This window comes from Streptomyces sp. GL_140 (assembly GCF_057834465.1).
Genome location: NZ_CM174404.1, coordinates 5,014,077 through 5,236,663, shown reverse-complemented (window position 1 = coordinate 5,236,663; position 222,587 = coordinate 5,014,077). Strand labels below are relative to the sequence as shown.

The window sequence follows — 222,587 nt, the reverse complement described above, 5'->3', positions numbered from 1 at the left end:
CCACCCTGGCGGCGGGCGCCGGCCTCCTCGCGATCTTCGCCGCGCTCGGCGCGGGCGCCCTGCGCCGTCGCCGCAGCAACGTCTGACGCAGCGGACGCCCAGCGGAAACGTCTTCCCCCCCCTCGGCGGGCCACCCTCGTGGTGGCCCGCCGGTCCCCGTTCAGGAGTTCCCCATGTCCCGCGCCATCCTCCGCGCCGCCCTGCTGCTCGCCCCGGTCGCCCTCGCCGCCCTCACCGGCTGCGGCGGCGCCGCCCCCGCGGCCACGCCTCCGGCGCATGTCGTCGCGACCTCCGCCGCACCCGCCACCGCCTCGGGCCCGGCCCCCGCCGCGTCCGCCGCGCCGATGGCCGCCTCGAAGCCCGTACGGGTCCGCGTGCCCGCGGCGGGGGTCGACACCTCCCCGGTGCTCGAGCTCGGGCTGGCCGCCGACGGGACCGTTGAGGTTCCCTCGGTGGCGGACGGGGACAAGATCGGCTGGTACACCAAGGGCGTCACCCCGGGCGAGACCGGTCCCGCCGTGCTGATCGGCCACTTCGACACCGCCCGCGGCCCGGCCGTGCTCAAGGACGTCGCGAAGGTCAGGATCGGCGACGAGATCACGGTCACCCGGGCGGACGGCAGCACCGCCGTCTTCCGGGTGCGCGAGCTGGAGCAGGTGGACAAGAAGTCCTTCCCCACCGCGAAGGTCTACGGGGACACCGCGCGCCCCGAACTGCGCCTGATCACCTGCGGCGGCGAAATCACCGCAGGTCACCGCCCCGACAACATCATCCTGTACGCCGATCTCGCAGGCTGATTCGCACCGGGGGCGCGGTGAGGCAGAATCGGGCGCATGAGCAGCGAGCAGCCCACTGACGAACCGGTGTACGACGACCGGGTCTACCGCTCCCCCATGGCGACCGTCACCGGAGTGGCGATGCTCGCCCTGCTCGCGTGGCTCTGCGGGGACACCGTGGTGCGGGGCAGCGGGAACGCCCCCTGGATCGCCGTCGCCGTCGCGCTGTGCCTGGCGCCGCTCGTCGTGGCCTTCACCATCCGCCCGGCCGTCTTCGCCAACGCGGACCGGATGCGCGTGCGCAACCCGTTCCGGACCGTCGAACTGCCCTGGGGCGCCGTGGACACCGTGCGCGCCCGGTTCTCGGCCGAGGTGGTGGCCGAGGGGTCGAAGTACCAGCTGTGGTCCATCCCCGTCTCCCTGCGCGAGCGCAAGCGGGTGAACCGCATCCAGAACGGCCGGCCCAGCCGGCTCGGCGGGATCATGGGCCGGAGCATGACCGCTCCCGGCGAGGGCACCCCGCAGCCGGGCGACGCCGCGCCCCGAGCCACCGCCGACAAGGCCGTGGACGAGCTGCGCGAGATGCACGAGCGCGGAGCCTCGCGGGCCGGCGCCCAGGGCGGCGTCAAGGTCGCCTGGTCCTACGAGATCCTCGTGCCGTCGGTGATCGGCGCGCTGCTCCTGATCGTGTTGCTCGCCACGGGCTGACCGGCCGTTTTCCCGGAACCGCGGGGACCGGACGGTGCGTCTCCACTGGCGTGCACCGTCTCAAGGGCAGCGGCAATGCCGCCATCCACCTGCGGATCCGGCTTCTCTCCTGGGTCCTGCTGGCCGTTCACCTCTTCATGGTCGGCTGGCTGATGCTGCGGCCCCTGAACATCCCCTGGGCCGCCGCGGCCAATCTGACCCCGCTGGAGGGGATCCGGGCGGACCTCGCCTACGGGCCCCTGGAGGCGGCCCGCCGGATCGGCGGGGGGCTGGCGCTGCTGGCCCCGCTCGGGGTGCTGCTGCCGCTGGCCGGCGGGCGGGTGGGGCTGTCGCCGCTGGCCGCCTGGTCCTCACTGGCCCGGACCGCCGCGGCGGGCGCCCTGGTCTCGGTCGGGGTCGCGATGCTCCAGACCGCCGTTCCGGGGCAGGTGGTCGACGTGGATTCGGTGCTGCTGAACACCCTCGGCGTGATGATGGCGCACCTGGCCGTCGTACCGGTGCTGCGGGCCAGGCTGCGGCGTTCCCCGAAGGCCGCTGCGGGGTCCGCGGTGAAGGCCGCTGCGGAGGCCGCCCCGGTGGGCGGGGTCCGGGTGGTCCCCCAGATGGGCTCTCAGGGGGCGACCCCGAGAATTACCAGGGTCGGGCTCGGCCGCTGGAGCGACGTTCTCTCCGCGGTTCCTCGGGAGTATTGAGACATCGAGGGAAAGCCTCCCGAGAAGACGACGAACGACCGAGGAGAGACCATGAGCGCCCTTGCCCGCCCCCGTGACGGACGATGGATCGGCGGAGTCTGTGCCGGTCTCGCGCGCCGATTCGGAATATCCGCGAACACGATGCGTCTCATCTTCGTGGTGTCGTGCCTGCTCCCCGGCCCGCAGTTCCTGATCTACCTGGCACTGTGGGTGCTCCTGCCGAACGACAAGACGGCCTCCGCCGGAACCGCCGGCTGGTAGTTCCCGGGCCGCCCGGTCCGCGGGCGGCCCGGCCGGCCGGTGGTCCGGCGCTCAGCCCGCCGTGCGGACCTTCTGGAGCTGCTTGTCGGTCACGGCGTGCGGGACCTCGGGGGTCTTCCCGTTTCCCGCCACGTTGAGGGCCATCAGGCGTACGACGGTGTCCCCCTGGCGCACGACGACGAGGTGCACCTGGGCCGCGACGCCCGCCGCGGAGACGGTCATGGTCCAGCTGACGCTCTCGTCGCCACCCGCCTTGTAGTCGACCGGCTTCACCTCGCGGTAGCTGCCGGCCTTCTTCTCGACGGTGGCGTTGAAGCCCGTCGCGCAGGCGGGCACTGCGTCCTTGAGACGGGCGATCAGCGCCTTCGCGTCGGGCGCGGTGTAGGAGCTGACCGAGGCCGAGACGGCGAGGCCCAGCTCCGTTTGCGAGCCGATGCCCCGGTTGACGGTTTCGCGCGCGGCCGGGTCGGGCTTGTCGCCCATGATGTCGGCGAGCGGCTGGCACGCCTTGCGGTCGGCCTGGGGCTGACCGGCGGGGGCGTTGGGGTTCTTGCCGTTCGCGGAGATCTGGTAGCCGGTCAGGTCCCCCTGCTCCAGGGCGGAGCGCTCCAGCCTGCTCGCGGCCCGCTTGGGCGCGGCCGTGCCGGAGGCACCTGCGGAGCCGGCGGCCCCCGGGGATCCGGTGGAGCCCGCCGATGCGGCCTGGCCGGGTGTGCTCGCGGGGCCCTTCGGGTCTGCGGGCTTGCCGCTCCCGGAGGTGTGCGTACTACTGCATCCCACTGCCGCGAACAGCAGGGCTGGGAGCAGTGCGGCCGTGACGGTCCGAGCCTTCATGCGCATGATCGAATTACCTCATACCCCGTACGTCGGCGGGCAGTTGGCTGTGATCGTGGCACACGCCACGACGTGGCGCACACCTGCCCGAAGGGGTGTGCGCCACGTGTGCGTACGTGCGATTTCCGCAGGCGCGGGTCAGCCGCCGAGGTTGCCGAGGCTGCCGAGCGGCAGGCCGCCGAGGCTGCTGGTGAGCTGGCCGACCGGGTCGCTCGACTGACCGGCCGGCTGGCCCTCCTCGGCGCTCACGTGCTGCTGGCTGGTGAGGTTCTGGACGGTGCCCAGCGCGTCACCGAGACCGACGGCGGGGACGGCGGCCGAGGCGGAACCGGCGGCGACGGCGGCGAAGGCGGCACCGAGAGCGGCGACACCGAGGGTCTTGGCAGCTGACTGCTTCATGAAGGATCGTCCTTGCGACGGGGAAATGAGCGGCTCCGCAAACTAGTCACTTCAAACCCCGACCCGCAAACATCATTAAATACGAGAAGGCGCCCGGGAATTGCTCCTCCCGGGCGCCTTCAGTACGTAATGCCATGGCCTATGCCGAGACAGAACCCCTGGTGGAAGCCGTCTGACGGAACAGCCATTCCGACTTCAGCTCCGCATAACCGGGCTTGATCACGTCGTTGATCATGGCCAGTCGTTCATCGAAAGGAATGAACGCGGACTTCATCGCATTGACAGTGAACCACTGCATGTCCTCAAGCGAATAGCCGAAGGTGTCGACCAGGTGCTCGAATTCGCGGCTCATGCTGGTGCCGCTCATCAGCCGGTTGTCGGTGTTGACGGTCAGCCTGAAGTGCAGCTTGCGCAGCAGTCCGATCGGGTGCTCGGCGTAGGAGAGCGCCGCGCCCGTCTGCAGGTTCGAGGTCGGGCACATCTCCAGGGGGATGCGCTTGTCCCGGACGTACGAGGCCAGGCGGCCCAGCTTCACGGAGCCGTCGGCGGCGACCTCGATGTCATCGATGATCTTCACGCCGTGCCCGAGCCGGTCGGCGCCGCACCACTGCAGGGCCTGCCAGATCGACGGCAGGCCGAAGGCTTCGCCCGCGTGGATGGTGAAGTGGTTGTTCTCGCGCTTGAGGTACTCGAAGGCGTCGAGGTGGCGGGTGGGAGGGAACCCGGCCTCGGCGCCGGCGATGTCGAAGCCGACCACGCCGTTGTCGCGGTAGCGGTTGGCCAGCTCCGCGATCTCCAGCGCGCGGGCCGCGTGGCGCATCGCGGTGAGCAGGGCGCCGACGCGGATGCGGCGGCCGTCGGCCTTCGCGAGGCGCTCGCCCTCGCGGAACCCGTCGTTCACGGCCTCGACGACCTCTTCGAGGGTCAGGCCGCTTTCCAGGTGCTGTTCGGGCGCGTAGCGGATCTCGGCGTACACGACGCCGTCCTCGGCCAGGTCCTGGGCGCACTCGGAGGCGACCCGGAAGAGGGCCTCCTTCGTCTGCATGACCGCGCAGGTGTGCGCAAACGTCTCCAGATAACGCGGCAGGGAACCGGAGTCGGCGGCTTCGCGGAACCAGATGCCGAGCTTGTCGGCGTCGGTTTCGGGAAGGTTCTCGTAGCCGACCTCGCGGGCCAGCTCGATGATGGTCCCGGGGCGCAGGCCACCGTCGAGGTGGTCGTGCAGGAGCACCTTCGGGGAGCGGCGGATCTGATCCGGGGTGGGCAGGTTGGGGGTCTCGCTCGTCATCTGGGCACTCTAGCTCCTACGCGCGTAGAGTGCCGCGTTGATCCCGGGACCCGATATGTAACAGTGACCGCGCGGACGGGTGGAGTACACCTCGGCGTCTGAGACTGTTTCGCCATGGCACAGCATGCGCCGTCGGCGCGCGGGGCCCGTCTGGGGCGGGCGGCCGGCGCGACCGGCTCGATTTCCACAGTCAGCGGTGTGGTGCTCCTGCTTCCCGGAGCATCCAGATTCTCCCCCGGTCCGGTACGGCCGCTCGCTCGGGCACTGGCCCGCGCGGGCGCGGCGGACGGACTGGTCACACACCAGGTCATCCACGGCGGGGACACCCGGGAGGCGGAGGCCGAATGGGCGGCCGACGAGGTGGTCCGCAGGTACGGGGACGTGCCCGTGTGCCTGGCCGGATATGACGCGGGCGGCCGGGCGGCCCTCGCCGCGGCCGGCCACGAAGCCGTCAACTCCGTTCTGGCGCTGGCCCCTTCGCTGCCGAAACGGTCCGCCTCGGACTCCCCCGAACCGGTGAAACAGCTGTCGGGCCGCCGGGTGCTGATCGTCCACGGCACCAACGACGCGCGCAGCGACCCGGAGCTGTCGTACCGGCTGGCGACCCGGGCGAAGAAGGCCAACCGCACGACGTGCCGCTTCGAGGTGCACTCCGACGGCCACGGACTGCGCGAGCACCAGGCCGAAGTCGTGGCCCTGTCCGTGGACTTCGTCCTGGGTTCGGTGTTCAGCGGCCCCTACTCGCGCCCGGTCACCGACGCGCTGGCGGCTCCACCGCCGCTGGGCCTGCGCATGCCGCTCGCCTCCGGCTACGGACGCTCCCTGCGCCGCTGACACCCCGGCCCCGACGGCCGGGCGACCGGCCGGGCCGGGGGCTCCACAGGAGCCGGGGCGGCATCAGGGGGTTCTGGATTGGTGCGGGTGGTCGCGCTGGGCCGTCCGTACCGGCCGCACCGTCCCCTCCCGGTCGGACGACACGGGCGGGCCCGGCGCAACCACCCGAGGCACGCGACCGTGCGAGGGTGCGTTGCCCATGACGGCGAGGCACGGACTCGCGGAGCCCGCACCCTCCCCCGAGAACGCCGTGGTACCACTGTGCCGGTTCGGCATATGCTCGCGAAGATCGAAGGGCATCGTCTTGATGCCTTGCGGGAACACGAGGGGTTTACGAATCGGCGCAGGCCGGGACGAATATGGACATGCCAGCGGATGAAGCGGACCGGCTGAGCGGCGCGGCCCGACGCTTGTACGGATACGCGGCCGAGCGGCACGCCTTCACCGAGGACGAGGCCGCCGAGCTGCTGGGCGACCCGGCCGCCGTCTCCACCGCCATCGCCGAGCTCACGGCGGCGCACCTGCTCCAGCCCCGCCCGGACGGCGCCGAGGACTGCCTCGGGATCGGCCCGACGCGTTGGAGCGCCGTGTCCCCGCGGGCCGCCACCGCCCGGACGCTGGCCCCGCTGGCCCTGCGGATGCGCGAGACCCACGACGAGATGGACCGGCTGCGGACCCTGCTGGAGACGCTGATCCCGCAGTACGAGGCGGGCACCTCGCAGCGGGACCGCGACGGGGTGGACCACCTGGAGATGATCACCGATCAGGACGCGCTGCGGGACCTGCTCCAGGGGTTCGCCGCGTCGGCCGAGTGCGAGATGCTGACCTGCCATCCGGGTGGCGGCCGTCCGGCCGAGATCCTGGCGGAGGCGGTGCTGCGGGACGAGGCCCTGCTGACCCGCGGCGTGCGGCTGCGCACGATCTACCAGCACACCGCCCGCTACTCCCCCCCGACGGCCGCGTACGTCGAGCGGGTGACCGCCCTCGGCTCGCAGGTCCGCACCGTCGGCGACGGCCTGATGCGGATGATCCTCGTCGACCGGCACACCGGCCTGATGGAGGTTCAGGGCGACACCAAGGCGGCGCTGCTGGTGCGCGAGCCCAATGTCGTCCACTTCATGGTGCAGACCTTCGAACGCTCCTGGGCGGCGGCGGAGCCCTTCACCACCACCATCGGCCCGGAGCAGGCCCGCTCCATCTCCGAGGAGCTCCGCCAGACCATCGTGCGGCTGCTGGCGGAGGGGATGGAAGACAAGATCATCGCCCGGAGGCTCGGCATGTCCGAGCGGACCTGCCAGCGCCACATCGCCGAGATCATGCGCGCGGTGGGCGCCAAGTCCCGCTTCCAGGCGGGGTACTTGCTGGCCGCCGCCATCACCCCGACCCCACTCGTGCCCCCGGTCACGCCCCCGGCCGGGGCTCCGGAAGTTCCGGGAGCTCCGGGATGAGACGTCCGCGCCGCGACAGCAGGAACCTCTTGAACTGAGCCACCGGCGGCGTGTCCGGATGCCCGTCCAGCCAGGCCACGCCGATCTCGCGGACCGCGCGCGGAGCGGTGACCGTCAGCTCGACCACCCCCGGCCGGGCCACGGCCGGCGGCGGCAGCAGCGCGACGCCGAGCCCGGCCGCGACGAGCCCGCGCAGGGTCTCGGCCTCCTCCCCCTCGAAGGCCACCCGGGGCGTGAACCCGGCCTCCGAGCAGAGGTCGTCGGTGATCCGGCGCAGGCCGTAGCCGGACTCCAGGGTGACGAAGGTTTCCTCCGCGGCCTCGGCCAGCCGGATCCGCTTGCGGGCGGCGAGGCGGTGGTCGTCGGGGACCACCAGGCGCAGCCGCTGCTCGTCGAGGCGGCGGGCCACCAGGTCGGGGGCGTCGGGCAGCGGGGAGGTCAGGCAGAGGTCGAGCTCGCCGGCCCGGAGCTTCTCCAGCATGGCCTCGCCGTAGTTCTGGACCAGCGAGAACCGTACGCCCGGATGGTCGGCCCGGAAGGCGCGGATGAGCCCCGGTACGGTTTCGGGGCCCAGGGTGTGCAGGAACCCGAAGGCGACCTTGCCGAAGGACGGGTCCGCGTCCTGCTGGACGGAGCCCGCGGCGCGGGCGATCTCCGCGAGCGAGCGCTCGGCGGAGGCGAGGAAGGTGCGGCCGGCGGTGGTGAGGGCGACGGTGCGGCCCTTGCGGGCGAACAGTGCGACGCCCAGGTCCTGTTCGAGGCGGACCATGGCCCGCGACAGGGTGGACTGGGGAACCCCCAGCTCGTGCGCGGCTCGGGTGACGTGCTCGTGCCGGGCGACGGCGGCGAAGTAGGCGAGGCGCGGGGCCAGCGCGTGTGTCACGGCCATGTCTTCTTCGTAACGACTCATCGATAGACACCCATCTGACCTGTACTGATGCACCAGTGGATCGATTATCGCGAATCTGTGCATTGGACGCATGAAAAGACCGGCTCTACGGTCGTACACATGCCTCCCGCTCATACCGGGGCACCCACCACCGTGGGTGCCTCCACCCCGCCTTTCCCTGCCGCAGTCGAAACCCCCTCAGCCCAGACCCCTGCCCCCGAAGCGCGCGAGCCCGGCCGCCCCGGCTACCGCCGGATGAGCCTGGCGCTCTTCGCCGCGGGCCTGGCCACCTTCGCCCTCCTCTACTCCACCCAGGCCCTGCTCCCCGCGATCTCCGCCGGCTTCGGCGTGACGGCGGGTCAGGCCAGCTGGACGGTCTCGGCGGCCACCGGCGCCCTCGCGCTGTTCGTCCTGCCGCTGAGCGCGCTGTCCGAACGGTTCGGCCGGACCCGGATGATGACCTGCTCGATGGTGGTCGCCGTGGGCGTCGGCCTGCTCGTCCCCTTCGCGCCGAACCTGGAGTGGCTGATCGCGCTGCGCGCCGTCCAGGGTGCGGCGATCGCCGGCGTCCCGGCCTCGGCGATGGCGTACCTGGCGGAAGAGGTCAAGCCGAAGGCGCTGGTCGCCGCGATCGGCCTGTTCGTGGCGGGCAACTCCATCGGCGGCATGAGCGGCCGCCTCGTCACGGGCTGGGCGGCCCAGGCCTGGGGCTGGCGCGGCGGGCTGCTGACCGTCGGCCTGATGTCGCTGGCCTGCGCGGTGGCCTTCCTGGTCCTCCTCCCCCGGGCCCGGTTCTTCCGGCCGGCCTCGCTGAACCCGCGCGCGGTGGGACGTACCGTCTCCGGCCACCTGCGCGATCCGCTGCTGCTGCGCCTGTACGGGATCGGCGCGCTGTTCATGACCGTCTTCGGCGCCGTCTACACCGTCATCGGCTACCGCCTGATCGAGGAACCGTTCTCCCTCGGGCAGGGCGTCATCGGCTCGATCTTCCTGGTCTACCTGGTCGGCACGGTCTCCTCGGCGGCCGCCGGCCGACTGGTGGCCCGCACGGGCCGGCGCGGGGCGCTGTACCTGGCGGTGACCACGACCGCCCTCGGCCTGCTCCTCTCCCTGTCGGACTCCCTGCCCTCCATCCTGCTGGGCCTGGTCCTGATCACCGCGGGCTTCTTCGCGGGCCACGCGGTCGCCTCGGCGGCGGTGAGCCGTACGGCGAAGACGGGCCGCGCGCAGGCCTCGGCGCTCTACCAGTCGGCGTACTACCTCGGCTCCAGCGCGGGCGGCACCCTGGGCGCCCTCGCCTACCACTCGGCGGGGTGGGGGGCCACGGTCGCCCTGGCGCTGCTCGCGGTCGTCGGGGTCGTCTCGATCACCCTGTACGGGTCCCACGCGGCCCGCGCGGCGCACGCGGCGGCACTGCCCGCCCGATGAGGCAAGGGCTTGCGGCCGTACTGAGGTACGGCCGTACTGCCCGCTGACGGACCCGGATGGCATGATCGCCGGTCATGCCCCTAGTCAACTTTCACCTGGTCCTCGGTGACACGGTCAGCATGATCTGTCCGGCCCGCGTCGTGGAGGACCGCGCCGACGGCCTGCTGCTGTGGATCGCCCCGGGCACGCCGGTCTGGCGCGCCGAACTGCCGCCCGGCACCCACCTGCGCGACCTGCCGCCGGGCGGCTCGTACCCGCTGCGGGCGAGCCGGTGGCGGCGCGGGGGCGCGCTGATACTCCAGCCGGCCGGGGCCGGGCACGCGGTGTGGTGGACCTTCACCGAGGAGCAGGAGTTCCGGGGCTGGTACGTCAACCTCGAATCCCGCGCGCGGGCCGGTGCGGACATCCACGTGACCGACCATGAGCTGGACATCACGGTCGCCCCGGACCGGACGTGGCAGTGGAAGGACGAGGAGTCCTTCGCCGCGAAGACGGGCCACCCGGTGTACTGGACGGCGGCCGAGGCCGAGGAGATACGCGCGGAGGGCGTCCGCGTCACCGGACTCGTGGAGTCGGCCTCCTACCCCTTCGACGGCACGCGGTGCGATTTCCGCCCGCCCGCCTCGTGGACCCTCCCGGACCTCCCGGAGCTGCCGCTGGGGACGGTCACCGCCCCCTCGGGGGTGCTGGTGCTGGGCAAGGCGGGCTGGATCGACGACCGGCAGGACGGTGCCCCGCTCTGGTCGGAGCGCGCCTTCGCCGCGGCGGCCGCGGGCGGCGGCCACCTCCACGACGGCGAGGCCGCCGTGCCCGCGACGTGGGGGTACGAGTCGGTGGCCGTACCGGCCGCCGCCGACCGGCCGCTGCCGGTACGGGCCCGGACCGCACCCTCCCCCTTCGACGACGAACCGGTGGTCCGCACCCTGGAGGTCTCCCTCGGCCTCCCCTGGGACCACGCGGCCCACGGTCCCGGCCCGGTCCAGCTCGGCGACCTCCCCGTCGACCGCTGCGGCATGGTCCTGGGCGACGCCCGCGCCCTGGACGGCTTCGAGGGCCTGTCCGGGGAGTCCGTGGACGGGCTGGCCGACCTCACCTACTGGGGCGGACACGCGGAGGCCGCCCACGCGGTCTTCGGCGGCGAGCCGGTGTCCGGCGGCTCCGGACCGCACGGCTTCCTCGACCTCCCGCTCGCGGAGGCGACGGCCCTCGCCGGGCAGATGAAGGACTGGCTCCGCGAAGGTCCGGGCAACGGCCTGATGGTCTCGGTGGACCCCCACACCGACTACCACCGCTGCCGGCGCGCGGGCTGGGACCACCCGCTGCTGGCCGGGGTCGTCGAAGTGGGCGGCTGCCGGGTGCTCGGGCTGGACTGGGATCCCGGGGACCACTCCATGCGCCACCGCGGCGAGCGGGCGTCCGGGCAGGTGTACCCGGTGACGCTGGAGGAGCGCGCGGGCGAGGCCGTACTGTGCTGGACCATCCCGCCCCACGAAGAGGAGGCGGAGGCCTGACCTGGCACTTCCCCGGGCCGCCGCGTGCCGGGCTGCGGTTGTCAGAGGGCTCGGGTAGGTTCCGGAGCATCCGGAACTACCAGGGGGATCAAGGGACATGACGGAAACGACCGACCGCGGGAGCGGCACCGAGCTGGACGCGGCCCTGGACCGGTACCGCGTCGAGCTCACCGGCTACTGCTACCGGATGCTCGGCTCCTCCTTCGACGCCGAGGACGCCGTGCAGGACACGTACATCCGTGCCTGGCGCAGCTTCGACAAGTTCGAGGGCCGGTCCTCGCTGCGCTCCTGGCTGTACCGGATCGCCACCAACGTCTGCCTGGACCTGCTGAACGCGGGGAACAAGCGCGCCCGCCCCATGGACCTGACCGCCCCCCAGCACCAGGCCTCCGCGATCCTCAACGAGCGGCCCGAGGTGACCTGGCTGGAGCCGGTCCCGGACGGCCGGGTGCTCCCGCAGACCGCCGACCCGGCGGAGATGGCGCTGGCCAAGGAGTCCGTACGGCTCGCCTTCGTCGCGGCGCTCCAGCACCTGCCCGCCAAGCAGCGGGCGGTGCTGATCCTGCGCGAGGTGCTCGCCTGGAAGGCGGACGAGGTCGCCACCCTGCTGGACACCACCGTCGCTTCGGTCAACAGCGCCCTGCAGCGGGCCCGCGCCACGCTCTCGGCGACCCGGATCCGCGAGAGCGAGGCCGCGGACCCGCTCGACGCCGCGCAGGCCAAGCTCCTGGAGCAGTACCTCACCGCCTTCGAGGCGTACGACATCACCCGTCTGACCACCCTCCTCCACGAGGACGCGGTGCTGTCGATGCCGCCCTTCGACCTGTGGCTGCGGGGCCACGAGGACATCGCGGCCTGGCACCTGGGCCAGGGCATCGGCTGCAAGGGCTCGCGCCTCGTCCCGACCACGGCGAACGGCCTGCCCGCCTTCGGCCAGTACCGGCCGCGCGAGGACGGTCAGCCGGGCTGGACCCCGTGGGCGCTCCAGGTGCTGGAGATCTCAGACGGGAAGATCGTCGGGCTCAACGCCTTCCTGGACACCCCCCGCTGGTTCCCGCTCTTCGGGCTCCCCGAGCAGCTCGACGAGTCCGACGAGGTCCAGCAGGGCGCGTAGGGCCGGACCGGCCCCGGTGATCCGGAAGGGCCGGTCCCCGGCGGTGAGGCGCAGCCGGGCCAGCGCCTCGACGGTGCCCAGGCCCGGCGCGGTGACGGCGGCCGCGTCGCACACCACCGCGCCCGCGCCGCCCTCGTACAGCAGGGCGAGCCGGGCACACAGCCGGGCCGTGTCCCGGGCGGTCGTCGGGGGCGGTCCGGGCAGCACGAGTCGCTTGGTCTCCACGAGGGGATGACTCCCCCGCGGCCCGGAATTCATCGGCGGGTCGGACGGCCGGGCGGACAGCCGGGCACGAAAAACGGGACCGGCGCACCAGCGCCGGTCCCGTTCGTCTGTACGGGGATCCGCGGGTCAGGCGATGCGGTCCAGCACGATCGGGGTGGCGGTGAAGGCCGTGCCCGCCGCCGCGATGTCGAAGGTGCCGTCCAGCGCCGCGAGGGCGTAGTCGAACTTCTCCGGGGTGTCCGTGTGCAGGGTCATCAGGGGCTGGCCCGCCGTCACGGTGTCGCCCGGCTTCGCGTGCAGCTCGATGCCCGCGCCCGCCTGGACCGGGTCCTCCTTGCGCGCGCGGCCGGCGCCCAGGCGCCAGGCACCGACGCCCACCCCGTACGCGTCCAGGCGCGTCAGCACGCCCGAGGCGGTGGCGGTGACCACGTGCTGCTCGCGGGCCACCGGCAGGGCCGCGTCCGGGTCGCCGCCCTGGGCCGCGATCATCCGGCGCCACACGTCCATCGCGGAGCCGTCGGCCAGCGCCTTCGCCGGGTCGGCGTCCTTGATGCCCGCCGCGTCCAGCATCTCCCGCGCGAGGGCCAGGGTCAGCTCGACGACGTCCGAGGGACCGCCGCCCGCCAGGACCTCCACCGACTCGCGGATCTCCAGCGCGTTGCCGGCGGTCAGGCCGAGCGGGGTGGACATGTCGGTGAGCAGGGCGACCGTCTTGACGCCCGAGTCGGTGCCCAGGCCCACCATGGTGCGCGCCAGTTCGCGCGCGTCCTCGATGTTCTTCATGAACGCGCCGGTGCCGACCTTCACGTCCAGGACGAGCGAGCCGGTGCCCTCCGCGATCTTCTTCGACATGATGGAGGAGGCGATCAGCGGGATGGCCTCGACCGTGCCCGTGACGTCGCGCAGCGCGTAGAGCTTCTTGTCGGCCGGGGCCAGCCCGTCGCCCGCCGCGCAGATGACCGCGCCGGTGGTGTCCAGGACGTGCAGCATCTCCTCGTTGGAGAGCAGCGCGCGCCAGCCGGGGATGGATTCCAGCTTGTCCAGGGTGCCGCCGGTGTGGCCGAGGCCGCGGCCCGAGAGCTGCGGTACGGCCGCGCCGCAGGCGGCGACGAGCGGGGCCAGCGGCAGGGTGATCTTGTCGCCGACGCCGCCGGTGGAGTGCTTGTCCGCCGTGGGGCGGGAGAGCGAGTCGAAGTTCATCCGCTCGCCGCTCGCGATCATCGCGGCGGTCCAGCGGGCGATCTCGGTGCGGTTCATGCCGTTCAGCAGGATGGCCATGGCCAGCGCCGACATCTGCTCGTCCGCGACCACGCCGCGCGTGTACGCGTCGATGACCCAGTCGATCTGCTCGGGGCTCAGCTCGCCGCGGTCTCGCTTGGTGCGGATGACGGAGATGACGTCCATGGAAGTGCTTCCTTCTACGCGCATAGAGAGAGGGGTTACCCGTTACGGAAGGACGGACGGCCCCCCGCCCGGCAGGGCGGAGGGCCGTCGTCGTGACTATCTGAGGTGGTCCGGCCCGAAGGCCTGCGGCAGCATCGCGGAGAGCGGCAGGATGCCCTCCGGCGTCTCCACCTGGAGTTCCGGGCCGCCGAACTCGAACAGCAGCTGCCGACAGCGGCCGCACGGGACGAGGATCTCGCCCTTGCCGTCCACGCACGTGAAGTGCGTCAGCCGGCCGCCGCCCGTGGCCTGGAGGGAGGAGACCAGGCCGCACTCGGCGCACAGGCCGAGTCCGTAGCTCGCGTTCTCGACGTTGCAGCCGACGATCGTGCGACCGTCGTCGACCAGCGCGGCGACGCCGACCGGGAAGCCCGAGTACGGGGCGTACGCACGGGACATGGCGTCCCGTGCCGCCTCGCGCAGGCTCTCCCAGTCCACGGAGCCGAGCACCGCCTGGGGCGCCGTCACTTGCCCTGGCCCTTGCGGTACGGCATGCCGTCCGCCTTGGGCATCCGCAGGCGCTGCGCGGACAGCGCGAGCACGAGCAGCGTGGTCAGGTACGGGGCGGCGTCCACGAACTGGCTGGGCACCGCGTCGGTCAGCGCATACCAGAGGAAGAGCAGCACGGCGAAGACCGCCGAGACGCCGGCCTGGACGTACTTCTTCTTGTAGAGCTGCCAGGCGACGACCAGGACCAGCAGGATCGCGATGAGCAGCAGCATCGCGTGGACGTTCTCGGCGCCGCCGCGCAGCTTGAGGCTGTCGGTGAAGCCGAAGAGGCCCGCACCCAGCGCCATGCCGCCCGGCATCCAGTTGCCGAAGATCATCGCGGCGAGACCGATGTAACCGCGGCCGCCGGTCTGGCCCTCCTGGTAGATCGGGCTGGCCACGACCGACAGGAACACCCCGCCCAGGCCCGCCAGGCCGCCCGAGACGATCACGGCGATGTACTTGTACTTGTAGACGTTGACGCCGAGCGATTCGGCGGCGACGGGGTTCTCGCCGCAGGAGCGCAGCCGCAGGCCGAAGGTGGTGCGCCACAGCACCCACCAGGTGCCGGGGATCAGCAGCAGTGCGACGACGGTCAGCAGCGACAGGTTGGTGACCAGTCCGCCGATGACGCCGGCGAGGTCGGAGATGAAGAACCAGTGCTTGCCCTGGAGGGTGGCCATCCAGTCGGACAGCCCCGGCACGGTGATCTTGTAGATCTCCTCGACGCGCGGGGACTGCTTGGAGGAGCCGCCCGGAGCGTCGGCGAAGGTGAAGTTCGACAGGTACTGGGTGAAGCCCAGGGCCAGGATGTTGATGGCCACACCGGAGACGATGTGGTTCACGTTGAAGGTGACCGTGATGATCGCGTGCAGCAGGCCGCCGATGGCGCCGCCGATGATGCCGACGAGGACGCCGGTCCACGGGCCCCACTGGTAGCCGGCCCAGGCGCCGAACCAGGTGCCGAGGATCATCATGCCTTCGAGGCCGATGTTGACCACGCCCGCGCGCTCGGCCCACAGGCCGCCGAGGCCGGCGAGGCCGATCGGCACGGCGAGGGAGAGCGCGCCGGAGACCTGGCCGACCGAGGTCAGGTCGTTCGCGCCGCTGATCACGCGGACCAGGGAGACCAGCGCGAGGCCGCCCGCGACGATCAGCATGATCCACGGGAGGGTGAGCTTCTTGCGGCCGCCCTGCTTCTTGGGCGCGGCGCTGGTCGCTGAAACGGTGCTGGTGCTCACGCCGAGACCTCCTTCTCGGTCTTGATGGCGTGGCCTGCGGCCAGTTCCTCGCCGACCTTCTGCTGCTGGCGGCGGATGCCGTAACGGCGGACGAGCTCGTAGGAGACGACGACCGCGATCACGATCAGGCCCTTCATGATCGTGCCGATCTCCTTGGCGTACCCGGCCGTGTCGAGCGAGGCCGAGGCCTTGTCGATGAAGGCCATCAGGAACGCGGCGAAGAAGATGCCGATCGGGCTGTTGCGGCCGAGGAGCGCGATGGTGATGCCGGTGAAGCCGATGCCGACCGGGAAGGACAGGCTGTACGTGTGGCTCTCGCCGAGCAGGACCGGCATGCCGGCGAGGCCGGCGACGGCGCCCGAGATGAGCATCGAGGTGATGATCATCTTCTTGGCGTCCACGCCGGAGGCCTGCGCCGCGGACTCGCTGGCGCCGGTGGCGCGCAGGTCGAAGCCGAAGCGGGTGCGGTTGAGCGCGAACCAGTAGACGATGCCCAGCGCGAAGGCGATGAAGGTGAAGCCGTAGATCTCCAGGCCGTCACCGAAGGCGAAGGCCGGGAACCAGCCGGACTTGGCGATCTCGCCGGTGGTCAGGTCGTTCGAGCCCGCGGGCTGGACGCCGAGGTTCTTCGGCAGGATCAGCCAGGCGATCAGGCTGGTCGCGATGGCGTTCAGCATGATCGTGGAGACGACCTCGCTGACACCGCGCTTGGCCTTCAGGATGCCGGCGATGCCGGCCCAGGAGGCACCGACCAGCATGGCGACGACCACGATCAGCAGGATGTGCAGCGGACCGGGCAGCGTGACCGCCGCGCCGACCACCGCGGACAGCATCGCCGCGAGGCGGTACTGGCCGTCGACGCCGATGTTGAAGAGGTTCATCCGGAAGCCGATGGCCACCGCCAGGGCTGCCAGGTAGTACGTACCGGCCTGGTTGATGATGAGGACCTGGACGTCCTCGTAGCCGGCGTTCTCCACCATGAGGCGAAGCGGGTCGATCGGGTCGACGCCTGTCGCCGCCAGCACGATCATGGTCAGCGCGAAGGCGGTGACCAGGGCGAGCGCGGGTCCGGCGAAGCCGAGGAGCAGCCGGTCCTTGTCGAATTTCTTCATCGGGCCTCGTCCTCCGGAGAGTCGGTACGGGCGTCCGTGCCGGCGTCGGAGTGGTTGTCGGTGGCTTCCAGGTGCCCGGAGGCGGCGCCCGTCATGGCGGTGCCGAGCTCCTCGGGGGTCACGGTCGCGGGGTCGGCGTCCGCGACCAGGCGGCCGCGGTAGATGACGCGCAGGGTGTCGGACAGGCCGATCAGCTCGTCGAGGTCGGCGGAGATCAGCAGGACCGCCAGGCCTTCGCGGCGGGCCTCGCGGATCGCGTCCCAGATCTGCGCCTGCGCGCCCACGTCCACACCACGGGTGGGGTGGGCGGCGATGAGGAACTTCGGGTTGTGGCTCATCTCGCGGCCGACGATCAGCTTCTGCTGGTTGCCGCCGGAGAGCGAGGAGGCGGTGACCTCGATGCCGGGCGTGCGGACGTCGTACTCGCGCACGATCCGCTCGGTGTCCTTGCGGGCGGCCTTCGGATCGAGGATGCCGCGCTTGGAGTTGGGGGCCTCGGTGACGTGGCCGAGGATGCGGTTCTCCCAGAGGGGGGACTCCAGCAGCAGACCGTGCCGGTGGCGGTCCTCGGGGATGTAGCCGATGCCGCCCTCGCGGCGCTTGCGCGTCGCGACGGTGGAAATGTCGGTGCCGTCCAGCGTGATGGTGCCGCCGTCCGGGATGCTCATGCCCATCAGGGCCTCGATGAGCTCCGTCTGGCCGTTGCCCTCGACGCCCGCGATGCCGAGCACCTCACCCTTGTGGATGGTGAGGTTGATGTTGGCCAGCACCTCGCGGACCACGCCGTCCGGGTCGGTCGCGGCCAGCCGCAGGTCCTGGACCTTGAGCATCGGCGTGGTGGTGACCGTGGACTCGCGGGTCTCGGGCGAGGGGAGTTCGGAGCCGACCATCAGCTCGGCGAGCTGCTTGGTCGTGGTGGTGCGCGGGTCGGCGGTGCCGACCGTGGTGCCGCGCCGGATGACGGTGATGTCATCGGCGACCTTCAGGACCTCGCCCAGCTTGTGCGAGATGAAGATGACCGTCAGGCCTTCGGCCTTGAGCTCGCGCAGGTTGTCGAAGAGCGCGTCGACCTCCTGCGGCACGAGCACGGCGGTCGGCTCGTCGAGGATGAGGATCTTGGCGCCTCGGTAGAGGACCTTGAGGATCTCCACGCGCTGCCGGTCGGCGACGCCCAGGTCCTCGACCAGGGCGTCGGGGCGCACGCCGAGGCCGTACGCGTCCGAGATCTCCTTGATCTTCTTGCGCGCCTTCGCGCCGATGCCGTAGAGCTGCTCGCCGCCGAGAACCACGTTCTCCAGGACGGTGAAGTTGTCGGCCAGCATGAAGTGCTGGTGCACCATGCCGATGCCGCGGGCGATGGCGTCGCCGGGGCTGTGGAAGGAGACCTGCTCCCCGTCGATCGCGATGGTGCCCTCGTCCGGCTTCTGCATGCCGTAGAGGATCTTCATCAGGGTCGACTTGCCGGCGCCGTTCTCACCGACGAGGGCGTGGACCGTGCCCTTGCGGACGGTGATCGCGATGTCCTTGTTGGCGACGACGCCGGGGAAGCGCTTGGTGATGCCGTGCAGTTCTACGGCGGGGGGCGGGCTGGACGCGTTGATGACGCACTCTCCTTGGCGCGGAAGGAGCTGAAGGCAGGGAGGGGGACAGGGCGGGGAGAGAAAGTATCGCGTCCACGATGCTTCTACGCGCGTAGCACTGTCGAAAGTGAAAACTTGCGGCCAACCGGCCACAAGATCACACGAAACCACGTGACAAGGATCGGGGCCCGGGAGCGATAGAGACCGCTTCCCGGACCCCGGAGACCACGTTTACCGCATGTCAGACGGTGCCTTACGGCGCGGTCTTGACGGTGATCTTCTTGGCGATGATGTCGGCCTTGGCCTTGTCGACCGCGGCGACGACGTCCGTCATCTTCTTGTACTCGGGGTTGGAGTCGGCCAGGCCGACGCCGTCCTTGTCGAGGCCGTAGCGGACCTCACCGGACTGGGGCTTGCCGTCCTGGACCGACTTGATCAGGTTGAAGACGGAGAGCGAGACCTGCTTGGTGACCGAGGTCAGGATGTGGTCCTTGTACTTCGCCAGACCGGCCTGGTTGTACTGGTCCGAGTCGACGCCGATGGCCCACTTGCCCTTGGCGGCGGTGGCCTCGATGGCACCCGAGCCGGCCAGACCGGCGGCCGCGTAGATCACGTCGGCGCCCTTGTCGAGCTGACCCTCGGCAGCGGCCTTGCCCAGGTCGGGCTTGGCGAAACCGTCGAAGTTCGGCGGCTGGGTCAGGTACTGGGTGAGCACCTTGGCGTTCGGGTTGGTGTCCTTGACGCCCTGGACGAAGCCCGCCTCGAACTTCTTGATCAGCGGAACCTCGACACCGCCGATGAAGCCGACCGTGCCGGACTTGGACGCCTTGGCGGCGGCGACGCCGGCCAGGTAGGAGCCCTGCTCCTCGTTGAAGACGAGGTTGGCGATGTTCGGAGCGGTCACCGAGGTGTCGTCGATGATGCCGAACGTGGTCTTCGGGAACTTCTCGGCGACCTTCTTGATGGCCGGCGCGTAGGAGAAGCCGACGCCGATGACCGGGTTGTTGCCCTTGCGGGCCAGCTCGGTCAGGCGCTGGACCTTGTCGGCCTCGCCCTCACCATCGGTGGGCTCCGCCTCGGCGCCCTTGACCTGCAGGTCCTTCTCGGCCTGCTGGAGGCCGGCGTAGGCGGCGTCGTTGAACGACTGGTCGCCGCGGCCACCGATGTCGTACGCGATGGCGACCGACTTCTCCGGGGAGGAGGAGGGGGACGACGAGTCCGAGGACTTCTTACCGCCACAGGCGGTGGCCGAGAGGGCCAGCGCCGCGGACGCGATGCCCACGGTGGCGATCCTGGTGATCCGGCGCAAGGGGAGGCTCCTTCAAAACCTGACCGAAGCGCCACGACCGGCGCTGGTTTCGCCGCGATCGTAACGCGCGTAGATGTCAGTTAAAGGCCCGTTCATGAGTCGTTATCGGATCGTCGTGAACCAGACAGTGACCGATTGGTAACTCCCGCACCGTCCAGCCCTTGTGTACCAAGGGCTGGACACTACCGGCCGGTCGGCCGCGAATGCTGTAGCGATTTCGGCCAGTCCGTCAGCCGGCGGGCCTGGCGCGGCGCGCCTCCAGCGGTCGGCCGTCCAGCAGCGCGGCGGCCGTGAAGAACTCCACGCCGACCCCGATCGCGGCCTCGTCCACGTCGAAGTCGCCCCGGTGCAGGTCCCGCTTGGCCGTGTCGCCGGGCGTCCGGACCCCCAGTCGGGCCATGGCTCCGGGCACGTGCTCCAGGTACCAGGAGAAGTCCTCGCCGCCCAGGCTCTGCTCGGTGTCCTCGATCGAGTCGGCGCCGAGCCGGGCGGCCATCGACTCGCGGAGCAGTTCGGTGACCACCGGGTCGTTGACCACCGGGGGCACGCCGCGCACGTAGGTGATCTCCGACTTGGCCCGGTGCAGGGACGCGATCTCGTCGATGGCCGCGTGGATCTGGTCGGGGGCCTCGTGCCAGGCGTTCAGGTCCAGGCAGCGGATGGTTCCGGACAGCTCCGCGTGCATCGGGATGACGTTGCAGGCGTGTCCGGCCTCGATCCGGCCCCAGGTGACCGACATGCCCGAGCGGGCGTCCATCCGCCGGGCCAGCACGGCCGGCAGGTCGACGGCGAGCCGGGCGGCCGCCGTCACCAGGTCGGTGGTCAGGTGCGGACGGGCGGTGTGCCCGCCGGGCCCTTCGAGGGTGACCTCCAGCCGGTCGCAGGCCGAGGTGATGGGCCCGCTGCGCAGACCGATCCGCCCGGCGTCGACCCGCGGGTCGCAGTGCACGGCGATGATCTTGCCCACACCGTCCAGCACCCCGGAGTCGATGGCCTCGGTGGCGCCGCCCGGCAGGACCTCCTCGGCGGGCTGGAAGAGCAGCCGCACCGGCCGGGGCAGCAGGCCCTGGCGGTCGAGCTCGGCGAGGACGAGGCCGGCGCCGAGGACGACGGCGGTGTGCACGTCGTGGCCGCAGGCGTGGGCGCGGTCCGGGACGGTCGAGCGGTACGAGACGTGGGTCTTGGCGTCCGGGATGGGCAGGGCGTCGATGTCCGCGCGCAGGGCCAGCATGGGCCGCACCCGGTCCCAGGTCCCGACGTCACAGATGAGGCCGGTGCCCGATTTCAGCACCCTCGGGCGCAGGCCCGCTTTCTCCAGCCGGGCCTTGATCGCCGCCGTGGTGCGGAACTCGTGGTGTCCCAGCTCGGGATGCATGTGCAAGTCCCGGCGGAAGGCGATCAGTTCGGCACGCAGGTGGTCCGGAAGCTTGCCGGGCAGCTCGGGCCGGTCGGGCTTGCCGGGCAGGGCGGTCTGGGACTCGCGGGACATCAACTGGTTCACCCGTTTAAGAGTAGGCGCACCTCCACCTCAACTGGCCGGAGATCACCAAAAGTTCATGCCGTTAGGGGAAAGAAACCCGGCCTCTGGACGCATGACCGGATGTGAGTGGGGGTAAACTCGCGCGCTCACTTGGGCCCTCATCCGGCCGCCGGGGCCGCCTGAGCAGGAAGTCTGTGCACATCGCGGGCCGTGTCGGTGACCCCGGCGAGGAAACCGCGGGCCCTCGACGAGGCGTCCCGCGTGAGCCAGCGCGGATCCACATCGCATACGGCCACCGTCACACCGGTACCGGTCAGGGCGTACGGCAGCGTGTGGACGACCGTGGACGGAAAGCTGACGATCGTACGGCCGACCGGTCCACGCCGCGCGATCAGCTCCAGCGGCAGGTCCGGACGTACGATCTCCAGCCCCGTCGCCTCGCTCAGCGCGCGCAGCTTCTCCGGGGACTCCCGGCGGTGCGCGAAGTAGCGGGTGGCGCCGTGCGCCAGGGCCAGGGCTCGGACCGCTTCGCGGTAGCGGTCCGGATCGACCACCCCGGTCTCCACCAGCGAGGTCCCGACCAGGTCGGTGCCCTTCGTCAGGCGCGGCGGGCCGAAGCGGGACCGGGTCCAGGCGAAGTCGTTGAGCCGGACGGTCATCGCCGTGTGCGGGGCGGTCACCGGCATCGAGGTGAACACCTCGACGCGGCGCGCGCCGCCCGGGCTCGGGGTGAACCTCCGCCGGGCGGTCGCCGAGACCGGTGCGTACGCCAGATCGCGCAGTCGGCCCGGCAGTCCGCCGCCGCCGACCCGGTGCCAGCGCACGAGCCGCTCGCCGCGGGCCGTCTGGGCGACGAACTCCATGGTGGCGGTGCCGTCGTCGACCACGACGAGGTCCTCGGCCCGGACCAGGGTCAGCAGGAGCTGCACGTAGCGCGAGAAGGGATCCCCTATCACCACCCGGCGCGCGCCGCGCACGTCGCGCGTGAGGGCGGTGAGCGCCTTCAGGGGCGCGAGGCGGCCGCCGCGTGCCTCCTGCCAGCGCACCTCGTGCCCCTCGTCCCGGGCCAGCCCCGCCATCCGGCGCAGCTGCCCGCGGGACATCGGGTCGGTGGGCGGCAGCACGACGATCCGGACCCCCGTCCCCTCCCCTCCCCCCGGGTGGCGCTCGGCGGCCCCCGCGGGCGCCCGTGAGGGCTGGCGCGGCACGCCGTCGAGCAGCCTGCCGGGCTCGGGTGCCGGCCTGCTCCGCGCGTGGGCCCACTCCAGGACGTTGAGCAGCTGGACGGGGCTCTCCACCAGGGCCAGGGTCCGGGCGGAAGCGGAGGCGGAGTCGGAGGCAGGGGCGGATGCGGGGGTGGGGGCTGAGCGGGTCACCGGGTACTCCTCGTCAGAGGGTGGAAGGGGACGACACGCAGGCGGTACGGGGCGGAGCGGGGATCGGGGGCGGGGCGGCCGGATCCGGGACGGGCGGATCCGGCGGCGCCCCGCCCTTTCACACCGCGGCGAGCTCGCCCTGGACCCGGCGCAGCTTCTTCATGGGGCCGAGCTCGGACTCGTAGACCCGCTTGACCCCGTCGCCCAGGGCCGTCTCGATGGTGCGGATGTCGCGGACCAGCCGCGACAGGCCGCCCGGCTCCACGGACGCCGCCTGGTCGGAGCCCCACATCGCCCGGTCGAGGGTGATGTGGCGTTCGACGAAGGCCGCGCCGAGCGCGACCGCGGCCAGGGTGGTCTGCAGGCCCGTCTCGTGGCCGGAGTAGCCGATCGGGACGTTGGGGTACTCCTCCCGCAGGGTGTTGATGACCCGCAGGTTGAGCTCCTCCGCCTTGGCCGGGTAGGTGGAAGTGGCGTGACAGAGCAGGATGTTGTCGCTGCCGAGCACCTCCACCGCATGCCGGATCTGCTTCGGGGTGGACATCCCGGTGGAGAGGACGATCGTGCGGCCGGTCGCGCGCAGCGCGCGCAGCAGCTCGTCGTCGGTCAGGGAGGCGGAGGCCACCTTGTGCGCGGGGACGTCGAACTTCTCCAGGAAGGCGACGGCCTCGGTGTCCCACGGGGAGGCGAACCAGTCGATGCCGCGCTTGGCGCAGTGCTCGTCTATGGCGCGGTACTCGTCCTCGCCGAACTCCACGCGGTGGCGGTAGTCGATGTAGGTCATCCGGCCCCAGGGGGTGTCGCGCTCGATGTCCCACTGGTCGCGCGGGGTGCAGATCTCGGGCGTGCGCTTCTGGAACTTCACGGCGTCGCAGCCGGCTTCGGCGGCGGCGTCGATGAGGGCGAGGGCGTTGCCGAGGTCGCCGTTGTGGTTGATGCCGATCTCGCCGACGACGTACACGGGCTGACCGGGGCCGGCGGTGCGCGAGCCGAAGGTGCGGAGGCGGGCGGCTGCGGGGGTGTGCTTCATGGCAGAGCTGTCCTTCGGTACGAGGTGCGGGGGCTGGACGGGTACGGCAGGGGCGGGCGCGGAAGCGGGCGATGGCGAGGGAGGAGTGAGTACGGGCGCCAGTGCGCGGGCGCGGGCCAGGTCGTGGGGATCGTCGATCTCCAGGACCCGGGCGGGATCGGTGGCCACGGGCACGGTCCGCCCGAAGAAGCGGTGCCGGGCGGTGCGGAACCCGGCGGCGGCCATGGCGTAGGCGGCACCGGTCTCCAGCAGGTCCTGGGGACGGTCCTGGCGGCGGGGGCGGTACGAGGCCTCGTGGTTGACCCCGGCTCCGGAGCCGTCGGCCCCGGCCCGCCAGAGGAAGCCGTGGAAGGGAGCCACGGTGAGCGCGGAGTCGGCGGCGCCGGAGGCGACGGCCGCGGCGACCGACTCGACGTCGGAGGCGGTGATGAAGGGGCTGGTGCACTGGACGAGGAGGACCACGTCGACCGTGACCGAGTGCAGCTCCTCGAAGGCGTCGAGCGCGTGCAGCACGGCGGCTTCGCTGGTCGCGGTGTCCCCGGAGATCCCGGCGGGCCGCCGCAGCGCCACGGCCCCGGCGGCGCGGGCGGCGGCGGCGATCGCCTCGGAGTCGGTGGACACCAGGACGTCGGTGACGCTGCCGGCCCCGAGGCAGGCCCGCACGGCCCGTACGACCAGCGGCATCCCGCCGACGTCGGCCAGGTTCTTGCCCGGCACCCCCTTGGACCCCCCACGGGCGGGGATCACGGCCAGCACCCGCAGGCTCCCGGGCTGCCGGGCCCCGGCTCCGGTGGCGGTGCCGACGTCGACGCTGCTGTCGGCGCCGGCTCCGGCGGCGCGGGCGCTCACAGCTCCCCCAGCCGGCGGATCACCGGCGCGACGCGCTGGACGCCGTGGCGGTAGGCGCCGCGGGCAGCTTCGCGCAGGTGCGTACGGAGCTTGCGGCGCAGCCGGGACTCCCCGGCGGGCCGCCGGGCGGCGCCGGGCAACGGGCGTCCGTCCGGGCCCAGTTGATGCCTGGCCAGGATCCCGGGCAGGTACCCGGGAGCGGTGGTCTGCGTGTAGTGGGGGGCGAGGGCGGGCAGTTGGTCCCGCTCCAGGAGCTCCGCGAGGCGGCTGCGGGCCGCGGCGTACGCGCCGCCCACAGCGCCGCCCACCGCGGAGCCGTCCGCACCGGCGGCCACGCCCTGCGCCGCCAGCCACTCGGGGTTCCCCCGGGGCAGCAGTCCCGCGTCGAGCTGGGTCCAGGAGGCCAGGCAGCCCGAGCCGAGGAAGTGGTGGTTGCCCAGGGCCTCCCGGATGCCGAGGTCGGTCAGGACCGCCGTCGGGATTCCGCGGTGCAGCGATTCGAGGGCGGCCGTGGAGGAGACGGTCACCAGCAGGTCCGCGGTGTCCAGGACCTCGCCCATGTTCCCGTAGACCAGACGGCAGTTGACGGGGAGGCCGCCGGGCAGCCGCTCCGCCAGACGCTGGTACGGGTGCTCCTCCAGGTGCGTGGTGTGCTCCCCGGGGCGGCTGCGCAATTTGATCAGCACCTCGCGCTCCGGGTGCAGCCGGGCGTGTTCCGCGGCGCGGCCCAGCAGGTACGCGCGGTCCGCGCGGCCGTCCGGCACGGACGGCTGGACCGCGAAGACCACCCGGTGGGCCGTGTCGCCGACCGGCTCGTGGGGTGCTCCGTCGAGGAACGGCAGCGCCGTCTCCACGACGGCCCCCGCGTCCGCGCCCGCTCCCTCGTACACCTCGCGGAACCGCCCCGCGTCGTGGCGGGAGTTGGCGAGGACGAGGTCGGCGCCGTGCCGCAGCAGAAGCCCGTCGGCGAGTTTCTCGTAGACGACCCCGACGTACCCGGTGACGAACACCGGCCGGGCGACCGGCTCGGGCCACAGCGCCCGCGCCCCGTGCAGAACGGCCTGCACGGCGCCGCCGACCAGCGCGAGGACGACCACGTCGTAGGGGGCCGGGCCGGGCAGCCCGGGGGGCGAGGAGGACGCCGGTCCGGCCAGCTCCGCCAGGAACTGCGCGCAGGTCACCTCGGTCAGCCGGTCGGCCCGGACGCCGACCTCGCCGAGCTGGCGCGCGGTGGGTGTGGCGCGGCCGCGCAGCAGGAAGCCGGTCAGGTGGGCGGAGCCGGGCTCCGGGGCGAGGCGGCGCGCGGTGAGCGCACCCCATTTCCACCGGGTGTCGGAATCTGCGAGTACGGCCACTCGGAGGACGGCACGATCGGCCGCAGGATTGCTTGCTGGCACCCGGCAGAAGTTATTCCGCATTTCCGGTGATCGGCCCAACGAACGCACAACAGCGGGTTAACAACCCGTCGACGAAATGCGAAAGCACCCGGAACCATCCCGGTTAACACACCCGCCGTCCGTCGTTCACATGGAATCCGCGTCCGGGTCACGGTAAATGGCGGGCGGCGCCCTAATGTCTCCCAGGTGCTCAAGCTCTCCATTGTCGTGCCGTTCTACAACGTGCAGACATACGCGCCGGATGCCCTGAAAAGTCTCGAACTGAACGCACGGGACGATTTCGAGTTCCTGCTGGTCGACGACTGCTCGACGGACGGGACGCCCGCGCTCCTGGAGCGGGCCGCGCGCGAGCTGCCCGGCGCCGTGCTCCTCAGACACGAACGCAACGGCGGGCTGGCGACGGCGCGCAACACCGGCCTGGACGCGGCCCGCGGCGAGTACATCGCCTTCCTGGACGGCGACGACTGGCTGGCGCCCGGCCATCTGACCCGGACGCTGGCCGCCATTGAGGCTCTGAGCTGCGATTTCGTCCGCACCGACCATGTCAGGTGCACCGGCCGGGAGCGCTCCGTGCAGCGCGTCCCTTACGGCCCGGAGTCGCTGGTGGCCGATCCCCGCACCGGCATCCTGCCCGCCTCCCGGGCCACCTCGGTGGACTATCCGTTCGCATGGGCGGGGATGTACCACCGGCGGCTGCTGGATCGCGGGCTGCTGCACTTCACGGACGGACTGCGGACGGCGGAGGACCGGCCGTGGATCTGGCGGCTGCACCGGGAGGCGCGGTCCTTCGCGGCGGTCGGCCTGCCCGGAATCTTCTACCGGCGCGGCGTTTCGACCTCCCTGACACAAATCGGGGACGAGCGTCAGCTCGATTTCATTCGAGCATTTGACCAGGTGGTGGAGGACACGGCCGGAGACCGGGAATTCGATCTTCTCCTCCCCAAGGCCGTCCGCACGTACTGCGCGATTATCGCGCACCACATCGGATCCATCGAAAGGTTCGAACCGGCCGTGGCCAGGAAACTCCGTTCGATGAGCGCGGCCGCGCTCGGGCGCATGCCGCAGGATGTGCTGGACCAGGCCCTTTCCTCGATGGACGCCGAACGCTCCGCCCTGCTGCGCCGGCTCCGCCGCCGCACCCCGTCGGGAGCGGCAGCGTGAGTCTCACCCAGATCTTCATCGCCTCCACCCTCTACGGGACGGCCACGCTCGCCGCGGCCGTCGACGCCGGCAGCTTCCCGCCCGCCGACCGCCGGATCCTGCTGACCAGCAACCACTCCGTCGCCGTCGAGATCAACCCCCGGCTCGCCGACATGCCCGGCTTCGCCACGCTGAGAACCCGCTTCGACGACGTGCTCGACTGGAACACCGTCATCGAGCCGCAGCACCCCAGCTCCTGGTCGCCGCGCGCCGACGACGTCCCGCTGTGGGAGCGGTACCTGCGGACCCTGTGGGGTCTCGGCGAGGACCGGGTCGAGCTGATCGTGGAGTCCCTCCAAGTGCCGCCCGCGCAGGCCCTGTGCCAGCTCTTCCCGGGCGCCGCCGTCGACGTCTACGCCGACGGGCTGATGAGCTACGGACCCACGCGCGTCCGGCTCGACCCGCAGATCGGGATGCGGGTGCGGCGGGTGCTGCACCTGGACCTCGTACCGGGGCTGGAACCGCTGCTCCTCACTGAGTTCGGGGTGCCGGCGGAGCTGGTGCCGACCGACGAGTTCCTCAAGGTGCTGGCCGCACTGGCCGCGTCGGCTCCGGACGGCGGGCAGCTCCCCGCGGCCCGGGCCGCGGGCGAGGCCCCGGCCCTGCTCCTGGGCCAGTACCTCTCGGCGCTCGACCTCATCTCCGCGCAGCAGGAGGAGGACCTGCACGCCGAGATGGTGCGCGGCGCGTACGCCCTGGGTCACCGGGAGCTGATCTTCAAGCCGCATCCCAGCGCCCCGGCCGTCTACTCCCGCCGGGCGGAGGCGGAGGCCGAGCGGCTCGGCGCCGACCTGACCATCATGGACACTCCCGTGCTGGCCGAGATCCTCTACCAGCAGTTGCACCCGGCGCTGGTGGTCGGCTGCTTCTCCACCGGGCTGCTGACGGCGGCCACGCTGTTCGGGCTCCCCGTCGCGCGGGCGGGGACGGGGACCGTACTGGCCGCACTCACCCCGTACCAGAACAGCAACCGGGTCCCGCTGACGATCGTGGACGCGCTGTTGCCCGACCTGGCTGACACCGCGGCCGTGCGCGGCTGGACCGCCCCGGGACCCGCCGAGGTGCAGTCCCGCCTGGGCGGTCTGCTGACCGCGGTCGGCTTCGCGATGCAGCCGCGGATCCTCACGCAGCACCGCGCGGCGGCCGAGGAGTACCTGACCCGGCACCTGGACGCCCGCACCTGGCGCTATTTCACACGGCGCCGCCTGGCGAGCCAGGGCCTGCCCGGCGGCATCCCCGCGCAACTGGCGTTCCTGACCCGCAGCCCGGTCCTGCGCAGCGCCGTGCGCCGCGCCCGCCGGATCCGCCGTATGAGAGGCAAGCGATGACTGCCACCGTGATAGCGGGCGCGCGCACCGATGCGAAGTCCGGGCCGAAGTCGGGGCCGAAGTCCGGCTCCGACCGGCTGCGGGCCCTGGACGGGCTGCGGCTACTCGCCGCCCTCATGGTCTGCGGGTACCACTACGGCGGCCGCGGCGGGGAGGTGGCCAAGTCCTGGGGCGACTCGCCGAACAAGTTGTTCCCCAGCGCCTCGACCTGGCTGGCGTACGGCCCGCTCGGCGTGCAGATCTTCTTCATCATCAGCGGCTTCGTGATCTGCATGAGCGCCCAGGGGCGCACGGTCCGCGAGTTCGCCGCCTCCCGCGCGGCCCGCCTCTACCCGGCGTACTGGGTGGCGATCGCGCTGGTCACCGTGGCGGTCGAACGGGTCTCGCCGTCGGACCTCCTGCTCAACCTGACCATGCTCCAGCAGCCGCTGGGCGCCGACCGGGTGCTGGGCGTGTGCTGGACGCTCTGGGTCGAACTGCGCTTCTACGTCCTCTTCGCGCTCTGTGTGATCCTGCCGGGCGGAGGCCGCCGGCGGACGCTGCTGTTCTGCGGCGTCTGGACGTTCGCGGCGGTGCTCGCGAACGTCGCCGATCCCATGGGCAAGGGATTCCTCAGCCAGGCCCTGATGCCGCAGTACGCACCGTTCTTCATCGGCGGCATCGGCCTGTACCTGGTGCACCGCGACCACCGCGACAAGCTCGCCTGGGCCGCGGCCGTGACCGGCTGGCTGATCGGGCAGCACTACGCGGTGGCGGGGCTGTGGCACGCGCCGAACCCGAAGTCCTTCTCGTACCGCAGCTCGCTGGTGATCATCGCCATCGTGACGGCCGGCTTCGCGGTGGTCGCCCTGGTAGCGCTCGGCAAGCTCGGCTGGGCGCGCTGGAAGTGGCTGACGGTGGCCGGGGCCCTGACGTATCCGTTCTACCTGGTCCACGAGCATCTGGGCTTTGTGGCCATCAAAGCCCTGCACCGGACGGCGGGCATCCCGGCTCCGGCCACCTTCGCGCTGACGGTGGTGTTCATGCTGGGTCTGGCCTGGGCGATCCACCGTCTGGTGGAACGTCCCTTCGGCCCGAAACTGCGCAGAGCCCTCAGCTGATGGCGAGCTTGGCGGCGAAGCCCAGGAACAGGACGCCCGCCGCCGAGCTGGCCACGGACGACAGCCGCTTGCGGCGCCGGAAGGCGGCGGCCAGGCGGGTCCCGCCGAATATCAGGGTGGTCAGGTACAGGAAGCTGCCGATCTGGAGCAGGCCGCCGAGCAGCAGGAAGGACAGTGCCGGGTAGGCGTAGCCCGGGTCCACGAACTGCACGAAGAAGGACATCAGGAAGAGGATGGCCTTCGGGTTGAACACGCTGATCAGCAGCGCCCGCCGGTAGGGCCGCTCGGCGGTGGTGCCGGTGTCGCCGCCGGTCTCGGCCACCGGAACCGCGGCCGGCTCCCGCTCCCCGTCCCGCTCGCGCCGCGCGCGCCACATCGTCCACGCGCCCCGCAGCATCCCGATGGCCAGCCAGGTGAGGTACCCGGCGCCGAGCAGTTTGACGATGCCGAAGAGCATCGGGCTGGTCTGGAGCAGCGCCCCGGCGCCCACGGCGGCCAGGGTCATGAGGACGGCGTCCCCAGTGAACACGCCGAAGGCCGCCGTGTACCCCTTGCGCACTCCGCGGCGCGCGGCGACGGAGAGCACGTAGAGCGAGTTCGGGCCCGGCAGCAAAATGATCAGCACGAGGCCGGCGAGATACGTCGGAAGGTCTGTGACACCCAGCATGTGCAGGAGTGTCCCATGAGGACGCACCTGTCGCGCCAGTGAGTTTCACAGTGTGGGCGCCCGGCTTGATCGTCCGGTCCGGCGCGTGCGCACGGGCGCGCCCTCCCCGTTGGCTACGGGCCTCCCCTGCCTGGTAGAACCTCCCCCAGCCGCTTCCTGCCGACCCGGCGAGTGCCTCTGGTCACAATGGCGCAACATCGCGGCATTCCCTGCAACTCTCCGCGCCCGCCAGGCATCACCTAGATACACGTCGTAGAAACCGGGGGACTGCAATGCACCGACAGAAAGTCATAATCCGAGCTCTTGGCCTGGCCACCGCCGTCGCGCTCGCCGCGACCGCATGCGGCCCGCAGAACGCGGAGTCCAAGGGCTCCCCTTCCGCGCCCGCATCGCCCACGGCGGTCACCTCTCCCGAGACCTCGCCGTCCTCGGACACCAAGCCCGGCGACGCTTCGCCGTCCGCTTCCGCGTCCGCCTCGCCCTCCGAGTCGGCGTCCCCGTCCGCTTCCGCCTCTCCGAAGCCGACCGTCAAGCAGGTGATGGCGAACGGCGACGACAGCGACCAGGTGCGCGAGCTCCAGGCCCGGCTGCGTCAGCTCAAGTTGATGTCGGTCGCGCCGACCGGCTTCTACGGTTCGAAGACGACGGCCGCGGTGAAGTCCTTCCAGTCGAAGAACGGCCTGCCCGCCACCGGCGGGGTGGACGAGCCCACCTGGAAGAAGATCCAGAGCCTGACCAAGAAGCCCACCGCCGACGAGCTGAACCCGCCGACGGTCAACGAGGCCGACGCGCCCGACCCGCGCTGTATGACGGGCCGGGTCATGTGCATCAGCAAGGAGAGCCGCACGCTCGCCTGGATGATCGACGGCAAGGTCGTCTCCACCATGGACGTCCGCTTCGGCTCCGAGAACACCCCGACCCGCGAGGGCGTGTTCAACGTGGGCTGGAAGGCGAAGGAGTGGACGTCGACGATCTACCACACGCCCATGCCGTACGCGATGTTCTTCAGCGGGGGCCAGGCCGTGCACTACTCGGCGGACTTCGCCGCCCGCGGCTACGCCGGCGCCTCGCACGGCTGCGTGAACGTCCGGGACAAGGCCAAGCTGTCGAAGCTGTTCGACGCCGTCCAGGTGGGCGACAAGGTCGTCGTCTACTGGTGAGCCGGTCCGGCCGGTCCGGTCGGGGATTGAGGGCGCGGGCGGGATCGGGGGAACGAATCCCGCCCGCGCCGGTTGCGCAGAGCCCAGGGGTACGGGGGGAACCCCGGCTCATGCGCGGCCGATGACCAGTCGGCTCGGTATGTACTGCGCCGCCGGTTCGAAAAGTGTTACAGCCGGTGCGTGGGTCTGTTTCAGGACACTGTCCGATAGCCGGTCCCGTGTCCGGTTCCCGGCCCCTCCGGCCCGGATCCGCCGGCCGGGCCGGAACGCCGCTCAGCGGCGTACGTGCAGCCCCAGCGAGCCGTCCACGCCCTGAACACCGTCGGCCGGCTTGGCCGGTGTCAGGGTCGGCGCCTGCACCGGCGGGGCGTCCCCACTGCCCAGGGCCGGCGCATCTCCGCGGGTACCACCGCCGGTGGTCCCGTCGAGGATCGTCTGACAGTAGTGCGGGATCCGCAGGAGCCCCTTGGCCAGCCGTACGAGCTTGTCGCGGCGGTCGTTGTCGAGCCGCCCCGCCCGGAAGTCCCGGCACATCTCGGCCACCCTGGTCCGGCTCTCCCGGTCCTTGTCCGCGCCGTCCGTGCCGCCTTCGGCGAAGCGGTCCCTGGTGTCCTTGCCCGGGGTGGAGCCGTTGGCGGTCGGGCCGGTCGCACTGCCGCCGCCCGTCCCGGTTCCGCCGCCCGCACCGGGCGCCGTCGGCGTACGCCCCTGCGCGCCCAGGGTGCTGTCGTCCGGGTTCGGGGTGGCTCCCGGAGTCCCGGGGTCGGGCGTCCGGGGGGACCTCGGCTGCGGGACCAGCGTCGGTGCCGGGCCGCCCGCGGCTGCCGGGGAGTCCCCGGCGCTCACGGACACGGCCGGGATCCCGCCCGCGTTCTCGTGCGTGTCGCGGTCCAGCAGTCCGGCGCCCGCCGCGGCCGCCAGGCCGCCCACGGCCACGCTCGCCACCGCCGCCGCCGCGAGGGCGAAGCGGACCGGCCGATGGCGTCGGGAGCCGGAAGCGGAATGCGAAGCGGAACCGGAAGATACCGCCGGGCCGTGGCCGAAACCAGACCCCGCGCCGCGGCCCGCGCCGGGCGGGCTGAGGTCCACCACGGTCTCGCCGGAAGCGAACACCTCGGCCGCGACCTCCGCCCGGGGCGCCGTCCCGCGCGCGGCACGGAAGGCGGCGAGTGCTGCGGCTTCTCCGGGCAGTTCCCCGCCGGCCGCCGGAGGCGGCTCGGCCAGTGCGTCGAGGGCGGCACGCAGCCGCTCGGCGCGGGCCCGGGCGTGGTGCTCGGCTCCAGGTACGGCCGGTTCTCCGCGCAGCAGTCTGTCCGCCGCGGCTTTGTCCAGCCACCTGTCGCGCTCGTCGGCCATCACATGTCCTTCTGCGTCCGCCAACGTGAATGCGTCACACCGGTTTGTTCTACGAGGCCCCCGCCATGGCCGCGTTGCGCCGGTACGGCATCGAGATCCCTCTCGCCCCCGCCGTCCCGCGGCTGGTCACCAGCACCACGGCCGCTGACATTATCTCCGAGTCCGTGGCCCGTTCCGGAGCCGATACCGGAGTCCGGCCCGAAACCGCCCTCCGCGCAGAGCAGCTCGGCCAGCTTCTTCAGACCCCGGTGCGCGGCGGTGCGTACTGCGCCGGGGCGCTTGCCCAGGGTTTCGGCCGCGGTCTTGGCGTCGAGGCCGACCACGACCCGTAGGACCACGGCTTCCGCCTGGTCCTGCGGGAGCTGGGCTATGAGGGCCATCGTGCGGCCCGTGGACAGCGCCTCCATGGCCTCGCCCGCGGTGTCGGAATCGGCGGCGCGGCCCGTCAGTTCGGTCTCGTCGCCGCCCACGGCGGGGCGCCGGCCGCGCATCCGGATGTGATCGAGGGCACGGTTGCGGGCGATGCGGGCGGCCCAGCCGCGGAATCGGTCGGCGTCGCCGGTGAAGGAGTCGAGGTCGCGGGCGATCTGCAGCCAGGCTTCGGAGGTGACGTCCTCGGCGTCGCCGTCTCCGACGAGCGTGCGGACGTATCCGAGCAGGCGCGGGTGCACGGCGCGGTACACAGTACGGAACGCGTTCTCGTCGCCGTCTTGTGCCGCGAGCACCGCGGTGGTCAGCTCCGCGTCGTCCCCCAGCAAAGTCCCCAACCCGTTCACTGTCCTGTACGTCTGGCGCAAATCAGCACGTTACGGCTTTCAAGCACCTTCGTCCACGAGTTGTACAACGAGCAACCAACCCTGCGCGGAGCGAGGTGTGACACAAAACGCACCGAAGGCGCTGACTGGGATACGGGCTTGTCGCACGAGTCCGTGACGGATGGCGGCCGGGGCCTCTCCTGTGGGGGGTGGCGGCCTCGGCCGCCCTCCCCTTTCCAAGCCTTCTTCCGAGCCATCATGCCTCCCGCCCGCCGCGGCCCCGCACACACCCTTCGGCCAGGTACGCACTGTTCCCCGGACAGGCCTTCGTCATCCTTTCGGCTCACTTCCGGGTGAAAACCCCGGACGGGTACGACACACCCGGCCCCACGTCGATAGCGTGGCGGTACACCCCCGCCACGCCACAAGGAGCCCCCCGCTGTCCAGCCACCTTCCGGCGCAGGCCCGCGGAAGCTCCGATCCTCCCCAAGACTCCGGGCTCGCGCGGTTCAACGCCCTGTCCCCCGAAACCGCCCACTCCGTACTGCTGCACTGCTGCGGCAGCACCCGCTGGGCCCAACGGGTGGCGACCCACCGCCCCTACCCCGATCACGGCGCGCTGCTCGCCGCCGCGGACGAGGCCTCGTACGACCTGTCCCAGGCCGACCTCTCGGAGGCACTGGCCGGCGAGTTCCCGCCGGAGCTGGAGCACGGGGCCTCGTACGCCGCGCTGCTGGCGCTCGACGCGGCCCACGCGGAGTACGAGCGGACCTTCGGGCACGCCTTCGTGATCTGCCTCGACGGGACCACCCCGGAGGAGCAGGCGGACCAGCTGCTGGCCGCGATCCGACGGCGGATGGACCTGGAGGTGGACGAGGAGCGTGCGATCTCCGCGGACGAGCTCCGCCGCGTCGCGCAGGTCCGACTCGCCGACCTGACACACTGGCTGACCTCGGCAGATGGGGTATCTGCTGCCGAATTCGGGCTATTCGCCCCTGTGGGATAGTCCGTCCGTGCCTGTTTGATCACACCGATGGCCCCCGCGCAAGGGAACCGACAAAGCGTCGCTACGATGTCCGGGGCCGGAGGACCGTACCCGGCCGGGCCCGACCGACAAAGAAGCCGGCTGGCCCCCGCCCCGCTTCCGGAGGGTTTTCCGTGCCGGCTGGAACGTTGTACCGCGGCCGGGAAGGAATGTGGTCCTGGGTGGCTCATCGAGTCACCGGCGTCCTCATCTTCTTCTTCCTGTTCGTACACGTCCTCGACACCGCTCTCGTCCGCGTCTCTCCCGAGGCGTACGACGATGTCGTGGCTACCTACAAGACTCCGATCGTCGCGCTGCTGGAGTACGGCCTCGTCGCCGCAATCCTGTTCCACGCGCTCAACGGTCTCCGTGTCATCGCCGTGGACTTCTGGTCCAAGGGCCCGCGCTACCAGAAGCAGATGCTCTGGTCCGTCGTGAGCGTCTGGATCGTGCTGATGGCCGGGGCCGTGTACCCCGTGCTGCACCACGCCTACCTCGAACTGTTCGGGAAGTGACACGCATGTCTTCTGACACTTCTTCCGCTCAGGCCATCGGTGACGTGGAGGGGGTCTCCCTCTACGACGTCGACAACCCGGCGCCGTACATCGAGGCCCCGCGCAAGCGCACCGGCAAGACCCCGCGCTCGACGCGCGGCAACTTCGAGATGGTCGCGTGGCTCTTCATGCGCCTCTCGGGCATCGTGCTCGTCGTGCTGGTCCTCGGCCACCTGCTGATCCAGCTCGTCCTCGACGGCGGCGTGTCCAAGATCGGCTTCGCCTTCGTGGCCGGCCGCTGGGCCTCCCCGTTCTGGCAGGTCTGGGACCTGCTGATGCTGTGGCTCGCGATGCTCCACGGAGCCAACGGCCTGCGTACCGTCATCAACGACTACGCCGAGCGCGCCAACACGCGCCTGTGGCTCAAGGGCCTGCTCTACACCGCCACGGTGTTCACCATTCTTCTGGGCACGCTGGTGATCTTCACCTTCGACCCGAACATCCGCTAGGCAACGGGGCTGAGGCGAAACCAATGAAGATCCACAAGTACGACACCGTCATCGTCGGCGCGGGCGGCGCGGGCATGCGCGCCGCCATCGAGTCGACGAAGCGCAGCCGCACCGCCGTGCTGACCAAGCTCTACCCCACCCGCTCCCACACGGGCGCCGCGCAGGGCGGCATGGCCGCCGCGCTCGCCAACGTGGAGGACGACAACTGGGAGTGGCACACCTTCGACACGGTCAAGGGCGGTGACTACCTGGTCGACCAGGACGCCGCCGAGATCCTGGCGAAGGAGGCCATCGACGCGGTCCTCGACCTCGAGAAGATGGGCCTGCCGTTCAACCGCACCCCGGACGGCACCATCGACCAGCGCCGCTTCGGCGGCCACTCGCGCAACCACGGTGAGGCGCCGGTCCGCCGGTCCTGCTACGCCGCGGACCGCACCGGTCACATGATCCTCCAGACGCTCTACCAGAACTGTGTCAAGGAGGGCGTGGAGTTCTTCAACGAGTTCTACGTCCTGGACCAGCTCCTGGTCGAGGAGGACGGCGTCAAGAAGTCGGCCGGCGTGGTCGCGTACGAGCTCGCCACCGGCGAGATCCACGTGTTCCAGGCGAAGTCCGTCATCTACGCCTCCGGCGGCACCGGCAAGTTCTTCAAGGTGACCTCCAACGCGCACACCCTCACGGGTGACGGCCAGGCGGCCTGCTACCGCCGCGGCCTGCCGCTGGAGGACATGGAGTTCTTCCAGTTCCACCCGACGGGCATCTGGCGCATGGGCATCCTGCTGACGGAGGGCGCCCGCGGTGAGGGCGGCATCCTCCGCAACAAGGACGGCGAGCGCTTCATGGAGAAGTACGCGCCGGTCATGAAGGACCTCGCGTCCCGTGACGTCGTCTCGCGCTCCATCTACACCGAGATCCGTGAGGGCCGCGGCTGCGGTCCGGCCGGTGACCACGTGTACCTGGACCTGACGCACCTGCCGCCGGAGCAGCTCGACGCGAAGCTCCCGGACATCACCGAGTTCGCGCGCACCTACCTGGGCATCGAGCCGTACACGGACCCGATCCCGATCCAGCCCACCGCGCACTACGCCATGGGCGGCATCCCGACCAACGTCGAGGGTGAGGTCCTCTCGGACAACACCACCGTCGTCCCGGGCCTGTACGCGGCCGGCGAGGTCGCGTGCGTGTCGGTGCACGGCGCGAACCGTCTGGGCACCAACTCGCTGCTGGACATCAACGTCTTCGGCAAGCGCTCGGGCATCGCGGCCGCCGCGTACGCCCACGCCCACGACTACGTCGAGCTGCCCGAGAACCCGGCGCAGCAGGTCATCGACCAGGTCGAGCACCTGCGCGCCTCCACGGGCAACGAGCGGGTCGCGGACCTGCGCCTGGAGCTCCAGGAGACGATGGACGCCTGCGTGATGGTGTTCCGCACCGAGCAGACGATCAAGACCGCGGTCGAGAAGATCGCGGAGCTGCGCGAGCGCTACAAGAACGTCTCGGTCCAGGACAAGGGCAAGCGCTTCAACACGGACCTGCTGGAAGCCATCGAGCTGGGCAACCTGCTCGACCTGGCCGAGGTCATGGCCGTGTCCGCGCTGGCGCGAAAGGAGTCCCGCGGCGGTCACTACCGCGAGGACTACCCGAACCGCGACGACGTCAACTTCATGCGCCACACCATGGCGTACCGCGAGGTCGACGACAACGGCCAGGACTCGGTCCGCCTGGACTACAAGCCCGTCGTCGTCACCCGCTACCAGCCGATGGAGCGTAAGTACTGATGGCCACCCCGACCATGTCCAAGACGGACCAGATGGAGGCGGCGGCCGCCGCCTCGCCGTTCATCACGGTCACGTTCCGGATCCGCCGCTTCAACCCCGAGATCTCGGACGAGTCGACCTGGCAGGACTTCCAGATCGAGATCGACCCGAAGGAGCGCGTGCTCGACGGTCTCCACAAGATCAAGTGGGACCTGGACGGCTCGCTCACCTTCCGTCGCTCGTGCGCGCACGGCATCTGCGGCTCCGACGCGATGCGGATCAACGGCAAGAACAGGCTCGCCTGCAAGACGCTGATCAAGGACATCAACCCGGAGAAGCCGATCACGGTCGAGGCCATCAAGGGCCTCACCGTGATGAAGGACCTCGTCGTCGACATGGAGCCCTTCTTCCAGGCGTACCGGGACGTCATGCCGTTCCTGGTCACCAAGGGCAACGAGCCGACGCGCGAGCGCCTGCAGTCCGCCGAGGACCGCGAGCGCTTCGACGACACCACCAAGTGCATCCTGTGCGCCGCGTGCACGTCCTCGTGCCCGGTGTTCTGGAACGACGGCCAGTACTTCGGCCCGGCGGCGATCGTCAACGCGCACCGCTTCATCTTCGACTCGCGTGACGAGGCCGGTGAGCAGCGCCTCGAGATCCTGAACGACAAGGACGGCGTGTGGCGCTGCCGCACGACCTTCAACTGCACCGACGCGTGCCCCCGCGGCATCGAGGTCACGAAGGCGATCCAGGAAGTGAAGCGGGCGCTCATCACCCGCCGTTTCTGATCCCGTCGTAGTCAGTCGTACGAAGGCCCCGCTCCCGGTGTTCGCACCGGGAGCGGGGCCTTCGGCGTATCAGCCCCGGCGGATCTGGCTCGTGATCGTCGGATCGGTGATGGCGGTGTCCTCGGCCAGCAGCAGGGCGGGTCCGCCGCTCAACTGGTCCACGGCCGCCTGCAGGTCCTCCGCCAGGTACGAGACCAGCACGCTGCACCGCAGGGTGGCGACGGCGGCGTCCGGGACGGTCAGTCCTGCGGCGAGCCAGCGGTTGACCCGGGCCGACCAGCCGCCACCGTAGGTGTGGTACTCCCGCCCCAGCTCCTCGAAGGCCTGCCGGGTCGCCGCATCGAGATCGACGGCCATGTCAGCCACCCACCAGGGCGACCAGCTTGAGGAAGGTGACCTCGGTGCCGAGCGACAGGTCGATCTCCTCGTCCAGGTCGGTGATCTGACGGTCCCCCACCAGTACGAGGAAGCCGTTGCGCCCGAAGGCGGCGAGGGCCGCCTCGGTCTGCGCCTGCGGATCGACCGGGCCGTCCGCCCGGGCCTGGCGCACGAGGCGGCTCCCGGCCGGGGCCGCTGTCGGCCCGGACCGCGCCGCCCTGGTCCCGGCCACCTCCTGGAATATCCGCCTCCGTATCAGCTCGCGCAACGCGAGCCTCTCTTCGGCGATTTCCATCCCCCAGCCGTCACCGCGGCCCCCGGCAGTCGTCTCGTCGACGAAGATCACACTTCCCATGCCAGGAGATTAGGAGGAGGCACCGACAATCGGCCTACTGGCCCGGGGAAGGCTGTGTAAGGATCGACTTATGAGTGAGCAGCAGCCGAATCCGTACGCGGGCGACCCCGGCCGGCAGGACGACAAGTGGGGGACCGGCACGCCGAGTTACGGGTCCCCGGCGCAGCCCGGGTACGGCTATCCGCCGTCCGTTCCGCCCCAGCCCGGGTACGGCTACCCTCCTGCCGCCCCGGCGCAGCCCGGGTACGGATACCCGCAGCCCCCGGCCTACCAGCCGACCATGGGCGGTGCGGGCATGCCGACGCCGCCCATGACGCCTCCGATGCCCCCGCCGCCCTCCGGGGGGTACCCGCCGGCCGGGCTCTCGCTGGGCGACATCACCATCGCCGGGGACCAGATCATCACCCCGTCGGGCAACATGCCGCTCAAGGGCGCCGTCTGGAACGCCACCGACTTCTCCCGGACGGAGGAGAAGATCCCGGCGCACGCGATCGTGCTGGCCGTCATCTTCTTCCTGTTCTGCCTGCTCGGCCTGCTCTTCCTCCTGATGAAGGAGCGCCGCACGACGGGCTACATCCAGATCACGGTCAACAGCGGCGGCCGTCACCACTCCACGATGATCCCGGCCGTGGACGCGGGCACGTACATGTGGGTGATGAGCCAGCTCAACCAGGCGCGCGCACTGAGCATGTGACGCGGTTCTGCCGAAACCCGCTGGTAGACGCCGTACGGGGGTTGCGAGAATCGGCCGATGATCCTTTCTCATGACGTGGCCGGACCGACCGGCGCTCCGGCCGTCGTACTGCTGCACTCCTCCGTGTGCGACCGGCGCATGTGGGAGCCGCAGTGGCAGCCCCTGCTCGACGCCGGATTCCGGGTGGTGCGGCCGGACTTGCGGACCTGCGGGCAGTCCCCGGCCGCCGAGGCCCCGTACAGCGACCACGGCGACGTGCGGGAGCTGCTGGACCACCTCGGAATCGAGCGGGCCGCGGTCGTCGGCGCCTCGTACGGCGGGCGGGTGGCGCTCACGCTCGCCGCTCTGCACCCGGACCGGGTGAGTGCGCTGGCGCTGTTGTGCCCCGGCCGGCCCGGGCACCGGCCCACCGAGGAGCTGCGGAAGTTCGGCGCGGCCGAGGACGCCTTCCTCGACGCCGGGGACCTGGAGGGCGCGGCCGGGTTCAACGCCCAGTACTGGCTCGGCCCGGACGCCACCCCCGAGGCGCACGAGCTCGTACGGGACATGCAGCTGGGCAATTTCCGGTCCCCGCCCGCCGCAACCGGGAACCACGAGCTGCCCGAGCCCGAGGTCGACCTGTCCGCCATCACCGCCCCCGTGCTCGCCGTCGGCGGTGCGCACGACGTCCGCGACTTCCGCGACATCCCGGCCGGGCTTCCTTCCGAGATCCCCGGCGCGGTCCATGTCGAGCTCCCTTGGGCCGGCCACCTGCCCTCCCTGGAACGCTCGGCGGAGACCACCCGACTGCTGCTGGAGTTCCTCCCGCGCGGCTGATCCGGAGACGGCCCCTAGCCTGCGGCGGGGGCCCCTTCCGTGTCGAAGGTGTAGAACCTGCGGTGGTCCAGCATGTCGGCCGGGGTCACGTCCGTCCACGGCGACATGACGCCGTGCAGGTCGACCACGTCGGGTGTCGCAGTGGCGGGCAGGTACGTGGACTTCGGGTTCCGCCGCTGCCATTCGGCCCAGAGCATGTCGATGAAGGCGTGGTGCATCCAGAAGACCGGGTCGTTGGGGGACGCCGCGGTGGCCATGTGGCCGCCGATCCATACGTGGACGCGGTTGTGGAGGTTGGCGCCGCGCCAGCCTTCCAGGTGGTTGCGGAAGCCGCTGGAGGTGCTGTTCCACGGGGCCGCGTCGTACTCGGGCATGGCGAGGACGGCGTTCACCTCCGCCTTGGTCGGCAGCTCGGGCACGCCCGCGCCGAGGGTGCGCCGCAGGTACTGACGCTGGTCCACTCCCACGGTGATGGGCCACTTGCCCGCCCCGAGCGAGAAGGGCCCGTCGACCACCTGCCCGTCCCGTGCCCGGCCGGTGCCGCCCATGAAGTCCGCGGCCCAGAGGGAGGAGGTGGGGGTCCGGTCGACGGTCCAGTCCCAGTACGGGAGCGAGACCTTGGGATCCACCTTCTGCAGCTGGGCCTCGAAGCCGAGCAGGAAGCGCCGGTGCCAGGGGAGGAAGGAGGGGGCGCGGTGGCCGACCCGGGTGCCGAGGTCGGAATCGTTCATCAGGAAGGCGTTGTGGGCGTCGACGTACCGGTCGTAGACGCCCGTCCCCTTGAGTTCGAGCAGCGCGTTGGTGAAGGCGCGCTTCTCCTCGGCGGTGAGCTTGGCCTGGCTCTTGCGGACGGTCATACGGCGACGCCGCCCTTCGGTGCGAACGGAACGAGGGCCGCGCCCTGGAGGTCGCGGATGGCCGCGCGGGCGGCCTCCACGGGGTTGGGATACGTCTGGTAGTGGTTGACGACGCTGACCCAGGTGCCGTCCGCGTTGGGCATGACGTGCAGCTCGTTGCCGTCGATCTTGACGGTGGGCACGCCGACGCCGTGGTGGCCGCCCGCACCGAGGGTGATCTGGATGCGGCGGCCCTCGAAGACCTCGTCGATGCCGCCGGTGGGTATGGAAGCGGGCGCGCCGGACGCCCCGGCAGCCGGGGCGGAGCCGGCCGGCTTGGACGTGCAGGCGGTCAGCCCGAGAGCGGTGGTTGCGCCGACAGCCATACCCAGGGCATGCCGGCGGGTGATCTTCTTCATGGCTCGAAGAAATACCAGAGGCGCGCGAACGACCGACCGGCGCCCCGGAGTTGCGGCGGTCCGATCCGACGGGAACGCTTGGCTTGAACCTGTTCAAAACTTGCTCTACAGTCAGCGATGTCAGCAGTTGAACACGTTCAAGGGGGCTGAAGGCAATGGACCTCACCGTGGTCGCGTACGTCATCTACCTGCTCGTAAGCATCGGACTCACCGTCTGGGTGGCCCGCACGCTCAGCCGCAACGGCCGCATCTTCATCGCCGACGTCCTCCAGGGGAACGAGAAGCTCGCGGACGCCGTCAACCACCTCCTGGTGGTCGGGTTCTACCTCGTCAACATCGGCTTCGTGACCCTCTACCTGCGGTCGGGCGAGACGATCCTCGAAGCCCGCGGGCTCTTCGAGGCCCTCTCGGTGAAGCTCGGCGTGGTCCTCCTGGTCCTCGGCTTCATGCACCTCGGCAACGTCTGGGTGCTGAACAAGATGCGCCGCCGCGGAATCATGGAGCGTCAGCAGACCCCGCCGGTCCCCCCGCAGGGCTGGACCACGCCGGGCGCCCCCCAGGGCTGGACCGCACCCGCAGGGGCCTGATCCCGATGGCCACCACGGCGACCCGGCACCTGACGGTGCTGTACGACGCGCAATGCCCGCTCTGTGTCCACATCCGGCACTGGCTGCTCGCGCAGCGCTGGCTGGTCCCGCTACGGCTCCTGCCCGCGGCCTCGGCCGCGGCCCGGCAGCGGTTCCCGCAGCTCGACCACGCATCGACGCTGCGGGAGATCACGGTCATCGGGGACTCCGGTCAGGTGTGGACCGGGACGGACGCCTTCATCGTCTGCCTCTGGGCACTGGCCGAGCACCGGCCGAAGGCGAACTGGCTGGCCACACCGGCCAGGCCCTTCGCCAAGGCCGCCATGTACACCGCAGCCAAGTGGCGGGAGGCCGTACGGGACGACTCGGGGGAACCTGCCTGTGACGACCACTGCCCCGTACCCCGATAGGGTCATACACCGTGACTGATCAGAAGGCTCCGAAGAGCGAGCAGACCCGCACCCTCATCCTCGAAACCGCGCTCCGCCTCTTCCAGGAGCGCGGCTTCGACAAGACGACGATGCGCGGTATCGCCAAGGAGGCCGGGGTATCGGTCGGCAACGCCTACTACTACTTCGAGTCGAAGGAACACCTGGTCCAGGGGTTCTACGACCGGATCGGCGCCGCCCACCTGGCGGCGGTCCGGCCGATCCTGGACAACGAGACCGATCTCCAGAAGCGGCTCGCGGGCGTGCTGACCAGCTGGCTGGACATCGCGGCGCCGTACCACGAGTTCGCCTCGCAGTTCTTCAAGAACGCGGCGGACCCGGAGAGCCCGCTCAGCCCCTTCTCCCCGGAATCGGAAGCGGCCCGCAACCAGGCCATCGACATGCACCGCGAGGTGCTGGCGGGCGCGAAGACCAAGGTTCCGGACGAACTGGCCGACGTACTGCCGGAGCTGATGTGGCTCTCGCAGATGGGCCTGGTCCTCTACTGGGTCTTCGACCGTTCCCCGAACAGCGAGAAGACCCGGCGGCTCGCCCAGCGCGGCGCGCAGCTGACGACGCGGGGCATCATCCTGGCCCGGTTCCGGGTGCTGCGCCCGCTGGTGCGCGAGGTCCACGAACTGTTCACGGACTTCCTGCCGGGCATGGCCCAGACCGCCGTGTCGGGGAAGGCCGGCTCCCGCAAGCGGGCCTCGGACCCGGACGCCGGTCCGGAACCCGGCCCGGAGGTGTAGTGCCGCGTCAGGCACTGGCCGGCGCGGGGCCCCGCGCTCGCACGGAGCCCCGTACCGCCCTTACAGCCAGTTGAGCTCCCACAGGCGCCAGACGCCCGTGCCGTCCGAGAGGAACTGGGCGCCGGTGACGGCCTCGCGGGACATCACGTAGTCCTTCTTCTGCCAGATCGGCAGCATCGGGACCTCCTGGGCGACGAGCTTCTGGAGCTCGCGGAAGTCGTTGGCCGCGGCGCTGCGGTCCGAGAACGACTGGGTCCGGGTGATGAGGTCGTCGACGGCCTTGCTGGAGAAGCCGCTGTTCATCGAGGAGTCGGCGCCGACGAGCGGGGCGAGGAAGTTGTCGGCGTCCGGGAAGTCGGCGATCCAGCCGATGGTGTAGGCGTCGAATTCGCCGGCCGCGTAGGCCTTTTGGAAATCGGCCCACACGTCGACCGGCTTGATCGTCAGGTGGAACAAGCCGGTGGACTCCAGCTGCTTCTTGATCTCCTCGGCCTCGGCGATGTTCGCGCCGCGCACGTTGACACCGAGGTTGATCGTGACCGGGGCGGTGATCCCGGCCTCCTTGAGGAGCTTCTTGGCGTTGAGCCCGTTGGGCGAGGGATACGCGTCGAAGAAGGGCGTGCTGTGCGCGGCGATGCCGGCCGGAACCAGCGAGAAGAGCGGGGTGACCGTGCCCTTGTAGATCTCGCCCGCCACCTTGGGGCGGTCCAGGACCGCGGCAATGGCCTGGCGGACGGCGGGCTGCGCGGCGGCGGAGCCGGCGCGGACGTTGAAGACGATGCTGCGGGTCTCGGTGCCGCCCGAGGCCTCGTAGCGGGTGTCCTTCAGGCCCGGGTTGAGGGCCGCGAGGGTGGCCGGGGGCATGTCCCGGTGGGCGACCTCGATCCCGTGGTCGTTCCAGGCCTGCTCCAGCTGCGCGGAGTCCTTGAAGTACCGGACGGTGACGGGCCCCTTGGAGACCTTGCCCTGCCCCTTGTACGAGGGGTTCGGCTTGAGCTCGGCGCTCGTGCCCGGCACGTAGTCGCCGAGGGTGAACGGGCCGGAGCCGTCGGCCTTGTTCCCCTCGCGCAGGCCCTTGGCCGGGTACTTGTCCTTGTCCACGATCGAGGCGGCGCCCGTCGCGATCTTGAACGGGAAGGTGGCGTCCCCGGCGGAGAGGTTGAAGGTGACCGTGTTGCCCTCGGCCTTGACCGAGTCCAGGGTGTTGAACAGGGGCGCCGGACCCTGGTCGGAGTTGATCGCCTTGATCCGGTCGAAGGAGTACTTGACGTCCTCGGCGGTGACCGCGCGGCCGGAGGAGAACTTCAGGTCGGGGCGCAGCTCGCACTGGTACGTGCTCAGCTTGTCGCCGACGAACTTGCAGGCGGAGGCCGCGTCGGGCACCGGGGTGTCCGAACCGGTCCGGATGGTCAGCAGCGACTGGTAGACGTTGCTGAACAGTGCCCAGGAGCCGGCGTCGTACGCCCCGGCGGGGTCGAGGGAGGAGACCACGTCGCTCGTGCCGACGCGGATCGCCTTGCCGCCGCCCGCGTCCTCGGGCAGCAACTGCCAGGTCGCGACTCCGGCGACGGCGAGGCCCAGCCCGGCCGCGATGACTTTCGAGCGGACAGACCGCAACATCCTTGACCCCACCCCATGTGGCCGCGCACCGCTGCACACGACCGACTATCCGATTATCGGTCAGCCAATCATGGAATTTCGGCCTCGGGAAGGCCGATTCACGGCGGGTCGCTGCCGATTGGGACGGTTCACGCCTGATATGAGGCGAGTTCGACGACTGTGATGTCCGACGGAGCCCCCACCCGGACCGGCGGCCCCCAGGCACCGGCGCCGCGCGAGACGTACAGCTGGGTGTCGCCGTAGCGCTCCAGCCCGGCGACGGTGGGATTGGCGAGCTCGGCAATGTAGTTGCCGGGCCAGAGCTGGCCGCCGTGGGTGTGCCCGGACAACTGGAGGTCGACCCCGTGCCGGACGGCCTGGTCGATCACGACGGGCTGGTGGGCGAGGAGCACGGCGGTACGGGCGCGGTCGCGGTCCCCGAGGGCCGCCTCGAAATCGGGGCCGTGGCCCTCGCTCTCCCCCGCGACGTCGTTGACCCCGGCCAGGTCGAAGTACGGCAGCGGGCGGCGGGCGTTCTCCAGGGGCGTCAGACCCAGCTCGCGGACGCGCTCCACCCACGGGGCGGCGCCGGAGAAGTACTCGTGGTTCCCGGTGACGAAGTACGAGCCGTGCCGCGCGCGCAGGTGCCTGAGCGGCTCGGCGGCCCGCCCGAGGTCGTGGACGGTGCCGTCGACGAGGTCGCCGACCACGGCGATGAGGTCGGGCTGGGTCCGGTTGATGGTCTCGACGATGCGCGTGGTGTGGGCGCGGCCGAGGATCGGGCCGAGGTGGATGTCGCTGACGACCGCGATCCGGAATCCGTGCGCGGCGCGGGGCAGCTTCGCCAGGGGCACCTGGACCCGCTTGACCCGGGGGCCGCGCAGGACCCCGTACGTGCCGTATCCGACGGTGCCGACCGCCGCCGCGCCGGCCGCCCCGGCCACGGTCCGCGCGAAGCGGCGGCGGCTGAGGTCCTTCCGGGCGGGCACCCCGGCGGGGGCCGCGGGTTCGGCGGGGGCCTCAGGCTCGGCGGGGGCCGCGAGGACGGCCTGCGTCGCCGATGCCCTCCCCGCCCCTTCCGGCCGCGCCGGATCGTGCGGCTCCGTACCGGACCCCGAAGGGCGGTCCGTGCCTTCGGCGCTGCCCCGCGCGGGCTCGGCGGGCCCGGCCGGGGCGGCGGCCGCCTTCGACCGGCGGAGCCACACCGCGCGGACCGGCTCGGCGACCAGCATCGCCATCGACAGGTACAGCAGGACCGCCAGCCAGAGGAAGCCCGGCCAGGCGACCGTGCGCTGGAGCCAGAAGGGGGCGCCGGCCCGGCCCGCGACCAGGGCGGCCACCGCGAGGACCGGCAGGGCGAAGGCCAGGGCCGTGCCGGCGCGGCGGACGCGGCTGCCCGGGGTGCTGGTGTCGCGGACCAGCCGGATCCACAGCCAGCGGTGCACCAGGGCCAGGAGGGCCAGTACGGCCAGGGCCACGGCCGCGAACAGGAGGACCGTCACGCGTCCGGCCCCCTACGTGATTCACGCCGCAGCGCCCGCACCCCGCGCAACCCGATCACTCCGACGGCCGTCCCCAGGAGAAAGGACGCCACCGCCAGGAGAAGGTGGACCCAGAAGTACGCGGTCGGGCTCCCTGCCTCGTCGAACGCCAGACCGCTGCCGTCCTTCCACAGGTTCCGGACGAAAGACACCCAGATGAACCAGCTCCACACTCCGAAGGCGAGCAGGAACCAGGAAGCGGCGCGGCTGAGTTTCATGAGCTCAGTATCGGTTTCGCCCCCAGGACGGACGCGCCGGGGTGGGCTGTCCCGGCGGTGGTTGCGGCGGGTTGGCCGGTCCGTGCCCGTGGTCACAGCATCGGGATGTACTTTCACCTGCGTGTCTGCCAAGAAGACCGCGCTGACGGTCCTTTCCGCCGCACTTCCCGCGCTGCTGCTCCCGGCTCTGTTCGTGTCGCCCGCGCACGCCGCGCCGACGCCCACGCCGACGCCGCCCGCCGACGGGAAGGGCCAGCCGGCCAAGGCGCCGGGGCCGCCCGCCTCGATGTCGACGGTCGGCGGGGCCTCGCTCGGGCAGCCCGGTACCCAGGTCAACCTGCTGCCCGGCGCGCCCGCCCTGCCGGCGAACTTGACGGGCCGCTCCTGGATCGTGGCCGACGCCGAGACCGGTGAGGTGCTGGCGGCGCACAACGCGCACTGGCGGCTTCCCCCGGCCTCCACCATGAAGATGCTCTTCGCGGACACCGTCCTGCCGACCCTGCCCAAGGAGACGGTCCACAAGGTCACCGAGCAGGAGCTGTCGGGGGTGGGCGCCGGCTCCAGCCTGGTCGGCGTCAAGGAGGACGCCGAATACACCGTCCACGACCTGTGGCTCGGGGTGTTCCTGCGCTCCGGGAACGACGCCGTGCATGTACTTTCGGCCATGAACGGCGGCGTGGACAAGACCGTCAAGGACATGCAGGCGCACGCCGAGGAGCTCCAGGCCCTGGACACCCACGTGGTGTCCCCGGACGGCTACGACGCGCCGGGCCAGGTCTCCAGCGCCTACGACCTCACCCTCATCGCCCGCTCCGGCCTGCAGAAGGCGGACTTCCGGGAGTACTGCGGCACGGCGAGCGCGAAGTTCCCCGGCAAGCAGGAGGCCGGTAAGCCGCGCGAGACCTTCGAGATCCAGAACACCAACCGGCTGATGACCGGCGCGGGCGGCCTCTCCCCCTACAAGGGCATCGCCGGGGTGAAGAACGGCAACACCACCATGGCCGGCTCCACCTTCACCGGCGCCGCCCAGCGCGGTGACAAGAAGCTGCTGGTCACGGTGATGAACCCGGGTACCGGTGGCGCCAATTCCGTCTACGAGGAGACCGCCGACCTGCTGGACTGGGGTTTCGCGGCGGTCGGGAAGGTCAAGCCGGTGGGTGAGCTGGTGCCGCCGAAGAGCGCGGACACCTCCTCCCACGGGTCCCCCGCCCAGTCCCACGAGAACAACCCCTCGGCGACCGGCGGCGGCTCCGGCGGCGGAGTCGGCACCGCCCTCGGCATCGCGGGCGGGGTACTGGCCGTGGTGGGCGGCGGCGCCTACGTGATCAACCGGCGCCTCCCGCGGCGCGGGCGCCGGGCCCGGGGCGACGAAGCCTCGTAGGAAGGGCCGGGCGGGGAAGGACCGGGCGGGACCGCGCGGCGATCAGCCGGACGCCGGCCCCGGGGCGGTCTGCGGCTCCGGGGCGGAGGCCGGGGCAGGGGCCAGGTCCTCCACGCCGTCCCCGTCCCCGTCCGCGTCGTCGCGGCTCGCCGTCCAGGCCGCGCAGAACAGCAGCAGCTTCGCCGTCAGGTTGATCCAGATCAACAGGGCGATCGGCACGCCGAAGGCCCCGTACATGCTCTTCGTGGCGATCTCCCGCATGTAGCCGCTGAGCAGCAGTTTCAGCAGCTCGAAGCCGGCCGCGCCGATGAGGGCCGCTTGGATCAGACGGCCGCGCGGGGGTTCGACGCCCGGCAGCAGGGTCAGGACGTAGAGCAGCAGCAGGAAGGCGGCCAGGACGCCGACGAGGAAGGCCGCGGTGCGCAGCAGGCCGCCGCCGGCGCCGTCGCGCGGCAGGCCGACCGAGTTGCCGGCCCTGCCGACCAGGCTGGAGCCGACGATCGAGGCGGCGGCCGAGGCCAGGACCGCCCCGCCGAGGCCGATGAGGACCAGCGTGTCCTTGCCCTTGCGGACGACGGGATTGCCCTCGTCCTCGTCGTCTTTTTCCCATACGGCGCGCAGGCAGTCGCGCATGGAGCCGACCCAGCCGATGCCGGTGAAGAGCAGGATTCCACCGGCCACCAGCCCGACCGTGCCCGCGTTCGCGACGAGGCCGTTGATGTCGAGCTGGTCGGAGATGCCGGGCACCTGCTCGGCGACGTTCTTCTGGAGCCGGTCGAGCTGCTCCTGGGTGAGCAGCGCCGCGCCGATCGCGGCGGCCACGGTGATCAGGGGAAAGAGTGCGACGAAACTGATAAAAGTGATCGCGGCGGCGAGCCGGCTCCAGTGCACCCGGACGAGCCGCTGGTACGAACGCCACAGGTGGGTCCGCATCAACGCGGACATCAAGGGCCCAATAACCGGAAGTTTCTTCAGCCATTCCATAGGGTCACGGTAAATGAGCTATCGGAAATAGCCCGGATTGCCGCATTTGGGCACTACGGTCGTCGATTGTGACTTTTCGCCCGACGGCTCGGCCGTTCCACGCCCTGGTCCTGCGAAGGATCAGCTTCCGGTTCCGGTTCCTGCGTCAGGAACGGCGTACGGTCGCCTCGCCCGCGGCGGCCGCGGGACTGTCGGTCGATGAGCCCAGCTGTGCCGGAACGCCCGGCGCGCCGCCTCCGAACGGGTACTCCCGCAGTTTGCGCCAGACCCCGTCCGAACCCTGCTCGTAGAGGGCGAATCCACCGCAGGTCCACTGCGCGGAATAGTCCGCGAGAGTGCTGAACGCCAGGTCCATCGCCTCCTCGGAGATCCCGTGGGCGACCGTGACGTGCGGGTGGTACGGGAACGCCAGATCCCGGCTGAGCGGCCCCTGCGGGTCGCGGACCCGGCCCTGGAGCCGGGTGCAGCCCGTACCGCCCTCGACGACCTGGACGAAGACGACCGGCGAGAGGGGCCGGAAGGTTCCCGTGCCGGCCAGACGCATCGGGAAGGGCCGGCAGGCGGCCGCGACCTCGGCCAGGTGGGCGCGGATCTCCGGCAGCCGGTCCGCGGCCACCTCCGTCGGCGGTACGAGGGTGACGTGCGTGGGAATGCCGTACGCGGCGGCGTCCCCGAAGCCCGCGCGCAGCTCCTGGAGGCTGCTGCCGTACGGCTCCGGGACCGCGATCGAAACGCCGAGCGTTACGGTCCCCACGAATCTCTCCTCCGCCTGTCGTTCCTGTGCGTCGTCCGTGCGCGGCCTGTGAGCCGCGCGGGTGCTGCCGCACCAGTGTGGCGGCAGCACCCCCCGGATCGCCAGGGCCCTCTTTCCTCTTCCGTGCGTCTCAGTGCTTCGCGGGCAGGAATCCGAGGCGGTCGTACGCCTGCGCCAGGGTCTCCGAAGCGACCGCGCGAGCCTTCTCCGCGCCCTTGGCCAGCAGGTTGTCCAAGGTCTCCGGGTCGTCCAGGTACTCCTGGGTGCGCTGCTTGAACGGTGTGACGAAATCGACCATCACTCCGGCGAGATCGGTCTTGAGCGCTCCGTAACCCTTGCCCTCGTACGCGGTCTCCAGCGCCGCGATCGACTCACCCGTGAGAGTGGAGAAGATGGTGAGCAGATTGCTGACGCCGGGCTTCAGGGCCGGGTCGAACCGGACCACGGCCTCGGTGTCGGTCACAGCGCTCTTGATCTTCTTCTCGGTGGCCTTGGGCTCGTCGAGGAGGTTGATCAGGCCCTTGGGGGACGAGGCCGACTTCGACATCTTGATCGTCGGGTCCTGGAGGTCGTAGATCTTCGCGACCTCCTTGACGATGTGCGGCGCGGGCAGCGTGAAGGTCTTGCCGAAGCGCTGGTTGAAGCGCTCGGCCAGGTCGCGGGTCAGCTCGATGTGCTGGCGCTGGTCCTCGCCGACCGGGACGGCGTTCGCCTGGTAGAGCAGGATGTCGGCGACCTGGAGGATCGGGTACGTGAACAGCCCGACGGTGGCGTTGTTGGCGCCGCCCTTGGCGGACTTGTCCTTGAACTGCGTCATCCGGCTGGCCTCGCCGAAGCCGGTGATGCAGTTCATGACCCAGCCCAGCTGGGCGTGCTCGGGCACGTGGCTCTGGATGAAGAGCGTGCAGCGCTCGGGGTCCAGGCCGGCGGCGAGCAGCTGCGCGGCGGAGAGCCGGGTGTTCGCGCGCAGGTCCGCGGGATCCTGCGGCATGGTGATCGCGTGCAGGTCGACGACCATGTAGAACGCGTCGTGCGTCTCCTGGAGGGCGACGTACTGGCGGATCGCTCCGAGGTAGTTCCCGAGGTGGAACGAACCGGAGGTGGGCTGGATGCCGGAGAGCGCGCGGGGACGATCAGAAGCCATGGCTTCATTCTCTCAGGTGCGGTGACGGGCTCGGGCCCGCCTGTGGCCGGAACCCGGAGGCTTCGCGGAGCTCCGTGGGCTCCGCCCACACCCGCGCCTCAAACGCCGGCCAGGCCGGATTTGGCTGATGTCGCCTGCCCGGCGGGGCTGGATTGCCCGGAGGGCAATGACAGCCCCGCCGGCGTTTGAGGCGCGGGGTCCGGGGCGGAGCCCCGGGAAGCCGGGCCGCAGGCTTACGCCAGCGGGAGCCCCGGGGCCGGGAAGGCGGCCATGAGGTCGCAGACCTCGGCCCGGATCACGGCCAGCGCCGGCTCGTCACCCGCGGCGGCAGCCGACACCGCCCGCGAGATCCAGTCGGCGACCACCGGCATGTGCTCGGTCGACAGACCCCGCGAGGTCAGCGACGGCGTACCGATCCGGATGCCCGACGGGTCGAACGGCTTGCGCGGGTCGAAGGGCACCGTGTTGTAGTTCACGACGATCCCCGCCCGGTCCAGCGCCTTCGCCGCGATCTTGCCCGGGACCCCGCGCGAGGTCAGGTCCATCAGGATCAGGTGGTTGTCCGTGCCGCCCGAGACCAGGTCAAAGCCCTGCTCCAGGAGCGCCGCGGCCAGCGCCTTGGCATTGGCGACGACCGCGTGGGCGTACGAGACGAAGGCGGGCTGCGCCGCCTCGTGGAGGGCCACCGCGATGCCGGCCGTGGTCTGGTTGTGCGGACCGCCCTGGAGGCCCGGGAAGACCGCCTTGTCGATGGCCTTCGCGTGCTCTTCGCGGCACATCAGCATCGCGCCGCGCGGGCCGCGCAGGGTCTTGTGGGTGGTGGTGGAGATGACGTCCACGTGCCCGGCCGGGGACGGGTGCGCGCCGCCCGCGATCAGGCCCGCGATGTGCGCCACGTCGGCGACCAGGATCGAGCCGGCCTCCTTGGCGATCGACGCGAACGCCTCGAAGTCGATCGTGCGCGGGAGGGCGGTGCCGCCGCAGAAGATCAGCTTGGGGCGCTCGGCCAGCGCGAGTTCCCGTACGGCGTCGTAGTCGATGAGACCGGTGTCCGCCTGGACCCCGTACTGCACGCCCCGGAACCAGGAGCCGGTCGCCGAGACGCCCCAGCCGTGGGTCAGGTGCCCGCCCATCGGCAGGGCCATGCCCATCACCGTGTCGCCGGGCTGGGCGAAGGCCAGGTACACGGCGAGGTTGGCCGGGGAGCCGGAGTACGGCTGCACGTTCGCGTGGTCCACCCCGAAGAGGCCCTTCGCCCGCTCGACGGCCAGGGCCTCGATGCGGTCGATGTTCTGCTGGCCCTCGTAGTAGCGGCGGCCCGGGTAGCCCTCGCTGTACTTGTTCTGCAGCACCGTGCCGGAGGCCTCCAGGACGGCCGCGGACACGTAGTTCTCGCTGGGGATCAGGCGCAGGGTCTCCGCCTGCAGGGTTTCCTCGGCGGCGACGAAGGACGCCAGCTCGGGGTCGGTGCTGAACAGGGCGGGGTGGTGGCTCGCGCTCATGGCGGCTCCTCCGGGGTCGATGTCAGGTCTCGTCCCCGCGAGGCCCAGGCGAGCGGCCCTGTATGCGGTCGTGCGCGCACGACTCCCCCGGAGTTGGTTCTCCGTACGCCAGTCGCCGTGCGTACCGACCACCTTAGCGGCCACGCCACAAGAAAGGTTTCTCCGTCCGCGATACGAGCGAGGATGCAGAGTGACGCCACCCTCGTCACAGGCCTGACGGACGATCGGAGACCCCGTGTCGACAACTGCTGATGCCATCCGTTCCGCCGACGCGCACAGCGCGCACAACTACCATCCCCTGCCCGTCGTCGTCGCGACCGCCGAAGGCGCGTGGATGACCGACGTGGAGGGCCGCCGTTACCTCGACATGCTCGCGGGCTACTCCGCGCTCAACTTCGGCCACGGCAACCGCCGTCTGCTCGATGCCGCCCGCGCCCAGCTGGAGCGGGTCACGCTCACCTCCCGCGCCTTCCACCACGACCGCTTCGCGGACTTCTGTACCGAGCTGGCCGCGCTGTGCGGCAAGGAGGCCGTGCTGCCCATGAACACGGGCGCGGAGGCCGTGGAGACGGCCGTGAAGACCGCCCGGAAGTGGGGCTACGAGGTCAAGGGCGTCCCGGACGGCCACGCCAAGATCGTGGTCGCGTCCGACAACTTCCACGGCCGCACGACCACCATCGTGTCGTTCTCGACCGACCACGACGCCCGCGACCACTTCGGCCCGTACACCCCGGGCTTCGAGATCGTCCCGTACGGGGACCTCACCGCGCTGGGCCACGCCGTCACCTCCAACACGGTCGCCGTGCTCCTGGAGCCGATCCAGGGCGAGGCGGGCGTCCTCGTACCGCCCGCCGGATACCTGCAGGGCGTACGGGAACTGACGCGCGAGCGGAACGTCCTCTTCATGGCGGACGAGATCCAGTCGGGGCTGGGCCGGACCGGCAGGACCTTCGCGTGCGAGCACGAGGGGGTGGTCCCGGACGTGTACATCCTCGGCAAGGCGCTGGGCGGCGGCGTCGTGCCCGTGTCGGCGGTGGTCGCCGACCGCGACGTCCTCGGCGTGTTCAAGCCGGGCGAGCACGGCTCCACCTTCGGCGGGAACCCCCTGGCCTGCGCCGTGGCCCTGGAGGTCATCGCGATGCTGCGCACCGGCGAGTACCAGCAGCGCGCCACCGAGCTCGGCAACCACCTGCACCGGGAGCTGAACCTGCTCGTCGGCGGCGGGGCGGTGACCGCCGTACGGGGCCGCGGGCTGTGGGCGGGCATCGACATCGACCCGTCGCGCGGGACCGGCCGGGAGATCTCCGAGAAGCTGATGGACCTCGGCGTCCTGGTCAAGGACACCCACGGTTCGACGATCCGGATCGCGCCGCCGCTTGTGATCAGCAAGGAAGACCTGGACTGGGGCCTGGCGCAGCTCAGGTCGATCCTCGCGACCGAGTAGCCGGTCGCAGCCGGTCCGAACCGGTCGGAGGGTGCCTTGCCGGCTAGAGGATGACGTGGGGCAGGAAGCGGGCGTACTCGTCCGTGACCGGCCCCGCCGATTCGCGGATGCCGAGCCCCGCCGCCTCGTCCTCGACGACCCATGCGCCGAGCACCACCCGGTTGCCGTCGAAGTCGGGCAGCGGGGCGAGGGCCTGGAAGACGTACGTCTCGTCCGGATCCGGCACGAACGGCTCCCCGCCCACCGGATGCAGGGTGACCCCCGCGCCCTCGCGCCCCAGCAGCGGCTTCGCCACGTAGCCGCCGGTCTCCGCCAGCTCGCGCGGACCGTCCAGGTAGGCGGGCAGCAGGTTCGGGTGCTCCGGGAAGAGCTCCCACAGGACGGCCAGCAGCGCCTTGTTGGAGAGCAGCATCTTCCACAGCGGCTCGATCCAGGCGGTGGTGCCCGAGCCGCCGCCGTGGTCGTAGGTGCCCAGCACCTGCGGGGCGAACTCGTCGGTGACCAGCCACTCCCACGGGTAGAGCTTGAAGCAGGCGCGGATGAAGCCCAGCTTCTCGTCCACGAAACGGCCGGTCAGGGCGTCCCAGCCGATCCGCTCGACGGACAGCGCCCGCGCGTCGATGCCGGCCTGCTCGGCGGTCTCCCGGAGGTAGGCGACCGTCATCAGGTCCTCGCCGAGCTCGTCGGTCTCGGAGTGCGCGAAGTGCACCGGGCCGTAGGGCAGCAGCTCCGCCTGCCGGCGCCAGGCGTCGACCAGCCGCTCGTGCAGGGAGTTCCACTGGTCGGCGCCGGGGAAGCGCTCCTCCATCCAGAACCACTGCGGGCTTGCCGCCTCCACCAGGGAGGTCGGGGTGTCGGCGTTGTACTCCAGCATCTTGGCGGGGCTGCCCTCGGCGCCGTCGTACCGCAGGTCGAAGCGGCCGTAGAGGGAGGGCTGTTCGGCGCGCCGCCGCCAGGACTCGGCGACGAGCCCGGCCAGCTTGGGGTCGGTGATGCCGAGGTCCGCGAAGCGGTCGTGCTCGACGATGTGCTCCGCCGCCGCCAGGCACATGGCGTGCAGCTCCTCGACCACGTTCTCCAGCGCCTCCACCTCGGGCAGCGAGAAGGAGTAGTACGCGCTCTCGTCCCAGTAGGGGCGCAGGGAGTCGTCGGGGTAGCGGGTGAGGGGGTAGATCAGCCCCTGTTCCTCGACGGTCTTCTGCCAGTCGGGGCGGGGTTCGATCGTGTGGCGCTTCATCGGTGTGCGTTCCTCGGGTCTCGGTCAGCCGCCGCTGGAGCCGGAACTCTTGTGCCCGCCGATGCCGCCGCGGGTCACCGCCGACTTGTCGAAGCTGCCGCCGGAGGCCTTGCCGCTGCGAACGGAGCCGCCGTAGTAGTACGTGCCCCGGCTGTTGGTGCCGCCGCTCTTGCAGTACTTGTCGTCCAGCTTGTCCAGCGTGGTCCGGTCGACGCAGCGCCTGTCCGGTTCGTTGCTGTTGCCGCAGGCCACGAGGGTGGCCGCGAGCAGGCCCATGCCTCCGAGGACGACGGCGCCGGAACGCATGCGGCGCTGCTTGGTGCCTCTGCTGGTGTCCATGTCTGCTGCTCCCCCTAGTGGCGTGCTGCCGACAGAGTAGAGCTGGTCCCCCGGCCGATGGAATCCGGCCGTCCCGGGATCGGTGACCTAGAGTCGGTTCGTGCTCATTGGGATGGTTTGCGCGCTCGGTGCGGCGGTCTGCTTCGGCACGGCATCGGTCCTTCAGGCGGTGGCGGCGCGGGCCGCGGAGCCGGGGACGGGCTCGGGGGTCGACACCGCCCTGCTCCTGCGGGCGCTGCGCCAGTGGCGCTACCTCGCCGGACTCGGCCTGGACGGGCTCGGCTTCGTCCTCCAGATCATCGCCCTGCGCCACCTCCCCATCTACGCGGTGGGCGCCGCCCTCGCCGCCAGCCTCGCCGTGACGGCGGTGGTCGCGGCGCGGCTGCTGCGGGTCCGGCTGAGCGGGACGGAATGGGCCGCGGTGGCGGTGGTGTGCGGGGGCCTGGTGATGCTCGGACTGTCCTCGGGGGAGGAGGGCTCCGGGACCGGCTCGCTCGCGCTGAAGCTGGGGCTGCTGGCGGTGGCGGGGCTGGTGCTCGTGGTCGGAGCCGTGGCGGGCGGTCTGCCGGACCGCAGCCGGGCGCTGACGCTGGGTCTGGCGGCCGGGACGGGCTTCGGGGTGGTGGAGGTGGCGGTACGGCTCATCGACGACATCTCGCTGTCGGCCCTGTCGAACCCGGCTCTGTACGCGCTGCTGCTGGGCGGGGGTTCGGCCTTCCTGCTGCTCACCTCGGCCCTGCAGCGGGGCTCCGTGACGGTGGCGACGGCCGGAATGGTGCTGGGCGAGACCCTCGGCCCGGCGGCGGTGGGCGTGGCCTGGCTGGGCGACCGCACCCGCGAGGGCCTGACCTGGCTGGCGGTCGCCGGCTTCGTGGTCTCCGTGGCCGGGGCGCTCGCGCTGGCCCGCTTCGGGGAGCCCCCGGCGCAGGAGTCCGGGCCGGCCTCGGTGTGAGGCACGGTGCCGGTGGCCGGCCGGGGTCCGGGCGTCCTCACGGCAGCGCGGCGACCAGCGCGGCCAGGGTCGCGGACCAGGCGCTCTGCGTCGGGGTGCCGAAGCCGACGACCAGCGCCTCGCGCGGGGCCGGGGCCGCCTCCGGGTGGCGGAAGTAGGACAGCGACTGGAGGGCCAGGTCCTGCCAGGCGGCCGCGCGCAGGGCCGCGCGTTCCCCGCCCGGCGGCAGGTCCAGGACCGCGTGGAGTCCCGCCGCGATCCCGGAGACCGCCGCCCGGTCCCCGATCGCCGCCACCAGCTCGTCCCGGCGCCGCCGGTAGCGCAGCCGCATCCCCCGCACGTGCCGGTCGTAGGCCCCGGACCGGATGAACTCCGCGAGCGTCAGCTGGTCCAGCGCGCTGGAGCTCCAGTCGGTCAGGCCCTTCGTCGCGACCACCTCGTCCAGCAGCGCGGGCGGGACCACCATCCAGCCCATGCGCAGCCCCGGCGCCAGGGACTTGCTCGCCGTGCCGAGGTAGACCACCCGGCCCGGGTCCAGGCCCTGCAGCGCGCCCACCGGCTGGCGGTCGTAGCGGAACTCGCCGTCGTAGTCGTCCTCCAGGATCAGCCCGCCCGTGGACCGGGCCCAGTCCACCGCCGCCGCCCTGCGTACGGGGGTCAGCGCGGCGCCCGTCGGGAACTGGTGCGCCGGGGTGAGCAGGACCGCGCCCGAAGCGGGGGACAGCGACTGCGTGCGCGCGCCCGCCGCGTCCACCTCCAGCGGCCGGGTCCGCAGCCCCGCCGCGGTCAGCAGGTCCCGGTGCTGGTCGAGCCCGTAGCCCTCCACCGCCACCTCGCGGACCCGGCGCGCCCGCAGCAGCTTCGCCAGCACCATCACCGCGTGCGCGAACCCGGAGCACAGCACGATCCGTTCCGGGTCGGCGTGCACCCCGCGCGCCCTGGCCAGGTACCCGGCCAGGGCCTCCCGCAGTTCCACCCGGCCGCGCGGGTCCCCGTACCCGAAGGCCTCGTTGGGGGCGTCCGTCAGCGCCCGGCGGGCCGCCGACAGCCAGGCCGCGCGCGGGAAGCCGCCCAGGTCCGGGGTGCCGGGCAGCAGGCTGTACGAGGTCCTCGCGCGCACGGGGCGCCGTACGGACGCGGCCGGGGCGCTGCGCCGCTCCCGGGCCCGTTCGGCGACCCGGGTCCCGGAGCCCTGCCGGGCCGTCAGCCAGCCTTCGGCTACGAGTTCGGCGTACGCCTCGGCGACGGTGTTGCGGGCGATCCCCAGGTCGGAGGCGAGCGAGCGCGAGGAGGGCAGCCGGGTCCCCGGGGCGAGCCGCCCGCTGCGCGCGGCCTCGCGCAGCGCCTCGGTCAGCCCGGCCCGCAGACCGCACCCCGCGGACAGCTCCAGGTGCAGGTCCGCGCCGAAAGTGGCCCAGGATTCCGTCATGGATATGGACCATACCGGCGGGCCGCCTGCTTCGTAGGGTGGACGCATGACCACTCACGTGCACACCAGCGACCTCGCCGCCGAACACGCCCCCCGCGGCAACTGGGGCAAGAACTCCCCCGAGATCTACAAGGCGATCCTGGCTCTGGAGGTCGCCGCGAAGAAGGGCCTGGACCCGGCCCTCGTCGAGCTCGTCAAGATCCGCGCCTCGCAGCTCAACCACTGCGCCTTCTGCCTCGACATGCACACGAAGGACGCCGTCGCGGCGGGCGAGAGCGTGGAGCGGATCGTGCTGCTCGCCGCCTGGGAGGAGTCGCGGCACTTCTACACGGAGAAGGAGCTCGCCGCGATCGAGCTGACCGAGGCCGTGACCGTGCTGACGGACGGCTTCGTGCCCGACGAGGTGTTCGAGAAGGCGTCGAAGCACTTCGAGGAGAAGGAGCTGACCCAGTTGATCGCCGTGATCGCGACGATCAACGTCTGGAACCGGTTCGGCGTCACCTACCGCATGACCCCGGGGCACTACACCCCGGGCATGTACGACAAGTAGCCGGCCGGTCCGCGTCAGCCGCCCGGGCGGAAGGCCGCCAGGGCGGCGGCGTGGTGGTCCTGGGTGAGCGTCCAGTCTGCGGCCGGGCCGGCCGTCAGGACGGCCCACTTCTTGCCGTCCTGCGCGAAGAAGACCCGTTCGATCCCGCGCCGCCTGCCGTGCGATTCCGCGCTGTCGTACTCGTAGACCAGCTCGCCGGCCTCGGCGGCGCCGGGTGCCGGGCCGACCCGGATCTCCTGGTAGCCGGAGGTCTGGGCCCGCAGGTACGAGGAGGCGCCCTGGACGGCTCCGAGCGGGCTCAGGTCGGCCTCGCTGACCTGGAAGATCTGGACGAGGGCCGCGCGGTCGGGCGAGCGGTAGAAGACCCCCGAGGCGGCCTCCTCCCTGGTCCAGCCGACGGGCACGGCGACGGTGAAGCCCTTCGCGTCGCGCACCGTCTCGTGCGGCGCGCCGCCGCTCGGGCTGGGGCTGGCACTGGGGCTGGGGCTCGGGCTCGGCCCCGAGGAGCGGGTCCCGGTTCCGGTGGGCGAGGACGTGTCGGATCCGCCGGCGGTCGCCGGGGCGCTCGCCGCGGTGGGCCCCGCCTGCGCGGGCTCGTCCCCCTGGTCGCGCTCCACGAACCAGACGGCCGCCGCGCCGATCGCGAGCGCGACCACCGCGACCACCGCCGTCGTCGGCGTCAGCCACCGGCCGCGCGGCCCGTCGGGGCGCGGGGGCCCCGGCGGTACGGGCCCGGGGTACTGGTCGTACGGGCCGTGGTGCGGCGGGGCCGGAGGCCCCGGCGGGGCCGCGGGCTGTGGGTACGCCGGCGCGTACCCGGGCGGGACGGGCGGGACGCCCGGGGCGGGCGATGCCCCCGGTCCACCCGGCACCCCTGGTGCCCCTGGTGCCCCTGGTGCCCACGCCTGGCCCGGGGCGGGTGCCTGGGGCGGAGCCGGGGCGGGGGCCGGGGCCTGCGCCTGGGCCGGGCCGTCCGAGACCCAGCGCTGGGTCTGCGGGTCCCAGCGGGGTGCGCCCTGCGGCTGCGAGGCCACGGCTCAGCCTCCCAGCGAGGTCAGCAGCCCGGCCAGCGCCGTGGCCGCGCTGACCGACTCCACCAGCGGGGCCCAGCGTTCGAGCGCCCCGCGCAGCCGGGTGGCCAGGCCGGGGCGGATCTCCGACGCCCCCTCCAGTCCCTCGGCGACCCCGTCCAGTTCGGTGTCGAGCGCCGTCCGGTCCGCGCCGCGCGGCAGCCGTACGAGGGCCGCGCGCAGCTCCAGTACCGCCTCCAGGAGCGCCTCCGGCGCGACGGCCCCGGCCGCCGGGTCCCCGTGGTGGACGGTGTTGGTGTTGTTGCTGCCCCCGATGCTGAAGGCGCTGCCGGTGATCCCGCCGATCCGGACGGACGGCTCGGACCCACCCGTGCCCGTACCGGTCCCCGTACCGCTGTCGTCAGTTGCCACCGCTGCTCCCCCTGCCCCTGCCTCCGCCGTGGCGGACGGTGTTGGTGTTGTTGCTGCCGCCGATGCTGAAGGTGCTGCCGTTCACCGACTGGATGAACGTGCCGCCCTCGGCCACGTTGACCGCCCGCGCCGCGAACTCCTCGGTGTGCCAGCCCGCCTCGTGCAGTGCGAGCACGATCCCCCCGACGACCCGGTCCTGGATCGTCTTCAGGAAGCGGTCGAGGTCCATGAGGTGGAACAGCGAGCCGTTGTCCTGGGAGGCCAGGTCGCGCACCGACACCCGCGGCCCCTCGGGCCGGGCGCCGCCGTGGCCGGCGGTGGCGATCCGCCACCAGCTGACCAGGCCCCGGCCCAGGGTGGCGACGGAGGCCGCGATGGAGCCGGGGGTGTTGCGAACGGCCCAGACGGCCTTGCCGAAGGCGTTGTTGTTCCGGTGGCGCTGGGCGTCGGCGTCCGCGTTGTGGAAGGCGACGTGGACGGGGAGCAGCACGTGCGGGGCCACTTCCAGCATCATCATCCCGCCCTGAGTGTGGACCCGTACGAAGACGGTGACGACGAGGTTCTCGTCCCAGCCGCCGACCCGGACGCGCAGGAAGTGCCGACGCCGTTCGCCGCCCTCCTCGATGGCGGCGGCCCGCTGTTCGGAGTACTGGCCGTGGACGACCTGCGCGGTGTCGCGGTGCGGCAGCCCGGCGGCGGGCAGGAACACGCACTCGTCCACGACCAGTTCGCGCATCCGGTCCCCGACTGCGGCGGCCGACTCGGGGGACCCGTGCGGCGAGGGCACCCGCAGGCGCTCCAGCAGGGGCACGATCTTCCCCAGGATGTGGGCGTTGGTGACCGGTTCGGGCTTGCGGTCGGGGCCGAGGTCCTCGCGCGGGCGCAGTTCCACCGACAGCTGCCAGGGCCGGTAGGGATCACCCGCCCCGCAGAACGGGTCGTTGACGTCGTACATGATCACCGGCGCGAACTGCTCGGCCCGGATCCGCTGGCGGATCCGCTGGAAGCGGGCGCCCTGGGCGGCTTCGGCCGGGTCGCCCGCGTGGTCGGCGTAGCGCTGCCCGCTCAGGTCGGTGGCGATGGTCCGGAAGACGTGACCGCGCTGGAGTCCCACGACGGTGACCACCGCGGCGAAGACCACGGGAAGCCACCAGAAGGAGACGGCGCCGGAGGGGGCGGCGCTCCACGGGGTGAGCGGCAGGCCCAGGATCCCGGCCGTGTCCCCGGAAGAGCTGAGCATCACGAGGCCGCCGAAGCCGAAGCCGAGCAGGACGACGACGATCATCCACCACACGTAGACGCGCAGGACCAGGGCGAGGGCGCGCAGCAGCGGGACCCGACGGCTGCGCAGCCAGTCGGCCAGGCTCAGCATCAGGAAGGGAAGGACCAGCACGCCGAGGGCGCCGCCTGTGAGCAGCGAGCCGACGAACCAGGCTCCGAGGACCCCGGCGGCCCAGCCGAGTTCGGTGCGGCGGGCGCGGAGCGCGTGGGCGAGGACCCTGGAGGCGTCGTAGCCGTAGGAAGGGGCGACGACCCGCTCCTCGTGGACGTACAGCTCGTCGATGACCCGGTCGCGGTAAGCGGCGTCCAGGTACGTTCCCGCGCACAGGAAACGGCCCGCTTCGCTGAGGGAGGGGTGGACCGGGGGGCGACCGGCGGGCGGATCGCCCCAGGCGCCGTCGTCGGGCCGGCGGGGGTTCGGGATCTCGGTCACCGATCGACCTTAGGTATTCCCTACACCCCGCGACAGAAAGATTCACGCCAAAGAGCCCCGGCCAGGTTTGGCCGGGGCTCTTCGATGTTCGTACCGGTCCGCTCGGATCAGGCCGGGCGGCGGTTCGTTCAGATCAGGCCGAGCTCGCGCACCGCGTCGCGCTCCTCGACGAGCTCCGCCACGGACGCGTCGATGCGCGCACGGGAGAACTCGTTGACGTCCAGGCCCTGGACGATCTCGTAGCGGCCGTCCTTGGTGGTGACCGGGAAGGAGGAGATGATGCCCTCCGGCACGCCGTAGGAGCCGTCCGACGGGATGCCCATCGAGGTCCAGTCGCCCGCCGCGGTGCCGTTGACCCACGTGTGCACGTGGTCGATGGCGGCGTTGGCGGCCGAGGCGGCCGAGGACGCGCCGCGGGCCTCGATGATCGCCGCGCCGCGCTTCGCGACGGTCGGGATGAACTCGTCCGACAGCCAGGTCTGGTCGTTGACCAGCTCGGCGGCGTTCTTGCCGGCGATCTCCGCGTGGAAGATGTCCGGGTACTGGGTCGCCGAGTGGTTGCCCCAGATGGTCAGGCGCTTGATGTCGGAGACGGCGGCACCGGTCTTGGCGGCCAGCTGCGAGATCGCGCGGTTGTGGTCCAGACGGGTCATCGCGGTGAAGCGCTCGGCCGGTACGTCCGGGGCCGCGGCCTGCGCGATGAGCGCGTTGGTGTTGGCCGGGTTGCCCACGACCAGGACCTTGATGTCGTCCGCGGCGTGCGCGTTGATCGCGGCGCCCTGCGGCTTGAAGATGCCGCCGTTGGCGGAGAGCAGGTCGCCGCGCTCCATGCCGGCGGTACGCGGACGGGCACCGACCAGCAGCGCGACGTTGGCACCCTCGAAGCCCTTGTTCGGGTCGTCGAAGATGTCGATGCCGGCGAGCAGCGGGAAGGCGCAGTCGTCGAGCTCCATGGCGGTGCCCTGGGCGGCCTTCATGCCCTGGGGGATCTCCAGAAGACGGAGCTTGACCGGCACGTCCGCGCCGAGCAGGTGGCCGGACGCGATGCGGAAGAGCAGCGCGTAGCCGATCTGGCCGGCGGCGCCGGTGACGGTGACATTCACGGGAGTGCGGGTCATGGCCTTCTCCGTTAGACAGCTGGCGGTGGGGCGTCCCTGCCCCATGTGCTGGGAGGACGCCGCTCCCCGAACCGTAAATCTTGACGTGAAGAGACATCCGCCGTCAGGCTATCCGACCCTGGAGCACCCCAATCCCCCGGCCCGTGTGGTGCGTGGCACACGGGTGGCGCTCGGACGGTGCGACAGCGGCCCCGGGGCGGCCGTCAGACCTGGAAGATCTCCCCGGTCCGGTGTCCCTCGATGGACTTGACATAGGCGTTGGCGGCCCGCGCCACCGGTACCGCGTCGAATCCCGCGAAGGTGTCCCCGTAGATGCCCATGGACTCCTCGAAGACGGTCGGGCTGACGGCGTTGATCCGCTGCTTGCCGGGGAGTTCGATGGCCGCGGCCCGTACGAAGGCCTCCACGGCGCCGTTGACGAGCGAGGCCACCGATCCCGTCAGCAGGGGCTCGCGCGCCAGGATGCCGGTGATCAGGGTGAACGAGGCGTGCTCGGGCAGCCGTACGGTGCCCTGGCGGACCAGCTCGATCTGCGAGACGGCCTTGCCCTCCAGGCCCGCGCGCACGTCCTGGGTGCTCAGCTCGCCGAGCGGCTTCCACGGGACGCTGCCGGCCGCGACCGCCACCGCGTCCACGGAGCCCACCGCCTCGTACATGGCCCGGATGGACTCCGGGTCGGTGATGTCCACGCGCACGTCCGCGTCCTTGCGGGAGGCGGTCACGACCTCGTGACCACGCCCGCGCAGGGCCTCCTGAACCGCTCGGCCGAGGGTTCCGTTCGCTCCGATGACTACAACCTTGATCGCGTTCATGACGTCGAGCATCGCCATGAACGTTTCCGAAGTCCACCCGCCTTCCCCGGGGCGGCTGCCGCCGGGGCGGGCGGGGCGGGCGGGTCGATCAGCGGACCGTGAAGCGGACCGCGCTCTCCAGGAACGGGATGTGCAGCCACGGCCTGGGCTCCATGACCAGCGCGAGCAGCGTGATCGCCACGCCCAGCAGGCCGTAGGTGACCATGTCCGTGAACCGGGAGCGCACCGCGAGCATGCCCACGGAGGGCAGTGTCCGGCGCAGCACCGAAGCCGCGATCAGCGCGATGCCGATCATCAGGCAGCCGAGGCGCGGGTGGCCCATGGCGGTGGCCAGCAGCCCGCCCGCCGTCGCGGCGAGGACCGCCAGCATCGGCCACTGACGGGCCGGCGCGGGTGCGTCGCCGGGCGCGGCGCGACCGCCGCCCTCGGGGCGGGCGGTGTCCCGGGTGATGGAGGGGAAGCGGCGGGAGCGGACCGCGGCGGCACCGGCCATGGCCTTGGCCTTGACGCCGGTCTCCGGGGCGGCCTCGGGCGCGGCGGGGGCTCCCGGGGCGGATCCGGATTCGGAACCCGCGGCGGGCCCCGCGGCGGACCCCGCGGCGGTCCCGCCGGGGGATCCGGCCGGCTCCCCCGGTCCCGAGGGCGCCGCAGGCTTCGTAGAGCCCGCGGATCCCTCGGAGTCCGCGCGCTCAGCCCGCACTGGGGACGATCCGTTCGGCGGCCTCGACCACGTTGACGAGCAGCTGGGCCCGGGTCATCGGGCCGACGCCGCCCGGGTTCGGGGAGATCCAGCCGGCCACGTCCGCGACGCCGGGGTGCACGTCCCCGACGATCTTGCCGTTCTCGTCGCGGCTGACGCCGACGTCGAGGACGGCCGCGCCCGGCTTCACGTCCTCCGGCTTGACCAGGTGCGGCACACCGGCCGCCGCCACGACGATGTCCGCCTGCCGCAGCAGCCCGGAGAGGTCGCGCGTACCGGTGTGGCACAGCGTCACGGTCGCGTTCTCCGACTTGCGGGTCAGCAGCAGGCCGATGGACCGGCCGACCGTGATGCCGCGGCCGAGGACGACCACGTGCGCGCCGTTGATCTCCACACCGTGGTGGCGCAGCAGTTCGACGATCCCGTACGGGGTACAGGGCAGCGGGCCCGGCTCGTTCAGGACCAGCCTCCCGAGTGACATCGGGTGCAGGCCGTCGGCGTCCTTCGCCGGGTCCATCAGCTCCAGGACGCGGTTGGTGTCGATCCCCTTGGGGAGCGGAAGTTGGACGATGTAGCCCGTGCACTCCGGGTTGTCGTTCAGCTCCCGGACGACCGCCTCGATGTCCTCCTGGGAGGCCGTCGCGGGCAGTTCGCGCTGGATGGAGGCGATGCCGACCTCGGCGCAGTCCTTGTGCTTGCCGTTGACGTACCAGCGGCTGCCCGGGTCGTCGCCGACCAGCAGGGTGCCGAGGCCCGGGGTGATGCCCCGGGCCTTGAGCGCCGCCACGCGGGCGGTCAGTTCGGACTTGATCGCGGCTGCGGTGGCCTTGCCGTCGAGAATCTGGGCAGTCATGGCACCATCCTCCCGGATGAGGCGGCCACGGTTCCAGTCGCATCCGCCCCTGGCCGGTCCCATTCGTTGCACTTGCACAACGAGTGAGCGTGCGAACGCGGTGTGGCTGGACAAGTCCACCCCGTTCGCACGACGATGGCCGGAAGATGTGCCGCGGGCAGTGCCGGGGGGCGGGCCGCACCACTTGCAGCGAATCCTCCTAGCGTGCCGTGCGTCCCCGCACTTCCACGGAGGAACACCCCAAGATGAGTTTCGGCGACCCGAACAACCCCTACGGGCAGCAGCAGCCTCAGGGCCAGCCCGGTTACGGCTACCCGCAGCAGGCCCCCCAGGGCGTTCCGCCCCAGGGCTACGCCTACCCGCAGCAGGCCATGGGGTACCCCGGCCCCTCCGGCTACCCGGGCGCCAACGTGCCGATGCCCGGCGGCGTCAAGGGCGCCCGCGTCATCCTCTGGATCCTCGGCATCATCCAGGCCCTGGCCGGCATCCTCGTCGCGGTCGGCGGCGCGCTGTTCGCCTCGGCCTTCTCCAGCTCCTCCAGCTCCTCGGCGAGCGATGCGGGCACCGCCGCGGGCGGCGTGTTCGTCGTCGCCGGCATCTTCGTGATCGGCATCTCGCTGTGGCCGATCCTGACCGCCGCCAAGCTGGCCAAGGGACGCGGCGGCGTCCGGGTCTCCGGCATCATCTTCGGATCGATCCAGACCCTCTTCGCCGGTGGCGGCCTGCTCATCAGCATCGTGACGCTCAGCAACCTGCACGACTCAGGCGTCGCCCCCTTCATGTTCACGCTCGTCTTCCAGGGGATCTCGCTCGGTCTGGGCCTCTGGATCCTGATCGGCCTGGCCAACTCGGCCGCGGGCATCTACTTCAAGCGCCCTCAGTACTAGGACTGCCGGCCGGTACGAAGCCTCGTACCGGCCGCGCACACGGCGAAGGCCGCGCACCGCAGCGATGCGGTGCGCGGCCTTCGCCGTCTACGGGGTCTACGGGGACTACAGGCACCCGGTGGGCCCGGGTCCCCGGGGGACTCAGTGGAAGAAGTGCCGGGTCCCGGTGAAGTACATCGTCACGCCCGCCGCCTTCGCGGCCTCGACGACCTGCTCGTCACGGACCGAACCGCCCGGCTGGACCACGGCCTTGATGCCCGCGGCCGTCAGGATCTCCAGCCCGTCCGGGAAGGGGAAGAAGGCGTCGGACGCGGCGTACGAGCCCTGCGCGCGCTCGGCGCCCGCCCGCTCGACCGCGAGCTTCGCGGAGTCGACGCGGTTGACCTGGCCCATGCCGACGCCGACCGAGGCGCCGTCCTTGGCGAGCAGGATCGCGTTGGACTTGACGGCGCGGCAGGCCTTCCACGCGAAGGCGAGGTCGGCGAGCTCGTCGGCGGACAGGGCCTCGCCGGTGGCCAGCGTCCAGTTGGCCGGGTCGTCGCCCTCGGCCTGGAAGAGGTCGGACTGCTGGAGCAGCGCGCCGCCCGAGATCGGCTTGAGGTCGCCCGGCTGGTGCGGGGTGCCGGCCACCTTCAGGACGCGGATGTTCTTCTTCTTGGCGAGGACCTCGAGGGCGCCGGCCTCGTAGTCGGGGGCGGCGATGACCTCGGTGAAGATCTCCGCGACCTGCTCGGCGAGCTCCACGGTCACCGGGCGGTTGACGGCGATGACCCCGCCGAAGGCGGACAGCGGGTCGCAGGCGTGCGCCTTGCGGTGGGCCGCGGCCACGTCCTTCTTGTCCACGGCGATGCCGCACGGGTTGGCGTGCTTGATGATCGCGACGCAGGGCTCTTCGTGGTCGTAGGCGGCGCGGCGGGCGGCCTCGGTGTCCACGTAGTTGTTGAAGGACATCTCCTTGCCGTGCAGCTGCTCGGCATTGGCGAGCCCGCCCGGCTGGCCGTCGGTGTAGAGGGCCGCGGCCTGGTGCGGGTTCTCGCCGTAGCGCAGGGTGGACTTGCGCTCCCACGCGCCGGCCAGGAACTCGGGCAGCACGGCCTCCGGCTCCGGGGCGTACGCGTTCGTGAACCAGGAGGCCACGGCGACGTCGTAGGCGGCGGTGTGCTGGAAGGCCTCGGCCGCGAGCCGCTTGCGGGCGGTGAGGTCGAAGCCGCCGCCCTGGGCGGCGGCGATCACGGCGTCGTAGCGGGCCGGGCTGGTGACCACGGCCACCGAGGGGTGGTTCTTGGCGGCGGCGCGGACCATCGAGGGGCCGCCGATGTCGATCTGCTCCACGCACTCGTCCTCGGTCGCGCCCGACTGCACGGTCGCGAGGAAGGGGTAGAGGTTGACGATCACCAGGTCGAAGGGCTCGACGCCCAGCTCGGCGAGCTGGTTGCGGTGGTCCTCCAGACGCAGGTCGGCGAGGATGCCGGCGTGCACGCGCGGGTGCAGGGTCTTGACGCGGCCGTCCAGGCACTCGGGGAAGCCGGTCAGCTCCTCGACCTTGGTGACGGGCACCCCGGCGGCGGCGATCTTCGACGCGGTGGAGCCGGTCGAGACGAGGGCGACACCCGCCTCGTGCAGGCCGCGGGCCAGCTCTTCCAGCCCCGTCTTGTCGTAGACGCTGACGAGGGCGCGCCGGATCGGGCGCTTCGACGTGGCGAGGTCTTCGCTCTCTGCGGTCACGGTCTCTGCGGTCCCTGCGGCCTCTGCGGCGGTCACTGGATTGTTACCTTTCGTCCCTCGATGCTGTAGCCGTGCCGGGCCAGGCGCCCCACGACCTCGACGAGCAGCTCGCGCTCGACTTCCTTGATCCGCTCGTGGAGAGCGGCTTCGTCCTCGTCATCCCGGATCTCGACCACACCCTGGGCGATGATCGGACCGGTGTCCACGCCGGTGTCCACGAAGTGGACCGTGCAACCGGTGACCTTCGCCCCGTAGGCGAGTGCGTCCCGTACGCCGTGGGCGCCGGGGAAGGCCGGGAGGAGGGCGGGGTGGGTGTTGATGAACCGGCCGCCGAAGCGGTCGATGAACTCCGTACCCACGATCTTCATGAACCCCGCCGAGACCACGAGGTCCGGCGCGTACGCGTCGGTGGCCCCGGTCAGGGCGGCATCCCACTCCGCGCGGGTCCCGTACGCCTTGACCGGGCACACGAAGGTGGGGATCCCCGCCTTCTCGGCACGCTCCAGACCGGCGATGTTCTCGCGGTCGGCTCCCACGGCGACGACTTCGGCGCCGAACCCCTCGGATCCGCCGGGGTGGGCGTCGATGGCGTCGAGCAGGGCCTGGAGGTTGGTGCCGGAACCGGAGACCAGCACGACCAGGCGGGAGACGGCCATGGGAGGCCCTTTCTCGGGCGGGGGCACCCCCGGCGTGAGCTGGGGGCACGTCGTTCGTCTTGTGCGGTCGTACGAAACTTCGGGTCGCCGAGATGGGCGGACCCTACGAAGCCACCGACCGCCTGCAACGATACCGGCACACCGGACGGCCCCCGAGGGACGGGGGCACGGGTGGGCGGTAGCGTCTGGCCTACAAGCCGCAAACAGGCCTCCGACGTCCCAGCGACGTCCATGACACAGGGGATGAAACACACCCGATGCCGGATCGCCGCCAGCCCGACCGCTCCACCGACGACAATCCCTTCGCGGCGCCCCCGGAAGGCCGGCCCGACCAGCCCTGGGAACCGCGCAAGGGCGGTGACGGCGGCCCCGGACAGGGGCCCGGCGAGGCCCCGGGATCCGGACCGGCCCGCTGGGATCCGACCGACCCGATCCAGCGGCGGGCGCGGTACGCGCTGCTGGGCGGCATGTGGGGCTTCTTCTTCGTGGTCATGGACATCCCCTCGATGGCGCTGCTGCTCGGCGCCCTGGCCCTGTACTGGGGGATCAGCGCGCTGCGCGGCGCACCGGCGAAGCCCGCCGGGGAGGAGGGGACGGCCACCGCCACGGTCGCCGACATCACCGGGGTGCGGACCGGGGCCACTGAGCCCGCTCCGGCCCAGGGCGGCCTGGCGGCCCTGGGGCCCGCCGCCCGGCCCCAGCGGACGGCGGCGGTGAGCGGACTGGTCACCGCGTCGCTGGCGGTGCTGCTGTCCCTGTCCTCGTACGCCGTGCACCTCGCGTACAAGGACTTCTACGTCTGCACGCAGGACGCCCTCACCAAATCGGCTGAGCTGCAGTGCAACGACCTGCTGCCGGACAACGTCATCGGCAAGATGATCAAGGTCCCGGGGTAGCAGGGGTAGCAGGACCGCCTACTCGGGGTCCTGCCCGGGGTCCCGTTCCGGGTTCGGCCCCGGGGCCTGCGAGGGGTCCGGTCCGGGGTCCTGCACCCCGGTGACCGGTCCGGCTTGCGCTTCGGGCCCCGCCTTGCGGCGGGCCAGCACCCGCGCGCCCGTCACGGCCGGGACCGGCGCGGCCTCGGTCGACGGGACCGGCTCGGTCACGGCGAGCGGGGCCGAAGCCGTCATGGCGGGCATCGGCGGGCCGACGGGCAGGGGCGGTGCGGCCGGCATCGCCGGGATCGCGGGAGTCGCGCGGATCGGGATCGGGGTCAGGTCCAGCTTGAGACCGGGCATGACCAGTACGGGTCGCTTCGGCGGCGTCTCCGGAACGGGTCCGGCCGCCACCCCCGGCACGGATCCGGCACGCGGCTCCTCCTTCACCGGCGCCGGCGGGTGCGGCGGGTGCGGCGGATCCGGCAGGTGCGGTGGGTTCTGCCCTGAGGAGAAGTCCGGGATCAGCGTGCCCGTGGCCCGGCGCAGCGCCGCCCATCGGACCTCCCGCACCCCGCTGTCGTGCCAGCTCTCGGCTCCGTCGGGGGCTTCGACGAGCCACCTCGCGGGCCGGTTGCGCCACGCGTGCACCATCACGGCCACCGGGACCGCGAGCGCCAGGGTCCAGGCCAGGGCCGCGCCGCCCGTCTGCCACCAGACCGGCCCGAAGGCCGCCAGTTCCCGGGAGCCGAGCGGCCCGGCCGAGGCCGCGGCCAGCCCGGCCGTGGCCAGGGCGCACACCAGCGCGCCCAGGGCCGCGGTGAGCGCGGTCTCCCCGTACGAGACTTCGCGCGCCCGGCGCACCGCGAACCAGCCCACGGCCAGCCCCGCCACCACCGGTACCACGGCGGCGGCCCAGGTCAGCGGCGTGCCGGGGCCCTGCGCGGGGAGCGCGGCGAGCAGCGGGAAGCGGGGCAGCGCGTGCGCGCCGCCGAAGCCGAGCGGGGTCGCGGTGGCCGAGGTGCCCAGCGCGAAGCCGGGGCCCAGGGAGTAGGCGGTGCCCCAGACCACGGCGTTCGGAACCAGGGTGAGGGACAGCAGCAGGACGGCGAAACGGCCCGACCAGAACCCGGTCAGCGCCACGAAGGACCCCTGCACCTCCGCCCCGTGCCAGGCCAGCGAGGCTGCGACCAGCAGCGCTCCGCCGCCGAGCAGGACCAGGGCCCCGCCCGCGCCGGCGCGCAGCGCGAGTGCGTAGCGGGGGCGGGTGAACCGGCTGGTCAGCAGCCCGAGCGGTCTCCCCCGGGCCTCCCAGACCCCGCCGGCGGCCGCCAGCGCGGCCACCAGGGGCAGGTGCCGGGCCGCGCTGAGCGGGTCGGCGGGCATGGGCCCGGAGGCGGCGTACACGGTGGCCAGGGACCCGACGCCGAGGTAGCCGCAGAGCACGGCGGAGAACACCACCCTGGCGGGCAGCGGCTCCGCGCCCCCCTCCTCCTCGGCGGCGCTGCCGAGCCGGGCGGCGCGCCGGATGAGCAGCGCGGGCAGTGCGATGAGCAGCAGCGGGGTCATGCCGACGGGGGCGGGCACCCCGGAGAGGGTCTCGTAGCGGACCATGTCGGTCCCGTGGGCGAGCAGCCAGAGGCCCGCGGCGAGGTGCAGGGCGCCACCGGGACCGCCGTCGGGGTAGGGGGAGCTGATCCACAGGACGATGACGAGCACGGCGAAAAAGCCGAGCCCCAGTCCTGCGGCGACGGCTCCACCCACGACACACGCGGCGGCCGCCGGTGAACGGCGCCGGGCGGGGGCCCTGGGGGGCGTGGGCAACGAAGTCCCGCGTTCGGTCACTTGGGTCACCCCGCCATGGTGCCAACGACACGCGCTATGGGCGGGTAACAGGCGAATGACCGTGGTGTCGCTCAATATACGTTTATGTACTTTTTCGCTCTGGGCGTCCGGGTCGCGGGGAGTGTGGCATGACACAAAGCGTCACGGAGCTGATCCTCCCCACCCCGAAGGAACGCCGGCGCCTGCGCGAAGCGGCCGAGCTGACCCACGAGGAGGTCGCGGCGGCGGTGGGGGTCACCGCCACCACGGTCCGCTCCTGGGAAACGGGCCGCACCGATCCGCGGGGCCGCAAGCGCGAGGCCTACGCCAAGCTCCTGACCCGCCTCGCCGCGACCACGGGCCCGGCCTCGGGTACGGAGCCTCGTGCGTACGCCGCGTCCGACAGCGCGTCCGACAGCGCGTCCGACAGCGCACAGGGCGCCCCGGAACCGGCCGCCGCCCTCTCCGCCACGCCCACCCGGCCGGCCTGGGCCAACGGCACCGCCACGCCGGCGACGGCGACGGCACCGGCGGTCGAGGCCGAGGCGGAGTCCGAAGGCGGGTCCGAGTCCGGGTCCGAGGCCGCCGCCTTGACCGGCGTGTCGAAGGAGCCCGAAGCCGTAACCGGGGCCTCCGAGAGCGATACGGACGAGGCGTCAGCCGCCAACTCCGCCGAGGGGTACTTCGGGTTCCTCGCCCGGGCCGCGCGGCCCGTCGGGGTGCCCCGGCACGAGGCCAAGGCCACGGTCAAGGCCGCGGTCGGCGGTGGCGGCCTCGCCACGCTCCGGGCAGGAGGAACGATTCCTCACGGCCCGGGCACGGTTCCACCGGGTCCGGGCACCGGAATGGGCATCAACAGCACCGGCACCGGCACCGGTCCGGGCAACGACGGGCCGGGCGACGAGAACGGCGGCACGAGTACCCGTACCGCCCCCGAGACCGCCGCCCAAGGCGCCGCCGACGGCGGGACGGACGAACGCCCGCCCCGGAAGGTCCCCACGCCGGAATCCGCCTTCGACGCGCTCTACAACCGCACCGCCCCCGCCCTCACCCGCCAGGCCTACCTCCTCACCGGCCGCCGCGGCCTCGCCCACGAGGCCGTGGAGCGCGCCTTCCAGCAGGCCTGGGGCCGCTGGCCCGAGGTCGCCACCGACCCGGACCCGGTCGGTTGGGTGCGCGCGGCGACGTACGAGTACGCGCTCTCGCCCTGGCACCAGTTCCGGCGGGCCCACAAGCATCCCGACAAGCCCCCGGCGGACCCCGGCGACCGCACCCTCATGGACGCGATGCTCGCGCTGCCGCCCGCCCACCGCAGGACCTTGCTGCTCTACGACGGCGTCGGGCTGGACCTGCCCGACACCGCCGCCGAGACCGAGGCCTCCACGCCGACCGCCGGCAGCCGCCTCCTCAACGCCCACGCCGAACTCGCCGACCGGATCCCCGAGCTGGCCGACGTGGCGCCCGGGAAGCAGTCGGCGCTGCTGCGCGAGCGGCTCGGCGCGCTGAGACCGGCCGTCCGGCTGGAGCCGCGCTCGGCGGCCGTCGTCCGGGCGGCCGGCGAGGGCCGGACCCGGCGGTGGACCCGTGCGGTCCTCGGGCTGACGGCGGTGATCGCCGCGGCCACGGCCTACACGGCGGCCACCGCACCGACCGAGTACGAGCCCCCGCGCGCCCCCGGCGCGAACGTGTCGGGCGTGCCCCCGCACAGCGGCCCGCAGCAACTCTCCGACGAGGGGCGCCAGCTCCACGACAAGCTGCTGAACGACCCAGCGGCCGGCCCGGCGAGGGTCTCGCCGAAGCCCGAATAGAACCGAACGGGACCAGACGGGAACGGGCGTGGCCCGCACCCCTTCACAGGGTGCGGGCCACGCCCGTCACTACGTACGACTACTACTGCTGGTGCAACTGGGGCTGCGAATTACTTCGCGGCGTTCAGGATCTCGCGCGCCAGCTTCGCCGTCTCGGTCGGGGTCTTGCCGACCTTCACGCCCGCGGCCTCGAGGGCCTCCTTCTTGGCCTGTGCGGTGCCAGAAGAACCGGAGACGATGGCACCGGCGTGGCCCATGGTCTTGCCCTCGGGGGCGGTGAAGCCCGCGACGTAGCCGACGACCGGCTTGGTGACGTTCTTCGCGATGAAGTCCGCCGCACGCTCCTCGGCGTCGCCGCCGATCTCGCCGATCATGACGATCAGGTCGGTGTCGGGGTCCGCCTCGAACGCCGCGAGGGCGTCGATGTGCGTGGTACCGATGACCGGGTCGCCACCGATGCCGACGGCGGAGGAGAAGCCGATGTCACGGAGCTCGTACATCATCTGGTAGGTCAGCGTGCCCGACTTGGACACGAGACCGATGCGGCCGGGCTTGGTGATGTCGCCCGGGATGATGCCGGCGTTGGACTGGCCGGGGGTGATCAGACCCGGGCAGTTCGGGCCGATGATCCGCGTCTTGTTGCCCTTGGCCGTCGCGTACGCCCAGAAGGCGGCGGAGTCGTGCACCGCGATGCCCTCGGTGATGACGACGGCCAGCGGGATCTCGGCGTCGATCGCCTCGACCACGGCGGCCTTGGCGAAGGCCGGCGGGACGAAGAGGACGGAGACGTTGGCGCCCGTCTTCTCCATCGCCTCGGCGACGGAACCGAAGACCGGGATCTCCGTGCCGTCGAAGTCGACGGTGGTGCCGGCCTTGCGCGGGTTCACGCCACCGACGATGTCGGTGCCGTCAGCCAGCATCAGCTTGGTGTGCTTCATGCCCGTGGCACCGGTCATGCCCTGGACGATGACCTTGCTGTCCTTGTTGAGGAAGATAGCCATGTGAGTCTGTGACCTCTGCCCTTACTTCGCAGCCGCGAGCTCGGCGGCCTTGTCGGCCGCGCCGTCCATGGTGTCCACGCGCTGTACCAGCGGGTGGTTGGCGTCCGAGAGGATCTTGCGACCCAGCTCGGCGTTGTTGCCGTCGAGGCGGACGACCAGCGGCTTGGTGACCGCCTCGCCCTTGTCCTCGAGCAGCTGCAGCGCCTGGACGATGCCGTTGGCGACCTCGTCACACGCGGTGATGCCACCGAAGACGTTGACGAAGACGGACTTGACGTCCGGGTCGCCGAGGATGATCTCGAGACCGTTGGCCATGACGGCGGCGGAAGCGCCACCGCCGATGTCCAGGAAGTTGGCGGGCTTGACGCCGCCGTGGTTCTCGCCGGCGTAGGCGACGACGTCGAGGGTGCTCATGACGAGACCCGCGCCGTTGCCGATGATGCCGACCTCGCCCTCGAGCTTGACGTAGTTGAGGTTCTTCGCCTTGGCGGCGGCCTCGAGCGGGTTCGCGGCCGCGTGGTCCACGAACTCCTCGTGGCCCGGCTGGCGGAACTCGGCGTTCTCGTCGAGCGAGACCTTGCCGTCGAGCGCGATGACGTCGCCGTTGGCGACCTTCGCGAGCGGGTTGACCTCGACGAGGAGCGCGTCCTCGGCGATGAAGGTCGCCCACAGGGTCACGAGGACCTCGGCGACCTTCTCGGCCACCTCGGCCGGGAACTGCGCCAGCGCGACGATCTCGCGGGCCTTCTCGATGGTCACGCCCTCGTTGGCGTTCACCGGGACCTTGGCGAGCTTCTCCGGGGTCTCCTCGGCGACCTGCTCGATGTCCATGCCGCCCGCGACCGAGGCCATGGCCAGGAAGGTGCGGTTGGTGCGGTCGAGGAGGTACGAGACGTAGTACTCCTCCAGGATCTCCGGAGCGGTCTCGGCGATCATCACCTTGTGGACCGTGTGGCCCTTGATGTCCATCCCGAGGATGTCCGTCGCACGGGCGACGGCCTCGTCCGGGGTGGCGGCGAGCTTGACGCCGCCTGCCTTGCCACGGCCGCCGACCTTCACCTGCGCCTTGACGACCGACTTGCCGCCCAGCCGCTCCGTGGCCTCGCGCGCCGCCTCAGGCGTGTCGATCACTTCACCGGCCAGCACCGGTACACCGTGCTTGGCGAAGAGGTCCCTCGCCTGGTACTCGAACAGGTCCACGCGCGTCCGTCCCTTGTCTTCAAAGATTCGCAGTGATTCGCGGTTGTCTGCTATCTGCGTGGGCGTGCCGCGGAGGGCAACGTGACGGCGCTGTCACAAGGAAGGCGCACACGGTGACCGTGGACGCGGCATGTCCGTCCCGCAGGTTATCCCCGTGGGACGTAGGTCCCTAAATCGCAGATCACACCTGAGCGGTGATACCTGTCACAGATCGCCTCACGGTTGAACTGCATCTTCGTGTGATCCGCCGATGTGAAGGCGCCCCCGCGCCGCTACGGAGCCTCGCGCGGACGGCCAGATCACGACCCTCCGGCCGGCCCCGGCAGGGGTCGCTTCTCCAGGGCCGCGGCCATCACGTCCGGGAACAGGTCGGGGGTGCAGGCGAAGGCCGGGGCGCCCAGTTCGGCGAGGGCTGCGGCGTGTTCGCGATCGTAGGCGGGGACACCCTCGTCGGACAGCGCGAGAAGGGTCACGAACTCGACGCCCGCGCCCTTCATCGCCGCGACCCGCTTGAGCATCTCGTTGCGTATGCCGCCCTCGTAAAGATCACTGATGAGGACGACGACCGTGTCGGCGGGCCGGGTGATCCTGGACTGGCAGTAGGCGAGCGCGCGGTTGATGTCGGTGCCGCCGCCGAGCTGGGTGCCGAAGAGCACGTCGACGGGGTCGTCGAGCTGGTCGGTCAGATCCACGACGGCCGTGTCGAAGACGACGAGCCGGGTCGAGATCGAACGCATCGAGGCCAGCACCGCGCCGAAGACGGAGGCGTAGACGACGGAGGCCGCCATCGAACCCGACTGGTCGATGCAGAGGATGACCTCCTTCTTCACCGACTGCGAGGCGCGGCCGTAGCCGATCAGCCGCTCGGGGACCACGGTGCGGTACTCGGGGAGGTAGTTCTTCAGGTTCGCCCGGATGGTCCGGTCCCAGTCGATGTCCGCGTGGCGGGGGCGGCTGATCCGGGCCGACCGGTCGAGGGCGCCGGTGAGCGTGGCCCGGGTGCGGGTGGCGAGCCGCTTCTCCAACTCCTCGACCACCTTGCGGACCACGGCGCGGGCCGTCTCCCTGCTCGTCTCGGGCATCGCCTTGTTGAGGGAGAGCAGGGTGCCGACGAGGTGGACGTCCGGCTCCACGGCCTCCAGCATCTCGGGCTCCAGCAGGAGCGCGGACAGCCCGAGGCGCTGGATCGCGTCCCGCTGCATGATCTGGACCACGGGGGCGGGGAAGTACGTCCGGATGTCCCCGAGCCACCGGGCCACTCGCGGCGCGGACCCCCCGAGCCCGGCCGACCGCTCCCCCTTGCGCCCCCCGCCGTCGCCGCCGCCCCCGTAGAGCGCCCCGAGCACGGAGTCCATCCCGACATCCGCCCCGCTCAACGCACACCCGGTCCCGTCGGCCTCCCCCCCGAGCACCATCCGCCACCGCCGCAACCGCTCGTCACCAACGCCCGCACCCACCATCTGCCATCCCCCTGCTCTCGTAGTCACCACATCAACCAGCCCCACCAACACACCCCCTCCAGCCCGTCCGGCGCTTGAGGACCGGGTCCGGGCACAGCCCCGGCGCCCCTCCAGCCGGTCCGGCGTTTGAGGACCGGGTCCGGGCAGCGCCCGGGGAACGGTGGAACTGGGGGTCCCCCCGGACGGAGTCTGGGGGATGGGTAGGGGACACGCCCCGCGCAGCGGCACCCCCGCAGCACCCGGCCCCGGCCCCCGGACCCTGGCCCCGGGAGCCCGACCCAGTACCCCGCCCCGGCCGGTCAGCCCGGCGCCCCCGCCAGGAGCAACCGGTGGACCAGCTCCACCACCGCATCCGCCCGCACCGGGTCCAGCTCCCGCCCGAAGCCCGCCGGTGCCGGCCCGGCCCCGGACCCCGCGGGCCGCGCCCCGGCCGGGGCCGGACCACGACGGGCGAGCTCGCCCAAGGTCCGCTTCACACCCGGCTCGTACGCCCCGAACGTCCGCCGCAGCAAAGGCAGTACGTCGACGAACGCCCGCTCCGGCACGGATGTCAGCCACGCGTCGATCAGACCGAGCAGCCGGTCGTCGTGGACCAGCAGGGTGCCGCCCCCCGAGCCGCCGCCCGCGAAGCCCTCGATCCAGCCCGCCGCGTCGGCCGGCGCGGACGCCGGGGACAGCGAGAGCCCCATCAGCCGGGCCGTCTCCTGCGGCGGCAGCCGCCCGTCGTCGAGCAGCAGCCGCGCGGCCCGGCCACGTATGAGCCCGGGGACGGAATCCCGCCCGGCCAGCGTCCGCAGCACCGCCGACCACCGCTCCCGCAGCCCCTCGGCCCCGGCCCCGTCACCCCCGCCCCCACCCCCGCCCAGCAGCCCGATCGCCCCGTGTACGGAGTCCACGTGCCCCCGGAGCTCCGCCGCCGCGTCGGCGTCCAGCCCGGCCGCGCAGGCGGGCGGCAACGCCACGCAGATCCGCTCGGCGAGCCCGGCCGCGACCGTGCCCAGCGCCGCCGCGTCGGTGCCGCGCACGTCCCCGTACCGCAGTGAACGGGCCAGCGCGGGCAGCGCCTTGGCGAGCCCCGCCACATCGGTGTCCAGCGCGGCCAGGTCGGCCAGCGCCCTCAGCACCGCGGGCAGCGCCTGCGAGAGCCCCGCCAGCAGGCACCGCTCGGCCAGGGCGGTGACCTCGCCCAGCTCCCCGGCGCCCTCCGCGTCGGCCTCGGCCCTGGCGGTGGCCGCCCCGAGGACGGTGGTCCCCCATATGCCGGCTTCGGCGATCCGCACCGCGAGCTCCGGTTCCCAGCGGAGCCGCCAGGTCTCCCGGAAGGTGCCCGTACTCCCCCGCGAGGCCGCCGGGACGCCCCAGTCGATGCCGAGCAGCCGCAGCCGGTGCAGCAGCAGGGACTTGGCGGCGTCGGACTCCTTGCGCAGATCCAGCTCCAGCTCCCGCTCCTGCGCCTCGGCCTTGAGGCGCAGCGAGCGCTGCTGGCGGGTCAGGTCCCGCTGGAGCGGTACGGCGGGCGCCGCGTCCGGAATCTCCCCGAGCACGTCCCCCACGACGAGCCGGTCCTCGATCAGCGCGAGCGGTATGTCGGAGCCGTCGCACATCGCCGCCCGGACCGCTTCCAGGGTCTCTGTCAGTCCTGCCACCGGCCGGCCCCGCATCGCGGCGAGGGTGTCGGCGAGCCGGACCGCCTCGATGACGTGCGCCGGGGAGACCTGCCGGTCCTCCGCGCGCAGCAGGTCCGCGACCTTGGTCAGCCACCGCTCGACGGGCCGGTCCCGGGCCGCGAAGAGGTGCGCGTACCAGCCGGGCGAGGTGATGCCGGCCCCGTACCCGCCCGCGCGGGCGAGGCGTCGGTGGGTCCAGGGGACCCAGGTGGTCTCCACCTTGACCTTGGGCAATCCGGTGAGCAGCGCCTTGTCGGCGGCGGCGGTGGTCTTCGCCCGCAGCACGGGCACGTGCCAGGCTCCGCAGACCACTGCGTACTCGTCACCGAACTCGCGGCGCGCGGCCCGCATCCGCTGCCGCATGTGGGCCTCGCGGACCAGGTCCCGGTGGTGGCCGCCGGTCCCGTACTCCTCGCGCAGGGCGCCCATGGCCTCGCCCAGCGCCTCGAACACGGCCAGCGGGTCCCCGCCGCCGGACGCGCCCCGGTGCTCGACCACGTCCTCCCACCAGCGCTCGGGGTCGTCGTACCCGGCGGTTTCGGCGAGTACGGCGAGAGGGTCCAGCGGTACGGAGGGCCCGGCGGCTCCGGGCGTCTCCCCGTCCTTGCCGAAGTCCCCCTCGATGTCCTCCTCGGTGCCCTCCTCGGCGGCCTCCTCCCCTGCCAGGGCCAGGGAATGGGCGGCGGGCAGGTCGATGAACCGGACCGGCACGTCCCGCGCCTGGGCCCACCGGATGGCGGCCCACTCCGGGGAGAAGCCGGCCAGCGGCCAGAACGCGGCCCGGCCGGGGTCGTCGGCCGCGTGTGCGAGCAGGGCGACGGGCGGCCGCATCCCGGGGTCGGCGGCGAGCGGCAGCAGGGCGTCGCCCTCGGGCGGCCCCTCGATCAGCACCGCGCGGGGCTGCGCCGCGTCGAGCGCGGCCCGCACGGCCCGGGCCGAGCCGGGCCCGTGGTGCCGTACGCCCAACAGCAGCGGCCCCCGCCGCGCGCTCTGCCGGCGCTGCGGGCTCATGCCGTCACCTCCCGGCAGGCGCGGTAGAAGTCCTTCCAGCCCTCGCGCTCGCGCACCACGGCCTCCAGGTACTCCTGCCAGACCACCCGGTCGGCGGCCGGGTCCCGCACGACGGCCCCGAGGATCCCGGCGGCCACGTCGGAGGGGCGCAGTACGCCGTCCCCGAAGTGGGCGGCCAGGGCGAGGCCGCCGGTGACCACCGAGATGGCCTCGGCGGTGGACAGGGTGCCGCTGGGCGATTTCACCTTCGTGCGCCCGTCGTCGGTGATTCCGCCGCGCAGCTCGCGGAAGACGGTGACGACCCGGCGGATCTCTTCCAGGCCCTCCGGCGCGGCGGGCAGGTCGAGGGCGCGGCCCATCTGGTCCACGCGGCGGGCGACGATGTCGACCTCGGCGTCGGCGGTGGCGGGCAGCGGCAGGACGACGGTGTTGAAGCGGCGGCGCAGTGCGCTGGAGAGCTCGTTGACCCCGCGGTCGCGGTCGTTGGCGGTGGCGATGAGGTTGAAGCCGCGCACGGCCTGCACCTCCTGGCCGAGCTCCGGTATCGGGAGGGTCTTCTCAGACAGGACGGTGATGAGGGTGTCCTGGACGTCGGCGGGGATGCGGGTGAGCTCCTCGACGCGGGCGGTCATTCCGTCGGCCATGGCCCGCATGACGGGGCTGGGCACGAGGGCTTCGCGGCTGGGCCCGTGGGCGAGGAGGCGGGCGTAGTTCCAGCCGTACCGGATGGCCTCCTCCGGGGTGCCGGCGGTGCCCTGGACGAGCAGGGTGGAGTCTCCGCTGACGGCGGCGGCGAGGTGCTCGGACACCCAGGTCTTGGCGGTGCCGGGGACTCCGAGGAGCAGCAGGGCGCGGTCGGTGGCCAGGGTGGTGACGGCGACTTCGACGATGCGGCGCGGGCCGACGTACTTGGGCGTGATGACGGTGCCGTCTTCGAGCGTGCCGCCGAGCAAGTACGTGGCCACGGCCCACGGGGAGAGCTTCCAGCGGGCCGGGCGGGGCCGGTCGTCGGCGTCCGCCAAGGCTTTCAGTTCGTGCGCGAAGGCGTCTTCGGCATGCGGTCGCAGTGCCTCGGCGGTGGTCTCGTTCTCGGTCGCGGTCATGGTCCCCCTCCAATGCTCGGCAGCCATTTCCGACTGCTGGATCCACGATGCACCCGACCACTGACAACGCCCCCCGGACTCAACGTTGTTGCAGGTCAGAGCGATTGTCAGTGAGGGTCTCTACGGTGGGACACATGACTGAGCAGGGGGTCCGCTGGACAGCGGAACAGGTACTGGCTCTGGCTCCTGACGATGCATCACGCAAGGCGGGGGCCAGACTCGGCGGGGCGGGGCCGTGGTCACAGACCGGAGGTTCCGCTTCCGGTGCGGTGTGGGGTTTGTGCAAGGGCAGCGGCAGCAAGCCGTACCGGACGGTCGTCGACCTGTCCGGCCCGGCGTACAAGTGCTCCTGCCCGAGCCGGAAGTTCCCCTGCAAGCACGCGCTGGGACTGCTGCTGCTCTGGGCCGCGGAGGGGCTCACAGACGTGGCGGGGGCTTCGGGCGAGGCTCCGGACTGGGCCGGCGATTGGCTGGCGGAGCGGGCGGCGAAGGCCGCGCGGACCGCCGCCGACCGCTCGGCCCAGGCCGGACCGGCGGACGCGGAGGCCGCCCGGAAGCGGGCCGAGCGGCGGGCGGCCCGGATCGGGGCGGGGGTCGCCGAGCTGGAGCAGCGGCTCGCGGACCTGGTCCGCAGCGGCCTGGCCGGACAGGAGCGGGCCGGGTACGCCGCCTGGGAGGAGACCGCCGCCAGGATGGTCGACGCCCAGGCGCCGGGGCTGGCGGCCCGGGTCAGGGAGTTGGGCACGATACCCAGTTGCGGCGCCGGATGGCCCGCCAGGATGCTGGAGGAGGCCGCGCTGCTGCACCTGCTGGACCGGGCGTGGCTGGGGATTTCCGCATTGCCGGAACCGCTGGCCTCGACGGTCCGCGGCCGGGTGGGGCTGCCTTCCGGGGCGGGGGGCGAGGTCGTACGGGACCGCTGGCTCGTGCTGGCCCAGTACGACACGGCGTCGCCCGACGGGCGCCTCACCACCCGCCGGATATGGCTGCGCGGGCTGGCGAGCGGCCGGCCGGCCCTGGTCCTGGACTTCGGCCCGCCCAGGCGACCACCCGGGCTGGCTCTGCCCGTCGGGCTGGTGCTGGATGCGGAAGCCCGCTTCCGGCCCGGCTCGGCGGGGCTCCGGGCGGACCTCACCGAACGCTTCGCGGCGGCCGAGCCGTCCGGGGCCGCGCCGACGGGCGTGAGCACCGGCGCGGCACTGGAGGAGTACGGCGCGGCACTGCGCGAGGACCCCTGGCTGGAGTCCTGGCCGGTGGTGCTCGGCCCTGTCGTCCCCGTACCGGGAGGACGGCAGGGGGAGCAAGCAAGGGAACCGGCATGGCAATTGGCGGACGCGGAAGGGACGTCCGCCCTGCCCGTGCCCCTGACCGGGGCCGGGAGCCGGCCCCGCGCGGGGCTGTGGCAACTGGCCGCGCTGTCGGGAGGCGGGCCGGTGACGGTGTTCGGCGAATGCGGACACCGGGGTTTCACCCCGCTCACGGTCTGGCAGCCGGACTCCTCGGAGCCGGTGGTGCTGGCGTCGGCCTGAGCGGGCGCAGGGGGAAAGAAGCAGCGGCGCATGCGCGCCGTCCTGCAGGAACGACTGAGCCGGGGGGCTTTTGTGGACGACAACCACGCCAGTTGAGACCGCAGTCGTGGCGATGACCACGGGGGAATTCGAGCTGCTCCGGTCCCGCGGAGGGGGCGGGACCGGAGCACGCCACGCGAACGAGGGAGGGACCCGATGACCACGACGACCACGACGACCGCCGACAGACACGCACAAGCGCACGCGGCCACGGCCGACGTCCCGGACTGGGACGAGCTGGTCGGTGCCGCGCTCCTGGGGACCGAGCGCCGCCAGGGCAGTCCCGAGGCCCTGCTCGGCGCCGCGGCCGTGCAGACGGTCCGGCGCCGGGCCGGGCTGCGGCCCGCCGAAGCCGGACCACGACCGGAACCCGCTCCGCACGATCCGAGGCCCGAACCGCCGCAGGCGGCCCGGCAGCGGCTCGCGCAGCTACTGGCCGGCCGGACCGCCTCGGGCAGCGGCGGAGGGCGGCGGGGGGCCGCCCCGGATCTGACGGAGCTGCTGCCACAGTGGCTGGCCGCCGCCGGACGCCACGGCTACCGGGCACCGGCCGCGCTGGTCCCCGCGCTCCTGGACGCGGCGCGGGCCCGCACCGACCTGCGTCCGCAGGCGCTGGCCCTGGCCGGGACGCGCGGGCTGTGGCTGGCCCGGCTGAATCCGGACTGGCGGTTCGCGCTGCGCGGCGGTTCCGGCGGCGCAGCGGAACTGCCCGCACCGACGGACGCCGCAGGGGTGGAACGCCTGTGGCAGGAAGGGCTGTTCGCGGAGCGGGTGGCGCTTCTCGGCGCCGTACGGGCCCACGAGGCGGCGGCCGCGCTCCGTCTGCTGAGCTCCACGTGGGCCACCGAGCGGGCCGAGGACCGGCTGATGTTCCTCGACTCCCTGCGGGTGGGTCTCTCGCCCGGCGACGAGCCCTTCCTGGAAGCCGCTTTGGCCGACCGCAGCCGCAATGTCCGGGCGACCGCCGCCGAACTGCTCTCCGCGCTGCCTCAGTCGGCGCTGGCAGGGCGGATGGCCGAGCGGGCGCTGGCCTGCGTGGGCCCGGAGGGGGTGACACCGCCGGCCGAGTGCGACGCGGGCATGCTGCGCGACGGGGTGGTCAAGCGGCCGCCCGCCGGGCGCGGGGAGCGGGCCTGGTGGCTGGCGCAGCTGGTGGAGTCCGCGCCGCTGTCCTGCTGGCAGGAGCGGTTCGCCGGGCTGGGCCCGGCGCAGATCGTGGCGCTGCCGACGGCCGAGGGCTGGGCGGAGGAGCTCCATGCGGCCTGGTGCCGGGCAGCCGTCCGCCAGCGCGATCCCGCATGGTCCCAGGCCCTGCTGGGCTCGGCATCGGCCCCGCCCGCGACGGGCCCGGTGACGCCTTCGCTCGCCGAGCGGGCGAAGTTGCTGTCGATCCTCGACGAGGAGGAACGGGCGGCCTGGGTGGCGGAGTTCATACGGGCACACGGGCTGTCGGAGGCGTTCCAGCTGCTCGGAGTCTGCGTGGTGCCGTGGGCGGGAGAGCTGGGGCGGGCAGTGGTGGAGTCCCTGGACCAGGCCCGCGAGGCGGGCGGCTACCCGTGGAGCTTCAGTGGCGTGATGGGACTGGCGGAGCGCTGCCTCGATCCCGCGGAGGCCGGGCTGCTGGACGCGGCGGCGGCAGCGCCGGCCGAGCCGGGCGGCGCTGCGGCCTACTGGTCGGAGGCCTTCCAGCGCCTGGTCTCCACGCTCCGCCTCCGCGCGACGATGCACGCCGAACTCGCCCCGTCTGGTCCATGACCCCGGGGCCGCGCCGGACGCACCGCGTCCGGCGCGCGGGCCTGGTCGTCCCTTTCGGCTCCTGTCGGACCCGGCAGGATCCGAAGGAGGCGTCCTACGATGCCTGCCGGACGTGCGCGTGCACCCAGGCCACGATCTCCGTGGTCGTCGCGCCCGGCGTGAAGATCTCCGCCACGCCCTTCTCCTTCAGCGGAGCGATGTCCGCCTCCGGGATGATCCCGCCGCCGAAGACCTTGATGTCCGCCGCGTCGCGCTCCGCGAGGAGTTCCAGCACGCGCGCGAACAGCGTGTTGTGCGCACCCGAGAGGATCGACAGGCCGATCGCGTCGGCGTCTTCCTGGATCGCGGTGTCCACGATCTGTTCGGGGGTCTGGTGGAGGCCGGTGTAGATGACCTCCATGCCCGCGTCCCGCAGGGCCCGCGCGATCACCTTGGCACCTCGGTCGTGGCCGTCGAGACCCGGCTTGGCCACCACCACACGGATCGGACCGGTCACACCCATCGCACTGCCTCCCGAGTGAACGAACGTTAAGTACAGCATCGCGCACACCCCCGTTTCGCGGTCAACCACGAGGGGGAAATCACACGTGGGATGGCGTGCCGCCGCTCCCGTGCCGCCACTCCGTGCCGACAGCCGCACGGCACGGCGTGGCCGGCCGTCGTGCGGGCTCCTGGCACTCCGTCCGGGTCCCAAGGCAGTTGGGGGGAGGCCGTCCATGGGGCTGTCCACGTCCGGGGCCGCGCTGCGGGCCGGCCTGCTGGAAGCGATCGTGCTCGGCGGGCACATCCTGATGTATCCGACGGGAATGTGCCAGGAACGGCGGCCCGCCACCACTGGCGAGCGTCCGCCCGCCCTGCTCCTGCACGGGTTCACCGACAACCGCTCCGTCTTCGTCCTGCTGCGCCGCTCCCTCGGGGCGGGCGGGCTGCGGCAGGTGGAGACCTACAACTACTCGCCCTTCACCCTCGACCTGCGCGTCACCGCCCGCCATCTGGCCCTGCGCGTCGAGGAGCTGTGCGAGCGCACCGGGCAGGAGCGGATCGACCTGGTGGGGCACAGCCTCGGCGGACTGGTGGGGCGTTACTACGTCCAGCGGCTCGGCGGCGACGCCCGCGTCCGCACGCTCGTCACGCTCGGAACTCCACATTCCGGTACCCGGGTCGCGCCCTTCATGGACGCACATCCGCTGGTCCGACAGATGCGCCCGGACTCCGAGGTGATGGCCGAGCTGCGCGCACCCGCACCCGACTGCCGGACGCGCTGCGTGGCGTTCTGGAGCGAATTCGACGAGCTGATGGACCCGACCGAGACGGCCCGCATCGACCATCCGGACCTGCTCGCCGAGAACGTGCAGGTCACCGGCATCGGACACCTCGCCCTGCCCGCGCATCCCACGGTCATCTCGGCGGTCCGGCACACACTCGACGGGCCCGGCCCGACCGCCCTCGCCCAGCCCGGCACGGCTTCCGTCGCCTGACGTCAGATCTCCCGAAACCGGCCTGCCGCGCCCCGATCAATCGAACAAATTTCGAACTCAAGGCCAAGGGTGTTCCTTTGGGCGACCGAAAGGCGGCCGAATGCCCGGTTCCCTCGAGGCCGGCACCCGTCGAAGATTGTCGTTGCGAGTAACCGCCGGGTACAGTCACGCCACTGCTCTCCTCCGAGGAACTCCAAACTCCTCGGCCACCCAGGCCCCCCGCTGCCGAGGCGAAAGAGAAGTTGGTGAACGACCGCCCATCGTCGGGCCAGTACCCCAACCACGGGTACGACGGCCTTTCCACCACCACTTTCGCTGGTGATTCCGCGTTCACATCCCAGGAATCACAGGGTCAGGGATACAACTACGTCGCCCATGGCGCGTACGACACCGGTTCTTATGACACCGGTTCCTACGCCACCGGGTCCTACGACACCGGCTCCCACGCCACTGGCGCGTACGACACCGGTGCGTACGACGCGACCGCCTGGACCACCCCGCAGAGCAGCTATCCCCAGCAGCCGCAGGCCGGTTACGACACCACCGACGGTTACGACGGATATCTCTCGACCGTTCCCGCCCAGGCCGTCTCCACGGACTACCGGTCCACCGCCTTCGGCTACGACGCGTCCGCCGAGCAGACCGGCCACTGGTCGGTCCCCGGATACGCCACCGAAACCGGCACCTACGACGCCACCGCCTGGAACACCGGCTCGGAACAGCCGCAGGATCAGCAGCACGGCTACTCGCACGGATACGAGCAGCCCCAGGAACAGCCGCAGGCCCAGAGTTACGCGTACGAGTACGGCCACGAGACGTACGCCGCGTACGAGGAGACCGCGCCCGCCTCCTACACCGAGACCTCCGTCTTCGGGGTCATCACCGACGAAGTCGACAGCGAGGCCGAGGCCGAGTTCGAGTTCGAGCCCGCAGGCGAGGCCGATCGCAACGCGACCGACGCCGCCGCCGACGCCGAGTTCCAGGTGCACGACCTCCCCACCCAGGCCATGCCCGTCACGCTCGCGGCCCCGGCCGCGCCGCGCCCCTCGCGCCGCGCCGGCAAGTCCGGCAAGTCCGGCAAGTCCGGCAGCGTCATGAAGTCTGGCAGCGCGGGCAAGTCCGGCAACACGGGCGCAGCCGCCGGCGGGGGCAACAACCGCCGCCGCACCCCCGCGAAGCGTTCCGCCCTGCTGACCGTCGCCGTGCCCTCCGCCTGCGTGATGGGCGTCGCGGGTGTCGCCGCCGCCTCCGTGGGCGGGCTGACCGGTCCGCAGAAGCCTTCCGAGGAGACGACCACGATGGCCGCGCCCGACCCGGCGTCCATCAAGCCGGTCGCGGCGAACAGCAAGCTCGACACCCAGCTCACCGCGCTGAGCGCCGACGCGGGCGACTTCGCGGACCGTGCGAGCCGCACCCAGGAGCGCATCGACCTGCGCCTGCGCCAGGACGAGGAAAAGAAGAAGAAGGCGGAGGAGGAGGCGGCCAAGGAAGCGGCGCGCCCCAAGTTCGTGCTCCCCGTCGAGCAGCACGGCCTCAGCGCCGGCTTCGGCCAGGCCGGCGTCAACTGGATGTCCGTGCACACGGGCATCGACTTCCCGGTGTCCTACGGGACTTCGGTCATGGCCGCCACCGATGGCACCGTGCGCAGCCAGTGGAACAGCGCCTACGGCAACATGGTGATACTCACCGCGCCCGACGGCACCGAGACCTGGTACTGCCACCTCAGCAGCGCCAAGATCCGCTCCGGCAAGGTCAAGGCCGGCGATGTGATCGCGTACTCCGGCAATTCGGGCAACTCCACCGGGCCGCACCTCCACTTCGAGGTCCGTCCGGGCGGCGGCACCCCGGTCGATCCCCAGGCATGGCTCCGCAGCCACGACCTGGACCCGAACTGAGAAACCCGGTCGGCAAGGCGGCGGGCCGGGCGACCAACCGCCCGGCCCGCCTGCCCACCGCTTCCTAGAGCTTCTGCACCGGCGCGTACCGCAGCAGCAGCCGCTTCGGCTTCTCGTCCCCGAAGTCGATGGTGGCCTGCGCATCGGCGCCCGCCCCCTTGACCTCCATGACCGTGCCCAGCCCGAACTGGTCGTGCGTGACGCGGTCCCCGACCACCAGCGCGATGACCGGCTTGTCGGAGGCCCGGCGCGTCGCGAACCCGGACGGGCCCGACTTCGAACGCGACGAGGACAGGAACGACTCCGGCGAGGTCCCGAACGAGGCCTTCGAACCGCCACCGCCCGAGCCCGAAGACCCGTACCCCGAGCTGCGCATCGGGCCCGCCGGCTTCTGCGCCGCGCCCGTCCGCTTCCACTGCAGGTACTCGGCCGGGATCTCCTCGAGGAACCGCGACGGCGGGTTGTACGAGGGGGTGCCCCAGGCGCTGCGCATCGAGGAGCGCGTCAGGTACAGCCGCTCGCGCGCCCGCGTGATGCCCACGTAGGCGAGGCGCCGCTCCTCTTCGAGCTCCTTGGCCTGGCCCAGCGCCCGCATGTGCGGGAAGACCCCGTCCTCCATGCCGGTCAGGAAGACCACCGGGAATTCGAGGCCCTTGGCGGTGTGCAGGGTCATGAGGGTGATGACGCCGTTGCCGTCGGTGTCCTCGTCGGGGATCTGGTCGGAGTCGGCGACGAGCGCGACCTGCTCCAGGAATTCCGACAGCGTGCCGGGGCCCACGGGCGGTCCGCCGTTCTCGGCGGCCTCCGCCGCGGCGGCTTCCCGCGCCTGCTCGAACTCCAGCGCCACGGCGGCCAGTTCCTGGAGGTTCTCGATGCGCGTCTCGTCCTGCGGGTCGGTCGAGGCCTGGAGCTCGGCGAGATAGCCCGTACGCTCCAGGACCGCTTCGAGGACCACGGCCGGGCCCGCGCCCGAGTCGACGATCGTGCGGAGCTCTTCCATCAGCACGTTGAAGCGCTTGACGGCATTGGTCGAGCGGGCGGCCATGCCGAAGGCCTCGTCCACGCGGCGCAGCGCCTGCGGGAAGGTGATCTTCTCGCGCATGCCGAGCGCGTCGATCATCGCTTCCGCGCGCTCGCCGATGCCGCGCTTGGGCACGTTCAGGATGCGGCGGAGCGGGACGTTGTCCTCGGGGTTGGCCAGGACGCGCAGGTACGCGAGGACGTCCCGGACCTCCTTGCGCTCGTAGAAGCGCACGCCGCCGACGACCTTGTAGGGCAGTCCGACGCGGATGAAGATCTCCTCGAACACGCGGGACTGCGCGTTCGTCCGGTAGAAGATCGCGACGTCGCCGGCCTTCGCGTCGCCCGCGTCCGTCAGCCGGTCGATCTCGTCGGCGATGAACTGGGCCTCGTCGTGCTCGGTGTCCGCGACGTATCCGGTGATCACCGCGCCCGTGCCGGCCTCGGTCCACAGGTTCTTCGCGCGGCGGTTCTCGTTGCGCTCGATGACCGCGTTGGCGGCGGACAGGATCGTCTGCGTGGAGCGGTAGTTCTGCTCCAGCAGGATCGTCGTGGCGTCCGCGTAGTCCTCTTCGAACTGGAGGATGTTGCGGATGGTCGCGCCGCGGAAGGCGTAGATCGACTGGTCGGCGTCACCCACGACGCACAGCTCGGCCGGCGGCAGGTCCGGGTAGCCGGTGCCGACCAGCTCGCGCACGAGCGTGTACTGGGCGTGGTTGGTGTCCTGGTACTCGTCGACCAGCACGTGCCGGAAGCGGCGCCGGTAGTGCTCGGCGACCTCGGGGAACGCCTGGAGCAGGTGGACCGTGGTCATGATGATGTCGTCGAAGTCGAGGGCGTTCGCCTCGCGCAGCCGCCCCTGGTACATGGCGTACGCCTGGGCGAGGGTCTTCTCGAAACCGTCCACCGCCTGGCCGGCGAAGGCGTCCTCGTCGATCAGCTCGTTCTTCAGGTTCGAGATCTTGGCGTTGAAGGCCTTCGGCGGGAACTTCTTCGGGTCCAGGTCCAGGTCGCGGCAGACGAGCGCCATCAGCCGCTTCGAGTCGGCCGCGTCGTAGATCGAGAACGAGGAGGTGAAACCGAGCCGCTTGGACTCGCGGCGCAGGATGCGGACGCACGCGCTGTGGAAGGTGGAGACCCACATGGCGTTCGCGCGCGGGCCGACCAGGCCCTCGACGCGCTCCTTCATCTCGCCGGCGGCCTTGTTCGTGAAGGTGATCGCCAGGATCTGGCCGGGGTGGACCCCGCGCGCGCCCAGCAGGTGCCCGATGCGGTGCGTCAGCACGCGCGTCTTGCCGGAGCCGGCGCCGGCCACGATGAGCAGCGGGGAACCCGCGTGCACCACGGCGGCACGCTGCTCCGCGTTCAGCCCGTCGAGGAGCGCCGCCGGGTCGATGACGGGCCTGGGGGCGCCGTCCCGGTAGTACGCGTCCCCGCTCATGGGCATGTCGAACCGGCCCCCGAAGAGATCGTCCGCGCCCGTCTCGGGGGCGGCGTGTTCCTCGGGCGGCGGCGGGACCTCGTCGGAGGGGGAGAGGTCGGCCAGGAAGCTGTCGTCAAAGAGGCTGCTCATCGCCTTCCGAGTTTAGAGGGCGGGACCGACAGCCGGTCCCGGCCCGCGAAATTCGGCCGCATATGCCCTTCGGACCCTGCGCGGCCCCTTCCGAGGCACCCCCTCCGCGACTAGCGTGCCCCGCCAACCGGAAGGAGGTGCCGGCCGTGCACTCGTACGGATTCCCCTCGCTCCACTCCTCTCTCCACCGCCCGCGGTACATGCAGGCCAGGGCCGAGGCGGCGGGCCGGCGCCGGGAGGCGGCCAAGGTCGTCGTGGACCTGGAGAGCGCGCAGGAGGAGTTACGGACGCGCAAGCAGGAGGTGCAGGACCGGCTCGCCGAGGCGAACACCCTGCTGGCGAAGCTCACCGGCCCGCAGCGGGCGCAGGTGTCGGGCCCACGGGCCCCGGCGGGCTCGGGGGACCTGCCCGCCGACACCCCCGCCTCGGTCTCCGGCGCCAAGGCGGTGGCCTTCGCGCGGGCCCAGCTCGGCAAGCCGTACGTCTGGGGCGCGACCGGCCCGAACTCGTACGACTGCTCCGGACTGACCCAGGCCGCCTGGCGCGCGGCGGGCGTCGCGCTGCCCCGTACCACCTGGGACCAGGCCGAGGCGGCGCCGCGGATCGCGACGAAGGACCTGCGCCCCGGTGACCTGGTCTTCTTCTACGGGGACATCAGTCATGTGGGGATCTACATCGGCGGCGGCCGCATGATCCACGCCCCGCGGCCGGGTGCGTACGTCCGCGAGGACTCCGTCTTCTACCAGCCGGTCCACAGCAGCGTCCGGCCGGGCTGAGACCCCCCGCCACCCGGTCGTATTAAATACTCCGCGCGCGGCGTGGCGGGTGCGCCGTCCGGGCGGGATGCGTTCGGGGCCGTTATTCCGGACCGGGTTGCCGGGGACCACTGCGGAGTCGTTCGCGGGAACCACCGCGGAGTCCCCGACGGCTCTCGAGAGCTCTCCCGAGCTCTCCCGTGTCCCTCCCCGAAGGAGCCCCCCTCGTGATCCCGTCCCAGTCGCCGACCCCGCCCCCGAGCCGTCGGCCGACCGCCCGCCTCACCCGCGTCCTGCTGCCCGTGTGCGGAGCCGCCGCACTGGTCGGGACGGCGGTCGCGCCCGCGGTGGCCGCGCCCACACCCGTGGCCTGCAGCACCGCCTCGCTCGCTGCCGCCATCACCGCCGCCAACTCCGGGGGCGGTTCGCTGTCGCTGGCCACGGGCTGTACGTACGCGCTGACCGCGCCGCTGCCGGCGATCAGCGCGGCGGTGACCATCGACGGTCATGTCGCCACGATCACCCGCGCGCCCACGGCGCCCTCGTTCGGGATCCTCGCCGTCGCGCCGGGCGGCAAGCTCACCATCAGCCATGTGATCATCACCGGCGGGGACGCGACCGGAAGCTTCGGCGGCGGCATCCGCAACGACGGAATCCTCTCGGTGTCCGCGTCGATCATCAGCAACAACAAGGCCGACTTCTCCGGCGGGATCGGCGGGACCGGCGGCACGACCACGACGATCTCCAACAGCTTCATCACCAAGAACACGGCGAAGCACAACGGCGGCGGTTTCGCCAACGACGGGAACATGACGATCTCGCGGTCCACCGTCAGCGACAACACGGCCCTGGAGAAGGGCGGCGGGGTGGCCAACGACGGTGTCCTGAAGATCGAACGGTCGGCGTTGACGAACAACTCCGCGAGCGGCCCGACCGGAGTCGGCGGCGGGATCGCCAACTTCGGCGGCCCCGGGGCGTCCACCACGCTCACCGGGGCCATCGTGACCGGCAACAAGGCCACGGTGACCGCCGGCGGGGTCTACAACAACGCCGGGACGGTCATTTCCAACACGAGCATCATCTCCTCCAACCAGCCCAACAACTGCACGACGAGCGCCCCGGCCGTACCCTCCTGCACCAACTGAGCCGCATCCGGCGCCCACCGGCGTGTCGGTCACTCAGCGCCAGCCCGTGCACGCGGCGCCCGGCGTGGCGCTCACCCTCCGTAGCAGGGCGAGTTGACGGACCATCGTCGACTCGCCCTTCGGCCTGCCCTGCCGGGGGGAGTTCGAGTCGCCGATTCCACCGACCGGCCCTAGCGTCAAGCCACCGAGGGGCATTTCCTGCCTTTTGCGGATAAACGGTTCGCGGCTGCACCTCGGGGACCCGGAGGAATCACCATGCGTGCGATACGTGTCGCATCCGTCGCCCTGCTCTCCACCGCCGCTCTCGCGCTCGCCGCGCCGATGGCCTCGGCCAATGACGGCGGGAACATGGCCAATGTCACGTCGTTCGGCTTCACCCTCTCCCCCGCCACCGTCGCCGCTGGCGGAACCGTCACCCTGAACGCCACCGGCTGCAAAGAACCGCTGGTCAAGGTCTCCTCCGGCGTCTTCGACGCCGTCGAGCTCAAGGCGGGCAAACCCGCGATCGCCAAGGTCGACTCGGACGCCAAACCGGGTGCCCAGTACGTGGTCACCTTCGACTGCAAGGGCGAGAAGGGCACGACCACCCTCACGGTCTCAGGCCACACGAGCGGTATGGCCACCATCGCTCCCAACGTCCCACCGAAGGGCATCAAAGCCGGTCTGGGCGGCGGTGCGGGCGGCCTGAACGCCACCGAGATCGCCACCGGTTCGGCGCTGCTGGCGGCCGCGGTCGGCCTTGGCGTGTACCTGATGCGCCGCCGGGCAGAGGGCAAAGCCTGACCGTAGGCTCCCTGACCGCAGACCCCCCTGACCGCCGGGCCCGTCCGACTCGCCCCTGACGACCGGACGGGCCCGGTCCAAGACGCCCCGCCCGCCGAGGGAGACCGCATCACATGCCCCGCCACCAGGAGCCCACGAAGCCTCGCGGCGGCTGGGGCGTCGTCGCCATGGTCGCCCTCAGCGGCGCTTTCTTCCTCACCAACGGCCTCGACGTGAACGGCGGTCCGCCGCAGCCCGCGAGCGCCGCCACCCTGGTCACCGACCCCGCCCACGACGAGGCGGCCCGCCTGCTCCCCCCGGCCCCCGAGCCGCTGGATCCCTCCCCTCCGACCCGGATCCGGGTGCCCTCCGTAGAGGTCGACGCCCCCGTCACCCGGGTCGGCCTCGACGCCGACGGCTGGGTGGACGCCCCGCCGCCGCAGGACAAGAACCTGGCGGGCTGGTACGACGGCTCCCCCACCCCCGGCACGCTGGGCACGGCGGTGATCGACGGCCACGTGGACAACAAGCAGGGCCCGGCGGTCTTCTACAACCTCGGCGCGCTCACGCAGGGCAAGCACATCGAGGTGGACCGGCAGGACGGAAGCACCGCCGTGTTCACGGTGTACGGCATCGAGGTCGTCGGCAAGAACGCGTTCCCGGCCAAGCGCATCTACGGCTCCAAGGGCGAGCCGGAGCTCCGCGTGATCACCTGCGGCGGCGGCTACTCGAAGGAGGCGGGCTACGACGGCAACGTCGTCGTCTTCGCCCGCCTGACGTCGATCCGAAAATAGCCGCGGCACCGGACGACGCGAACCTGACCGACAAGATCCAAAAGAGACGACCTAGGCTCATCGGCATGACCGTTCTCATCAACGTCTTCCTCGGCCTGCACATCATCGGGATCGCCTCGCTCCTCGGCGGCTTCCTGACCCAGATGAAGGCGATGAGCGCCGGCACCGCCCGCTTCGTGCCCGCGATGCTGCACGGCGCGCTGACCATGCTCGTCACCGGCGTGCTGCTCGTCGGCTTTCGCGAGATGGACGGCGGGACCGTCAACAACATCAAGATCGGCGTGAAGCTCGCGATCCTCTTCGTGGTCCTGGCGCTGGTCTACGTCAAGCGTGACGAGGAGCGGGTGGAGAAGGCCCTGTTCGGGGCCGTCGGCGGACTGACCATGGTCAATATCTTCATCGCCGTCCTCTGGCACTGACCACAGACGGCCATCGGCCCACAAGGTCCGGTCGGATGCGGACAGTTGCGATCATCTCGTCATCCGACCGTTACCTCCGGGTCTAGCGTCCTCCTCCAGGCACCGAGAGAGGAAGGACGTGAGGCCCTCGTGGCCAGTCATCGAAAGCCCAGGCAGCGCCCGCTTTCCGGCAGCACCGCACGGACCACCGTACGCACCACCGCCGCCACCCTCGCCCTCGCGGGCGCTGCCACCGCCACCGTGTTCGAAGGCACTTCCCAGGCCGACCCCCAGCCGACGCCCTCGCAGGTCAAGGCCGAGGTGGACCGGCTCTACGAGGAGGCCGAGACCGCGACCGAGCAGTACAACGGGGCGAAGGAGAAGGCGGACGAGGCGGAGCGCGCGCTCTCCGGACTCCAGGACGAGACCGCCCGCAAGACCGACCAGCTCAACACCGCCCGCGGCGCGCTCGGTTCGCTGGCCACCACCCAGTACCGCAACGGGACCCTGGGCGCCGCCGTCCAGCTGGCCATGTCCGACAGCCCCCAGGAGTACCTGGACCGGGCCACGCTCCTCGCGCACGCCGGCAGCCGCAACGCCGTGGAGATCGCCACCGTGCGCCGCAGGCTCGACGAGGTCGGACGCCTCAAGGAGCAGGCCTCCGGACGCCTCGCCGATCTGCGCGCCCGACAGGGCGAACTCTCCGGACACAAGGCCGAGATCGAGAAGAAGCTGACCACCGCGCAGCAACTGCTGGCCAAGCTCACCGCCGAGGAGCGAGCGGCCTACGAGGCCCACTCCGGCGGCAGCGCCCCCACCGGCGCGCAGACCCCGGCCCCGCCGCCCTCCGATGGCTCCCGCGCGGCCCGCGCGGTGGCGTTCGCCTACGGCGCGATCGGCAAGCCGTACGTATGGGGAGCGACGGGACCGGACTCGTACGACTGCTCGGGCCTGACCCAGGCGGCCTGGCGCGCGGCCGGGGTGTCCCTCCCCCGCACCACCTACACCCAGATCAACGCCGGGCAGCGGGTCTCCCGCGACCAGCTGGCCCCCGGCGACCTGGTGTTCTTCTACTCCGGGGTCACGCACGTCGGCATGTACATCGGCAATGGCCAGATGATCCACGCCCCGCGCCCCGGCTCGACGGTGCGCCTGGCCCCGGTGGACTCGATGCCCTGGGCCGGCGCGTCCCGCCCGGCGTGAGGGCCGCTCCGCCCTGAGGGCCGCTCCCGTCTGAGGGCCGCGCCCGCCCGGGGACCGCGCCCGCCCGGGGACCGCTACGGCGCCTTGACCACCGAGGTCAGCCAGCCGAAGGTCTGCGGCAGCTGCTTCGACCACGAGTCGAGATTGTGCCCGCCGGTGACCTTCTCCGCGTGCACCACCGTCGGGTTCTTCGCTATGGCCTTGAGGTCCGTGCCCGACAGGTAGCCGTCCTGTTCGGCCCCCGACATCCACAGCGCGACCGCCGGCGGCGCGGGCGCGGCCGTGAGCAGGTTCTTCAGGTTGTGGGTGCGCCGCATCTCCGGGTCCTGGGCCACCAGCGAAGTGGGCTCCTGGCCCGGGTCGTTGTAGCCGGACAGGGAGACGCCCGCGCTGTAGCGGTCGGGGTGCAGGATCGCCAGCTTGGCGGCGCAGTACGCGCCCGCCGAGTACCCGGCCACACCCCAGGTGCGGGCCTCGTCCGACGCCCGGAAGTTGTCGACGACCATCTTGCGGACATCGACGCTGAACCAGCTGTCGGCGTTGACCTTGCCGGGGATGTTGGCGCAGCCGGTGTCGCCGTTGCCCACCAGCATGGCGCGCGGCGAGACCAGGATGAAGGGCTGCACCTTGCCGGTCTTCATCAGCGGCTCCAGCACCTCGTGCGCCTTGAGCCCCTGGAACCAGGACTTGCCCGTGCCGGGTATGCCGGGTATCAGCTCGATCACCGGGAACTTCTTGTCCTTGAAGGCGGGGTCGTCGTACTGCGGCGGGAGCCACACCATGACGTCGCCCTTGACCCCGGAGATCTTGCCGCTGAGCTCGGTCTGCTTGACCCGGCCCCCGACCCCGTCGACCGGCTCGAACTTCTGGAGCACCTTCGGTTCCGCCTTGACCTCGGCGGCCTTCTTCCCGCCGAGCCCGTCCGCCCCCAGGTCGGGGGCGGCGGTGACGTACTTGCCGGTGCCCATCAGGTCGCCCCAGGAGGCGTAGAAGTTCATGTCCCGGTTCACCGCGATGAACACCAGGGCGACGGCGGTGACCTGCGCGAAGACCACCATCAGCCCGCGCGAGCCGACGCGTACGACGGCGGGGCCGCGCACCTTGCTCCACACGGCCAGGGGCAGGACGACGGCGATCACGGTGAGGGCGACCACCGTCAGGAAGAGGGGGGTCCCGGTCAGACTCATCACGCCACCCAAGAGGGCAGGGCGAGGCCGCCCGGTTGCTCCCCGCCCCTGCGTCGTGGATCACATGCGCTCGGGGCGAATCGGCTTGTACCAGGCCCTTTTTGGCCAAACGCGCTCAGATCAGACGGCGGGCCGTCGCCCAACGGGTCAGCTCGTGACGGTTGGACAGCTGGAGCTTCCTCAGGACCGCCGAGACGTGCGATTCGACCGTCTTGACCGAGATGAAGAGCTGCTTGGCGATCTCCTTGTACGCGTATCCGCGCGCGATCAGCCGGAGCACCTCGCGCTCGCGCTGGGTGAGGCGGTCCAGGTCCTCGTCGACCGGCGGGGCGTCCGTCGAGGCGAAGGCGTCGAGCACGAAGCCCGCCAGGCGCGGCGAGAACACCGCGTCCCCGTCCTGGACCCGGAAGACCGAATCCACCAGGTCGGTGCCGGTGATCGTCTTGGTGACATAGCCGCGCGCACCGCCCCGGATGACTCCGATGACGTCCTCGGCCGCGTCCGACACCGACAGCGCCAGGAACCGTACGGGGTCCTCGGCGGCCGACATCAACGGGGCGCAGCGGCGCAGCACCTCGACGCCGCCGCCGCCGGGCAGGTGCACGTCGAGGAGCACCACCTCGGGTCGGGTGGCGGTGATGACGGTGACGGCCTGGTCCACGTCGGCGGCTTCGCCGACGACCTCGACCCCGGTCCGCTCGGTCTCGCCGATCTCGGCCTGGACCCCCGTGCGGAACATCCGGTGGTCGTCGACGAGCACCACCCGGACCCTCCCCCGGCTACCGGCGGGGGTACCTCCGGGGCCTACCGCACCGGTGGTCGCGTTCGCGTTGTCCTCGGTCATGCTGTCTTCGCCGCCCTCTCCATCTCCAGCTCGACTTCCGTGCCGCCGTCGGGCGCGGACCGCAGCCGCGCGGTCCCGCCGTTGCGCTGCATCCGGCCGATGATCGATTCTCGTACGCCCATCCGGTCGTCCGGTACCGCGTCCATGTCGAAGCCCGGTCCGCGGTCCCTCACGGACACGAACACCCGCTGGCCCTCGACCTCCGCGAACACCTGGACGGGGCCGCCCTCGCCACCGTACTTGGCGGCGTTGACCATCGCCTCGCGCGCGGCCTGCATCTGTGCCGCCAGCTTCTCGTCGAGGGGGCAGTCGCCGACGACGACCACCTCGATGGGGACGCCGTGGTGGTCCTCGACCTCGGCGGCGGTCTTCTTCACCGCCTCGGCCAGTGTCGTCGGCTCCTCGTCCTCGTCCTTGCCGGTGCCCTCGGGCTTGTACAGCCAGTTGCGCAGCTCCCGCTCCTGGGCCCGCGCGAGGCGGCGTACCTCTCCGGAGTCCTCGGCGTTGCGCTGGATCAGGGTGAGGGTGTGCAGCACGGAGTCGTGGACGTGCGCGGCGACCTCGGCGCGCTCCTGGGCGCGGATGCGCATCAGGCGCTCCTCGGAGAGGTCCTGGGTCATCCGGATCAGCCAGGGTCCGGCGAGGAGGGCGACGCCGACGAGGACGGCGAGGGTGGCGGTCAGTACGTTGCCCAGCTGGGCGGCGGAGCCGCGGACGACGATGAAGACGGTCAGGCCGACGCCGACCAGGGCGACGCCCGCGAGCGCGCGGGCGGTCTGGAGCAGCCGGACGTGCCGGCCGGCCGCTTCGTTCCAGTGGGCGCGGCGGGCGTTGTCGGCCTGGCGCCAGACAAGGACCACACCGGCGCCGACCAGCAGGAGCGGCCACACGTACCGCCCGGAGGCGCCGCCGACCTGGACTTTGGAGATGAAGATGCCGGCGCCGACGAACAGCGCGATCAGCGCGGTGATCTGGCCCCGCTCGGGTTTGCGCAGCCGACGGGTGCCGTCGGGGAGGGTGTCGAAGTAGGAGCGGTGGCCGCTGCGGCCGCCGACCCCGAGCGGTACGAAGACCCAGAACGCGGCGTACAGCAGCACGCCGAGGCCGTCACCCCACATGAACAGGAGGAAGAAGGCGAGCCGGACCCAGATGACGGGCAGCCCGAGATGTCCGGCGAGTCCGCGCGCGACTCCGCCGAACACCCGGCCGTCGGCGCTGCGGTAGAGCTTGCGCGGCGGCGTCTCTTCGGAGTCGGGTGCGTACGGCGGGCGGGGGGCGGCTGCTACGGGCATGTCATCGATGGTCACACGCGCGCGGTGCCCGGGACATCAGGGCAGCCCCCCAGTTCTCTCGGGGGGATATCAGGGTTGTGCCAGGGTGGATCCTGATGCCCGCGGCGGCGGCGGGCCGTCACCATGGACGCATGACCGAAGTGCACGATTCCCCACCACCGGACGCAGGCTCCGATTCCGGTTCCGGCGCGGGCGCCGCAGCCGTCCCGCCGCCTGCCGAGCGCCCCGCCCTGCGCCGCAGTCGCCGCGACAAGGTGCTCGCGGGCGTCTGCGGCGGGCTGGGCCGGTACTTCGACCTGGATCCGGTGATCTTCCGGATCGTGCTCGGCGTCCTCGGGGTGACCGGCGGCGTCGGTCTGATCTTCTACGGATTCGCGTGGCTGCTGCTCCCCCAGGAGGGCGAGGAGGACAGCGAGGCGAAGAAGCTCCTGACGGGCCGCGTCGAGGGCGCGACCCTGGCGGCAGTGTTCGCCGCTCTGGTGGGCTGCGCCCTGTTCCTGTCGATGCTGGACAACGGCGGCCTGGCGGTCTTCTCCGTCCTGGCCGCCCTGGCGCTGGGCGGCGCGGCGTACTGGTCGCAGCACCACCGCAAGAACCTCGCGCCGGCCCCGGAGGAGAAGCCCGCCGCCGGCGCGGACTTCGTCTGGCCGGCGGCGACGCGCACCGGGCACCGGACCGCGCACAGCCCGGCGCCGCCCGAGACCCAGGCGCCGCCCTCGCCCGGCGGCCCGTCCTGGTGGCGGGACCCGCTGGTCAAGGACGGCACGACGGGGCCGGTCGGTTCGACGGGGTACCTGTGGGGCCCCGACGATTCGGCTTCGCCCACCCCGGGCGGTCCGGCGGCGGCCCCGGGCGGGGACCCCGTCCGCAGGGCTCCGCGCGGCGGCATCGGCGGCCGGGTGTTCGTGCTGGCCCTGCTGGCCGCGGGCATCTCCACCGCCTCGGTCTGGGACGGCAGCACCCTGAGCCATGCGCTCCAGGTCGGTTTCGCCGCCGCCCTCGCCGTCTTCGGTCTCGGGCTCGCGGTGAGCTCGGTCAAGGGCCGCACCGGATTCGGCACCGTGCTGCTCTCGGTGATCACGGCCGGGCTGCTGGCGGGGGCGGTCGCGCTGCCCAAGGAGATCGGCACCGACTGGCACGAGGTGACCTGGCACCCGGCCGCGGTGTCCGATGTGGCCCCGCGGTACGAGGCGGGCACCGGGCTCGCCACCTTGGACCTGAGCCGCCTGAGCGTCCCCAAGGGCACCACCCTGCCCGTCAACGCCTCCATCGAGGCGGGCCGGCTGCGGGTGGTCCTGCCGAGCGGGGCCACCGCGAAGGGAGAGGTCACGATCAAGCTGGGCGACATCCAGATGCCCGGCGATCACGGCAACCAGATACGCATCAAGAACGACGGGGAGACCCGGCAGGTGACCCTGGTGCCCTCCCCCGGCGCCGAGCCCGGCGGAACGATCGAGCTGCACCTGAGCGCGGGTGTGGGACAGGTGGAGGTGGACCGTGCGGACTCATGAGTTCAAGCCGGGAAGGCTGATCGCGGGCCTGGTCCTGATGGCCGCCGGCGTGCTCTACCTGCTCGGCGCGGCCGGGCAGGCCGACCCGCCGTGGTTCCTCGTCCTGCTGATGACCCTGGGCGGGTTCTCGTTCGCCGCGGTGGTGGGTCTGGTGACCTATGCCGTGCGCCGCGACCGGCGCGACCGGATCGGGGAGACCCACGGGCCCGGCGGAAGGTGATGTCACGCCCATCATGACAGGTCAGAGGGTGTTTTCGTAGGACGAAGGGCACAGGTGGGCAGCCTTGTCCGGCTCTCTGCGGGACCCCCAGAATCTCCGTCATGGATCACTCGGGGAAAGTCGATCAGGACGACGTCGTTCGGGCACGCAATGTGCTGCTCTCGTCGGGGCGCCTCCATCCGCGGGAGAAGGTGGACGCCTACCGGGTACTCGCCCAGGTCAGCCCCGCCGCCTACCTGCCCCTCCTGGCCAAGGCCCTGCAACACCTGAGTTACGAGGGCGGCAGAGCGCATCCGGCCGCTCTTGCGCTGTGCGAGGAGGCGGTGGCCGCGGCGCGGTCCATCGATCCGGCCGAACCCGCCCGTGCGGATGTCCTGTACGAGGCCCTCGACACCTGCCAGCGCGAGCTGTACGGCGCGGGCCGTCGCGGCGAAGGGCTCGCCATGCGCGCCGAGATGCTCGCCATCGGCCGCGCACAGGCCGAACTGTCCGGGCAGCCCGTGGTCGCGGGGCTGAGCAGGTGGGCGACCGGTCTCTCCGAGGAAGGCCGCCATGCCGAGGCCGCCGATGCCATGACCGAGCTGGTCGCGGCGCTCCTGCCCGACGGGCCCCGGAGCGGCGCTCTCGCCTGGTCGCTCCTGAAGTGGATCGCCGTTCTCCATGACGCCGGCCGGTCCGAAGAGGCCCTCGCCGCGTTCGAGACGCTCGTCGGCGTACAGGCCGCCGAGGCCGCAAGGGACCGCGACCGGATGATCGGCCATCTCCACACGCTCATCGGGTACGCGCGGATGCTCGACACCCACGACCGGGGTGAACGGGCAGGCCTCGTAAGGCAGGAGGCACTCGCCCTGCTCACGGAGTTGGCCGGTAGCGGTGAGCGGAACTCCGGGGGCGGCTACGAGTCGTCGCTCTGGGCGGTGCTGCTGTTCTTGCCCGGCGCCGGAAGCGACCGCCCCACGCCCGGTGAACCGCGTCCGCCTTCGGGGGCGGATCCCATGGACTGGTCGCGCGACGTCAAGCAGCGCTACTTCGACAGCCGTGATGCCCTGCGCGAAGAGGTGGACGCCCTCGCTGCGCGAGCCGTCGAGGACCCGGACCTGCACCTCGCCGAACTGGTCCGGCTGCACCGGGTCCTCACCGTCCGCTCCACCGTCTACTGGCAGACCAAAACCCACCTGTTCGCCGAGCGGATGCGCCCCCTCTTCGACGAGGGAGTGGACCTGGCCCGCAGGCTGTCCCTGCACGACCCGGCAGCCGGAACGCGGACACTGGCGGGCAACCTGATCGACCGGTCGACCTTCCACATCACCGTCGGCGAGCTGGGACCCGCCCTGGACGACTTCCACGAGGCACTGTCCCACCGAGAAGAGGCGACCTGACCGAACCGATCCCTCAGTCGGCAGCCACCCGCCGCCTGCTCCCGATCAGAGCGTCCAGCGACCACAGGGGCGCCCCGGCGAGGACCAGCGGGAGCCAGGCCATCAGGTAGACGAGGTCGTTGCCGTAGTAGTACGGGGTCACCGCCCAGGACACCGTGAGCCACAGGCTGAGCGAGATCAGTGCCCCGCCGATGGCCGCGAGCCGGGTCAGCAGGCCGGCCAGGACGCCCAGGCCCACCAGGAGTTCCCCGATCGCCAGGGCGACGGCGAAGCCGACGGGCGCCTTCAGGGACAGGTCCACCAGGGCCGGGATCGCGGAGGTGTCGCGCACCCCGCGCATCAGCTCGCCGATGGAGCCGTCGCCGGTGGCGGAGAGGAACGCGGAGTCGGTCAGCTTGTCCAGGCCCGCGTAGACGAAGGTCACGCCGAGGAAGATCCGCAGGGGCAGCAGCGCGTGGCGGGCGGCGACCGCGCGCAGGCCCACGGGCTCGTCGGCGCGCGCGCCGGAAGGGACGTCAGTTCGGGTCACGCGACATGTGTACCCGCTTCACTCGGCCACGTCGATGGTGCACCGGTTGGATTCCACTCCGGCGGCGGTCACCACCTGGATCTCGATGCGTCCGGGTTCCACTTCCGCCGGCACCGGGACGGTCAGCACCGCGTCGGACGGATTGGTGAAACCGCCCGCCACCGGGACCAGCGGCACGTGCACGTGGACCGCCCCGACCCGGACCACCAGCCGGGCCAGCATCTCCGGCGTCTGCGCCCCGGGCGGCACGAAGCCGACGCCCCGGATCTCGATGTCGTCCCCGGGACGGATCGCCGCGTCCAGGTCCCCGGGCTCGCGTCTGCGCACCACCGAAAGCACCAGCGGGCGGCTGCCCTCGGAGTACTTGGCCGCCAGGTACACGGCCGCCGACAGCGCCACCAGCAGCGCGAGCGCCCACGGCAGTTGCGGCAGCCGGTCCGGGAAGCGGGCCAGGGACACGGCCGCGAAGGCCAGTACCACCGTGGAGACCAGTACGTACTGCGCGTCCGGGAAGGAGCCCCGGCCCGCGTCGTCCGTCAGCAGGTCGGCCCCGCGCGGCCGGTCCGCCGGCAGCTTCTGCAGCCGCTGCCCCATGATCCGTACGGAGACCACGCGGCGCACGAGCACCGCGACCGCCGAGGTCAGCGCGAGCACCGCCAGCAGCGGCAGGGCCCGCCCGAGCGCGAGGCCCGCGTACAGGGCCTGGCGTTCCGGTCCGGGCTCGGAGGCCGCGAGCCGCAGCGCGGGGAGCAGCGTCGCGAAGGCGGTGAGGACCAGCCAGGCGCTGGGCACCGCCTTCGAGGTGGAGAGCCGGTTGTCCTCGCCGACCAGCGGGGCCAGCAGCCCGCCCCGCAGGGTCTGCGCGCGGGCCGCCACGGTCAGCAGGGCGGCCAGCACGAGCGCGGCCAGCAGTGCGGCGGTGCGCGCGGTGGACCAGCCAGTGCCGAGCGCGGTGCCGACCTGGACGACGAGGAGCACTCCTGCGGCGATCCACACGGCGAGCACGGCCCGCCGCGAGAGCAGGTAGAGCCAGGAGTGCCCGGCTTCCCGCCCACGGTCGGCGACCGTCCGGGCGGACAGGGTCAGTTCGTCGGAAACCCACTGCCGGGAGGCCCCGAGCGAGTGGGCCACCGCGGCGGGCAGCCCCTGCCCGGCGGCGAACTCGTCGCGCTTCTCCAGGAACGCGGCGACGGCTCGCCGGTGCCCTTCGCGCGCCCCGTGCGGGCAGTCCTCACAGGTGCAGCTGCCGCCATGGGTGGGTCGGGAGATCTCTTGGACAGCCACGAACGTGCCGCCTCTCTGAACTACGGTGCAATGCCAGCGAATTGTGCACCACTGCGGCAGTGTTCCGGATTGCGCACGATGTCAGAGCAGGTGATTAACCGTTCATGATGTTGACGCCACCTCTTCCAGCAGCGGCTGACAGTTCGCCCAGGCCGCCAGATCGGACCCGAACCGCTCCCGGGTGGCGAGCGCGCCGTGATGGCCGATGAGCACGGGTTTCCCGGCCGCCCGCGCGATCAGCTGCACCTGCGCGGCCCGTTCCGCCGCGATGAACCACCAGGCCGCGGCCTCCACCGAGCCGCCCACCGTCAGCAGCCCGTGGTTGCGCAGGACCAGCGCCTTGTACGGGCCCAGCGCGTCCGCGATCCGGCCGGCGTCCCCGGCGGGGGCGTACTCGTCGAGGAGCGCGTGGTCCTCGTAGAAGGCGCAGGCCTCCTGCGTGATCGGGGCCAGCAGTTCACCGAGGGCCGCGAGCGCCCTGCCGTACGGGGCCTGCGTGCGCACGACGGCCACCACGGAGGGCCGGGCCCGGTGGACGGCGGCGTGCACGGCGAAGGCCAGCTGGTTGACCCGGCGCTCCCCCTGGCGGACCCGGCCCTCCCCGTCGACCAGCAGCAGGTCCTGGGGGCCGAGGGCCCCGAAGGGCCGGCCGAAGGGGTTGACCCAGTAGCAGTCCTCGAACTCCGGGTCCCGCACGGTGACGTGCCCGCCCACCCCGTCCTCGTACCCGAGCCGCCCCAGCAGCCGCAGCACCCCGGCGAGCCGCTCCTTGCGGTGCGCGCGCTCCTCGGCGGCGGTGGCGAACACCGGCGGCATCTCGAAGCCCAGCCGCTCGGCGGGCACGGGTGCGGGCGGGAGTGCGACTGCGCGTGCCGGCTGCTCGGCCATGGCCCCTCCTTCAAGGTCGCGGCGCAAGGTACCGGCGAGCGGCCGAAGAGGCCATACATGCGGCGAGGCCGCCGCTCCCTGCCCGGGAGCGGCGGCCTCGTCACATGCTGCGGAAGGTGGGGACTACTCCCACTCGATGGTGCCCGGGGGCTTGCTCGTGCAGTCCAGGACCACACGGTTCACGTCCGGCACCTCGTTGGTGATCCGGGTGGAGATCTTGGCGAGCACCTCGTACGGCATGCGCGTCCAGTCCGCGGTCATCGCGTCCTCGGAGGAGACGGGGCGCAGCACGATCGGGTGGCCGTAGGTGCGGCCGTCGCCCTGGACGCCGACGCTGCGGACGTCCGCGAGCAGGACGACCGGGCACTGCCAGATCTCGCGGTCCAGGCCGGCCGCGGTGAGCTCGTGGCGGGCGATGGCGTCGGCCTCGCGGAGCAGGTCCAGGCGCTCCTTGGTGACCTCGCCGACGATGCGGATGCCCAGGCCGGGGCCCGGGAACGGCTGGCGCTGGACGATCTCGGCGGGCAGGCCGAGCTCCTGGCCGACCATCCGGACCTCGTCCTTGAACAGCTGGCGCAGCGGCTCGACGAGCTCGAACTCGATGTCGTCGGGGAGCCCGCCCACGTTGTGGTGGGACTTGATGTTCGCGGTGCCGGTGCCGCCGCCGGACTCGACGACGTCCGGGTACAGGGTGCCCTGGACGAGGAAGGCGACCGCGGGGCCGTCCTCCTGGAGGATCTCCAGCTGGGCCTGCTCGAAGACGCGGATGAACTCGCGGCCGATGATCTTGCGCTTGGTCTCCGGGTCGGAGACCCCGGCCAGCGCGTTCAGGAAGCGCTCCTGGGCGTCGACGACCTTCAGTCGCGCGCCGGTCGCGGCGACGAAGTCCTTCTCGACCTGCTCGGTCTCGCCCTTGCGCATCAGACCGTGGTCGACGTAGACGCAGGTGAGCTGCGAGCCGATGGCCTTCTGCACGAGCGCCGCGGCCACGGCGGAGTCCACGCCGCCGGAGAGGCCGCAGATGGCGCGCTTGTCGCCGACCTGCTCGCGGATGAGCGCGACCTGCTCCTCGACGATGTTGCCGGTGGTCCAGGTGGGGGCCAGGCCCGCGCCGCGGTAGAGGAAGTGCTCCAGGATCTGCTGGCCGTGCGTGGAGTGCATCACCTCGGGGTGGTACTGCACGCCGTAGAGCTTCTTCTCGTCGTTCTCGAAGGCCGCGACCGGTACGACGTCGGTCGACGCGGTGACGGTGAAGCCCTCGGGAGCGGCGGAGCAGGCGTCGCCGTGGGACATCCACACCGACTGGTTCTCGGGGGTGCCCTCGAAGAGGGTGGAGCCGGCCTTGGAGACGGCCAGCGGGGTGCGGCCGTACTCGCGGGAGCCGGTGTTGTCGACGGTGCCGCCGAGGGTGACCGCCATCAGCTGGAAGCCGTAGCACATGCCGAAGACGGGGATGCCGGCCTCGAAGAGGGCGCGGTCGAGCTGGGGGGCGCCTTCCTCGTACACGGAGGACGGGCCGCCGGAGAGGATGATCGCCTTGGGGTTCTTGGCGAGCATCTCGGCCACGGGCATCGTGCTGGGCACGATCTCCGAGTAGACCCGTGCCTCGCGGACTCGGCGGGCGATGAGCTGGGCGTACTGGGCACCGAAGTCGACGACGAGAACCGTGTCCGGAGCGCTGTCGTGGGTGGCGGAGATGGCTTCAGGCACGGGGCAGGCCTTCCGGCGGAAGAGGGGGTTGTTTTGTCGATTCTAACGGGGGACGGGTGGGCCTCTTCGTCTCACCATCCGAACCTGCTTGGTCCGGAGCGGCACAGAGGGCCATAATCCGTTCCATGCGCAAGCAGCTGAGCTTCCTCTTTACCTATGGCACCGGCCGGTCCGGTCGCCATGGGTCATCGTGATGCTCGCTTGAGCCACTGACTTCCAAGAGCGCCCCGGTCCGGACAGGACCGGGGCGCTCTGGCGTTCCGCTCCTGCCGGGCAAGATCACCACACGACCAGCAGGAGAAGAGACCATGAGCGTCACCACCACCCCCGAGCAGCTGATCGCCGACTCCCGCGAGCGGATCGACGCCCTCGACGACCGGATCATCGGGCTGATCCAGGAGCGGATGGCCGTCTCGACCGTCATCCAGGAGGCCCGGATCGAGTCGGGCGGGCGCCGGGTGCACCTGTCCCGGGAGATGGAGGTGCTGGGCCACTGGAGCGACGCCCTCGGCAAGCCCGGCACCACCCTCGCCATGACCCTGCTGGAGCTGTGCCGCGGCCGCGTCTGAGGCCGCGGGTTCCCGTGACGCGTGTTCGTCACCCGTCCGGACCGTGACCGCCCCCGAGGCCCTTCGTTGATGCGGGTGTCCGTGCCAGCCAGGCGCGGAACCGCAACACCACGCGTGGCTCCGCTGGAGCGATGAGACGTGCGCACTGTGGAGCGCGCGTCGTGGGACCTCGCTCCTTCGCGTGACCGGACGGCAGGGGACAGCAGCCCGGTCACCCCATGGAAGGACGGCCGGCCCGGGGGACGCCCCGGGTCGGCCGTTCTTCTTTTCCACGGCGCTACGGAGCTACGCGCGCGCGGCGGCCCTGCGGCGGAAGGCCACGAACAGCGCGCCACCGGCGGCGACGAGCACCGCTCCGCCGATCGCGATCGGGCCGGCGGTGCTGCCGGTGGAGGCCAGGCCACCGTTGGGCTTGGCGTTGTTGCCCGCGCCCGCAGCGGCCGAGGCGGAGGCGCTCGGGGTCGGGCCCGGCGTACCGGTGCTCGCGCTCGGACCCGGGGTCGGCGTGGTGGTGCCGCCCTTGGCGTTGATCACGAAGGCGGCCCGGTTGTTGTCGTGGTTCGAGTCCCAGCCCTGCGGCTCGGTCGAGCCGCCCCGCCACTGACCGGTCGTGACCGAACCCTTGGCGTCCTCGACGACCTTCTCGATCTTCAGCTCGAACGGGTAGCCGACCTTCTCCTTCTCCCCGACCTCGTTGGAGGACGCGCAGGTGTAGCGCGGGGCGCCCAGCTGCTCCTCGCGGTAGCTGCCGTCCGCGTTGACGCCGGTGCAGTACTTCGCGACCTTGGTGACCTTCGCGCCGGCCGGGATCACGATGTCCGTGACGGTCACGCTCTCACCGGAGCGGAGGTAGGCGACCCACGCCGGACCGTTGTTCTGGAAGCCCAGGTTCGCCTTGACCGTCTCGCCCGCCTTGCCCTTGAGGGAGACCGGGGTGGCCGCGAGGTCGGCGGTGTTCGTCACGTGGAGGTCGAACTCGCGGTAGTTGTCCTGCGGGTCCAGATCCGCGGAGAGCCGCGCGGTCTTGGCCGGCCGCTCCTTGAGCGTCAGCTTCTTGCCCGTCTGCTGCTTCGTGGACGCCCCCGGGAACTTCGGCTCCCCGCCCTTCTCGTACACCGCGTAGGTCAGGCCTTCGAAGAGGCCGTGCGCGGCGGCCTTGAGGGTCAGCGGGTCGGTCTCGTAGACCAGGCCCGCCTTGATCTCGTCGTCGACGGTGCAGACCGTGGTGCCGTCCTGCCAGGGGTTCTGCCCCGACCCGTCGCCGCCGTAGGAGCAGTTGTCGTAGCGCTCGACGAGGCCCAGGCCGTGGGTGTTGTGCACGACCAGGGACAGGCCCCGAGCGGACTCGGTGCCGGTGTTCGAGACGACGATCGGCAGGGACTGCGTCCCGCCGGGCTTCATCTCCTCCTTGAGCCCGGCGTCCGCCAGCACCAGGTCGGGACCGCCCACCTTGACCTTGGTGGTGGCCGACCGGAAGCCGGCCCCCTTGGCCGTGCCGGTCATCGTCAGGTCGACGCTCGTACCGAGCTTGGCGTCCTTGGCCGCGCTCACGTACAGCGCCGCGACCGTCCTGTCCCGCGGCCAGAGGTAGTTGTCCGTGCACGTGACCGCGGTGTCGGTCACCTTGCAGTCGGCGGTGGCCCCGTGTTCCTTGTTCAGCGAGACGTCGGCGACGCCCTTGAGCCTGGTCAGGTCGATCGTGAAGGTGACCGGCCCGTCGAAGACCTCCGACATCGGGCTGTCGAGCCGGAAGTCGACGGTCGTCCTCTGCGCCTCACCGCCCTGGGCGGGGTACGGCCTCAGTCCGATCGCGGACGGCGCGGTGAGGGTGAAGACGGGGTCCGCGGCCTTCGCGGGGGTGGTGGCCAGTCCGACGGCCACCAGGCCGCAGGCGGCCAGCAGGGAGATGCGCTTTCTCATGCCCCCTTGACCATCGAACACCCGTCGCAGTTGCACATCTTCCTGTGTGACGGAGACCACAGACGTGAGTCCCGGATTCCGGTACAACCATCAAGCTTGAACATCTGTCACTTATGTACCGCGGTGGGGACGGCGCTCGGAGGGGGAGCGCCGTCCCCACCGCGTTTTTCGTTCCGCTCTCACGGCGCCGGTTCCGGCGCCCCGGCGCGCGGCGGGATCTCCGGGACCGCCAGGAACGGCAGGCGCAGCGCCCCGAAGGCCTCCTTCGGGACCGCCGGCCGGGCCGGTTCCACCGCCGACAGGCGGGCATAGGCCGCGCCCTGCTCCGGGCGCGAGTCGTGCTCGCCCTTGTTCGGCCAGTAGGACATCGCCCGTTCCGCCTGCGCGGTGATGGTCAGCGAGGGGTTGACCCCGAGGTTCGCGGAGACCGCCGAGCCGTCCACCACCGAGATGCCCGGGTGCCCGTAGAGCCGGTGGTACGGGTCGACCACGCCCTCCTCGGGCGAGGCACCGATCGGGCAGCCGCCGAGGAAATGGGCCGTCAGCGGAGTGCCCATCAGCTCGCCCACGTTACTGCCCGCAAATCCGTTGATTTCCTCCGCGAGCAGCGTCGCCGCCTGAGTGGCCTCGGCGATCTGTACCGGATTGGGCGCTCCGTGGCCCTGGCGGGCGGTGAGCAGGCCCTTCCCGAGCCCGCCTGGCTTGCGGTAGGTGGTCAGGGAATTGTCGAGCGACTGCATGACCAGACCGATGATGGTCCGCTCCGACCAGCGCCGGTTGGAGAGCGAGCGCAGCAGCTGCACCGGATGCTTGGCGGTGCGCCCGAACCAGGCCCGGACCCGGTGCGGGGAGTACGGCACCTGGAGGATCGTCATGAACCCCATGGCGTTGGAGCCCTTGCCGTAGCGCACCGGCTCGATGTGCGTGTCGGCGTTGGGGTGCACGGAGGAGGTGATGGCCACGCCCCGGGTGAAGTCCGCGCGCCTGTCCTTGCCGTGCCGCTTGCGGTAGCGCCGGTCATCGGTCTGAGCGCCTACGAGGCCTTCGGAGTTGGTCCGGGTCAGATCCCCGAGCCGGTCCGACAGGCGGGGAAGCTCGCCGAGGTCCTTCATCGTGTGCAGCAGGGTCTGGGTGCCGTACGTGCCCGCCGCGACGACCACGTAGCGGGCGCGCAGCACCTTGGCCTTGCCGCGGCGGCGGCCGTCGGTGGGGACCGTGCGGACGCGGTGGCCTCCGGCCGGGTCCTCGGAGAGGGCGGTGACGGTCGTCATCGGGTGGATGACGGCGCCGGCCCGCTCGGCGAGGTGGAGGTAGTTCTCATTGAGGGTGTTCTTCGCGCCGTGCCGGCAGCCGGTCATGCACTCGCCGCACTCGGTGCACGCCTTGCGGGCGGGGCCGGCGCCGCCGAAGTAGGGGTCGGCGACCTCGTCCCCGGGCCGGACCTTGGCCTGGTCCTCGCCGTCGTCCCCGTCCCCGAAGAAGACGCCGACCGGGGCCATGTGGAAGGAGTCGGCGACGCCCATCACGGCGGCGGCCGCCTTGAGGTGCACGTCGGAGGGGGTCATCGTCGGGTTCAGCCGCACCCCCAGCATCCGCTTGGCCTGGTCGTAGTAGGGGGCGAGTTCCGCGTGCCAGTCCGTGATGGACGCCCACTGCCGGTCCTCGAAGAAGGGGGTGGGCGGGACGTACAGGGTGTTGGCGTAGTTGAGCGAGCCGCCGCCCACGCCGGCTCCCGCGAGCACCATCACGTTGCCGAGGAGGTGGATGCGCTGGATCCCGTACAGGCCGAGGGCCGGGGCCCACAGGTAGTTGCGGATGTCCCAGCTGTTCCTCGGCAGGCTCTCGCGGGTGAAACGGCGGCCCGCCTCCAGGACGCCGACCCGGTAGCCCTTCTCGGTGAGCCGCAGTGCCGAGACCGACCCTCCGAAGCCCGATCCGATGACGATGACGTCGTAGTCGTACACGTCTTCGTCTGTGTCTGCCTCTGCGTCGTCGTACGACACTGCGGTGCCTCCCCAACGGATCGGACTAGCGGACCAGCGGACTAGCGGAGTCGGAGCGCCTTCATGACCTTGAGGCTGCGGGTCATGAAGGCCGCGTACTTCTCGTCGTCCATGCCCAGCGAGGGCCCCATCGGCAGCAGCCGCTGGTGGGCGACGGTCTGGGCCTCGGTGTACTTGAGGATGCCCTCGGAGCCGTGGCGGCGGCCGAGGCCCGAGTCCTTCATGCCGCCCATGGGGGCGGCGGCGCTGCCGTAGGCGGGGGCGTAGCCCTCGTTGATGTTCACGGTGCCGGTGCGCAGGCGGGCGGCGACGGCGTGGCCGCGGCGGGAGTCCTTCGTCCAGACGCTGGAGTTCAGGCCGTAGGACGTCCCGTTGGCCTGGGCGATCACCTCGTCCTCGTCGGTGAAGCGGTAGACGGAGACCACCGGGCCGAAAGTCTCCTCCCCGCACACCGCCATGGGCGCCTCGACGCCTTCGAGGATGGTCGGCTCGTAGAAGAGCGGGCCGATGTCGGGGCGGGCGACGCCGCCCGCGACGAGGGTGGCGCCCTTGGCCACGGCCTCGTCCACGTGCCTCGTCACGGATTCCAGCTGGCGCTCGCCGGCCAGGGAGCCCATCTCCGCGCCGTAGGCGAGGGAGGCGCCCAGCCGCATGGCCTTGGTGCGGGCGGCGAAGCGGGCGATGAACTCGTCGGCGATCGAGGCGTGCACGTACAGGCGCTCGATGGAGATGCAGAGCTGGCCCGCGGAGGAGAAGCAGGCGCGGACGGCGCCTGCGGCGGCCTTCTCCACGTCGGCGTCGCGCAGGACGAGCATGGCGTTCTTGCCGCCGAGTTCGAGCGAGACTCCGACCAGGCGGGCGGCCGCGCCCTGGGCGACCTCGCGGCCGGTACGCGTGGAGCCGGTGAACGAAACGTAGTCGGCGTGGCGGACCACCTCGGGGCCGACGACCGGGCCCTCGCCGAGGACGATCTGGAACACCTCCGCCGGGAGCCCCGCCTCGATCATCAGGTCGCGGGCCCACAGCGCGCTGAGCGCGGTCTCGGTGTCGGGCTTCATCACGACGGCGTTGCCCGCGACGAAGGCGGGCAGGGCGTCGCCGATGGACAGCTCGAAGGGGTAGTTCCAGGGGGCGATCTGGCCGACGACCCCGCGCGGCTGGCGCAGCTCGGTGACCTTGGTGAGGGTGGGCATGGCGCCCGTGTGGCCCTTGGGGCGCAGGTACGAGGGTGCCTTGCGGCCGTAGTGGCGCGCGGAGATGGCGACGGCCTGGACCTCTTCGTGGGCGTGCAGACGGGCCTTGCCGGTCTCCAGCTGGATCAGGTCGAGCACCTCGGCCTGGCGCGAAAGGACCAGGTCGTGGAAGCGCAGCAGTACGGCGGCCCGTGCGCGGACCGGCACGGCGGCCCAGGCGGACTGCGCGGCGCGGGCCCTGGTGAAGGCCTCGGCCACCTCCTCGGGGGTGGCTTCCGGGAGGTCCGCGAGCTTGTCGCCCGTGAAGGGGCTGTGGTTGGCGGTGCGGCCGGAGCCGGCCACGCCACGAATCAGCCGGGCGACCAGTTCGGGGGTCACCACGTCGGCGGCGCTCCGGGCGCCGGCCGGGGCGGGGGCGACCGGGTTGGTGGGCTGCGGGGCGCTGCGGAGGGCCGGGGCCTGCGTGTCCGTCATGCCGGTGAGCGTATTGCGCCCGGGAGGCTTTGGGTACCCGCCGGTAACCGGATTTTGCCATTTCCGCCAGTGATCGCTGGCAGGATGGCGGAATTCCGGGGCCCCGGGCCGCCGGGGAGGCGCCCGCGGGCCCGGCCGGAGCCGGAGCCGGCCCGCGGACTCGGCCCGCGGACTCAGCTCTGCCGACTCAGCTCTGCCGACTCAGCCCGCGGAGCCCGGCTGCCAGCCGGTGAGCACGGTGTCGAACTGCGACCGGGTCGCCTGCCAGTCGGCGGCCGGACTCGACATGTACACCGCGTACTCGGTGCCGTCGGGGCCGTAGTACATCTGCTCGATCGCACGCCGGGGCCCGGTGAAAGCCCCGGTCTTCTCCGTCCAGGTGAACTCCCACAGACCGGCCTTGACCTGTCCCCGGAAGGTGTTCTGGTGCAGCGTCACGCGCACGTAGTCGGAGCGCTTCGCCAGCTGCTTCTCCAGGTCCAGCAGGTGCATGTACGGGTTGTCGAACTCCGGCTTCGAGGTGACCGCGAGCCGGATGAAGTGCTTGCCGCCGTCCGGCGTGTAGTCGATCTGGCCGCCGTCCATCCGGCGGGTCCAGCCGTCCGGGACGAAGAGCGAGAAGCCCGCCGGATCCTCGACCTTGTGCCAGCCGGCCGGTACGACGGCCGCCGCCTCGCCCTTGGCGTCATCGGTCCCGGGCGAGCCGGATGCGCTCGCGCTCCTGGCGGGATCCGCGCCGGCTCCGTCCCCGCCCGCGTCCCCGGTGTACTTCAGCACCCCGAACACCCCCGCGCCGCCGAGCAGCGCGGCCACCAGGGCGACGACCGCCGCGCGGCGGACGCGGCCCGCGGCGGGGCCGCCCCGGCCCTGGACCTGGGTCTGACCGTGGGCGTTCACCTGGCCGTGGCCGTGGACCTGGCCGTGGTCCGGGCCGTGACCCTGGGCTACCGGCCCGGTCGCCGGCGGGTGCGACCCGACGGGCAGCTCGGCCGTGTCCGCGGACTCGCCGCGCAGGCGGCCCAGCTCCTCGGAGCCGAGCGCGCGCGTGGGCACGTACTCCTGCGCCGCCTTGGGCTCGCGGCCCTCCATCGCCTCCAGCAGCATCTGCTCCACGTCGGCGGCCGACGGCCGGTGCGCCGGGTCCTTGCGCAGCAGGGCCGTGATGACCGCGGCCAGCGGGCCCGCGTGGGTCGGGGGCGGCAGCTCGTCGTTGACCACGGCCTGGAGGCTGGAGATCGGCGAAGTGCGGCGGAACGGCGACCGGGCCTCGACCGCCGTGTACAGCGTGGCGCCCAGCGCCCACAGGTCGGAAGCCGGGTCCGGGGGCCCGCCCGTGACCCGCTCGGGGGCCAGGTAGTCGATGGAGCCGACGAGTTCGCCGGTGCGCGTGATGGAGGAGTCGCCCTCGATCGCGGCGATCCCGAAGTCCGCGAGCATCACCCGCCCGTCCTTGGCGAGCATGACGTTGCCGGGCTTCACGTCCCGGTGCAGTACGCCGACCGCGTGCGCGGCCCGCAGGGCGCGCAGCACGTGCAGCCCGATCCGGGCCGCCTCCCGGGGCTCGATCCGCCCGGCCGTCTTCGCCGAGTCCGCGAGGGAGGGGCCGTCGATGTACTCCATGACGATCCATGGCCGGTCGTCGTGTTCGAGCACGTCATGGACGGTGACGACGGCCGGATGCTGGATCCGGGCCGCGGCCCGCGCCTCCTTCTGGGTCCGGGCGTGCATGACGTCCCGGTCGGCCTGGGCGACGTAGAGGCCGGCCGTCAGCTCCTTGACGGCGACGGTTCTGTGCAGCAGCTCGTCGTGCGCGCGCCAGACCTTGCCCATGCCGCCCCTGCCGATGGGCTCCACGAGCCGGTACCGGCCCGCGAGCAACGCACCCGCACCTGTCTGCTGTTCCACGAAACCCCGCCGCCGCTCTGTGCACTTCCGGTCAGACTACGGAGCGTGCGGGCGCTGTCGGAACCTCTCGGCGGTGGTGCGGCCGCACTGTGACGCAATCGCCGTACTAATGGCTCGTCAGCCGCCTGATTTGTAACTGGCCGTTGCCTGCTCGAAGGCCTCCGTGACCTTGCCCTCCTGGTCGAGCGGGCCCGTGACCAGGACGATGTGGTACGAACCCCCGAGTGCGACGACGAAGTTGCGGGCCACGACGGACCTGCCGTTGCCGTCGATCCACGTGTACCGGCCGGTGACGCGGAGCTGGTTGCCGACCTTCGTGGAGCGGATGTCGCTGACGCTGGACCAGGTGGAGGAGCGGTACGGAGCCAGCTCGGACTCCTTGTCCTTCTGGTACGTCGCCGGGTCCGGGTTGCCCTCCACCTTGTCCCGGCCGGGGACGACGGTGAGGGCGAAGTCCCCGTCGACGTAGCGCACCTGTCCGGACTCGTTGATTCCACGCCGCTCCCAGCCGTTCGGAACGGTGACCTCGAAGTGCTCGGCGTCCTGCTGGGTGGTGTACCCGGGCGGCGCGGGGGCGTTGGTCTGGGCGGCGGGCTTGGACTCGGGCGGGCTGGTGGAGGGGCGGGGCGCACCGGTACCCGGGCTCTGGCCCTTGCTCGGCGTCGCCCCCGGGCTCTGCGTCGAGGTGGCCGGCGGCTTGACCCCGGCGGCCCGCTGCCCCGCCTGCGGTTCGGCGGAGCGGGGCATGAAGAACATGGCGTAGGCCACGGCCCCGGAGAGCAGCACGAGGATCCCGAGCAGCAGGGAACGCCCCAGCGAGCGCGGCTTGCGGGGGTGTTCGGCGCTGCGGTGGCGGCCGTGCAGATCGGCCCGCCGCCGTACGACGGGCAGCCGCGCGGGATCCGGCTCCGGCATCGGGAGCAGCATCGCGAAGCCGCCGTCGGGCTCGGGCGCGGAGCGCACGAGGGAGCGCAGCCAGCCGCGGAGCTCCTCGAAGTCGGGCCGCTCGGTCGGGTCCTGGCGCAGCAGCGACTCCACGACCGGCCGCAGCGGGCCGCACTCCTCGGCGAAGGCGGGCGGCTCGGCGCAGACCATCTCCACGAGCTCGGCGACGCTGTCCTCCGGGTACGGGGCATGGCCCTGCACGGCCCGGTACAGCAGCGCGCCGAGCCCCCAGAGGTCGGTGGCGGGCCCGACGGGTGCAGCCAGCTGCCACGGCCCGTGCACGGCCTGCGCCTGCTCGGGCGACCACCGCTCGGTGACGGCCCCGACCACGGCCATCCGCGTCTGCCGGGCCCGCTCGGCGGCGAGCCCGCTCCTGGGCCCGCCGCCCCATCCGCCGGAGCCCTGCGCAGGGGCGCTCGCCTGGACCGGGGCCGTCGTGGAGGGCCGGGCCCGGACGTTCTCCTGGTCCGGGGCCGCCGCGGGAGGCCGGGCCGGAGCGCTGCCCTGGGCCTGGGCCGGGACCCGAGCCGGGATGCCGCCGTAACCGTGGGCCTCGTCGGACGGCCGGGGCGGGCCGGGGTGCCCGGGATCGGTGGCACTGTCCGGGGCGTCCGCCTGGCGGTAGCCCTGGGGAAGCGCCAGTTGCACGGGAAGCGCGGGCCGGACCGGCGAGGTCGGCGGCTCCGCCTCCGCCGGGGGCAGGGCCTGGCTGCGCGGGGTGGCACCGTGCCAGGACGCCCCGCTCTGGGGGCCCCCGTACGGGTACGAGTACCCCTGCGGCAGCTTCGACCCCTCCGGCCTGGGCTCCGCCGCGGGCGCCCCGGCCGGCGCGTCGGCCTCCGGCGCGGGCTGCGCACCGGCCCTGCGCTGCTCGGTGATCCGCGCGGCGGCCTGCGCACCGGCCCGGTACGCGGCGATGGCCCCGGCCCGCGCGGCGGCCTTCAGGTCGGGCCGCTCCCCGGCGGCCGCGGGGCCGATGCGGTCGTTGTACCGCGGCCCGGTGTCGTACCCCGGAGCCACGATGGGCGCGTACTCGGCCCTCCCGCCGCTCGCCGCAGCAGCCGCTCCGCCCGAGGTCCCGGCGGCACCCGGCCCCGGGTCGTACCCGGCTCCGGAGCCGTGCCCGCCGCCATACCCGGCCTCGGCCTCGATCCGCCCGGAGTCGTACCCGTACCCGGTCCCCGAACCGACGGCGGCGTCCCGCCCGGAGTCGTACCGGGCGACCTCCCCGGAACCGGCGGCGGCCGGCCCCGGACCCTGTCCGACGGCCTCGCCGGAACCGGCGGCGCCCGCAAGGCCGGAGCCGCCCGGCGCGGAGCCGTACCCGCCGCCCCCCGGGTCAGCCGTGGGCTCTGCGAGGGAGCCCGCACCCGCGAAGCCCTCGGCATCCGGCGACGGGACCGGGTCGTACCCGCACAGCGCGTCCTCCGCGGCCCCCGCCGCCAGCCCGGTCAGGACGACCCGGCCGTCCTCGCAGATCAGGACCGTGCGCGTGGTGATGTTCCGGTGGGTCCAGCCGTGCGCGTGCAGCACCCGCAGCGCGGTCAGCACGTCCGCCGCCACCTCCGCCGCCCGGTACGGGCTGAGCGGTTCCTCGGCGATCAGCGCCGCCAGCGGTCGGGCCGGTACGAGTTCGCTCACTATCCACAGCGACCCGCCCTCCGCGAACACGTCGAAGACCTGGTCCAGGCGGGGATGGTCCGGCACGGACGCCGCCGCCTGCGCCGCCGCGATGGCCCTGCGCACGGCGGGCAGTTCACCCGGGGCCCGCGTGCGGCGCCCCGCGCCGCCGGCGGCCGGGCCGTCCCGCGTGCCGTCCAGCAGCTCCGCGTCCACGACCTCCGGCAACGGCACCTGCCGTACCAGGACTTCCTGCCCGCTGCGCGTGTCGAAGGCCCGGGTCTCTATCAGTTCGTACTCGTCGGACGGCGGCAGCGGCAGACGGTAACGGCCGGCCAGGATCCGGCCCGCATAGTCCTCCACTTCGCCTCCCCCGAGAGCTGTGGACCCGTCCCCGTGGCCCGGCTGCCACGATACGTCGCCCGGGGCGCTCGCGTCCCGGCACTGACAAGGCTCGCGCCCGGGGGCGCGCGTCAGCTCAGCGGCTGGAACGTCTCGAACGCCGTCTTGCGCATCTGCGAGCACTCCGCGGCGTCCCACTGGTCGGCCGCGCAGCTGATCATGATCGCGTAGCCGTGCTTCGCGTCCATCCTGAACCCGCGGTCGAGCACGCGGACCCTGGTGCCCTTCTGGTCCCGCTCGAACTCCCAGTCAGCGACGGTCGGGTAGCCCCGGTAGTCCACCACGTCGATCCGCAGCTGCTTGTAGTTCGTGCTGCTGCCGGCCACGGCCGGAGCCAGCTCCAGCCATGCGGCGCGCGCGTCCTGACCCGGCTTGGCGTTGAAGTCGACCTGGATCCGCGGGAAACCGCCGTCGCGGCTGTATATCACGCCGTCGTTGTCGCCTATCGTGTCGGTCTGCTTGAAGCCCTGGGGCATCGCCATCGCGAAGTGCAGCCCCGGCTCCGTCACCATGGAGTACCCGGCCGGGAGTCCGCCCCCGGAGCCCCCGGGAGTAGCACCCTGTCCCTGACCACTGCTGGTCGTGCCGGTGCCCGTACCGGTACCCGTGCCGGGGCTCGGCGAACCTGAACCGCCGTTGGCCCCGGTGCCCGGCTGCCCGGACTTCGGTGAGGGGGTGGGCGCCGGGGAGGATCCGGCCGCCGGGCTGGACGCGGTGGACGGATTGCCGCCCTTGCCCTCGTTCTTCGCGCCGCCCTTCTCGTCACCGTTGAAGGCGTACGCGATGAGCGAGGCTATGACCGCGAGCACGACGACCAGGCCGGCTATCGCGAGCACGATGGTGCGGCGCGGCATGACGTCGGTGAGCGGCGCCGGGACGGGCGCGGGGCGCGCGGCCGCGGGCTCGACGCCGGTCGTGGCCGTGGCGGTGACGACCGCGGCGGCCTTGCGGGCCGACTTCAGCGCCGCGCGGGCGCGCTCGCGCTGTTCCCGGTCCCGGCGCTCGCGCTCCTTCTTCTCGGCCTTCTCGGCGGCCTTCGCCGCCTTCTCGGCATTCGCCTTGTCCGCGGCCTCCTTGGCCTCGGCGAGGGATATCTGCCGGGTTTCCTCGGCGCTCGGCGCCGCTACGGGGGCCGGCTCCTCCGGCGCTTCGATCACGGCGGTCAGCATCGCCCGCGCGCGGTCGTCGTCGAGCCGGTGGGCGGGGTCCTTGACGAGGAGTCCGTAGATGACCTCGGTCAGCGGACCGGCGTTCTTGGGCGGGTCGACCGGCTCGGTCATGACCGCGGTGAGCGTGGCGAGGGCCGAGCCCTTGTCGTACGGGGGCGTCCCCTCGACCGAGGCGTACAGCAGCCCGCCGAGCGACCACATGTCCGCCGGCGGACCCGGGCGCTGGCCACGGGCCCGCTCGGGTGAGATGTAGGAGGGCGCGCCGACGAGCATGCCGGTGGAGGTGACGGACGGGTCGCCCTCGACCTGGGCGATGCCGAAGTCGGTGAGGATGACGCGGCCGTTGCCGTGGTCGGCGAGGAGCACGTTGGAGGGCTTCACGTCCCGGTGCAGGATGCCCTGGCGGTGCGCGGCGCGCAGCACGTCGAGGACGGCGAGGCCGACTTCGGCGGCTCGCCGGGGGGTGAGGGGACCGTTCTCCCGGATGAACTCGGCGAGGGAGGGGCCCTCGATGAGCTCCATGACGATCCAGGGGCGGCCGTCCTCGTCGACGACGTCGTAGACGGTGACCGCTCCGCCGCTGCGGATCCGCGCGATGGCCTTGGCCTCGCGCAGGGTGCGGGTGATGAGGCGGCGCTTCTCGTCCTCGTCCACGCCGGTGCCGAAGCGGAGTTCCTTGACGGCCACGGTACGGCCGAGGGTCTCGTCCTCGGCGCGCCACACGGTGCCCATGCCGCCCTTGCCGAGGACGTCACCGAGCCGGTAGCGGCCCGCCAGCAGCCGTCCCTCGTCCTGGGGGCCCTGCCCGGCCTTGACCACGGCCGCCTTGACGGCCGCGGCCACCTCGTCGGCCTTGCTCACCGCGGCAGGCTTCGCCACCGGAGCCACAGCCCCACCCGCGGGCTTCGCGTCCTCCGGCTCGGCCTTCTCGGCGGCCTTCTCGGCAGTCTTCGCAGCCGGCTTCGCGGCGCCGGACCGTGCCGCCGGAACGGCAGCCCCACCCACGGCGGGCTTCGCGTCCTGCGGTTCCGCCGCCTTGGCGGCGGCACCCGAAGCACCCACGGCACCCGAAGGCTTCGCGTCCTCGGGCTCGGCCACGGCCGTCTTCGCCACCGGAGCCTTGCGCAACTCCGGCTTCGCCGCAGCGGGCTTCGCGTCCCGCGGCTCCACCAGAGCGGGCTTGGCGTCCCGCGGCTCCGCCGCCCCGCCCGGCTCCGCCCGGTCGGCCGGCTCCGCGTCCTTCGGCTCCGCGTCCTTCGGTTCCGTCTCCCCGGCCGCCGGAGCGGCCTTGGCCGCGGCCCGGCCCGCGCCGCCACGCTTGGCGGCAGGGGGCTTCGGGCCCGCGGGCTTCGCGTCCGCGTGATCGGCTGCCGGAGACACCGGCGATCCCGTCCCGACAGACGGCTCCGGCGACTCGGTGTGCTCCGGCTTCGACATGCGTCCCCTCTGCGATCGTGCCGCCTGCTCCGGTTTTCCCGGCAGTGGCCGGGGTCCCCGGTAACCCGCCCCGGCAGAACCCACATTGTCCCTTACTCCGCCACGGACGGGACCCCCGGGTCCGTGGTTCCCCCCTCCACATTGCGGAGTTACAACGGGACGATGTCCGGCGCCCCCAGCCTCGCGGCGTCCGCCGTCTGGTCATCGGGCTGGCGCTGCGATTCCCGCTCCGCCTGTACCCGCTTTTCGTAGTGTTCCACTTCCTTCTCGATCTGCTGCTTGTCCCAACCCAGCACCGGAGCCATCAACTCCGCGCACTCCCGCGCCGATCTCGTCCCCCGGTCGAAGGTCTCGATCGAGATCCGCGTCCGCCGCGTCAGCACGTCGTCGAGGTGCCGTGCACCCTCGTGCGAGGCCGCGTAGACCACTTCGGCACGGAGGTAGTCGTCGGCGCCCGTCAACGGCTCGCCCAGCGACGCGTCCGCCGCGATCAGCGACAGCAGTTCCTCCGTCAGCGAGCCGTACCGGTTCAACAGGTGTTCCACCCGCACCACGTGGAGCCCGGTCCGAGCCGCGATCCGCGCCCGCCCGTTCCACAGCGCCCGGTACCCCTCCGCCCCGACCAGCGGCACGTCCTCGGTCACGCACGGCGCGACCCGCTGGTCCAGGCCGTGCACGGCCTCGTCCACCGCGTCCTTGGCCATCACCCGGTAGGTCGTGTACTTGCCGCCCGCGACCACCACCAGCCCCGGTACCGGGTGCGCCACCGTGTGCTCGCGCGAGAGCTTGCTCGTCGCGTCCGACTCCCCGGCCAGCAGCGGCCGCAGGCCGGCGTAGACCCCCTGTACGTCGTCCCGGGTGAGTGGCACCGCAAGCACCGAGTTCACGTGCTCCAGCAGGTAGTCGATGTCGGCGCTCGACGCCGCCGGGTGCGCCTTGTCCAGGTCCCAGTCGGTGTCCGTGGTGCCCACGATCCAGTGCCGGCCCCACGGGATGACGAACAGTACGGACTTCTCCGTCCGCAGGATCAGTCCCGTCGAGGAGTGGATCCGGTCCTTCGGGACGACCAGGTGGATGCCCTTCGACGCCCGTACGTGGAACTGTCCGCGCTCCCCGATCAGCGCCTGGGTGTCGTCCGTCCACACCCCCGTCGCATTGACGATCTGCTTCGCGCGGATCTCGTACTCCCCGCCGCCCTCCACGTCCTGCACCCGGGCGCCGACGACCCGCTCGCCCTCGCGCAGGAAGCCGACGACCCTCGCCCGGTTGGCGCACTGCGCCCCGTACGCGGCGGCCGTCCGCACCAGCGTCGCGACGTACCGCGCGTCGTCCATCTGGGCGTCGTAGTACTGCAGGGCGCCCACCAGCGCGTCCTTGCGCAGCGCCGGAGCGATCCGCAGGGCGCGCTTGCGCGAGAGGTGGCGGTGCGTCGGCAGGCCGCGCCCGTGGCCGCTGGAGAGCGACATGGCGTCGTACAGGGCGACCCCCGAGCCTGCGTAGAACCGCTCCCACCCCTTGTGCTGCAACGGGTAGAGGAACGGCACCGGCTTCACCAGGTGCGGGGCCAGGCGTCCCAGCAGCAGGCCGCGCTCCTTCAGCGCCTCCCGCACGAGGCCGAAGTCCAGCATCTCCAGATATCTGAGTCCGCCATGGATGAGCTTGCTGGAGCGGCTGGACGTGCCCGAGGCCCAGTCCCGCGCCTCCACCAGCCCGGTCGCCAGACCGCGGGTCACGGCGTCGAGGGCGGTCCCGGCCCCCACCACGCCCGCGCCGACCACCAGCACGTCCAGCTCCCGCTCGGCCATCGCGGCGAGCGCCTCGGCGCGCTGCGCCGGCCCGAGCGCCCCCGCCCGGCTCCCCATTCCCCCTCCGAACCCCGAACTCGAACTCGAACCCGCGCCCGAACCCACTCCCCTGCCTGCCCCTGCGCCAGCGCCTGCCCCAGTACCCGCGCCGGTCCCTGTCCCTGTCCCTGTCGTGCTCACAGCCGCCTGCCTCCCGTTACGCGGGCCGCCCTGCCCGCCCGATAGGGGTCATCCCACCCGCTGTGGGTGATCCCGCTCACATCGCCCGTTCATGATTCTGGCCGCCGCCACCCACATCAGCCACCGCCTGTGGATAACACGACGGCGACCAACACCCCCTGAATCCGACATATCTGTCATATATACGCCTAGTCTGACATTGCGCCAGCTCTCCTCCTCCATAGGACTTGCGCGCTCCGCCCCCTCATGCATGTCAGGGAAGGGAAGGGACGGCACCCCCATGCCCGCAGATCTCGCCGTCATCGGACTCGGCCATCTCGGTCTCCCGCTCGCCCAGGCAGCCGTGGCCGCCGGGATCGAGACGGTCGGCTACGACAGCGGTCCGGCGACGGACTCCACCCTCACAGCCGCCGAGATCCGCCGCATGTCGGCGGCCGGCTTCCGGGTCACCACCAACCCCGTAGAGCTCGGTCGGGTCCGCACCGCCGTCATCTGCGCCCCCACCCAGCTCGGCGCGGACCGTGCACTCGACCTCACCGCGGTCGGCGAGGCGGGCCGTACGCTCGCCGCCCGGCTGCGCCCCCACACCACCGTGATCCTCGAATCGGCCGCCCACCCGGGCGTCACCGAGGAGTACCTGCGCCCGATCCTCGAATCGGGCTCCCGGCTGCGCGCGGGCCGGGACTTCCATCTGGCCTACTCCCCCAGCCGCCTCGACCCCGGCAACCGCACGCACGGCATCTCCAACACCCCCAAGGTCATCGGCGGCCTCACCCCCGCCTGCACCGAGTCGGCACACGCCTTCTACGCCCGCCTCACCGACAAGGTGGTCCGCGCCCGCGGCCTGCGCGAGGCCGAGACCGTACAGCTCCTCGAAACCAACTACCGGCACGTCAACATCGCCCTCATGAACGAGATGGCGGTCCTGTGCCACGACCTCGGCGTGGACCTGTGGGACGTCATCCGGTGCGCCGAGACCAAGCCGTACGGGTTCCAGGCCTTCCGTCCCGGCCCCGGGGTCGGCGGCCACGGCGTCCCCCTCGACCCCAACTACCTCCCCCACACCACCCGCACCCCGGGCCACCCGCTGCGCATGGTCGGCCTGGCGCAGGAGATCAACAACCGGATGCCGCAGTACGTCATCCAGCGCAGCGCCACCCTGCTCAACGAGCACGGCAAGTCCGCCCGCGGGGCCCGCGTCCTCCTTCTGGGCGTCACCTACAAGCCTGACCTCGCCGACCAGGAGGGCTCCCCGGCCCGCGAGATCGCCAGCCGCCTCCTCGACCTCGGGGCGCTGATCAGCTACCACGATCCGTACATCGGCGGATGGCGCGTCAGGGACCAGCCGGTTCCCCGTGCGGAATCGTTGTACGAGGCCGCGGCCAACGCCGATCTGACGATCCTGCTCCAGCACCACCGCACGTACGACCTCCAAGGACTGGCGGTGAAGGCCCAGTTGCTGCTGGACACCCGCGGAGCCAGCCCGGTGGGCGCCGCGCACCGGCTGTGACCCACCACCGCTGACGGCCCGCGGAGGCCGAAATCCCCTCCTGGGATGTCGTAGCCGACTGCTAGCCTGCGGCGACTTATCTCGCGCATACGTCCCATGCACAGACATGCGGCTTTCCCGTGCGCCCGAAAATCCCTGGGGGGGATTTCTCCATGAGCCAGCAGATCCAGCCGCCCGCGCCCGAATCCGCGACGCCTTCGCCCGCGCCCGACGCCGTCCCGGCGCCCCCGGCCCCGGCCGGCTTCCCGGCCCAGAGCGGCGCCGACTTCCTGGCCCCGGCCCCCGCCCCGGCCCGCACGGGCAACGTGGCCCTCGGCATCGTCGCCGCACTCGTCGCCGCCCTGGCCGCAGCCGCGGCGTACGGCGGCATCATGAACGCCATCGAGCGCGAGATCGGCTACGCGGCGGTCGGCGTCGGCGCCGTCGTCGGCTTCGCCGCGGGCAAGCTCGGCGGCCGCAACCCGGTCCTTCCGGTCGTCGGCGCGATCCTCTCGGTCGTCTCCGTCTTCATCGGCGAGCTGTTCTTCTACGCGCTCGTGCTGGCCGGTACTTCCGGCGCCGGTGTCGGCGACGTGCTGAGCACGGTCGGCGTCTCCGGCCTGGTCGACATCTGGAAGGAGGACGCCGACATCATGAACTTCCTGTTCCTCGCCCTCGGCGCCTTCGCCGGATTCAGCACCGCCAAGAAGATCGGCGACTGAGGCAGCCCCTCGCTCCCCCACCCCGGCAGCCGAGCCCGGAACACCGGGCCGGCCTGCCGCCGGGCCGCACGGCAATTCCGCACGCCGCACCCCCGCCGAGCAGCCACTCCCATGATCGAAAGCCCGGATCAAAACCCTGTCGCCCACAGAGCGGCCGGTCATATGATCCGCGCGTGTCCGCTCACCCCCCGCCCGGCCGGCCCGTGTCCGAACCCGCCGACCGCATCCCCGCCCTCACCGCCCTGCGCACCCACGTCCACCGCCAGGACTGGGACGCCGTCGCCGCGGCCTTCGACGCTCTCACCGACGAGGACGACCGCGCCGTCGCCGCCCGCGCCGTCGGCGACCAGCAGAACGCCGAGGCGTTCCTCAACCGGGCGATGGCCGAGGACCCCGGGGATCCGCTCGTGCGGAGCCTGCTCGCCGAGCGGCTGATCCGGATCGGCTGGGGCATCCGTACCGCCGCCTTCGCCCAGCACCTCCCGTCGGGGAAGGTCCAGCAGTTCCACGGCTACCTGCGGCGCGCCGAGACGCTCCTCATCGACGTCTGCGCCGAGCACCCCCGGTACGCCCTCGCCTGGTACCTGCGCACGACCACCTCCCGCGGCCTCGAACTGGGCATCGGCGAGACCCGGCGCCGTTACGAGCGGCTCGCCGAGCACCACCCGCACCACTACGCGGGCCAGCAGCAGCTCCTCCAGCAGCTCTGCCCCAAATGGGGCGGAACCTGGGAAGCCGCGCACGGTTTCGCCGAGGAATGCTCCAGGGCCGCGGCCCCCGGCAGCCCGAACGGCGCCCTGGTGGCCGTCGCACAGCTGGAGCAGTACCTGGAATCGCACCGCAAGGGGGACCTGCGGGGCGCGGAGAGGTACCTGAAGGCCCCCGAGAACCGGGCGCGCCTGACGGCGGCCGCCGGACACTCCGTGCTCCACCCCGACGCCCGCCCCGACGCGTTCGTCCACACCGACGCCCACAACGCCTTCGCGGCCGCCCACAGCGCGGCCGCCCGGACGGCCGACGCCGCCCCGCACTTCCGATTCCTCGGCGACCGCGCGAGCGAGTTCCCGTGGGGCTACCTCGGCACCGGGGACCACACCGCCGAATTCGCCCGCCACCGCGAGTCCGCCCTGGCAAAGGGCTGAAAGGGCCGAGGACACCAAGATGACCACCGAAGCGCGCCACCCCGACCCCGGGTCCGCCACCGCCGCGGACACGGACGGCATCGTCACCACCACGGTGAACGGCATCCGCACCGTCCTCGCCCCCCGCCCCGGCCCGCTGGCCGCCGGGCTGCTCTTCCGGGTCGGCAGCGCCGACGAGACCCTGGCCACCAGCGGCATCACCCACCTCGTCGAACACCTCGCCCTGCACCACCACGGCCTGGGCGACCTGCACTACAACGGCGCCACCGCCACCGCTCACACCCACTTCCACGTCACCGGCTCCCCGGCGGACGTGGTCGAGTACCTGGGCGGCGTCTGCGCCGCCCTGCGCGACCTGCCCATGGAACGGCTGGAGACCGAGAAAGAGATCCTGCGCACCGAGGCCGCCGGCCGCGGCCGCGGAGTGGGCCAGGATTCGGCCCTGTGGCGCTACGGAGCGGACTCCTACGGGCTCGTCGCCTACCGTGAGTTCGGCCTCTACAAGATCACCGAGCACGAGGTGCGCGACTGGGCGCGGACCTGGTTCACCAGGGAGAACGCCGTCCTGTGGATCGCCGGCGACACCGACCTCGAAGAGCTCGGCCTCGACCTCGACCTCCCCTCCGGCGAATGGCGCCCCGCGCCCGCGGCCACCTCCGCCCTGCCCAGGACGCCCGCCTACTTCCACGGCGAGGACGGCGGCGGCGTCTGCCTGTCCGCCGTAGTGCCCCGCTCCACCGAAGCGACCCTGTTCGCCGGGGTGCTGAGCAAGGAGCTCTTCCGCGAACTGCGCCAGAAGGGCGGGTACTCCTACACCGCGGCCGCCGACTACGCCATGCGCGACGCGGACCACGGAGTCGTCCTCGCGTACGCGGACTCGCTGCCCGAGAAGCAGGACGCGCTGGTCGGCGCCTTCGTGGACGTCTTCGCGAAGCTCCGCGCCGGCCGCGTCGAGCAGTCCGACCTGGACGCCGTACGGGCCTCCGCGCTGGCCCGGTTCGAGGTCCCCGACCTCGCCGCGGCCTGGCTGCCCGGTCGCGCCGTGGACCTGCTGCTGCGCCGCGACCACCTCACCACCGCCCAGGCCCGGGCGGAGATCGAAGCGGTCACCACCGCGGACCTGCGGGAGGTGGCACGCGCCGTCTGGGCGGACGCCCTGATGCAGGTGCCCGACCGGGGTGTCGACTGGGCGGGGCTGACCGCCGCGCCCCGGCAGTCGGCGGACCTCGTCGACGGGCGCCACCATCCGGCGCTGGCGAACGAAGCGGCGTACCTGATCGTGGGCACCGAAGGCATCAGCGCGGTCACGCCGCACGGCCGGGCCACCGTCCGGTACGCCGACTGCGTGCTGCTGCGGACCTTCCCGGACGGAGCCCGGCACCTGGTCGGCAAGGACGGGATCTCGTTCGCCCTCGAACCCACCCTCTACAGGATCGGCCGGTCCGACCTGGCCGTGGTGGATGCCTCCGTGCCCCCGTCGGCGGTGGTCGCGATGGGGCCCCGCGACCCCTCCCTGATCCCGCGGCCGACCAAGCCGAACCTCGCCGGATCCTGGCGCGACCCGCGCTCCGGGCTGGTCACCGCCGCGATCTGGGGACTGGGCGCCCTCTCCGTCGCGATGGCCGTCGTCACGTGGCTGCTGGCCTTCCGCGCGACCGACCGGTCGATTCCCCCCGGCGACCAGGACTGGCGTGCGGTCAAGGTCACCGCTCTGATGACCGTGGCCTGCGCCGCCGGCTTCGTCACCCAACTGCGCCGCCGCGGCGGTCCCTCCCCCGCGACGGCCCGAGGAGCATCGTGATCACCGAAACCACCGTGGACGGCGTCCGCGCGCTCCTCGCCCACCAGCCCGGCCCCGTCACCGCGGGGCTGCTCTTCCGCGTCGGCCGCGCCGACGAGACCCTCGCCACCAGCGGCATCACCCGCCTCGTGGAGCGCCTCGCGCTGCACCGGTCCGGCCCGGGGGACCCGCCGGACGAGGACACCTCTGCGCCCGCCGCCACGTTCACCCACTTCCGGATCACCGGCACCCCCGCCGAGGTGGTGGCCCACCTCAACGCCGTCTGCGCCTCCCTGCGCGACCTCCCGACGGAGCGGCTCGAGGTCGCCCGGGAGATCCTGCGCACCGAGGCGGCGGAGCGCGCCCCCGACCACGGGGCACGCTCCGCCCAGTGGCGCTACGGCTCCCGCGGCCACGGCCTCACCGGCTACGCCGAGGCCGGGCTCGCGCACCTCACCGCCGAGCAGGTGCGCGACTGGGCCCGTACCCGCTTCACCGCGGGCAACGCCGTCCTGTGGATCACCGCCGGCTCCGTCCCCGAGGGCCTCGACCTCGCCCTCCCCGCCGGCGACCTCCACCCCGCGCCCGGGGCCACCTCGGCCCTGCCCGCCCTGCCCGCCCATTTCCCGGGCGAGGACGGCTCCGTGGTGCTGACCTCCGTACTGCCGCGCTCCACCGCCGCGCGCCTGCTCACGGAGGTCCTCGGCAGGCGGTTGCCGCAGGAACTGCGCCACACGGGCGGCTACGCGTACGCCACGACGGTGGAGTACCGCCCGCGCGACGCCGACAGCGCGACGGTCGTCGCCCACGCGGGCGCGCTCCCGCAGCACCGGGACGCGACGGCCGGCGCCTTCGTGGACCTACTGGCCCGCCTGCGGGACAGCCCGGTGGACCCGGCCGACCTGGAGGCCGTACGGGCCCGCGCGCTCGCGCGCCTCGAAGCCCCCGGGCTGGTCCGCTCCCGGCTCCCGGCCCTGGCGGCGGACCTGTTGCTGCGCCGCCGCCACCGCACCCTCGCCGAGGAGCGGGCCGAGATCGAGGCGGTCACCGGCGACGCCCTGCGCGAGGCCGCGCGCGCCCTGTGGGCCGGCGCCCTGGTGCGGGCGCCCCGCGGAAGCCTGGACGGTGCGGGGCTCGCGGCCGCGCCCACCGACTCCGAAGAGGTCCTCTCCGGGCGGGCGTACCCGGCCGTGGCGGAGCCCGGCGCGACCCTCACCGTGGCCCGCGAAGGGGTCACCCTGGTCACGGCACGGAGCCGGATCACCGTCCGCTACGCCGAGTGCTCCCTGATGCAGGTCTACCCGGACGGGGGCCGCCACCTGGTCGGCCACGACGGATTCACGCTCACCGTCGAGCCCTCGCGCTTCGGGATCACCCGGGCCGATCTGGCCCCGCTCGACGAGGCCGTAGCACCCTCCGCGGTCCTCGCGATGCCGCCCCGCACCCCGCGCCCCACCGCCGTGCGGACCCCCGCCCCGGAGCTCTCCCCCCGACCCGACACGTGGTTCACCGTCCTGCTGTGGGTGCTCGGCGTCCCCGGGATCGTCACCGGCGCGTCGGTGCTCCTCCTCGGCATCGCCATGGGCGACGAGCACTCGAAGATCGCCCCGGACAACGCCTGGTTCCTCTTCAAGTGGCTGATCGTCGCGGGCGTCTCCCTGGTCCCCTGGACCATCTGCCTCAACCGCCGCCTGAAGGGCAAGAACTGACCGACTGACATCACTGAGCAATTCCACCCACTTCGCCCCGAATATGGCTCTGAGCAGGTACGACGTAATCCGATACGTCGCCGAACGGAGATCAAATTCCCTGTCGCAACGAAGCAAAACGATCATATGATCCGCCCGTGCCCGCCACCCGGCCGCCCGATCGGCCCCTCCTCGACCCCACCCTCGCCGTCCCGGCCCTCGCGCCGCTGCGCGCGGCAACCCTCGCCGGGGACTGGGACTACCTCGTCACCGCCTTCGAGGCCGTCCCCGACGAGGACGACCGGGCCCTCGCCTCCCAGGTCGTCGCCGAGACGCCCGGGAGCGAGGAGTTCCTGGGGCTGACCGCCGAGCGGCTGCCGCACGATCCGCTGGCCGCGACCCTGTACGCCCACCGGCTCCTGGCCATGGGCTGGCAGGTCCGGACCGGCGAGCGCGCCCAGTTCGTGACGGCCGGCCGGATGCGGGAGTTCCAGTCCCAGCTGCGGCTCGCCGAGGGCCTGCTCATCGAGGTCTGCGCCCGGCACCCCGAGTACGCCCTCGCCTGGTACCTCCGGCTGAACACCGCACGCGGCCTCGAACTCGGCGCCGCCGAAACCCGCCGCCGCTACGACCGGCTCACCGAACACCACCCCGGCCACTTCCGCGGGCAGCTGCAGCTGCTCCAGCGGCTCTGCCCCAAGTGGGGCGGCAGCTGGGAGGCCGCCCAGGAATTCGCGGACGCGTGCGCGGCGCAGGCCCCGCCCGGCTCCCCCGCCGCCGTCCTCGGCGCCGTCGTCCAGCTGGAGCGGTGGCACGAACTCATCCACACGGAGCACGACGAGGCCGAGGACTACGTCGAGGACACCGCGCAGCACGCCGCGCTGACGCGGGCCGCGGCCGCGTCCGTCCTGCACCCGGACTTCGACTCCGGGCGGCTCCACGCCATCGAGTGCCACGGCGTCTTCGCCGCCCTGCACTCCTTGGCGGGCCGCCCGCAGGACGCGGTCCCGCACTTCCGCGCCCTCGGCAACCGGCTGAGCGCCTTCCCGTGGGAGTACGTCGACAGCGACCCGGTCGCCGAATTCTCCCGCCACCGCAAGCTCGCCCTGCCGAAGGGCTGAGGAGCACCATGATCACCGAGACCTCCGTGGACGGCGTACGCACCGTCCTCGCCCCCCGCCCCGGCCCGGTCACCGCCGGCCTGTTCTTCCGGGTGGGACGTGCCGACGAGACCCTGGCCACCAGCGGTATCACCCATCTCGTCGAACATCTCGCCCTGCACCGGCACGGCCTGGGCGACCTGCACTACAACGGCGCCACCGCCCCCACCCACACCCACTTCCACGTCACCGGCACGCCCGCGGACATCACGGAGTACCTGAGCGGCGTCTGCGCCGCCCTGCGCGACCTCCCCATGGGACGGCTGGAGACCGAGAAGGAGATCCTGCGCACCGAGGCCGCCGGCAAGAGCAGCGGCCCGGCCCACTCCGCGGCCCTGTGGCGCTACGGCGCCCGGTCGTACGGACTGACGGGCTACGAGGAGGCGGGCCTGACCGGCCTGACCGAGGAGGCCGTGCGCGATTGGGCCGCCGAGTGGTTCACCCGCGAGAACGCCGTCCTGTGGATCACCAGCGACACGGTCCCGGAGGGACTCGACCTCACCCTCCCCTCGGGCACCGCCCGCCCGGCCCCTGCCGCCACCTCGGTGCTGCCGCAGACCCCCGCCCACTTCCCGGGGAAGGACGGCGCGGTGGTCCTGACCGCCGTAGTGCGCCGCTCCACCGCGGCCTCGCTCTTCGCCGACGTCCTCGGCAAGGAGCTGTTCCGCTCCCTGCGGCAGAAGGGCGGCTACTCCTACACGGCGACGGCCGACTACTCGGTGCGTGACGGCGAGTTCGCGACGCTCACCGCCTTCGCCGACGCACTGCCCGAGAAGCAGGACGCGGCGGTCGGCGCCCTCGTCGACGTCCTCGCCACCCTGCGGGTCGGCCGGATCGCCCAGGCCGACCTGGACGCCGTACGGGCCACCGCGCTCACCCGGTTCGACATCCCGGACGTGGAGGCGGCGCTGCTGCCCGACCGCGCCCGCAACCTCCTCCTGGGCCACCCGAACCTGACGGCGCGCGAGACCAGGGCCGAGATCGAGGCCGTCACCGTGGAGGACCTGCGCCAGGTCGCCGTCGAGGTGTGGGCCGACGCCCTGGTGCAGGCGCCCGGCGGGTCCCTGGAGTGGGCGGGACTCGCGCTCGCACCGCACGATTCCACCGACCTCGTGGACGGCCGCCGCTTCCCGTTGCGCACCGACGAACTCGTCGCACTGGTGGTCTCCGAGGAGGGCATCAGCCTGGTCACCACCGACCGGCGGCTCACGATCCACTACGAGGACTGCGTCCTGATGCAGGTCTACGCGGACGGCGGGCGCTGCCTCGTCGGCGGCGACGGCTTCACCTTCACCGTCGAGCCCACCCTGTTCAAGATCACCGAGGCCGATCTGTCCCCGCTCGACGCCAAGGTGCCCGCCGCGGCCGTGGTGCGGCTGCCGGCCCGCGCCCCCGGGCAGATCCCGCGGCCGTCCAACCGGGTCGAGCTCTCGGCCCTCGCCCCCTACATCGGGCTCTGGGGGATGCTCTCCCTGCTCACCGTCCTGATCACCCTCGCGGCCCTCCAGGGGGAGCTCCAGGCCAACGGCCCCGCCGGGGCCGACTGGACCCTGGTCGGCGGCTTCGGCGCACTGGCGGTCCTCTGCACCGTCCCGACGGTGCGCACCCTGCTCAACATGCGCGCCTTCAAGCGCCAGGGCTGACCCCCGACACGCCGGAGGGCCGGCACCCCTCGTGGGGTGCCGGCCCTCCGGCGTGCGTGCGTGGGAACGGTCAGCGGCTGTGCTGCGAGTCCGCGATCGTGACCTCGACCCGCTGGAACTCCTTGAGCTCGCTGTAGCCGGTGGTGGCCATCGAGCGGCGCAGCGCGCCGAAGATGTTCATCGAGCCGTCCGGGGAGTGCGACGGGCCGGTGAGGATCTCCTCGGTGGTGCCGACCGTGCCGAGGTCGACCTTCTTGCCGCGCGGCACGTCCTCGTGGACGGCCTCCATGCCCCAGTGGTTGCCCTTGCCGGGCGCGTCCGTGGCACGGGCCAGCGGGGAGCCCATCATCACGGCGTCGGCGCCGCAGGCGACGGCCTTGGGGATGTCGCCGGACCAGCCGACGCCGCCGTCGGCGATGACGTGCACGTAGCGGCCGCCGGACTCGTCCATGTAGTCGCGGCGGGCCGCGGCCACGTCGGCGACGGCGGTGGCCATCGGGACCTGGATGCCGAGCACGTTGCGCGTGGTGTGCGCGGCGCCGCCGCCGAAGCCGACCAGGACGCCGGCCGCGCCGGTGCGCATCAGGTGCAGGGCCGCGGTGTAGGTGGCGCAGCCGCCCACGATGACCGGGACGTCGAGCTCGTAGATGAACTGCTTGAGGTTCAGCGGCTCGGCGGCGCCGGAGACGTGCTCCGCCGACACCGTGGTGCCGCGGATCACGAAGATGTCCACGCCCGCGTCGACGACGGCCTTGGAGAACTCGGCCGTGCGCTGCGGGGAGAGCGCGGCGGCGGTGACGACACCGGAGTCGCGCACCTCCTTGATGCGCTGCCGGATCAGGTCCGCCTGGATCGGGGCCGAGTAGATCTCCTGGAGACGACGGGTCGCGGAGGCCTCGTCGAGCTCCGCGATCTCGTCGAGCAGCGGCTGCGGGTCCTCGTACCGGGTCCACAGACCTTCGAGGTTCAGCACGCCGAGGCCGCCGAGCTCGCCGATGCGGATGGCGGTCTGCGGGGAGACGACCGAGTCCATGGGAGCGGCCAGGAACGGGAGCTCGAAGCGGTAGGCGTCGATCTGCCAGGCGATCGAGACCTCCTTCGGGTCCCGGGTCCGGCGGCTGGGGACGATGGCGATGTCATCGAACGCGTACGCCCGGCGGCCGCGCTTGCCGCGCCCGATCTCGATCTCAGTCACGTGTGGTGGCCTTTCCTCTGGGTCTGCCCGTCCAGTATCCCCGAACCCCGGGCGCTCGCGTTCCGGTGACCGCTGTACGGACGACCCCGACGCTTCGAGGGGCCGGGCACGGCGAAGGGGCGGGCCCGTGCGGGCCCGCCCCTTATGCGCTGTCCGGATCAGCCCTTGCGGCTGTAGTTCGGTGCTTCCACCGTCATCTGGATGTCGTGCGGGTGGCTCTCCTTGAGACCCGCCGACGTGATGCGGACGAAGCGGCCGCGGTCCTGGAGCTCGGGAACCGTGCGGCCGCCGACGTAGAACATCGACTGGCGCAGGCCGCCGACGAGCTGGTGCACGACCGCGGAGAGCGGGCCGCGGTAGGGGACCTGGCCCTCGATGCCCTCGGGGATGAGCTTGTCGTCGCCGCCCACGCCCTCCTGGAAGTAGCGGTCCTTGGAGAAGGACTTGCGGTCGCCGCGGGACTGCATCGCGCCGAGCGAGCCCATGCCGCGGTACGACTTGAACTGCTTGCCGTTGATGAAGAGCAGCTCGCCCGGGGACTCCTCGCAGCCCGCGAGCAGCGAGCCGAGCATCACCGTGTCGGCGCCCGCGACCAGGGCCTTCGCGATGTCGCCGGAGTACTGCAGGCCACCGTCGCCGATGACCGGGACGCCGGCCGCCTTGGCCGCCAGCGAGGCCTCGTAGATCGCGGTGACCTGCGGGACGCCGATGCCGGCGACGACGCGGGTGGTGCAGATCGAGCCGGGGCCGACGCCGACCTTGATGCCGTCGCAGCCGGCGTCGATGAGCGCCTGGGCACCGTCGCGGGTGGCGATGTTGCCGCCGATGACGTCGACCGTCGAGTTCGACTTGATCTTGGAGACCATGTCGCCGACGAGGCGGGAGTGGCCGTGGGCGGTGTCGACGACGATGAAGTCGGCGCCCGCCTCGATCAGGGCCTGGGCGCGCTCGTACGCGTCGCCCGCGACGCCGACGGCCGCGCCGACGAGCAGCCGGCCGTCCTTGTCCTTGGCGGCGTTCGGGTACTTCTCGGCCTTGACGAAGTCCTTGACCGTGATGAGGCCCTTGAGGATGCCGGAGTCGTCGACGAGCGGCAGCTTCTCGATCTTGTGGCGGCGCAGCAGCTCCATGGCGTCGACGCCGGTGATGCCGACCTTGCCCGTGACCAGCGGCATCGGGGTCATGACCTCGCGCACCTGGCGGCTGCGGTCCGACTCGAAGGCCATGTCGCGGTTGGTGACGATGCCGAGCAGCTTGCCGGCCGGGTCGGTGACCGGGACGCCGGAGATGCGGAACTTCGCGCAGAGCTCGTCGGCCTCGCGCAGCGTCGCGTCCGGGTGCACCGTGATCGGGTCCGTGACCATGCCGGACTCGGAGCGCTTGACCAGGTCGACCTGGTTGGCCTGGTCGACGATGGAGAGGTTGCGGTGCAGAACGCCGACGCCGCCCTGGCGGGCCATCGCGATGGCCATCCGGGCCTCGGTGACCTTGTCCATGGCGGCGGAGAGCAGCGGGACGTTCACTCGGACGTTGCGGGAGATCAGGGAGGAGGTGTCGATCGCGTCCGGCGACATGTCCGAGGAGCCAGGCAGCAGCAGCACGTCGTCATACGTGAGGCCGAGTGTGGCGAATTTGTCGGGCACTCCGTCGGCGTTCACAGTCATGACACCTTCCCATATGGTCTTGCTCGGCGCGGATGTCCATGCTAACGGGATCCCGACGCGTCTCATTCCACGACCAAGGCCAAGCCCAAGGTTCGTTGTTTCCTACGAGGAGAGATCCGGACGAACCGGCGGCAAGGCCCTGATCGTTACGCCGATCGGGCCAACGGCCGACTTACTGCTCGGCGAGCGCGCGGAGCCGGCTGAGCGCCCGGTGCTGGGCCACTCGCACCGCCCCGGGGGACATCCCGAGCATCTGCCCGGTCTCCTCGGCGGTCAGCCCGACGGCGACGCGCAGCACGAGGAGCTCGCGCTGGTTCTCCGGAAGGTTGGCCAGCAGCTTCTTCGCCCAGGCCGCGTCGCTGCTCAGCAGGGCGCGCTCCTCCGGACCGAGCGAGTCGTCGGGGCGCTCCGGCATCTCGTCGGAGGGCACGGCCGTGCTGCCGGGGTGGCGCATGGCGGCCCGCTGCAGATCGGCGACCTTGTGCGCGGCGATGGCGAAGACGAAGGCCTCGAAGGGGCGCCCGGTGTCCCGGTAGCGCGGCAGGGCCATCAGGACGGCGACGCAGACTTCCTGCGCCAGGTCCTCCACGAAGTGACGAGCGTCACCGGGAAGTCGCGAGAGCCGGGTACGGCAGTAGCGGATGGCCAGGGGGTGCACGAAGGCCAGGAGGTCGTGCGTGGCCTGCTCGTCGCCCTCGACCGCACGGCGTACGAGCGCGGTGACGGTGCCGTCACCGCCACCCCTGGCGGCCCCGGAGGAGCCGGTGGCCGCGGGGGACCCCTGGGCCTCGTCGTCGCGCATCAATCCATGGTGCCTTGGCGCCGGAGTATTCGTGGCACTGCGGCCCGTGTTGTGCATCGAAGCGTTATGCGGGGTGGGTGTACCGGAACTCATGCCCTGGCCCTCCCCTCCCGCTCGGCCGAATCGTCCCCGAGGCGACATCTCCAAGGATGCGCCACACCCTCAAGCATGCGGCATCGCGCACGAAGCGACACGTCCCCCGGATTGTGCCCCGCCAATCCCGGGTTCGCACCAGGGTTCGACGGGACGGACGGCGGGACTCGTCCGGCCCTGGCGGGCCGGTCGTCCCGGCCGCGGCGCCGCCGGCCGGTGAGGGCCGGCGGTCGTGCGGTCAGCGGACCAGACCCCAGCGGAATCCGAGGGCCACGGCGTGCGCCCGGTCCGAGGCGCCCAGCTTCTTGAACAGCCGGCGGGCGTGCGTCTTGACCGTGTCCTCGGAGAGGAAGAGCTCGCGCCCGATCTCCGCGTTGGACCGGCCGTGGCTCATGCCTTCCAGTACCTGGATCTCGCGCGCGGTGAGCGTGGGCGCGGCGCCCATCTCGGCCGAGCGGAGCCGGCGCGGGGCCAGCCTCCAGGTCGGGTCGGCGAGGGCCTGGGTGACCGTGGCCCGCAGTTCGGCGCGCGAGGCGTCCTTGTGCAGGTAGCCCCGGGCGCCGGCGGCGACCGCGAGGGCCACCCCGTCCAGGTCTTCGGCGACCGTCAGCATGATGATGCGGGCACCGGGGTCGGCCGAGAGCAGCCGGCGAACCGTCTCCACACCGCCGAGTCCGGGCATCCGAACATCCATCAGAATCAGATCGGAACGGTCGGCACCCCAGCGGCGGAGGACTTCCTCGCCGTTGGCAGCCGTCGTCACACGCTCGACGCCGGGCACGGTGGCAACCGCGCGACGGAGCGCCTCTCGGGCAAGCGGGGAGTCGTCGCAGACGAGGACGGATGTCATGACCGCCCTCCGCAGCTGCTGATGCGCGTCACCTTGAGCCTCCAGGCTGGTACGTATCGTCACCTGTGCGGTCGATGCTCCCGGACACCTGTCCGAGAACTTCTTGGTTCAACCGCCTTCGCACTCTCAACGATGGTCACTCGAAAGAGTTACGGGTCGGACGGACACCTTCGGCACTCTACGTGAGGAAGCGAACACAAGGCGGACGCCACTCTCCGCGTGTCCTCCAGATGACGGTATGCCCTATTTGGCGGCTTTCCTTCCGTTTGGCGCATGTCTGAGGCTAGATTCCCAATGAGTCATATTTACATCTACTACGACAGTAGGTGTGGAGACATGGACCGTATCCGCCTCAGTACCGGCACCAAGAGGACTACCAATGGCAGATTTCTCCCGCCTCCCCGGACCGAACGCCGACCTCTGGGACTGGCAGCTGCTGGCTGCCTGCCGCGGGGTCGACAGCTCCCTCTTCTTCCACCCGGAAGGCGAGCGGGGTGCGGCCAGGAGCGCGCGCGAGGCCTCGGCTAAAGAGGTCTGCATGCGATGCCCGGTGCGTTCGGAATGCGCCGCGCACGCACTAGCCGTCCGCGAGCCCTACGGGGTGTGGGGCGGCTTGACCGAGGACGAACGCGAAGAGCTGATGGGCCGCGCACGCCATCGCCTGATCCCCGCGACAACTGCGATCCCGACCGCGATCGGACCGATCGCTCCGAGCTGATCAGGTCCCGAGAAACCCCGAAGGAACGTTCCTTCCACCTCCGCGGCACGCCTGGGCGTACCGCCTCCGGCCCGGGTCGCCACCCGACCGGCCGTACCGCCGTACGGTCCTTCGCGTGGCGGCCCGATCCGGGGCCGCACACCACCGGCCCCGACACCGAATCCGACCCCCGACACCACCCGCCCCCGCCCACCCCCGCACGAAGTCCCGTACGGAGGTACGGGCCTCCCCTGCGGACGCCGGCCCTCAGCGCCGCGCGGCCCGCTCCAGCTCGGCCAGGGTCGCGGCCACCGCCGGTACCCGGGCCAGGTCCGGCAGGGTCAGCGCCACGACCTCCCGCTCCACGGCGGGTTCCACGACGAGGGTGCTCACGCCCTTGGCCCGTACGGACTCCACCGCGAGCTCCGGCAGCACCGCGACCCCGAGCCCGGCCCCGACCAGGCCGACCACGGCCGGGTAGTCGTCGGTGGCGAAATCGATGCGCGGGGTGAATCCGACGCCCTCGCACACGTCCACCAGATGGCGGCGGCAGCGCGGACAGCCCGCGATCCAGGGCTCGTCGGCCAGCTCCGCCATGCCCACCCGGCCGGCGCCCGCCAGCCGGTGCCCGTCCGGGACCAGCCCGACGAGCCGGTCGGTCAGCAGCGGCCGGACCACGAGGTCCTCCCACTCGGCCGTCGATCCCGCGGCCCCGCCGTAGCGGAAGGCCAGCGCGAGATCGCAGTCGCCCTCGCGCAGCATCTCGACCGAGCGCGGCGGCTCGGCCTCCACCAGGGAGATCCGGGTGCCGGGGTGCGCGGCGCGCATCGCCGCCAGTGCGGTCGGCACCAGGGTGGAGCTGCCGCTCGGGAAGGAGACGAGCCGGACCCGGCCCGCGCGCAGGCCGGCGATGGCCGCGACCTCCTCCTCGGCCGCGGTCAGCCCGGCGAGGATGCCGGCGGCGTGCCGGACCAGCGCCTCACCCGCCTGGGTGAGGCGCATTTCGCGCCCGGTGCGGATCAGCAGCGGGGTGCCGGCGGACTGTTCCAGCGCCTTCATCTGCTGGGAGACGGCCGGCTGGGTGCAGCCGAGCTCGCGGGCGGCGGCGGAGAAGGACCCGGTTCCGGCGACAGCGCGCAGAACTCGGAGATGACGTGCCTCGATCACCCTTCGAGCATAAGGGCTGCTTTGATGACGGAGCGAATTACCCCGTGACGCTTTGAGTCCATTCGGCTAGCGTGAGTCCATGCATCTCATCTCCGTGAACCTCGGTCGCGCGACGGCCGTCGAATACACCGACGGGGAGGACGGGCTGACCGGCCACGGAAAGCTCCCCGCCCCCGGCCCCGTCCGCGTTTTCGCGCCGGGCCCCAAGGGCATCGGGGCGAGCGGGGTGGAGGGCGACGACGTCTGCAACCTGCGCCATCACGGCGGCGACCACCAGGCGGTGTACGCGTACGCCCGCGAGGACCTGGACTGGTGGGGGCGCGAGCTGGACCGCGAGCTGCCCGGCGGGATCTTCGCCGAGAACTTCACCACCTCCGGCGTGGACGTGAACGGCGCGCTGCTCGGCGAGCGCTGGCGGGTCGGCCCCGACCTGGTCCTGGAGGTGGCCTCGGCCCGCATTCCGTGCCGGACCTTCCAGGGGGCGCTCGGCGAGCGGGCCTGGGTCAAGCGGTTCACGCAGGAGGCCCGGCCGGGCGCGTACCTGCGGGTGATCGAGGAGGGTTCGGTCTCCCCCGGCGACGCCGTCGAGGTGCTGCACCGCCCGGACCACGAGGTGACGGTGGAGTTCTGGTTCCGCGCGCTCACCACCGAGCGGGCGCTGCTGCCGCGCCTCCTGGCGGCGGGCGACGCACTGGACCCGTCGACGCGGGACAAGGCCCTGGAGTACGTGCGCAAGCAGGGGCTGCGGACCGGAAGCGCCCCCGCGGGCGGCTAGGTTGCGCGTATGACGACTGCGTTGATTACGGGATCCACGGCGGGCATCGGCGCCGCCTTCGCCCGGCGGCTCGCCGCCCAGGGGCACAACCTCGTCCTGGTGGCCCGGGACACGAAGCGGCTCGGGGAGCAGGCCACCGAACTGCACGACCGGCACGGCATCGAGGCCGAGGTGCTGGCAGCCGACCTCTCCACGGAGGAGGGCATCGGAGCCGTCGAGAAACGCCTCGGCGACCGCAAGCACCCGGTCGACCTGCTGGTCAACAACGCGGGCTTCGGCAACAAGGGCCGCTACCTGGAAGTGTCCATGGCCGACGAGCTGACCATGCTGAAGGTCCACGTCGAGGCCGTGCTGCGGCTGACCTCGGCGGCGACGGAGCCGATGCGCTCGCGCGGACGCGGCGGCGTGATCAACGTGGCCTCGGTGGCCGCCTTCCTGCCGCGCGGAACCTATGGGGCGAGCAAGGCCTGGGTCGTGCAGTTCACGCAGGGCGCGGCGAAGGACCTGACCGGTTCGGGCGTACGGCTGATGGCGCTGTGCCCCGGCTTCGTGCGGACCGAGTTCCACGAGCGCGCCGGCATGGGCACGGACAACATCCCCGGCTGGATGTGGCTCGACGCCGACAAGCTGGTGGCCTCGGCTCTGGCCGACCTGGCGCGGGGCAGGACCGTGTCGATCCCGGACCCCCGGTACAAGGCGCTGATGAGCGTCGTGAAGCTGACCCCGCGCGGGCTGCTCGGCGGGGTCTCCTCGCGCACGGGACGCAAGTACGGGCCCCAGTGATCTGCCGGTAAACGCGGCATATAGGCGGATTCTCCCTAAACTGGATGTGTCCCATCCAGCGCGGGAGGCGACGCGATGACATTCGTACAAGTAATCGATTACGAGACCACGCGGTTCGACGAGATGAACGCCCTGATCGACCGCTGGGCCGAGCAGGCGAGCGGTCGGCGCACGGTCACCCACACGATGATCGGCAGGGACCGCGACTCCAAGACCCACTACGTCGACCTCGTCGAGTTCCCCTCGTACGAAGAGGCCATGAGGAACTCTCACCTGCCGGAGACGGACAGGATGTTCCAGGAGATGGTGGCCCTGTGCGAGGGCATGCCCAAATTCATGAACCTCGAAGTCGTCCGCGACGAGTACCTCAACAAGCTCGTCGCGAACCGGTTCTTCGAGGAGATCGCGATGAAGGGGAACTTCGACGTCATCGACGAGTGCGTCGCGGCCGACTACGTCACCCACGACATCATGCAGAGCGGGGACACCGGCAACGGCCGGGACGGCCTGCGCCAGACCGTCGGCATGTGGCGGAGCGCCTTCGACATGACCTTCGACATGACCCGCCAGATCGCCGAGGGCGACTGCGTCACCACGCTGTGGGACTGGAAGGGCGTCCACAAGGGCGAGTTCATGGGGGTCGCGCCGACCGGCAAGGAGTTCAGCATGTCGGGCTGTACGACCTGCCGCATCGAGAACGGCCAGATCGCCGAGGACTGGTGGTACTACGACGCCCCGGGCCTGATGCGCCAGATGGGGATGATGAAGTAGCACCCCGCCGGTCGCACACCGGGGAACGGGAAAAGCCCCGGCCGCCGAAGGCGACCGGGGCTTTCTCAAACCACCTCTGACGAGGTCAGTGGCTGTGGCCGTGACCGTGGCCGTGACTGGCGTCGGCCTCTTCGTCAGCCGGCTTCTCGACGACCAGGGTCTCGGTCGTGAGCAGCAGGGAGGCGATGGAAGCGGCGTTCTCCAGCGCGGAGCGGGTGACCTTGACCGGGTCGATGACGCCGGCCTTGACCAGGTCGCCGTACTCGCCGGTGGCGGCGTTGAAGCCCTGGCCCTTGTCGAGCTCGGCAACCTTCGCCGTGATGACGTAGCCCTCGAGGCCCGCGTTCTCGGCGATCCAGCGCAGCGGCTCGACGGCGGCGCGGCGCACGACCGCGACACCGGTGGCCTCGTCGCCGGTCAGGCCGAGGTTGCCCTCGAGGACCTTGACGGCGTGGACGAGCGCGGAGCCACCGCCGGAGACGATGCCCTCCTCGACCGCGGCGCGGGTCGCCGAGATGGCGTCCTCGAGACGGTGCTTGCGCTCCTTGAGCTCCACCTCGGTGGCGGCGCCGACCTTGATGACGCAGACGCCGCCGGCGAGCTTCGCCAGGCGCTCCTGCAGCTTCTCGCGGTCCCAGTCCGAGTCGGTGGACTCGATCTCGGCCTTGATCTGGTTGACGCGACCGAGGACGTCCTCGGACTTGCCGCCACCGTCGACGATGGTGGTGCCGTCCTTGGTGATGGTCACGCGGCGCGCGGAACCCAGTACGTCCAGACCGGCCTGGTCGAGCTTGAGGCCGACCTCCTCGGCGATGACGGTGGCACCGGTGAGGGTGGCCATGTCCTGGAGCATCGCCTTGCGGCGGTCACCGAAGCCGGGCGCCTTGACGGCGACGGCGTTGAAGGTGCCACGGATCTTGTTGACGACGAGGGTGGAGAGCGCCTCGCCCTCGACGTCCTCGGCGATGATCAGCAGCGGCTTGGTGCCACCGGCCTGGATGACCTTCTCCAGCAGCGGCAGGAGGTCCTGGATCGAGGAGATCTTGCCCTGGTTGATCAGGATGTACGGGTCGTCGAGGACGGCCTCCATACGCTCCTGGTCGGAGACCATGTACGGGGAGAGGTAGCCCTTGTCGAAGGCCATGCCCTCGGTGAACTCAAGCTCCACGCCGAAGGCGTTGGACTCCTCGACGGTGATGACACCGTCCTTGCCGACCTTGTCCATCGCCTCGGCGATGAGCTCGCCGATCTGGGCGTCCTGCGCGGAGAGCGAGGCCACGGCGGCGATGTCGGACTTGTCCTCGATCGGGCGGGCGGTCGCGAGGAGCTCCTCGGACACGGCCTTGACCGCGAGGTCGATGCCCTTCTTGAGGGCGGCCGGGGAGGCACCCGCGGCGACGTTGCGCAGGCCCTCGCGGACCAGCGCCTGGGCCAGCACGGTGGCGGTGGTGGTGCCGTCACCCGCAACATCGTTGGTCTTGGTCGCCACCTCCTTCACGAGCTGCGCGCCCAGGTTCTCGTACGGGTCGTCCAGCTCGACCTCGCGAGCGATGGTGACACCGTCGTTGGTGATGGTGGGAGCACCGAACTTCTTGTCGATGACGACGTTGCGGCCCTTGGGGCCGATCGTCACCTTGACCGTGTCGGCAAGCTTGTTGACGCCGCGCTCGAGGGCGCGACGGGCGTCCTCGTCGAACTTGAGAATCTTCGGCATGGGAGCGGTTCAGCCCTCTCGTTGCGATCCCCGGCCGCTCACCGCGACCGCCTGACAAACGAACTACGCCCCTCGCCGCCCGGCTTCAGCAGGGGTGACCAGGGGCGCAGCTCAAAGCAAAACTGGAGAAGTGATTACTTCTCGACGATCGCGAGGACGTCGCGGGCCGAGAGGACGAGGTACTCCTCGCCGTTGTACTTCACTTCGGTGCCGCCGTACTTGGAGTACAGGACGACGTCGCCGACGGTGACGTCCAGCGGGAGACGCTGGCCGTCCTCGAAGCGACCCGGGCCCACGGCAAGGACGACGCCCTCCTGGGGCTTCTCCTTCGCAGTGTCCGGGATGACCAGGCCGGAGGCCGTGGTCTGCTCGGCGTCGAGCGGCTGGACCACAATGCGGTCCTCGAGCGGCTTGATGGCAACCTTGGAGCTGGTGGTCGTCACGATCTGACCTTCCGCTTCGGAGATCCGGGGTTAACTGTCTGAGGTGGCGACCAGGTCGATCCGTCGTCGCGGGAGCCGGACCTGCCTGTCGCTGTGTTGGCACTCACCAGGGGCGAGTGCCAGACGCGAGACTATTCCGGCGATTAGCACTCGGTCAAGCGGAGTGCCAATACGCGCCGCTGGTTTCGCCGTCCGGGGCGCTCGGGAACCCCGCCCCTCGGGGGATCCCGCCGGGTCGCGCCGGAGCCCACGGGCCGTCAGCGGGCGCATCGACCCGGGTAAGGGCGTCCTGTATGTGAGGCTTGGGGCATGCGCATTCTGGTCGTCGAAGACGAAGTGGGGCTCGCCGAATCGCTCCGGCGCGGGCTCTCCGCCGACGGCCACTGGATCGACCTCGCCCACGACGGACACCGCGGCCTGGCCCTCGCCCTCACCGGCGGCCCGTACGACGCCGTCGTCCTGGACCTGATGCTCCCCGGCCTCTCGGGCTACGAGATCTGCAAGCGGATGCGCGCCCACGGCGACCTCACCCCCGTCCTCATCCTGACCGCGAAGGACGGCGAGTACGACGAGGCCGAGGGGCTCGACTCCGGCGCCGACGACTACCTCACGAAGCCGTTCTCCTTCGTCGTCCTCGCCGCCCGCCTGCGCGCGATCACCCGCCGCGCGGCCGGTCCCCCGCAGAGCGCCGTCCTCCAGGCCGGCGACCTGATCCTGGACCCGCGCGGCCGCCGCTGCCGCCGCGGCCAGCACGAGATCGAGCTGACCGCCCGCGAGCTCGGCGTACTGGCCTGCCTGATGGAGCAGCCCGGCCGGGCCGTCGCCAAGCAGGACATCCTCGACGAGGTCTGGGAGGGCCCGCAGGGCATCGACCCGAACATCGTCGAGGTCTACGTCTCCTCCCTGCGCCGGAAGATCGACGTCCCCTTCGGCCGCCGATCGATCCTCACCGTCCACGGCACCGGCTACCGGATGGCCCCGGACGGTGGCTGAGCCGTCCCGGCCCACCGGGCTCCGGCGACCCGGGCGGACCCGCCCGCGCCTGGGCAGCCTGCGCGCCCGCGCCGCCGCGGCAGCCGCCCTCGCGATGGCCGCCGTCCTAGCGACCGGCGGGCTGTGGCTGTACACCGTGCTGCGCGCCAATCTCATCGAGAACACCACCGGCCGCACCGAGCTCGCCGCCCGCAAGGTCGCCTCCCAGCTCGACAGCGGGATCCTTCCGACCGCCGGCCGGCTGCCCGCGCCGGAGGGCGGGGTGGACCTGGTCCTCGTACGGGACGCGAACGGCCGGATCATGGCCACCAGCGGGGACCTGAAGGACACCCCCGAGCTCGGCGAGCTGCGCCCCGCACCCGGCAGCGACTCCCGGTCGGCCGTGCTGCCGCCCGCGCGCCCCGGCGCGGAACGGCGCGCGGTGGTCGCCGTGGAGGCTCCCGGTCCGCGCGGGGCGCACGATCCGCACACCGTGTACGCCATGACGGTCCTGGGCGACGTGGACGCGGCCGACCGGGCCGTCGCCCTGGGACTGCTCGCCGGCGCGCCCCCGCTGATCGCCTTCTCGGCGGCCCTGGCCTGGTGGGTGACGGGCCAGGCGCTGCGCCCGGTGGCCGCGATCCGCACCGAGCTGGCGGCGGTCACCGCGAGCGAGCTCGACCGGCGGGTCCCGGATCCGGGCGGGGCCGACGAGATCGCGCAGCTGGCCCGCACCGTCAACTCCACCCTGGACCGGCTGGAGCGCAGCGACGCCCGGCAGCGGCAGTTCACCGCCGACGCCTCGCACGAGCTGCGCAACCCGCTCGCGGCCGTCCGGTCCCGGCTGGAGGTGGCGCTGCGGGATCCCGACCGGGAGTCGGTGGCGGCCGCGCTGGCCGATACCGAGCGGCTCCAGGGCATCGCGGCCGACCTGCTCCTGCTGGCCCGGCTCGACGGCGGACCCGCGCCGCGCACCGAGCCCGTGGACCTCGCGCTGCTGGCCGCCGAGGCCGTGGCGCGGCGCCCCGGACCCCGGGTCGCGCTACGACTGGAAGCGCCGGCCCCCGTACCGGCCGCCGGGGATCCGGCGCGGCTGGAGCGGGCGCTGGCCAATCTCGTGGACAACGCCCTGCGGTACGCCCGCGACGAGGTCACCGTCCGGGCCTCGTCGAGCGGCGACGGCTGGGCCCTGCTGGAGGTCACGGACGACGGGCCGGGCATCCCGGAGGCGGACCGCGACCGGGTCTTCGAGCGCTTCGTCCGGCTGGACGCGGACCGGGGCCGGGCCAGCGGCGGCACCGGTCTGGGCCTGGCCATCGCCCGGGAGATCGCACGGTCGCACGGCGGCGACCTCCGCGCGCTCCCCCCGACCGCCGGAGCCTCGGGCGCCCGGCTGGAGCTGCGGGTGCCCAGCTCAGCCAAATCCAGCCCCGCCCGGGGGCACCTCCCAGCGGTAGCTGGGGGAGTTTGAGGCGCGGGGGCCCGGGGGCAGCGCCCCCGGCAACGGCGCCGCAGCCAGCACCCGGCGCCAACCCCTGAAAGCGGCTTCAGAACCCTCAGGTTTCCTTCAGCGCCGCTCCCCCAGCATCGACAGGCATGAGCGCCCACCGCAGGAAGCCCCAGGACCAGCAGGCCCCCGCGACCCGGCGCCGCAGGCCCTCGCGCCGGACGCGGCTCACCCGGACCCTGCTGGCGACAGCCTGCGCGCTGGTGGTGCTCGCGGGCTGCACGGCCTGGTACCTGTACCACGACCTCGTCTCCACCATCGGCAGCTCCAAGGCCCTGGAGGGGGCCGAGAAGTCGAAGTACGGCGATACGAACATCCTCCTGATGGGCCTGGACAGCCGCCGCGACCAGAACGGTGAGCCGCTGCCCGAGGACGTCCTGGACAAGCTGCACGCAGGCAGTTCCGACATCGGCGGCTACAACACCAACACCCTGATCCTGCTCCACGTGCCCGGCGACGGCGGCAAGGCGAAGGCCTTCTCGGTGCCGCGCGACGACTTCGTCGAGATGCACGGCGTCCCCGGGTTCACCGGCAAGGCCAAGATCAAGGAGGCCTACGGGCGGGCGAAGGCCAAGCGCGAGGAGCAGCTCGCCGGCCAGGGGGTCAAGGACCGGCGGCAACTGGAGCACGAGGGGCGCGAGGCGGGGCGGAAGGCCGAGCTCGACACGGTCCGCGCCTTCCTCGGCGTCCCGATCGACCACTTCGCCGAGCTGAACCTGGCCGGTTTCTACCACCTGGCGGGCGCGCTGGACGGCGTACCGGTGTGTCTGAAGCACCCCGTGAAGGACAACTACTCGGGCGCCGACTTCCCGGCGGGGCGCCAGACCCTCGACGGGCAGCAGTCGCTGGCCTTCGTGCGGCAGCGGCACGGCCTGACCATGGGGGATCTGGACCGCACGAAGCGCCAGCAGGCCTTCCTGGCGGGGGCGACGTACAAGCTGAACCAGGCCGGGACCTTCACCGACCCGGTGAAACTGCTCAAGCTGATCGACACCGCGAAACAGGACGTCGTCACCGATCAGGGGTGGGACCTGCTGTCGTTCGTGAAGCAGGCGAAGAACCTGTCGGGGGGCAACGTGGAGTTTGTGACCCTTCCCATCGAAGGCTTCGACAGGAACCATGGCGCCGAGATAAACGTCGTAGACGATATGAAGATAAAGCGACTCATTGCCGAGCAGATCGGTCCCAAGGCCGCTGCGAGCCCGAGCGCACCGGGCGCCGCTCCCTCCTCGGCAGGGTCGCACTCCCCCGCGCCCGCCCCGTCCCCGAAGAGCAGCGGAACCCCCGCCATCGATGGCGGCGGCGTCCCGTGCGTGGACTGAAACCCCTGACGACGGCGGGCGCGCGCCGCCGCACCGAGGCGCTGCTGCTCGTCCTGGTCGTCGCCATCGCCGTGTCCGGCCATGCCAGCGCGGGGCTGGCGATGAACGACGCGCTGCCGCCCAACCTCACCGGCTTCACGATCAGCATGTCGCTGCTCGCGCTGGTGGGGCATCTGGCCGTGCGCCGGTTCGCCGCGTACGCGGATCCGCTGATCTTCCCGCTCGCCATGCTGCTGACCGGGCTGGGGCTGGTGCTGCTGCACCGGCTCGACCAGGGGTACATCGAGCGCTACAAGTCGACGGCGAACGCGCCCGGCCAGCTGCTCTGGTCGGTGGTCGGCGTCGCCGCGTGCATCCTCGTGCTGTGGGTGCTGCGCGACCACCGGCTGCTCCAGCGGTTCATCTACATCATGATGGTCGCCGCGCTGGTGCTGCTGATCGCGCCGGCCTTCTTCGGCGCGGACACCTACGGCGCGAAGCGCTGGATCGTCATCGGCGGCCTCTCGGTCCAGCCCGGCGAGTTCGTGAAGATCATGATCTCGGTGTTCTTCGCGGGCTACCTGGTCATCCACCGCGACTCGCTGGCCCTGTCGGGCCGCAAGTTCCTGGGCATGCGGCTGCCCCCGATGCGCCAGCTCGGACCGATCATCACGGTGTGGATCGTCTCGCTGCTCGTGCTGGTCTTCGAGCGCGACCTCGGCACCTCGCTGATCTTCTTCGGCGTCTTCGTGGTGATGCTCTACGTGGCCACGGAGCGCACCAGCTGGATCGTCTGCGGCCTGATCATGGCCGCGGCGGGCGCCTTCGTCGTGGGCTCCACGGAACCGCACGTCAAGGGCCGCGTGGCCGCCTGGCTGAATCCGCTGTCGTACTACTGGAAGGACCGGCCGCCGGGCGTCGTCTCGGACCAGTCCGCGCAGGCGCTGTTCAGCTTCGGTACGGGCGGCATCTCGGGCACGGGGCTCGGCATGGGCCACCCGGAGCTGATCAAGTTCGCCGGCCGCAGCGACTTCATCCTCACCACCGTCGGCGAGGAGCTGGGCCTGGCCGGTGTCATGGCCGTCCTGCTCCTCTACGCGCTCCTCGTGCAGCGGGGGCTGCGGATGGCCCTGGGCGCGCGCGACCCGTTCGGCAAGCTGCTGGCGGTGGGCCTCTCCGCCGCGCTGGCCCTGCAGGTCTTCGTGGTGGCGGGCGGAGTCACGGGGCTGATCCCCCTGACGGGCAAGGCCCTGCCCTTCCTGGCGGCGGGAGGCTCGTCCCTGCTGGCCAACTGGGTCATGATCGCCCTGCTGCTGCGGATCTCCGACAGCGCCGAACGCCAGCGCGAGGCGGATTCCAGGGGCCCGGTGGAAACGACGATCACCCCGGTCGTTTCGGGTCCGGGCCCCGCGGGAGCCTAGGGCCTAGAGGTAGTCCTCCAGCCGCCCGATCTTGTACCCCTGCTCCTGTATCCGCTGGAGCATCCGCTGGGTCATCTCGATCTCCGTCGCGCCCTTGAGCTCGGAGGGGCCGCGGAAGTGGGCCAGGATGATGTCACCCGGTTTGAGGGCGGAGCCCTCGGCGTACTGGAAGTTGTTGATCTGCATCGACACGCGCCACAGGAGGAGCTGCGATATCCCGCACTCGTTCGCGGCCCTGAGGGTGTCGTCGTTGTAGTTGCCGTACGGCGGGCGGAAGCGGGTCGGCTTCGTGCCGAACCTCTTCTCCAGGCGTTCCTGCTGCCCGCATATCTCCTTCTTCTGTGCCGCGAAGGACAGGGTCTTGAGATTGGGGTGCGTCAGCGTGTGGTTGTTTATCGTGCTGTTGGATCCGTTGTCGCGGAGCTTCTCGAAGTGCCCGTAGTCCGACGAGGCGATGTTGTCCGTCAGGAACATGCTGATCGGCAGCTTCAGATCGGCCGCCATCTTCAGGAACTCGGGATTCTTCTCCGCGCCGTCGTCGAACGTCAGGAAGACGACCTTGTCGTCCGCCGGGACGGGTATTCGGTCGATGACCTGGACCCGGCCCGGCTTGGCCGGCGGGATCTGGGGTTTGACGGCCGGCTTGGGGGCGTACTGGAGGGGGGCGCTCAGGCCCCACTTCCGGTACGCCTCGTCGCCGGCCGCCGTCGAGCCCGCCCCCGAGGGCGAGGCCGAGGCGGAGGGCGACGGGGACGTCCTGTCCTCCGTCGCCTTGCGGCCCATTCGTTCGATGGGGTCCACGCTGTCCCCGCACCCCGACAGGGACAGCGCGAGCGCGCCGGCCGCCAGCGTTCCGGCTACCAACCGGCGCGCATACCTCACAAGTAGTCCTCCAAGCGGGCCACGGCATAACCCTTGTCCGTGACGGTCTTCATGACATGACGGATCATGTCAGTCATGCTGCCCTTCCAGTCTTCCTTGCCCCGGAAGTGCGTGAGGATGATGTCACCGGGATGCAGGTCCCGGTCCCACTCGCGCCAGTCCATGCGGTCCGGGAAGGCCTCCTCGTTCCAGAGGGGCACGTTCTTGATGCCGCAGGACTTGGCCGCGCGCAGCGTGTCCTCGTTGTAGTTGCCGTACGGCGGGCGGAACAGCGTGGGCCGCTTGCCGAACTGCTTCTCGATCGTGTCCTGCTGACCGCAGATCTCCTGACGCTGCTTCTCGTAGGAGAGCGCCGGCATGTAGCGGTGGTTGAGCGTGTGGTTGTTCAGCGTGACGCCCGCGGCCTGCATCTGCTTGAAGTACGGGTAATTGTCCCGCACCAGGTAGTCGCTGAGGAACGCGGTGTACGGGAGCTTGAGCTCCTGCATCATCTTCAGGAACTCGGGGTCCTTCTCGGCACCGTCGTCGATCGTCAGGAAGACGACCTTCTCCTCCGTGGGGACGGTGGTGAAGACCGGCGGCAGGCTGTCGCCGTCCTCGACCTCGAAGCCCTTGCGCGTGGTGATCTCGGGCTTCTCCTTGGGCGCGGACGGAGCCATCAGCGGCGGCTTGGCCAGCCCCCACTTCTTCGCAGCGACGACCCGCGCCTGCTGGGTGGCCTTCAGCTTCTCGGCGTAGTTGCCGAGCGCTCCGGCCGCGCCGGGCCCCTCGGCGCCCGCCGCCTTCGCCTTCGCGGCCTTGTCCGGCGCTGCGGAGCCGCTTGATCCGCACCCCGTCGCCAACCCGGCGACCAGCAGTGCGGCCATCGCGGCCATCCCCAACCGGCCTCGCGCAACTGCCGCGATCCGGTGACCCTGTTGCGTCTTATGTTCCTTTTGTCGGACTAGCTGCATAGCTAGGAATCCTGGCACCTGTCGCGCAAGCACTCCTGCCGACACCTCGACGGGAATCCGACCTTCCACCGGGTGGCCCACCGTGGCCGACAATGGACCCCGTGACTCCCGAAGACTTCGCCGCGCTCCTCACCCCCGAGGGCAGCGCCCTCCTCGACTCGCTCCGGGAGCACGACCCCGCCCAGGAACTCGCCGTGGCCACCCGGCTGCGCCGCGAGCACCCCGCCCATCTGGTCTCCGCCGCCCTCGGGCAGGCCCGGCTGCGGCAGCGCGCGGTGGCGAAGTTCGGGGCCGAGGACGCCCGCCGGATGTACTTCACCCCCGGTGGCGGCGAGATGGCCACCCGCGCGTCGGTGGCCTCGTACCGCGCCGAGCGGCTCGCCGCCCTGGGCGTACGGAGCCTCGCGGACCTGTGCTGCGGAATCGGCGGCGACGCCCTCGCCCTGGCCCGGCTCGGGATCCGCGTGCTGGCGGTGGACCACGACCCGCTGACCGTCGCCGTCGCGCGCGCCAACGCCGAGGCGCTGGGGCTGGCGGACCTGATCGAGGTCCGGGAGGCGGACGTCACGGAGGTGGACACCGCGGGCTACGACGCGGTCTTCATCGACCCGGCCCGGCGGGGCGGGCGCGGCCGGATCTTCGACCCGGAGTCCTACTCCCCGCCGCTGTCCTGGGCGATCTCCACCGCCCGCGCCGCGAAGGTCGCCGCCATCAAGATCGCTCCCGGGATCCCCCACGAGGCGGTCCCCGCCGAGGCGCAGGCCGAGTGGATCTCCGACCAGGGGGACGTGAAGGAGGCCGTCCTGTGGTTCGGGACCGCCCCGGGCGAGATCCGCGCGACCCTGCTGCCCGGCCCGCGCGCGCTGGCGACCGCCGATCCGCTGCCCGACCCCGAGGCCGGTCCGGTCGGCCGCTACCTCTACGAGCCCGACGGGGCCGTGATCCGGGCCCACCTCGTCGCCGAGGTCGCGGAGCAGCTGGGCGGCCGGCTGATCGACCCGACGATCGCGTACATCACCGCCGACGAGCTGCGCGCGACCCCGTACGCGACCTCGTACGAGATCACCGACGTCCTGCCCTTCGGCCTGAAGAAGCTCAAGGCGCTGCTGCGCGAGCGCGGGGTCGGCATCCTGACGGTGAAGAAGCGCGGCTCGGCCATCGAGCCGGAGGAGCTGCGCAAGAAGGTGAAGCCGCGGGGACCGAACTCCGCGACGGTGTTCCTGACCCGGGTCGCGGGGGCTCCCTCGATGCTGATCGGCTCGCCGACCGCCAAGCCCTGACGGGATCCGAAAGAGACGGCCTAGCCGGCCGTCGGGCGGGCCGGGCCTCCGAAGGCCCGCAGCGCCCACCGGTAGTGCGCGCCCGCCTTGCCGAGGCCCAGCAGGCCGGTGACCCACAGGATCATGCCGAGGCCCATCGTGTACGCGACCTCGCCGTAGGTGTCCGAGCCCGGCCGGGCCGTCGCGGCCGTCCCGAAGGTCACCCAGAGCCCGAGCGCGCCCAGCAGGAACGAGGTCAGCAGCCAGGTCAGGCTGCGCCCCGGGGCGCGTACCGCGGAGTCGGCGACCGGGTCCCGGCCCAGCTCCGCCCACGCGCACATCAGCCGGCGGATCTGCCGGTCCTGCTTGGCGCCCCAGGCGAACCAGAACCCGGCCGGTATCAGCACGCCCACGCCGAGCACGGCGAAGATGAGGCCGAAGAGGTACGAGAAGGGGTCGTGCGCCTCGAAGGCCATCAGGGCCATGCCGACGAAGGACCAGCCGAGGGCGAAGACCGCCGAGACGGCCCACAGCAGCAGCAACCGCCCGAAACCGAGGCTGCGCCGCCCGAGTTCGCTCAGGAAACGGGCGCGGTCGGCCCGTACTGCTCGTTCGGCGTGCTCGTCGAACCAGGCGCGCAGGTGCGCGGGAGGGGGTGGCGGCGGCAGGTCACGGCGGGGCATGCACATGACCATAGCCGCACGACCGGCGGCTTCCGCCCGGCCCCCGCCCGGAGGCTCAGCCTCCGCCGCCCTCGACGACCTCCACCGATTCGAAGCGCCAGCGGTGGACCGCCCGGGTGATCAAATCGGCTTCGGGCTCGGGGAGTTCGGGCAGGTCCGCAGCAACCCCCTCGGGGGTCTCCCACCAGGTGATCACGAGCACCCGGTCCTGCGCGGCCCGGAACACCTCGCGCCGCACCGGCTCTTGGGCCAGCACCTGCGAACGGGCCCACTCCAGGAGTTCGTTGTCCCGTCCGGGCACGGACCGGGCCTCCCACATCAGCGCGACGGTGCTCACGAGTACAGGTTGTCCTTGCTCAGCTCGTGCACGTGGTCGTGGTCGTGCGCATGGCCGTGCCCGTGCCCGTCCCCGTGGGAATGGCCGGAAGAACGGCCGGGAACGTGCGGGTCCGTCACCGGCAGCGAGGAGTCCGCCGACAGGTCCCAGTCCGAGGCCGGCCTGTTCCGCTTGACCATCTCCGCGCCCAGCGCCGCCACCATCGCGCCGTTGTCCGTGCACAGCCCCGGCCGCGGCACCCGCAGGACGATCCCCGCCGCGTCGCAGCGCTCCTGCGCGAGCGAGCGCAGCCGGGAATTGGCCGCGACACCGCCGCCGATCATCAGGTGGTCGACGCCCTCGTCCTTGCACGCGCGGATCGCCTTGCGCGTCAGCACGTCCACCACGGCTTCCTGGAAGGAGGCCGCCACATCGCGCACCGGCACCTCCTCGCCCGCCTTGCGCTTCGCCTCGATCCAGCGGGCGACGGCCGTCTTGAGCCCGGAGAAGGAGAAGTCGTACGCCGCGTCGCGCGGCCCCGTCAGCCCGCGCGGGAAGTTGATCGCCTTCGGATCGCCCTCGCGCGCGAGCCGGTCGATGACCGGACCGCCGGGGAAGCCCAGCTGGAGCACGCGCGCGATCTTGTCGAAGGCCTCGCCGGCCGCGTCGTCGATGGTCGCGCCCAGCGGGCGCACGTCGGAGGTGATGTCGGGGGCCAGCAGCAGCGAGGAGTGCCCGCCGGAGACCAGCAGCGCCATCGTCGGCTCCGGCAGCGGCCCGTGCTCCAGCTGGTCGACGCAGATGTGCGAGGCCAGGTGGTTCACCCCGTACAGCGGCTTGCCCAGGGCGTACGCGTACGCCTTCGCGGCGGAGACGCCCACCAGCAGCGCACCCGCGAGGCCGGGCCCGGCGGTGACGGCGATGCCGTCGAGGTCGCGGGCGCTGACCCCGGCGGTCTTCAGGGCGCGCTCGATGGTGGGGACCATCGCCTCCAGGTGCGCGCGGGAGGCCACCTCGGGCACGACCCCGCCGAAGCGGGCGTGCTCGTCGACGCTCGACGCGATGGAGTCGGCGAGGAGGGTGGTGCCCCGGACGATGCCGACGCCGGTCTCGTCGCAGGAGGTCTCGATGCCGAGGACGAGCGGTTCGTCAGCCATGGGTCGTCTCACCTTGTACGGGTCCGTCCGCGGGGACAGAGGTTGCGGGGTCGGAAAGGCGCATCACGAGCGCGTCGATGTTGCCGGGCTGGTAGTAGCCGCGGCGGAAGCCGATCGGCTCGAAGCCGAAGCGCTCGTACAGCTTCTGGGCGCGGGTGTTGTCCACCCGCACCTCAAGCAGCACCTCGGCGCACTCGAAATCGCTGGCGGCGCGCAGCAGGTCGGTCAGCAGCCGGGCGCCGAGGCCGGTGCCCCACTGGTCGCGGGCGGCGGCGATGGTCTGCACGTCGCCCAGGTCTCCGGCGGCGGCCAGCCCGGCGTAGCCGACGACGCGGCCGGCTTCGTCTTCGGCCACGACGTAGCGGCGGGTGGCGCCGGGGCCGCGGGCGTGCGCGAGCTCGGACCAGAACATCCCGGCGGACCAGGCGTCCTCGGGAAACAGCTCGTGCTCCAGCTCCAGCACGGGCTCGATGTCCCACCAGCGCATTTCGCGCAGCACGGCGGTGGCGGCGGTCACTGCGGGGTGACCACCTTGTAGTTCTTGGGCACCTGCGCGTCGGGGCGGCGCAGGTAGAGCGGGGTCGCGGGCAGGCCCCTCTCATTTTCAAACGGCTCCCCGGCCACCAGCCGTTCCACCGCCAGGGCCGCCAGCGCGGCGGCGCTCTGGTGCTCCGGGGCGCGTGCGTCGGTGAAGACCTCCGGGTAGAGCTGCGCGCCCTGCCCGACGGCGGGCAGTCCCGCTACCCGCTCGGCGATGTCGGCCGGCCGGTCCACCGCGGGCTCGCCGACCCGGGTGCGCGGGTCCTCGTACCGGGCCCAGTAGACCTCCTTGCGCCGCGCGTCGGTGGCCACGGTGAAGGGGCCCTCGATCCCGGCGGCGCCGGCCGCGTAGGCGAGGCCGTCGAGGGTGCACAGGCCGTGCACGGGCACACCGAGGACGGAGGCGAAGGTGGCGGCGGTGACCAGTCCGACCCGCAGCCCGGTGTAGGGGCCGGGGCCGACGCCGACGACGATGCCGGTGACGGCTTCGAGCTTGACCCCCGCCTCGGCGAGGACCTTGTCGACGGAGGGCAGCAGGAGCTCCCCGTGGCGGCGGGCGTCGACCTGGTTCGACTCGGCGAGGACGGACTCGCCGTCGTGCAGGGCGACGGTGACGGCGGGCGTGGCGGTATCTACAGCGAGCAAGAGCACGCGAACAGCCTACGACTCCGGGGCCCCCGGCCCTTGCGGCCGGTCTGGAAGCAGCCCGGCTGCTACCTTCGACCCAGGTGTCACCGATCAAGGTGTCGGGACGCCCCAGACCATGCGGAGAGGTGGACCAAGGTGGCACGCAGCAGCTCGGGAATCGTGGCCGGGCTCACCGTCGCGGCACTCGCCGCGATCGGCTTCCTCGGCTACCAGGCCTCCGCCACCGCCCCCGCGCACCCGCCGAAGGCCGTCGCGCAGAATCCCTCGCCCGCCCCGAGCACTTCCGGCGCCGCGAAGGCCGACCCGGCCAAGCCGGTGGCCCTGCCGGCCGGTTCCGGCACCGGGACGCGTGTCGTGTACTCGATCGGCGCGAAGCGCGTGTGGCTGGTGGACGCGGGCGGCCAGGAGCCGAAGTCGTTCGCGGTGATGCCGAGCACGATCCACCCCGCGCCGGGCAGCTACACGGTCGGCAACCGCACGGGCACGGTGACGGGCTCCGACGGGGTGCCGATCGAGCACGTCGTCCGGTTCGCGAGCACGCAGGGCATCACGGTCGGTTTCAGCGCGCGCGTGGACAACACCCTCCCGGAGCCCGATCCGGGCAAGAAGACCGGCGGCGTCCGCATGACGCGTGCGGACGGCGACGCGATGTGGGCCTTCGCGACGATCGGCACGAAGGTAGTCGTCGTCGCCTGACGTTCGCCCGAACGGGGGACCCGCCAGGGGCCCCTCGACCGCCCTCCACCGTCCTCGACCGCCCTTCACAGCCCTTCAGGCCGCTTCGGACTCCGTGGCGGCCTGTTCGCCGTCCCCGGCCGGTCCGCTTCCCCCGGCCTCCTCGCGTACGGCCGCTTCCCGTGCGGCGGCCGCTTCTCCGGCGGGATCCGGCTCGGCGCCGCGCTCCCGGGCGGGTGGGGTCGACACGGCGCTGGCGGCCACGCCCGCGGCGAGCAGCGCCCCCATGGACACGCCGGACGGGCGGGGGGCACGTCCTCCCGGTGCCGCTGCTCCCGGTGGTGCTGCTCCTGCTGCCGACATGGCTGCCTCCTGGCCGGGGCCAGCCTGTACTTAGGTACGCCTAACCAGCCCTCGATACCATGTGACCACGCGCCCTGCCGCCCGCGCAATATCTTGCCGACGAGTTGTCGGTACGTTAACCGCGAACTCTCACTCCGAGAGGACTCCCGCGAGGCTCTCCAGACCCGCCCCGGCCGACCAGCGCCCGCCGATCCCGCGCACGGTGACCTCCCGTACGTCGTCCAGGACCTCCTCGTGGCCCACCGCCCGCCGGATCACCACGTGCATCCGGTCGTCGGACAGCTCCTCGACCTTGCCGTCGCCCCACTCCACGACGACCACGGACTCGGGCAGCGAGACGTCGAGGTCCAGGTCCTCCATCTCGTCGAGCCCGCCGCCGAGCCGGTACGCGTCCACGTGCACCAGTGCCGGGCCGCCGGTCAGCGAGGGGTGGACCCGGGCGATCACGAAGGTCGGCGAGGTCACCGCCCCGCGCACGCCCAGGCCTTCGCCGAGCCCGCGGGTCAAGGTGGTCTTGCCGGCGCCGAGTTCCCCGGTCAGCAGGACGAGGTCGCCGGGGCGCAGCAGACCGGCGATCCGGCGGCCGAGGTCCTGCATGGCGTCGGGCGAGCCGACGGTGATGTGCGCTTCGGTTCCCGCTTCAGGAACCGCTGCCTGCGGTACTTCTTCCATGTCCGGAAACGTTAGCCGGTGCGGACACCACCGCGGTGCGCGCCAGCAGCTCGGTGAGCAGCCGGGTCACGGTGTCCGGGTGTTCCAGCATCATCAGGTGCCCGGCGGACTCCAGGACGACCAGTTCGGCGGAGGGCAGCGCGTCCTTGATGGTCCGGCTGTGGCCGGGCGGGGTGACCATGTCGCCGTCACCCGCGATGACGGTGACGGGGATGTCCGCGAACCGCTGGAGCGCGGCCGTCTTGTCGTGCGTCTGGAAGGCCGGGTAGAACTCGGCGACCACGTCGATGGGGGTGCCCTCGATGAGCCGCTCGGCGAAACGGGCCACGCCCGGGTCCACGTCGGGCGAGGCGAAGGAGTACGACTTGACCATGCCGGCGAACAGGTCGGCCGTGGCCCGGCGGCCCTTCTCCACCAGCTCCACCTGGGAGCCGAGCGCCTTGAGCACCCCGGGCAGCAGGCGGCGCACCGCCCCGAAGCCCACGGAGGGCAGCCCGTACGTCACCTCGTCCAGGCGGCCGCTGGAGGTGCCGACGAAGGCCACCCCGGCCACCCGCTCCCGGACGAGCTCGGGGAACTCGTCCGCGAGTCCCATGATGGTCATACCGCCCATCGAGTGACCGACCAGGATCAGCGGGCCCTCGGGGGCGGCTGCGTCGATGACGGCCTTCAGATCGCGGCCGAGCTGTTCGATGGTCACCGGCTCGCCCTCGGCCTGGGCCAGGCCGCGGCCGCTGCGGCCGTGGCTGCGCTGGTCCCAGTACACGGCGCGGACCACACCGCGCAGGGCGGCGCGCTGGAAGTGCCAGGAGTCCTGCGCGAGGCAGTAGCCGTGGCAGAACACCACGGTCGGCGGGGCCGGGGCCTTGCGGCGCAGCCGGCGCCGCTTGCCCTCTTCGGGCAGTTCGTCGATCTCGTAGTAGAGCGGGGTGCCGTCCTCGGCCCGCGCGTGGCCGGGGGCGCCGCGCAGGGAGCCGTAGTCCCCGGTCGCGTCGAGGGCGAGGCGCGCCTTCATGCGCATGCCCCGCCCGACGGTGATCCGTTCGACCGCGACGCCGGCCGCCGCGCCCGCCGCTATCACGCCGATGGCCGCTCCGGCCCAGCCGGCCTTGCGCCAGTTCTCGCTCACGCCGCCGCCCTCACTCAGCCGTTGCGGTACTTCGGTCGCGGTACACCCGGGGAACCCTGACCCCGATACGGGTGACGATCTCATATGCGATCGTGTGCGCCGCTTGAGCCCAGTCCTCGGCCGTGGGCTCGCCGCGCTCGCCGTCGCCGAAGATGATCACCTCGTCGCCGGGCCGGACCCGGTCCTCGGGGCCGATGTCCACGACGAACTGGTCCATGGCGACCCGTCCGGCGGCGTAGCGCGTCCGGCCCCCGAGGAGGACGGGACCGCGGCCCGAGGCGTGCCGCGGGATGCCGTCCGCGTAGCCGGCCGGGATGAGCGCGAGCCGGGTCTCGTCCTCGGTCACGTAGTGGTGCCCGTAACTGACGCCGTGTCCGGCCGGGACCTCCTTGACCAGGGCCACGAAGGCCTTCAGGGCCATGGCGGGGCGCAGCCCGAGCTGGGCGGGGGTGCCGAGCTCGGGAGCCGGGGAGACCCCGTACACCGCCAGACCGCACCGGACCAGGTCGAAGTGGCTCTCGGGCAGGGTCAGGGTGGCGGGTGAGTTGGCGATGTGCCGGACCTCGGGCTCGATGCCCTCCTTCTCGGCGTACTCGAGCATGTCGCGGAAGGCGGTCAGCTGGAGCGCGATGGAGGGGTGTCCGGGCTCGTCGGCGCAGGCGAAGTGGGACCACAGGCCGGTCACGTGCACGGTGCCCTCGGCCTGGGCGGCGACGGCCGCGCCGACGAGCTCGGCCCAGTCGGCGGGCTGGCAGCCGTTGCGGCCGAGGCCGGTGTCGGCCTTGAGCTGGATCCGGGCCGTGCGGCCGACGGTGCGGGCGGCCGCACGCACTTCCTCCAGGGCCCACATCCCGCTGACCGCCACGTCCACGTCGGCCTCGATGGCCTCGCGCCACGGCCCGCCCGGGGTCCACAGCCAGCACAGGATCCGGCCGCCGACCCCGGCGGCGCGCAGCGCGAGCGCCTCTTCGGGGGTAGCGGTGCCGAGCCAGGTCGCACCGGCTTCGAGGGCCGCGCGGGCGCAGGGCACGGCGCCGTGCCCGTAGGCGTCGGACTTGACTACGGCCATCAACTCGGCCCGGGGCGCCCGCTCGCGCAACGCGCGTACATTCGCCCGTACGGCGTCAAGATCGATCTCGGCGTACACGCGCGTGGGTGTCTCGTTCATCCCCCACAGTCTCTCAGAGGCCGACCGTCGTGCTCGTCTACGCCTCCGCGCGCGACCGCCGTCCGCCGGCGGCCACCTCGCGCCAGGCGGCGGGCAGGGCGCCCGCGATGTCCTGGGCCAGCAGCGGGCCGCCGGCCGAGGCGAGACGGCCCGCGAGGCCGTGCAGGTAGGCCGCCGCCGACGCGGCGTCGGCCCCGGACAGCCCGGCCGCCAGCAGCGACCCCGCGAGGCCCGCCAGCACGTCCCCGCTCCCGGCCGTCGCCAGCCACGCCGTGCCCGTCGGATTCACCCGTACCGTCCGCGCCTCCCCGGAGCACACCAGGGTCGTCGACCCCTTCAGGAGCGCCGTCGCCCCGTACCGCCCGGCCAGCTCCCGCACGGCCTCCAGTCGGCCCGCCTCCACGGACTCCCGGGCGACCCCGAGCAGCGCCGCCGCCTCCCCCGCGTGCGGGGTCAGCACCGTCTCGGCCTGCCTGGCCCGCAGCGCCCCGGGGTCCAGCCCGCGCAGCCCGTCGGCGTCCACCAGGACCGGCACGGGCTGCGCCAGCACCCCGGCGGCGGCCGGGTCCTCGCCCAGTCCCGGACCGACCACCCACGCCTGGACCCGGCCGGGCCCGATCAGCGTCTCGGGGTAGCGGGCGAGGACGGCGTCCGCCACCGCCGGCGGGCCCACGTACCGCACCGCGCCGGCGCCGCCCCGCAGCGCCCCCGCCACGGCGAGCACCGCCGCACCCGGATAGCGCGCGGACCCCGCGACGATCCCGACCACGCCGCGCCGGTACTTGTCGCTGGTCCGCGTGGGCACCGGCAGCAGCCGGGCCACCTCCGCGTGCTGCGGGGCCTGCGCGTCGGGCGGCTCCGGGAAGGACAGCCCGATGTCCACCAGGTGCACCACCCCGGCCCGGGCGGCCCCCGGATCGATGAGCAGTCCCGGTTTGTACGCCCCGAAGGTCACGGTGACATCGGCCCGTACGGCGGCCCCCGCGACTTCCCCGGTGTCCGCGTCCACGCCGCTCGGCAGGTCCACGGCCACCACCGTCGCGCCGGCCGGGATCCGCTCCACCAACGCGGCCGCCGCGGGCCGCAGCGCGCCGCGCCCGCCGATGCCGACCAGCCCGTCCACGACCAGGTCGGCCCGGAGCGGCACCTCCTCGGCGAGGCGGCCGCCGGCGGACCGCAGCGCGGCCAGTCCGCCCTCGTGTACCCGCGCCGGATCCACCGGTACGGCCGTCACCCCGGCCCCGCGCCGGGCCAGGCGGGCGCCCGCGTACAGGGCGTCGCCCCCGTTGTCCCCGGGGCCCACCAGCAGGACGACCCGGGCCCCGTAGACCCGGGGCAGCAGCCGGGCGCAGACGGCGGCCAGTCCGGCCGCCGCCCGCTGCATCAGGGCTCCTTCGGGCAGCCGGGCCATCAGCTCGCGCTCGGCGGACCGTACGGTCTCCACGCTGTAAGCAGTACGCATGGCACCACCCTGCCCGCTATCCCTCGGCGATCACCACAGCGGAGGCGATGCCCGCGTCGTGGCTGAGGGAGATGTGCCAGGACCGCACGCCCAGCTCCGCGGCCCGCGCCTGCACCGTCCCGGACACCCGCAGCCGCGGCTGCCCGCTGTCCTCGACGTACACCTCGGCATCGGTCCACAGCAGCCCGCCGGGGGCACCGAGCGCCTTGGCCAGTGCCTCCTTGGCCGCGAACCGGGCGGCGAGCGAGGCGGTTCCGCGCCGCTCGCCGCCCGGCAGGGTCAGCTCGGCGTCGACGAACAGCCGCCGAGCCAGGTTCGGCGTCCGCTCCAGCGCGGCGCCGAACCGTTCGATCTCGGCAACGTCAATGCCCACACCGATGATCACAACAACAACCCCTACTACTCCACGGTCACCGACTTCGCGAGGTTACGCGGCTGGTCCACCTCGTTGCCCCGCGCCGTCGCCAGCTCGCAGGCGAAGACCTGCAGCGGCACGGTCGCCACCAGCGGCTGGAGCAGCGTCGGGGTGGCCGGAATGCGGATCAGGTGGTCGGCGTACGGGACGACCGCCTCGTCACCCTCCTCGGCGATCACGATGGTCCGCGCCCCGCGCGCCCGGATCTCCTGGATGTTCGACACGATCTTGTCGTGCAGCACCGAGCGGCCGCGCGGCGACGGTACGACGACCACCACCGGCAGGTCCTTCTCGATCAGCGCGATCGGCCCGTGCTTGAGCTCGCCGGCCGCGAAGCCCTCGGCGTGCATGTAGGCGAGCTCCTTGAGCTTGAGCGCACCTTCCAGCGCCACCGGGTAGCCGACGTGCCGGCCCAGGAAGAGCACCGTGTTCTTGTCGGCCAGGGATCGCGCGAGCTCCCGTACCGGCTCCATCGTCTCCAGTACGGTGTCCACCGCCGCGGCGATGTCCGACAGCTCCCGGATGACCGCCCGGATCTCGTCGCCCCACTTCGTACCCCGCACCTGCCCGAGGTACAGGGCGACCAGGTAGCAGGCCACCAGCTGCGTCAGGAACGCCTTGGTCGAGGCGACGGCCACCTCGGGACCGGCGTGCGTGTACAGCACGGCGTCCGACTCGCGCGGAATGGTCGAGCCGTTCGTGTTGCAGACGGCCAGCACCTTGGCACCCTGCTCGCGCGCGTGCCGCAGCGCCATGAGGGTGTCCATGGTCTCGCCCGACTGCGAGATCGCGATCACCAGCGTCCGCTGGTCCAGGATCGGGTCTCGGTAGCGGAACTCGCTGGCCAGCTCCGTCTCGCAGGGGATGCGGGTCCAGTGCTCGATGGCCAGCTTCGCGATCATGCCCGCGTGGTACGCCGTACCGCACGCCACGATCACGACCTTGTCGACCTCGCGCAGCACCGAATCCGGGATGCGCACCTCGTCGAGGGTCAGCAGTCCGCTCGCGTCGATCCTGCCCAGCAGGGTGTCGGCGACAGCCTTCGGCTGCTCGGCGATCTCCTTGAGCATGAAGTAGTCGTACCCCCCCTTCTCGGCCGCCGAGGCGTCCCAGTCCACGTGGTACGCCCGCACGGTCGCGGCCGAACCGTCGAAGTTGGTCACCGTGACACCGTCGCGGCGGAGCTCGACGACCTGGTCCTGCCCCAGCTCGATCGCGGACCGGGTGTGGGCGATGAAGGCGGCCACGTCCGAGGCGAGGAAGTTCTCACCCTCTCCAACGCCCACCACCAGGGGCGAGTTCCGGCGTGCGCCGACCACCACGTCCGGGTCCCCGGCGTGCACGGCGACCAGCGTGAAGGCCCCCTCCAGCAGCCTGCACACCTGCCGCATCGCCTCCGCGAGGTCCCCGCAGCCGTCGAACCGCTCCGCCAGCAGGTGCGCCACGACCTCGGTGTCCGTCTCGGACTCCAGCCGGTGCCCGCGCCCGGCCAGCTCGGCCCGCAGCGCGGCGAAGTTCTCGATGATCCCGTTGTGCACGACGGCCACGCGCCCCGAATTGTCGAGGTGCGGGTGGGCGTTGACGTCGGTGGGCCCGCCATGGGTCGCCCACCGGGTGTGCCCCAGCCCCGTGGAACCGGCCGGCATCGGATGCCCGACCAGTTCCTTCTCCAGATTGACCAGCTTCCCGGCCTTCTTGACCGAAGCGAGCCCGCCGTCCGCCAGCACGGCGACACCCGCCGAGTCGTAGCCGCGGTACTCCAGCCGCTTGAGTCCGGCAATGACCACATCGAGCGCCGACTGCGCTCCTACGTAACCCACGATTCCGCACATAAGCCGCAGGGTACGCCGTAGTTGGCTCCCTGCCCGGTACCCGAACAAGACGAAAAACCCGCCCCGGCGAATGCGCCGGAGGCGGGTTGACGTACGGGCGGACGACCGAGCCGGACGGATCGTCAGCCGAGCTTCTTGGCCTGGACCTCGATCAGCGTCTTCGGGGACTCGGTCGTGCCCAGCAGGCTGAGGGAGCTGAAGGTGGCCACCGTCCCGCCCTTGCGGACCACGGTCAGCAGGGCGAGGCCCTTGTCGCCGTCCTCCAGGTCGATCGTGAACTTCAGGCTCACGGACTCGTCGCCCGCGGTCACGGCGGGGCCCGCCGTCACGCTGTCGAACTTGGTGGTGTCCCCGTCGCCACTGATGCTGAAGCCGCCGGCGCAGGCCTGGCCCGCCGTCTTTACGGAGGCCAACAGGTCCTGCGCGCCCTTGCCGTCGTAGGAGGCGAGGCCGGTCCTCGTCACGGTGACGCCCATCGCGTCCTTGATCTTCTGCTCCGGCGAGGCCGCCGGGTCGGCCTTCGGCTTGGCCCCCAGGCCGATGCGCGCGACCCCGGTCGCCGCACCGATCTTCTGGAGGGAGCTCGACTGGGCCAGCACCTTGCACTCGGGCTTGTCCGTGGCGATCGGCTGCTTGTCCGCCTCGGCCAGCTTGGCGGCGCCGTCGGTCTGGACCAGGTAGTCCGGTACCTCCGCCTGGGTGACGAGCAGACCGGCGAGCTCGGCGTCCGTCTTCCCCTTGACGGCCGGCGCCGCGGAAGAGGCGGCGGCCGACGGCTTCGTGTCGTCCTTCTTCGCGTCGGTCTTGTCGGAGCCGCCGCACGCGGTGGCGAGCAGCGCCAGGGACACGGCGGAAGCGGTCAGGACGGTACGGCGTACAAGGGTGGTGCGCATGATGGTTTCCCCCACGGAACATCTGAAAAAGGGCAGCCCGCAGCGGCGCCCCGGAACGGTGCCGAGGGCGGCCTCAAAACTGCGGTGATCCACACCGTACGGGGTGCCACCGACAGCCGCCGGTAATTGAAGACCCACTACACGCATCGTGATCCCAACGAGACCGCGGCTCTCTCCGATCGATACCGCCCCCGCACAACCCGCCCACCCCGGGCCATAAGGCCCGGCCCCACGTGACCGACCACACCACCCACAACGGCCCGGGACCCCCGACAATGGCCCTGTGATCACTTCGCCGCCACGAAGCACGCCGGACGAAAGCGCAACGGAGCGCCCCGTCGGATCGGAGCACCCCACGCCCCCCGGGCCTGCCGCGCACCCCACGCGCCGCCGGGGCCACGAGGCCTCCCCCTACGTGGACCTCACCCGCGCGGAGTGGAGCGCCCTGCGCGAGCGCACCCCGCTGCCGCTGACGGCCGACGAGGTCGAGCGGCTGCGCGGGCTCGGCGACGTCATCGACCTCGACGAGGTCCGCGACGTGTACCTGCCGCTCTCCCGGCTGCTGAACCTGTACGTGGGAGCCACCAGCAACCTGCGCGGCACCCTCAACACCTTCCTCGGCGACGCCGGCAACGGCCACGGCGCACAGCAGGGCACCCCCTTCGTCATAGGGGTCGCCGGTTCCGTGGCGGTCGGCAAGTCCACCGTGGCCCGCCTCCTCCAGGCCCTGCTCGCCCGCTGGCCCGAGCACCCGCGGGTGGAGCTGGTGACCACCGACGGCTTCCTGTACCCGATGAAGGAGCTCCAGCGGCGCGGACTGACCGCCCGCAAGGGGTTCCCCGAGTCCTACGACCGCCGCGCGCTGACCCGCTTCGTCGCCGACATCAAGGCCGGCAAGGACGAGGTCACCGCCCCGGTCTACTCGCACCTGATCTACGACATCGTCCCCGGCGAGCAGCTCGTCGTGCGCCGCCCCGACATCCTGATCGTCGAGGGACTCAACGTCCTCCAGCCGGCGCTGCCCGGCAACGACGGCCGGACCAGGGTCGGCCTCGCCGACTACTTCGACTTCAGCGTGTACGTGGACGCCCGCCCCGAGGACATCGAGCGCTGGTACCTCAACCGGTTCCGCAAGCTGCGCGAGACGGCGTTCCAGAACCCCTTCTCCTACTTCCGCAAGTACACCCAGGTCTCCGAGGAGGAGGCGCTGGAGTACGCTCAGACCATGTGGCGGACCATCAACAAGCCCAACCTGCTGGAGAACGTGGCCCCGACCCGCGGCCGCGCCACCCTCGTCGTGCGCAAGGGCCCGGACCACAAGGTGCAGAAGCTGAGTCTGCGCAAGCTCTGACGCCGTCCGGCGGTTACTGTGCGGCCATGCTGCACCTACGGATGATCACTCCGGCGGACCGGACGGACGCCGTCGTCCGGATCGTCGAGAGCACGGTCGGCACCACGCATCTGGTGGTGCTGCCGGGCGCCGCCCGCATCCCGCCGGGCGACATCGTGATGTGCGACGTCGCTCGCGAGGCGGGCGACGAGCTCCTGAACGAGCTGCGCGGGCTCTCCATCGACAAGGACGGCTCGATCGCGGTCGAGAACATCGACCTCTCCCTCTCGGAGCGCGCCGACCGGGCCGAGGAGGAGGCCCCGGGAGAGGCCGCGGACGCCGTCCTGTGGGAGCAGCTGAGCGAGGCGACCCACGAGGAGTCCACCCTCACCATCACCTACAGCGCCTTCATGATCGTCGCGACGATGATCGCGGCCTGCGGCGTGGTCCTCGACAACGCCATCCTGATCGTGGGCGCGATGGCGGTCGGCCCCGAGTTCGGACCGCTCGCCGGCGTCTGCACCGGTCTGGTGCAGCGCGCCCCGAAGCTGGCCGCCCGCTCGCTGGCCGCCCTGCTCATCGGTTTCGCCGCGGCGATGGTCGCGACCACCGCCTTCACCCTGGTGATGGACGCCCTGGGCCTGTTCCACCCGGGAATGCTGGACAAGCCCCGCCCCAACACCAGCTTCATCTGGCAGCCGGACCCGTTCTCCTTCGTCGTGGCCCTGCTCGCCGGTGTGGCCGGGGTGCTCTCCCTGACCTCGGCGAAGTCCGGGGCGCTGGTCGGCGTCGCGATCTCGGTGACCACCGTCCCGGCCGCCGCCAACGCGGCCGTGGCGCTCGGCTACGGGGACTTCGGCCAGATGTGGGGCTCCGCCGAGCAGCTGCTGCTGAACCTGTTCGGGATCATGCTGGCCGGCGTACTGACCCTGCTCGGCCAGAAGCTCCTGTGGCGCACCCAGCGCGGCCACTGGCGCCGCACCCCGCCCGCCACCTGAGCCCGCGCCCCCGGGAGGTCCCGGATACGGAACCGGCCCCGCGCTACGGGGCTTCGTAGCGCGGGGCCGGTCCTTCACATCGGCAGGATCTAGCCGAGCGCCGACTTCACCACGTCGGCCAGCCGGCCGGCGACGGAGCGGGCCTGCTCGATGTCGGCGGCCTCCACCATCACCCGGACGAGCGGCTCGGTGCCCGAGGGACGCAGCAGTACGCGCCCGGTCGAGCCCAGCTCGCGCTCCGCGTCGGAGACGGCGGCGGCCAGCTCGGCCGAGGTCGCGACCCGGGACCTGTCCACGTCGGGGACGTTGACCAGCACCTGCGGCAGCCGGCTCATGACCCCGGCCAGCTCGGCGAGGGACTTGCCGGTGGCCGAGATCCGCGCGGCCAGCATCAGGCCGGTCAGGGTGCCGTCGCCGGTGGTGGCGTGGTCGAGGATGATCACGTGGCCGGACTGCTCGCCGCCCAGCGCGTACCCGTGCTCCTTCATCGACTCCAGGACGTACCGGTCGCCGACCCCGGTCTGCACGACGTGGATGCCCTCGGCCTCCATGGCCAGCTTGAAGCCCAGGTTCGACATCACGGTGCCGACCACGGTGTCCTCGCGCAGGTGCCCGGCCTCGCGCATGGCCAGCGCCAGCACCGCGAGGATCTGGTCGCCGTCGATCTCGGCGCCGTTCGCGTCCACGGCCAGGCAGCGGTCGGCGTCCCCGTCGTGCGCGATGCCCAGGTCGGCACCGTGCTCGACGACGGCCTGCTTCAGCAGACCGAGGTGGGTGGAACCGCAGCCGTCGTTGATGTTCAGTCCGTCGGGCTCGGCACCGATCGTGATGATCTCCGCGCCCGCACGGGCGAAGGCCTCGGGCGAGACGAACGCGGCCGCACCGTGCGCCTCGTCCAGGACGACCTTGAGACCGTCGAGACGGTTCGGGAGGACGCCCATGAGGTGGGCGACGTACTTGTCGAAGCCCTGGTCGTAGTCGGAGACGCGGCCGACGCCGGAGCCGGTGGGCCGGTCCCACGGAGCGCCCGTGCGGTGGTCCTCGTAGACGGACTCGATCCGGTCCTCCAGCTCGTCGGCGAGCTTGTGCCCACCGCGCGCGAAGAACTTGATGCCGTTGTCGGGCATGGCGTTGTGGCTGGCCGAGAGCATGACGCCGAGGTCGGCGCCCAGCGCACCGGTGAGATACGCCACCGCCGGGGTGGGCAGCACACCGACGCGCAGGACGTCCACGCCCGCGCTCGCGAGGCCCGCGACGACTGCGGCCTCCAGGAATTCGCCCGAGGCCCGGGGGTCGCGGCCGACGACCGCGGTGGCCCGATGGCCCTCGAAGGTGCCTGCCTCGGCGAGTACGTGTGCCGCCGCCACGGAGAGGCCGAGCGCGAGCTCGGCCGTCAGATCCGCGTTCGCGACGCCTCGTACACCGTCCGTCCCGAAGAGTCGTCCCACTGTTGTCCTCCCGAGTTCACACTGCGTTTGTGACCACTTGTGCCATGTATTTGCCGCTTGTGGCGGTAAACGAACCGCCCCGGCAGCACGGAGAGTGCTGCCGGGGCGGATTCGTTGCAGAACAGCAGGCGCAGATTAACGCTTGCTGTACTGCGGAGCCTTGCGGGCCTTCTTGAGACCGGCCTTCTTGCGCTCGACCGCACGGTCGTCGCGGGAAAGGAAGCCGGCCTTCTTCAGCGCCGGGCGGTTGTTGTCGACGTCGGCCTCGTTCAGCGCACGGGCGACACCGAGGCGCAGGGCACCGGCCTGACCGGAGACGCCGCCACCCGAGATGCGGGCGATGACGTCGTAGCGGCCGTCAAGCTCGAGGAGCTTGAAGGGCTCGTTGACTTCCTGCTGGTGCACCTTGTTGGGGAAGTAGTCCTCAAGGGTGCGGCTGTTGATCTTCCACTTGCCGGTGCCCGGAACGATCCGGACGCGGGCGATGGCGTTCTTGCGACGGCCCAGGCCGGCGGCCGGCTGGGGGTCGCCGAAGCGACCGGCAAGGGACTCGGAGGTGTAGTCGCCCTCGACGACAACCTCAGACTCGCTGGTGTACTCCTCGACGTTGCCCTCGAACTCTTCGATGACAGTCTCGGCGGTGGTCTCGGCCACGATGCTCCTCAGAATTTTCTACGTCTTAGGGGGTGGCCGGAACTACTGCGCGACCTGGGTGATCTCGAACGCCACCGGCTGCTGCGCAGCGTGCGGGTGGTTCTCGCCCGAGTAGACCTTCAGCTTCGAGAGCATCTGACGGCCCAGGGTGTTCTTGGGGAGCATGCCCTTGATGGCCTTCTCCACGGCCTTCTCGGGGTTGTTCGCGAGGAGGTCGTCGTAGCGCACCGAACGGAGACCGCCCGGGTAGCCGGAGTGGCGGTACGCCATCTTCTGCGTCGCCTTGTTGCCGGACAGGTGAACCTTGTCGGCGTTGACGATGATGACGAAGTCGCCCATGTCCATGTGGGGGGCGTAAGTCGGCTTGTGCTTGCCCTTGAGGAGGGCAGCGGCCTGGGTCGCCAGACGGCCGAGGACAACGTCCTGGGCGTCGATGACGAGCCACTGGCGCGAGATGTCGCCGGGCTTGGGGCTGAACGTACGCACGCGTATGCCTTCGCTTCTTCAGTGGTGGGTCATCCCCGGGGGGTGAGCCCGAGGGACGGGTCCTGACTGGTCACCACGGACGATCACGACAGCCCTGATCCACTACGGGGAGCAACCCGTGTGAACCGCTGGTCATCGGCCCGGTGGACCGGCGCAAAGCCCTCTCACATGAAAGTGAGCAGGCGAATACGCATAACGAACCAGCAGAATACCCAGTATGACCCGAAAGGGTCAAAACCATGACCTCGAAGGGTCAAAACGCGGTCCGCGATCCCATCTCGACGGGGGACGCGGCGCACTCCGGTTCGGTCCTGGGTGGGGACCCCGCAGTTCGTACAGGGTCCAGAGTAACCCGTCCGGGGCGCAGCGTGCGCCACACCAGCAGACCCGCCAGCCCGCACAGGGTCGCCATGTCCTTGAAGGCCCGCCTCTTGGCAGCCAGCTCCGAGGGCCACGGCACTCCCGCCGTCTGCGGCAGCAGGGCCACCCAGAACCACGGCGAGCGAGGCATCGATCCCGCCCGCACCCCCGACGCGAGCAGGAGCGGGAGCACGACGATCATGTAATGGTCGAAGGAGGGCCGCGACACCAGGAACGCGGCGAGCATCACCAGGCAGGCCGTCTCCACCAGCCGCAGCTCGCCCTGGTCGCCGTCCGTCTCCACGGGCCGGCGCCAGCGCCGCCAGACCGCCCACAGACCGCACCCGGCCCCCGCGAACGCCACCAGCATCGCCAGCGGCTCCGGCACCCCGAGCCGCGGCAGCACCGCGATCGGCGAGGCGTCCCAGGGCAGCGCGTAGGAGTCCTGGCCCTGCAGCAGGAACGGCAGCGTCTTGGTGAAGAACAGCATCGGGTGCGGCATCATCAGCGCCCCGGCCAGCGACAGTGCGACCGGCACGCCCACCGCCGCGGCGAGGCCCCGCCACTGCCGCGCCAGGAGGAAGAGCAGCCCGATCGGCACCAGCATCGGCTTGCACGCGATGGCCAGCCCCACCACCAGCCCGGCGGCCCCCCAGGACCGCCGGTGCGCCAGCAGCAGCGCCACCGGCAGGGCGGCGGCCGAGATGGCCGTCCAGTTCCCGATCAGCACCAGGTTGATGTACGGCTTGTACGCCAGCGCGAACAGCCCGAAGCCGCCCACCGCGAGCCGGGAGCGCACCGGCACCGAGAACAGCCTCAGCGCGGCCCACCAGCCGATCCCGACGAGCCCCGTCATCCCCAGCGGCAGCAGGCAGCGCAGCAGGGGGGCCGGCAGCAGCGCCTCGGGGATCGCCATGATGACGGCGCTGGGGAGGTACAGGAAGCGCTTGTCCTCGTACGGGGACACCCCTTCGAGCAGGGCGTCCGCCGCCTTGACGACGAAGGCGTTGTCCGATCCCCAGTTCACCCGCAGGCTCGCCGAGACCGCGACCGCGAGCAGGATCACCAGGGTCACGGCCCGCCAGGACCGGGGGGCGGGCCTCAGCAGCCACGCCACCCGCCGGTCCCAGGAGGACGGGGTGTCCCACTTCATGACCCAGACACTCGGCCGCAGCCCCACGACGACTTCCCCTCGACCCGGCCAGGCGGAGGTCTCCCCCTAGCGCTTGCGCTCGACCCTACGTTCGTCCCAGACGGGCTCCGTAGTCTCCCGCACAACACCGTCCGAACCGAAGACCAAGTAACGGTCAAATGTGCGAGCGAACCACCGGTCGTGCGTGACGCACAGCACAGTGCCCTCGTACGCCTCCAGCCCGTCCTGCAGGGCCTCCGCCGATTCCAGGTCCAGGTTGTCCGTCGGCTCGTCCAGGAGCAGCGCCGTCGTACCCGCCAGTTCGAGCAGCAGGATCTGGAAACGCGCCTGCTGACCGCCCGAGAGCTTCTCGAAGGGCTGGTCCCCCTGGCGCTCCAGCTCGTAGCGGCGCAGCGCGCCCATCGCCTGGCCCAGGGGCTTGGCCGCCTCCGTCCACAGGATGTCGACGAGCGTGCGGCCGAACAGCTCCGGGTGGGCGTGGGTCTGCGCGAAGTGGCCGGGGACCACACGGGCGCCGAGCTTCCAGGTACCCGTGTGCTTGACGTCCTCCCCCGCCATCAGGCGGAGGAAGTGCGACTTCCCGGAGCCGTTCGAGCCCAGGACCGCGACCCGCTCCCCGTAGAAGACCTCCAGGGAGAACGGCTTCATCAGCCCAGTGAGCTCCAGGTTCTCCACCGTGAGCGCGCGCACGCCGGTACGGCCGCCCTTGAGCCGCATCTTGATGTCCTGCTCGCGCGGCGGCTCCGGCGGCGGGCCTGCCTCCTCGAACTTCTTGAAGCGGGTCTGCATCGCGTGGTACCGGGAGGCCATGTCCGGGCTGATCGCGGCCTGGCCGCGCAGGCGCAGCACCAGGGCCTTCAGCCGGGCGTGCTCCTCGTCCCAGCGCCGCTTGAGCTCCTCGAAGCGCGCGAAGCGCTCCTTGCGGGCGGCGTGGAACGTGCTGAAGCCCTCACCGTGCACCCAGACGTCCGAACCGTTCGGGCTCGCCTCCAAGCTGATGATCTTCTCGGCGGCCTGGGTGAGCAGCTCCCGGTCGTGCGAGACGAACAGCACCGTCTTGCGGGTGGCCTTGAGCTGCTCCTCCAGCCACCGCTTGCCCGGGACGTCCAGGTAGTTGTCCGGCTCGTCGAGCAGCAGCACCTCGTCCGGCCCGCGCAGCAGCGCCTCCAGGACCAGCCGCTTCTGCTCACCGCCCGAGAGCGTGCGCACCTCGCGGAACTGCGCCGAGTCGTACGGGATCGCCAGCGCGGCCATCGTGCAGACGTCCCACAGCGTCTCCGCCTCGTACCCCTGCACGTCGGCCCAGTCGCTCAGCGCCTGTGCGTAGGCCATCTGGGCGGGCTCGTCGTCCACCGTCAGGATCAGCTGCTCGGCGCGGTCCACGGCCTTCGCGGCCTCGCGGATCCGCGGCTGCGCCACCGAGACCAGGAGGTCCCGTACGGTCGTCTCGTCCCGGACGGAGCCGACGAACTGCGACATCACGCCGAGGCCGCCGGAGACGACGACGCCGCCGCCGTGCGGCTGGAGGTCGCCGGAGATCATCTTCAGCAGGGTGGTCTTACCGGCCCCGTTGGCTCCGACGAGGGCGACGACCGCCCCCTCCCCCACTCGGAAGGAGACGTCGGGGAGCAGTACCCGCCCGTCGGGAAGGTAGTACTCCAGGTGGCTGGCTTCGAGATGTCCCATGCCGGGCATTGTCCAGGTCCGCCACCGTTCCACCCAAACCGATTAACAGCAGCCCTTGCCCGGCAGGGTGCGCAGGTTCCGCGCCTCCTTGCTGCGGGCGGCCAGCAGCTCGTCGGCCGGGTAGCCGACCTCCTCCAGGGTCAGCCCGTGCGGCTTGACCACGTGCACCGAGGAGTCCCGTACGGCCGCGCCCAGCACCTTGCCGGGCCAGTCGGCCGGCCGGTGGCCGTCGCCGACGTGCAGCAGGGCGCCCACCAGCGAACGCACCATGTTGTGGCAGAAGGCGTCGGCGCGGACGGTCGCGGTGATGATCCCGTCCTCGGCCCGCTCCCAGCTGAGCTGCTGGAGCGTACGGATCGTCGTGGCCCCCTCGCGCTTCTTGCAGTACGCGGCGAAGTCGTGCTCCCCCACCAGCGCGGCGGCGGCCTCGTTCATGGCGTCCACGTCCAGGGGCCACTGGTGCCAGAGCACGTGGCCGCGGCGCAGCGGGTCGACGCCGGCCTGGTGGTCGCCGACGCGGTAGGCGTAGCGGCGCCAGATCGCGGAGAACCGCGCGTTGAACCCGGCGGGGGCCTCGGCGGCCTTCCACACCCGTACGTCGTGCGGCAGCCGGCCCGCGAGGCGCCGCAGCAGCTTGTCCTGGTGCTCGGCCCACACCTCGTCGCGTACGTCGAACTGCGCGACCTGCCCGCGCGCGTGCACGCCCGCGTCGGTACGCCCGGCCACGGTCAGCTCGACCGGGTCGGGGAGCCGCATCACGGTCTGCAGCGCGGATTCCAGCTCGCCCTGGACGGTCCGCAGCACGCGCTGCTTCGCCCAGCCGGAGAAGTCCTTGCCGTCATAGCTCAGGTCCAGCCTGACCCGGACGTGTCCGGGCTCCACCTCGTCACTCACGTGACAGATCCTCTCAGAAATGCAGAACGGGCCCGCCCCCCGGAAGGGGCGGGCCCGTTCAGAGCCGATCAAGCGAGCTCGATCCCTTGCGGGATCAGGCCTCCTTGGTCTCCTCGGCGGTGGCCTCGACAGCCTCCGCCTCCTTGACCGCACGCTTGGTGGCGGCCTCGGCCTCACCAGTGGCCTGCTGGGCGACCGTAAGGGCCTCGACCAGCTCGATCACGGCCATCGGGGCGTTGTCGCCACGACGGTTACCGATCTTGGTGATGCGCGTGTAACCACCGGGGCGGTTCTCGTAGCGCGGGGCGATCTCGGTGAAGAGCGTGTGCACGATGCTCTTGTCCGTGATCGTCTGCAGCACCAGGCGACGGTTGTGGATGTCGCCCTTCTTGGCCTTGGTCACCAGACGCTCGGCGTAGGGACGCAGGCGACGGGCCTTGGCCTCGGTGGTGGTGATGCGGCCGTGCTCGAAGAGCGCCTTCGCGAGGTTCGCGAGGAGGTGCTTCTCGTGCGCGGCGCTGCCGCCCAGACGGGCACCCTTTGCGGGACGCGGCATGGTCTTACTCCTTCATATCTGCACCGGCCGTGTCAGGTACCGGTGTCAGTTCCCCCGGGGCGGACGCCCCGGGAAAGTTCTAGTACTGCTCGGTCTCGACGAAACCGGCGTCCACGTCGTCGTCGGCGCCGAAGGCGTCGGCAGCGGCGGTCGGGTCGAATCCGGGCGGGCTGTCCTTGAGGGCCAGGCCCATGCCGGCCAGCTTCGCCTTGACCTCGTCGATCGACTTCGCACCGAAGTTGCGGATGTCGAGCAGGTCCGCCTCGGAGCGGGCCACTAGCTCACCCACGGAGTGGATGCCCTCGCGCTTGAGGCAGTTGTACGAGCGGACCGTGAGCTCGAGCTCCTCGATCGGCAGCGCCAGATCGGCGGCCAGGGCCGCGTCCGTCGGCGAGGGGCCCATGTCGATGCCCTCGGCGTCGATGTTGAGCTCGCGCGCCAGACCGAACAGCTCGACCAGGGTCTTACCGGCGGACGCCATGGCGTCGCGCGGGCGCATGGCCTGCTTGGTCTCGACGTCGACGATCAGCTTGTCGAAGTCGGTACGCTGCTCGACTCGGGTCGCCTCGACCTTGTAGGTGACCTTGAGGACCGGGCTGTAGATGGAGTCGATCGGGATGCGACCGATCTCCTGGCCCAGCTGCTTGTTCTGGACGGCGGAGACGTAGCCGCGACCGCGCTCGACGGTCAGCTCCATCTCCAGCTTGCCCTTGCCGTTGAGCGTGGCGAGGACCAGGTCCGGGTTGTGCACCTCGACACCGGCCGGGGGCGCGATGTCGGCAGCGGTGACCAGGCCGGGACCCTGCTTGCGCAGGTACATCACGACCGGCTCGTCGTGCTCCGAGGAGACGACCAGCTGCTTGATGTTGAGGATGATGTCGGTGACGTCTTCCTTGACACCCGGCACGGTGGTGAACTCGTGCAGGACGCCGTCCACGCGGATGCTGGTGACAGCGGCACCCGGGATCGAGGACAGGAGCGTGCGGCGGAGCGAGTTGCCGAGGGTGTAGCCGAAGCCCGGCTCCAGCGGCTCGATCACGAACCGCGAGCGGTACTCGTCTACGACCTCTTCGGTCAGCGAGGGACGCTGAGCGATAAGCATGTCTGTGTTCCTTCAGTCGTGGACGCCCACTATTTGACGCCCGACGGATGCAGCCAGGGGCTGCGGACTACAAGGGTACGGGCGGTACGTCCCCCGCGAGGAGTTCGTACCGCCCGGACACTCAAAGACGCACAGGCGCGAAGCCCGGCGCCGCCGAATCAGACGCGGCGACGCTTGGGCGGACGGCAGCCGTTGTGCGGGGTGGGGGTGACGTCCTGGATCGAGCCGACCTCGAGGCCAGTGGCCTGGAGGGAGCGGATCGCGGTCTCACGGCCGGAGCCGGGACCCTTGACGAAGACGTCGACCTTGCGCATGCCGTGCTCCTGCGCGCGACGGGCGGCCGACTCGGCGGCCATCTGCGCGGCGAAGGGGGTGGACTTGCGCGAGCCCTTGAAGCCGACGTGGCCGGCGGAGGCCCAGGAGATCACGTTGCCCGCGGGGTCCGTGATCGAGACGATCGTGTTGTTGAACGTGCTCTTGATGTGGGCGTGCCCATGAGCGACGTTCTTCTTTTCCTTGCGGCGCACCTTCTTGGCAGCGCCCTGACGACCCTTGGGGGGCATCTAAATCTCCTACGGGAGGTGGTCGGTCCTACAGCGCAAGACCGCTGAACAGGACTACTTCTTGCCCGGCTTCTTCTTACCGGCGATCGCGCGACGCGGACCCTTGCGGGTACGGGCGTTCGTGCTGGTGCGCTGACCGTGCACGGGCAGGCCACGACGGTGGCGAACACCCTGGTAGCACTGGATCTCGACCTTGCGGCGGATGTCGGCCTGGATCTCGCGGCGGAGGTCACCCTCGGTGCGGAGGTTGGCGTCCACGTACTCGCGGATCTTGACCAGGTCCTCTTCGGCCAGGTCACGAACGCGGGTGTCGGGGTTCACACCGGTGGCCGCAAGGATTTCCTTGGACCGGGTGCGACCGACACCGAAGACGTAGGTGAGTGCGATCTCCACACGCTTTTCGCGCGGGATGTCAACACCGGAAACGCGTGCCATTCAATGGCTCCTGTGTGTTCGGGGGTCTTCAGCAGAACCGAACCCCGGCCGCCGACCACACCTGATGGGTGGTGGTACGTCCGGGTCCCCGGCCCCCGCCGGAGGTGCCGCCGGCCCTGGTCGGGGCTAGGCGGGTTCTGCGTATGTACGTTTTCTTACGTCGCGCGAAGAACTGCGTAGTGCAGGTCGGTCGGCGTGCGTCAGCCCTGGCGCTGCTTGTGGCGCAGGTTGTCGCAGATGACCATGACCCGACCGTGACGGCGGATCACCTTGCACTTGTCGCAGATCTTCTTGACGCTCGGCTTGACCTTCATGTTGGTGAGGTTCTCCGGGTCAGTGCCACCACCCGCGCCGGGACGGAATGTCCGGACGGGAGTGAAGACAAGATCTACTTGTATCGGTAGACGATCCGGCCACGCGTCAGGTCGTACGGAGACAGCTCCACGACGACCCGGTCATCAGGGAGGATGCGGATGTAGTGCATGCGCATCTTGCCGCTGATGTGCGCGAGGACCTTGTGACCGTTCTGGAGTTCCACCTTGAACATCGCGTTCGGGAGGGACTCGATCACGGTGCCCTCGATTTCGATGGCACCTTGCTTCTTGGCCACGCTTCGCCTTTCGAATCGGCTACCTTGATCAGCTCCCCGCCTTCGCATGAGGACATGCGGGTGCAAAGGAGCCGACGAGTCAGTCTACGTCAGGGCCCACCGAAAGACGAATCCGGAAAGTGTGCCCTACAGGATAGATCATCAATCCTGGTCAGCGGGGTCGACCGGCCGGGCCGACCGGCCGCCCGGCTCAGCCCAGCGGGTCCGGCGCGGTGGTGATGCCGTACTCCGCCAGCTTCGCCTTGCCGCAGTCCGGGGAGGTCAGCACGATCGGGCCCTCCTCGGTCAGGGCGATGGAGTGCTCCCAGTGCGAGGACCAGGTGCCGTCCGTGGTGATGACCGTCCAGTCGTCCGCCAGGACCTCCGTCTGGGCGGTGCCCAGGGACACCATCGGCTCGATCGCCAGGCACAGGCCCGGGACCAGCTTGATCCCCTTGCCGCGCTTGCGGGAGACGTAGTTCAGCAGGTGGGGGTCCATGTGCATCTCGGAACCGATGCCGTGGCCGCCGTAGTCCTCGATGATCCCGAACTTGCCGAGGCTGTGCTCACCCGTGCTGGGGCGGGGCTGGCGCTTGATGTACGTCTCGATCGCCTTGGAGATGTCCACGAGGCGGTTGCCGAGCTTCATGGCGGCGATCCCGGCCCACATGGACTCCTCGGTCACCCGGGAGAGCTCCAGCAGCTCAGGAGCGTGCCCAGTGCCCACGAAGGCGGTGTACGCGGCGTCGCCGTGCCAGCCGTCGACGATCGCACCGGCGTCGATCGAGATGATGTCGCCGTCCTTGAGGACGGTCTTGTCGTCCGGGATGCCGTGGACGACGACCTCGTTGGCCGAGGTGCAGATGGTCGCGGGGAAGCCCCCGTAGCCGAGGAAGTTCGACTTGGCGCCGGCGTCGGCGATGACCTTGCGGGCCACCATGTCCAGATCCCGCGTCGTGGCGCCCGGAACGGCCGCCTCACGGGTCGCCGCGTGGATCGCGGCGACGACCAGCCCCGCCTCGCGCATCTTCGCGATCTGCTCGGGGGTCTTGATCTGGACCATGGGAATTGCCTTCCACCTTCGGTTCGACGGTCGCATCAACAGTACGGCCGCGGCGTCCTGGGGACACCGCGGCCGTGGCTGCACTACGGAAGAACACTGCGGTACGAGTGAACGCAGCGGTACACGAGAACTACTTCTTCAGGGCATCCATCGCACGCTGCGTGACGTCCTTGACCTCGCCCAGCGCCGGGATCGTCGACACGAGGCCCTGGGCCTTGTAGTAGTCGATGATCGGCTCGGTCTGGGTGTGGTAGACCTCGAGGCGGTTGCGCACCGCGTCCTCGGACTGGTCCTCGCGGACGTACAGCTCGCCGCCGCAGACGTCGCAGACGCCCTCGACCTTCGGCGGGGCGTACGCGACGTGGAACACGTGCGAGCCGTCGTTGCGGCAGGTGCGCCGCCCGGCGAGACGCTTGACGACCTCGTCCTCCTCGACCTCCAGGTCGAGGACGGCGTCGAGGTTCATGCCCTCGGCCTTCAGCATCACGTCGAGGGCCTCGGCCTGCGACACGTTGCGCGGGAACCCGTCGAGCAGGAAACCGCCGACGGCGTCCGCCTGCTCCATGCGGTCCTTGGCCATGCCGATGGTGATCTCGTCCGGGACGAGGTCGCCGGCGTCCATGAACGCCTTCGCACGGCGGCCAAGCTCGGTGCCCTGGCTGATGTTGGCCCGGAACAGGTCACCCGTGGAGATGTGCGGGATCGACAGGGTCTTGGCAAGCACGGCCGCCTGCGTCCCCTTGCCCGCGCCGGGCGGTCCGACGAGAACGATTCGCATCAGCGGAGGAACCCTTCGTAATTGCGCTGCTGGAGCTGGCTCTCGATCTGCTTCACGGTTTCCAGACCGACACCCACGATGATCAGGATGCTCGTCCCGCCGAACGGGAAGTTCTGGTTCGCTCCGAAGCCCGCCAACGCCATCGTCGGCACGAGAGCAATGAGACCCAGGTACAGCGACCCCGGCCAGGTGATCCGGTTGAGTACGTAGCTCAGGTACTCGGCGGTAGGTCGACCGGCGCGGATACCCGGGATGAAGCCACCATACTTCTTCATGTTGTCGGCAACTTCCTCGGGGTTGAACGAGATCGCCACGTAGAAGAACGCGAAGAAGACGATCAGGAGGAAGTACGCGGCGATGTAGTACGGGTGGTCGCCCTTGACGAAGTGCTTCTGGATCCACGTGGCCCAGCCCGCGGTGGAACCGCTGAACTGGACGATCAGTGCCGGGATGTACAGCAGCGACGAGGCGAAGATGACCGGGATGACACCGGCCTGGTTCACCTTGAGCGGGATGTACGTCGAGGTACCGCCATAGGCACGGCGGCCGATCATGCGCTTCGCGTACTGGACGGGGATCCGTCGCTGCGCCTGTTCGACGAAGACCACCAGGGCCACCATCGCGAGGCCGACCAGGATGACCACGCCGAACTCGACCCAGCCGTCCGCGATCTTGCCCTGGAGCTTGATCTGCCACAGGGCGCCGACGAAGCCCGCGGCGATCGAGATGAACATGAGGATCGACATGCCGTTGCCGATGCCGCGGTCGGTGATGAGCTCACCGAGCCACATGACGAGGCAGGTACCGGCGGTCATGGTGAGCACCATGACGACGGTGGTGAAGATCGACCGGTCGGGGACGATCTGGTCCTTGACCGCGCAGCCCTGGAAAAGGGCGCCGCTGCGGGCGGTGGCGACGAGGCCGGTGCCCTGCAGGATCGCGAGCGCGACCGTCAGATAGCGCGTGTACTGAGTGATCTTCGACGTGCCGGCTTGACCCTCTTTTTTGAGGTTCTCCAGCTTCGGGATGACCACGGTCAGCAGCTGCAGAATGATGCTCGCCGTGATGTAGGGCATGATGCCGAGCGCGAAGATCGTGATCTGCAGCAGCGCACCGCCGCTGAACATGTTGACGAGACCGAAGAGGCTGTTGCTGCTCCCGGCCGAGTCGACACAGATCTGAACGTTCTTGTAGCTCACACCAGGTACGGGCACATGCGACCCGAGCCGGTACAGCACGATGATGCCGAGCGTGAAAAGCAGCTTCTTGCGCAGGTCGGGCGTCTTGAACGCCCGGGCGAACGCGGTGAGCACGGTGCCTCCTGCGACCCCCGCGCTACTGCGTCAGAGGTGACGGTCTGAGGGATCGACGAATAAAGACAAGCAAAGGTGCAGGCCACCATACCGGCGTCTGCGCCCCCCGTGGAACGACCAACCGGGGATGCCCCATATGTGAGGCATCCCCGGTCGGGTTTCTAGCTATTTGTCACTGAGTTCGTCTTAGACGAGCTCGGTCACGGTGCCACCAGCGGCGGCAATCTTCTCCTTGGCGGAGCCGGAGACGGCGTCAACCGAAACCTGCAGCGCCACGGAGATCTCGCCCTGGCCCAGGACCTTGACGAGGCTGTTCTTGCGAACCGCGCCCTTGGCGACCAGGTCGGCCACCGTGACCTCTCCACCCTCGGGGTAGAGAGCGCCGAGCTTGTCCAGGTTCACGACCTGGAACTCGGTGCGGAACGGGTTCTTGAAGCCCTTGAGCTTCGGCAGACGCATGTGGAGGGGCATCTGCCCACCCTCGAAGCGCTGCGGGATCTGGTAGCGGGCCTTCTGGCCCTTCGTACCACGACCAGCCGTCTTACCCTTCGACGCCTCACCACGACCGACACGAGTCTTCGCGGTCTTGGCGCCGGGGGCGGGACGGAGGTTGTGGGCCTTCAGCGGGCTGCTTTCAGCCATGTTAGTCAACCTCCTCAACCGTCACGAGGTGGCGGACGGTGTGAACCATTCCGCGGAACTCGGGGCGGTCCTCCTTGACGACGACGTCGTTCAGGCGCTTGAGCCCGAGCGAACGCAGCGTGTCGCGGTGGTTCTGCTTGCTGCCGATGTACGACTTGATCTGCGTGACCTTGAGGCGAGCCATTACGCACCCGCCCCAGCACGCGCACGGAGCAGAGCCGCGGGGGCGACGTCCTCGAGGGGCAGACCACGGCGAGCCGCGATCTCCTCGGGACGCTGCAGGCCCTTGAGGGCCGCCACGGTCGCGTGCACGATGTTGATCGCGTTGGAAGAGCCGAGCGACTTCGACAGGATGTCGTGAACGCCGGCGCACTCCAGAACGGCGCGCACCGGGCCACCGGCGATAACACCGGTACCAGGGGCGGCCGGCTTCAGCAGCACGACGCCCGCGGCGCGCTCGCCCGTGATCGGGTGAGGAATGGTGCCCTGGATGCGCGGAACCTTGAAGAAGGACTTCTTGGCTTCCTCGACACCCTTGGCGATGGCCGCGGGAACTTCCTTGGCCTTGCCGTAACCGACACCTACAGTGCCGTCACCGTCGCCCACCACGACCAGCGCGGTGAAGCTGAAGCGGCGACCACCCTTGACAACCTTGGCGACGCGGTTGATCGCGACAACGCGCTCAACGTAAGCGGTCTTCTCGGCGGCAGGGCCACCGTCGCGACCCTTCCGGTCCCGCCGCTCGCCGCCACCGGCACCGCTTCCGCGGCGCTGGGGTCCAGCCATTGGATTACCTCTCTCTGTTACGTCCGTGAGTCCCGGAAAACGGGGCTTAGAACTTCAGCCCGGCTTCGCGGGCGGCGTCAGCCAGAGCGGCAATGCGCCCGGCGTATCGGTTGCCACCGCGGTCGAACACGACGGTCTCGACACCCGCGGCCTTGGCACGCTCGGCGACGAGTGCGCCGACGGCCTGGGCCTGCGAGCTCTTGTCGCCTTCGCCACCACGGATCGAAGCGTCCAGGGTCGACGCCGACGCCAGGGTGTGACCCTGGAGGTCGTCGATGACCTGAGCAACGATGTTGCGGTTGGAACGCGTCACGACGAGGCGCGGACGCTCCGCCGTACCCGAGACGTTCTTGCGGATGCGGATGTGGCGGCGGGCCTTGGCGGCACGCTTGTACGCGTCGCCCTTGGCGATCTTTACACCGTATGCCATGGCTACTTACCAGCCTTTCCGACCTTGCGGCGGATGACTTCGCCGGCGTACTTGACACCCTTGGCCTTGTACGGGTCGGGCTTCCGCAGCTTGCGGATGTTGGCGGCGACCTCGCCGACCTTCTGCTTGTCGATGCCCTCGACCGAGAACTTGGTGGGCGACTCGACCTTGAAGGAGATGCCCTCGGGCGCCTCGATCAGGATCGGGTGGCTGTAGCCAAGCTGGAACTCCAGGTTGGAGCCCTTCGCGGCGACGCGGTAACCGACACCGCTGATCTCAAGAGCCTTCACGTAACCCGTGGTCACGCCGGTGATCATGTTCGCCACCAGCGTGCGGGACAGGCCGTGGAGGGCCTTGTTCTGACGCTCGTCGTTGGGGCGGATGACGTTCAGAACGCCGTCCTCACCCTTGACGATCTCGATCGGCGCCTTGACGGTGAGCGCGAGGGAACCCTTGGGGCCCTTCACAGCCACTGCCTGGCCGTCGATGGTGACGTCCACACCGGCGGGAACCTGGATGGGGAGCTTGCCGATTCGCGACATTGCTTTTCCTCCGTTCCCGACTACCAGACGTAGGCGAGGACTTCCCCACCTACGCCCTTCTTGCCTGCCTGCTGGCCGGTGAGCAGACCGTGGGACGTGGAGATGATCGCCACGCCCAGGCCGCCGAGCACCTTCGGCAGGTTGGTGGACTTTGCGTACACACGCAGACCGGGCTTCGAGATCCGCTTGATGCCCGCAATGGAGCGCTCGCGGTTCGGGCCGAACTTCAGCTCGAGGACGAGGTTCTTGCCGACCTCGGCGTCCTCGACCTTCCAGCCGGTGATGAAACCCTCCTGCTTGAGGATTTCTGCGATGTGCGACTTGATCTTGCTGTGCGGCATCACGACGGAGTCGTGGTACGCCGAGTTAGCGTTACGCAGACGCGTGAGCATGTCTGCGATCGGGTCAGTCATGGTCATGAAGTGGCCTTCGGCCTCTCTCGCCGGGGTTTCCTGTATGCGCCATCCCTCTCCCCGCTCAGTGGCGGGACGGGTGCGGTGCGGGGACCTACGGCGTAGTAAGTCGTTATGGGCGGCGGACGCCCAACCACACAAGCCTAAGGCATGCGCGGCCGGGCATCCGCCGTCCAGATGCTTACCGAGAGTGCCTGGTACCGCTCAAGTCCTTGCGGACGAGAGGGAATTACCAGGAGCTCTTGGTCACGCCCGGCAGCTCGCCACGGTGAGCCATCTCACGAAGGCAGACGCGGCACAGGCCGAACTTGCGGTACACGGAGTGGGGGCGACCGCAGCGCTGGCAGCGGGTGTACGCACGCACACCGAACTTGGGCTTGCGGGCAGCCTTCGCGATGAGAGCCTTCTTCGCCATCTCGCTTACGCCTCCTTGAAGGGGAAGCCGAGGTGACGAAGGAGGGCGCGGCCCTCGTCGTCGTTGGTCGCCGTGGTGACCACGGTGATGTCCATACCCCGGGTACGGTCGATCTTGTCCTGGTCGATCTCGTGGAACATGACCTGCTCCGTGAGACCGAAGGTGTAGTTGCCACGGCCGTCGAACTGCTTCGGCGACAGACCACGGAAGTCACGGATACGCGGCAGCGCGAGCGACAGCGTACGGTCCAGGAACTCCCACATGCGGTCACCGCGGAGGGTGACGTGGCAGCCGATCGGCTGACCCTCGCGCAGCTTGAACTGCGCGATGGACTTGCGGGCCTTCGTGACGGCCGGCTTCTGACCGGTGATCGTCGTCAGGTCCTTGATGGCGCCGTCGATCAGCTTGGAGTCGCGGGCGGCGTCGCCCACACCCATGTTGACCACGATCTTCACGAGGCCGGGGATCTGCATGACGTTCTCGTAGGAGAACTCTTCACGCAGCTTGCCCGCGATGTCCTCGCGGTACTTCGTCTTGAGACGCGGAGTGGTAGCCATCAGATGTCCTCACCCGTCCGCTTGGCAACGCGGATCTTGTTGCCCTCGTCGTCGAAGCGGAAGCCGACGCGGGTAACGACCTTCTGGCCGTCCTTCTCCACAACCAGCTGAACGTTGCTGACGTGGATCGGCGCCTCGGTGATCACGATGCCACCGGTCTGCGAACCACCAGCGGTCTGACCGGCCTTGGTGTGCTTCTTGACCCGGTTGACACCCTCGACCAGGACACGGTTCTCAGTAGGGATGGCCAGAATGACCTTGCCCTGCTTGCCCTTGTCCTTACCGGTGATGACCTGAACCAGGTCGCCCTTCTTGATCTTCATGCTTACAGCACCTCCGGCGCGAGCGAGATGATCTTCATGAACTTCTTCTCGCGCAGCTCACGGCCCACCGGGCCGAAGATACGGGTGCCACGAGGGTCGCCGTCGTTCTTCAGAATGACGGCGGCGTTCTCGTCGAAGCGGATGTACGAGCCGTCCTGGCGGCGGCGTTCCTTCACGGTGCGAACGATGACCGCCTTGACGACGTCACCCTTCTTCACGTTGCCACCGGGGATCGCGTCCTTGACGGTGGCAACGATGACGTCACCGATGCCCGCGTAGCGGCGACCGGAACCACCGAGAACACGGATGCAAAGGATCTCCTTGGCACCAGTGTTGTCGGCGACACGCAGTCGCGACTCCTGCTGGATCACGTCTATCTCCTGTTTGTCTGCCGGTTCCCGGCGGGGGCATCACTCCGAAGAGCTACCGCCCCCACCGAGCCTGGCGGAACGAACCTGAGGGGCCCCCGGGCTTGATGCCCGGGGCCTCAGATAATTACTTGGCCTTCTCGAGGATCTCGACGATGCGCCAGCGCTTGCTCGCCGACAGCGGACGCGTCTCCATGATGAGGACGCGGTCGCCGACGCCGGCAGCGTTCTGCTCGTCGTGAGCCTTGAGCTTGTTCGTACGGCGGATGACCTTGCCGTACAGGGCGTGCTTCACGCGGTCCTCGACGGCGACGACGACAGTCTTGTCCATCTTGTCGCTGACGACGAGGCCCTCACGGGTCTTGCGGAAGCCGCGGTCCTGGGTCTCAGTCACATTCTTCTCGCTCATCAGGCGCTCTCCACCGTCTCGATGCCGAGCTCGCGCTCGTGCATCAGGGTGTAGATCCGGGCGATGTCCTTGCGGACGGAACGGAGCCGGCCGTTGTTCTCGAGCTGGCCCGTGGCAGCCTGGAAGCGAAGCTTGAACAGCTCTTCCTTGGCCTCGCGCAGCTTGCCAACGAGCTCCTCGTTGCCGAGCTCACGCAGCTCGGACGCCTTGGTTCCCGTCGCCATCACGACTCACCTGCCTCGCGCCGAACAATCCGGCACTTCATCGGAAGCTTGTGAGCAGCGCGGGTGAGCGCCTCACGAGCAATCTTCTCGTTCGGGTAGGACAGCTCGAACATGACCCGGCCCGGGTGCACGTTCGCGATCCACCACTCGGGAGAACCCTTACCGGAACCCATGCGGGTCTCGGCAGGCTTCTTCGTCAGGGGACGGTCCGGGTAGATGTTGATCCAGACCTTGCCGCCACGCTTGATGTGGCGGGTCATCGCGATACGAGCCGCCTCGATCTGGCGGTTCGTCACGTAGGCGGGGGTAAGCGCCTGGATGCCGTACTCGCCGAACGAGACCTCAGTACCGCCCTTGGCCATACCACGGCGCTTCGGGTGGTGCTGCTTGCGGTGCTTGACCCTACGAGGGATCAGCATGTCGGTCAGGCCTCCGTTCCGGTGCTCTCGGCCGGAGCGGCGGCGGGAGCGTCGGCCTTGGGGGCCTCGACACCAGCAGCCTGCTGCGGCTTGCGGCCACCACGGCCGCCGCGCTCGCCACCACGGCCACCACGGCCGGCGGGACGGTCGCCAGCGCCTGCGGCACCACGGGCCGGGCGGTTACCCGCACGGGCCGCAGCGTTCTCGGCGCGAACCTCGGCGATGTTCTTGACGTCGCCCTTGTAGATCCAGACCTTCACACCGATACGGCCGAAGGTGGTCTTGGCCTCGAAGAAGCCGTAGTCCACGTTCGCGCGGAGGGTGTGCAGCGGCACACGGCCTTCGCGGTAGAACTCGGAGCGGGACATCTCGGCGCCGCCGAGGCGACCGCCACACTGGATCTTGATGCCCTTGGCGCCGGCCTTCATCGTGCCCTGCATGCTCTTACGCATGGCGCGACGGAAGGAGACGCGGGAGGAGAGCTGCTCGGCAACGGCCTGGGCAACCAGCTGAGCGTCGAGCTCGGGGTTCTTGACCTCGAGGATGTTCAGCTGGACCTGCTTGCCCGTGAGCTTCTCGAGGTCACCGCGGATGCGGTCGGCCTCGGCGCCACGGCGGCCGATGACGATGCCCGGACGAGCGGTGTGGATGTCCACACGCACGCGGTCACGGGTGCGCTCGATCTCAACCTTCGAGATGCCGGCGCGCTCCATGCCGGACGTCATCATCCTGCGGATGGCGACGTCTTCCTTGACGTAGTCCTTGTACAGCTTGTCGGCGTACCAACGCGACTTGAAGTCGGTGGTGATGCCGAGCCGGAACCCGTGCGGGTTTACCTTCTGGCCCATTACCGGGAACCTTCCTTGCTGCTGACGACCACGGTGATGTGGCTGGTCCGCTTGCGGATCCGGTAGGCACGGCCCTGTGCACGCGGACGGAACCGCTTCAGGGTCGGGCCCTCGTCCACGTACGCCTCGCTGATGACCAGCGTGGTGGCGTCCGGGTGGTTGTAGTTGTGTGCGGCATTGGCAATGGCGCTGTCGAGCACCTTGCCAACCGGCACGCTCGCGGCCTGCGGGGCGAAACGCAGGACCGCCTGAGCCTCCGTGGCATCCATGCCACGGATAAGGTCCACCACTCGGCGGGCCTTCATGGGCGTGACGCGGATGTACCGCGCCTGGGCCCTGGCTTCCATGGTTGTCCCTTCGGTGTAAGTCATAGTCGTAACCACCCCGCCTTTAGCGGCGCTTCGACTTCCGGTCGTCCTTGACGTGGCCGCGGAAGGTGCGAGTCGGCGAGAACTCGCCGAGCTTGTGGCCGACCATCGACTCGGTGACGAACACCGGGACGTGGATCTTGCCGTTGTGCACCGCGATGGTGTGACCCAGCATGGCCGGGATGATCATCGAGCGACGGGACCAGGTCTTGATGACGTTCTTGGTACCGGCTTCGTTCTGTACGTCCACCTTCTTGATGAGGTGTCCGTCGACGAAGGGTCCCTTCTTGAGACTGCGCGGCATCTAAACCCGCTCCTAGCGCTTCTTGTTCGTCTTGCGGCGGCGGACGATGTACTTGCTCGAAGCCTTCTTCGGCGAGCGAGTACGACCCTCCTTCTGACCCCACGGGGAGACCGGGTGGCGACCACCACTGGTCTTACCCTCACCACCACCGTGCGGGTGGTCGACCGGGTTCATCGCGACACCGCGGACGGAGGGGCGAACGCCCTTCCAGCGCATGCGGCCGGCCTTGCCCCAGTTGATGTTCGACTGCTCGGCGTTGCCGACCTCGCCGACCGTGGCGCGGCAGCGGGCGTCGACGAGACGGATCTCGCCGGACGGCATACGAAGGTGGGCCATGACGCCCTCCTTCGCCAGCAGCTGCACGGAGGCACCAGCGGAGCGGGCGAACTTCGCGCCACCACCGGGACGGAGCTCGATCGCGTGGATCGTGGTACCGACCGGGATGTTGCGGAGCGCCAGGTTGTTGCCGGGCTTGATGTCGGCCGTCGGGCCGTTCTCAATCCGGTCACCCTGCTTCAGGTTCTTCGGCGCAATGATGTAGCGCTTCTCACCGTCGGCGTAGTGCAGGAGCGCGATGCGCGCCGTGCGGTTGGGGTCGTACTCGATGTGCGCGACCTTCGCCGGCACGCCGTCCTTGTCGTGACGACGGAAGTCGATCACACGGTAGGCGCGCTTGTGGCCGCCACCCTGGTGTCGAACCGTGATCCGACCGGTGTTGTTACGGCCGCCCTTGCTGTGCAGGGGGCGGACCAGCGACTTCTCCGGCGTGGACCGCGTGATCTCGACAAAGTCGGCGACGCTGGAGCCACGACGGCCCGGGGTCGTCGGCTTGTACTTGCGGATACCCATTTCTCAGTCCTCGTCCGATTCCGGACGACTAGACCTCCGTTAGGAGGCCTGGCCGCCGAAGATGTCGATTCGGTCGCCCTCAGCGAGGGTCACGATGGCGCGCTTGGTGTTCGCACGCTTGCCGAAACCGGTCTTGGTGCGCTTGCGCTTACCCTGACGGTTGATCGTGTTGACCCCGGTGACCTTGACCCCGAAGACCGCCTCGACGGCCTGCTTGATCTGGGTCTTGTTGGAGCCGGGCGCGACGATGAACGTGTACTTGTTCTCGTCCAGCAGCGCGTAGCTCTTCTCCGAGACGACCGGCTTGATCAGCAGGTCGCGCGGGTCAGTGAAGGTCTTGCTGGTAACGGTCGCCTCAGACATCAGGCGTCGCTCCCTTCGGTCTCATCGGCCTTGGGGCCAGACACGAAGGACTCGAAAGCGGTCTGAGTGAAGACCACGTCGTCAGAGACGATCACGTCGTACGTGTTCAGCTGGCCCGGCTCCAGGATGTGAACCTGGGGCAGGTTGCGGGCGGACAGCCACGCGGCCTCTTCGGAGCGGTCGACGACCAGGAGCAGGTTCTTGCGCTCCGAGATCTTGCCGAACAGCGTCTTGGCGGCCTTCGTGGAGGCGGCACCCTCGACCACGCCGGTGACGACGTGGATGCGGGAGTGACGCGCGCGGTCCGAGAGGGCACCGCGGAGGGCGGCGGCCTTCATCTTCTTCGGGGTCCGCTGCGAGTAGTCACGCGGCTGCGGGCCGTGAACGACGCCACCGCCGACGAACTGCGGAGCGCGGGTCGAACCCTGGCGAGCGCGGCCGGTGCCCTTCTGGCGGTACGGCTTGCGGCCACCACCACGGACTTCGCCACGACGCTTGGTCTTGTGCGTGCCCTGACGGGCAGCAGCCAGCTGAGCGACAACGACCTGGTGGATCAGCGGAACGCTGGTCTTCGCGTCGAAGATCTCCGCGGGGAGCTCGACGGTACCGGCCTTGTCGCCTGCCGGCGAAAGGATGTCAATGGTGCTCATTACCTCAAGCCCCCTTGGCCGCGGTACGGACCAGGACGAGGCCGCCGTTCGGACCGGGGACCGCACCCTTGATCAGGAGCAGACCCTTCTCCGCGTCAACCGCGTGGATGGTCAGGTTCTGGGTGGTGACACGCTCGTTACCCATACGACCGGCCATGCGCATGCCCTTGAAGACACGCCCAGGGGTGGCGCAGCCACCGATCGAACCGGGGGAGCGGTGCTTGCGCTGCACGCCGTGGCCGGCGCCGAGGCCCTTGAAGTTGTGACGCTTCATGACACCGGCGAAGCCCTTGCCCTTGCTGTTGCCCGTGACGTCAACCTTGACGCCGGACTCGAACACAGCAGCGGTGATCTCCTGGCCGAGCGTGTACTCGCTGGCGTCGGAGGTGCGGAGCTCCACCAGGTGGCGGCGCGGGGTTACATCGGCCTTGGCGAAGTGACCCTTGAGGGGCTTGTTCACCTTGCGCGGGTCAATCTCGCCGAAGGCGATCTGGACCGACTCGTAGCCATCGATGTCGTTCTTACGGACCTGGGTAACGACGCAGGGCCCGGCCTTGACGACGGTCACCGGGACGACACGGTTGTTCTCGTCCCAGACCTGGGTCATGCCGAGCTTCTCGCCCAGGACGCCCTTGATCTGCTTTGCCATCTTTTCCGCGCCTCTCAGAGCTTGATCTCGATGTCAACGCCGGCCGGAAGGTCCAGGCGCATCAGCGAGTCAACGGTCTTGGGCGTCGGGTCGAGGATGTCGATCAGGCGCTTGTGAGTGCGCATCTCGAAGTGCTCGCGCGAGTCCTTGTACTTGTGCGGCGACTTGATGACGCAGTACACGTTCTTCTCAGTGGGCAGCGGCACCGGGCCCGCGACCGACGCACCAGTGCGCGTCACCGTCTCGACGATCTTCTTCGCCGACGAATCGATGACCTCGTGGTCGTAGGCCTTGAGCCGGATGCGGATCTTCTGTCCCGCCATGGCTACTCCGTAGTCCTGTCTGTTGTGGAAACGCTCTGGCGCTCGGCCGGCTGCGGATCACTCCGCCGCTTTCCTCCGACCCACGCGGTCGGGCGTGTCGCACTCCCTCTAGAAAAAATTCCCATACGGAAATTCCCTCATCCAAGGGGGTACGGTCCCAAGACCGCGGTTCGGGGGAAAACACCCACCGAGTGCCTGGAAGGCACCGTGCTGACGCTTCCCAGAAGATTCCCGTACGTCCGCCCCATTGCTGCCCCGGAGGGCAGATAAGGCGACGAGTACTGTGGGACTCGCTTCCGGTCCTCCCGGCGGGAGGCGCGCAGCATCGGCACTCAGCCGAGCAACTTGAGTAGTCTGCCATACGAGACGCGTACTGCGCCAATCGGGCCGAAGAGACTACTCCGCCGCGCGTACGCGTCAAATCGCGACGCGCGGCCGGTTCCCGGCGGGGGCGGCCGGATCCCGGTGATCGCTCGCCGCACCCCGTCAGGAAGTGTCGATCACGGACATTCCGGTCTACGCACCGGCCGACGCCGGTGGCCGGTACCCCGGGGCGATCTTCGGAAGCGGTTCCAGCAGGCCGGCGAAGGCGGGCCGGGTGATCGCCTCGGCGAGCTGGACCCGCCAGTCGGCCAGGGGCTCCAGCCCGGCCACCGCCCAGCGGTCGTGACCAAGGACACTGAAAGCCGGCCGGGCGGCGGGCCTGGCGAACGCCGCGGAGTCCGTCGGCCGGATCCGCTCGGGGTCCAGGCCGCCGAGCCGGTAGCTCTCCCGGGCCAGCCCGAACCAGGTGGTCCGGCCGCTCGCGGTGCCGTGGTACACCCCGCCGGGGGCGCGTCCGTCGAGCGCGGCCGCGCCGAGCTCCACGAGGCGGCGGGCCAGCGCCCGGGACCAGGTGGGCTGGCCGTGCTGGTCGTCGACCACGTCCAGGGTGTCCCGCTGGGCGGCCAGCCTCAGCATGGTGGCGACGAAGTTCGGCCCGTGCTCCCCGTACAGCCAGGCGGTGCGGACGACGTAGCCGTCCTCGGGCAGCAGCTCGGCCACCGCCCTCTCACCGGCCAGCTTGGAGCGGCCGTAGGCGTTGACCGGGCCGGTCGGGGCGGACTCGGGGTACGGCTGCGAGGCGTCGCCGGGCAGCACGTAGTCGGTGGAGACGTGCAGCAGACGGGCTCCGGCCGCGGCGCAGGCCCCGGCGAGAACCCGAACACCCTTGCCGTTGACGGCTGTTGCGGCTTCTTCGGCGCTCTCCGCGCCGTCCACGTCGGTCCAGGCGGCGCAGTTCACGACCACGGCCACGCCTTCGACGGCGGCCCGGACGGCTGCCGGGTCGGTGATGTCCAGATCCGCGCGGCCGAGGCCCTCGGCCCGGACCCCCGCGTCCTGGAGTACGGCCAGGACGTCCCGGCCGAGCATGCCGGCGGCGCCGGTGACGAGCCAGCGCGGGCCGGCGGGGTCCGCGCTCACCGCTGCAGCGCCGCCTTCGCCTTCAGGGGCTCCCACCAGGCACGGTTCTCGCGGTACCAGTCGACGGTCGCCGCGATGCCCTCCTCGAAGGTCACCTGCGGGGCGTAGCCCAGCTCGGAGCCGATCTTGCCGATGTCGATGGAGTACCGCAGGTCGTGGCCCTTGCGGTCCTCCACCCGCTCGACCATGTCCCAGCCGAGGCCGGCGGCCTCCAGCAGGACGCCGGTGAGCTCCTTGTTGGTGAGCTCGACCCCGCCGCCGATGTTGTAGACCTCGCCCCCGCGCCCCTTGCGCATCACCAGGTCGATGCCGCGGCAGTGGTCGGAGACGTGCAGCCAGTCGCGCACGTTGCCGCCGTCCCCGTACAGCGGGACCTTCCTGCCGTCCATCAGGTTCGAGACGAAGAGCGGGATGACCTTCTCGGGGAACTGGTGGTGCCCGTAGTTGTTGGAGCAGCGGGTGACGACCACGTCCATCCCGTGCGTCCGGGCGTAGGCCAGGGCCAACAGGTCGGAGGAGGCCTTGGAGGCGGAGTACGGGGAGTTGGGCGACAGCGGCCACTCCTCGGTCCAGGAGCCCTCCGCGATCGAGCCGTACACCTCGTCGGTGGAGATGTGGACGAAGCGGCCGACCCCGTGCCTGCGGGCGGCGTCCAGGAGGACCTGGGTGCCCACGACGTTGGTCATCACGAAGGGGCCCGCTCCGGCGATCGAGCGGTCCACGTGGGATTCGGCCGCGAAGTGCACGACGACGTCGTGTCCGGGCATCACCCGCTCGACGGCCTCCGCGTCGCAGATGTCGCCCCTGACGAAGGCGTACCCGCGGTGGTCCGTCACCGGCGCCAGGTTGGCCTCGACGCCGGAGTAGGTCAGCTTGTCGAAGACGGTGATCCGCGCGGCCGGATCCGCGCCTAACTGCTGCCTGACGAATTCCGAGCCTATGAAACCGGCACCGCCGGTAACGAGGATGCGCATAATCCGAAGAGTAGCCGCCTGTCGAACACCTCTCGCATAGGTTCTCCACATGCGAGGAATCCTCTTAGCCGGCGGCACCGGATCCCGACTCTGGCCGCTGACCCGGGCCGTGTCGAAGCAGCTGCTGCCCGTCTTCGACAAACCGATGATCTACTATCCGCTCTCCACGCTGGTGATGGCCGGGATCAGCGAGATCCTTGTCGTCACCACCCCGGAGGACCGCGACCAGTTCGAGCGGCTGCTCGGCGACGGTTCGCAGTTCGGCATCCGGCTGGAGTACGCCGTCCAGGAGCGCCCCGAGGGCATTGCCCAGGCCTTCCTGCTCGGAGCCGACTTCATCGGCGACGACTCCGTCGCCCTGATCCTCGGCGACAACATCTTCCACGGCAGCGGCCTCGGCACCCGCCTGGCCGAGCAGGCCGACGCCAAGGGCGGCCGGGTCTTCGCGTACCCGGTGGCGGACCCCACCGCGTACGGCGTGGTCGAGTTCGACGCGAAGGGGCAGGTCGTCTCCATAGAGGAGAAGCCGGCCGTCCCCAAGTCCCGCTACGCCGTACCGGGCCTCTACTTCTACGACAACCAGGTCGTCGGGATAGCCCGCGGCCTGATACCCAGCGCCCGCGGGGAGCTGGAGATCACCGCGGTCAACGACGCCTACCTCCGGGCCGGCGAACTGCACGTCACCGTCCTCGACCGGGGTACCGCCTGGCTGGACACCGGAACCTTCGTCGCGATGGTCCAGGCCTCGGAGTTCGTGCGGGTGATCGAGGAAAGGCAGGGGTTCAAGATCGGTTGCGTCGAGGAGGCCGCCTGGCGGGCGGGCCTGATCGGCTCCGCACAGCTGCGCGCGCTGGCCGAGCCGCTCACCAAGAGCGGTTACGGGGACTACCTGCTGGGACTGCTCGACGAGGAGGCTGCCCGGTGAAGTTCCGCGAACTGGGGATCGGGGGCGCCTACGAGGTCGTCCCCCAGCAGCACGGCGACCCGCGCGGCATGTTCATGGAGTGGTACCGCTTCGACCGCCTCGCGGAGGTCGTCGGACACCCGCTGAACCTGGCACAGGCCAACCTCTCCGTCTCCCAGCGGGGCGTGGTCCGCGGCATCCACTTCGCCGACGTCCCGCGCGGCCAGGCCAAGTACGTCACCTGCGTACGCGGGGCCGTCCTCGACGTCATCGTGGACCTGCGGGTCGGCTCCCCCACCTTCGGCCGCTGGGAAGGGGTCCGGCTGGACGACGTGGACCGTCGCGCGGTCTACCTCCCCGAGGGGCTCGGCCACGGCTTCTGCGCGCTGAGCGACGATGCCACGCTCTCCTACCTCTGCTCGCAGACCTACAACCCGGCGGGCGAGCACGCGGTCCACCCGCTCGACCCGGCTCTGGGCATCCAATGGCCGGCGCAGGTGCCGCTGCTGTCCTCCCGCGACGAGGCCGCACCCTCACTGGCCGACGCGCTCGAATCCGGGCTGCTCCCCCGGTACGACGCCTGTCTGGAGTTCACGGAGTCGCTGCGCGAGGGGTGAGCGCGCAGGGCACCGTAAGCATGCAGAAGGGCCCCTCCCCCGGTCGCGTGAACGACGGGGAAGGGGCCCTTCTGTCAAACATGGTGCTCGCTCGCGCGAGCTACCAGGTCAGAACACGAATTACTTCGTGATCTTGGTGACCTGGCCGGCGCCCACGGTACGACCACCCTCACGGATGGCGAACTTCAGGCCCTCCTCCATGGCGACCGGCTGGATCAGCGCGACCGTCATCTCGGTGTTGTCGCCCGGCATGACCATCTCCGTGCCGGCCGGCAGGGTGACGACACCCGTGACGTCCGTGGTACGGAAGTAGAACTGCGGACGGTAGTTGTTGAAGAAGGGGGTGTGACGGCCACCCTCGTCCTTCGACAGGATGTAGGCCTGGGCCTCGAACTCGGTGTGCGGCGTGACCGAACCCGGCTTGATGATGACCTGGCCGCGCTCGACGTCCTCGCGCTTGATGCCACGGAGGAGCAGACCGACGTTCTCGCCCGCCTGGCCCTCGTCGAGCAGCTTGCGGAACATCTCGATACCGGTGACCGTGGTGGTGGTCTTGGTCTCCTTGATACCGATGATGTCGACGGTCTCGTTGACCTTCAGGACACCACGCTCGATACGGCCGGTGACGACGGTACCGCGACCGGTGATCGTGAAGACGTCCTCGACGGGCATGAGGAACGGCAGCTCGGTGTCACGCGGCGGGGTCGGGATCGCCTCGTCGACGGCAGCCATGAGGCCGAGAAGCTTCTCGCCCCACTCCTTGTCGCCCTCGAGCGCCTTCAGCGCGGAGACGCGGACGACCGGAAGGTCGTCGCCCGGGAACTCGTAGTCGGAGAGGAGCTCACGAACCTCGAGCTCGACGAGCTCCAGGATCTCCTCGTCGTCCACCATGTCGGCCTTGTTCAGGGCGACGACGATGTACGGAACGCCGACCTGGCGGGCCAGGAGCACGTGCTCCTTGGTCTGCGGCATCGGGCCGTCGGTGGCGGCGACCACGAGGATCGCGCCGTCCATCTGCGCGGCACCGGTGATCATGTTCTTGATGTAGTCCGCGTGACCCGGGCAGTCGACGTGGGCGTAGTGACGCGCCTCGGTCTGGTACTCGACGTGCGCGATGGAGATGGTGATACCGCGCTGGCGCTCTTCGGGAGCCTTGTCGATCTGGTCGAAGGCCGAGGCCTCGTTCAGGTCCGGGTACGCGTCGTGCAGCACCTTGGTAATGGCGGCCGTGAGGGTCGTCTTACCGTGGTCAATGTGACCGATGGTGCCGATGTTGACGTGCGGCTTAGTCCGCTCGAACTTCGCCTTCGCCACGGGGTCCTCCTGGAGAGTGGTTCTGTACGCCTTACTCATCGGCGCCAGGTGATCTTTGCTGGAAAGCCGGTTCCTCCGGGGCAACAGAAGGGTTACTCCTGTTGCCCCAGAGGCTCCGGTGACAAGCCTAAAGCGTGTACTCGGAAGAGTTACTCGCCCTTGGCCTTCGCGATGATCTCCTCAGCGACGTTCCGGGGAACCTCGGCGTAGGAGTCGAACTGCATCGAGTAGCTGGCGCGACCCGAGGTCTTGCTGCGGAGGTCTCCGACGTAGCCGAACATCTCCGAGAGGGGCACGAGGCCCTTCACGAGGCGCGCACCGTGACGCTCCTCCATGGCCTGGATCTGGCCACGGCGGGAGTTGATGTCACCGATGACGTCACCCATGGACTCCTCCGGCGTGGTGACCTCGACGGCCATCATCGGCTCGAGGAGCACGGGAGAAGCCTTGCGCGCGGCCTCCTTGAAGGCCTGCGAACCGGCGATCTTGAAGGCGAGCTCGGAAGAGTCGACCTCGTGGTAGCCACCGTCGAGAAGAATGACGCGAACGCCGGTCATCTCGTAGCCGGCCAGGATGCCGAACTTCATGGCTTCCTGCGCACCGGCGTCGACCGAGGGGATGTACTCCCTCGGGATGCGGCCACCGGTGACCTTGTTCACGAACTCGTACGCCGGGCCGTCCGACTCGGTGATCGGCTCGATCGCGATCTGCACCTTGGCGAACTGACCGGTACCACCGGTCTGCTTCTTGTGGGTGTAGTCGTGACGCTCCACCGTCTGGCGGATCGTCTCGCGGTACGCGACCTGCGGCTTGCCGACGTTGGCCTCGACCTTGAACTCGCGCTTCATACGGTCGACCAGCACCTCGAGGTGCAGCTCGCCCATACCACCGAGGATGGTCTGGCCGGTCTCTTCGTCCGAGTGAACGTGGAAGGAGGGGTCCTCCTCCGCGAGAGACTGGATGGCGACACCCAGCTTCTCCTGGTCACCCTTGGACTTGGGCTCGATGGCGACCTGAATGACCGGGGCCGGGAAGTCCATGGACTCCAGGATGACCGGGTTCTTGTCGTCACACAGCGTCTCACCGGTGGTGGTCTGCTTCAGGCCCATGACGGCGACGATGTCACCGGCGCCCACCGCTTCGATCTCTTCACGCTTGTTGGCGTGCATGCGGTAGATCTTGCCGATGCGCTCCTTCTTGCCCTTGACGGAGTTCAGCACCGCAGTGCCGGCCTCCAGGCGGCCCGAGTAAACCCGGACGAAGGTGAGCTTGCCGAGGTGCGGGTCGCGCATGATCTTGAACGCGAGCGCCGCGAGGGGCTCCTCGTCCGAGGGCTTGCGCTTCACGACGACCTCGGCGTCCTTGACGTCGTGGCCTTCGATGGCCTCGACGTCCAGGGGCGAGGGGAGGTAGCGGACGACGGCGTCGAGCAGGGGCTGAACGCCCTTGTTCTTGAACGCCGTGCCACAGAACACCGCGGTGACGGTGGCGCCACTCTCACCCTTGGAACCGATGATGATGCGACGCACAGCGGCGTGCAGCTGCTCGACGGTGGGCTCGACGCCCTCGAGGAACAGCTCCATGATCTGGTCGTCGTTCTCGGCGACCGTCTCGACCAGCTTGGCGTGCCACTCTTCAGCGGCTTCCTTGTGGGTGTCCGGGATGTCGACGATGTCGTACATCTCGCCCTTGGTCGCCTCGGCGGACCAGACGAACGCCTTCATGGTGACCAGGTCGACAACGCCCTGGAAGTCCATCTCGGCACCGATGGGGAGCTGCATGACGATCGGAACCGCACCGAGGCGGTCCTTGATCATCTCGACGCAGCGGTGGAACTCGGCGCCGGTACGGTCCAGCTTGTTGACGAAGCAGATGCGCGGCACGCCGTAACGGTCGGCCTGACGCCATACCGTCTCGGACTGCGGCTCTACACCGGCGACACCGTCGAACACGGTGACGGCGCCGTCGAGGACGCGGAGCGAACGCTCCACCTCGACGGTGAAGTCGACGTGACCCGGGGTGTCGATGATGTTGATCGTGTGGTCAACGTCTTCGAGGGGCCAGTGGCAGGTCGTCGCGGCAGACGTGATGGTGATACCACGCTCCTGCTCCTGCTCCATCCAGTCCATCGTGGCAGCGCCGTCGTGGACTTCACCGATCTTGTAAGACACACCGGTGTAGAACAGGATGCGCTCGGTGGTGGTCGTCTTGCCCGCGTCGATGTGGGCCATGATCCCGATGTTGCGGACCTTGGCCAGGTCAAGCGAAGTGGTAGCCATAAGGCTTCGGTCTTCTCTCGGTCTCGATGTGGGGTGGGACTACCAGCGGTAGTGCGCGAAGGCCTTGTTGGACTCGGCCATCTTGTGCGTGTCCTCACGCTTCTTGACGGCCGCACCGAGGCCGTTCGAGGCGTCGAGGAGCTCGTTCATGAGGCGCTCGGTCATGGTCTTCTCGCGACGGGCGCGGGAGTAACCCACGATCCAGCGGAGCGACAGGGTCGCAGCGCGACCCGGCTTGACCTCGATCGGCACCTGGTAGGTGGCGCCACCGACACGGCGGGACTTGACCTCGAGGGACGGCTTGACGTTCTCGAGCGCGCGCTTCAGCGTGATGACCGGGTCAGCGCCGGTCTTCTCGCGGAGGCCTTCCATGGCGCCGTAAACGATGCGCTCGGCGGTGGAGCGCTTGCCGTTCAGGAGGATCTTGTTGATGAGCGACGTCACCAAGGGAGATGCGTAGACCGGGTCGATGATGACCGGGCGCTTCGGGGCGGGGCCCTTACGAGGCATTTCTACTTCTCCTTCTTGGCGCCGTAGCGGCTGCGGGCCTGCTTGCGGTTCTTGACAGCCTGGGTGTCAAGCGCACCGCGGATGATCTTGTAACGAACACCCGGCAGGTCCTTCACACGGCCACCACGCACGAGCACGATGGAGTGCTCCTGCAGGTTGTGTCCCTCACCCGGAATGTAAGCGGTGACCTCGATGCCGGAGGTCAGACGCACACGCGCGACCTTACGGAGCGCCGAGTTCGGCTTCTTCGGGGTGGTCGTGAACACACGCGTGCAGACACCGCGACGCTGGGGCGAGGCCTCAAGCGCGGGGGTCTTTGTCTTCTCGACCTTGTCCTGCCGGCCCTTACGGACCAGCTGCTGGATCGTAGGCACTACTTCTCCGGTTTCTGTGTGCCGTGTAGTGAAGCTAACCTGGAACATTTGCCGACCCACGCGGTCGGGTGTGTCGGATCCGGCGGACCTCCACGCAAGCGTGAAGACGCATGAATCGCGGTGGCTGATACGGCTCGAATGCGGTTGATGGACACGCACAGGAGCCCAGGCACACCCCAGGCACAAGGTCTGAGCGTACCTACCGCATCCACTCCGGTCAAAACAAAAGCCCCTGGCCTCGAACACCGAAGGGCCCACCGGCCAGTCGCCACACGGCCGAGACCCCTGTGTGGCCCCTGCGATGTGCGGATGTGGTGCGCATGTGCTAAGCGCCGCCCTACGGAGCTGCGCGCACCGACCGCCGCCGGGGGCTTCGAACACTCTCCCCGCACGGGGCAGTGCACGGCCCCGGTGAAGAGCTTCCACGGCCTCGTCTCCATGGACATCCCCACCGGAACCACCCCCGAAGGCCTCACCCCGGGCCTGGCCGCCGCCACCCTGGCCCTCCTGGCCCTGGCCCCGGCCAACGGTCACGGGCCTGCGCCGCGAGCGCCTCCGGGGCTGACAGCGCGGTCCGAGGCCCTGGCCCCGGAAACGAGGAAGCCCCCCGCCGCTCCTCTCGGAGCAGCGGGGGGCTTCTTCACATGCCCTATGACTCAGCCGTTGTACGGGCCGTAGTCGTAGTCCTCCAGCGGGACAGCCTGGCCGGAGCCGGTGCCGAAGGGCGAGTAGTCGATGTCGTCGTAACCGACGGCCGAGTACATCGCTGCCTTGGCTTCCTCGGTGGGCTCGACCCGGATGTTGCGGTAGCGGGCGAGGCCCGTACCGGCCGGGATGAGCTTACCGATGATGACGTTCTCCTTGAGGCCGATCAGGGAGTCGGACTTGGCGTTGATCGCCGCGTCCGTCAGAACCCTGGTCGTCTCCTGGAAGGACGCCGCCGACAGCCAGGACTCGGTCGCGAGCGAGGCCTTGGTGATACCCATCAGCTGCGGACGGCCGGAGGCGGGGTGACCGCCCTCGGTGACCACACGACGGTTCTCGGTCTCGAACTTCGACCGCTCGACGAGCTCGCCCGGCAGGAGCTCCGCGTCGCCGGACTCGATGATCGTCACGCGGCGGAGCATCTGCCGGATGATGATCTCGATGTGCTTGTCGTGGATCGACACGCCCTGCGAGTTGTAGACCTTCTGGACTTCGCCGACCAGGTGGACCTGGACCGCACGCTGGCCGAGGATGCGCAGCACGTCGTGCGGGTTGGTCGCACCCATGGTGAGCTTCTGGCCGACCTCGACGTGGTCACCCTCGCTGACGATGACCTTGGCGCGCTTGGAGATCGGGAAGGGCGTCTCCTCGCTGCCGTCGTCGGGCGTGATGACGATCTTCTTCGTCTTCTCGGTCTCCTCGATCCGCACGCGACCGGCGGCCTCGGAGATCGGGGCGACACCCTTCGGGGTACGGGCTTCGAAGAGCTCGACGACACGCGGCAGACCCTGCGTGATGTCGTCACCGGCCACACCACCGGTGTGGAAGGTACGCATCGTCAGCTGGGTACCGGGCTCACCGATGGACTGGGCGGCGATGATGCCGACCGCCTCACCGATGTCGACCAGCTTGCCGGTGGCGAGCGAGCGTCCGTAGCAGAAGGCACAGGTGCCGACCGCGGACTCACAGGTCAGGACCGAGCGGGTCTTGACCTCCTCGACGCCGTTCGCGATGAGGGCGTCGATGAGCACGTCACCGAGGTCCACGTTGGCCGGCGCGATGACCTTGCCGTCGATGACGACGTCCTCGGCCAGCATGCGGGCGTAGATGGAGGTCTCGACGTCGTCGGCCTTGCGCAGAACACCGGTCTCGTCCTTGACGCCGATCTTCAGCTTCAGGCCGCGCTCGGTGCCGCAGTCCTCCTCGCGGATGATGACGTCCTGCGAGACGTCCACCAGACGACGGGTGAGGTAACCCGAGTCGGCGGTACGCAGGGCGGTGTCCGCCAGACCCTTACGGGCACCGTGCGTGGAGATGAAGTACTCCAGAACGGTGAGGCCCTCACGGAAGGACGCCTTGATCGGACGCGGGATGGTCTCGTTCTTCGCGTTCGACACCAGACCACGCATACCGGCGATCTGTCGCATCTGCATCATGTTTCCTCGGGCACCCGAGTCAACCATCATGAAGATGGGGTTCGTCTTGGGGAAGTTCGCGTTCATCGCCTCGGCAACCTCGTTGGTCGCCTTGGTCCAGATCGCGATGAGCTCCTGCGTGCGCTCGTCCTTGGTGATCAGACCGCGCTCGTACTGCTTCTGGACCTTCTCGTCCAGCGCCTCGTAGCCCGCGACGATGGCCTTCTTGGCCTCGGGCACGACGACGTCGGAGATGGCCACGGTGACGCCCGAACGGGTCGCCCAGTGGAAGCCGGCCGCCTTCAGGTTGTCGAGCGTCGCCGCCACGATGACCTTGGGGTAGCGCTCCGCCAGGTCGTTGACGATCTCGGAGAGCTGCTTCTTGCCCACCGAGTAGTCGACGAACGGGTAGTCCTCGGGCAGCAGCTCGTTGAAGAGCGCGCGGCCCAGGGTGGTGCGCAGACGGAAGCTGTCGCCCGGCTGGAACTCCTGCTCGCCCTCTTCGGCGACCGGGGCCACCCAGCCGCGCGGCGGGATGGTGCCCACCGGGAAGCGGATGTCGACGGCCGACTGGAGCGCGAGCTCACCGTTGTCGAACGCCATGGTCGCCTCGGCCGTGGAGCCGAACGCGCGGCCCTCGCCCTTGACGTCACGGAGCTCGCCGTCGGTGGTGAGGAAGAACAGACCCAGCACCATGTCCTGGGTCGGCATGGTGACGGGACGACCGTCTGCCGGCTTCAGGATGTTGTTCGAGGACAGCATCAGGATGCGGGCCTCGGCCTGCGCCTCTGCCGAAAGCGGCAGGTGCACGGCCATCTGGTCACCGTCGAAGTCCGCGTTGAACGCGGTGCAGACGAGCGGGTGGATCTGGATGGCCTTGCCTTCGACCAGCTGGGGCTCGAAGGCCTGGATGCCGAGGCGGTGCAGCGTGGGCGCACGGTTCAGGAGAACCGGGTGCTCGGCGATGACCTCTTCGAGCACGTCGTAGACGACCGTGCGGCCGCGCTCGACCATGCGCTTCGCCGACTTGATGTTCTGCGCGTGGTTCAGGTCCACCAGGCGCTTCATCACGAACGGCTTGAAGAGCTCCAGCGCCATGGCCTTGGGCAGACCGCACTGGTGCAGCTTCAGCTGCGGGCCGACGACGATCACGGAACGCGCGGAGTAGTCCACGCGCTTGCCGAGGAGGTTCTGACGGAATCGACCCTGCTTGCCCTTGAGCATGTCGCTCAGGGACTTCAGCGGACGGTTACCGGGACCGGTCACCGGACGACCACGACGACCGTTGTCGAAGAGGGCGTCCACGGCCTCCTGAAGCATGCGCTTCTCGTTGTTCACGATGATCTCGGGAGCACCGAGGTCGAGGAGACGCTTCAGACGGTTGTTGCGGTTGATCACGCGGCGGTACAGGTCGTTCAGGTCGGAGGTCGCGAAGCGGCCACCGTCCAGCTGCACCATCGGACGCAGGTCCGGCGGGATGACCGGCACGCAGTCCAGAACCATGCCCTTGGGCTTGTTGCTGGTCTGCAGGAACGCCGAGACGACCTTGAGGCGCTTGAGCGCACGGGTCTTCTTCTGGCCCTTGCCGGTACGGATGATCTCGCGGAGGCGCTCGGCCTCTTCGTCGAGGTCGAAGGACTCCAGACGCTTCTGCAGCGCCGCGGCGCCCATGCAGCCGTCGAAGTACGTACCGAAGCGGTCGCGCAGCTCGCGGTAGAGCAGCTCGTCGCCCTCGAGGTCCTGGACCTTGAGGTTCTTGAAGCGCGCCCAGACCTCGTCGAGACGGTCGATCTCGCGCTGAGCGCGGTCACGGAGCTGCTTCATCTCGCGCTCGGCACCTTCGCGCACCTTGCGGCGTACGTCGGCCTTCGCGCCCTCGGCCTCGAGCTCGGCCAGGTCGGTCTCGAGCTTCTTGGCACGGCCTTCGAGGTCCGAGTCGCGTCGGTTCTCGATCTGCTGGCGCTCGATGGAGACGTGCGCCTCCAGGGACGGGAGGTCGCGGGTGCGGCGCTCGTCGTCCACGAACGTGATCATGTACGCGGCGAAGTAGATGACCTTCTCGAGGTCCTTCGGCGCGAGGTCCAGCAGGTAGCCCAGGCGCGACGGGACGCCCTTGAAGTACCAGATGTGGGTGACGGGAGCGGCAAGCTCGATGTGGCCCATCCGCTCGCGGCGCACCTTGGCACGCGTGACTTCGACGCCACAACGCTCACAGATGATGCCCTTGAAGCGGACACGCTTGTACTTGCCGCAGTAGCACTCCCAGTCCCGGGTCGGACCGAAGATCTTCTCGCAGAAGAGTCCGTCCTTTTCGGGCTTGAGCGTGCGGTAGTTGATGGTCTCCGGCTTCTTGACCTCGCCGTGGGACCAGGTTCGGATGTCGTCCGCGGTGGCAAGGCCGATCCGCAGCTCGTCGAAGAAGTTGACGTCGAGCACTGTGCGTCAATCCCTCTTTCGGGGTCGAGTCTCAATCATGGTCTGAACGGTCCCGGGGATGACGGGGGGCTCTTGAGCGAGCCCCCCGTCAGGCCCGTCAGACCTCTTCGACGCTGCTCGGCTCGCGCCGGGACAGGTCGATACCGAGCTCCTCCGCCGCGCGGAAGACGTCCTCGTCGGTGTCGCGCATCTCGATGGACATGCCGTCCGAGGACAGCACCTCCACGTTGAGGCAGAGCGACTGCATTTCCTTGATGAGCACCTTGAAGGACTCGGGAATGCCCGGCTCGGGGATGTTCTCGCCCTTGACGATGGCCTCGTAGACCTTCACGCGGCCGGTTACGTCATCGGACTTGATGGTCAGGAGCTCCTGGAGGGCGTAAGCGGCGCCATAAGCCTCGAGCGCCCACACCTCCATCTCACCGAAGCGCTGGCCACCGAACTGCGCCTTACCACCCAGCGGCTGCTGCGTGATCATCGAGTACGGACCGGTCGACCGGGCGTGGAGCTTGTCGTCGACCAGGTGGTGCAGCTTGAGGATGTACATGTAGCCGATCGAGACCGGCTCCGGGAACGGCTCGCCGGAGCGGCCGTCGAACAGGTGCGCCTTACCGGTCGGGAGGACCAGGCGGTCCCCGTCGCGGTTCGGGATGGTGTGCTCGAAGAGGCCGGAGATCTCGTCCTCGCGGGCACCGTCGAACACCGGGGTGGCGACGTTGGTACCGGGCTCGACGCGGTCGGCGCCGATGACCTTCAGTCGCTCGGCCCACTCCTCGGCGACACCGGAGACGTCCCAGCCGCGGCTGGCGAGCCAGCCGAGGTGGATCTCCAGGACCTGTCCCGGGTTCATTCGGGACGGGACACCCAGGGGGTTCAGGATGATGTCGACCGGCGTGCCGTCTTCAAGGAAGGGCATGTCCTCGATCGGAAGGATCTTGGAGATGACACCCTTGTTGCCGTGGCGGCCGGCGAGCTTGTCACCGTCGGTGATCTTGCGCTTCTGGGCCACGTAGACGCGGACCAGCTGGTTGACGCCCGGGGGAAGCTCGTCGCCCTCTTCGCGGTCGAAGACGCGGACGCCGATGACCTTGCCGATCTCACCGTGAGGAACCTTGAGCGAGGTGTCACGCACCTCGCGGGCCTTCTCACCGAAGATCGCGCGGAGCAGACGCTCTTCCGGGGTCAGCTCGGTCTCGCCCTTGGGCGTGACCTTTCCGACCAGGATGTCGCCCGCGACGACGTCCGCACCGATGCGGATGATGCCGCGCTCGTCGAGGTCCGCGAGGACCTCCTCGGAGACGTTCGGGATGTCCCGGGTGATCTCCTCGGGGCCCAGCTTGGTGTCACGGGCGTCGACCTCGTGCTCCTCGATGTGGATCGAGGAGAGGACGTCGTCCTGTACGAGGCGCTGCGACAGGATGATCGCGTCCTCGTAGTTGTGACCTTCCCAGGGCATGAACGCGACGAGCAGGTTCTTGCCGAGGGCCATTTCGCCCTCTTCGGTCGCAGGACCGTCGGCGAGGACCTGAGCCTCGATGATGCGGTCACCCTCGTTGACGATGACCTTCTGGTTGACCGAGGTGCCCTGGTTCGAGCGGGAGAACTTGGCGACGCGGTACGTGGTGTACGTGCCGTCGTCGTTGGCGACGGTGATGTAGTCGGCCGAGACCTCCTGGACGACACCGTCCTTCTCCGCCTTGATCGAGTCACCGGCGTCGACCGCACAGCGGTACTCCATGCCGGTGCCGACGAGCGGCGCCTCCGCCTTGATGAGCGGAACGGCCTGGCGCATCATGTTCGCGCCCATGAGGGCGCGGTTGGCGTCGTCGTGCTCGAGGAAGGGGATCATCGCGGTCGCGACGGACACCATCTGGCGCGGGGAGACGTCCATGTAGTCGACGTCGTCGCCGGCGATGTAGTCGATCTCGCCACCACGACGGCGAACCAGCACGCGGTTCTCGGTGAAGCGCATCTCGTCGTTCAGGCCGGCGTTGGCCTGGGCGATGACGAAGCGGTCTTCCTCGTCAGCCGTCAGGTAGTCGACGTCGTCGGTGACGACGCCGTCGATGACCTTGCGGTACGGGGTCTCGACGAAGCCGAACGCGTTGACGCGACCGTAGGACGCGAGCGAGCCGATCAGACCGATGTTCGGGCCTTCAGGGGTCTCGATCGGGCACATGCGGCCGTAGTGCGACGGGTGAACGTCTCGGACCTCGAAGCCGGCCCGCTCACGGGACAGACCACCCGGGCCAAGCGCCGACAGACGGCGCTTGTGGGTGAGACCCGACAGCGGGTTGTTCTGGTCCATGAACTGCGACAGCTGGCTGGTGCCGAAGAACTCCTTGATGGAGGCGACGACCGGCCGGATGTTGATCAGGGTCTGCGGCGTGATCGCCTCGACGTCCTGGGTCGTCATCCGCTCGCGGACGACGCGCTCCATACGAGCCAGACCCGTGCGGACCTGGTTCTGGATGAGCTCGCCGACGTTGCGCAGACGACGGTTGCCGAAGTGGTCGATGTCGTCGGTCTCGACGACGATCGAACGACCCGACTCACCGACGGTCTCGGTCTCACCGGCGTGCAGCTTGACCAGGTACTTGATGGTCGCGATGACGTCGTCGGTGGTGAGCACGCCGGCGTCCAGCGGCTCGTCCGCGCCGAGCTTCTTGTTCACCTTGTAGCGGCCGACCTTCGCGAGGTCGTAGCGCTTCGGGTTGAAGTAGAGGTTCTCGAGCAGCGTCTGAGCGGCCTCGCGGGTCGGCGGTTCGCCCGGACGCAGCTTGCGGTAGATGTCGAGCAGCGCGTCGTCCTGGCCCTGGGTGTGGTCCTTCTCCAGGGTGGCGCGCATGGACTCGTACTCGCCGAACTCCTCGAGGATCTGCTCGGTGGTCCAGCCGAGAGCCTTCAGGAGGACGGTGACGGACTGCTTGCGCTTGCGGTCGATGCGAACACCGACCATGTCACGCTTGTCGATCTCCATCTCAAGCCAGGCACCCCGGGAAGGGATGATCTTGGCGGCGAAGATGTCCTTGTCGGACGTCTTGTCGATGGAGGAGTCGAAGTAGACACCGGGGGAACGGACGAGCTGCGACACGACGACACGCTCGGTGCCGTTGATGACGAAGGTGCCCTTGTTGGTCATGAGCGGGAAATCGCCCATGAAGACCGTCTGAGACTTGATCTCTCCGGTCTCGTTGTTCGTGAACTCGGCGGTGACGAAAAGCGGCGCCGCGAACGTGAAGTCGCGGTCCTTGCACTCGTCGACCGAGTTCTTCGCCGGCTCGAAACGGTGGTCGCGGAACGTCAGCGACATCGACCCGGAGAAGTCCTCGATCGGCGAGATCTCCTCGAAGATCTCTTCCAGACCGGACTTGGTGGGAACGTCCTGTCCGCTCTCAAGCGCCGACTCGACGCGAGACTTCCAGGCGGCGTTGCCGAGCAGCCAGTCAAAGCTCTCGGTCTGCAGCGCCAGGAGGTTCGGAACCTCGAGGGGCTCCTTGATCTTTGCAAAGGAGATGCGCAGCGGGGCGGTGCTGGCACCGTTGTTCGTATTGGTCGAGGCGTTGCGCGAGGCGGCCAAGAGGGGGTCCTTCCGAGGGCTCGGACTCACTACGCGCGTACCGGTCCCAGCTGACACAGAAGACAAGCGCCCCCCATCTGGTCAAAAGGACCAGCTCAGGGCCGTTCAATCAAGTGTGCTCATGCGTGGGCATGCCCCTGGCGACGGGCAGGGGGCAGCTAACAGGCAGCGCAAAGGGTCAGTGTAGCCACTCGGCTCACTGATGTCCAGACCAGGTTTCCGGAAACCGGCAACAGGCCTTCCCCATGTCGTTTAAACGGACCAACCCTGCGTCCTACGGCGTGCCGCGCGCTGTGGCTCTCGCACACAGAGCGCGTAACAGTACTGCCCTCTTCGTAGTCAATCCATGCCCGATGCGGACCGGATCCATGCCTCGGATCTCGGATCCGAACGGGCCCTTCTGGCGACGGGTCTGAGAATTGCGCGCCGCGTCCCGTTCGTCAAGGCCCCCTGCTCCGTGCGGATCATCTCAGGACCCTGCCGCGGAGCAACGATGATCACCCTACTCCCCAACGAGACGGGGGCAAATCAGGCACTCCGGGTACGCCAAAGGGCGACCACCCTTACGGGTGATCGCCCTTTGAATGGGGCCCAGAGGGGTCCCAGAGGTGTTACTTGACGGTCACAGACGCGCCGGCAGCCTTGAGGGACTCGGCAGCCTTGTCAGCGGCCTCCTTGGCGACCTTCTCGAGGATCGGCTTCGGAGCGCCGTCGACGAGGTCCTTGGCCTCCTTGAGGCCCAGGGAGGTGAGCTCGCGCACGACCTTGATGACCTGGATCTTCTTGTCGCCAGCACCCTCGAGGATGACGTCGAACTCGTCCTGCTCCTCGACGGCCTCGGCGGCGCCGCCACCGACCGGACCGGCGGCAACGGCGACGGCCGCAGCGGCGGTGACGTCGAACTTCTCCTCGAACGCCTTCACGAACTCGGAGAGCTCGATGAGGGTGAGCTCCTCGAACTGGGCGAGGAGTTCGTCCTGGGTGAGCTTCGCCATGATGGGCGATCCTTCCACTAAATCGGCAGGTGCCGGATGTATAGAGAGGCGGGCGTAACGGCCCGCTGCGACCCGCGCACTAGGCGGCGCGGATCAATGCGCGAGCCGAATTACTCGGCACCGCCCTGCTCGGCGAGCTTGACGCGAAGCGCTTCCGCAGTGCGGACGAACTTCGACGGCAGCGCCTGGAAGAGGGAGGCAGCCTGAGACTGCTTGCCCTTGAACGCGCCGGCCAGCTTGCTGAGCAGAACCTCGCGGGACTCGAGGTCCGCAAGCTTCTTGATGTCATCGGCGGTGAGCGCCTTACCATCAAGGACACCCGCCTTGATGATCAGGTTGGGGTTTTCCTTGGCGAAGTCACGCAGGCTCTTCGCCGACTCCACCGGGTCACCGGTGATGAAGGCGACCGCGGTCGGACCAGCGAAGTGCTCGTCCAGCGCGGTGATCCCGGCCTGGTTGGCCGCAATCTTGGTCAGCGTGTTCTTCACCACGGCGTACTGGGCGTTCTCACCGAGGGAACGACGCAGCGTCTTGAGCTGCGCGACGGTGAGACCCCGGTACTCGGTCAGCACGGCGGCGTTCGAGCTCTGGAACGCGTCCGTGAGCTCGGCTACCGCGGCAGCCTTGTTGGGCGTCGGCATAGTGCGTCGGCCTCCTTCCGGGTGATGAGGACCGCTCAGAAGGGGCATAAATACGAAACGCCCCGGCGCAGGCGCCAGGGCGTAGCTCAACCGGAACGGATTCCGGGAACTTTCCTTGAACACCTGCGCAGGACGTCCGCACTTAGCGGATCCTTCGGCCACCGCACCCTTGCGAGCACGGCAACGACCAGCGGTCTTTGGCTTCTCCGGAAGAATACGTGAACCACCCGATGTCAAGCAAATCCGCCCGTCCGGACCCCCGCGGGCCGTGTCCCGCAAGGGTTGCGGCGACTCAGTCGTCGAAGTCCACCGTGTCCTCGGCCGGCGGCGGCGCGATCGCGGGCGTCGTACCGAAGGCGGAGAACTTCGCCGTGGTCCGGAGCGGCCCGTTCGAGGTCCCCGTCTCCCTGGAGTCGAGGTAGGCCGCCTTCACCGCCTCCGCGGGCGTCGGTGGCTCGGCAGCGGCCTCCTTGGACCCGGACTTCCCTCCCCTGCCCGCGTCGGCCCCGTCGCCGTCTCAGGCCGTGAGGCCGCCCACGAGGAGTTCGGGGTGAGACGCAAGAACGGGCCCCGGTCCCCCCTGGAGGGGGCCGGGGCCCGTTCGGGCAACTCAGCGGGCCGTCAGGCCCGGCTCAGTCAGACAGCAGCCGGGTCTTCCTCGACGAGGAGGTTCCGGGTGCGGTTGGAGTCCAGCGAGATGCCGGGGCCCATCGTGGTGCTGAGGGCGGCCTTCTTGATGTAGCGGCCCTTCGCGGCGGACGGCTTCAGACGAAGGATCTCGTCGAGGGCCGCACCGTAGTTCTCGACCAGCTGCTCATCGGTGAAGGAGACCTTGCCGATGATGAAGTGCAGGTTCGAGTGCTTGTCGACGCGGAACTCGATCTTGCCACCCTTGATCTCGGTGACAGCCTTCGCGACGTCCATCGTGACGGTGCCGGTCTTCGGGTTCGGCATCAGGCCACGGGGACCGAGCACGCGGCCGAGGCGGCCGACCTTGCCCATGAGGTCCGGCGTGGACACAACGGCGTCGAACTCGTTGAGGCGGTTGCCCTTGGCGATCTCGTTGATGAGCTCGTCGTCGCCGACGATGTCGGCGCCGGCGGCTTCCGCGGCCGCTGCACGGTCACCGGTCGCGAAGACCAGGACCCGGGCGGTCTTGCCGGTGCCGTGCGGGAGGTTCACGGTGCCGCGGACCATCTGGTCGGCCTTGCGCGGGTCTACACCCAGGCGGAAGGCGACCTCGACGGTGCTGTCGAACTTGGTCGTGGAGGTCTCCTTGGCGAGACGGACGGCCTCGAGCGGGGCGTACTGCTTCTCCCGGTCGACCTTCGCGTCCGCAGCGCGGAGAGTCTTGCTGCGCTTCACTTCTGCTCCTGTGTTGTGACTTCAGGGGTGGAGTCGTGGTGCGGACCAGCGCTTGGTCCTACCACTGTCGTGCTGGGGTGGCTGAATCAGCCTTCGACCGTGATGCCCATCGAACGCGCGGTGCCGGCGATGATCTTCTCGGCCGCGTCGATGTCGTTGGCGTTCAGGTCAGGCATCTTGAGCGCGGCGATCTCGCGGACCTGGTCACGCGTAAGCTTCGCGACCTTGGTCTTGTGCGGCTCGCCGGAGCCCTTCTCCACGCCAGCGCTCTTCAGAATGAGGCGCGCGGCCGGCGGGGTCTTGGTGATGAAGGTGAAGGAGCGGTCGTCGTAGACCGTGATCTCCACCGGCACGACCATGCCACGCTGCGACTCGGTCGCGGCGTTGTAGGCCTTGCAGAACTCCATGATGTTGACGCCGTGCTGACCGAGCGCGGGGCCGACCGGCGGAGCCGGGTTGGCCGCACCGGCCTTGATCTGGAGCTTGATAAGCCCCGTGATCTTCTTCTTCTTGGGAGGCATTGCTCTCTCCGGGTCCTAGTGAGAGTTTTTCGCCGCCAATCCGGTCATCCGGATGGAGGCATACCGCACCACGATAACGGGTATCGGCGCGGGGCTAAAAACCGAGCAGGTCAGACCGCCCGCAAGCGGGCAATCTGACCTGTCCGGAAGCGTGTGCCAGAAGGCTGTGGATCAGTTCTTCTGGATCTGGTCGAAGCTCAGCTCGACCGGGGTCTCGCGGCCGAAGATCTCGACGAGACCCTTGACCTTCTTCGAGTCCGGGTTGATCTCGTTGATGGTCGCCTGCAGCGTCGCGAACGGGCCGTCGGTGACGGTGACCGAGTCGCCCACCTCGAAGTCCAGGACCTCGATGGTGCGCTTGACGGAGGGCGCGGGCAGGCCGGCCTCTTCCGCAGCGAGCTTGGCGGCCTTCTCCTGCGCCTCGGGAGCGAGCATCTTGACGATCTCGTCCAGGGTCAGCGGGTACGGGTCGTACGCGTTGCCCACGAAGCCGGTGACGCCGGGGGTGTTGCGGACGACGCCCCAGGACTCGTTCGTCAGGTCCATGCGGACGAGAACGTAGCCGGGCAGCTTGTTCTGCCGGACGTTCTTGCGCTCGCCGTTCTTGATCTGGACGATCTCTTCCTCGGGCACCTCGGCCGAGTAGATGAAGTCCTCGACGTTGAGCGAGACGGCGCGCTGTTCGAGGTTCGCCTTCACGCGCTTCTCGTAGCCGGCGTAGGTGTGGATGACGTACCACTCGCCCGGCAGGCTGCGCAGTTCCTCGCGCAGGGCCTGGATCGGGTCGACGGGCTCGGCGTCCTCGACGGGGGCGGCCTCCTCGGCCTCCTCCTCATCCGCGTCGGCCTCTTCGTCAGCAGCGTCCGCGTCTTCGTCTTCGCCGGTCTCGGCGTCCTCGTCGGCGTCGTCGCCCTCGTCCGCGGACTCGTCGTCCTCGTCCTCGTCGGCGTCAGCCTCGACGTGAGCGGCCTCGATGTGCATCGCGGCGGTCTCGGCGGCGACACCGGCCTGGGCTTCGTCGGCGAGCTCGACTTCGTCGCGGTCCGCGTCCGCCGCCTCGACGATGTCGAGCGCGTCCTCGACGGACTCGACGGAGTCGGGGCTCGCGTTCAGGTTCGGGTCAGACACGGTGGCTGCTTCTTCCTGGATACAAAAGGTGGTCGAACATGCGAAAACGGGCGGCAGCCATCAAGGCGCCGCCCTCCGCGGGGATCAGCCGAAGACGAACTTGGTGGCTTCCTGGAACCCGTAGTCAATCACGGTCACCAGACCGATCATGATGACGACGAACACGATCACCACGGTGGTGTAGGTCGACAGCTGGTTACGAGTGGGCCAGACAACCTTGCGGAGTTCCGCGACGATCTGGCGGTAGAAGAGCGCGAGACGGCCGAGAGGGCCCTTCTTACCGCGCTTGCCGCCCTTGCGGGCCTTCTTCTCGCGAGTGTCGTCCTCGGCGTCAGGCATGTCGATGGAGCCCAGGGCGTCCGTCACGTCTCTCACCTGAATCCGGGTCGTGGCCGTAGCCGCGCCCGGTTGCGCCGCACGGCATTGCATCAAGTACGTACCTGCGCACACATCCGAGAAGGAGTGTGGAGCAGGGCCGGAGGGACTCGAACCCCCAACCGCTGGTTTTGGAGACCAGTGCTCTACCAATTGAGCTACGACCCTTTGCGTCCCCCAACCTACCGCATCCAGATGAGTGCACGGAGTGCTCACGCTCTGCAGCGATCGGCGAGGGCCAACGACGGTTGAGTGTACGTGGTCCGGGCCCTGACGTCGAACAGCATCGGCGACGGGGCCTGTCGTCCGGTAACTGAAACGGCGTGCGGCGCTTCTTCGCCGTCTGGGACGATTGGCCGCATGACCTCTGAAACGCCTTCCGCCGAGCGCCGCGTATCCGCCCGTATCGGTGCCATCTCCGAGTCCGCCACCCTTGCCGTGGACGCCAAGGCCAAGGCCCTCAAGGCCGCCGGGCGCCCGGTGATCGGTTTCGGCGCGGGCGAGCCCGACTTCCCGACGCCGGACTACATCGTCGAAGCCGCTGTCGAGGCCTGCCGCAACCCGAAGTACCACCGCTACACGCCGGCCGGCGGGCTGCCCGAGCTGAAGGCCGCCATCGCCGCGAAGACGCTGCGCGACTCCGGCTACGAGATCGACGCCTCCCAGGTGCTGGTGACCAACGGTGGCAAGCAGGCGATCTACGAGGCCTTCGCGGCCATCCTGGACCCGGGTGACGAGGTCATCGTCCCGGCCCCGTACTGGACCACCTACCCGGAGTCGATCCGTCTCGCCGGCGGTGTCCCGGTCGAGGTCGTCGCCGACGAGACCACCGGTTACCGGGTCTCCGTCGAGCAGCTCGAAGCGGCCCGCACCGAGCGCACGAAGGTCGTCCTCTTCGTCTCCCCGTCGAACCCGACCGGCGCCGTGTACTCGGAGGCCGACGCCGAGGCGATCGGCCGCTGGGCCGTCGAGCACGGCCTGTGGGTCCTGACCGACGAGATCTACGAGCACCTCGTCTACGGCGACGCGAAGTTCGTCTCGCTCCCGGCGATCGTTCCCGAGCTGGCCGACAAGTGCATCATCGTCAACGGCGTCGCCAAGACGTACGCGATGACCGGCTGGCGCGTGGGCTGGGTCATCGGCCCGAAGGACGTGGTCAAGGCCGCGACCAACCTCCAGTCGCACGCCACCTCCAACGTCTCCAACGTGGCCCAGGTCGCGGCGCTGGCCGCCGTCTCCGGCAACCTGGACGCCGTGCACGAGATGCGCACCGCCTTCGACCGCCGCCGCCAGACGATGGTGCGGATGCTGAACGAGATCGACGGCGTGTTCTGCCCGACGCCCGAGGGCGCGTTCTACGTGTACCCGGCGGTCAAGGACGTCCTCGGCAAGGAGATCCGCGGCAAGCGCCCGCAGACCTCGGTCGAGCTCGCGGCCCTCATCCTGGACGAGGCCGAGGTCGCGGTCGTCCCCGGCGAGGCCTTCGGCACCCCCGGCTACCTGCGCCTCTCCTACGCCCTGGGCGACGAGGACCTGGTCGAGGGCGTCTCCCGCATCCAGAAGCTCCTGGCGGAGGCCAAGGCCTGATCCGGCCCGCAGCCAGCCCCTGAGCGGCGGTTCCCCCAACGGGGAGCCGCCGCTCAGGCGTTTCCAGGGGCTCCGCTCATTCGTTCGCGCAAGCCCCCGATCGGTAAAACCCCCTCCCGCCGAGCGCAGCGGTACGGCAGGATCACCAGATGGAGCACGTACGAGATCTCACGCTTCTGCCCAAGGCCCACCTCCACCTGCACTTCACCGGCTCGATGCGGCCGTCGACCCTGCTGGAGCTGGCCGACAAGTACGGCGTCCGGCTGCCCGACGCCCTGACCGGCGGCGAGCCGCCCCGGCTCCGCGCCACCGACGAGCGCGGCTGGTTCCGCTTCCAGCGGCTCTACGACGCCGCCCGCTCCTGCCTGCGTGAGCCCGACGACATCCGCCGCCTGGTCCGCGAGGCCGCGGAGGAAGACGTCCGGGACGGCAGCGGATGGCTGGAGATCCAGGTGGATCCCACCTCCTACGCCCCCCTCCTCGGCGGGATGATCCCGGCCGTCGAGATCATCCTCGACGCCGTCGACGCCGCCTCCCGCGAGACCGGACTCGGCATGCGGGTCGTCATCGCCGCCAACCGCATGAAGCATCCGCTCGACGCCCGTACCCTCGCCCGCCTCGCCGTCCGCTACGCGGACCGCGGCATCGTCGGCTTCGGCCTCTCCAACGACGAGCGCCGCGGCATGGCCCGCGATTTCGACCGGGCCTTCGCCATCGCCCGCGAGGGCGGCCTCCTCGCCGCCCCGCACGGGGGCGAGCTGACCGGCCCGTCCTCCGTCCGCGACTGCATCGACGATCTGCACGCTTCGCGCATCGGGCACGGCGTCCGGGCCGCCGAGGACCCGCGGATCCTCGAGCGGCTCGCCGACCGGCAGATCACCTGCGAGGTCTGCCCGGCGTCGAACGTGGCCCTCGGGGTCTACGAGCGTCACGAGGACGTCCCGCTGCGCACCCTCTTCGAGGCCGGGGTCCCGATGGCCCTGGGCGCGGACGACCCGCTGCTGTTCGGCTCCCGGCTCGCGGCCCAGTACGAGATCGCCCGCCGCCACCACGCCTTCACGGACGCGGAGCTCGCCGAGCTGGCCCGCCAGTCGGTGCGCGGTTCGGCCGCGCCCGTCGACGTACAGGAGAAGCTGCTCACCGGGATCGACCACTGGCTGGTGTCCTGAGCCCCGCCGCGGACCGGTCGCCGCTCACTTCATGAGGCGCAGATCGCCCTCGTGGCAGTCGGCCCGTACCCGCGCGCCGTCGGGGAAGCCGATCTCCAGGTGGGTGCGGCCCTGGGCGGGCAGCGCGTACTCGGCCACCGATTCGACGGTGTCGCCCAGGTGGCGCAGGAAGGGGTGGTCGCCGAGGTCCTCGCCGACCTCGATGCGGCCCCACTCCCCCATGTCGTAGGCCTCGTGCGGCGCGACGGATTCCACGATGAGGCAGGCGTCGGACCCGGTGGTGATCCGGGTGGACTCGCCGGCGCTGTCGAGGAGCCAGACGTCGAGGGGAGCCTCGGAGCGTTCGCCGTCGCTGATGTGCCAGGACGCGACGACTCTTCTGATCGTGCGTCCCACCAGCCGGGTGGGGTCCGTACCGGCCCCGTGCAGGGGACAGAGCATGGGCGGCCGGGACTCCTCAGATGCTGACGCCGACCGTCACCGGTTCATTGACCAGGGTGACGCCGAAGGCCGCGTGGACTCCCGCGACTACCTCGCGGGCCAGTGCCAGGAGGTCTTCGGTGGTGGCCTCGCCGCGGTTGGTGAGGGCGAGGGTGTGCTTGGTGGAGATGCGGGCGGGGCCGTCGCCGTAGCCCTTGGTGAAACCGGCCTTGTCGATCAGCCAGGCCGCGCTGGTCTTCGTACGGCCTTCGCCGGCCGGGTACGCGGGCGGGGCTGCGTCGGGGCCGAGCCGGTCCTGCGCGCGGGCGAGGAAGGCGGCGTACGCCTCGTCGCCGAGGACCGGGTTGTGGAAGAAGGAGCCGGCCGACCAGGTGTCGTGGTCGTCGGGGTCCAGGACCATGCCCTTGCCGGCGCGCAGCCGCAGGACGGTCTCGCGGGCGCGGGCCGCGGGCACCCGGTCGCCGGCCTCGACGCCGAGGGCGCGGGCGGTCTCCGGGTACTTGATCGGCGCGGACAGCCCGCCCGCGTCCTCCAGGGCGAAGCGCACGCGCAGGACGACGTACCGGTCGAGCTGGTGCTTGAAGAGGCTGTCGCGGTACGAGAACGCGCACTCGGCGGCCGACAGCGTGACCGTCTCGCCGCGCGTGCGGTCGTAGGCGACGACCTCGGTGATCGTGTCGCGGACCTCCTGGCCGTACGCCCCGACGTTCTGGATCGGGGTGGCACCGGCCGAGCCGGGGATCCCGGCGAGGCATTCGACGCCCGCGAGCCCCGCTTCCACGGTCCGGGCGACGGCCTCGCTCCAGTTCTCGCCGGCGGCCAGCTCCAGGCGGGTGCCGTCGAGGGCGAACCCGGTGGTCGCGATGCGCAGGGCGGTGCCGTCGAAGCCCCGGTCGCCGATGACGAGGTTGCTGCCGCCGCCGATGATCAGGAGCGGGGTGCCGCTCTCGTCCGCGGCGCGCACGGTGGCGACGACCTCGGCGTCGGTGGTCGCGGTGACCAGCCGGGCGGCGGGGCCGCCGAGCCGGAAGGTGGTCAGCGGGGCGAGGGGGGCGTCGTGGAGTTCCTGCACGTGGACAAGAGTACGGTCCGCGTCCCCCCAACCGGGCGGGGCCACGGACCGTGAGCGCGCCACGGGCGCCGGACCCTTCAGACGGCCGCCTTCTCCAGGGCGGGAGCGTCGGCCTCCTCGGCCGCCCGGCCGGCCGTCGCGCGGGCCTTCTCCTTGTCCCGGCCGGGGAGCAGCAGTGCCAGGGTGGCGGCCACGGCGACGACCGCGGCGCCGATCCACAGGGCGGGGACGGTCCCGTCGGTGAAGGACTGGCCGGACTCGTAGCCGCCCCGGGCGGAGAAGACGGAGGCGAGGACGGCGACGCCGAGTGCTCCGCCGACCTCGCGCAGTGCGCTGTTGGCTCCGGCGGCCTTGCCCTGGTCGGCGGGGGCGACGGTGGACATGAGGGCGTTGGAGGCGGGGGCGAAGTAGAGGCCCATGCCGATGCCGCTGATGATCAGGGCCGGCAGCTGGGCGGCGTAGGAGACGTCGGTGCTGAGGATCGTGGCGAACCAGCCGAGACCGACCGCCTGGAGGGCCAGCCCGGCGGCGACGACGGGGCGGCTGCCGATCCGGTCGGAGAGGATCCCGGAGATCGGCGCGACGATCATCGGCATGCCGGTCCAGGGGAGCATGCGCAGTCCGGCTTCGGTGGGCGAGTAGCCGACGACGCCCTGGAGGAACTGGCTCAGCAGGAAGATCGAGCCGAACATCCCGACGAACATCAGCAGGCTGGCCATGTTGATGCCGAAGAAGCCCCGGTTGCGGAAGAGCCGCATGGGCAGCACGGGGTTGGCGGAGACGAACCCGTGGCGGATGAACACGCCCACGAGGACCACTCCGAGGATCAGCGCGGCGAGCACGGGACCGCTGGTCCAGCCGTGCGCGTTGGCGTTGACGAGTCCGTAGACGATGCCGAAGAGTCCGCCGCTGATCAGGAGCGTGCCGGGGACGTCGAGCTTGGCCTTGGGGGCGGTCGACTCGGCGAGGCGCAGCCGGGAGAGCGGGATCAGGGCCAGCCCGATCGGGACGTTCAGCCAGAAGATCCACTGCCAGGAGATGTGCTCGGTGAGGCTGCCGCCGATGAGGGGTCCGCTGGCCACGGCGAGGCCGCTGAGGGCTCCGTAGATCCCGAGGGCCATGCCGCGCCGGGCGGCGGGTACGGCGACGGTGAGCAGGGTGAGGGAGAGCGGCATCATGATGGCCGCGCCCACTCCCTGGACCGCGCGGGCGGCGATGAGCTCGTCGATGCCGGGCGACAGCGCGGCCGCGGCGGAGGCGCCGGTGAAGACGACCATGCCAGCGATGAAGAGCCGCCGCCGTCCGAACCGGTCACCGAGGGCCGCCCCGAACATGAGGAGGACGGCGAAGGTGAGCGTGTACGCGTTCACCGTCCACTCCAGGTCCTCCAGCTTCCCGCCGAGATCGGCGCGGATGGCGGGAAGCGCGGTGGTGACGACGAGGTTGTCGAGCGCGGCCATGAAGCCGGCGGCTCCGGTGATGACGAGGGCCCAGATCGCGGGCCCTCGCAGCTTGGTGTCGGTGTCGGACATGACTCCCCCAAAACTAGTTATTACTCACTAACTTCACAGGACAGGACTTGGCCCGGCAGCACTTCGCGCCGGGACGGACGTGGGCCCGCTTCGGACCACCGGGCCCCACCAGGGACTGCTTCGGACTACTTGGGCCGGACGCCGGGATAGCAGCCGTCCCAGACCCGGTGACCGGGCGGGAACCCCATGGCCGCCTGGACGCTGATCAGCATCCCGAAGGCCAGGAAGGTGGTCGTCTCCTTCGGGTCCGCTCCGAGCGGCACGTGCAGGGTGTCCCACAACTCCATCCAGGCGGCCCGCACCATCTCCCCGAAGGCCGGTTCCCCGGCGGCTTCGGCGGCGGCGACGGTCACGTAGGTCTGGAGCTGCATCTGCAGCTTCTCCGGATGCTCGGCGATCAGCTGCATGTACGCGACGCCCATCGCCTCGACCATCCCCTCACCACCGCCCTCGTGGGCCTTGGCGGCCTCCACGACGACGAGCCGGATGTCCTCCATGCAGCGGGTGGCGGCGGCGAGGAAGATCGCCTGCTTGTTGGGAAAGAGCCGGAACAGGTAGGGCTGCGAGACCCCGACCCGCTTGGCGATCGCCTCGGTGGAGGTGCCGTAGTACCCGCCCTTGGCGAACTCGCTCATCGCCGCCCGGATGACGCTCTCGCGCCGCTCTTCCGCACTCATCCTCGCCATGTTTCGAAGTTAGTGGCCAATCACTAACTTGGCAACCCCTGAGGTCGAGAGGGAAATGGCGGGGCGGGGGAACGGCCGGGCGGGCAGACGCGATCGCCTGCCCGCCCGGCGGAACCGCTACGCCAGCGCGACCACCGCGCGCGACCGTCCCAGTACCTTCTGACCGGCGCTCGTCGCGACCAGGTCGACCCGCACCCGGTTGTCGTCGAGCTTCGCCGCGACCTTGGCCGTGACCTCGATCAGCGCGCCCTGGCCGTCGTTCGGGACGATGACCGGCTTCGTGAACCGCACCCCGTACTCCACGACGGCGCCCGGGTCGCCCACCCAGTCGGTGACCACGCGGATCGCCTCGGCCATGGTGAACATGCCGTGCGCGATCACGTCCGGCAGCCCGACCTCGGTGGCGAACTTCTCGTTCCAGTGGATCGGGTTGAAGTCACCCGACGCACCCGCGTACCGGACGAGCGTGGCCCGCGTCACGGGGAAGGAGGCCGCCGGCAGCTCGGTGCCGACCTCGACCTCGTCGTACTGGATCTGCGCAGCCATCTCAGGCCTCCTCGGTGGCGGCGGTGGCGGGAGCCTCGTCGGCAGCGGCGGCGGGAGCCTCGTCGGGCTCCGGGGCGCGGGAGACGAGCTTCGTCCAGGCCGTCACCACGTGCTCACCGGACTCGTCGTGGACCTCGCCGCGGATGTCGATGATGTCGTTGCCCGCCATGGTCTTCACGGCCTCGATGGTCGAGGTGACCGTCAGCCGGTCGCCGGCCCGCACGGGCCGCACGTACCTGAACGTCTGGTCTCCGTGCACGACGCGGCTGTAGTCCAGCCCCAGCTGCGGGTCCTCGACGACCTGGCCCGCCGCCGCGAAAGTGATGGCGAACACAAAGGTCGGCGGGGCGATCACGTCCGGGTGACCGAAGGCCTTGGCGGCATCGGGGTCGGTGTAGACGGGATTCGCGTCACCCACCGCCACCGCGAATTCGCGGATCTTCTCCCGGCCGACCTCGTACGGATCGGTGGGCGGGTAGCTCCGCCCCACGAAGGACTGGTCGAGCGCCATGACCCACTACCTCCTAGTGAAACGACACGAGGCCGCCCCCCAAATGAAGGGGACGACCTCGTGACTGTGCCTGTTATTCGAGACTTCGCTGGGGTCAGCGGGTCTCGCGGTGCGCGGTGTGCGAGTTGCAGCGCGGGCAGTGCTTCTTCATCTCAAGACGGTCCGGGTTGTTACGCCGGTTCTTCTTGGTGATGTAGTTCCGCTCCTTGCACTCCACGCAGGCCAGCGTGATCTTCGGGCGGACGTCGGTGGCAGCCACGTGAGTGCTCCTTGACGGACATTAGGGACGGATGAACGCATAAAAGAGTAGCCGATCGGGAGACCGACCCCGCAATCGGCTACTGTGTGTAGCGGCGACCGGACTTGAACCGGTGACACAGCGATTATGAGCCGCTTGCTCTACCGACTGAGCTACGCCGCTTTGATGAGATCCGTTCCCCACCCGAGGGTGGGGAACCTCTCTCACCAGAGCCCCAATGCGGAATCGAACCGCAGACCTTCTCCTTACCATGGAGACGCTCTACCGACTGAGCTATTGGGGCGAGCGAGGAAGACATTACACGGTGGTCCGCCGATCGCCCAAATCCTTTGCGGGGCCTGGCCTCCGAGCACTCCCGCCGAGTTTCTTGATCGGCCCGGAACACCTTCCCGGGACCCCCGAAGACGCTTTTCGCCCCGAAAAGTGTCCGGGGTCACATCGCGGGCACACCGGTACGACTATTGCCCTCTTCCGCGAAGCGGGCACCCCCGCCCCCTAGGCTCTGAGCACGCTGCGTGATCTTGGGCCGCGAGGCTGCGGCCACGGGCCCAGGAACCGCCCGAGCCACCGCAGGAGCGCGATGTCCGACAGCCAGCCGCAGCAGCCGCAGCCGTCCCACTCTGCGCGGGGCCGCCCGACCGGCGACGGAAGCCCCGCGGCGGCGGCCGAATCCACCACCCTCCTCCTCACCGGCGCCCGCCTCACCGACGGCCGCACCGTGGACGTCCGCCTCGCCGGCGGCCGGATCCAGGCCGTGGGCACCGCCGGCAGCCTGCCCGCCTCCGCGGGCTCCCGCGTCGACCTCGGCGGCTACCTCCTGCTCCCCGCCCCCGCCGAGCCCCACGCCCACGGGGACACCGCCCTGACCGCCGACAGCGAAGGGCCCGTCTCCTACTCCCCCGACGAGGTCCAGCGCCGCTGCACCGAAGCCGCGCTGCTCCAGCTCGGACACGGCGCCACGGCCGTGCGGTCCCACGTGCGCATCGGCGACGTGCACGGGATCGGCCCCATGGAGGCCGTGCTCCAGGCCCGGCGTTCCCTGCGCGGGCTCACCGACCTCACCGCGGTCGCCGTGCCCCGGCTGCTGACCGGGGTGGCCGGGACCGACGGGCTGGCCATGCTGCGGGACGCCGTCAAGATGGGCGCCTCCGTCATCGGCGGCTGCCCCGACCTCGACCCCGACCCGACGGGCTTCCTCGAAGCCATACTGGAGCTGGCGGCCGAGCACGGCTGCCCCGTGGACCTGCACACCGACGGGGACGACCCCGCCCGCCTGTCCCGGCTCGCGGCGATGGCCGGCGGGCTGCGGCCGGGCGTGTCCATCGGCCCCTGCGGCGGCCTGTCCCGGCTCCCGCTGGACGTGGCGCACCGGGCCGCCGACCAGCTGGCCGCGGCCGGAGTGCGGGTCACCTGCCTCCCCCAGGGCGACTGCGCGGCCCTGGAACGCCGCGGCCTGCGCACCGCCCCCGTCCGGCTGCTGCGCACCGCCGGGGTCCGCGTCGCCGCCGGCAGCGGGGCGCTGCGGGACACCGGCAACCCGGTCGGCCGCGGGGACCCGCTCGAAGCGGCGTACCTCCTGGCCTCCCAGGGCGGGCTGCGCGCCACCGAGGCCTACCACTCGGTCAGCGGGGCCGCCCGCGAGGCGATGGGGCTCCCGGAGGTGCGGGTGGAGGCCGGTTTCCCCGCCGAGCTGCTCGCCGTGCGCGGGGACCGGATCGCGAGCGTGCTCTCTCTCGCGTACAGCCGGATCGTGATCCACCGCGGCCGGGTGGTAGCCCGGACGAGTGCCGTACGGGAGTACTGCGATTCGGCCGTCGCAGTGGCCCTGGACCTGCCGCGGCAGGGCCGTATGGAGCCCGGTCCCTGAGCGTTCACCGCATGTTCCCGGGCGCCCCGGCCCGGCTCGTCGTACGGTCGGGACATGCGCATCGTCATCGCGGGTGGACACGGTCAGATCGCGCTGCGGCTGGAGCGCCTGCTCGCCGCGCGCGGGTACGAGGTCGCGGGCATCATCCGCGACCCGGCACAGGGCGACGACCTCAGGCAGGCGGGCGCCGAACCGGTGCTGTGCGACCTGGAATCGGCGTCGGTCGAACATGTGGCGGGCATCCTGCAGGGCGCGGACGCCGCGGTGTTCGCGGCCGGCGCGGGTCCCGGCAGCGGAGCCGGACGCAAGGACACGGTGGACCGGGGCGCGGCGGTGCTGTTCGCGGATGCGGCCGAACGGGCCCGGGTACGCCGCTTCCTGATGGTCTCTTCGATGGGCGCGGACCCGCGCCACGGGGGCGACGAGGTCTTCGACGCCTACCTCCGCGCCAAGGGTGAGGCCGACGAGCACGTCCGCACCCGGCTGGGCCTGGAGTGGACGGTCCTGCGCCCCGGGGCCCTGGTCGACGACGCGGGTAGCGGACTGGTCCGTCTGGAGGCCCGGACGGGGCGCGGGCCGGTCCCGCGCGATGACGTGGCGGCGGTGCTGGCCGAACTGATCGAGACCCCCGCGACCGCCGGCCTCACCCTGGAACTGGTCTCCGGCTCGACCCCGGTGGCGGTGGCGGTCAAGGACGTCGCGGGCAACTGACCGACGCGACCGGAAGCCGGGCCGGGCCCTTGGTCCTGGTCCGGCCCCGGCCGGACCTGTCCGGCCGGGGCGAGGGCCCGGCCCGGACCATGGGCCCAGCCCGGGCCGAGGACGCGGCCCGGGTGGTCAGAATTCGGCGGTCACCTGGTCGTCGGAGCGCCCGACCGAGTCCTGCTGGAACCGCTTCTCGTACGCCTCCCGGATCCGCTCGATGCGCTTGCCGCGCTCGTCGGCCTCCTTCTCCGGGTAGAGCAGCACCACCTCGTAGGAGGTCTCGCGGATGACCTTGCCGTCCCGCTGCCACTGGCCGCGCCCGTCCTGGAGGGTGAGCCCCTCCGGGAAGGCCGGGGTGATCTCCCGGTCGAGGAAGGCCATGAACTCCCGCTCCTCGACCGGCGGTCGGCCGTCCGGCCGCTCGGTGCCGAAGTAGAGCCGGGTCTCCTGGTAGGGGTTGCCCACATGGCTGTGCAGCGCCGCCCCGACGAGGGCCGGGATCCCGGCCCCGAGCAGGGCGAGGAGCACCCCGCCGCCGACCTTTCCGCGCGTTTCAGAAGTAAATTTCACGCCGGGTGAACGACCGGGCATCCGCATCGGCACGCCGGACCCACCCGATGGAGTCACACCCCGTCCACGCCCGTCCACACCCCGTCCACGCCCGTCCACGCCTCGTCCACGCCCGTCCACGCCCGTCCGCGCCTCGTCCACGCCCGTCCGCGCCGCCCGGCCCCTCACCCCGTCTCCACCCTGCGGCGCCACCACGGGTCCCCCGGCGGGGCGTGGGGATCGTTGAGCGTGCGGGCCAGGAACCTCGCGTCGAGCGGCGCGAGCACGGCCCGCAGCTCCCGCGCGGCCCGGCGGGTCAGTACGCGGCAGAGGACCTCCAGGGTCTCCCGCTGATCTTCGTCCCAGGAGGAGGCGCAGCAGGGGCATTCCCGGCTCCAGTCCGGGTAGATCACCCAGGGCCCTCGCTGGTACACCGTCGCGCGCCAGGCGGACAGCGCGCGATGGGCCGCGCCCGGCTCGTAGCGGTCGCGTGCGATGCGGGTGATCTCCGCGAGGGTGCGGGAGGAGACTCCCGGCACGACGGCCCGGTCGTCCGCTCGGGACGACCGGCGTGGCAGGTCCGACCGGACCCGCGAGGGCGCCTTACGCCCCATGGCCCTTTCGGCCGCTGATGCTGATGCTGATGCTGATCATGCGGACAGCATGCCCCTCCGCCCGCGTCGGCGCCCACGGATTTTTCGGGGAACGAGAAAGCCCCCGTATCGCGTTTCCGCAATACGGGGGCTCCACTCGCGTGGCGGCGCCAGGGTTCGAACCTGGGTAGGCTGAGCCGGCAGATTTACAGTCTGCTCCCTTTGGCCACTCGGGCACACCGCCAAGAGACGTTGCCATTATTTCCGCCTTGCGGCGGCGCTCCCTGGCAACGACGTAAACGATACCTGATGACCGGGGGTGCTTCGCCACCGGATTGATCAGCGCCGCACCCGGGTGCGGTGGCTAGGCTTTGCCGAGCGGACCGGGGATGTCCGGCCGCGCCCTTCGGGGCCGTCACAGCCGACTTCAAGGAGCCACAGCACATGGCCGACTCCAGTTTCGACATCGTCTCGAAGGTCGAGCGGCAGGAGGTCGACAACGCCCTCAACCAGGCCGCCAAGGAGATCTCCACCCGCTTCGACTTCAAGGGGACGAACGCCTCGATCTCCTGGTCCGGCGAGAAGATCCTGATGGAGGCGAACGGCGAGGAGCGCGTCAAGGCCATCCTGGACATCTTCGAGACCAAGCTGGTCAAGCGCGGGATCTCGCTCAAGTCTCTCGACGCCGGTGAGCCGCAGCTGTCCGGCAAGGAGTACAAGATCTTCGCGACCATCGAGGAAGGCATCTCCCAGGAGAACGCCAAGAAGGTCGCGAAGATCATCCGGGACGAGGGCCCCAAGGGTGTCAAGGCCCAGGTCCAGGGCGAGGAGCTGCGCGTCACGTCCAAGAGCCGTGACGACCTCCAGGAGATCCAGGCCCTGCTCAAGGGCAAGGACCTGGACTTCGCGATCCAGTTCGTCAACTACCGCTGACCGCCGACTCCCGTCCGCGATCAGCCCGTACGCCGGCCCGGCGGTCCTTCGAGGACCGCCGGGCCGCGGCGTTCGCGGGGCGAGGGCGCCCGGTGGGTGTGTGCCGGGCGTGAGCGGCGTACGCGCCTGCGCGGCCCTCCGTGGGCACTTGGGGCACAGCGAGTGCGCCGCCCACGCTGAGGTGTGTCCAGCACCGCCGTGACAGGGGGGTTTCCGCATGCCTGGGACCGGCACGCTGCGCGAGGACTTCGGCGCGTCCGTGGTCGTCGCGCTCGTCGCACTACCGCTCTGCGTCGGGGTGGCGGTCGCCTCCGGCGTACCGGCCGAGCTGGGCATCGTCACCGGTGTGGTGGGCGGGCTCGTCACCGGGTGGTTCCGCGGGAGTTCGCTCCAGGTGAGCGGCCCGGCCGCGGGGCTCACCGTGCTCGTCTACGAGGCCGTGCGGACCTACGGGATGCCCGCGCTCGGCGTACTGGTCCTCGCCGCCGGCCTGGTGCAGCTGTGCATGGGCGTACTGCGGCTCGGAAGGTGGTTCCGGGCGATCTCCGTGGCCGTCGTGCACGGGATGCTCGCCGGCATCGGACTCGTGCTGATCTCCGGTCAGCTGTACGCCATGGCCGACGCCCGGGCCCCTGCGGGGACCCTGGAGAAACTGGCGGGCGCGGCTTCGCTCGCCGCGCGGGCCGACTGGACCGCCGTGGCGCTCGGGGCCGGGACCATCGCCGTCCTGGTGGCCTGGCGCCGGATGCCGGACCGGCTGCGGCTGGTGCCGGGGGCGCTCGTCGGGGTGGCGGCCGCGACCGGCGCGGCCGTGGTGCTGCGGCTGCCCGTGGAGCGGGTCCGGGTGACAGGGGTCCTGCAGGCCGTCTCGCCGCCCGCGTGGGGGGACTTCGGGGTGCTGGCCTCCGCGGGGGCCGTGGGGACCGTGATCGCCCTCGCGCTGATCGCCTCCGCGGAGACGCTCTTCAGCGCGGCCGCCGTGGACCGCATGCACGACGGGGCCCGGACCGACTACGACTGCGAACTGGTCGCCCAGGGCGTCGGGAACACCCTCTGCGGGGTGCTCGGAGCGCTGCCGATGACCGCCGTCATCGTGCGCAGCGCCGCCAATGTCGAGGCGGGCGCCCGCACTCGGACCTCCCGGGTCCTGCACGGGGGCTGGCTCCTGCTGTTCGCCGTGGCGGTGCCCGGACTGCTGGAGTCCGTACCGCTCGCCGCGCTGGCCGGGGTGCTGCTGCACGCCGGCTGGAAGCTGCTGCCGGCCCGGCAGGTGGCCGCCCTGTGGCGGACGCACCGGGGCGAGGCTGTGGTCCTGGTGGCGACGGCCTCGGCGATCGTGGCCACCAACCTCTTCGAGGGGGTCCTCGCCGGTCTGGGGCTCGCCGTCGCCAAGGCGGCCTGGGAGACCTCCCACGTGCACCTGGAGGAGGTGTGGGAGGGCGATGAGCTGTGCGTGCGGATCCTGGGCAACGCCAGCTTCCTGCGGCTGCCCAAACTCCTCGACGAACTGGACGCGCTGCCGCCCGGCGCCGCCGTGCGCCTGGACCTGAGCGGACTGCGCCACCT

General features: G+C 70.9%; 216 protein-coding genes, 4 tRNA genes, 2 pseudogenes and 1 riboswitch (2 of these 223 cut by a window edge). Of the genes and pseudogenes, 72 read left to right on the top strand and 150 right to left on the bottom strand.

Features of this window, described 5'->3' with window-relative positions; all coding sequences use genetic code 11:
- From AC3IYJ_RS24425 to AC3IYJ_RS24405, 5 genes are all read left to right on the top strand, one after another.
- Positions 1 to 86, top strand: partial view of a hypothetical protein gene (locus AC3IYJ_RS24425; RefSeq protein ID WP_489396884.1) — the end only. It extends 1,189 nt beyond the left edge of the window; the window shows 86 of its 1,275 coding nt (coding positions 1,190-1,275); the start codon falls outside the window, past its left edge; its stop codon occupies positions 84 to 86.
- An 87-nt stretch (positions 87 to 173) separates the two neighbouring features.
- Positions 174 to 797: a class F sortase gene (locus AC3IYJ_RS24420; protein WP_489396883.1), complete on the top strand. Its 624-nt coding sequence runs from the start codon at positions 174 to 176 to the stop codon at positions 795 to 797.
- Positions 798 to 833: 36 nt separating this feature from the next.
- Positions 834 to 1,484 carry a PH domain-containing protein gene (locus AC3IYJ_RS24415; RefSeq protein WP_489396882.1) on the top strand — a complete coding sequence of 217 codons (651 nt, stop codon included), beginning with the start codon at positions 834 to 836 and terminating at the stop codon, positions 1,482 to 1,484.
- Positions 1,485 to 1,534: 50 nt separating this feature from the next.
- A complete protein-coding gene (locus AC3IYJ_RS24410) occupies positions 1,535 to 2,176 on the top strand; it encodes a VanZ family protein (RefSeq protein WP_489396881.1) in 642 nt (213 codons plus the stop codon).
- A 51-nt stretch (positions 2,177 to 2,227) separates the two neighbouring features.
- Positions 2,228 to 2,437 (top strand): PspC domain-containing protein, encoded by a 210-nt coding sequence (locus AC3IYJ_RS24405; RefSeq protein ID WP_489396880.1) that lies wholly within the window; start codon positions 2,228 to 2,230, stop codon positions 2,435 to 2,437.
- A gap of 51 nt (positions 2,438 to 2,488) precedes the next feature.
- On the opposite strand, the gene AC3IYJ_RS24400 is transcribed toward AC3IYJ_RS24405, so the two are convergent.
- From AC3IYJ_RS24400 to AC3IYJ_RS24390, 3 genes are all read right to left on the bottom strand, one after another.
- Positions 2,489 to 3,277, bottom strand: a complete 789-nt coding sequence (locus tag AC3IYJ_RS24400; protein WP_489396879.1) for a hypothetical protein — start codon at positions 3,275 to 3,277, stop codon at positions 2,489 to 2,491.
- Between the two features lie 132 nt (positions 3,278 to 3,409).
- The gene (locus tag AC3IYJ_RS24395; RefSeq protein WP_489396878.1) at positions 3,410 to 3,670 is read right to left on the bottom strand and encodes a hypothetical protein; all 261 of its coding nucleotides are present in this window, start codon (positions 3,668 to 3,670) and stop codon (positions 3,410 to 3,412) included.
- A 139-nt stretch (positions 3,671 to 3,809) separates the two neighbouring features.
- Positions 3,810 to 4,958: an adenosine deaminase gene (locus tag AC3IYJ_RS24390; RefSeq protein ID WP_489396877.1), complete on the bottom strand. Its 1,149-nt coding sequence runs from the start codon at positions 4,956 to 4,958 to the stop codon at positions 3,810 to 3,812.
- A gap of 114 nt (positions 4,959 to 5,072) precedes the next feature.
- Between AC3IYJ_RS24390 and AC3IYJ_RS24385 the strand changes: the two genes are divergently transcribed.
- Positions 5,073 to 5,792 carry an alpha/beta hydrolase gene (locus AC3IYJ_RS24385; RefSeq protein WP_489396876.1) on the top strand — a complete coding sequence of 240 codons (720 nt, stop codon included), beginning with the start codon at positions 5,073 to 5,075 and terminating at the stop codon, positions 5,790 to 5,792.
- 365 nt (positions 5,793 to 6,157) lie between these two features.
- Complete coding sequence (locus AC3IYJ_RS24380) at positions 6,158 to 7,240, top strand: helix-turn-helix transcriptional regulator (RefSeq protein ID WP_489396875.1); 1,083 nt, start codon at positions 6,158 to 6,160, stop codon at positions 7,238 to 7,240.
- Here AC3IYJ_RS24380 and AC3IYJ_RS24375 read toward each other — a convergent pair.
- On the bottom strand, positions 7,194 to 8,150 hold the full coding sequence (locus AC3IYJ_RS24375; RefSeq protein ID WP_489396874.1) for a LysR family transcriptional regulator: 957 nt from the start codon (positions 8,148 to 8,150) through the stop codon (positions 7,194 to 7,196). The two genes, AC3IYJ_RS24380 and AC3IYJ_RS24375, sit on opposite strands and share 47 nt — an antisense overlap.
- 99 nt (positions 8,151 to 8,249) lie before the next feature.
- On the opposite strand from AC3IYJ_RS24375, the gene AC3IYJ_RS24370 reads away from it, so the two are divergent.
- The 3 genes from AC3IYJ_RS24370 (at position 8,250) to AC3IYJ_RS24360 (ending at position 12,182) form a co-directional block, all read left to right on the top strand.
- A complete protein-coding gene (locus AC3IYJ_RS24370) occupies positions 8,250 to 9,557 on the top strand; it encodes an MFS transporter (RefSeq protein ID WP_489396873.1) in 1,308 nt (435 codons plus the stop codon).
- Between the two features lie 74 nt (positions 9,558 to 9,631).
- Positions 9,632 to 11,068, top strand: coding sequence for a ribonuclease FAU-1 family protein (locus AC3IYJ_RS24365; protein WP_489396872.1), 1,437 nt, complete (start codon positions 9,632 to 9,634; stop codon positions 11,066 to 11,068).
- Between the two features lie 97 nt (positions 11,069 to 11,165).
- The gene (locus tag AC3IYJ_RS24360) at positions 11,166 to 12,182 is read left to right on the top strand and encodes a sigma-70 family RNA polymerase sigma factor (RefSeq protein WP_489396871.1); all 1,017 of its coding nucleotides are present in this window, start codon (positions 11,166 to 11,168) and stop codon (positions 12,180 to 12,182) included.
- Here AC3IYJ_RS24360 and AC3IYJ_RS24355 read toward each other — a convergent pair.
- From AC3IYJ_RS24355 to AC3IYJ_RS24300, 12 genes and pseudogenes are all read right to left on the bottom strand, one after another.
- Positions 12,069 to 12,407, bottom strand: coding sequence for an STAS domain-containing protein (locus AC3IYJ_RS24355; protein WP_489396870.1), 339 nt, complete (start codon positions 12,405 to 12,407; stop codon positions 12,069 to 12,071). The two genes, AC3IYJ_RS24360 and AC3IYJ_RS24355, sit on opposite strands and share 114 nt — an antisense overlap.
- 126 nt (positions 12,408 to 12,533) lie before the next feature.
- Complete coding sequence (locus AC3IYJ_RS24350) at positions 12,534 to 13,811, bottom strand: thymidine phosphorylase (RefSeq protein ID WP_489396869.1); 1,278 nt, start codon at positions 13,809 to 13,811, stop codon at positions 12,534 to 12,536.
- A 96-nt stretch (positions 13,812 to 13,907) separates the two neighbouring features.
- On the bottom strand, positions 13,908 to 14,318 hold the full coding sequence (locus AC3IYJ_RS24345) for a cytidine deaminase (RefSeq protein WP_489396868.1): 411 nt from the start codon (positions 14,316 to 14,318) through the stop codon (positions 13,908 to 13,910).
- Complete coding sequence (locus AC3IYJ_RS24340; protein WP_489396867.1) at positions 14,315 to 15,580, bottom strand: ABC transporter permease; 1,266 nt, start codon at positions 15,578 to 15,580, stop codon at positions 14,315 to 14,317. Before AC3IYJ_RS24340 ends, AC3IYJ_RS24345 begins: the two co-directional genes overlap by 4 nt.
- Positions 15,577 to 16,692: an ABC transporter permease gene (locus AC3IYJ_RS24335; protein WP_489396866.1), complete on the bottom strand. Its 1,116-nt coding sequence runs from the start codon at positions 16,690 to 16,692 to the stop codon at positions 15,577 to 15,579. Before AC3IYJ_RS24335 ends, AC3IYJ_RS24340 begins: the two co-directional genes overlap by 4 nt.
- Complete coding sequence (locus tag AC3IYJ_RS24330; protein WP_489402907.1) at positions 16,689 to 18,293, bottom strand: ABC transporter ATP-binding protein; 1,605 nt, start codon at positions 18,291 to 18,293, stop codon at positions 16,689 to 16,691. Before AC3IYJ_RS24330 ends, AC3IYJ_RS24335 begins: the two co-directional genes overlap by 4 nt.
- Positions 18,294 to 18,525: 232 nt before the next feature.
- Complete coding sequence (locus tag AC3IYJ_RS24325; RefSeq protein WP_489396865.1) at positions 18,526 to 19,581, bottom strand: BMP family lipoprotein; 1,056 nt, start codon at positions 19,579 to 19,581, stop codon at positions 18,526 to 18,528.
- Between the two features lie 229 nt (positions 19,582 to 19,810).
- The gene (locus tag AC3IYJ_RS24320) at positions 19,811 to 21,070 is read right to left on the bottom strand and encodes an amidohydrolase (protein ID WP_489402906.1); all 1,260 of its coding nucleotides are present in this window, start codon (positions 21,068 to 21,070) and stop codon (positions 19,811 to 19,813) included.
- A 149-nt stretch (positions 21,071 to 21,219) separates the two neighbouring features.
- Positions 21,220 to 22,437 carry a hypothetical protein gene (locus AC3IYJ_RS24315; protein WP_489396864.1) on the bottom strand — a complete coding sequence of 406 codons (1,218 nt, stop codon included), beginning with the start codon at positions 22,435 to 22,437 and terminating at the stop codon, positions 21,220 to 21,222.
- Positions 22,438 to 22,555: 118 nt separating this feature from the next.
- Positions 22,556 to 23,467: an N-acetylneuraminate synthase family protein gene (locus AC3IYJ_RS24310; RefSeq protein WP_489402905.1), complete on the bottom strand. Its 912-nt coding sequence runs from the start codon at positions 23,465 to 23,467 to the stop codon at positions 22,556 to 22,558.
- A 393-nt stretch (positions 23,468 to 23,860) separates the two neighbouring features.
- Positions 23,861 to 24,214: pseudogene (locus tag AC3IYJ_RS24305) on the bottom strand (acylneuraminate cytidylyltransferase family protein); the annotation flags it as partial.
- A 98-nt stretch (positions 24,215 to 24,312) separates the two neighbouring features.
- A complete protein-coding gene (locus AC3IYJ_RS24300; protein WP_489396863.1) occupies positions 24,313 to 25,734 on the bottom strand; it encodes a DUF6716 putative glycosyltransferase in 1,422 nt (473 codons plus the stop codon).
- Positions 25,735 to 25,899: 165 nt separating this feature from the next.
- On the opposite strand from AC3IYJ_RS24300, the gene AC3IYJ_RS24295 reads away from it, so the two are divergent.
- From AC3IYJ_RS24295 to AC3IYJ_RS24285, 3 genes are read left to right on the top strand one after another with little or no spacing between them, the layout of a single operon-like run.
- Positions 25,900 to 26,874 carry a glycosyltransferase family 2 protein gene (locus AC3IYJ_RS24295; RefSeq protein ID WP_489396862.1) on the top strand — a complete coding sequence of 325 codons (975 nt, stop codon included), beginning with the start codon at positions 25,900 to 25,902 and terminating at the stop codon, positions 26,872 to 26,874.
- Positions 26,871 to 28,241, top strand: a complete 1,371-nt coding sequence (locus tag AC3IYJ_RS24290) for a polysialyltransferase family glycosyltransferase (RefSeq protein ID WP_489396861.1) — start codon at positions 26,871 to 26,873, stop codon at positions 28,239 to 28,241. The genes AC3IYJ_RS24295 and AC3IYJ_RS24290 overlap by 4 nt, the downstream gene beginning before the upstream one ends.
- Entirely contained in the window at positions 28,238 to 29,341 is a 1,104-nt protein-coding gene (locus AC3IYJ_RS24285) for an acyltransferase family protein (RefSeq protein WP_489396860.1), read from the top strand. Before AC3IYJ_RS24290 ends, AC3IYJ_RS24285 begins: the two co-directional genes overlap by 4 nt.
- Here the strand turns inward: AC3IYJ_RS24285 and leuE are convergent.
- The gene (leuE, locus tag AC3IYJ_RS24280) at positions 29,334 to 30,008 is read right to left on the bottom strand and encodes a leucine efflux protein LeuE (protein WP_489396859.1); all 675 of its coding nucleotides are present in this window, start codon (positions 30,006 to 30,008) and stop codon (positions 29,334 to 29,336) included. The two genes, AC3IYJ_RS24285 and leuE, sit on opposite strands and share 8 nt — an antisense overlap.
- 272 nt (positions 30,009 to 30,280) lie before the next feature.
- Between leuE and AC3IYJ_RS24275 the strand changes: the two genes are divergently transcribed.
- Positions 30,281 to 31,168, top strand: coding sequence for a L,D-transpeptidase family protein (locus AC3IYJ_RS24275; RefSeq protein WP_489396858.1), 888 nt, complete (start codon positions 30,281 to 30,283; stop codon positions 31,166 to 31,168).
- 273 nt (positions 31,169 to 31,441) lie between these two features.
- Here AC3IYJ_RS24275 and AC3IYJ_RS24270 read toward each other — a convergent pair whose 3' ends face one another.
- Positions 31,442 to 32,524 carry a hypothetical protein gene (locus tag AC3IYJ_RS24270; RefSeq protein WP_489396857.1) on the bottom strand — a complete coding sequence of 361 codons (1,083 nt, stop codon included), beginning with the start codon at positions 32,522 to 32,524 and terminating at the stop codon, positions 31,442 to 31,444.
- Positions 32,524 to 33,282 (bottom strand): RNA polymerase sigma factor, encoded by a 759-nt coding sequence (locus AC3IYJ_RS24265; RefSeq protein WP_489402904.1) that lies wholly within the window; start codon positions 33,280 to 33,282, stop codon positions 32,524 to 32,526. The genes AC3IYJ_RS24270 and AC3IYJ_RS24265 overlap by 1 nt, the downstream gene beginning before the upstream one ends.
- A gap of 397 nt (positions 33,283 to 33,679) precedes the next feature.
- Between AC3IYJ_RS24265 and AC3IYJ_RS24260 the strand changes: the two genes are divergently transcribed.
- From AC3IYJ_RS24260 to AC3IYJ_RS24240, 5 genes are all read left to right on the top strand, one after another.
- Positions 33,680 to 34,285 (top strand): 2-oxo-4-hydroxy-4-carboxy-5-ureidoimidazoline decarboxylase, encoded by a 606-nt coding sequence (locus tag AC3IYJ_RS24260; protein WP_489396856.1) that lies wholly within the window; start codon positions 33,680 to 33,682, stop codon positions 34,283 to 34,285.
- 152 nt (positions 34,286 to 34,437) lie between these two features.
- On the top strand, positions 34,438 to 34,818 hold the full coding sequence (gene sdhC / locus AC3IYJ_RS24255) for a succinate dehydrogenase, cytochrome b556 subunit (protein ID WP_489396855.1): 381 nt from the start codon (positions 34,438 to 34,440) through the stop codon (positions 34,816 to 34,818).
- A gap of 5 nt (positions 34,819 to 34,823) precedes the next feature.
- On the top strand, positions 34,824 to 35,306 hold the full coding sequence (locus AC3IYJ_RS24250) for a succinate dehydrogenase hydrophobic membrane anchor subunit (RefSeq protein ID WP_489396854.1): 483 nt from the start codon (positions 34,824 to 34,826) through the stop codon (positions 35,304 to 35,306).
- Between the two features lie 23 nt (positions 35,307 to 35,329).
- Positions 35,330 to 37,084, top strand: a complete 1,755-nt coding sequence (sdhA, locus tag AC3IYJ_RS24245) for a succinate dehydrogenase flavoprotein subunit (RefSeq protein ID WP_489396853.1) — start codon at positions 35,330 to 35,332, stop codon at positions 37,082 to 37,084.
- Positions 37,084 to 37,851: a succinate dehydrogenase iron-sulfur subunit gene (locus tag AC3IYJ_RS24240; protein WP_489396852.1), complete on the top strand. Its 768-nt coding sequence runs from the start codon at positions 37,084 to 37,086 to the stop codon at positions 37,849 to 37,851. The genes sdhA and AC3IYJ_RS24240 overlap by 1 nt, the downstream gene beginning before the upstream one ends.
- A gap of 69 nt (positions 37,852 to 37,920) precedes the next feature.
- Here the strand turns inward: AC3IYJ_RS24240 and AC3IYJ_RS24235 are convergent, their stop codons facing one another.
- Together AC3IYJ_RS24235 and AC3IYJ_RS24230 are read right to left on the bottom strand one after the other, a co-directional pair.
- Entirely contained in the window at positions 37,921 to 38,208 is a 288-nt protein-coding gene (locus AC3IYJ_RS24235) for a hypothetical protein (protein ID WP_489396851.1), read from the bottom strand.
- Position 38,209: 1 nt separating this feature from the next.
- Positions 38,210 to 38,584: a hypothetical protein gene (locus AC3IYJ_RS24230; RefSeq protein WP_489396850.1), complete on the bottom strand. Its 375-nt coding sequence runs from the start codon at positions 38,582 to 38,584 to the stop codon at positions 38,210 to 38,212.
- A gap of 70 nt (positions 38,585 to 38,654) precedes the next feature.
- On the opposite strand from AC3IYJ_RS24230, the gene AC3IYJ_RS24225 reads away from it, so the two are divergent.
- Positions 38,655 to 39,278, top strand: a complete 624-nt coding sequence (locus AC3IYJ_RS24225) for a hypothetical protein (RefSeq protein ID WP_489396849.1) — start codon at positions 38,655 to 38,657, stop codon at positions 39,276 to 39,278.
- Positions 39,279 to 39,335: 57 nt separating this feature from the next.
- Positions 39,336 to 40,094: an alpha/beta fold hydrolase gene (locus tag AC3IYJ_RS24220; protein WP_489396848.1), complete on the top strand. Its 759-nt coding sequence runs from the start codon at positions 39,336 to 39,338 to the stop codon at positions 40,092 to 40,094.
- A gap of 14 nt (positions 40,095 to 40,108) precedes the next feature.
- Here the strand turns inward: AC3IYJ_RS24220 and melC2 are convergent, their stop codons facing one another.
- Complete coding sequence (gene melC2, locus AC3IYJ_RS24215) at positions 40,109 to 40,951, bottom strand: tyrosinase MelC2 (protein WP_489396847.1); 843 nt, start codon at positions 40,949 to 40,951, stop codon at positions 40,109 to 40,111.
- Positions 40,948 to 41,349, bottom strand: a complete 402-nt coding sequence (gene melC1 / locus AC3IYJ_RS24210) for an apotyrosinase chaperone MelC1 (RefSeq protein ID WP_489396846.1) — start codon at positions 41,347 to 41,349, stop codon at positions 40,948 to 40,950. The genes melC2 and melC1 overlap by 4 nt, the downstream gene beginning before the upstream one ends.
- Before the next feature lie 155 nt (positions 41,350 to 41,504).
- Between melC1 and AC3IYJ_RS24205 the strand changes: the two genes are divergently transcribed.
- From AC3IYJ_RS24205 to AC3IYJ_RS24195, 3 genes are read left to right on the top strand one after another with little or no spacing between them, the layout of a single operon-like run.
- Positions 41,505 to 41,936 (top strand): hypothetical protein, encoded by a 432-nt coding sequence (locus AC3IYJ_RS24205; RefSeq protein ID WP_489396845.1) that lies wholly within the window; start codon positions 41,505 to 41,507, stop codon positions 41,934 to 41,936.
- A 5-nt stretch (positions 41,937 to 41,941) separates the two neighbouring features.
- Entirely contained in the window at positions 41,942 to 42,346 is a 405-nt protein-coding gene (locus AC3IYJ_RS24200) for a thiol-disulfide oxidoreductase DCC family protein (protein ID WP_489396844.1), read from the top strand.
- Between the two features lie 11 nt (positions 42,347 to 42,357).
- Complete coding sequence (locus AC3IYJ_RS24195; RefSeq protein WP_489396843.1) at positions 42,358 to 43,116, top strand: TetR family transcriptional regulator; 759 nt, start codon at positions 42,358 to 42,360, stop codon at positions 43,114 to 43,116.
- Positions 43,117 to 43,176: 60 nt separating this feature from the next.
- Here the strand turns inward: AC3IYJ_RS24195 and AC3IYJ_RS24190 are convergent, their stop codons facing one another.
- The 3 genes from AC3IYJ_RS24190 to AC3IYJ_RS24180 all read right to left on the bottom strand — a co-directional run bounded on the left by AC3IYJ_RS24190 (position 43,177) and on the right by AC3IYJ_RS24180 (position 46,474).
- Positions 43,177 to 44,733, bottom strand: a complete 1,557-nt coding sequence (locus AC3IYJ_RS24190; RefSeq protein WP_489402903.1) for an ABC transporter substrate-binding protein — start codon at positions 44,731 to 44,733, stop codon at positions 43,177 to 43,179.
- A 131-nt stretch (positions 44,734 to 44,864) separates the two neighbouring features.
- Positions 44,865 to 46,217 carry a metallophosphoesterase gene (locus AC3IYJ_RS24185; RefSeq protein WP_489396842.1) on the bottom strand — a complete coding sequence of 451 codons (1,353 nt, stop codon included), beginning with the start codon at positions 46,215 to 46,217 and terminating at the stop codon, positions 44,865 to 44,867.
- Positions 46,214 to 46,474, bottom strand: a complete 261-nt coding sequence (locus tag AC3IYJ_RS24180) for an SCO4848 family membrane protein (protein WP_489396841.1) — start codon at positions 46,472 to 46,474, stop codon at positions 46,214 to 46,216. The genes AC3IYJ_RS24185 and AC3IYJ_RS24180 overlap by 4 nt, the downstream gene beginning before the upstream one ends.
- A gap of 121 nt (positions 46,475 to 46,595) precedes the next feature.
- Between AC3IYJ_RS24180 and AC3IYJ_RS24175 the strand changes: the two genes are divergently transcribed.
- Positions 46,596 to 47,855, top strand: a complete 1,260-nt coding sequence (locus tag AC3IYJ_RS24175; RefSeq protein ID WP_489396840.1) for a D-alanyl-D-alanine carboxypeptidase family protein — start codon at positions 46,596 to 46,598, stop codon at positions 47,853 to 47,855.
- Positions 47,856 to 47,897: 42 nt separating this feature from the next.
- On the opposite strand, the gene AC3IYJ_RS24170 is transcribed toward AC3IYJ_RS24175, so the two are convergent.
- From AC3IYJ_RS24170 to glyA, 4 genes are all read right to left on the bottom strand, one after another.
- Positions 47,898 to 48,839 (bottom strand): YihY/virulence factor BrkB family protein, encoded by a 942-nt coding sequence (locus tag AC3IYJ_RS24170; RefSeq protein WP_489396839.1) that lies wholly within the window; start codon positions 48,837 to 48,839, stop codon positions 47,898 to 47,900.
- A 145-nt stretch (positions 48,840 to 48,984) separates the two neighbouring features.
- Positions 48,985 to 49,593 (bottom strand): 2'-5' RNA ligase family protein, encoded by a 609-nt coding sequence (locus AC3IYJ_RS24165; protein ID WP_489396838.1) that lies wholly within the window; start codon positions 49,591 to 49,593, stop codon positions 48,985 to 48,987.
- 130 nt (positions 49,594 to 49,723) lie between these two features.
- A complete protein-coding gene (gene trpS, locus AC3IYJ_RS24160) occupies positions 49,724 to 50,737 on the bottom strand; it encodes a tryptophan--tRNA ligase (protein WP_489396837.1) in 1,014 nt (337 codons plus the stop codon).
- A gap of 233 nt (positions 50,738 to 50,970) precedes the next feature.
- On the bottom strand, positions 50,971 to 52,239 hold the full coding sequence (glyA, locus tag AC3IYJ_RS24155) for a serine hydroxymethyltransferase (RefSeq protein WP_489396836.1): 1,269 nt from the start codon (positions 52,237 to 52,239) through the stop codon (positions 50,971 to 50,973).
- A gap of 35 nt (positions 52,240 to 52,274) precedes the next feature.
- Positions 52,275 to 52,365: riboswitch (ZMP/ZTP riboswitch) on the bottom strand.
- A gap of 109 nt (positions 52,366 to 52,474) precedes the next feature.
- Here glyA and rocD point away from each other — a divergent pair.
- Positions 52,475 to 53,683 (top strand): ornithine--oxo-acid transaminase, encoded by a 1,209-nt coding sequence (gene rocD, locus AC3IYJ_RS24150; RefSeq protein ID WP_489396835.1) that lies wholly within the window; start codon positions 52,475 to 52,477, stop codon positions 53,681 to 53,683.
- Between the two features lie 43 nt (positions 53,684 to 53,726).
- On the opposite strand, the gene AC3IYJ_RS24145 is transcribed toward rocD, so the two are convergent.
- Positions 53,727 to 54,920 (bottom strand): glutathionylspermidine synthase family protein, encoded by a 1,194-nt coding sequence (locus tag AC3IYJ_RS24145; protein ID WP_489396834.1) that lies wholly within the window; start codon positions 54,918 to 54,920, stop codon positions 53,727 to 53,729.
- 24 nt (positions 54,921 to 54,944) lie between these two features.
- Complete coding sequence (locus AC3IYJ_RS24140) at positions 54,945 to 55,259, bottom strand: hypothetical protein (RefSeq protein ID WP_489396833.1); 315 nt, start codon at positions 55,257 to 55,259, stop codon at positions 54,945 to 54,947.
- Between the two features lie 112 nt (positions 55,260 to 55,371).
- On the opposite strand from AC3IYJ_RS24140, the gene AC3IYJ_RS24135 reads away from it, so the two are divergent.
- Complete coding sequence (locus AC3IYJ_RS24135; protein WP_489402902.1) at positions 55,372 to 56,211, top strand: hypothetical protein; 840 nt, start codon at positions 55,372 to 55,374, stop codon at positions 56,209 to 56,211.
- A 37-nt stretch (positions 56,212 to 56,248) separates the two neighbouring features.
- Here AC3IYJ_RS24135 and pdxR read toward each other — a convergent pair whose 3' ends face one another.
- Positions 56,249 to 57,640, bottom strand: a complete 1,392-nt coding sequence (gene pdxR / locus AC3IYJ_RS24130; RefSeq protein ID WP_489396832.1) for a MocR-like pyridoxine biosynthesis transcription factor PdxR — start codon at positions 57,638 to 57,640, stop codon at positions 56,249 to 56,251.
- Positions 57,641 to 57,686: 46 nt separating this feature from the next.
- Between pdxR and AC3IYJ_RS24125 the strand changes: the two genes are divergently transcribed.
- Positions 57,687 to 58,190, top strand: a complete 504-nt coding sequence (locus tag AC3IYJ_RS24125) for a carboxymuconolactone decarboxylase family protein (RefSeq protein ID WP_489396831.1) — start codon at positions 57,687 to 57,689, stop codon at positions 58,188 to 58,190.
- Between the two features lie 14 nt (positions 58,191 to 58,204).
- On the opposite strand, the gene AC3IYJ_RS24120 is transcribed toward AC3IYJ_RS24125, so the two are convergent.
- From AC3IYJ_RS24120 to AC3IYJ_RS24090, 7 genes are all read right to left on the bottom strand, one after another.
- The gene (locus tag AC3IYJ_RS24120) at positions 58,205 to 59,224 is read right to left on the bottom strand and encodes a hypothetical protein (protein WP_489396830.1); all 1,020 of its coding nucleotides are present in this window, start codon (positions 59,222 to 59,224) and stop codon (positions 58,205 to 58,207) included.
- Between the two features lie 3 nt (positions 59,225 to 59,227).
- The gene (locus AC3IYJ_RS24115; protein ID WP_489396829.1) at positions 59,228 to 59,632 is read right to left on the bottom strand and encodes a hypothetical protein; all 405 of its coding nucleotides are present in this window, start codon (positions 59,630 to 59,632) and stop codon (positions 59,228 to 59,230) included.
- Complete coding sequence (locus tag AC3IYJ_RS24110; RefSeq protein WP_489396828.1) at positions 59,622 to 61,346, bottom strand: hypothetical protein; 1,725 nt, start codon at positions 61,344 to 61,346, stop codon at positions 59,622 to 59,624. Before AC3IYJ_RS24110 ends, AC3IYJ_RS24115 begins: the two co-directional genes overlap by 11 nt.
- A 128-nt stretch (positions 61,347 to 61,474) precedes the next feature.
- Entirely contained in the window at positions 61,475 to 62,464 is a 990-nt protein-coding gene (locus tag AC3IYJ_RS24105) for a malate dehydrogenase (protein WP_407837626.1), read from the bottom strand.
- A gap of 203 nt (positions 62,465 to 62,667) precedes the next feature.
- Positions 62,668 to 63,294 (bottom strand): short chain dehydrogenase, encoded by a 627-nt coding sequence (locus AC3IYJ_RS24100; protein WP_489396827.1) that lies wholly within the window; start codon positions 63,292 to 63,294, stop codon positions 62,668 to 62,670.
- Positions 63,295 to 63,364: 70 nt separating this feature from the next.
- Positions 63,365 to 63,976, bottom strand: a complete 612-nt coding sequence (locus AC3IYJ_RS24095) for a DUF3017 domain-containing protein (RefSeq protein WP_489396826.1) — start codon at positions 63,974 to 63,976, stop codon at positions 63,365 to 63,367.
- Positions 63,966 to 64,829, bottom strand: coding sequence for a bifunctional methylenetetrahydrofolate dehydrogenase/methenyltetrahydrofolate cyclohydrolase (locus tag AC3IYJ_RS24090; protein ID WP_489396825.1), 864 nt, complete (start codon positions 64,827 to 64,829; stop codon positions 63,966 to 63,968). Before AC3IYJ_RS24090 ends, AC3IYJ_RS24095 begins: the two co-directional genes overlap by 11 nt.
- A gap of 245 nt (positions 64,830 to 65,074) precedes the next feature.
- On the opposite strand from AC3IYJ_RS24090, the gene AC3IYJ_RS24085 reads away from it, so the two are divergent.
- Positions 65,075 to 65,716: a hypothetical protein gene (locus AC3IYJ_RS24085; protein ID WP_489396824.1), complete on the top strand. Its 642-nt coding sequence runs from the start codon at positions 65,075 to 65,077 to the stop codon at positions 65,714 to 65,716.
- Between the two features lie 141 nt (positions 65,717 to 65,857).
- Here the strand turns inward: AC3IYJ_RS24085 and purH are convergent, their stop codons facing one another.
- On the bottom strand, positions 65,858 to 67,441 hold the full coding sequence (purH, locus tag AC3IYJ_RS24080; protein ID WP_489396823.1) for a bifunctional phosphoribosylaminoimidazolecarboxamide formyltransferase/IMP cyclohydrolase: 1,584 nt from the start codon (positions 67,439 to 67,441) through the stop codon (positions 65,858 to 65,860).
- Between the two features lie 32 nt (positions 67,442 to 67,473).
- A complete protein-coding gene (purN, locus tag AC3IYJ_RS24075) occupies positions 67,474 to 68,097 on the bottom strand; it encodes a phosphoribosylglycinamide formyltransferase (protein WP_489396822.1) in 624 nt (207 codons plus the stop codon).
- 257 nt (positions 68,098 to 68,354) lie between these two features.
- On the opposite strand from purN, the gene AC3IYJ_RS24070 reads away from it, so the two are divergent.
- Positions 68,355 to 68,993, top strand: a complete 639-nt coding sequence (locus tag AC3IYJ_RS24070) for a hypothetical protein (protein WP_489396821.1) — start codon at positions 68,355 to 68,357, stop codon at positions 68,991 to 68,993.
- A gap of 18 nt (positions 68,994 to 69,011) precedes the next feature.
- On the opposite strand, the gene AC3IYJ_RS24065 is transcribed toward AC3IYJ_RS24070, so the two are convergent.
- On the bottom strand, positions 69,012 to 70,826 hold the full coding sequence (locus AC3IYJ_RS24065; protein WP_489396820.1) for a cell division protein PerM: 1,815 nt from the start codon (positions 70,824 to 70,826) through the stop codon (positions 69,012 to 69,014).
- A 119-nt stretch (positions 70,827 to 70,945) separates the two neighbouring features.
- On the opposite strand from AC3IYJ_RS24065, the gene AC3IYJ_RS24060 reads away from it, so the two are divergent.
- On the top strand, positions 70,946 to 72,604 hold the full coding sequence (locus AC3IYJ_RS24060) for a helix-turn-helix domain-containing protein (RefSeq protein WP_489396819.1): 1,659 nt from the start codon (positions 70,946 to 70,948) through the stop codon (positions 72,602 to 72,604).
- Between the two features lie 110 nt (positions 72,605 to 72,714).
- On the opposite strand, the gene sucD is transcribed toward AC3IYJ_RS24060, so the two are convergent.
- The 5 genes from sucD to AC3IYJ_RS24035 form a co-directional block, all read right to left on the bottom strand.
- A complete protein-coding gene (sucD, locus tag AC3IYJ_RS24055) occupies positions 72,715 to 73,605 on the bottom strand; it encodes a succinate--CoA ligase subunit alpha (protein WP_489396818.1) in 891 nt (296 codons plus the stop codon).
- Between the two features lie 21 nt (positions 73,606 to 73,626).
- Complete coding sequence (gene sucC, locus AC3IYJ_RS24050; protein ID WP_489396817.1) at positions 73,627 to 74,805, bottom strand: ADP-forming succinate--CoA ligase subunit beta; 1,179 nt, start codon at positions 74,803 to 74,805, stop codon at positions 73,627 to 73,629.
- Positions 74,806 to 75,104: 299 nt separating this feature from the next.
- Positions 75,105 to 76,265 (bottom strand): vWA domain-containing protein, encoded by a 1,161-nt coding sequence (locus AC3IYJ_RS24045; RefSeq protein ID WP_489402901.1) that lies wholly within the window; start codon positions 76,263 to 76,265, stop codon positions 75,105 to 75,107.
- Between the two features lie 299 nt (positions 76,266 to 76,564).
- A complete protein-coding gene (locus AC3IYJ_RS24040) occupies positions 76,565 to 78,943 on the bottom strand; it encodes a DUF5682 family protein (protein WP_489396816.1) in 2,379 nt (792 codons plus the stop codon).
- The gene (locus AC3IYJ_RS24035; RefSeq protein ID WP_489396815.1) at positions 78,940 to 80,046 is read right to left on the bottom strand and encodes an ATP-binding protein; all 1,107 of its coding nucleotides are present in this window, start codon (positions 80,044 to 80,046) and stop codon (positions 78,940 to 78,942) included. The genes AC3IYJ_RS24040 and AC3IYJ_RS24035 overlap by 4 nt, the downstream gene beginning before the upstream one ends.
- Before the next feature lie 134 nt (positions 80,047 to 80,180).
- Between AC3IYJ_RS24035 and AC3IYJ_RS24030 the strand changes: the two genes are divergently transcribed.
- Positions 80,181 to 81,575 carry an SWIM zinc finger family protein gene (locus AC3IYJ_RS24030; protein WP_489396814.1) on the top strand — a complete coding sequence of 465 codons (1,395 nt, stop codon included), beginning with the start codon at positions 80,181 to 80,183 and terminating at the stop codon, positions 81,573 to 81,575.
- Between the two features lie 195 nt (positions 81,576 to 81,770).
- Positions 81,771 to 83,369 (top strand): DUF5691 domain-containing protein, encoded by a 1,599-nt coding sequence (locus AC3IYJ_RS24025; protein WP_489396813.1) that lies wholly within the window; start codon positions 81,771 to 81,773, stop codon positions 83,367 to 83,369.
- 94 nt (positions 83,370 to 83,463) lie between these two features.
- Here the strand turns inward: AC3IYJ_RS24025 and icmB are convergent, their stop codons facing one another.
- Positions 83,464 to 83,871, bottom strand: coding sequence for a coenzyme B12-dependent isobutyryl CoA mutase small subunit (icmB, locus tag AC3IYJ_RS24020; RefSeq protein ID WP_489396812.1), 408 nt, complete (start codon positions 83,869 to 83,871; stop codon positions 83,464 to 83,466).
- A 214-nt stretch (positions 83,872 to 84,085) separates the two neighbouring features.
- Here icmB and AC3IYJ_RS24015 point away from each other — a divergent pair, with 214 nt between their 5' ends.
- Positions 84,086 to 84,847, top strand: a complete 762-nt coding sequence (locus tag AC3IYJ_RS24015) for an esterase/lipase family protein (RefSeq protein WP_489396811.1) — start codon at positions 84,086 to 84,088, stop codon at positions 84,845 to 84,847.
- Between the two features lie 245 nt (positions 84,848 to 85,092).
- Positions 85,093 to 86,742 carry a M23 family metallopeptidase gene (locus AC3IYJ_RS24010; protein ID WP_489396810.1) on the top strand — a complete coding sequence of 550 codons (1,650 nt, stop codon included), beginning with the start codon at positions 85,093 to 85,095 and terminating at the stop codon, positions 86,740 to 86,742.
- 64 nt (positions 86,743 to 86,806) lie between these two features.
- On the opposite strand, the gene pcrA is transcribed toward AC3IYJ_RS24010, so the two are convergent.
- Positions 86,807 to 89,335 carry a DNA helicase PcrA gene (pcrA, locus tag AC3IYJ_RS24005; protein ID WP_489396809.1) on the bottom strand — a complete coding sequence of 843 codons (2,529 nt, stop codon included), beginning with the start codon at positions 89,333 to 89,335 and terminating at the stop codon, positions 86,807 to 86,809.
- 440 nt (positions 89,336 to 89,775) lie between these two features.
- Between pcrA and AC3IYJ_RS24000 the strand changes: the two are divergent.
- From AC3IYJ_RS24000 to AC3IYJ_RS23975, 6 genes and pseudogenes are all read left to right on the top strand, one after another.
- Positions 89,776 to 90,111 (top strand): annotated as a pseudogene (locus AC3IYJ_RS24000) (C40 family peptidase); the annotation flags it as partial.
- Positions 90,112 to 90,317: 206 nt separating this feature from the next.
- Entirely contained in the window at positions 90,318 to 91,235 is a 918-nt protein-coding gene (locus AC3IYJ_RS23995) for a hypothetical protein (protein ID WP_489396808.1), read from the top strand.
- Between the two features lie 255 nt (positions 91,236 to 91,490).
- Entirely contained in the window at positions 91,491 to 92,018 is a 528-nt protein-coding gene (locus AC3IYJ_RS23990; RefSeq protein WP_489396807.1) for a hypothetical protein, read from the top strand.
- A 113-nt stretch (positions 92,019 to 92,131) separates the two neighbouring features.
- Positions 92,132 to 92,791 (top strand): class F sortase, encoded by a 660-nt coding sequence (locus AC3IYJ_RS23985; RefSeq protein WP_489396806.1) that lies wholly within the window; start codon positions 92,132 to 92,134, stop codon positions 92,789 to 92,791.
- A 65-nt stretch (positions 92,792 to 92,856) separates the two neighbouring features.
- Positions 92,857 to 93,210, top strand: coding sequence for a hypothetical protein (locus tag AC3IYJ_RS23980; RefSeq protein WP_489396805.1), 354 nt, complete (start codon positions 92,857 to 92,859; stop codon positions 93,208 to 93,210).
- 129 nt (positions 93,211 to 93,339) lie between these two features.
- Positions 93,340 to 94,392: a C40 family peptidase gene (locus tag AC3IYJ_RS23975; protein ID WP_489396804.1), complete on the top strand. Its 1,053-nt coding sequence runs from the start codon at positions 93,340 to 93,342 to the stop codon at positions 94,390 to 94,392.
- A gap of 74 nt (positions 94,393 to 94,466) precedes the next feature.
- Here AC3IYJ_RS23975 and AC3IYJ_RS23970 read toward each other — a convergent pair whose 3' ends face one another.
- From AC3IYJ_RS23970 to AC3IYJ_RS23960, 3 genes are all read right to left on the bottom strand, one after another.
- Positions 94,467 to 95,579, bottom strand: coding sequence for an alpha/beta hydrolase (locus AC3IYJ_RS23970; protein ID WP_489396803.1), 1,113 nt, complete (start codon positions 95,577 to 95,579; stop codon positions 94,467 to 94,469).
- Positions 95,580 to 95,694: 115 nt separating this feature from the next.
- On the bottom strand, positions 95,695 to 96,423 hold the full coding sequence (locus AC3IYJ_RS23965) for a LuxR C-terminal-related transcriptional regulator (protein ID WP_489396802.1): 729 nt from the start codon (positions 96,421 to 96,423) through the stop codon (positions 95,695 to 95,697).
- The gene (locus AC3IYJ_RS23960; protein WP_489396801.1) at positions 96,420 to 97,715 is read right to left on the bottom strand and encodes an ATP-binding protein; all 1,296 of its coding nucleotides are present in this window, start codon (positions 97,713 to 97,715) and stop codon (positions 96,420 to 96,422) included. Before AC3IYJ_RS23960 ends, AC3IYJ_RS23965 begins: the two co-directional genes overlap by 4 nt.
- 131 nt (positions 97,716 to 97,846) lie before the next feature.
- Between AC3IYJ_RS23960 and AC3IYJ_RS23955 the strand changes: the two genes are divergently transcribed.
- The 3 genes from AC3IYJ_RS23955 (at position 97,847) to AC3IYJ_RS23945 (ending at position 100,825) form a co-directional block, all read left to right on the top strand.
- On the top strand, positions 97,847 to 99,226 hold the full coding sequence (locus AC3IYJ_RS23955; protein ID WP_489396800.1) for a PspC domain-containing protein: 1,380 nt from the start codon (positions 97,847 to 97,849) through the stop codon (positions 99,224 to 99,226).
- Positions 99,213 to 99,446: a hypothetical protein gene (locus AC3IYJ_RS23950; RefSeq protein ID WP_489396799.1), complete on the top strand. Its 234-nt coding sequence runs from the start codon at positions 99,213 to 99,215 to the stop codon at positions 99,444 to 99,446. The genes AC3IYJ_RS23955 and AC3IYJ_RS23950 overlap by 14 nt, the downstream gene beginning before the upstream one ends.
- 101 nt (positions 99,447 to 99,547) lie before the next feature.
- A complete protein-coding gene (locus tag AC3IYJ_RS23945; protein WP_489396798.1) occupies positions 99,548 to 100,825 on the top strand; it encodes a hypothetical protein in 1,278 nt (425 codons plus the stop codon).
- A gap of 13 nt (positions 100,826 to 100,838) precedes the next feature.
- On the opposite strand, the gene AC3IYJ_RS23940 is transcribed toward AC3IYJ_RS23945, so the two are convergent.
- From AC3IYJ_RS23940 to guaA, 4 genes are all read right to left on the bottom strand, one after another.
- On the bottom strand, positions 100,839 to 101,354 hold the full coding sequence (locus AC3IYJ_RS23940) for a DoxX family protein (protein WP_489396797.1): 516 nt from the start codon (positions 101,352 to 101,354) through the stop codon (positions 100,839 to 100,841).
- An 18-nt stretch (positions 101,355 to 101,372) separates the two neighbouring features.
- Positions 101,373 to 102,638, bottom strand: a complete 1,266-nt coding sequence (locus AC3IYJ_RS23935; protein ID WP_489396796.1) for a hypothetical protein — start codon at positions 102,636 to 102,638, stop codon at positions 101,373 to 101,375.
- 102 nt (positions 102,639 to 102,740) lie between these two features.
- Positions 102,741 to 103,526: a class II aldolase/adducin family protein gene (locus tag AC3IYJ_RS23930; RefSeq protein ID WP_489396795.1), complete on the bottom strand. Its 786-nt coding sequence runs from the start codon at positions 103,524 to 103,526 to the stop codon at positions 102,741 to 102,743.
- 123 nt (positions 103,527 to 103,649) lie between these two features.
- Entirely contained in the window at positions 103,650 to 105,236 is a 1,587-nt protein-coding gene (gene guaA, locus AC3IYJ_RS23925) for a glutamine-hydrolyzing GMP synthase (protein WP_489396794.1), read from the bottom strand.
- A gap of 308 nt (positions 105,237 to 105,544) precedes the next feature.
- Between guaA and AC3IYJ_RS23920 the strand changes: the two genes are divergently transcribed.
- Positions 105,545 to 105,805, top strand: a complete 261-nt coding sequence (locus AC3IYJ_RS23920) for a chorismate mutase (RefSeq protein WP_489396793.1) — start codon at positions 105,545 to 105,547, stop codon at positions 105,803 to 105,805.
- Positions 105,806 to 106,090: 285 nt separating this feature from the next.
- On the opposite strand, the gene AC3IYJ_RS23915 is transcribed toward AC3IYJ_RS23920, so the two are convergent.
- The 7 genes from AC3IYJ_RS23915 to AC3IYJ_RS23885 all read right to left on the bottom strand — a co-directional run bounded on the left by AC3IYJ_RS23915 (position 106,091) and on the right by AC3IYJ_RS23885 (position 120,735).
- A complete protein-coding gene (locus tag AC3IYJ_RS23915; protein WP_489396792.1) occupies positions 106,091 to 107,725 on the bottom strand; it encodes a hypothetical protein in 1,635 nt (544 codons plus the stop codon).
- A gap of 179 nt (positions 107,726 to 107,904) precedes the next feature.
- Positions 107,905 to 109,728, bottom strand: coding sequence for a GMC oxidoreductase (locus AC3IYJ_RS23910; protein WP_489396791.1), 1,824 nt, complete (start codon positions 109,726 to 109,728; stop codon positions 107,905 to 107,907).
- Between the two features lie 41 nt (positions 109,729 to 109,769).
- The gene (locus AC3IYJ_RS23905; RefSeq protein WP_489396790.1) at positions 109,770 to 111,395 is read right to left on the bottom strand and encodes a succinic semialdehyde dehydrogenase; all 1,626 of its coding nucleotides are present in this window, start codon (positions 111,393 to 111,395) and stop codon (positions 109,770 to 109,772) included.
- A gap of 201 nt (positions 111,396 to 111,596) precedes the next feature.
- Positions 111,597 to 113,300: a serine/threonine-protein kinase gene (locus tag AC3IYJ_RS23900; RefSeq protein ID WP_489396789.1), complete on the bottom strand. Its 1,704-nt coding sequence runs from the start codon at positions 113,298 to 113,300 to the stop codon at positions 111,597 to 111,599.
- 117 nt (positions 113,301 to 113,417) lie between these two features.
- Positions 113,418 to 116,228 carry a protein kinase gene (locus AC3IYJ_RS23895; RefSeq protein WP_489396788.1) on the bottom strand — a complete coding sequence of 937 codons (2,811 nt, stop codon included), beginning with the start codon at positions 116,226 to 116,228 and terminating at the stop codon, positions 113,418 to 113,420.
- A 110-nt stretch (positions 116,229 to 116,338) separates the two neighbouring features.
- On the bottom strand, positions 116,339 to 118,816 hold the full coding sequence (locus AC3IYJ_RS23890; protein ID WP_489396787.1) for a serine/threonine-protein kinase: 2,478 nt from the start codon (positions 118,814 to 118,816) through the stop codon (positions 116,339 to 116,341).
- Positions 118,817 to 119,022: 206 nt separating this feature from the next.
- Positions 119,023 to 120,735 (bottom strand): glycerol-3-phosphate dehydrogenase/oxidase, encoded by a 1,713-nt coding sequence (locus AC3IYJ_RS23885; protein ID WP_489396786.1) that lies wholly within the window; start codon positions 120,733 to 120,735, stop codon positions 119,023 to 119,025.
- 403 nt (positions 120,736 to 121,138) lie between these two features.
- On the opposite strand from AC3IYJ_RS23885, the gene AC3IYJ_RS23880 reads away from it, so the two are divergent.
- The 7 genes from AC3IYJ_RS23880 (at position 121,139) to AC3IYJ_RS23850 (ending at position 130,482) form a co-directional block, all read left to right on the top strand.
- Entirely contained in the window at positions 121,139 to 122,368 is a 1,230-nt protein-coding gene (locus tag AC3IYJ_RS23880; RefSeq protein WP_489396785.1) for a nucleotide sugar dehydrogenase, read from the top strand.
- Positions 122,369 to 122,520: 152 nt separating this feature from the next.
- Positions 122,521 to 123,069 (top strand): hypothetical protein, encoded by a 549-nt coding sequence (locus AC3IYJ_RS23875; protein ID WP_489396784.1) that lies wholly within the window; start codon positions 122,521 to 122,523, stop codon positions 123,067 to 123,069.
- A 173-nt stretch (positions 123,070 to 123,242) separates the two neighbouring features.
- The gene (locus AC3IYJ_RS23870) at positions 123,243 to 124,211 is read left to right on the top strand and encodes a hypothetical protein (protein WP_489396783.1); all 969 of its coding nucleotides are present in this window, start codon (positions 123,243 to 123,245) and stop codon (positions 124,209 to 124,211) included.
- Positions 124,212 to 124,230: 19 nt separating this feature from the next.
- Positions 124,231 to 126,012, top strand: a complete 1,782-nt coding sequence (locus tag AC3IYJ_RS23865) for a M16 family metallopeptidase (RefSeq protein WP_489396782.1) — start codon at positions 124,231 to 124,233, stop codon at positions 126,010 to 126,012.
- Positions 126,009 to 127,700 (top strand): M16 family metallopeptidase, encoded by a 1,692-nt coding sequence (locus tag AC3IYJ_RS23860; RefSeq protein ID WP_489396781.1) that lies wholly within the window; start codon positions 126,009 to 126,011, stop codon positions 127,698 to 127,700. The genes AC3IYJ_RS23865 and AC3IYJ_RS23860 overlap by 4 nt, the downstream gene beginning before the upstream one ends.
- Before the next feature lie 137 nt (positions 127,701 to 127,837).
- Entirely contained in the window at positions 127,838 to 128,800 is a 963-nt protein-coding gene (locus AC3IYJ_RS23855) for a hypothetical protein (protein WP_489396780.1), read from the top strand.
- 8 nt (positions 128,801 to 128,808) lie between these two features.
- Entirely contained in the window at positions 128,809 to 130,482 is a 1,674-nt protein-coding gene (locus AC3IYJ_RS23850; protein WP_489396779.1) for a M16 family metallopeptidase, read from the top strand.
- 70 nt (positions 130,483 to 130,552) lie between these two features.
- Here AC3IYJ_RS23850 and AC3IYJ_RS23845 read toward each other — a convergent pair whose 3' ends face one another.
- From AC3IYJ_RS23845 to AC3IYJ_RS23830, 4 genes are all read right to left on the bottom strand, one after another.
- Complete coding sequence (locus AC3IYJ_RS23845; RefSeq protein WP_254382458.1) at positions 130,553 to 131,677, bottom strand: GuaB3 family IMP dehydrogenase-related protein; 1,125 nt, start codon at positions 131,675 to 131,677, stop codon at positions 130,553 to 130,555.
- A gap of 158 nt (positions 131,678 to 131,835) precedes the next feature.
- A complete protein-coding gene (gene guaB / locus AC3IYJ_RS23840) occupies positions 131,836 to 133,341 on the bottom strand; it encodes an IMP dehydrogenase (protein WP_489396778.1) in 1,506 nt (501 codons plus the stop codon).
- Between the two features lie 172 nt (positions 133,342 to 133,513).
- A complete protein-coding gene (locus tag AC3IYJ_RS23835; RefSeq protein WP_489396777.1) occupies positions 133,514 to 134,143 on the bottom strand; it encodes a sigma-70 family RNA polymerase sigma factor in 630 nt (209 codons plus the stop codon).
- Positions 134,144 to 134,474: 331 nt separating this feature from the next.
- Entirely contained in the window at positions 134,475 to 135,086 is a 612-nt protein-coding gene (locus tag AC3IYJ_RS23830) for a response regulator transcription factor (protein WP_003948568.1), read from the bottom strand.
- A 379-nt stretch (positions 135,087 to 135,465) separates the two neighbouring features.
- Between AC3IYJ_RS23830 and AC3IYJ_RS23825 the strand changes: the two genes are divergently transcribed.
- The gene (locus tag AC3IYJ_RS23825) at positions 135,466 to 135,804 is read left to right on the top strand and encodes a WhiB family transcriptional regulator (RefSeq protein ID WP_489396776.1); all 339 of its coding nucleotides are present in this window, start codon (positions 135,466 to 135,468) and stop codon (positions 135,802 to 135,804) included.
- 246 nt (positions 135,805 to 136,050) lie between these two features.
- Here the strand turns inward: AC3IYJ_RS23825 and AC3IYJ_RS23820 are convergent, their stop codons facing one another.
- Positions 136,051 to 136,950: a LysR family transcriptional regulator gene (locus tag AC3IYJ_RS23820; protein ID WP_489396775.1), complete on the bottom strand. Its 900-nt coding sequence runs from the start codon at positions 136,948 to 136,950 to the stop codon at positions 136,051 to 136,053.
- A 79-nt stretch (positions 136,951 to 137,029) separates the two neighbouring features.
- Between AC3IYJ_RS23820 and AC3IYJ_RS23815 the strand changes: the two genes are divergently transcribed.
- The 3 genes from AC3IYJ_RS23815 to AC3IYJ_RS23805 all read left to right on the top strand — a co-directional run bounded on the left by AC3IYJ_RS23815 (position 137,030) and on the right by AC3IYJ_RS23805 (position 139,279).
- Positions 137,030 to 137,725, top strand: a complete 696-nt coding sequence (locus tag AC3IYJ_RS23815; protein ID WP_489396774.1) for an MOSC domain-containing protein — start codon at positions 137,030 to 137,032, stop codon at positions 137,723 to 137,725.
- 9 nt (positions 137,726 to 137,734) lie between these two features.
- Positions 137,735 to 138,508 (top strand): SDR family NAD(P)-dependent oxidoreductase, encoded by a 774-nt coding sequence (locus AC3IYJ_RS23810; protein ID WP_489396773.1) that lies wholly within the window; start codon positions 137,735 to 137,737, stop codon positions 138,506 to 138,508.
- A gap of 75 nt (positions 138,509 to 138,583) precedes the next feature.
- Complete coding sequence (locus AC3IYJ_RS23805; RefSeq protein WP_489396772.1) at positions 138,584 to 139,279, top strand: ester cyclase; 696 nt, start codon at positions 138,584 to 138,586, stop codon at positions 139,277 to 139,279.
- An 85-nt stretch (positions 139,280 to 139,364) separates the two neighbouring features.
- Here AC3IYJ_RS23805 and groL read toward each other — a convergent pair whose 3' ends face one another.
- Both groL and groES read right to left on the bottom strand, forming a co-directional pair.
- Complete coding sequence (groL, locus tag AC3IYJ_RS23800) at positions 139,365 to 140,993, bottom strand: chaperonin GroEL (RefSeq protein WP_489396771.1); 1,629 nt, start codon at positions 140,991 to 140,993, stop codon at positions 139,365 to 139,367.
- A gap of 134 nt (positions 140,994 to 141,127) precedes the next feature.
- Positions 141,128 to 141,436: a co-chaperone GroES gene (gene groES / locus AC3IYJ_RS23795; protein ID WP_008739621.1), complete on the bottom strand. Its 309-nt coding sequence runs from the start codon at positions 141,434 to 141,436 to the stop codon at positions 141,128 to 141,130.
- A 309-nt stretch (positions 141,437 to 141,745) separates the two neighbouring features.
- Between groES and AC3IYJ_RS23790 the strand changes: the two genes are divergently transcribed.
- The 4 genes from AC3IYJ_RS23790 (at position 141,746) to AC3IYJ_RS23775 (ending at position 146,637) form a co-directional block, all read left to right on the top strand.
- The gene (locus AC3IYJ_RS23790) at positions 141,746 to 142,429 is read left to right on the top strand and encodes a response regulator transcription factor (RefSeq protein WP_489396770.1); all 684 of its coding nucleotides are present in this window, start codon (positions 141,746 to 141,748) and stop codon (positions 142,427 to 142,429) included.
- A complete protein-coding gene (locus tag AC3IYJ_RS23785; protein ID WP_489396769.1) occupies positions 142,422 to 143,879 on the top strand; it encodes a sensor histidine kinase in 1,458 nt (485 codons plus the stop codon). The genes AC3IYJ_RS23790 and AC3IYJ_RS23785 overlap by 8 nt, the downstream gene beginning before the upstream one ends.
- Before the next feature lie 125 nt (positions 143,880 to 144,004).
- Positions 144,005 to 145,237 carry an LCP family protein gene (locus AC3IYJ_RS23780; protein ID WP_489396768.1) on the top strand — a complete coding sequence of 411 codons (1,233 nt, stop codon included), beginning with the start codon at positions 144,005 to 144,007 and terminating at the stop codon, positions 145,235 to 145,237.
- A complete protein-coding gene (locus tag AC3IYJ_RS23775; protein ID WP_489396767.1) occupies positions 145,225 to 146,637 on the top strand; it encodes an FtsW/RodA/SpoVE family cell cycle protein in 1,413 nt (470 codons plus the stop codon). Before AC3IYJ_RS23780 ends, AC3IYJ_RS23775 begins: the two co-directional genes overlap by 13 nt.
- A 3-nt stretch (positions 146,638 to 146,640) precedes the next feature.
- On the opposite strand, the gene AC3IYJ_RS23770 is transcribed toward AC3IYJ_RS23775, so the two are convergent.
- Positions 146,641 to 147,501, bottom strand: a complete 861-nt coding sequence (locus AC3IYJ_RS23770) for a polysaccharide deacetylase family protein (RefSeq protein ID WP_489396766.1) — start codon at positions 147,499 to 147,501, stop codon at positions 146,641 to 146,643.
- 14 nt (positions 147,502 to 147,515) lie between these two features.
- Positions 147,516 to 148,472 carry a polysaccharide deacetylase family protein gene (locus tag AC3IYJ_RS23765; RefSeq protein WP_489396765.1) on the bottom strand — a complete coding sequence of 319 codons (957 nt, stop codon included), beginning with the start codon at positions 148,470 to 148,472 and terminating at the stop codon, positions 147,516 to 147,518.
- A 92-nt stretch (positions 148,473 to 148,564) separates the two neighbouring features.
- Between AC3IYJ_RS23765 and AC3IYJ_RS23760 the strand changes: the two genes are divergently transcribed.
- On the top strand, positions 148,565 to 149,752 hold the full coding sequence (locus AC3IYJ_RS23760) for a class I SAM-dependent methyltransferase (protein WP_489396764.1): 1,188 nt from the start codon (positions 148,565 to 148,567) through the stop codon (positions 149,750 to 149,752).
- 20 nt (positions 149,753 to 149,772) lie between these two features.
- Here AC3IYJ_RS23760 and AC3IYJ_RS23755 read toward each other — a convergent pair whose 3' ends face one another.
- From AC3IYJ_RS23755 to tsaB, 5 genes are read right to left on the bottom strand one after another with little or no spacing between them, the layout of a single operon-like run.
- On the bottom strand, positions 149,773 to 150,414 hold the full coding sequence (locus AC3IYJ_RS23755) for a hypothetical protein (RefSeq protein WP_489396763.1): 642 nt from the start codon (positions 150,412 to 150,414) through the stop codon (positions 149,773 to 149,775).
- Positions 150,415 to 150,469: 55 nt separating this feature from the next.
- Entirely contained in the window at positions 150,470 to 150,733 is a 264-nt protein-coding gene (locus AC3IYJ_RS23750; protein WP_489402900.1) for a hypothetical protein, read from the bottom strand.
- A gap of 14 nt (positions 150,734 to 150,747) precedes the next feature.
- Positions 150,748 to 151,887: a tRNA (adenosine(37)-N6)-threonylcarbamoyltransferase complex transferase subunit TsaD gene (tsaD, locus tag AC3IYJ_RS23745; protein ID WP_489396762.1), complete on the bottom strand. Its 1,140-nt coding sequence runs from the start codon at positions 151,885 to 151,887 to the stop codon at positions 150,748 to 150,750.
- Positions 151,880 to 152,374, bottom strand: coding sequence for a ribosomal protein S18-alanine N-acetyltransferase (gene rimI, locus AC3IYJ_RS23740; protein ID WP_489402899.1), 495 nt, complete (start codon positions 152,372 to 152,374; stop codon positions 151,880 to 151,882). The genes tsaD and rimI overlap by 8 nt, the downstream gene beginning before the upstream one ends.
- Before the next feature lie 26 nt (positions 152,375 to 152,400).
- The gene (gene tsaB / locus AC3IYJ_RS23735) at positions 152,401 to 153,078 is read right to left on the bottom strand and encodes a tRNA (adenosine(37)-N6)-threonylcarbamoyltransferase complex dimerization subunit type 1 TsaB (protein ID WP_489396761.1); all 678 of its coding nucleotides are present in this window, start codon (positions 153,076 to 153,078) and stop codon (positions 152,401 to 152,403) included.
- A gap of 132 nt (positions 153,079 to 153,210) precedes the next feature.
- Here tsaB and AC3IYJ_RS23730 point away from each other — a divergent pair, with 132 nt between their 5' ends.
- Positions 153,211 to 153,771: a hypothetical protein gene (locus AC3IYJ_RS23730; RefSeq protein ID WP_489396760.1), complete on the top strand. Its 561-nt coding sequence runs from the start codon at positions 153,211 to 153,213 to the stop codon at positions 153,769 to 153,771.
- A 75-nt stretch (positions 153,772 to 153,846) separates the two neighbouring features.
- On the opposite strand, the gene AC3IYJ_RS23725 is transcribed toward AC3IYJ_RS23730, so the two are convergent.
- The 8 genes from AC3IYJ_RS23725 to AC3IYJ_RS23690 all read right to left on the bottom strand — a co-directional run bounded on the left by AC3IYJ_RS23725 (position 153,847) and on the right by AC3IYJ_RS23690 (position 161,684).
- Positions 153,847 to 154,044 carry a hypothetical protein gene (locus tag AC3IYJ_RS23725; RefSeq protein WP_489396759.1) on the bottom strand — a complete coding sequence of 66 codons (198 nt, stop codon included), beginning with the start codon at positions 154,042 to 154,044 and terminating at the stop codon, positions 153,847 to 153,849.
- Positions 154,045 to 154,242: 198 nt separating this feature from the next.
- Positions 154,243 to 154,785, bottom strand: coding sequence for a tRNA (adenosine(37)-N6)-threonylcarbamoyltransferase complex ATPase subunit type 1 TsaE (tsaE, locus tag AC3IYJ_RS23720; protein WP_489396758.1), 543 nt, complete (start codon positions 154,783 to 154,785; stop codon positions 154,243 to 154,245).
- Positions 154,754 to 155,914, bottom strand: a complete 1,161-nt coding sequence (locus AC3IYJ_RS23715) for an alpha/beta fold hydrolase (RefSeq protein WP_489396757.1) — start codon at positions 155,912 to 155,914, stop codon at positions 154,754 to 154,756. The genes tsaE and AC3IYJ_RS23715 overlap by 32 nt, the downstream gene beginning before the upstream one ends.
- A gap of 10 nt (positions 155,915 to 155,924) precedes the next feature.
- Complete coding sequence (alr, locus tag AC3IYJ_RS23710) at positions 155,925 to 157,082, bottom strand: alanine racemase (RefSeq protein WP_489396756.1); 1,158 nt, start codon at positions 157,080 to 157,082, stop codon at positions 155,925 to 155,927.
- Positions 157,083 to 157,119: 37 nt separating this feature from the next.
- Positions 157,120 to 158,544: an NAD(P)H-hydrate dehydratase gene (locus AC3IYJ_RS23705; protein ID WP_489396755.1), complete on the bottom strand. Its 1,425-nt coding sequence runs from the start codon at positions 158,542 to 158,544 to the stop codon at positions 157,120 to 157,122.
- Positions 158,545 to 158,560: 16 nt separating this feature from the next.
- On the bottom strand, positions 158,561 to 158,929 hold the full coding sequence (locus AC3IYJ_RS23700; RefSeq protein WP_489396754.1) for a holo-ACP synthase: 369 nt from the start codon (positions 158,927 to 158,929) through the stop codon (positions 158,561 to 158,563).
- A gap of 14 nt (positions 158,930 to 158,943) precedes the next feature.
- Positions 158,944 to 160,791, bottom strand: coding sequence for a glutamine--fructose-6-phosphate transaminase (isomerizing) (gene glmS / locus AC3IYJ_RS23695; RefSeq protein ID WP_489396753.1), 1,848 nt, complete (start codon positions 160,789 to 160,791; stop codon positions 158,944 to 158,946).
- Between the two features lie 122 nt (positions 160,792 to 160,913).
- Positions 160,914 to 161,684, bottom strand: coding sequence for a hypothetical protein (locus AC3IYJ_RS23690; protein ID WP_489396752.1), 771 nt, complete (start codon positions 161,682 to 161,684; stop codon positions 160,914 to 160,916).
- Positions 161,685 to 162,099: 415 nt separating this feature from the next.
- Here AC3IYJ_RS23690 and coaA point away from each other — a divergent pair, with 415 nt between their 5' ends.
- The gene (coaA, locus tag AC3IYJ_RS23685; protein ID WP_489396751.1) at positions 162,100 to 163,035 is read left to right on the top strand and encodes a type I pantothenate kinase; all 936 of its coding nucleotides are present in this window, start codon (positions 162,100 to 162,102) and stop codon (positions 163,033 to 163,035) included.
- 26 nt (positions 163,036 to 163,061) lie between these two features.
- A complete protein-coding gene (locus AC3IYJ_RS23680) occupies positions 163,062 to 164,012 on the top strand; it encodes a DUF389 domain-containing protein (RefSeq protein ID WP_489396750.1) in 951 nt (316 codons plus the stop codon).
- 89 nt (positions 164,013 to 164,101) lie between these two features.
- Here the strand turns inward: AC3IYJ_RS23680 and glmM are convergent, their stop codons facing one another.
- The 38 genes from glmM to rfbB all read right to left on the bottom strand — a co-directional run bounded on the left by glmM (position 164,102) and on the right by rfbB (position 189,412).
- A complete protein-coding gene (glmM, locus tag AC3IYJ_RS23675) occupies positions 164,102 to 165,460 on the bottom strand; it encodes a phosphoglucosamine mutase (RefSeq protein ID WP_489396749.1) in 1,359 nt (452 codons plus the stop codon).
- Between the two features lie 135 nt (positions 165,461 to 165,595).
- On the bottom strand, positions 165,596 to 166,114 hold the full coding sequence (rpsI, locus tag AC3IYJ_RS23670) for a 30S ribosomal protein S9 (protein ID WP_489396748.1): 519 nt from the start codon (positions 166,112 to 166,114) through the stop codon (positions 165,596 to 165,598).
- Between the two features lie 42 nt (positions 166,115 to 166,156).
- Positions 166,157 to 166,600 (bottom strand): 50S ribosomal protein L13, encoded by a 444-nt coding sequence (gene rplM, locus AC3IYJ_RS23665; protein WP_489396747.1) that lies wholly within the window; start codon positions 166,598 to 166,600, stop codon positions 166,157 to 166,159.
- 253 nt (positions 166,601 to 166,853) lie between these two features.
- Entirely contained in the window at positions 166,854 to 168,113 is a 1,260-nt protein-coding gene (locus tag AC3IYJ_RS23660; protein ID WP_489396746.1) for a glycosyltransferase family 87 protein, read from the bottom strand.
- A gap of 66 nt (positions 168,114 to 168,179) precedes the next feature.
- Positions 168,180 to 169,808, bottom strand: coding sequence for an ATP-binding cassette domain-containing protein (locus AC3IYJ_RS23655; RefSeq protein WP_489396745.1), 1,629 nt, complete (start codon positions 169,806 to 169,808; stop codon positions 168,180 to 168,182).
- 33 nt (positions 169,809 to 169,841) lie between these two features.
- Positions 169,842 to 170,693 carry a tRNA pseudouridine(38-40) synthase TruA gene (gene truA, locus AC3IYJ_RS23650; RefSeq protein ID WP_489396744.1) on the bottom strand — a complete coding sequence of 284 codons (852 nt, stop codon included), beginning with the start codon at positions 170,691 to 170,693 and terminating at the stop codon, positions 169,842 to 169,844.
- Between the two features lie 94 nt (positions 170,694 to 170,787).
- Positions 170,788 to 171,249, bottom strand: a complete 462-nt coding sequence (gene rplQ / locus AC3IYJ_RS23645; RefSeq protein ID WP_371617437.1) for a 50S ribosomal protein L17 — start codon at positions 171,247 to 171,249, stop codon at positions 170,788 to 170,790.
- Positions 171,250 to 171,328: 79 nt separating this feature from the next.
- Positions 171,329 to 172,351, bottom strand: a complete 1,023-nt coding sequence (locus AC3IYJ_RS23640; protein ID WP_489396743.1) for a DNA-directed RNA polymerase subunit alpha — start codon at positions 172,349 to 172,351, stop codon at positions 171,329 to 171,331.
- Between the two features lie 158 nt (positions 172,352 to 172,509).
- Entirely contained in the window at positions 172,510 to 172,914 is a 405-nt protein-coding gene (rpsK, locus tag AC3IYJ_RS23635; protein ID WP_006376016.1) for a 30S ribosomal protein S11, read from the bottom strand.
- A gap of 54 nt (positions 172,915 to 172,968) precedes the next feature.
- Positions 172,969 to 173,349: a 30S ribosomal protein S13 gene (gene rpsM, locus AC3IYJ_RS23630; RefSeq protein WP_053682609.1), complete on the bottom strand. Its 381-nt coding sequence runs from the start codon at positions 173,347 to 173,349 to the stop codon at positions 172,969 to 172,971.
- 200 nt (positions 173,350 to 173,549) lie between these two features.
- Positions 173,550 to 173,663: a 50S ribosomal protein L36 gene (gene rpmJ, locus AC3IYJ_RS23625; RefSeq protein WP_003956441.1), complete on the bottom strand. Its 114-nt coding sequence runs from the start codon at positions 173,661 to 173,663 to the stop codon at positions 173,550 to 173,552.
- A 74-nt stretch (positions 173,664 to 173,737) separates the two neighbouring features.
- Positions 173,738 to 173,959 (bottom strand): translation initiation factor IF-1, encoded by a 222-nt coding sequence (gene infA, locus AC3IYJ_RS23620; protein ID WP_003956442.1) that lies wholly within the window; start codon positions 173,957 to 173,959, stop codon positions 173,738 to 173,740.
- Positions 173,960 to 174,149: 190 nt separating this feature from the next.
- Positions 174,150 to 175,001, bottom strand: a complete 852-nt coding sequence (gene map / locus AC3IYJ_RS23615; protein ID WP_330298083.1) for a type I methionyl aminopeptidase — start codon at positions 174,999 to 175,001, stop codon at positions 174,150 to 174,152.
- 130 nt (positions 175,002 to 175,131) lie between these two features.
- Complete coding sequence (locus AC3IYJ_RS23610; RefSeq protein WP_489396742.1) at positions 175,132 to 175,779, bottom strand: adenylate kinase; 648 nt, start codon at positions 175,777 to 175,779, stop codon at positions 175,132 to 175,134.
- Positions 175,779 to 177,092, bottom strand: coding sequence for a preprotein translocase subunit SecY (secY, locus tag AC3IYJ_RS23605; RefSeq protein ID WP_371617436.1), 1,314 nt, complete (start codon positions 177,090 to 177,092; stop codon positions 175,779 to 175,781). The genes AC3IYJ_RS23610 and secY overlap by 1 nt, the downstream gene beginning before the upstream one ends.
- Positions 177,093 to 177,278: 186 nt before the next feature.
- Positions 177,279 to 177,734 (bottom strand): 50S ribosomal protein L15, encoded by a 456-nt coding sequence (gene rplO / locus AC3IYJ_RS23600; RefSeq protein ID WP_330298080.1) that lies wholly within the window; start codon positions 177,732 to 177,734, stop codon positions 177,279 to 177,281.
- Between the two features lies 1 nt (position 177,735).
- Entirely contained in the window at positions 177,736 to 177,918 is a 183-nt protein-coding gene (gene rpmD / locus AC3IYJ_RS23595; RefSeq protein ID WP_112447741.1) for a 50S ribosomal protein L30, read from the bottom strand.
- Entirely contained in the window at positions 177,918 to 178,520 is a 603-nt protein-coding gene (gene rpsE / locus AC3IYJ_RS23590; protein WP_008739695.1) for a 30S ribosomal protein S5, read from the bottom strand. Before rpsE ends, rpmD begins: the two co-directional genes overlap by 1 nt.
- A gap of 46 nt (positions 178,521 to 178,566) precedes the next feature.
- Positions 178,567 to 178,950, bottom strand: coding sequence for a 50S ribosomal protein L18 (gene rplR, locus AC3IYJ_RS23585; RefSeq protein WP_030008471.1), 384 nt, complete (start codon positions 178,948 to 178,950; stop codon positions 178,567 to 178,569).
- Between the two features lie 2 nt (positions 178,951 to 178,952).
- Positions 178,953 to 179,492, bottom strand: coding sequence for a 50S ribosomal protein L6 (gene rplF, locus AC3IYJ_RS23580; protein WP_112447742.1), 540 nt, complete (start codon positions 179,490 to 179,492; stop codon positions 178,953 to 178,955).
- Between the two features lie 20 nt (positions 179,493 to 179,512).
- Positions 179,513 to 179,911, bottom strand: a complete 399-nt coding sequence (gene rpsH, locus AC3IYJ_RS23575) for a 30S ribosomal protein S8 (protein ID WP_008739698.1) — start codon at positions 179,909 to 179,911, stop codon at positions 179,513 to 179,515.
- A 223-nt stretch (positions 179,912 to 180,134) separates the two neighbouring features.
- Complete coding sequence (locus tag AC3IYJ_RS23570; protein ID WP_003956452.1) at positions 180,135 to 180,320, bottom strand: type Z 30S ribosomal protein S14; 186 nt, start codon at positions 180,318 to 180,320, stop codon at positions 180,135 to 180,137.
- Positions 180,321 to 180,325: 5 nt separating this feature from the next.
- Positions 180,326 to 180,877, bottom strand: coding sequence for a 50S ribosomal protein L5 (gene rplE / locus AC3IYJ_RS23565; protein ID WP_030388859.1), 552 nt, complete (start codon positions 180,875 to 180,877; stop codon positions 180,326 to 180,328).
- Entirely contained in the window at positions 180,877 to 181,200 is a 324-nt protein-coding gene (rplX, locus tag AC3IYJ_RS23560) for a 50S ribosomal protein L24 (RefSeq protein ID WP_215023444.1), read from the bottom strand. The genes rplE and rplX overlap by 1 nt, the downstream gene beginning before the upstream one ends.
- A 2-nt stretch (positions 181,201 to 181,202) precedes the next feature.
- On the bottom strand, positions 181,203 to 181,571 hold the full coding sequence (rplN, locus tag AC3IYJ_RS23555; protein WP_003956455.1) for a 50S ribosomal protein L14: 369 nt from the start codon (positions 181,569 to 181,571) through the stop codon (positions 181,203 to 181,205).
- A 124-nt stretch (positions 181,572 to 181,695) separates the two neighbouring features.
- Positions 181,696 to 181,977, bottom strand: a complete 282-nt coding sequence (rpsQ, locus tag AC3IYJ_RS23550) for a 30S ribosomal protein S17 (RefSeq protein ID WP_053682619.1) — start codon at positions 181,975 to 181,977, stop codon at positions 181,696 to 181,698.
- Entirely contained in the window at positions 181,977 to 182,201 is a 225-nt protein-coding gene (gene rpmC / locus AC3IYJ_RS23545; RefSeq protein ID WP_073912892.1) for a 50S ribosomal protein L29, read from the bottom strand. The genes rpsQ and rpmC overlap by 1 nt, the downstream gene beginning before the upstream one ends.
- Positions 182,201 to 182,620, bottom strand: a complete 420-nt coding sequence (gene rplP, locus AC3IYJ_RS23540) for a 50S ribosomal protein L16 (protein WP_030026326.1) — start codon at positions 182,618 to 182,620, stop codon at positions 182,201 to 182,203. Before rplP ends, rpmC begins: the two co-directional genes overlap by 1 nt.
- Positions 182,621 to 182,625: 5 nt before the next feature.
- Positions 182,626 to 183,468 (bottom strand): 30S ribosomal protein S3, encoded by an 843-nt coding sequence (gene rpsC / locus AC3IYJ_RS23535; RefSeq protein ID WP_489396741.1) that lies wholly within the window; start codon positions 183,466 to 183,468, stop codon positions 182,626 to 182,628.
- Positions 183,468 to 183,815, bottom strand: a complete 348-nt coding sequence (gene rplV, locus AC3IYJ_RS23530) for a 50S ribosomal protein L22 (protein ID WP_214946990.1) — start codon at positions 183,813 to 183,815, stop codon at positions 183,468 to 183,470. The genes rpsC and rplV overlap by 1 nt, the downstream gene beginning before the upstream one ends.
- A 43-nt stretch (positions 183,816 to 183,858) precedes the next feature.
- On the bottom strand, positions 183,859 to 184,140 hold the full coding sequence (gene rpsS / locus AC3IYJ_RS23525) for a 30S ribosomal protein S19 (RefSeq protein ID WP_023539342.1): 282 nt from the start codon (positions 184,138 to 184,140) through the stop codon (positions 183,859 to 183,861).
- 12 nt (positions 184,141 to 184,152) lie between these two features.
- The gene (gene rplB / locus AC3IYJ_RS23520; protein WP_254387362.1) at positions 184,153 to 184,989 is read right to left on the bottom strand and encodes a 50S ribosomal protein L2; all 837 of its coding nucleotides are present in this window, start codon (positions 184,987 to 184,989) and stop codon (positions 184,153 to 184,155) included.
- A gap of 39 nt (positions 184,990 to 185,028) precedes the next feature.
- A complete protein-coding gene (gene rplW, locus AC3IYJ_RS23515; RefSeq protein WP_384651649.1) occupies positions 185,029 to 185,352 on the bottom strand; it encodes a 50S ribosomal protein L23 in 324 nt (107 codons plus the stop codon).
- Complete coding sequence (rplD, locus tag AC3IYJ_RS23510) at positions 185,352 to 186,002, bottom strand: 50S ribosomal protein L4 (RefSeq protein WP_254387363.1); 651 nt, start codon at positions 186,000 to 186,002, stop codon at positions 185,352 to 185,354. The genes rplW and rplD overlap by 1 nt, the downstream gene beginning before the upstream one ends.
- 4 nt (positions 186,003 to 186,006) lie before the next feature.
- Entirely contained in the window at positions 186,007 to 186,651 is a 645-nt protein-coding gene (rplC, locus tag AC3IYJ_RS23505; RefSeq protein ID WP_215015311.1) for a 50S ribosomal protein L3, read from the bottom strand.
- Positions 186,652 to 186,665: 14 nt separating this feature from the next.
- Positions 186,666 to 186,974, bottom strand: coding sequence for a 30S ribosomal protein S10 (gene rpsJ, locus AC3IYJ_RS23500; protein WP_003948644.1), 309 nt, complete (start codon positions 186,972 to 186,974; stop codon positions 186,666 to 186,668).
- Positions 186,975 to 187,490: 516 nt separating this feature from the next.
- The gene (rfbD, locus tag AC3IYJ_RS23495; RefSeq protein WP_489396740.1) at positions 187,491 to 188,438 is read right to left on the bottom strand and encodes a dTDP-4-dehydrorhamnose reductase; all 948 of its coding nucleotides are present in this window, start codon (positions 188,436 to 188,438) and stop codon (positions 187,491 to 187,493) included.
- Positions 188,435 to 189,412: a dTDP-glucose 4,6-dehydratase gene (rfbB, locus tag AC3IYJ_RS23490; RefSeq protein ID WP_489396739.1), complete on the bottom strand. Its 978-nt coding sequence runs from the start codon at positions 189,410 to 189,412 to the stop codon at positions 188,435 to 188,437. The genes rfbD and rfbB overlap by 4 nt, the downstream gene beginning before the upstream one ends.
- Before the next feature lie 49 nt (positions 189,413 to 189,461).
- On the opposite strand from rfbB, the gene rfbA reads away from it, so the two are divergent.
- Both rfbA and rfbC read left to right on the top strand, forming a co-directional pair.
- Positions 189,462 to 190,337 carry a glucose-1-phosphate thymidylyltransferase RfbA gene (gene rfbA / locus AC3IYJ_RS23485; protein WP_489396738.1) on the top strand — a complete coding sequence of 292 codons (876 nt, stop codon included), beginning with the start codon at positions 189,462 to 189,464 and terminating at the stop codon, positions 190,335 to 190,337.
- On the top strand, positions 190,334 to 190,933 hold the full coding sequence (gene rfbC / locus AC3IYJ_RS23480) for a dTDP-4-dehydrorhamnose 3,5-epimerase (protein ID WP_489396737.1): 600 nt from the start codon (positions 190,334 to 190,336) through the stop codon (positions 190,931 to 190,933). The genes rfbA and rfbC overlap by 4 nt, the downstream gene beginning before the upstream one ends.
- A 120-nt stretch (positions 190,934 to 191,053) precedes the next feature.
- Here the strand turns inward: rfbC and tuf are convergent, their stop codons facing one another.
- The 14 genes from tuf to AC3IYJ_RS23410 all read right to left on the bottom strand — a co-directional run bounded on the left by tuf (position 191,054) and on the right by AC3IYJ_RS23410 (position 208,739).
- On the bottom strand, positions 191,054 to 192,247 hold the full coding sequence (tuf, locus tag AC3IYJ_RS23475) for an elongation factor Tu (RefSeq protein WP_266912806.1): 1,194 nt from the start codon (positions 192,245 to 192,247) through the stop codon (positions 191,054 to 191,056).
- Positions 192,248 to 192,396: 149 nt separating this feature from the next.
- The gene (fusA, locus tag AC3IYJ_RS23470) at positions 192,397 to 194,526 is read right to left on the bottom strand and encodes an elongation factor G (RefSeq protein WP_489396736.1); all 2,130 of its coding nucleotides are present in this window, start codon (positions 194,524 to 194,526) and stop codon (positions 192,397 to 192,399) included.
- 39 nt (positions 194,527 to 194,565) lie between these two features.
- Positions 194,566 to 195,036, bottom strand: coding sequence for a 30S ribosomal protein S7 (rpsG, locus tag AC3IYJ_RS23465; RefSeq protein WP_330298073.1), 471 nt, complete (start codon positions 195,034 to 195,036; stop codon positions 194,566 to 194,568).
- Between the two features lie 2 nt (positions 195,037 to 195,038).
- Positions 195,039 to 195,410, bottom strand: a complete 372-nt coding sequence (gene rpsL / locus AC3IYJ_RS23460) for a 30S ribosomal protein S12 (RefSeq protein ID WP_007265893.1) — start codon at positions 195,408 to 195,410, stop codon at positions 195,039 to 195,041.
- A 656-nt stretch (positions 195,411 to 196,066) separates the two neighbouring features.
- The gene (locus tag AC3IYJ_RS23455; RefSeq protein WP_489396735.1) at positions 196,067 to 199,966 is read right to left on the bottom strand and encodes a DNA-directed RNA polymerase subunit beta'; all 3,900 of its coding nucleotides are present in this window, start codon (positions 199,964 to 199,966) and stop codon (positions 196,067 to 196,069) included.
- A 97-nt stretch (positions 199,967 to 200,063) separates the two neighbouring features.
- Positions 200,064 to 203,546, bottom strand: coding sequence for a DNA-directed RNA polymerase subunit beta (rpoB, locus tag AC3IYJ_RS23450; protein WP_489396734.1), 3,483 nt, complete (start codon positions 203,544 to 203,546; stop codon positions 200,064 to 200,066).
- Positions 203,547 to 204,157: 611 nt separating this feature from the next.
- Complete coding sequence (rplL, locus tag AC3IYJ_RS23445) at positions 204,158 to 204,541, bottom strand: 50S ribosomal protein L7/L12 (protein WP_489396733.1); 384 nt, start codon at positions 204,539 to 204,541, stop codon at positions 204,158 to 204,160.
- Positions 204,542 to 204,651: 110 nt separating this feature from the next.
- Positions 204,652 to 205,182 carry a 50S ribosomal protein L10 gene (rplJ, locus tag AC3IYJ_RS23440; protein ID WP_267751591.1) on the bottom strand — a complete coding sequence of 177 codons (531 nt, stop codon included), beginning with the start codon at positions 205,180 to 205,182 and terminating at the stop codon, positions 204,652 to 204,654.
- Positions 205,183 to 205,474: 292 nt separating this feature from the next.
- Entirely contained in the window at positions 205,475 to 205,615 is a 141-nt protein-coding gene (locus AC3IYJ_RS23435) for a hypothetical protein (RefSeq protein ID WP_489396732.1), read from the bottom strand.
- A gap of 203 nt (positions 205,616 to 205,818) precedes the next feature.
- A complete protein-coding gene (rplA, locus tag AC3IYJ_RS23430) occupies positions 205,819 to 206,547 on the bottom strand; it encodes a 50S ribosomal protein L1 (protein WP_489396731.1) in 729 nt (242 codons plus the stop codon).
- 86 nt (positions 206,548 to 206,633) lie between these two features.
- Positions 206,634 to 207,068, bottom strand: coding sequence for a 50S ribosomal protein L11 (gene rplK, locus AC3IYJ_RS23425; RefSeq protein ID WP_214946888.1), 435 nt, complete (start codon positions 207,066 to 207,068; stop codon positions 206,634 to 206,636).
- Between the two features lie 171 nt (positions 207,069 to 207,239).
- Positions 207,240 to 208,196, bottom strand: a complete 957-nt coding sequence (gene nusG, locus AC3IYJ_RS23420) for a transcription termination/antitermination protein NusG (protein ID WP_489396730.1) — start codon at positions 208,194 to 208,196, stop codon at positions 207,240 to 207,242.
- Between the two features lie 84 nt (positions 208,197 to 208,280).
- Positions 208,281 to 208,562: a preprotein translocase subunit SecE gene (gene secE, locus AC3IYJ_RS23415; RefSeq protein WP_330298064.1), complete on the bottom strand. Its 282-nt coding sequence runs from the start codon at positions 208,560 to 208,562 to the stop codon at positions 208,281 to 208,283.
- A 104-nt stretch (positions 208,563 to 208,666) separates the two neighbouring features.
- A tRNA-Trp gene (locus AC3IYJ_RS23410) sits at positions 208,667 to 208,739 on the bottom strand.
- A 192-nt stretch (positions 208,740 to 208,931) separates the two neighbouring features.
- Between AC3IYJ_RS23410 and AC3IYJ_RS23405 the strand changes: the two genes are divergently transcribed.
- Both AC3IYJ_RS23405 and AC3IYJ_RS23400 read left to right on the top strand, forming a co-directional pair.
- Complete coding sequence (locus AC3IYJ_RS23405) at positions 208,932 to 210,158, top strand: pyridoxal phosphate-dependent aminotransferase (RefSeq protein ID WP_489396729.1); 1,227 nt, start codon at positions 208,932 to 208,934, stop codon at positions 210,156 to 210,158.
- Positions 210,159 to 210,307: 149 nt separating this feature from the next.
- Positions 210,308 to 211,327, top strand: coding sequence for an adenosine deaminase (locus tag AC3IYJ_RS23400; RefSeq protein ID WP_489396728.1), 1,020 nt, complete (start codon positions 210,308 to 210,310; stop codon positions 211,325 to 211,327).
- Positions 211,328 to 211,351: 24 nt separating this feature from the next.
- On the opposite strand, the gene AC3IYJ_RS23395 is transcribed toward AC3IYJ_RS23400, so the two are convergent.
- The 9 genes from AC3IYJ_RS23395 to AC3IYJ_RS23355 all read right to left on the bottom strand — a co-directional run bounded on the left by AC3IYJ_RS23395 (position 211,352) and on the right by AC3IYJ_RS23355 (position 216,657).
- On the bottom strand, positions 211,352 to 211,768 hold the full coding sequence (locus AC3IYJ_RS23395; protein WP_489396727.1) for a hypothetical protein: 417 nt from the start codon (positions 211,766 to 211,768) through the stop codon (positions 211,352 to 211,354).
- 16 nt (positions 211,769 to 211,784) lie between these two features.
- Complete coding sequence (locus AC3IYJ_RS23390; protein WP_489396726.1) at positions 211,785 to 212,840, bottom strand: UDP-N-acetylmuramate dehydrogenase; 1,056 nt, start codon at positions 212,838 to 212,840, stop codon at positions 211,785 to 211,787.
- Between the two features lie 77 nt (positions 212,841 to 212,917).
- Positions 212,918 to 214,372: a DHA2 family efflux MFS transporter permease subunit gene (locus tag AC3IYJ_RS23385; RefSeq protein ID WP_489396725.1), complete on the bottom strand. Its 1,455-nt coding sequence runs from the start codon at positions 214,370 to 214,372 to the stop codon at positions 212,918 to 212,920.
- 125 nt (positions 214,373 to 214,497) lie between these two features.
- Positions 214,498 to 215,058: a TetR/AcrR family transcriptional regulator gene (locus AC3IYJ_RS23380; protein ID WP_489396724.1), complete on the bottom strand. Its 561-nt coding sequence runs from the start codon at positions 215,056 to 215,058 to the stop codon at positions 214,498 to 214,500.
- A gap of 117 nt (positions 215,059 to 215,175) precedes the next feature.
- Positions 215,176 to 215,604, bottom strand: a complete 429-nt coding sequence (locus AC3IYJ_RS23375; RefSeq protein ID WP_489396723.1) for a MaoC family dehydratase — start codon at positions 215,602 to 215,604, stop codon at positions 215,176 to 215,178.
- Between the two features lies 1 nt (position 215,605).
- Positions 215,606 to 216,115, bottom strand: coding sequence for an FAS1-like dehydratase domain-containing protein (locus tag AC3IYJ_RS23370; protein ID WP_489396722.1), 510 nt, complete (start codon positions 216,113 to 216,115; stop codon positions 215,606 to 215,608).
- Between the two features lie 94 nt (positions 216,116 to 216,209).
- Positions 216,210 to 216,374, bottom strand: coding sequence for a 50S ribosomal protein L33 (gene rpmG, locus AC3IYJ_RS23365; RefSeq protein ID WP_003956487.1), 165 nt, complete (start codon positions 216,372 to 216,374; stop codon positions 216,210 to 216,212).
- A gap of 89 nt (positions 216,375 to 216,463) precedes the next feature.
- Positions 216,464 to 216,536, bottom strand: a tRNA-Met gene (locus AC3IYJ_RS23360).
- Positions 216,537 to 216,584: 48 nt separating this feature from the next.
- Positions 216,585 to 216,657: transfer RNA gene (locus tag AC3IYJ_RS23355), tRNA-Thr, on the bottom strand.
- 297 nt (positions 216,658 to 216,954) lie between these two features.
- Here AC3IYJ_RS23355 and AC3IYJ_RS23350 point away from each other — a divergent pair.
- Both AC3IYJ_RS23350 and AC3IYJ_RS23345 read left to right on the top strand, forming a co-directional pair.
- Positions 216,955 to 218,241, top strand: a complete 1,287-nt coding sequence (locus AC3IYJ_RS23350) for an amidohydrolase family protein (RefSeq protein WP_489396721.1) — start codon at positions 216,955 to 216,957, stop codon at positions 218,239 to 218,241.
- Between the two features lie 54 nt (positions 218,242 to 218,295).
- A complete protein-coding gene (locus AC3IYJ_RS23345; RefSeq protein WP_489396720.1) occupies positions 218,296 to 218,952 on the top strand; it encodes an SDR family oxidoreductase in 657 nt (218 codons plus the stop codon).
- A gap of 126 nt (positions 218,953 to 219,078) precedes the next feature.
- Here AC3IYJ_RS23345 and AC3IYJ_RS23340 read toward each other — a convergent pair whose 3' ends face one another.
- The 3 genes from AC3IYJ_RS23340 to AC3IYJ_RS23330 all read right to left on the bottom strand — a co-directional run bounded on the left by AC3IYJ_RS23340 (position 219,079) and on the right by AC3IYJ_RS23330 (position 220,332).
- Positions 219,079 to 219,516 (bottom strand): DUF3574 domain-containing protein, encoded by a 438-nt coding sequence (locus AC3IYJ_RS23340; RefSeq protein ID WP_489396719.1) that lies wholly within the window; start codon positions 219,514 to 219,516, stop codon positions 219,079 to 219,081.
- Between the two features lie 164 nt (positions 219,517 to 219,680).
- Positions 219,681 to 220,034 (bottom strand): hypothetical protein, encoded by a 354-nt coding sequence (locus tag AC3IYJ_RS23335; protein WP_489396718.1) that lies wholly within the window; start codon positions 220,032 to 220,034, stop codon positions 219,681 to 219,683.
- 216 nt (positions 220,035 to 220,250) lie between these two features.
- Positions 220,251 to 220,332, bottom strand: a tRNA-Tyr gene (locus tag AC3IYJ_RS23330).
- A 200-nt stretch (positions 220,333 to 220,532) separates the two neighbouring features.
- Here AC3IYJ_RS23330 and AC3IYJ_RS23325 point away from each other — a divergent pair.
- Positions 220,533 to 221,021 carry a YajQ family cyclic di-GMP-binding protein gene (locus AC3IYJ_RS23325; RefSeq protein WP_384657921.1) on the top strand — a complete coding sequence of 163 codons (489 nt, stop codon included), beginning with the start codon at positions 220,533 to 220,535 and terminating at the stop codon, positions 221,019 to 221,021.
- Between the two features lie 217 nt (positions 221,022 to 221,238).
- Positions 221,239 to 222,587, top strand: the 5' portion of a protein-coding gene (locus AC3IYJ_RS23320; RefSeq protein WP_489396717.1) for a SulP family inorganic anion transporter. The gene runs 79 nt beyond the window's last position; 1,349 of the gene's 1,428 nt are visible here — the first part of the coding sequence; the start codon lies at positions 221,239 to 221,241; its stop codon lies beyond the right edge, outside the window.

What these genes read in the sequence shown, in the direction of transcription:
- rpmD (WP_112447741.1), bottom strand. Translation starts at nt 177,918, where the DNA reads ATGGCTCGCCTCAAGGTCACGCAGATCAAGTCGTACATCGGCAGCAAG.
- AC3IYJ_RS23880 (WP_489396785.1), top strand. Translation starts at nt 121,139, where the DNA reads ATGCCCGCAGATCTCGCCGTCATCGGACTCGGCCATCTCGGTCTCCCG.
- AC3IYJ_RS23865 (WP_489396782.1), top strand. Translation starts at nt 124,231, where the DNA reads ATGACCACCGAAGCGCGCCACCCCGACCCCGGGTCCGCCACCGCCGCG.
- rplP (WP_030026326.1), bottom strand. Translation starts at nt 182,620, where the DNA reads ATGCTGATCCCTCGTAGGGTCAAGCACCGCAAGCAGCACCACCCGAAG.
- AC3IYJ_RS23945 (WP_489396798.1), top strand. Translation starts at nt 99,548, where the DNA reads ATGGATCACTCGGGGAAAGTCGATCAGGACGACGTCGTTCGGGCACGC.
- purN (WP_489396822.1), bottom strand. Translation starts at nt 68,097, where the DNA reads ATGGCCGTCTCCCGCCTGGTCGTGCTGGTCTCCGGTTCCGGCACCAAC.
- AC3IYJ_RS23985 (WP_489396806.1), top strand. Translation starts at nt 92,132, where the DNA reads ATGCCCCGCCACCAGGAGCCCACGAAGCCTCGCGGCGGCTGGGGCGTC.
- rplC (WP_215015311.1), bottom strand. Translation starts at nt 186,651, where the DNA reads ATGGCAAAGCAGATCAAGGGCGTCCTGGGCGAGAAGCTCGGCATGACC.
- AC3IYJ_RS24135 (WP_489402902.1), top strand. Translation starts at nt 55,372, where the DNA reads ATGGTTTGCGCGCTCGGTGCGGCGGTCTGCTTCGGCACGGCATCGGTC.
- rplO (WP_330298080.1), bottom strand. Translation starts at nt 177,734, where the DNA reads ATGGCTGAAAGCAGCCCGCTGAAGGCCCACAACCTCCGTCCCGCCCCC.
- leuE (WP_489396859.1), bottom strand. Translation starts at nt 30,008, where the DNA reads ATGCTGGGTGTCACAGACCTTCCGACGTATCTCGCCGGCCTCGTGCTG.
- melC2 (WP_489396847.1), bottom strand. Translation starts at nt 40,951, where the DNA reads ATGACCGTCCGCAAGAGCCAGGCCAAGCTCACCGCCGAGGAGAAGCGC.
- fusA (WP_489396736.1), bottom strand. Translation starts at nt 194,526, where the DNA reads ATGGCTACCACTTCGCTTGACCTGGCCAAGGTCCGCAACATCGGGATC.
- AC3IYJ_RS23705 (WP_489396755.1), bottom strand. Translation starts at nt 158,544, where the DNA reads ATGCGTACTGCTTACAGCGTGGAGACCGTACGGTCCGCCGAGCGCGAG.
- AC3IYJ_RS23835 (WP_489396777.1), bottom strand. Translation starts at nt 134,143, where the DNA reads ATGCGCGACGACGAGGCCCAGGGGTCCCCCGCGGCCACCGGCTCCTCC.
- pcrA (WP_489396809.1), bottom strand. Translation starts at nt 89,335, where the DNA reads ATGAGCAGCCTCTTTGACGACAGCTTCCTGGCCGACCTCTCCCCCTCC.
- AC3IYJ_RS24070 (WP_489396821.1), top strand. Translation starts at nt 68,355, where the DNA reads ATGCCGGATCGCCGCCAGCCCGACCGCTCCACCGACGACAATCCCTTC.
- AC3IYJ_RS24250 (WP_489396854.1), top strand. Translation starts at nt 34,824, where the DNA reads ATGTCTTCTGACACTTCTTCCGCTCAGGCCATCGGTGACGTGGAGGGG.
- AC3IYJ_RS24235 (WP_489396851.1), bottom strand. Translation starts at nt 38,208, where the DNA reads ATGGCCGTCGATCTCGATGCGGCGACCCGGCAGGCCTTCGAGGAGCTG.
- AC3IYJ_RS23760 (WP_489396764.1), top strand. Translation starts at nt 148,565, where the DNA reads ATGGACCCCGTGACTCCCGAAGACTTCGCCGCGCTCCTCACCCCCGAG.
- rplB (WP_254387362.1), bottom strand. Translation starts at nt 184,989, where the DNA reads ATGGGTATCCGCAAGTACAAGCCGACGACCCCGGGCCGTCGTGGCTCC.
- rpsE (WP_008739695.1), bottom strand. Translation starts at nt 178,520, where the DNA reads ATGGCTGGACCCCAGCGCCGCGGAAGCGGTGCCGGTGGCGGCGAGCGG.
- AC3IYJ_RS23915 (WP_489396792.1), bottom strand. Translation starts at nt 107,725, where the DNA reads ATGAGAAAGCGCATCTCCCTGCTGGCCGCCTGCGGCCTGGTGGCCGTC.
- AC3IYJ_RS24310 (WP_489402905.1), bottom strand. Translation starts at nt 23,467, where the DNA reads ATGAAGCACACCCCCGCAGCCGCCCGCCTCCGCACCTTCGGCTCGCGC.
- AC3IYJ_RS24420 (WP_489396883.1), top strand. Translation starts at nt 174, where the DNA reads ATGTCCCGCGCCATCCTCCGCGCCGCCCTGCTGCTCGCCCCGGTCGCC.
- AC3IYJ_RS23970 (WP_489396803.1), bottom strand. Translation starts at nt 95,579, where the DNA reads ATGAGTCTGACCGGGACCCCCCTCTTCCTGACGGTGGTCGCCCTCACC.
- AC3IYJ_RS24300 (WP_489396863.1), bottom strand. Translation starts at nt 25,734, where the DNA reads ATGCGGAATAACTTCTGCCGGGTGCCAGCAAGCAATCCTGCGGCCGAT.
- pdxR (WP_489396832.1), bottom strand. Translation starts at nt 57,640, where the DNA reads ATGACGGAATCCTGGGCCACTTTCGGCGCGGACCTGCACCTGGAGCTG.
- rplV (WP_214946990.1), bottom strand. Translation starts at nt 183,815, where the DNA reads ATGGAAGCCAGGGCCCAGGCGCGGTACATCCGCGTCACGCCCATGAAG.
- AC3IYJ_RS24395 (WP_489396878.1), bottom strand. Translation starts at nt 3,670, where the DNA reads ATGAAGCAGTCAGCTGCCAAGACCCTCGGTGTCGCCGCTCTCGGTGCC.
- AC3IYJ_RS24230 (WP_489396850.1), bottom strand. Translation starts at nt 38,584, where the DNA reads ATGGGAAGTGTGATCTTCGTCGACGAGACGACTGCCGGGGGCCGCGGT.
- AC3IYJ_RS24350 (WP_489396869.1), bottom strand. Translation starts at nt 13,811, where the DNA reads ATGGACGTCATCTCCGTCATCCGCACCAAGCGAGACCGCGGCGAGCTG.
- icmB (WP_489396812.1), bottom strand. Translation starts at nt 83,871, where the DNA reads ATGGGTGTGACCGGTCCGATCCGTGTGGTGGTGGCCAAGCCGGGTCTC.
- guaB (WP_489396778.1), bottom strand. Translation starts at nt 133,341, where the DNA reads ATGACTGTGAACGCCGACGGAGTGCCCGACAAATTCGCCACACTCGGC.
- rpsG (WP_330298073.1), bottom strand. Translation starts at nt 195,036, where the DNA reads ATGCCTCGTAAGGGCCCCGCCCCGAAGCGCCCGGTCATCATCGACCCG.
- AC3IYJ_RS24105 (WP_407837626.1), bottom strand. Translation starts at nt 62,464, where the DNA reads ATGACCCGCACTCCCGTGAATGTCACCGTCACCGGCGCCGCCGGCCAG.
- AC3IYJ_RS24140 (WP_489396833.1), bottom strand. Translation starts at nt 55,259, where the DNA reads ATGGACACCAGCAGAGGCACCAAGCAGCGCCGCATGCGTTCCGGCGCC.
- AC3IYJ_RS23400 (WP_489396728.1), top strand. Translation starts at nt 210,308, where the DNA reads ATGGAGCACGTACGAGATCTCACGCTTCTGCCCAAGGCCCACCTCCAC.
- AC3IYJ_RS23790 (WP_489396770.1), top strand. Translation starts at nt 141,746, where the DNA reads ATGCGCATTCTGGTCGTCGAAGACGAAGTGGGGCTCGCCGAATCGCTC.
- AC3IYJ_RS23680 (WP_489396750.1), top strand. Translation starts at nt 163,062, where the DNA reads ATGCTGCACCTACGGATGATCACTCCGGCGGACCGGACGGACGCCGTC.
- AC3IYJ_RS24370 (WP_489396873.1), top strand. Translation starts at nt 8,250, where the DNA reads ATGCCTCCCGCTCATACCGGGGCACCCACCACCGTGGGTGCCTCCACC.
- AC3IYJ_RS23920 (WP_489396793.1), top strand. Translation starts at nt 105,545, where the DNA reads ATGAGCGTCACCACCACCCCCGAGCAGCTGATCGCCGACTCCCGCGAG.
- AC3IYJ_RS23780 (WP_489396768.1), top strand. Translation starts at nt 144,005, where the DNA reads ATGAGCGCCCACCGCAGGAAGCCCCAGGACCAGCAGGCCCCCGCGACC.
- map (WP_330298083.1), bottom strand. Translation starts at nt 175,001, where the DNA reads ATGGTCCAGATCAAGACCCCCGAGCAGATCGCGAAGATGCGCGAGGCG.
- AC3IYJ_RS23810 (WP_489396773.1), top strand. Translation starts at nt 137,735, where the DNA reads ATGACGACTGCGTTGATTACGGGATCCACGGCGGGCATCGGCGCCGCC.
- AC3IYJ_RS23370 (WP_489396722.1), bottom strand. Translation starts at nt 216,115, where the DNA reads ATGGCGCTCGACCAGTCCTTCGTGGGGCGGAGCTACCCGCCCACCGAT.
- AC3IYJ_RS24205 (WP_489396845.1), top strand. Translation starts at nt 41,505, where the DNA reads ATGGACCTCACCGTGGTCGCGTACGTCATCTACCTGCTCGTAAGCATC.
- rplD (WP_254387363.1), bottom strand. Translation starts at nt 186,002, where the DNA reads ATGAGCACCATTGACATCCTTTCGCCGGCAGGCGACAAGGCCGGTACC.
- AC3IYJ_RS23345 (WP_489396720.1), top strand. Translation starts at nt 218,296, where the DNA reads ATGCGCATCGTCATCGCGGGTGGACACGGTCAGATCGCGCTGCGGCTG.
- AC3IYJ_RS23395 (WP_489396727.1), bottom strand. Translation starts at nt 211,768, where the DNA reads ATGCTCTGTCCCCTGCACGGGGCCGGTACGGACCCCACCCGGCTGGTG.
- AC3IYJ_RS24200 (WP_489396844.1), top strand. Translation starts at nt 41,942, where the DNA reads ATGGCCACCACGGCGACCCGGCACCTGACGGTGCTGTACGACGCGCAA.
- AC3IYJ_RS24225 (WP_489396849.1), top strand. Translation starts at nt 38,655, where the DNA reads ATGAGTGAGCAGCAGCCGAATCCGTACGCGGGCGACCCCGGCCGGCAG.
- AC3IYJ_RS23815 (WP_489396774.1), top strand. Translation starts at nt 137,030, where the DNA reads ATGCATCTCATCTCCGTGAACCTCGGTCGCGCGACGGCCGTCGAATAC.
- AC3IYJ_RS24390 (WP_489396877.1), bottom strand. Translation starts at nt 4,958, where the DNA reads ATGACGAGCGAGACCCCCAACCTGCCCACCCCGGATCAGATCCGCCGC.
- AC3IYJ_RS24125 (WP_489396831.1), top strand. Translation starts at nt 57,687, where the DNA reads ATGACCACTCACGTGCACACCAGCGACCTCGCCGCCGAACACGCCCCC.
- AC3IYJ_RS23990 (WP_489396807.1), top strand. Translation starts at nt 91,491, where the DNA reads ATGCGTGCGATACGTGTCGCATCCGTCGCCCTGCTCTCCACCGCCGCT.
- AC3IYJ_RS24270 (WP_489396857.1), bottom strand. Translation starts at nt 32,524, where the DNA reads ATGGCCGACGAGCGCGACAGGTGGCTGGACAAAGCCGCGGCGGACAGA.
- AC3IYJ_RS24415 (WP_489396882.1), top strand. Translation starts at nt 834, where the DNA reads ATGAGCAGCGAGCAGCCCACTGACGAACCGGTGTACGACGACCGGGTC.
- AC3IYJ_RS24380 (WP_489396875.1), top strand. Translation starts at nt 6,158, where the DNA reads ATGCCAGCGGATGAAGCGGACCGGCTGAGCGGCGCGGCCCGACGCTTG.
- AC3IYJ_RS23570 (WP_003956452.1), bottom strand. Translation starts at nt 180,320, where the DNA reads ATGGCGAAGAAGGCTCTCATCGCGAAGGCTGCCCGCAAGCCCAAGTTC.
- rfbB (WP_489396739.1), bottom strand. Translation starts at nt 189,412, where the DNA reads ATGCGCATCCTCGTTACCGGCGGTGCCGGTTTCATAGGCTCGGAATTC.
- rpsQ (WP_053682619.1), bottom strand. Translation starts at nt 181,977, where the DNA reads ATGAGCGAGAAGAATGTGACTGAGACCCAGGACCGCGGCTTCCGCAAG.
- trpS (WP_489396837.1), bottom strand. Translation starts at nt 50,737, where the DNA reads ATGGCTTCTGATCGTCCCCGCGCGCTCTCCGGCATCCAGCCCACCTCC.
- AC3IYJ_RS24035 (WP_489396815.1), bottom strand. Translation starts at nt 80,046, where the DNA reads ATGACCGCGACCGAGAACGAGACCACCGCCGAGGCACTGCGACCGCAT.
- AC3IYJ_RS23765 (WP_489396765.1), bottom strand. Translation starts at nt 148,472, where the DNA reads ATGCAGCTAGTCCGACAAAAGGAACATAAGACGCAACAGGGTCACCGG.
- glyA (WP_489396836.1), bottom strand. Translation starts at nt 52,239, where the DNA reads ATGAGCGCGAGCCACCACCCCGCCCTGTTCAGCACCGACCCCGAGCTG.
- AC3IYJ_RS24320 (WP_489402906.1), bottom strand. Translation starts at nt 21,070, where the DNA reads ATGTCCCGCGAGTCCCAGACCGCCCTGCCCGGCAAGCCCGACCGGCCC.
- sucD (WP_489396818.1), bottom strand. Translation starts at nt 73,605, where the DNA reads ATGGCTATCTTCCTCAACAAGGACAGCAAGGTCATCGTCCAGGGCATG.
- AC3IYJ_RS23875 (WP_489396784.1), top strand. Translation starts at nt 122,521, where the DNA reads ATGAGCCAGCAGATCCAGCCGCCCGCGCCCGAATCCGCGACGCCTTCG.
- AC3IYJ_RS23610 (WP_489396742.1), bottom strand. Translation starts at nt 175,779, where the DNA reads ATGCGAATCGTTCTCGTCGGACCGCCCGGCGCGGGCAAGGGGACGCAG.
- AC3IYJ_RS24015 (WP_489396811.1), top strand. Translation starts at nt 84,086, where the DNA reads ATGGGGCTGTCCACGTCCGGGGCCGCGCTGCGGGCCGGCCTGCTGGAA.
- rplF (WP_112447742.1), bottom strand. Translation starts at nt 179,492, where the DNA reads ATGTCGCGAATCGGCAAGCTCCCCATCCAGGTTCCCGCCGGTGTGGAC.
- AC3IYJ_RS23930 (WP_489396795.1), bottom strand. Translation starts at nt 103,526, where the DNA reads ATGGCCGAGCAGCCGGCACGCGCAGTCGCACTCCCGCCCGCACCCGTG.
- AC3IYJ_RS24060 (WP_489396819.1), top strand. Translation starts at nt 70,946, where the DNA reads ATGACACAAAGCGTCACGGAGCTGATCCTCCCCACCCCGAAGGAACGC.
- AC3IYJ_RS23825 (WP_489396776.1), top strand. Translation starts at nt 135,466, where the DNA reads ATGGCAGATTTCTCCCGCCTCCCCGGACCGAACGCCGACCTCTGGGAC.
- rpsJ (WP_003948644.1), bottom strand. Translation starts at nt 186,974, where the DNA reads ATGGCGGGACAGAAGATCCGCATCCGGCTCAAGGCCTACGACCACGAG.
- AC3IYJ_RS24145 (WP_489396834.1), bottom strand. Translation starts at nt 54,920, where the DNA reads ATGAAGCGCCACACGATCGAACCCCGCCCCGACTGGCAGAAGACCGTC.
- glmS (WP_489396753.1), bottom strand. Translation starts at nt 160,791, where the DNA reads ATGTGCGGAATCGTGGGTTACGTAGGAGCGCAGTCGGCGCTCGATGTG.
- AC3IYJ_RS24275 (WP_489396858.1), top strand. Translation starts at nt 30,281, where the DNA reads ATGCACCGACAGAAAGTCATAATCCGAGCTCTTGGCCTGGCCACCGCC.
- AC3IYJ_RS24400 (WP_489396879.1), bottom strand. Translation starts at nt 3,277, where the DNA reads ATGCGCATGAAGGCTCGGACCGTCACGGCCGCACTGCTCCCAGCCCTG.
- melC1 (WP_489396846.1), bottom strand. Translation starts at nt 41,349, where the DNA reads ATGAAGAAGATCACCCGCCGGCATGCCCTGGGTATGGCTGTCGGCGCA.
- AC3IYJ_RS24170 (WP_489396839.1), bottom strand. Translation starts at nt 48,839, where the DNA reads ATGGAATGGCTGAAGAAACTTCCGGTTATTGGGCCCTTGATGTCCGCG.
- rimI (WP_489402899.1), bottom strand. Translation starts at nt 152,374, where the DNA reads ATGCGCTGGTGGGACATCGAGCCCGTGCTGGAGCTGGAGCACGAGCTG.
- rplJ (WP_267751591.1), bottom strand. Translation starts at nt 205,182, where the DNA reads ATGCCGACGCCCAACAAGGCTGCCGCGGTAGCCGAGCTCACGGACGCG.
- AC3IYJ_RS23325 (WP_384657921.1), top strand. Translation starts at nt 220,533, where the DNA reads ATGGCCGACTCCAGTTTCGACATCGTCTCGAAGGTCGAGCGGCAGGAG.
- AC3IYJ_RS23385 (WP_489396725.1), bottom strand. Translation starts at nt 214,372, where the DNA reads ATGTCCGACACCGACACCAAGCTGCGAGGGCCCGCGATCTGGGCCCTC.
- tsaE (WP_489396758.1), bottom strand. Translation starts at nt 154,785, where the DNA reads ATGGAAGAAGTACCGCAGGCAGCGGTTCCTGAAGCGGGAACCGAAGCG.
- tsaD (WP_489396762.1), bottom strand. Translation starts at nt 151,887, where the DNA reads ATGGCTGACGAACCGCTCGTCCTCGGCATCGAGACCTCCTGCGACGAG.
- rplQ (WP_371617437.1), bottom strand. Translation starts at nt 171,249, where the DNA reads ATGCCGCGTCCCGCAAAGGGTGCCCGTCTGGGCGGCAGCGCCGCGCAC.
- groL (WP_489396771.1), bottom strand. Translation starts at nt 140,993, where the DNA reads ATGCCGAAGATTCTCAAGTTCGACGAGGACGCCCGTCGCGCCCTCGAG.
- AC3IYJ_RS24405 (WP_489396880.1), top strand. Translation starts at nt 2,228, where the DNA reads ATGAGCGCCCTTGCCCGCCCCCGTGACGGACGATGGATCGGCGGAGTC.
- AC3IYJ_RS24365 (WP_489396872.1), top strand. Translation starts at nt 9,632, where the DNA reads ATGCCCCTAGTCAACTTTCACCTGGTCCTCGGTGACACGGTCAGCATG.
- rpmC (WP_073912892.1), bottom strand. Translation starts at nt 182,201, where the DNA reads ATGGCGACGGGAACCAAGGCGTCCGAGCTGCGTGAGCTCGGCAACGAG.
- rfbA (WP_489396738.1), top strand. Translation starts at nt 189,462, where the DNA reads ATGCGAGGAATCCTCTTAGCCGGCGGCACCGGATCCCGACTCTGGCCG.
- AC3IYJ_RS24220 (WP_489396848.1), top strand. Translation starts at nt 39,336, where the DNA reads ATGATCCTTTCTCATGACGTGGCCGGACCGACCGGCGCTCCGGCCGTC.
- AC3IYJ_RS23965 (WP_489396802.1), bottom strand. Translation starts at nt 96,423, where the DNA reads ATGACCGAGGACAACGCGAACGCGACCACCGGTGCGGTAGGCCCCGGA.
- AC3IYJ_RS24085 (WP_489396824.1), top strand. Translation starts at nt 65,075, where the DNA reads ATGAGTTTCGGCGACCCGAACAACCCCTACGGGCAGCAGCAGCCTCAG.
- rpsC (WP_489396741.1), bottom strand. Translation starts at nt 183,468, where the DNA reads ATGGGCCAGAAGGTAAACCCGCACGGGTTCCGGCTCGGCATCACCACC.
- AC3IYJ_RS24045 (WP_489402901.1), bottom strand. Translation starts at nt 76,265, where the DNA reads ATGGTGGGTGCGGGCGTTGGTGACGAGCGGTTGCGGCGGTGGCGGATG.
- AC3IYJ_RS23755 (WP_489396763.1), bottom strand. Translation starts at nt 150,414, where the DNA reads ATGCCCCGCCGTGACCTGCCGCCGCCACCCCCTCCCGCGCACCTGCGC.
- AC3IYJ_RS23830 (WP_003948568.1), bottom strand. Translation starts at nt 135,086, where the DNA reads ATGACATCCGTCCTCGTCTGCGACGACTCCCCGCTTGCCCGAGAGGCG.
- AC3IYJ_RS24360 (WP_489396871.1), top strand. Translation starts at nt 11,166, where the DNA reads ATGACGGAAACGACCGACCGCGGGAGCGGCACCGAGCTGGACGCGGCC.
- alr (WP_489396756.1), bottom strand. Translation starts at nt 157,082, where the DNA reads ATGAACGAGACACCCACGCGCGTGTACGCCGAGATCGATCTTGACGCC.
- rpsS (WP_023539342.1), bottom strand. Translation starts at nt 184,140, where the DNA reads ATGCCGCGCAGTCTCAAGAAGGGACCCTTCGTCGACGGACACCTCATC.
- AC3IYJ_RS23980 (WP_489396805.1), top strand. Translation starts at nt 92,857, where the DNA reads ATGACCGTTCTCATCAACGTCTTCCTCGGCCTGCACATCATCGGGATC.
- AC3IYJ_RS23885 (WP_489396786.1), bottom strand. Translation starts at nt 120,735, where the DNA reads ATGGGGAGCCGGGCGGGGGCGCTCGGGCCGGCGCAGCGCGCCGAGGCG.
- rpsM (WP_053682609.1), bottom strand. Translation starts at nt 173,349, where the DNA reads ATGGCACGCGTTTCCGGTGTTGACATCCCGCGCGAAAAGCGTGTGGAG.
- AC3IYJ_RS24025 (WP_489396813.1), top strand. Translation starts at nt 81,771, where the DNA reads ATGACCACGACGACCACGACGACCGCCGACAGACACGCACAAGCGCAC.
- rplK (WP_214946888.1), bottom strand. Translation starts at nt 207,068, where the DNA reads ATGCCTCCCAAGAAGAAGAAGATCACGGGGCTTATCAAGCTCCAGATC.
- AC3IYJ_RS23655 (WP_489396745.1), bottom strand. Translation starts at nt 169,808, where the DNA reads ATGCCCGGCATGGGACATCTCGAAGCCAGCCACCTGGAGTACTACCTT.
- AC3IYJ_RS24180 (WP_489396841.1), bottom strand. Translation starts at nt 46,474, where the DNA reads ATGAAACTCAGCCGCGCCGCTTCCTGGTTCCTGCTCGCCTTCGGAGTG.
- AC3IYJ_RS23350 (WP_489396721.1), top strand. Translation starts at nt 216,955, where the DNA reads ATGTCCGACAGCCAGCCGCAGCAGCCGCAGCCGTCCCACTCTGCGCGG.
- rpsH (WP_008739698.1), bottom strand. Translation starts at nt 179,911, where the DNA reads ATGACCATGACTGACCCGATCGCAGACATGCTCACGCGTCTGCGTAAC.
- AC3IYJ_RS24385 (WP_489396876.1), top strand. Translation starts at nt 5,073, where the DNA reads ATGGCACAGCATGCGCCGTCGGCGCGCGGGGCCCGTCTGGGGCGGGCG.
- AC3IYJ_RS24090 (WP_489396825.1), bottom strand. Translation starts at nt 64,829, where the DNA reads ATGACTGCCCAGATTCTCGACGGCAAGGCCACCGCAGCCGCGATCAAG.
- AC3IYJ_RS23660 (WP_489396746.1), bottom strand. Translation starts at nt 168,113, where the DNA reads ATGAAGTGGGACACCCCGTCCTCCTGGGACCGGCGGGTGGCGTGGCTG.
- rplR (WP_030008471.1), bottom strand. Translation starts at nt 178,950, where the DNA reads ATGGCATACGGTGTAAAGATCGCCAAGGGCGACGCGTACAAGCGTGCC.
- AC3IYJ_RS24335 (WP_489396866.1), bottom strand. Translation starts at nt 16,692, where the DNA reads ATGAAGAAATTCGACAAGGACCGGCTGCTCCTCGGCTTCGCCGGACCC.
- rplW (WP_384651649.1), bottom strand. Translation starts at nt 185,352, where the DNA reads ATGTCTGAGGCGACCGTTACCAGCAAGACCTTCACTGACCCGCGCGAC.
- AC3IYJ_RS23960 (WP_489396801.1), bottom strand. Translation starts at nt 97,715, where the DNA reads ATGCCCGTAGCAGCCGCCCCCCGCCCGCCGTACGCACCCGACTCCGAA.
- AC3IYJ_RS23805 (WP_489396772.1), top strand. Translation starts at nt 138,584, where the DNA reads ATGACATTCGTACAAGTAATCGATTACGAGACCACGCGGTTCGACGAG.
- AC3IYJ_RS23375 (WP_489396723.1), bottom strand. Translation starts at nt 215,604, where the DNA reads ATGGCTGCGCAGATCCAGTACGACGAGGTCGAGGTCGGCACCGAGCTG.
- rplE (WP_030388859.1), bottom strand. Translation starts at nt 180,877, where the DNA reads ATGGCTACCACTCCGCGTCTCAAGACGAAGTACCGCGAGGACATCGCG.
- AC3IYJ_RS24030 (WP_489396814.1), top strand. Translation starts at nt 80,181, where the DNA reads ATGACTGAGCAGGGGGTCCGCTGGACAGCGGAACAGGTACTGGCTCTG.
- rpsK (WP_006376016.1), bottom strand. Translation starts at nt 172,914, where the DNA reads ATGCCCCCCAAGGGTCGTCAGGGCGCTGCCAAGAAGGTGCGCCGCAAG.
- rplX (WP_215023444.1), bottom strand. Translation starts at nt 181,200, where the DNA reads ATGAAGATCAAGAAGGGCGACCTGGTTCAGGTCATCACCGGTAAGGAC.
- AC3IYJ_RS23690 (WP_489396752.1), bottom strand. Translation starts at nt 161,684, where the DNA reads ATGCGCACCACCCTTGTACGCCGTACCGTCCTGACCGCTTCCGCCGTG.
- AC3IYJ_RS23380 (WP_489396724.1), bottom strand. Translation starts at nt 215,058, where the DNA reads ATGGCGAGGATGAGTGCGGAAGAGCGGCGCGAGAGCGTCATCCGGGCG.
- AC3IYJ_RS24040 (WP_489396816.1), bottom strand. Translation starts at nt 78,943, where the DNA reads ATGAGCCCGCAGCGCCGGCAGAGCGCGCGGCGGGGGCCGCTGCTGTTG.
- AC3IYJ_RS23905 (WP_489396790.1), bottom strand. Translation starts at nt 111,395, where the DNA reads ATGACGGACACGCAGGCCCCGGCCCTCCGCAGCGCCCCGCAGCCCACC.
- AC3IYJ_RS24240 (WP_489396852.1), top strand. Translation starts at nt 37,084, where the DNA reads ATGGCCACCCCGACCATGTCCAAGACGGACCAGATGGAGGCGGCGGCC.
- sdhA (WP_489396853.1), top strand. Translation starts at nt 35,330, where the DNA reads ATGAAGATCCACAAGTACGACACCGTCATCGTCGGCGCGGGCGGCGCG.
- AC3IYJ_RS23850 (WP_489396779.1), top strand. Translation starts at nt 128,809, where the DNA reads ATGATCACCGAGACCTCCGTGGACGGCGTACGCACCGTCCTCGCCCCC.
- AC3IYJ_RS24375 (WP_489396874.1), bottom strand. Translation starts at nt 8,150, where the DNA reads ATGAGTCGTTACGAAGAAGACATGGCCGTGACACACGCGCTGGCCCCG.
- AC3IYJ_RS23405 (WP_489396729.1), top strand. Translation starts at nt 208,932, where the DNA reads ATGACCTCTGAAACGCCTTCCGCCGAGCGCCGCGTATCCGCCCGTATC.
- rplL (WP_489396733.1), bottom strand. Translation starts at nt 204,541, where the DNA reads ATGGCGAAGCTCACCCAGGACGAACTCCTCGCCCAGTTCGAGGAGCTC.
- AC3IYJ_RS23640 (WP_489396743.1), bottom strand. Translation starts at nt 172,351, where the DNA reads ATGCTTATCGCTCAGCGTCCCTCGCTGACCGAAGAGGTCGTAGACGAG.
- AC3IYJ_RS24100 (WP_489396827.1), bottom strand. Translation starts at nt 63,294, where the DNA reads ATGGCGATGCTCGACGTCATGAACGCGATCAAGGTTGTAGTCATCGGA.
- AC3IYJ_RS23955 (WP_489396800.1), top strand. Translation starts at nt 97,847, where the DNA reads ATGACCGAAGTGCACGATTCCCCACCACCGGACGCAGGCTCCGATTCC.
- AC3IYJ_RS23750 (WP_489402900.1), bottom strand. Translation starts at nt 150,733, where the DNA reads ATGTGGGAGGCCCGGTCCGTGCCCGGACGGGACAACGAACTCCTGGAG.
- AC3IYJ_RS24285 (WP_489396860.1), top strand. Translation starts at nt 28,238, where the DNA reads ATGACTGCCACCGTGATAGCGGGCGCGCGCACCGATGCGAAGTCCGGG.
- rpmJ (WP_003956441.1), bottom strand. Translation starts at nt 173,663, where the DNA reads ATGAAGGTCAAGCCGAGCGTCAAGAAGATCTGCGACAAGTGCAAGGTG.